Source organism: Pseudomonas sp. RIT357, assembly GCF_000632245.1.
In the GTDB taxonomy this organism is placed as follows: Bacteria; Pseudomonadota; Gammaproteobacteria; order Pseudomonadales; family Pseudomonadaceae; genus Aquipseudomonas; species Aquipseudomonas sivasensis.
This window is the reverse complement of sequence record NZ_JFYX01000048.1, coordinates 57,010-281,229: the sequence shown is the minus strand read 5'-3', so window position 1 is coordinate 281,229 and position 224,220 is coordinate 57,010. Positions and strand designations below refer to the sequence as shown.

Sequence of the window (224,220 nt, the reverse complement as noted above, 5' to 3'; positions counted from 1 at the left end):
CGTACGGGACAACGCCTTGATGCTGGAGGTCATGGCGGGAGCGGATGGGCTCGACCCGCGACAAGCCGCGCCCCAGGTCGACGCTTACAGTGATTACCTGGAGCGCGGTGTAAGCGGGCTGAGGATCGGCGTCCTGCGCGAAGGTTTTGAACTGCCCAACCAGGATCCGCGTGTTGCCTCGTCTGTGCGCAATGCCATCGACGCATTTGCACGGATGGGGGCGCACGTCGAAGAGGCGTCAGTGCCTGAGCACAAGATTGCCGGTTCGCTGTGGCACCCCATCGGCTGTGAGGGCCTGATGATGCAGATGATGCACGGCAATGGGGCCGGCTTTAACTGGCAAGGGCTATATGACCTCGGGTTGCTGGACAAACAAGCCGGATGGCGCGATCAGGCGAATGACCTGTCCGCCTCTCTCAAGCTGTGCATGTTCGTCGGGCAATACGGTCTGGAGCGCTACAACGGTCGCTTCTACGCCAAGGCACAAAACCTCAGGCGCCTGGCACGCTCCGGGTATGACGCCGCATTGGCGCGCTATGACCTGCTGGTGATGCCCACCGTGCCGATCATTGCCCAACCCCACCCGGAGCCCGGTTGCTCGATCACCGAGTACGTGGCCCGAGCGCTGGAAATGATCGGCAATGCCTCCGCACAGGACATCACTGGCCATCCGGCCATGTCGATTCCCTGCGGCCTGGTAGACGGTTTACCTGTCGGGCTGATGCTAGTAGGCAAACACTATGCCGAAGGCACGATTTACCAGGCTGCAGCGGCTTTCGAGGCATCGGTTGACTGGAAAAACAGCTAGTAGCCGATGCGTCCCATGCAGCGCAAAAGAATAAGCCGCCGGGCGCTGCCTAGAAGCTCAACGATGAGGAACCAACTGATGACCACACCTGAAATAAAACCATCAACCCCGGGTGAGCGAGCACAGGCGTTACTGCAAGTGCTCAAACAAAAAGACCTGATCCCCGACGGTTACATCGAGCACATGACACAGCTCATGGCACACGAATGGAGCCCGCAGAACGGTGCTCGGGTAGTGGCCAAGGCATGGGTGGACCCACAGTTTCGCGAACTGCTGCTCAAGGACGGTACCGCTGCGTGCGCTCAATTTGGCTATACCGGCCCGCAGGGTGAATACATTGTTGCGCTGGAAGACACGCCCAGCGTGAAAAACGTGATTGTGTGCAGCCTGTGCTCCTGCACCAACTGGCCCGTCCTGGGCTTGCCGCCGGAGTGGTACAAGGGCTTCGAGTTCCGCGCCCGACTGGTTCGCGAAGGGCGCACCGTGCTGCGGGAGCTGGGCACGGAGCTGCCGGACGGGGTCTCCATCAAGGTGTGGGACACCAGCGCCGAAAGCCGCTATCTGGTGCTGCCTCTGCGGCCAAAGGGCAGCGAATCCATGGATGAAGAGGCGCTTCGAAAATTGATTACCAAGGATGTCCTTATTGGCGTGGCGCTACCGTACGTCGCGTAACCGGGGTGCTTTGTTTCTTTCAATTTTTATTCTCTATTCATTCTCTATTAAGAGGTATCCACGATGGATGGCTTTCACGATCTCGGCGGTTTCCAAGGCTTTGGCAAAGTCCCTCACACCATCAACAGTCTGAGCTACCAACCCGTGTTCAAGCAGGACTGGGAGCACCTGGCGTACAGCTTGATGTTTATCGGTGCCGATCACTTGAAGAAGTTCAGCGTGGACGAAGTGCGCCACGCCGTCGAGCGACTGGACGTGCGTCAGCATGTCGGCACCCAGTACTACGAACGCTATGTCATCGCCACCGCCACCCTGCTGGTCGAAACCGGCGTCATCACCCAGGCGGAGCTCGATCAGGCCCTGGGTTCTCACTTCAAGCTAGCGAATCCCGCGCATGCGCAGGGCCGCCCGGCGGTCACTGGCCGAACGCCTTTTGAAGTCGGCGACCGGGTAGTCGTGCGCAACGAGTATGTAGCCGGGCATACCCGCATGCCGGCCTATGTTCGCGGCAAGGAAGGTGTGGTCCTCCACCGAACTTCAGAAAAATGGCCTTTTCCGGACGCCATTGGTCATGGCGACTTGAACGCTGCGCATCAGCCAACCTACCACGTCGAGTTTCGCGTGAAAGACCTGTGGGGGGATGCGGCCGATGAAGGTTTTGTGGTGGTCGACCTGTTCGAAAGCTACTTGGACAAGGCCGCCAGCTCACATGCGGTGAACGTATGATTGACGGCGCCCAGGCGAGCCGACTGCCGGTGACCGTGCTTTCTGGTTTCCTCGGCGCCGGCAAAACCACCCTGCTCAATCATATCTTGCGCAATCGCGACGGCCTGAGAGTGGCAGTCATCGTCAATGATATGAGCGACGTCAACATTGATGCCGAAGAGGTGCAGCGCGACGTGGCGCTGCACCGTGGTCGAGATGAGTTGATCGAGATGAGCAATGGCTGTATCTGCTGCACGCTGCGCGCCGATTTGCTCGAACAGATCAGTGCCCTGGCACGCCAGCAACGTTTTGACTACCTGCTCATTGAGTCCACGGGAATCTCCGAGCCGTTGCCGGTTGCCGAGACGTTCGCATTTCTTGACGCAGAAGGCTTCAGCCTCAGCGAACTGGCGCGGCTCGATACCTTGGTGACGGTGGTCGATGGCAGTCGTTTTCAGACGTTGCTCGAATCGCCGGATATCGTGGCGCGCGACGACGCACAAGCGGACACACCCAAACGCCATCTGGCAGATCTGCTGATTGAGCAAGTGGAGTACGCCAACGTCATTCTCGTCAACAAACTGGACCTGATCGACGAGCCCGGTTATGAGGCCGTGCACGCGGTCCTCACCGGCCTTAACCCGACCGCGCGGGTCATGCCGATGACACACGGCAACGTTGAGCTATCAGGCATTCTCGGTACCCATCTGTTTGATTTACCCAGCCTGGCTGAATCACCTGGCTGGATGAAAAAAATGCAGGCCGACGACACACCTGCCTCCGAGTCGGACACCTATGGCGTGACGTCATGGGTGTACCGCGAGCGTGCCCCCTTTCACCCACAGCGATTACTCGATTTTCTGCAACGCCCCTGGCGCAACGGGCGGCTGTTGCGTAGCAAGGGTTACTTCTGGCTCGCCAGCCGGCACCTGGAAACCGGCCTGCTAGTGCACAGCGGCAGGCAGTTCCAGTGGGACTATGTCGGGCACTGGTGGAACTTCATCGAGCAGTCGCAATGGCCGCGGGATGAATATCGGTTGCGAAGCATCATGACCAAGTGGGACAGCATTGTCGGTGATTGCCGGCAGGAATTGGTCTTTATCGGCCAGGATCTGGATACCCACGTGTTACAGCGCGCCCTCGACGACTGCCTGCTGAGTGCCCAGGAAATAGCCGCCGGCCCATCAGCCTGGCAAACGCTGCCGGGAGCGAAAGTCTTTGACGCCCAGGCCTTATCGGCCCCGATGCAGTCCTTGCAGGCGGTTCCCATTTGACCGAGGTAGAGGTGCCCCATGCTCTTTTTCAGCCGAACCACACGCCGGGTATTGGCGCAGCTCGCCGACCGACTGGAGCAGCCTGATCAGGCGAGCACGCCATTGTCGTCGAACAACCGGTTGGTGCGCCGCATCCTGGCAAGCGTCGAGCGACTGCTGCAAGAGCGGCAAGCCGTTAAGGAGCAGGCCTGCGCACTGGCGTTTCGCGTCAGCCAACTGGAACAGCACCTGGCCTGCCGTGACACGCTGTTGCGGCAATGGGAGGCGCGCTGGGTACTGATCACACAGGGCGCAGATGAACTGTTCTGGGAACTGGAGCTGGATGGAACCGCTGCACCTGGGCCGGAATGTTCAATGATGTGGACGGGGCCAGCGTCGAACCAGGCCCAGGCTATGAATCAGCTCGGCGCGTGGAGTGAACAGTTGCACCCGGATGACCGGCAAGTGCATCTGGCAGCGCTCGCCAGGCACCTTGCTGATCGCAGCGGGCGGACGGCATTTGCGCTCCAGGTGCGGATGAAACCTGCACCCGGCGACGACTATCGCTGGTGCAGCATAAGCGGTGCCTCGCGTCGCGATGCGCAAGGCGCAGCGCTCTGCATCGCTGGGACCGTTCGTGACATTCATGACCAGTACCTGCACAACGAGGCGCTCGAACTGGCGGCCACACGTTTCGACATTTCCCGGGAAATGCTGCATGACGGGCTTTGGGATATCGAGGTGGTAGCAGGCGACCCAGCGAACCCGAAAAATACCATTTGGTGGTCTTCGCAAATGCGCCGACTGCTGGGGTGCAACACCGTTGAGGAGTTCCCCAACACCCTGGAAAGCTGGACCTCGCGCTTGCATCCCGACGATAGCGCGCGGGCCATCGGCGCATTCGTCGCCCATGTGGACGACCGCAGCGGCAAGACGCCGTTCGATGTGGATTATCGACTCAAACATAAAAACGGTACTTACCGCTGGTTTCGCGGTCGTGGGCAAACGCGCCGCGCGCAGGACGGCTCCCCGCAACGGGTGGTGGGTGCCATCACCGACATACATGCCCACCATGAAGAAAGCACGATGCGCGAGGCGCAAGCGCAACAACATCGGGTGATGCAGGAAACCCTCACCAAGCTGACGCAGATTGTTGCCACCATTCAGGGCATTGCCAGCCAGACCAACCTGCTGGCGTTGAATGCTGCCATTGAGGCGGCGCGAGCAGGCGAAGCCGGTCGCGGGTTTGCAGTGGTCGCCGATGAAGTGCGCAAGCTAGCCACGCGGACCAGCCAGGCGACCCAGCAAGCGGCAGAGATGATGGACAACTAGCAACATCCCTGCGCCTGCGCGGCTTGCGTGGGCGTAGGGCAAATTCCAACAATAATAATCAGGTACGTTATGCGCGATTACGACTCAGCAGTGTCAACCTTCGACTATCTACAACTGGCTGCTCAAGACTTGCACGGCGAACCGGGAGCCTTGAACGCCTGCATCGAGTGCTGCGACCGGCACGCTCATGGCAATGCCGTGGCGCTGTACTGCGAAACGCGGGATGGTCGCGCCACGCACTACACGTTCAGCGAACTGCAGGTGCACGCTGCGCGCTTTGCCAACTTTCTGCGAGCGCAAGGGGTACAACCGGGAGATCGTGTCGCCGGACTCATGCCACGCACGGTTGAACTGGTGATTACTATCCTCGGGACCTGGCGCATCGGTGCGGTCTACCAACCTCTCTTTACCGCATTCGGGCCCAAGGCGATCGAGCAGCGATTGGATTGCTCCGGGGCACGCTGGATCGTGACCGATGCCCACAATCGTCCCAAGCTGGATGACATTCCCGACTGCCCTCGCGTCATCGTGACAGACGGCACCCCACAGCACCCGAGCGATTACGGTTTCTGGGACGCCCTCGGTCGCCAACAGGCCGACTGCACGCCTGAGCTGCTGGACGCGAGTGCGCCTTTCCTGCTGATGTGTACCTCGGGCACTACAGGACCTGCCAAGCCGCTTGAGGTGCCTTTGAGCGCCATTCTGGCCTTCAAAAGTTATATGCGCGATTCAATCGACTTGCGCGAAGACGACCATTTCTGGAACCTCGCCGACCCCGGCTGGGCCTATGGCTTGTATTACGCAGTGACCGGGCCACTGGCGTGCGGCCGAGCCACGCTGTTCCATGACGGCCCTTTCACCGTGGAAAGCACCTGCCGGATTATCGCCAAGTATGCGATCAGCAACCTGGCCGGCTCGCCCACGGCCTATCGCCTGCTGATTGCTGCCGGGGCCGAGTTCGCCGACGCCGTGCGTGGCCAGTTGCGTATCGTCAGCAGCGCCGGGGAACCGCTCAACCCGCAAGTCATCCGTTGGTTCGCCGAACAGCTCGGGGTGGTCATTCACGACCATTACGGCCAAACCGAAATTGGCATGGTGCTGTGCAATCACCATGGGCTACGCCATCCGGTACGTGAGGGTTCTGCCGGTTATGCGGTGCCCGGGTACCGGATTGTCGTGCTGGATGATGCGCATCGGGAACTACCGACGGCTCAGCCGGGCGTACTGGCGGTGGATCGCGCGCGCTCGCCCCTGTGCTGGTTCAATGGCTACTTTCACATGCCCACCAAGGCGTTTGTCGACCGTTACTACTTGAGCGGCGATATCGTTGAGCTCAATGAGGACGGCAGTATCAGCTTTGTAGGCCGTAACGACGATGTGATCACCACGTCCGGCTACCGCGTGGGGCCTTTCGATGTCGAGAGCGCGCTGATCGAGCATCCGGCAGTCGTCGAAGCCGCGGTGATCGGCAAGCCCGACCCGCAACGCACCGAGCTGATCAAGGCGTTTGTGGTGCTGAACCGTCAGTACCTGCCCAGTGCCGAGTTGGCGGAAGCCCTGCGTCTGCATGTCAAACAGCGCTTGGCCGCGCATGCGTACCCACGGGAAATCGAGTTCGTCGAACAACTGCCCAAGACCCCGAGTGGCAAGTTGCAGCGGTTCATTCTGCGCAACCAGGAAATTGCCAAACAGCAGGCACTCGACACATGACTCACGGACGTATGGTTCCCACGCTGAGCCGCTCGGAGTTTCAGCGCAGAGCCCTGGAGCTGTTCAAGGAACGTAGTTTCAGCCAGGTCAGCATGCGGGAATTGGCGGCGCATGTTGGAATCAGCCCGGGAGCGATTTATCACCATGTAGAGAGCAAGGAAGCAATGTTGTTTGAATGGCTGACAGAGCTCTATCAGGCGCTGTTGTCGCACGTCGACCTGATCAAAACCCGAAGATTGACGCCCACGCAGCGCCTGACAAAACTGATCGAAGGCCATCTTAAATTGCATGAACAGATGACCGGGCACTTCAAGTTAGCGGTCATGGATGCCAATTGCCTGGGCGCTCCGATGCAGGCACGCGTTGAGCGATTGAGGCTAGCCTATGAGTCAGAAATCATGAAGTTGGTCGGCCAGTTGGGCCATCAACCCGGCGGCCCGTTGCGCGAGGGGGCGCTTACTGCGATTTTGCCCATGCTCAACAGCCTACCCATATGGCTGAGCCCGAAGGTTGATAACAGCCAGCGTCGGCTTATTACAAAGACCATCGCCGATGCGGTAATTCACGCAATAAACGCCCTACCTTGAGTGCCCCTGCCCTGCTCTGGATTTCAAACCTGATGCCCATCATGGCGTGGAAAGCCGCTTCTGCATCGGCGCATTGTCCCAACAGTTTCCACGACGACTCATGCTTTGGCGCATGCGGTAACGCCAAAGCCGTTGACGAAACTGGCGATTGCCCTATTGCGAGCCTTGATCCGAGTGCAATAACAATCCTTGAGGCCTGCCCCGCTGCTTGTAAGCTCGGCCGAGCACGATTCCTTAGCAGCGGCATCGAGGGTTCAGCAAGCGTCGATCAGTTGAGCTCAGGTCGCATGATTCTGGGGGAGGCTTCCGGCGATCGTCCGATAGAGTTTTCGGCTTTTGGCGTCGATCCCGAAAGACGCGGAGAAATCTTTCGAGAGCACTACGAGGTGATTTGCCGACCCCACAGCACAAGTTTTGAGCCCATCCACTGGAGCGCTGTTGAAATGCGCGGCGCAGACCTGATTCCTAAACCCACCACCTAACGCCTTCCAATGCTCGTGACCGGCGATAGTCGCCAGTCACTGGATTGGATCGCGCGCGCGAGCACCGGATGGGTCAATTACCCACGCATACCGAACATGCAGCGGCTGGTCGTGGAAGTTTGGCGGCTGGACGTCATGAAGCAATGTAGTTCCGTCTAGAGGCCCTTCACTCAGTCGCATTACACTGACCTCGATCAGAATCCGTTGAAGTGTAGTTCAGGACAACCGGCGTCGTCTGAATCTGAAAATTCGCTTTGGCGTTTGATTTTCATGCCTGGGACAAGACAGGATCGGGCGTCAGGGTCCGGCACGCGCGATGACTCAGGAAAGCTTCGAGGTCTGCAAAGGGCATCGGTTTGGCAAAGTAATACCCCTGAAAAATATCGCAGCGACTGCCTTTAAGGAAATCCACTTGAGACGTGGTTTCCACACCTTCGGCGACCACCGTCAGGCTAAGGTGATGGGCCATGGAAATAATGCCTTGGGTGATCGCCGCATCGTGACGATCGGTAGCAATTTCCTGGATGAACGAGCGGTCGATCTTGATCTTGTCGATCGGCAAACGCTTTAGGTAACTGAGGCTGGAAAAGCCAGTGCCGAAATCATCCAACGCAATGCGCACCCCCAACGCCTTGAGCCGATGCAACGTGTCGATCGCCTGTTCAACGTTATGCAGCAGAAGCGACTCGGTAATCTCCAGTTCCAACTGTCCGGTGCTGAGGCCGTATTTGCTCAGCACTGCCTGGATAGACTCGACGAACTGGCCACGCTGGAAATGCATCGGCGAAATATTCACAGCCATCGAAATGTCCTTTATGCCCTGCTCACCCAGCAGGCGTAATTGCGCGCAGGCCGTATCGAGCACCCAGAGGCTCAGCGGGATGATCTGCCCACTGTCCTCTGCCACCGGCACAAACACTGCAGGTGAAATAAATCCTTTTTCAGGGTGCTCCCAGCGCAGCAACGCTTCGATCCCGACCACCCGCCCAGTGCGCGCGTCTATCTGCGGTTGGTAATGAAGCTGGAATGACTGAGTTTCGATAGCCTTTTGCAGGTCATTGCGCAGGCTCGCGTGCTCGCAAACAAGCTGATTGAGGTCGCTGGTGTACCACTGAAAGTTATTGCGCCCTTGCTGCTTGGCTTTGTACATAGCCATGTCAGCTTGCTGGATCAGTTGCATCGGCTGCTCGATGTGACCATCGCTCAGGGTGATTCCGACACTTGCAGTCACATGCAGGTCAATACCCTGGATGCAGTAGGGTCTGGCAATGCCGGCCATCAGCCGCTCGGCCACCGGTACAACGTCCTCATCACGAAGCAGGTCGGGCAGCAGCACGATGAATTCGTCACCGCCCATACGCAAGATGGTGTCACCGGGACGAACTTGCTGGGTCATACGTTGCGCCACTTCGATCAGTACCTGATCGCCGAAGTAATGCCCGATCGAATCGTTGATGGATTTGAATCCATCCAGATCAATGCACATCACCGCCAGACAACGCTTATGCCGACGACTGATGTGGCAATCCAGAGCAAGCCGTTCTTCAAGCGAAACACGGTTAAGCAAACCGGTTAGCCGGTCATGGCTGGCATTGAAGCGCAATTGGCGCTCGAAATGTTTCTGTTCGCTGATATCTCGGGCAATGCCGAATACTCCGACGATCTCTCCGTTGACCATGATGGGCAGGTTGGAGATATCCATGGTCAACAGTCGCTCACTTTCGTCGCGAAGCTGTGCCTCGAAGCGCTGAGGCACTCCGGCACGGGCAGCGCAAAAATGCTGACTGACCCGTTGCAGATCCTCATCGAGCACCAGTTGGGAAAAATGATGGCCAATGAAATTGATTGCAGTGTGCGGTTTCAGCTTCAGGCCTGCAGGATTCACGCTCTGGATGTTGCCGGCCAGATCGAGGGCGAACACTGGGTTGGGGTTATAGGTGAACAATGAACGAAAATGTTGTTCGCTTTCCTCCAGTCGCCGTCCGTCACGCTCGTGGCGGATTGCAATGACTGCAAGTTGGGCGGCAAAGACCAATTGTTGAATCTGCGCCTCGTCCGGCGCATGGGTACGCTTTTGGTACAGGGCAAATGTACCCAACACGGTACCTTGATGGGAAAGCAAAGGGACTGACCAGCAGGAACGCAGGTTATGTCCCAGAGCCAGGCTGCGGAAGCGCTCCCAGTTCGGGTCATGGGCGATGTCTTCGGTGACCACAAGCTCGCGCCGAAACGCTGCGGTGCCGCATGTCCCTTCTTGTGGACCAATGGCCATACCATCAATCGCCTCGGTGTACTCGGCCGGTAGGCCGGGTGCCGCGCCGTTGAACAAGTGCTTACCCTCAGCATCCGTCAGCAGGATAGAGCAGAGGCTTTCGGGGGACTGTGTGTCGAGCATCTGGCAGATGGCACAGAGTACGTCGCCCAGATGCTGATCGGTCGCGATCATGCCAAGAATGTCACGTTGCGACTCGGGGAAGGTCTTGCAGTGAAAGCTCGGACGGATGTTCATGGTAATTCCTGAAGACTCTCGAGGTCGTCCGGTCTTCAGAGAGCCAGAAATAGTGGCGGCCGATCACTGTCCACTTGTGCGTCGGATATACACTCTATAGAGCGTAGCCAAGTTAAATAAAGACTCAGATCCAACATAAAAAACAGTATCAGATGGCCGCCATTTGGCTAACTTCGCTTTCTCGACTCGTAGCAATTTCAACCTCCTCCTATCCGGCATCGCGCTTGCCGTACGAACGGGTTTGTTTGTCTGATTTTCGAACTTGCGCGCTCGGCTTCAATGTCACCAATGACTATGCCGTCTGCAACGCCTGCAGCAGCTTGGCCAGTGACTCCGTCGGCACTTGCCCTTGCCGGGTGATGCAGTGAAATGATGCGCTATACCTTAACCGCTGCGGTGCAATTACACGCAGCATCCCACGCGCGACCCAGATATCGGCATAGTGGGTTGGCAGGAAGCCGATGCAGGTACCGGATGCAATCAGCGTGGCGATGGCTTCCATGGAAAAAGCGCTTACCGAGTTACCGAAACGCAATTTGTGTGGCCGGCGGCTTTCGAGCATATAGCCACGGTCGACGTAATCTGCAGCACCGATTTCCTCGTCCGTAAAGTGCTCGTCGGGACGCTCGAAGAAAGGGTGTCCGCGCCCGCAATACAGATTTTGTTCTTCCTCGAATAGCTCTTGGTAGTGCAGGCCCGAAAGCTGGTGGTTAAAACAACCAATCGCGAGGTGCAGACGTCCTTCGAGCACGGCTTGCTCAAGCTCGTCGGCGCGCATTACCTGCAGGTCGATGCGTGTACGAGGCGAGACTAGTCGAAAGGAAGCGAGGGCCCGCGGTAGCGGTGCCTGGTCGAGCGAAAGCAGGTTATCGACGCTGCCTATCTGCAAGAACTCTGGATACTTCTGGTTAAGCATGACTACCCGCTGATGAAAGCGGTCGATATCAGCATACAGCTCCTGCGCCGCAGCATAAGTTTGGGCGCCTTGCTCAGTAAGTTGAAAACCGCTCTTGCCGCGACGGCAGAGGGTGAAGCCAAGGCGAACTTCCAGATCTCGCACCAATGTGCTCAAGCGGGGCAGGCTGGTATTTAGGCGTACCTGCGCGGAGGTGAAGCCTCCAGCCTCGACGATAGTGCAAAAGATGCGCAGTTTGCGCAGATCCACGTCTGAGAAATTGGTAAGCATCAAGACCTCCGGTGCAGATTCACAAATGCCATAGGCACAGCCCTTATACCAGTAAATTTGCCTTGCGAATCAATGCGCCTGAACGGTACCGAAAGAGGCCGTGCTTTAGTTGCGATTTCAAGCAAGTCAGGTTCTGTACTGGAGGATTTACCGGCCATTTCTTTCTTTCGATACTCGCAGTGCTGCTGGGCAGAAGTCCTGCAGGAAGGGGAGCAACTGCGGCCCACGCGAGCACGACTTCCCCCAGAAGAAAAATAATGTTTACGGAGTGCGGTATGACAACTCAACGACGTAGAGGGTCGGGCAGACCCACCATTGAAACTCGCTCAATCGATTATGTGCCTAGTACAGAGCGACACGGTAAGGTCTGGCACCAAGGCCCGTTCTGGTTTACCGGAAACTTTGTGTTTCTCACCATGATGGTCGGTTTCGTTGGGCCGAGCATGGGGCTCAGCATTCTGTGGAGTGTACTGGCGGTTATCATAGGTGCTGGCTTCGGCACCGTGTTCATGGCCTTGCACGCCAACCAGGGCCCGAAGATGGGCATGCCGCAGATGATCCAGTCACGTGCGCAATTCGGCAGCCGTGGGGCCATTGTGCCGTTTGCGGCGACCATCTTTGTTTACATCGGTTTTATAGTGTTCGGCGTCATTTTGGTAACCCAAGCCATACAGTTGGTTCTACCGGGCTCTACGTGGTTTTGGTACCCCACGTTGATTACGATCAGCATTGTGATTGCAGTGGTGGGCTATGACCTATTGCACTTTGTGCAGCGTTGGCTCACATACCTGCTAATTGCGGTGTTTGGCATCGTGACATTGATGGCTGTTACTGCACTGCCAGCGGCGGCCCCAACACCGGTTGGTTCGGGCTGGAACACCACTGCGTTTCTAGTGCAGTTGTCACTCGCAGCGGGCTATAACATCAGCTACTCGGTTTATGTCTCAGATTATTCGCGCTACCTGCCCCAAGACTCGTCCAGCTCCAGGCTGATCTTCTGGACGTACCTGGGCGCGGCTGCTTCGGCGGCCTGGCTGATGTCTCTGGGGGCGGTGTTGTCCAGCTATATACCGGGCGCCGATGGCATCGTTTCGCTGGTGCAAACCGGCAATTATTTATTCCCTGGCTTTGGCATATTCGTCGCGCTGGTAGGCGCCGTCGCACAGTTGTCGGTCACCGGCATCAACTGCTATGGCGCCATGCTAACCGGCATCAGCGCAGTGGACGGTTTCCGACCAGTGCGCCCAGGTGTCCGCGTGAGAGTGATCGGCCTGAGCACAGTTGGCCTGTTGTCGCTGGTGATCGCGTTGACGTTACCGGATGCCTATATGGCCAGCTTCAACGGCTTTGTGCTGCTTATGCTGTACTTCTTGATCCCATGGACGGCGGTCAACCTTGTCGACTTTTATGCGATTCGCAAAGGTGAATACGCCATCGCCGAAATATTCAATCCGCACGGCGTATATGGCCGTTGGGCCTGGCGCGGCGTGCTTGCCTATCTGGTCGGGTTTGTCGCGATGGTGCCGTTCTTCTCTATCCCGTTTTTCGTTGGCCCGGTAGCTGAAGTAATGGGCGGTGCGGATATCGCATTCATCCCCGGCCTGCTGATTTCCGGTGGCCTGTATTTCGTGCTGACGCGCAACCTCGAACGTTCCTTGGAGATTGCCGCGCAACGCAAAAGTCAACTGGCGCTTGAAGGTATTGCCGGCTGAGCACTCACCGATAAACGACCAAAAGAAAAAGGTTTTTAAATGACCAGCAAACGCGAAAAAACAGTCGCCATTGTGCAAATGCCTGCGGCTCTCCTTGATCGAGCCGAGTCGATGCGTCGGGCAGCCGAACATATCAAAAAGGCAGCACTCCAGGAGGCTCAACTTGTGATATTTCCGGAAACCTGGCTGAGCTGCTACCCAGCATGGGTATTTGGAATGGCGGGCTGGGACGATGCGCAAGCAAAGTCCTGGTACGCCAAGCTACTAGCAGACAGCCCGGTCATTGGCCAGCCTGAAGACATGCACGATGACCTGGCGGAGCTTCGCGAGGCTGCGCGCGTTAACGCAGTCACCGTGGTTATGGGGATGAACGAGCGCTCCCGACACCATGGCGGCTCGCTGTACAACTCACTGGTCACTATTGGCCCCGATGGCGCCATTTTGAATGTGCACCGCAAACTGACGCCCACCCACACCGAACGGACGGTATGGGCCAATGGTGATGCCGCAGGGCTAAGGGTGGTCGACACCGTGGTTGGTCGCGTAGGCGGATTGGTGTGCTGGGAACACTGGCACCCGCTGGCGCGCCAGGCTCTGCATGCACAGGACGAACAGATTCATGTGGCGGCCTGGCCGGACATGCCGGAAATGCACCATGTCGCTGCCCGTTCCTACGCGTTCGAAGGGCGCTGCTTTGTGCTCTGCGCCGGCCAGTACCTGGCCGCTGGGGATGTGCCGGCCGAGTTGTTGGCGGCTTACCGGCGTGGGGTTGGCGGCAAGGCACTGGAGGAAGACGTACTGTTCAATGGCGGATCTGGTGTGATCGCCCCTGATGGTTCCTGGGTGACGGCACCGCTCTTCGGAGAGCCTGGAATTATACTGGCAACCATCGACCTAGCGCAGATCGATGCCCAGCACCATGACCTCGATGTGGCCGGGCATTACTTGCGTCCGGATGTTTTCGAGCTCTCGATTGATCGACGCGTACGCACCGGGTTAACGCTGCGCGACGCCTGAACTCTCGCCTCAACCATATGTTCCGGGCGGCCGTGCATAGGTCGACCCGGAATCAGTAAGGCTAATTGATGGTTCATGCGCTTCTGGCTACCGCTCTGTTATCCATCGCGCCGGGGGCGCTCTGCGGTTTCGCCGTTCTGGCTTCTGTCGACTACCCGGCCCAGCTTCGCGCCCTGGGCATGGCCAATCCGATACGCGTGCGGCAGGCGCATCTGGACTGAATCATCATGGGGACGGCGGTGGCGGTCACCGCGTTTTCCAATCCGCAGCTTCCCGACTGGGTCGCTGCACTGGTGATGTTCGGTGGAGTGGTAAATCCGCTGACGTTTGTGCCAATGGTGTTCTCCACCACCATGGAGACCACCAAGGCGTTTCAATGGGTGTCGTTTGTGTCGTTTGTTTCGCTGAGTTTGGGCCTGGACGCGCAACTTCACGACTTAGATTTGGCAGGCAACTATTCAAGACCTGACATCTTTGAACTTTCAATTGATCGGCGCGTGCGCACTGGTATCACCATTAGTGACAAGTAACGCTGTTGAGACTACGAAGGGACCAAAACTGCATGGACGCGTAATTTGCGGTCACGACGCTTTCAGCTTCCATGCATCTCGACTGGATTGCTGGCCTCTTGCTCTTTCACAGCGCTGGCGTCGATAACCCCGTTTACATTCGTGCCGATGCCAAGACAACTTCCTTCACCACATTTTTTGCAAAGGCTCGGATTGTGCGAAGAAATCTCGGACCCAACAGGCTTGTCGACGGAGGCCAGGGCTCATCTCGCAACGGGACAAACAGCAATATCCACCTGCCGCTTTTCACCAAAAAGGATACTTAAATGCCTATCTTCACGCACATCACCGTCGGCACCAATAATATGCAAAAAGCCCGCGATTTTTACGACTATGTATTGGGTGCGCTGGGACAAAAACGCATCATCGATTTAGAAGATGATGGCTCGGCCTGGGGGGAGAGCACCCCATCGTTCTACGTTCTGAAACCAGCCAACGGTGCTCCTGCAACCGTGGGTAACGGTGTCACTATTAGCTTCGCAGCACCCGACCGCGCAGCCATCGACTCCTTCCACGCCGCAGCGCTGGCCAGTGGGGGAACTGACGAAGGTACGCCGGGGCCACGAGACTGGGCACCCAACGCGTACGCTGCTTACGCGCGTGACCTCGACGGCAACAAGCTGGCTGCCTACTGTTTCACGCCAGCGTAGGGGTCAAGACACCTTGCTGACGAATAACTACGTTGAACCTGTGTCAGGATACCTCTGCCTTTTTCATCGCCGCCTCCCCTACCACCTCCCGAATCTTATCCATCAACGCCTGCGCCGCAGGCGATTGAAGCGCCCCCGCTCTGGAGATCAGGCCAATAGGTCGCGTGGTGCGGCTAAGGGAAAGCGGCAGTCGCACCAGCTCACCGCTGACCATTTCGTGTTCCAGTTGATGCGCCGAAACGGCAGCGAGCATGTCTGAGCGCAGCAACACACCGCGCAAAATCGCCAGGTCGCCCGTTTCAATCACTGGGCTGGGTGCGGCGATGCCGATGTGAGCAAAAAACGCGTCTAGCAGTTGCCGTGCCGGAGAGCCGGCGCGAGGCAAGATCCAGCGGGCGGCACTCAAGTCCTCATAAGCAGGCGTCCGCTCCAGCCAAGGGTGGTCGCGGCGTACCAGGATCACCATTTCCTCCCGCAGCAAGGCTTCGCTATGCAGATCGCTGGCGTAGGCCGACGGGCGCAGAGCGCCGAGTACAAAATCCACATCGCCAGCGCGCATTTCACTGGCTAGCAGGTCAAACGGGCTTTCGTTTGTGACGACTCGTACGTGGGGGTGTTCCAGGGTCAGGCGCACGATGGCTTCTGGCAGTATTCCCGTGCGCCCGAGCGGCAAGGCCCCTACGTGCACGGCACCTTGAAGAGAACCACTCAACGCAGCGATATCCGCATCGATGTGACGCAGTTCATTCAGTGCTCGCCGAACTCGCAGCAACATTGCAAGGCACGCGCGGGTCGGCAGCAAACCGTGAGGCGTGCGTTCAAACAAGCCAGCACCACTGCCCTGCTCCAGCACTTTGATGGCGGCACTGATCGCGGGCTGCGAAACGCCAAGCGCACTCGCCGTGGTTTGCATATGGTGGGTTTCACAGAGTTTCGCGAACATTTCCAGGCGGCGGGTCTGGAACAGGTAAAGCGGCTCGGCGGAGTGGCCCAATACCTGCCCCAGCAAAGACGGAACGGCCAGCAATTCCTCCAAGGCCCGGCGAGCCCGAGGAATGACACGGTCTCCGTAATCGGTCAGACGCATACCATTGACGGTGCGTTCGAACAGCAAGGCGCCGAGGCGCTTCTCCAGCGCCAGGATGGCGCGTGTCACGACAGGCTGTGCACGAAATAGCACGGCAGATGCCTTGGATACGCTGCCGTATTCGACAACGCGAAGGAACGCGCGAACCTGCATCAAATTGGGCAACTCAGGACTGTGCATGCCTACCTGCCGAGTTTTTGAGAAAGCGGGTGCACAGCATGCATAACTCATCCCGATAAGTAAAACGCATACCTATTGCCGCCGAACGCATTATTCAACCTCCCCCTCAAATGCGACTGTGGGTGCTATCAAACAGCCGCAAGAAGAGCACTTCGATGATCAATAAAACAAAAACTGCATTAGTCGTCAGCGCCCACTCTGCCGATTTCGTTTGGCGCGCAGGTGGCGCCATCGCTCTGCACGCCCAACAAGGTTATGCCGTACACATCGTGTGCTTGTCCTATGGCGAAAGAGGTGAGTCGGCCAAGCTCTGGCGCAAAGGCGAGATGTCTGAAGACAAGGTCAAAACCGCGCGTCGCAGCGAGGCTGAAGCCGCAGCGGAGATACTTGGCGCGAGCGTGGAATTCTTCGACATCGGCGACTACCCGATGCGCGCCGATAAAGAGACGCTGTTTCGTTTGGCCGATGTGTTTCGTCGCGTGCAACCGGAGTTCGTCCTCAGTCACTCGATCAAAGACCCCTACAACTACGATCACCCGCTGGCGATGAACCTGACGCAGGAAGCGCGCATCATCGCTCAGGCCGAAGGCTACAAGCCTGGCGAAAAAATTGTGGGGGCCCCACCCGTTTACAGCTTCGAACCCCACCAGCCGGAGCAATGCGAATGGCGCCCGGATGTGCTGTTGGACATCACCGAAGTCTGGGACAAGAAATACGCCGCCATCCAGTGCATGGCTGGTCAGGAACATCTCTGGGAGTACTACACCCGTGTCGCCCTGCAACGCGGTGTGCAGGCCAAACGCAACGTGGGTATCGCCTCTACCCGTAACATCGTTTACGCCGAGGGCTATCAAAGCATCTTCCCAAGGGTGACGGAGAACCTGGCATGAGCACACTGATCGGAAAAACTGGAGTTGTCGTGCGCAACATTCCCCGTGGCGATTCGGCGCTGATCGACGAACTGGATCGCTTTGGTGTTGCTACCGTGCATGAAGCCCAAGGACGTAAAGGTTTGTTGGAATCGGCCATTCGTCCCATCCAGCAGAACCAGAGCATCAGCGGAACGGCGGTGACCGTGTTGGTTGCGCCGGGTGACAACTGGATGTTTCACGTGGCGGTCGAACAATGCCAACCCGACGATATCCTAGTGGTCGCGACATCGTCTCCCTGCACCGATGGATACTTCGGCGACTTGCTCGCCACCTCGTTGATGGCCCGAGGGGTACGTGCCCTGATTATTGACGCCGGGGTGCGCGATACCCGAACGCTTCGGGAAATGGGCTTCAAGGTATGGTCGCGGGCTGTGCATGCCCAAGGCACGGTCAAGGAAACCCTGGGTTCGGTCAACGTGCCCATCATCTGCGCCGGCCAATTGGTCGAGCCCGGGGACGTCGTAGTGGCAGACGATGACGGCGTGGTCATTGTGCGCCGCGAAGAATTGCCCGACGTGTTTGAAACCAGCCGAAAACGCGCCCAAATCGAAGAGCAGAAACGCGTGCGCCTGGCGGCTGGCGAGTTGGGCCTGGATATTTACGCGATGCGTCAGAAGCTCATCGATCGGGGCCTGACTTATTACGACAGCCTCACTGACGTACAAGGATGACCTTCATGCGCCAGACCCGAATTCCATGCCTCATGATGCGTGGAGGCACCTCCAAGGGCGCTTACTTCCTGGCTGACGATCTACCGCCGGAAGGTAAGCTGCGTGATCAAGTATTGCTGTCCGTCATGGGCTCACCCGATGCACGCCAGATAGATGGCATCGGCGGCGCAAATTCGCTGACCAGCAAGGTCGCCATCATCCGCCGCTCGGATCGCCCGGATGCTGATGTCGATTATCTGTTTGCTCAGGTTTCAGTCGAACAGGCTCAAGTTGATTACGGTCAGAACTGCGGAAACATCCTTGCCGGCGTCGGCCCCTTTTCAATCGAGCGTGAGCTGATCAGCGCAGACGAGTTGTTGACGACCGTGCGGATTTTCATGGTGAACACCGGGCAGATCGCGGTGGCTAAAGTCCCCACTCCAGGCCGCATCGTCGAGTACGCAGGTGATACCCGCATCGACGGTGTTCCTGGCACCAGTGCTTCTCTGATTGTCGAGTTCGAAGACATTGCCGGCTCCAGTTGCGGAGCGCTCTTGCCTACCGGAAATGCCATTGACCGCTTCGATGGCATTGAAGTGACGTGTATCGACAATGGAATGCCTGTTGTGCTGATCAGGGCGACTGATGTGGGGTGCACGGGCGATGAAAACCCCGAGCAACTGGACGCCAACATGGCGCTCAAAGCGTTGCTGGAATCGATCCGGCTGCAGGCGGGCCCGTTGATGAATCTGGGAGATGTGCGCGAGCGCACAGTACCGAAAATGTCCCTGATAGCAGCCCCCCGCAACGGAGGCGCTATTGGCAGCCGTACCTTCATTCCTCACCGCTGTCACACATCAATAGGGGTGTTCGGCGCTGTCAGTGTCGCCTCTGCCTGCCTGATTCAAGGGACAGTCGCGAGCAGTTTGGCCCAAGTAGAAACAGGTGATCGAGTCCAATTGTCTGTCGAGCACCCGACCGGCGAGTTCACGGTGGAGCTGCGTATAATTGACGGTCAGTTAGCCGGTTGCGGGTTGGTGCGCACGGCACGGCTGTTGTTCGAAGGCAACGTGCTCATTCCTGGCGACGTCTGGCAAAAACCGGTGAAATCGTAATGACCACGACCGTATCTATGATCGGCTTCGGCGAAGCCGGTGCCATTCTGGGCGAGGATCTTGCAGCACAGGGCGTGAAGATCTACGCCTATGATCGACTCCTTGAAGACCCGGCCAAACGAGCCGCGCTGCATGAAAAAGCCCAGCGGTGTGGCGTTCAACTGTGCGAGGGTGCTGCTCAAGCGATAGCGCTTGGCGAGTGGATCATTTCAGCCGTCACAGCGGATAACGCACTCGAAGTCGCACTGAACGCGGCGCCACTGATGAAGCCCGGACAACTGTTTATCGACATCAACTCGGTGGCGCCCTCTACGAAGCGGGCAGCAGCCAAAGCGATGGAGCTGCATGGCGTCGATTACATTGATGCCGCAGTCATGGCGCCGGTACCGCCACAACGCTTGAAAACACCCATCCTGTTAGGCGGCCAACACGCCACCCTGGTCGCTGAACGATTAAGCGGGCTAGGCATGAACGTGCGGGTAGTGGCAGATGTGATTGGCGTAGCTTCAGCGATAAAGATGTGTCGAAGCATCATGATCAAAGGCCTGGAAGCGCTCACCACCGAATGCCTGAGTACCGCTCGCCAGTACCATGCCGAGGGTGAGGTGCTGGCGTCATTGCACCAGAGTTTTCCGCAGATGGGTTGGGACAGCGCCCTACCCCACTACTTGATCAGTCGCGTGGCCGAGCACGGTCGGCGTCGCGCAGAGGAAATGAAAGAGGTCGCAAAAACCGCTCGCGACGTCGACGTGGTTCCGAACATGAGCCAAGCCATCGTCAGCGCTCAGCTCGGGCTCGTCGATGCCATGCTTGATGCCGATATTGATTACTCACACCTTGAGCCATTCGACTGGATAAACCTGATCGACACGGTGTATGGCAGCCCAATCGCTCATGAAAGCACTGTCCGGGAAAAGCGGTAACATAGCTTTTTTCCCAGAGTCGCACTCATGGATCTAAAACAGCTCGAATGTTTCGTACGGGTGGCCGAGTTCGGCAGCTTCACCAAGGCCGCCGCCGTACTGAACATTTCTCAGTCGGTCGTTAGCCGTCAGGTCAGGCAGCTTGAAGTCGAGCTGCAGGAGCATCTGCTCTTGCGAAATGGTCGAGGCGTCTTACTGACCGCCTCCGGGCAACGCTTGTTCGATCACGGCAAAGGCATCTTGCGGCAGGTGCAGGTGGCGCGTGAAGACCTGCGCGAACAACGCGATACGTTGTCTGGCAAGGTCGTCGTCGGGCTTCCTCCCAGTATTTCCCGACGCCACACTGTGGCAGTGGTCTCTGCCTTCCGAGAGCGCTTTCCTGACTGCATATTGGGGATCAAAGAAGGCCTGACTCATTCGATGCGCGAGTGGCTGCTCCTGGGTCGCCTCGATTTCGCACTGCTCTTCAATCCTGGCCACAGTGCACAACTGCAGTATGAGCACATACACTCAGAACCATTGATGCTCATAGGTAGCCAGCACTCGAACCTCCCTTCCCAGGTAGCGATGAAAGACTTGGGCCAATACCCTTTAATCACTCCCAGCGAACCTCACTCCATACGCCGCCTCATCGAGAATGAAGCGTCGAGGCATGAGGTGCATCTGAACGTTTGCCTGGAGGTCGATAGCATCCCGTCGCTATTGGAATTGATCAATCTCAACATGGGCTACGGCGTACTGTTTCGCTCGGCCTTGGCCAACGGCGACGGAAAACTCGAAGGACTCAAAGCTGCACAGATCGTTGATCCATCAATCCAGACGCACTTATTTATCGCAACGTTTGAGCAGCGCCCGCTGTCTCGCCTGGCACAACAGACCATGTCATTGGTTCGTGAGATCTGCATAGACTGAATAGACGCATGCAAAATCCGCATAACTGCTAGAGCCTGTGTCTTGTTGTTGTAAGGCGTCGAGGCGGCCACCATCGGCTATCGCTTCCGCTAACGATAATAAAGGACACGAGATGAAAAGCTGCCTCGCCCCTGACGCCAACCCAACAAAACCAAAGCAGCCGCTTCCTGTCGGTGCGTGGGATGCGCACTGCCATGTATTCGGTCCTGCGGCTGATTTCCCTTATGCCGATGATCGTAGCTATACCCCACCAGACGCCCCATTTGAAACATTGCAGGCATTGCACAACCACTTGGGATTCAAGCGCGGTGTAATTGTCCAGGCCAGCTGTCACGGCAGTGACAATCGCGCAATGCTCGACGCTATTGCACGGAGTGAAGGACGGTATCGAGGCGTAGCAATCGTTGACGGCAGCGAAACCGATGAACAGCTTGCCGAGATGGACGCCGGCGGTGTTCGTGGCGTGCGGTTCAACTTCGTTGCACATCTGGGTGGCGCGCCAGACCTGGACGTCTTTGATAGCACTGTGGATCGCCTTGCGGATTTGGGGTGGCATGTCGTCCTGCACCTGGATGCACAAGACATCCTGACTTATGCCGAAAGATTGGCGCGGATACCCGTACCTTTCATCATCGACCACATGGGTCGCGTCAAAGCGCAGGATGGTATTGAGCAGCAGTCCTTCCTGGCATTGCAGCAACTGATGGAAAATCCGCTTGCGTGGGTCAAGGTATGTGGCGCAGAGCGTGTATCGGTCGGGCGGCGACCATTCGAAGATGCCGTTCCGTTCGCGCAGAAGCTGATTGAGCTAGCGCCGGAACGCGTCCTTTGGGGCACTGATTGGCCGCATCCAAACATCAGTAAAGACATGCCAAACGACGGCGGGTTGGTGGATCTGATGTTCAACTTCTGTACCGATCCTCTGCTGCGTCAAAAACTGCTGATCGATAACCCGATGAAGCTCTACGGCCGTTAAGTGCACCCAGCTTTGTTGCACCTCCAAAAATAAGACTTACAGTGAGTGAAAGCCATGAACCCCAGCCCTGCATCTGCTGAGGCAGAAGTAACCCTTCCCGCCAAGGTGAAAACCAAGCCGCCGTTCTATCGCGCGATGTACTTTCAAGTCCTGCTGGGTATTCTCGCGGGAGTCGCCGTCGGCCATTTCTGGCCAACCTTTGCGGCCGATCTCAAGCCGCTGGGCGATGCATTCATCAAGCTGATCAAGATGATCATCGGCCCTGTAGTTTTCTGCACAGTCGTCACCGGCATCGCCGGTATGCGCGACCTGAAAAAGGTCGGTCGGGTCGGCGGGAAAGCACTGCTCTACTTCGAAGTCATTTCGACGGTATCGCTGCTGATAGGCCTTATCGGTGGGCACCTTTTCAATCCAGGGGCAGGCTTCAATGTCGATGTGAATACCCTGGACGCGTCGGCAGTCACCGGGTTCGCCGAGAAAGCTCAGCACATGCACATGGTCGAATTTCTGATGGGGATCATTCCCTCGACGTTTGTGCAGGCCTTTGCCGAAGGTAACGTGCTTTGCATATTGCTGGTCTCCGTGCTCTTCGGGTGCGCGCTGTCAGCCATGGGCGAGAAAGGCAAACCGGTCTACGACATGATCGAAGGGCTGTCCGGCGTGTTCTTTCGCATTGTTCACGTCATCGCCAAGCTTTCCGCCATCGGCGCGTTCGGCGCCATCGCTTTCACCGTCGGTACTTACGGTGTCAGTGCGCTCCTGCCGCTGATGAAACTGGTCGGCAGCTTTTATATCCTGTGTGCATTGTTTGTCATCGTGGTGTTGGGTGGCGTGGCGAAAGTTTGCGGGTTCAGCATCCTGCGCTTTATCGCTTACATCAAAGAGGAGTTGCTGGTCGTGCTTGGCACCAGTTCATCGGAAGTGGTGCTGCCGCAGATCATGGAAAAGATGGAGCGACTCGGGTGCTCTAAGCCCGTCGTCGGGCTGGTCATTCCCACCGGCTACTCCTTCAACCTCGACGGTACCAACATCTATTTGACGATGTCGGTGCTCTTCATCGCTCAAGCGCTGAACATCGACCTGTCACTTTCTCAACAACTGACGTTAGTCATCGTGGCCATGCTCACTTCCAAGGGTGCCAGCGGTGTGTCAGGCGCCGCCTTTGTCATGCTGACCAGCACCTTGATGGTGGTGCCGCTTGTACCGGTGGCAGGCATGGTGTTGATTCTGGGTATCCACCGCTTCATGGGCACCGGACTCGCCATGACTAACCTGGTGGGAAACGGTGTCGCCGCGCTGGTTGTCTCAGCGTGGGAAAAAGAACTGGATCGCGACAAGCTCGCCCAGGAACTTGGCACCAAGCCGTAAACCTTCTGCTCTATCGATCACACCATTTCTAAACAGTCACTGTTCGGTCCAGCACCGAGCAGCGACTCCCTGCGTCAGGAAAATAATAAAAATGAACCGCGCCTTATATGTTGCTTTGCTCACACCTGCACTTATCTCCATCGACACCTCAATGGCCGATGATTTTATCGCGGACAGCAAGATTCGCCTGGAAGCACGAAACTTCTACTACAACGGGGATTTTCGTCAGGGAACGGGCGTATCCAAAAGAGAAGAATGGGCCCAAGGTTTTTTGCTCAACTATGAGTCGGGATACACACCGGGAATCATCGGCTTTGGCGCCGACGCACTGGTGTTTGCAGGTTACAAACTGGATTCGAGCCCAGACCGTTCCGGTAGCGGCCTGCTCCCCAAACGAGCTTCCGGTGAGGCCGTTGATGAATACTCAAAAGCAGGCTATGGCGTCAAACTCAAAGTATCTCAAACATCACTGCGCTACGGCATGTCATTGCCAAAGGTTCCAGTGCTTCAGTACAACAACAGCCGGCTGCTTCCTCAGACGTTCCAGGGCTGGCAGATCAACTCTACCGACGTAGATCGCCTGACCCTGAACCTGGCGCAATTCGATAAGACAATCACACCCGACTCTACCGACCTTCAGGACATAACCCTCGCAGTGAAAGATGGTCGCTATCGTGCAACCGGTATCGGCGACAACTATCGATATGGCGGCGGGACCTACAAGCTGACGCCAGAACTGAGTGCAACGTACTTTTATGGCGAACTTGATGACGTTTACCGTCAGCAGTTCGCTGGATTGATACACAACACGCGCCTCGGCAAAGGCATGTTGACCACTGACCTGCGTGCCTTCTCAAGTCGTGATGTTGGCGCAGCCAAAGCGGGAGAGGTTGATAACCGCGCATATGCTGCCGCGCTCGGCTACGCCTTAGACAATGGGCATAGCGTCATGGCGTCCTACCAAGTCATGGGCGGTGCTACGGGCTTTCCTTACATCAATAACCCCTACCTGCCCAACTACGTTCAATACCACGACTTCGGAAGCGCAGGCGAACGTAGCTGGCAGCTGCGCTATGGCTACGACTTCGCAGCCATGGGTATCCCAGGGTTGAGCTTTTTCACGGCCTATATCCGGGGAGACGGCCTGAAGACGGTCGGTGCCGAGAAAGAGTGGGAACGTGATGTGGACGTAAACTACGCCTTCCAGGGATCGTTAAAGGGGTTCTCTGTGCGATTACGGAATGCAACCTATCGAAGTGACGCTGCCAGAGATATTGACGAGACACGCTTGATCGCAAGCTACTTGTTCACATCCTTTTAAACTTGGATCGAGTATCGATGTAAAGAAGTCAGTTCGAACGGGTCAAGTGATCTTGTAAGCCGGCTAAGGTTTCACGCCGCAAGCTTTTCCCTGACGTCGGGTGACCGAGAGTCGTTGAAGCTTTGAGGCCTGGCGATTTGTAGCGCGATACGCAGCGCCACACATCCGCTCGGGCCTCATGCTCCGATCTGTAGCCAGTTTGGGGACCCACTCTGAATTCAAACGACCAAAGTAGTGCCTCATCGGAGCGTTGCACCCAACACTCCCCTTTATCGCTCATGCTCTGCCTGAGCCGATCTTGCCCAAGGTACGACGCACACAGACTTCGAAGCGCTGTGATGCTTGAACGCCAAAAACTCTGTCCCGCTGAACTTACCTGTGAGCGATTAGGCAATTGCATTCTTGGTTAAGACGGTCGGTTCGGGTATCCCCATGAACCTTCTGACTCTCTCAGCAGAGTCCGCTTCTCGAATCTCTTGGGGAGAAGCATCAAGCTGGATTTTTCCATTTTCCATGAAAATGACTCGGTGAGAAATTGACATCGCGAACTCCATTTCGTGGGTGACGATCAGCAATGTCATGCCGTCATCAGCCAATCCCTTGATCACCTCCAGCACTTCTCCAACCAGCTCTGGATCCAGTGCTGAAGTGGGCTCATCGAACAGCATGATGTCTGGCGACATCGCCAGCGCACGTGCAATTGCCACTCGTTGCTGCTGACCTCCTGAAAGCTGATGCGGGTACTTGTGGGCATGCTCAAGCAGTCCAATGCGATCAAGGAGGGAATAGGCGTTAAGCTGACATTCATTCTTCGAGCCGCCGTGATGCAACGGTGCGAGCGTTACGTTATCGACCAGCGTTCGATGGGGGAACAAGTTGAAGCTTTGGAAAACCATTCCTATGTGTTTTACGCGTCGCCGAAAGGCACGCAGGTTACCGCCATCCAGTGTGTCCTTTTCGATGAAGTCGGCGCCAAAGAGCTTGATGCTTCCCTTATCAATTTTTTCCAGCCCGTTAATGGTTCTGATAAGAGAGGTTTTGCCTGAACCAGATGGGCCAATGATGGAAAGAACCTCGCCCTTTCTGATCGACAAGTCGATTCCTTTCAGAACCTCATGACTCCCATAGCTCTTATGCAAATCCTGAAGATGCAGCACTGTATCGCCCTCGTATGAACGGCGCAGGCTTTCCTGTTTAAAGTTCTCCGTGGATTTTCTTAAAGCGTTGGCCTGTTCACTACCCAGGGTATGCGGCTTACGCAGGCTAAGATCCAGTGAGCGCTCGAAACGCTCAAGCATGTATCCGAACACCGTAACGATTAACACGTAATACACCGCAACAGCTGCCAACGTCTCCATCACCAAAAAATTCTGGGAGTACAAGCGCTGACCGACCGTGAGAATCTCTGTGAGGGAGATGACGGATGCCAGCGATGTCAGTTTTACGATGGTGACGTATTCGTTGATCATCGTCGGCAGCGATATACGAATGGCCTGAGGGATGACAATAAGCCATTGCGCGCCGACCGTACCGATGGCCAGCGCCTTTCCGGCCTCCTTTTGCCCCTTGGCAACAGAAATCAGTCCCCCTCGATGAATCTCAGCCATGTACGCCGCTTCGGTGATCACAAGGGCAATGAGGCCCGAATAAAACGGATTCGAAAGCAGTCCACCGGAAGAAGGAATCAGTTGCGGTAGGTTGTAGGTAAAAACGATCAAGACCAACAGGGGAACGCTGCGGAAAAACCATATGTACACCGAAGCTGAGCCGCGAAGTAATGGGGAACTCGACATTTTGGCCAATGCCAGAAGAAACCCCAGAAGACCGCCCAGCAGCCATGCCGCAGTACTGAGCTTGATGACCTGAAGACAGGCTACCCAAAACGAATCCACCGCGAAGAGGGAGACGAAGTAACTCCAATCAAATGACATAGTTGCCCCTTGATAACGCCACCGCTATAAACAGCGGTGGGCTATGCTTGTTATTCTGAGATGGGTTCAAGGCTGTACTTTTTGAGGATGATCTCGTATTCGCCGCTTGCTCTGCTTAGCGACAATGCTTTCATCAGAGCTGTGTGCGTGGCGCTGTTGCCTTTCTTGACGAAGATCCCCAGAGTTTCAGGGTAAATGAGTTCTTTAGAGCTGATGACTACTCGACCTTTGGTTCGCTCGGAAATGATGTGAGCCGCACCTGCGATCTCTACTTGAGCCTGCACGTTGCCGGAAAGCAACGCTTGGGTCGCCTCTGGCGCAGATGGATACTCGCTCACCATCACTGCGGCTTTATTATTGGGTATGCAGTATGCCTCAGACAGTTTTTGCAGCTTCGGAAGCCACGAGTTCCCTTGCTCCAATCCAATTTTTTTGCCACATAGATCTTCCGGAGATTGAGGCTGAAATACGCTGTCCCGTGCCACTAAAATGGCTGATCCTGTTTTGGCGTAGGGAATGACCAGCGCCTGGGTCTGACGCTCGGCTGTGATGTACATACCTGAGATAATCGCGTCGTATTTTCCCGCGTTGAGTCCGTTGATCAGGCTCAGAAACTTTGTGTCGATGAACTCCACTTTCCTGTCCAAAGACTTTCCTATCGAAGCGGCAAGCTCAGGGTCCGCCCCCACAATATTGTTCTCGGCGTCGTAGTATTCAAACGGTGGGTAGGTGATCTCCATGCCAAACTTCAAAGGAGATTTTTCTTCAGCGTGGACTAGCGGCACTCCAAATCCAATGACTGCAACTAAAGAAAAGCTTTTCACGAGGGCGTGCTTGTTCATGGCGTTTCCATTATTGAGAGGGCAGGAACGAAAAGGGCTCTTATATTTTTCTTGTTATGCGCAATAACGGATATAGCAGAAGCCTATTTTTAAACCTATCACTACGCAATCAACGACAGTAGTAATCTTTTTGAGAGGAAATTATGTGCAACCCACCCTGCCAGGCCAGTTCCACGATCCCGTGATCATAATCGCCTGCAAACGTATCATAAGTTTTTTTACACATATGCGGATCCGGAGTAACAATATTTTTATTCATACTGCGGATTTGCACATGTATCTGGCAGGCGCGCTCTAACATATAAATACTGTGAAAAGCTTCGCCAATAGTCCGCCCGCCGACGATGATTCCGTGATTTCGCAAGAGCATGGCGTTGGAATCACCAAGGCTATTAATCATATTTTGCTGTTCCAATTTGGTATCTATGAAAGAGCCGTAGGTGTGGTATTTGAGTTGCTCGTAAAACTTCATTGCATGCTGAGACAATGGCGGCAACCCTTCTTCAAGTGCCGAAACTGTAATTCCTGCCGCAGTGTGGGTATGTATTACGCAGGCCATATCGGGCCGGGCATTATGAATCGAAGAGTGGATCAAGGCACCTGCGATGTTCATCGCTTCGGACGTACCATTGGTACCAACACACAGTCCATCGAATCCAACTTTCACAAGATCACTCGCCTGCATCTTTTCAAACGGCACACCGTAGCGATTGATGAGAAAGACTCCCGGTTCTCCAGGAATGCATGCCGAGGCATGGGAGTCGACGAGGTCTGTCATGCGGTAGTAGGCCAGTAGACGGAAAAGAGCCGCAAGGTCACAACGAGTTGACCACTCCTGCGCGCTGATACCTTCGAGTGTGTTCATTTATTGGGCGCTCTCACAGTGTTGTTATTGGCTGACACCATATGAAATTAACTTTTCAGTGCCTATTCGCATTTTGTTATATTGGGTATTGGGCAAACCAATACGAGTACTATTTCATGGGTTTCCGACCGACCACCGCGATAAATTCCGGCGAATTGCGTTCTGTGAGCGAACGAATGGACTGGAATCTGCTGAAAACATTTTGTGTCGTGGCGATCGAGAAAAGCATAAGCAAGGGAGCAGCACGGCTAAATTTGTCTCAGCCCGCCGTGAGTCAGGCGATCAAACGCCTGGAGGAACAGCTTGGAGCTACGTTGATCGAGAGGGATAGTCACAGATTTGAAATTACCGAAGTAGGAATTTCGCTTTTAAAGATCGCTCTAGCGGCCAGAAAAAATATTCAGGAAGTTGATGCAGTCCTGAATGAAAAACGAGGCAACATTAAAGGCGCCATACGCATACTCACGGTCAGCGGTGTAAATTCCCCACTGTACGACAAAGTTTTACGAGAAATGCATTCGGACTTTCCAGAGGTCACATTCAACATTGAAGTTGCAACCACTCAGGAAATAATCAGCGCAATACAACGCAACGTAGTTCCGTTTGGCATTGGAATCAGTCAGCCCGGGGAGGTTGACATAAAACAATCCATACTTACCCGCGAGGAGACATTTTTCTACTGCAGTAACTATCACCCACTTTTCAACGAAGAGTCGGTGACACTTGATCAAATCAAAGCCACAAAACTGGTCAGTTTTTCAGGGGAGTCCTTGGGAGGCACCCTATCTAAGTTGTCTGAGCACTATGGCAGTCATTATATACACCAGCAGATATCTGCCTCATCAGCGAATACGGCAGAGATGTTGCGGCTTGTACTGGCGGGGATAGGGATAGGTTCTCTCCCCGAGCACCTAGGTAGGGAGTATGAGGAGCGAGGGCTTCTGCGAAAGCTCCTACCAGAAACGAGCGTTTGTGAGGTCTTGATTGTAATGATGTGGAGCCCCCATCAAGTACACACTGAAGCCGAGGCTATTTTTCTCGACAGAATGCGGGCTGCATTAAACTTGGAGTGATATCGGCAATATCAGAAATAAGCCATGGATCATCAAGCTTTGCATATTGGCTCAACTTGCATAAGCCGCAGAAGTCGACGACGCTAAAGTAGTCGCAGCCGTGTTTTCATTAAGGGCGGCGCCTCAAAGCTACCTCCTGCTTCGCTTTACGTCTCCAAACCGCCATCAGTAACCCATCAATGACCAAATCGCTGGTCATCTGCGACGTCATTGACCAGCCAACGACTTAACGAGAAAACAGATCCAGCACCACAGCCAAATATAGGCAGCGCTCATACGTGCGAATGCAGGTGATGTCCGGCGATCCGGACAGTCTCCAGGCTCCCTCAGGCACGCTGTTCATCTGATCATTTCCGTCTTGGCCTGCCGTTCAATACTCAATGATATCCATGGCGGCAGTTTCCCCGCGATGCACCTGCGGCGCTGCCAAACACAAGGTATTGCGCCCCAGGCCCTTGGCTTCATACAGAGCGGCATCTGCCCGCGCAAGCAGGCTGGCCGTGGTGTCATCCGGGTTTGGCACCACGCAGCAGACTCCGATACTGATGCGCGCCGAGATGGCTGCCTCGCCAAACCGAGCCGGTGAACCAGCGACCGATGCGCGCAATTCGTCCAGAACCTTCACCGCGTCTTCGGGGCTGGTGCGGGGAAGTAACACCAGGAATTCCTCACCCCCATAGCGACCAATACTGTCGGACTCACGAATTCGCTGGGTGAGATGATTGACGCAATGGCAAATCACCTCATCGCCCGCCAGGTGTCCATACACATCATTGATCTGCTTGAAATGGTCGATGTCGACCATCGCCACGGCCAGGTAGGCAGCGTCTCGGCGCGCGCGCTCCAACTCTTTGGAAAACTGTTCCAGCACGGCTCTGCGATTGAGAATACCGGTCAGCACGTCCCGTAACGCCAGGCGCTGGAATAACGACTCGCTGCGTTCTTTGGCCAGCAGCACCAGTCCGAGGGAGATCATCATCGCGGTGAACGTGCCGATACTGACGGAGATGGTTTGCTTGAGGTTGCTGACGTCATAGCGCATCTCGGCGGCTCCCCCGCCGATGATGGCGACCACCCGCATGCCAAGGCCGATCAGGCTGATACTTGATCCGATGATCAACAGCATGCGCGCACGCCCCTGAGCGGGTATGTAGCGGCGCGTCCAATAGATGATCAAGGCGCATTGCACCATCAACACCAGCGTGGCGGCGAGCATGCGCGGTTCCAAGGTGTCGATCAGGCTTGCCATCAAGGCAAGCATCAAGGCAGCAGGCGCAAATATCCGCCACCAGGAGACGCGCAACTCAACGATCCGAAAGATGCTGGCCCCATAAAAAGCCAGCGCCACCGCCAGCAATGTGTTGGCAGCCCCATAGGTCAACCACAACGGGGCGTGGCCGAACAAGGTGTATCCAATGTACGCCAGGGCATGTGCCGCCAAACCAAAGCCAATGGTCAGCAAGCCGTCGCGCTGGTTGAACTGGCCGACCAATATCAGACAAAACGCCATGATCGTCGCCACTAAGGCGACGCAGGCAAAAAGCGTGGGGGTATGGGCAATCATGACGTCTCACCAGGCGCTGTCAGGAGCAGCTCTGGTGCAGTTTAGTTGAGTAGGCTGTCAGTTTGTCGGCCATCTGCAGCCTTGTCTTCGCGCCTGTCAGGGCAGCGCTCAGATACTCAAGAGCTCGGCTACGGGCAGTCGATTGGTAGTCTTCATTTCTCGCAGGGACAGGTTCGAGCGAATACTCGAAACGCCAGGAAGCTTCCTGAGTACTTTTTCGACAAAGCGGCTGTAGCTGTCCAAGTCCCGTGCAACCACCTCAAGTAGAAAGTCCGCCTCGCCTGTTGTGTTATGGCAACTCAAAACCTGAGGTGCCGCCTGAATAATCTTTTCAAACGTTGCCGTGGCTTCTTCGCTGTGATCGGTGCAAGAGATCTGGACAAACGCCTTCAGGCCCAGCCCTAGTTTCTTTCGATTGAGAATGGCTTGGTATCCCTCGATAACCCCGCACTCTTCAAGCCGGCGTTGCTTGCGCCAGCAGGACGCTTCGCTGAGGGACAGCTGTTCAGCCAGCTTGACGTTCGACAGCTTGCCGTCGCGCTGCAAACGTTCCGATATTGCAATGTCCGCCTTATCAAGCTGCTCAAGCATGAAATAACTCCTCAAATTAAGACTTAAAAATGAAGGTTAATTTCAATTTCCGGGTGACGTCAATTGCAACTTGAAGGGTAATTTCAAGGGGTTCATCCATAATGGAAATGCCTGGTTCGTGACACTTCAACGTCACATCGCCCATCCAAACATAGGTCATTTGAATGAAAGCAGTCGTCTACGAAGCCTTTTCCAAGCCGCCGCGCCTGATGAACGTGGCAGACCCGTCCCCGGAACGTCATGGTGTGGTTATCCAGGTGCTTGGCACAGGGGTATGTCGCAGCGACTGGCATGGTTGGAAAGGTCATGACCCCGACATTGAGCTGCCCCATGTACCGGGTCATGAGCTGGCGGGCATCGTGGCCGAGGTGGGCAACGACGTCACGCAATGGAAGGTCGGCGACCGTGTGACCGTGCCGTTCGTGGGCGGATGTGGTGCCTGCGCCGAGTGCAATAGCGGCAATCAGCAGGTATGCCACACGCAGTTCCAGCCAGGCTTTACTCATTGGGGTTCTTTTGCCGAATACGTCGGTATCCATCAGGCCGATCTGAACCTGGTCGCGTTGCCTGAGAGCATGGATTTCGCTACCGCTGCAAGTCTGGGTTGTCGATTCGCCACCTCGTTCCGCGCAGTCGTTGACCAAGGAAAAGTCAGTGCCGGTCAATGGGTCGCGGTTCACGGTTGCGGAGGCGTAGGCCTGTCTGCCGTGATGATCGCGCAAGCCATTGGCGCGAACGTGATCGCCATCGATATTTCCCAGGACAAACTCGACCTGGCACGCGCGCTCGGCGCTGTCGCCACGATCAATGCCCAGTGCGTGGCGGACGTCGCCGAAGCCGTGCTGGAAATTACTCAGGGCGGTGCCCACGTATCGCTGGACGCATTGGGCCACCCAACCACCTGCTTCAACTCCATCAACAACCTGCGCCGTCGCGGCAAGCACGTTCAGGTGGGGCTGATGCTCGCTGATCACGCCACGCCGGCAATCCCCATGAGCAAGGTCATCGCCCACGAACTTGAGATCTACGGGAGCCACGGCATGCAAGCGCACCGCTATGACGCCATGATCGAGATGATCACCTCCGGCAAGCTGGCGCCTGAAAAGCTCGTGGGCAAGACCATCAGCCTGGAGCAGTCGATCGACGCATTGATCCATATGGACCGGTTTGAGACGGCGGGCGTCACCGTCATCACCGAGTTTTAATGCATGGCGCCACGTTGAGCCGCGCTGAATTCACTAAAAATCCAGCGTTCACATGGGTGATCGCGCCCGCTGAAAACACGCGGACACCCTCCCCCTTACTGACTCAGCGATAGACCGGAAAACGACGGCACAGCGCGACCACGTGTTCGCGCACATGCTGCCCGACCTTGTCGCTGTCGCCGTTTTCCAGTGCGTCCAGCACGTCGCACAACCAGCCAGCCACTTGCTTGCAAGTCTCCACGTCAAACCCGCGGGTGGTCACCGCCGGGGTGCCGATGCGAAGGCCGGAGGTCACAAACGGTGAGCGCGGGTCATTGGGCACCGAGTTTTTGTTGGTGGTGATGTAGGCACGGCTCAGCGCCGCGTCGGCGTCCTTGCCGGTGTAGGGTTTGTCGGACAGGTCGATCAGCATCATGTGGTTGTCGGTGCCGCCCGACACGATTTTGTACCCGCGCTGTTGCAACACTCCGGCCATGGCCCTGGCGTTGATTACCACGCGGGTCTGGTAGACGCTGAACTCCGGCGTAAGCGCCTCCTTGAATGCCACGGCCTTGGCCGCGATCTGGTGCATCAGCGGGCCGCCCTGCACGCCGGGAAACACCGCGGAGTCGAGCTTTTTGTAGAAAGCTTCATCCTGACCTTTGGACAAAATCAAACCGCCCCGAGGCCCGCGCAGGGTTTTGTGCGTGGTGCTGGTGACCACATGCGCATGGGGAAGTGGGTCCGGGTATTCGCCCGCAGCGACCAGCCCGGCGACATGGGCCATATCGACCCAGAAAATCGCCCCGACCTTGTCGGCAATGCTGCGCATGCGTGCCCAGTCCTTGTAGCGCGAATACGCGGAAAAACCACCGATCAACATTTTGGGGCGCGCTTGCAGCGCGATTCGCTCCATCTCGTCATAGTCGAGAAAGCCGGTTTCCGGGTTCAGTCCGTAAGGCACGATGGTGTAGTGACGCCCCGAGAAGTTGGCGGGGTTGCCGTGGGTCAAATGACCGCCCTGGGCCAGGTTCATGCCCATCACCGTATCGCCGGGGTTGATCAGTGCGAGGAAGACCGCCGCGTTGGCCTGGGCGCCCGCATGGGGTTGCACGTTGGCGTAGTCGCAGTTGAACAGCGCCTTGACCCGCTTGATGGCCAGCCGCTCGGCGACGTCGACGTACTCGCAGCCGCTGTAATAGCGCTTGCCGGGGTAGCCTTCGGCGTACTTGTTGGTGAGCACCGAGCTCTGGGTTTTCATCACCAGCGGGCTGGCATAGTTTTCCGAGGCTATCAGCTCGATATGGTCTTCCTGACGATGTGCTTCGTTCTGAATGGATTCATACAGCTCAGGGTCGAAAGCGTTCAGGGTCAGCGTCGAGTCGTACATGTGCAAAGTGTCCTTGGTCAAGAATTCAAACGGTCGGTGACAGCAGGCGCGTGGTGCGCACGGCGATGTCTTCGATCTGTGCGTCATTGCAGGTCAGCGGCGGCATCAGGCGCACGGTGGTGCCCCGTCTGACGGTGATCAGCAGACGTTGTCGCAACCGTTTCGGCCTGTGGGGCCACCGTCTTTTCACAGCGCGGCAACTGCCCATTGAGCACGACGTAGGCTGCCAGGCCGATGACCAGGCCCCAGAACGCGCCGCCGATGCCCAGCACGGTGATATTGGCCGCGCAGGCCAGAAAGGTGATCAGCGACGCTTCCCGGGATTTCACGTCCGCCATGGCATTGGCCAGGCTCGCGCCGAGTGTGCCCAACAGCGCCAGCCCGGCCAGGGTGGTGATGAAGGTCGCCGGGAAGGCCATGAACACCGCGGCCAGGGTCACGCCGAAGATCCCCACCAGGATGTAGAAGATGCCCGCGGCCACGCCTGCGACCCAGCGCTTGGACGGGTCTTCGGAGGCTTCCTTGCCCGTGCAGATGGCGGCCGTGATGGCGGCGATGTTGAAGGCATGGGAACCGAACGGCGCCATCAGCAGAGAACCTAGCCCGGTCACGCTGAGGATAGGGTTGGCACTGGTGTTGAAGCCGTCACTGCGCAGCACCAGCATGCCCGGCATGTACTGCCCCGTGAGGGTGATCAGAAAAAGCGGCAGCGCGACGCTCAACAACGCATTGACCGAGAACTCGGGGCGTGTGAACACCGGAGTCGCGAACTCCAGCGCCAATCCCGTGAAGTTAACGCGCTCCTGCATCAGCAAAAAGCCAAGCCCCAGCACCAGAATGCCGACCACCGCGTAGCGCGCACTCAAGCGCTTGAACAGGATGTAGGCGCCGATCAACACGCCGACCAATAGCGGGTCGACGCTCATGCTGGCGAACGCACCGATACCGAACTGCAGCAGGATGCCGCCCAACAAGCCCGCTGCCACACCTGGCGGGATCAGCCGCACGGCTTTCTCAAAGTAACCGGACACGCCCAACAGCACGAACGCTGCCGCCGAAATCATGTAGGCGCCGATGGCCTCGGCGTAGGGCGTGGTCCCCAGGGCGACGATCAAAAACGCCGCCGCAGGCGTCGACCAGGCGGTGATGATCGGCTCGCGGCTCACCCAACTGAGAAACAGCCCGGTCACCCCTACCCCGATCGACACAGACCAAACCCACGACGCCGTCAACTCAGGGCTGAGCCCGGCAACCTTGGCGGCCTGAAACACCAGGATGAACGTGCCGCCGTAATTGACGATCACTGAAATCAACCCGGCAACCACCGGGTGCAGCAGGTCCCGCAGATGCACGGACGAGAGGGATTGAGTAGATGACATAGGTTTTGGCTCCTTGCTGGACGATGTATCCATCCGGTCGCTGTTAAGCGGTCATTTATAGCGATTGAATGGCAGGTTTAACCCCTACGCCTTAGCGCAACCGACCAGACCACTTGGCGTGCTCGGTCAAGCATGCTCTCGCGCAAACGCGCTCATGAACCCCCATAACGCCTCGAACGCCGGCACTGAAACGGCGTTGAAACCGTGGGATGGCGAGGGCCAGAGTCTACGGATAAACTGGCCTGCCCCTACCTGCCATTTCATGGAAAGAGAGCAGACCACATGGCAAAGACCTTCGAGCTTGAAACCCTGAAGATGCGCCTCAACGACGCCGAGTTTCAGCTGCTGGATCTGCACCAGCGGATCCAACGTGCATTACGTGCGCTGATCCTCGACGGCGCCCTCGGCCCCGGCTTGAAACTGCCCGCCACGCGGGTGCTGTCCAAGTCATTGGGGTGCGCCCGCGACACCGTTGAGAACGCCTATGTGCAGCTGCATCGGGACGGGTTTATCGTGCGCCGCGAAGGCGCCGGCAGTTACGTCTGCGACACGGTGGGCGTCGAATTGCGCGGTGCCGGCCGCCGACGCCTCAAGGCTCAGGAAACCAGGAGCAGCGTCGCCGCACCGGGCGCCGAACTCAGCCAGCGCGGGCGGATGATCTTCGACACCGGCGGCGTGCGCGATCAGCAAGTCATCAAGGCATTCGCCACCGGCCTGCCGGAAACCCGCAGCTTCCCGACGGATGTGTGGGAGCGTTTGCAGCGCCAGGTCATGAAGGACTATCGCGCCAGCGTGCTGCTGCATGGCGACCCACAAGGCGCCGAGCCCCTGCGCAAAGCGATTGCCACCTACCTGAACCTCGAACGCGGCGCCAAATGCTCACCCGACCAGGTGCTGGTGTTGAGCAGCACACGTCAGGCGTTGTACCTGTGCGCGCAATTGCTGGTGGACGCTGGCAAGCCGATCCTGCTGGAAAACCCCGGCTATTACGGCGCCCGCAAGGCTTTCCAAATTGCCGAAACCAAGGTGATGCCCATTGATGTCGATGAACACGGCATCCGCACCGACCTGCTTTATGCCGACCGCAGCGGCGCCAACTGTGTGTATGTCACGCCCTCTCACCAGTACCCCACCGGCGCGACCTTGCCCCTGGAGCGGCGACTTGAGTTGATCAATTGGGCGGCGCAAAAAGGCAAGTGGATCATCGAGGATGACTACGACAGCGAGTTCCATTACGACGGGCAACCCACGGCCTGCGTGCAGGGCCTGGACAAGTATCAGCGCACGCTCTACATCGGCACCTTCAGCAAGACCCTCTACCCCGGCCTGCGCATGGGGTACATGGTGCTGCCCTCTGAGCTGGTGAAGCCCTTTGCCTATGCCCGCAGCATGATGGACGGCCACACACCGCAAACACTGCAACTGACCCTGGCGCGTTTTATGGAAGACGGTCATTACAACGCCCATGTGCGGGCCATGCGCAAGCTGTATGCCGGACGCCGCTCGATCATGCACGACGCGATCGGCAAGTACCTGAGCAAAGTGGTCACCGCCGAATTGCCGCCGGGCGGGTTGCAGATCCCCTGCCTGCTGAAAGCCGGATGGTCCGAGGAGAAAACCATCCGCCAGGCGGCTACTGCCGGCGTGCAACTGTCCGGCCTCAGCGGCTTGTACGCGGGCGAACCGAAGCAACAAGGCTGGCTGCTGGGCTACTCCTCCCTGACCGCGCATGAAATAGAAGCCGCCATGTTGCGCCTGGCCAGCGCCCTGAAAATCTAATGGCCCAGCGCACAGTTCAGCGGCAGTTGCCGGGCTTGTGCGGCCACCCGCGCGCGCCGGGGCAAGCGCCTGGGGTGATCAGGCGTGGACGCTCCTGTCGGGCGATCTGCTCGACCAGATCCAGGTCGACCCTGTGCGTCACCGGATGCACGCCATAGTTCAGGGCTTGGACAAGTTGAACACAGCGCCATGGGACAAATGCCCACCTGACTTGAGGTCCAGGCCCAGGATCTTGTCCCCCGGTTCCAGCAAAAACAAAACCAGCATATCCCCCGCCAACCATTAAAAAAAGCAGCCCTTTGGCACCGATAACATCGTTTCTCGGGGGCACCGCTTATCCCTATATTGATCCGCACTATCTGTGTGAACGACTCAACGTTCACCCCTCAGTGCGAGTAGTCTCAATGAACAAAAAACCTGACAGCGCAGGGCTTGATAATGCGGGCGCCGGGACACGGGCGGTCTGGGGTGGAGAGCAAGTCAGGCATCCCTATAACGCCACGCAGGCGCCTATTGTGCTCAGTGCGGCGTATGGTTACGACGATATCGACGTCTGGTACGACGTCGCCATGGGTATAGCCCCGGGCTTTATCTATAGCCGCATGAGCAACCCGACGGTCGAGACCCTCGAAGCCAAGATTGGTGAGTTGGAGAAAGCCGAATCCGCAGTCGCATTCAGCAGTGGCATGGCGGCTATCAGCAGTGTGCTTTATACCTTCCTGGCCCAGGGTGACCGCGTGGTGTCGACCAAGGACAGTTACGGCGGCACCAACAAGATTTTCGAGGAGTTCCTGCCGCGCACGGGGGTGGAGGTGACCTTGTGCGAGACGTTCGATCACGAGGCGATCGAACGGGAAATCGCCAGGGGCTGTCAGGTGGTGTACCTGGAAACGCCGACCAATCCGACCCTGAAGATCCTTGATATCCAACGCCTGGTTGCGGCGGCCAAACGCGTGGGCGCGCTAGTGGTAGCCGACAACACGTTTGCCACACCACTCAATCAGAACCCCTTGGCCCTGGGGGTCGATGTGGTCATTCACAGCGCGACCAAATTCCTCAGTGGTCATGGTGACGTATTGGGCGGCCTGGTCTGCGGCAGTGAAGCCCTGATGGCCAAGGTTCGGCATTACCGTGAAATCAACGGTGCCACCCTTGATCCACTCTCGGCTTACATGATCATTCGCGGCATGAAAACCCTGGTGCTGCGCATGCGTCAGCAGCAACACAGCGCCCGTGCCCTGGCAGAATTTCTCTGCACAGAGCCGCTGGTGGCTTCGGTCAATTATCCCGGCCTGGCCGACCACCCGAACCACGCGGTGGCGTGTGCGCAGATGGGCGGTTTTGGCGCCATTGTCAGCTTCGTACTTGTTGGCGGCATGGACTCGGTCAAGCTGCTGCTGCCACGCCTGCGATTTGCCCACTGTGCGGGCAATCTCGGTGCGGTGGAAACCATTTACGGCCCTGCGCGCACTACCAGTCATGTGGAAAACACGCTGGAGGAGCGCCAGGCGCTGGGCATTTCGGAAGGATTAGTGCGGGTTTCGGTGGGTATCGAAGACACCGACGATCTGCTCGACGATTTAAAGCAGGCGTTCGCATTTGTCAGGGGTTTGCGCGATGACAAAAGTCAGCAGCCCGCCTTCAGCGAGGGCGTGAACTGACCTTTCAAACCTCACGACAGGGCCGTCTGTGAGGCGTTTCATGAAGAGGAATAATAATAAAACTGTGTGGCGACGCTTCTATCTGCCCTCACTACTTTCATGAGAACAACCATGTCCATAACAGAAGAAAAAACCAACACGCGTGCCGGCTTCAAACAGGAAATGCAGACGCGCCACATTGTCATGCTGGCCTTGGGTGGCGTGATTGGCACCGGACTCTTTCTAACCTCCGGCTATACCGTTAACCAGGCAGGCCCGCTGGGTGCGGTGATCGCCTACATCATCGGCGCACTCATGGTGTACATGGTGATGATGTGCCTCGGCGAACTGGCAGTGCAGATGCCGGAAACCGGCTCGTTCAGCACGTACGCGACCCGTTTTCTCGGCCCAGGCACCGGCTACACCGTGGCCTGGCTGTATTGGCTGACGTGGACGGTGGCCATTGGTTCGGAGTTCACCGCCGCCGGCATCCTGATGACGCGCTGGTTTCCTGACACGCCCGTGTGGATCTGGAGTGCATTGTTTGCCGGGGCGGTATTTTTTACCAACGTGGTCTCGGTCCGTTTGTTCGCCGAGACTGAGTTCTGGCTGTCCCTGATCAAGGTGGTGACGGTCGTGGTGTTCCTGATCATCGGCGGCGGCGCCATTCTCGGCCTGCTCAATATCGATCAGGCCCACAGTATCGGCCTCGGTAACTTCACACGCGAAGGCTTGTTCCCCACCGGTTTCATGTCGATTGCCATGACCTTGCTGGCGGTGTCGTTCGCGTTTTCAGGCACCGAACTGATCGGTATCGCCGCCGGTGAAACCAAGGACCCGCAACGCAATGTGCCACGGGCTATCCGCACCACCGTGCTGCGCCTGGCTATCTTTTTCGTCGGGACCATTTTCGTGCTGGCGACGTTGCTGCCGCGTGAGCAGGCCGGTCTGGTCGAAAGCCCCTTCGTCACCGTGTTCACCTACATTGGTATCCCCTACTCCGCCGACATCATGAACTTCGTGATCATCACCGCGCTGTTGTCGGCGGCCAACTCCGGGCTGTACGCCGCCTCACGGATGCTCTGGACCCTGAGCGACCAAGGGCACCTGCCCAAGCAGTTCTCCCACTTGACCCGCATGGGCACCCCATTGAACGCCATCGTACTGAGCATGGTCGGTGGCGGCGCATCCCTGCTCAGCAGCGTGTTTGCCGCCGACACGGTGTACCTGGCGCTGGTGTCGATTTCCGGGTTGGCGGTGGTGGTGGTGTGGATGAGTATCGCCGCGAGTCAAATTGCATTCCGCCGTCAGTTCGTGGCCAATGGCGGCGACGTGCGCGACCTCAAATTCAGGGTCCGGGGTTACCCGTGGGTGCCTTTGGGCGCACTGGTGTGCTGCAGCCTTGCTTGTGTGGGGATCGCGTTCGACCCGGAACAGCGCGTCGCGTTGTACTTCGGTTTGCCCTTCATCGCCTGGTGCTACTTCGTGTATTACATTACCCGTAACAGCCGCGAACGACGCTTGTCGCTCGCCACCACGGTTCAGCCGTCCCCCTAGACGGTGTGGGCAAGCGTGCTGAGTACCGCGTCAATAAGGTCCAGACCATGAAGCAAAAGCCGCTCCCTCCGTTGAACTGGCTGCGCGCGTTCGAGGTGTCCGCCCGGAGCCTGAACTTTACTCACGCCGCCGACGAACTGTGCCTGACCCAGGGCGCGGTCAGCCAGCAGATCCGCCAACTGGAAAGTCATCTGGGCGTGGCGCTGTTCAAGCGCCTGCCTCGGGGACTGGGGCTGACCGAAGAAGGCCAGGCCTATCTGCCGGTGGTGCAGGATGCGATTACACGGCTGGCGGTGGGCACCAACGAGATTTTTGGCCAGCACAAACGGCGGCCGATCAAGGTGCGTGGCAGCCTGGCGTTTTTCGTCCACTGGCTGGCACCCAAGCTGGTGGACTTTCGTCAGGCTCACCCCCACGTCGATATCCGCTACATCAGCAATATCTGGATCAAGGAACTGGATGGCGAAGACGATATGGAAATTCGCTGGGGGCATGGTCAATGGCCTGGCCTCGTGTCCCAGCGGCTGACCTGGGACACCTTGTTCCCGGTCTGCTCACCCGCCCTGATGGCGCGATCACCGCTGACGGTGGCGAGCGACGTTGCGCGGCATACGTTGTTGCATGTGCTGGGTTACGAAGAGGGTTGGGGATACTGGCTGAAGATGGTCGGCGCGGACGACGTCGATTCGTCCCGTGGCATGCAGTTCGACACATTGATCTCGACGTTGCGCATGGCCGAACTTGGGCAAGGGATTGCGCTGGCACGCTCCTCAATGGTTGACGAGATGCTCCAGGACGGGCGTTTGATCGAGCCCTTCGACCAGCGCATCGAAGCCAGCGAGTCGTTCTACCTGGTACGCGGCTCCGGGGCAGACCAGCACCCCGACGCCATGATGTTTTCTACCTGGCTGGTCGAGCAGGCCCATCGCTACAAATAAATGGCCGGAGCCAAACCATGCACTACATAAGCACTCGAAGTTCGACCGTGCAGGCCGACTTTGAAAAGGTCGTGTTGTCCGGCCTGGCCGACGACGGCGGACTGTTCGTACCCACCGACCTGCCGCTGTTCGAGCCCCAGGATATCGCCAACTGGTCAACCTTGCCCTACGACGAACTGGCGTATCGGATCATACGTCCGTTTGTTGGCGGGACCATCCCCGAAGCGGACCTCAAGCGCCTGCTCAAAGAAGCCAGCAGTCAGTTCAAGCACCGTGCGGTGGCGCCGCTGCATCAGGTCGATCGCAACGAATGGGTGCTTGAGCTGTTCCACGGTCCGACCCGCTCCTCGAAGGATTTCGCCGCGCAGTTGCAGGCGCAACTGGTGCAGTACTTTCTGCATAAGCACCCGCGACGCGCAGTGGTGCTCGGCGCCACCAACGGAGACACCGGACTCGCGGCGATCGAGGCGTTCAAACACAGTCACGACACCCACGTGGTGCTGCTATACCCGGAGTCCGCGGTCGCGCAGCATCAACTACACGAGTTGCAGGGGGTTGCGCATCCCAATGTGCATACGTTCGCAGTCGCCGGTAGCTTTGACGACTGCCAGCAGCTCGCGAACCGCTTGTTCAGGCATTGGCCCAACCCGCGCCATGAGGCGATCAGCTTCAATTCCAGCAACTGGGTCAACGTGCTGGCGCAGCTCGTGTTTTATTTCTACGCCGTGCTGCAATTGGGCGCAGGTCAACGATCTGTCGGCTTCAGCGTGCCGGCGGCGAGTTTCGCCGAAGTCTACGCAGGCTACATCGCGCAAAAAATGGGCCTGCCGATTACCCAAATCATCGTCGCGACCAACAAAAATGACGCCCTGCATCAGTTGTTCCTCAAGAACCATTACAGCCGCCAGCGCGCTGACAAGACCCTGTCACCGGCCATGGACTTGTCGATTTTCTCCAACCTCGAACGTTTTCTCTGGGAGTTGTATGGACACGACGCTGCGGCAGTCAGTGCGCTGATGGCCGAATTCGAAGCCAGCGGCGAGATGACCATCGCCAACGACTGCTGGTTGCAGGCCCGGATGATCATCGACTCCTATGCGGTCAGCGATGAAGAAACCCTGGCCGAAATCGCCTCGCTCTACCGTGACACGGGCTACCTGATTGACCCTCACACGGCCACCGGAGTACTGGCCGCAAGGCTTTATCGGCGCAGCCTGGTCGCGCCAATGGTCACCCTCGGGGAAACTTCACCGGCCAAATCCGCTGCGCTGCTCAACGCACTGGGCATCAATGTGCCGGGGCAACACGGCCAAGCGACAGCGCACTTACACGCGCAGCGTTACCGGATAACGCCCGACGACGCCGGCCTCCTTTATCAACTGCTCGATACGCTGTGAACGACGGGAGACAGGGGGCCACATGAAGCGCATTCTGGATCCGCTCGATGAGCGCATCATCGCCGAGTTGCGGCTCAATGCCCGGGCCGCCCACGCTGAGCTGGCGGCCAAGGTCAACCTGTCCCGCAACGCCGTGCGCCAACGGATCGAACGGCTGGAGCGTGACGGTGCAATTCTGGGCTATACGGTACTGACCGGCGACGGGCGCCAAGCCTCATCCCAGATCAACGCAGTGATTTTCGTCTATCGCTATGACCGCATGCGCGGCGAGGATGTCTTGCAAGCCCTGCGGGCAATTCCTGAAGTGATCCAGTGCGACGTCATGAGCGGCGAATTCGACCTGATGCTGCGCGTCGGCGCATCAAGCCCGCAGCGGGTGCATCAGGTCTGGACTCAAATCTCGGCCCTGGCGGGGGTTGAAAATACCGTGACGTCATTCGTTCTATCGTCCGTTGTCTAAACCGGTTTCGCGGTAAAAAAAAGCCAACGATCGTTGGCTTTTTTTGTTCCCCACGCAGCACCTACCCCTTGGTCAAAACGCCCATGAAATAGAGCAAATTGGCATATTTCACTGCCATGGTCGCGCCCCTAATCTTATGCCAGACCACTCATCACACAGATCAAGGGCATAAAAAAATGACTGAATATAAAATTGCGCTGGTGGGCTTCGGTGGCGTCAACCGAGCGTTGGCCCAGTTGATTGCCGAACGCAACGAAGACTGGAAAAACGCACTGGGTTTTACCCTGAAAATCGTCGGTGTCACCGACCTCTTCCTCGGCTCACTGATCAACCGTCAAGGGCTGGATGCCGCCTCACTGGCCGCGCTGCCGGTGTCCAAGGGCGCCCTGGCAAACCTACCGGGGGGCGACGCGGTCGCGCGCACTGAAGCCGTGATCAAAGACTCCGGCGCAGACATCATTGCCGAAGCGACCTTCACCAACCCGGTGGACGGCGAACCTGCGACCACGTTCTGTCGCTGGGCCCTGGAAAACGGCCAGCACGTGGTGACCACCAACAAAGGACCGATTGCCCTGCACGGCGCGGCGTTGAAGGCCCTGGCTCAGCGCAACCACGTGGCGTTTGAATACGAAGGCTCGGTGATGAGTGGCACGCCTGTGATCCGCCTGGCCAGGCAATTGCTGGCCGGCAGCAGCATCAACAGCTTCGAAGGCATTCTCAACGGCACCTCCAATTTCGTCCTGACCCGCATGGGAAATGGCCTGGGCTTTACCGAAGCCGTCGAGCAGGCGCAGGCCCTGGGGTACGCCGAAGCCGACCCGACTGCGGATGTCGAAGGCCATGATGTACGTCTCAAGGTGGTGATCCTGGCCAACGAGCTGCTGGATGCATCACTCACCGTCAGCGATGTGCGCTGCAACGGTATCAGCGCCCTCACCCTTGAGGACATCGATCAGGCCCGCCAGAACAATGCACGCTGGAAACTCATTGGCGCCGCCACACGGCATGCCGATGGCTCGGTCAGTGCCAGCGTCGAACCGCGCCTGTTGGGCAACGATCATCCGCTCTCCAGCATCGGCGGCGCCACGAATGCAGTGTCGTTCAGCAGCGACCTGATTGGCACGGTGACGGTTTCGGGACCGGGCGCCGGTCGTACAGAAACAGCCTTTGCGCTGCTGTCGGACATCATCAGCCTTCATCAATCCGCTGCACAGGGTCGGGAGTAAGCCATGAACGTATCGAATTTGGCCCGTACGGTTGGGACAGCACAAATACAGGTGTTCAATCCCTTTGACGGTGCGCTTGTCGGCACCGTAGCCGACGTGTGTGCGTCCCAGGTTCCGCACTTGCTGGAACAGGGTCGCCAGGGCGTTCGGGCCAGTGCGGGCTTGCCGCGTTATCGCAGGGCACAGATTCTCGAACAGACGGCCTTGAACATCGAACGCGATGCATCGGCATTTGCCCGACTGATCGTCGACGAAGCCGGCAAGACCCTCAAGCAGGCGCAAAAAGAGGTCAAGCGCTGCGTCAACACCCTCAAGCTGTCGGCCGAAGAAGCCCGGCGCAATGCCGGCGAGGTGATCCCTTTTGATGCCTATGAAGGTTCAGAGTCTCGCCAGGGTTGGTTCTCCCGCGAGCCCCTTGGCTTGATCGTCGCCATCACGCCATACAACGATCCCTTGAACCTGGTGGCGCACAAGCTCGGCCCAGCCATCGCCGGCGGCAACGCGGTGATTCTCAAACCGTCGCAATTGGCGCCGTTGTCAGCCATGAAACTGGTGGCGTACCTGATTGACGCTGGCTTGCCCGAATCGGTGGTCACGGTTGCCACCGGTGGTGCCGAACTGGGCAAAGCCCTGGTCGCGGCCCGTGACGTACGCATGATTTCCTTCACCGGAGGCTTTGTCACCGGTGAGCAGATCTCCCGCACCGCAGGCTTGAAGAAACTGGCAATGGACTTGGGCGGCAATGCGCCCGTAATCGTCATGGACGACTGCGACCTTGAGGCCGCAGTGGCGTGTTGCGTGTCCGGCGCCTTCTGGGCGGCAGGACAAAATTGCATCGGCACTCAGCGACTGCTGGTTCATGGGTCCGTTTATGCCGCGTTCCGCGAACGTTTTGTCAGCCAGGCCCAGGCCCTGTTGGTCGGCGACCCGTTGCTTGCCAGCACCGATATCGGCCCGATGATTACCCGGCAAGCGGCGCAGAATGCCGAGCGCGTGGTAGCCGACGCGTTGGCCCAAGGCGCAACCTTGCTGTGCGGGCACACACGAAAGGATTCGTGTTACGCCGCCACCGTATTGGAAAACGTCGATCACGCCAGCGCACTCTGGCGCAACGAAGTCTTTGCGCCCGTGGTGGTATTGCAACGGGTTGAGTCCTTCGATGAGGCCATCGCGCTGGCCAACGAGCCTGACTACAGCCTGCACGCCGGTATCTTTACGAGCGACCTGGCGACGGCCTTGAGCGCTGCCCGCAGGATTGAGGCGGGAGGTGTGATGATCAACGACTCGTCCGACTATCGCTTTGATGCAATGCCCTTTGGCGGTTCCAAATACGGCAGCCTCGGCCGTGAGGGCGTGCGTTTCGCCTACGAGGAGATGACCCAACCCAAGGTGGTGTGCCTGAATATCCGGGCTTGATCGATCCAAGGTAGTCAGCAGTGGGAGCGGCTGCCTCCCATTGCCAACCGTCCCAGGCACTCACCGCTGACAGGCATTGATCGGCGGCACTCGCCGACGCCAGGGTTGCGCACGCTCCAACTGCGCAGCAAGGGCGAACAGCGTACTTTCCTCGCCAAAACGGCCCGCGAAGTGGGCGCCCATCGGCAGGCCGGCGGCGCTCCAGTACAGCGGCACCGACATCGCCGGTTGCCCGCTGGCGTTGAACAACGCGGTAAACGGTGAGTAGCTGTGAAACTGCTCAATCAGTTCATCCAGGCTCAAGCGGTCGTCCTGCACATCCAGCTCGCCAATCGGTGCCGGCTCACGGGCCAGGGTCGGCGTGAGGATCAGGTCGTATTCCTGCATGAACATCGCCAACTGCCGGCCCAAGCCATGAATCCACTCCACCGCGCCCGCGTAATGGGCCCCGCTGACATCGCCCTTGCTGCGCAAAATGATCCGGGTGCGCGCCTCAAGCTCATCGGGCTGCACCGCAAAGCCGCGCATCTGTCCCAGCACGTCGAGATAGTGACGGGTACTGGCGCCAATGATGGTGAAGACCTGATCGAGAAATTCCGGCAGTGACACCGGCAACTTCACCGGCTCAACCCGATGGCCCAGGGATTGGCACAATCTGGCGGCCTCCTGCACCGATGCCAGCGCTTCGCTGGACGTCGGCCAAGGCCCGAGTTGCTCCACCAGTGCGATGCGCAGCGGCCTTGGGTCGCGCTGTAACGCCGAAACATAGGGCTGCACCTGCACCGGTGCGGCATAGGGTGCGCCGAGGTCGATCCCGGCCGTTGCATCCAACAAGGCGGCGCTGTCACGTACCGACAAGGTGATCCCATGGGGCGTGCCCATGCCGGCCCAGCCTTCGCCGACCATCGGCCCTGATGGCAACAACCCGCGACTGGGCTTGAGGCCAAACACCCCGCAGCAGGACGCCGGCACGCGCAAGGAGCCGCCGCCGTCGTTGCCATGGGCAAACGGGACGACACGCGCCGCCACCAAGGCGGCCGCGCCACCGCTGGAGCCGCCCGCACTGTGCCCGGTGTTCCAGGGGTTGCGTGTGGCGCCAAAGCGCGTGGACTCGGTGGAGTACGACGTGCCGAATTCGGGCGAGGTACTGGTGCCGGCAATCACGCAACCGGCACGGCGCAAACGGGTCACCAGTTCGGCTTCAAAATCTGCGCGAAACCCTCCCAGTGCCTGGGAACCGTTGGTCATCGCCGCGCCGTTGACCGGCGAAAACAAGTCTTTGATCAAAGTCGGTACGCCCGCGAATACGCCGTGGCCGGGCTGCACGGTGCGTGCAGCTTCACGGGCCGACGTGTACAGCCGTTCGGCCACGGCATTGAGCTGCGGCTCGACCCACTCAATCCGGTCAATCACCGCTTCAAGCAACTCGCCGGGGTGCACTTCGCCACGGCGGACCCACTCGGCCAGGCCGGTGGCATCCTCGCTGTCCAACAAATTCTGGATGTTCATGTTTATCTCCTTTTAGTTACGAATGACTTGACCGGAAGGCACCCGGAGCCCCTTTACGTCGGGCGTGCAGGCCTGCCAGCGCCCAGATCGCCGCCGAGGCAAAGCTGGCCAGCGCCAGCCACTGGATGGAGGTGCGCAGGTCACCGGCGTAGACACTGAGCAGCGCCACCACCAGCGGGCTGACAAATTGGCCGAAATACAGGCAAGCCGTGAACCCGCCCAGGCCGCGCCCGCGCGTCCGGGCACTCAGGGCATTCATCACCGGCGCCATCACGTTGGGCACCAGCAGCCCGGCGCCCAGGCCGTGAATCAGCACCGCCACCAGCACCGCGATGTAGCTTTGCCCGCGCATCAGCAGCCACAGCCCCAACCCCAGCAGAGCCAGCAACAGCGCGTTGCAACCGACGATACCGAAGCGTCGACGCAGCAATGGCCAGGCCAGCGAACCGCCCAGGGTCGCGAGCAAACCCAGGCCCGCCGACAGCCCGATCAGCGTGCTAGAGGTCACTCCCAGGCCGACCAGCAGAATCGGGGCCTGGATCGGCACGATAAAACTCAGGACCATCCCGCTGAGAATCAGCAGATAACCCAGTACCAACGGCACCACGGCGACCCTGCCCGGCTCGGGTTCGTCGAGGGACTGCGGGCGGCTAGCCGGTTCCCACAGCACCTTCATCATCAGCGGCACCAACAGCAATGGCAGCAGGTACAGCAGGAACGGCAGGCGCCAGGAATGCTCGCCCAGCGCGCCGCCCACCACAAAGAACAGCGAGCCCACCAGGCCGATGGTTACTACCTGCCGATTGATGTAGCGCAGCCGTTCCTCACCGTGCCAATAGTCGGCAATCAAGGTGGCGCAACAGGTCATCACGGCGGCTTCGGCGCAGCCGAACAACAGGCGCACGCCCACGATGGCCTGCAAGTTATCCAGCAGTGCCGGCAAGGCGCCGAGCACGGCGTATAACAAGGTCGCGATGACCAGCAACGCCTTGCGCCCGACCCGGTCGGCCAACCAGCCGGCCAACGGCGCGCACAGTGCAATCGCCAGCGCCGGCCCGGTGACCGCCAAGGGCACCAGCAAGTCGGCGCGCGGCTCCAGCGGACCAAACGTGGCGCCAAGCTTGGGCAGGATCGGCGCAACCATGACCGCGCCCATGATCGTCAGGCTGCTGCCGAGCATCAGCACCAACCCTTCACGACGACCGCTGGCTTGCCGGGGTGGTGCGTATTCAGAACGTGATGGATTCATGACCAGCCCCTTAAAAGCTTTGAGAAATACGCAGCGCCACGGTGTAACCCTCGGCACGGTTGCGCGCGTCGGTTTCCTTGTAGGCATGCAGCCAGACCGGTGGCAGGCCCGGCTTGAAGTAACTCACCGCCGGCCCCACTGCCAGCACCCGCGCTCGGTTGCCAGTCTGCAACCCTGGCGCATCGTCATCGCTGAACTGGCGGTAGTAATAACCACCCAGGCCCAACGTCCACGGGCCGATGTGCTGGCCCACGGCAAACTCGTGGCGGTACTCGACACCGTTTTTGTAATCGGTTGCGGGGTTGCGGGTGTTGACGTCGACTTCAAAGCTTGAGGAAACCTCGAAGCCACTGTCGGTGAGGTAGGTGGCGTTGACGATCGGCGAGAACGTCCAGTGATTGAGACCGGGGGAAACCAGACGGTTCTTGTCGTAGTCACCGGTAGGCGCCTGGATCTGCAATTGGGTGTTAATGAACAGATTCGGCGATGGGTTCCATTGCAGGATCACCGGCAGGAATTGCACATCGGCCAGTCGAAACGGATCAGCCTCCAGGCTCAGCGGCCCAATGGGGGTCGGCACCTTGACGGAAGCGTCCATCTTGAAAAACGGCACCACCACGCCAAACCCATAGTGGGCGCCGAGTACAGTGTGATCAGTCATGCGCATATAGGCGACGCCAATCGACAAGACGTCCAACGAGAAGTGGTTGTCGATCGAACGGCCGTTGCGGTCCTTCTGCACATTGGCCGAGTAGAACGCCGTACGCAGCCCGATGGTGCCGAACGGCGTGGCCGGTGGCATCATCCCCGCGCCGAAGTCATACACGCCGACCGCCGTGGTCGGCGCGCCGTTCTCGGTTGCCTGGACGCCGGCGCAGCAACCGAGCAGCCCCAGGGTGAACAACGTCTTGCGTGCAGCGCTTGCGTTATTGTTATTGCTCATCGAATGCCCCTCCCAGCAAGTGGTGTGGGTCATCCTAGGCAGCAGCGCCGTGGGCGGGTTATCCGTTTTCAGCAGAGTTGCGTACGGCGCAGGGTCTGTGAAGGGGTTTCACCAAACAGGGTGCGATAGTCGCCGGAGAAGCGGCTCAAATGCCAGAACCCCCAGCGTGCCGCGACGTCCTGTACGTTCAGGGATTGGGTGCTCATTCGCAGTTCACGACGCACTGCATTGAGGCGCAACGCACGCAAATACGCCACCGGATTGATCCCCAGGGTTTCCTGGAAACAATATTGGAGTTTGCGCCGGCTGGCGCCGATGTGGTTACACAGGTCGAGGATCGACAACGGCTCGTCGAGGTGACTCAGCGCGTATTCCCGTGCGCGGTCGACCATCCTTTTGCGCGCGGTAGGGTTGAGCGGTGGCGCGTGATCCGGCGCAATCAGCTCCAGCACGTGCAGCATCACCGAATCCCGCAGGCCACGGCGGATCGAATCGTGGCCAAGCAACGCATCCCGCGCTTGCTCGTAGCCGGACAGTGCCTCGAACAGCGCCGCGAGTTCAGCCTGCACAGACGAGTCACCCAAGCGGTAACACTTGGGAAGATCGGTAATTCGAAAGTGGCTGCCCTGACGCTCCAGCACATGCTCAAGGACGTACTCGTCAATGGCCACACTGAGCAAATCCAGGTGTTGGGGAGTGTGCAACTCAGGAAGATGCTCACCGTGGGCGACCAACAGGCTTGGCTCATGGATCGGATGCCCCGAGCAATACACCGGGCCATCGGCACTCAAGGGGATGCTGAAGGTGATCGCGCCTTTCCACGCCATGCCACTTTTGATCATGGCCTGATTAGAGCGGTCGCGGGCCAATTGCATCCAGTCCGACCGGAACGCCACCAACTCTCCTTCAAAGGCCCCCGCAGACACTTGATCGTAGCGAACCTGCCAGCCGTGCATATTGCGAGCGTGCTCGTCGATATCGCGGGTCAGAAAACGTTGGAGCGCTGGCGCCCCTCGGGCAACCACCGCGGCCTCAGGTATCAGCACATTATTGTTGTTCATTGACCCAACCTTTTTCAGTTGCAAGGCTTACCGGTCAGGTACAAGGCAAGTTCCATTCCGAACTCAGGTGATGCGGCACATTTGTGCCGAAAACGGATAGCAATCGGTGCTGCGCGGGGCGAACACATTCACTTATTAACTAAATTTAACCCATCAAGGCTTTATGTTTTTCAGCTCGTTGAGCAAACCCAGCAGTTGCTCCATTTTTTCAGCGCCAAACTGTTCCTCGATTTTCTGGTAGTTGCTTTCCATGCCCTCACTCATAGAGACGAAGCACTGCTGGCCGCGTTCGGTGAGGGCGACGAACACGCGACGCTGATCCTGGCTGGACTTCTGCCGACGCACCAGGCCGTCACGCTCCAGGCGACTCAGCACGCCAGTCATGCTCGGTTTGAGAATGCATGCCTGCTGGGCGAGTTGATGGCTTTCAAGTTCCCCCTGCTGGCGCAGTATGCGAATGACGCGCCACTGTTGTTCAGTCAGTTCGTGCTGGTTCAGGGCGGGTCGGAAAAAAGCCATTGCGGCTTCACGGGCTTGCAGCAAGGTCAGGGTCAGCGAAGGTCGGGGGTTGGCCATATCGGCACCACTTGAGGGGGCGAGTCGGCAGCTTAGTGTCGCCGGCCTGTCCGTGCAAGCCGCGCGCAAGCCTGTGAAAAGTGCAATCGGTTCCGTGTAAAAGCCATTCTGTCGCACCGCTGCGCTGGTCATGCTGATCCGTACAAGATCAACAAGATCAAGGCGCAGTTCCCCATGCCTGTCTCAACGCAGCCCCAATTGTCGCTGGCGGTACTCCCCCGGAGTGAGCTGTGCGTAGCGCTGGAAAAACCGACTGAAGTAGGCCGGGTCCTTGAAGCCGAGCTGGTAGCAGATCTCGTTGGCGGAGCTGCCCGTGAACATCAGCAGCCGCTTGGCCTCCTGCATCAGCCGCTCCAGGATCAGGCGCTTGGACGGCAGGTCGGCGATGCGCCGGCACACATCGTTGAGTCGCGCCTCGGTCACCCCGATGCCTTGCGCATACCGGGACAAGGGCCAGTGTTGCTGGTAGTGCGCTTCGATCAGCTCGTTGAAACGGTGGAAAATCCTCAAGTCTTCGTGCCGCGCAGGCGTGGCTTTCAGCGAGTGGGAGCACAGCCGCAGCAGGCTGATCATGATCAAGCGCGTCAGGCTGTCCAGGGCCGCACTGTGCCCTGGGCGCTGGGCCTCGACCTCTGCACTGAGTTCCTCGAACAGAAAATCCAATCGACGGACCTCACTCGCGTCATGCAGGCCCAACTGCGCCAGCGCCACGCACGCGGCCGGGAGTTGCGCGCCCGCCGGCGCCAGGCTGGGATCAGCATCGATCAGTTGCCAGACCAGTTGCTGGCGCACCGTCAACACATGCCCGTCACTGTCGGCCTCGGTCACAAAGGAGTGCGGCACCGTGGGCGGCGTGAGAAAGAACATCGGCCCCGACTCGACGTATTGCTGGTCGTCCAGATACACCCGCACCGTACCGCTTTTCACGTAGTGAACCTGGAAGAACCGGTCGTGCCGGTGGATCGGCATATTGCGCCCGAAGAAACCCGCAAGGTTGGCCAGCCGGTCGTAGTGGACCTGCGCGTCGCTGTAGCGCTGGTCGTACACCTGGCCAATGTTGATGTTGGGAATGGGTTGTCGGTCGGTCATCGCACGCTACTCATTTTTATTCTGATTGCCGGGGTGCTGCCACGCTCATCCTGCACCGATTTGGGCAGCGCAACCACCGCGAGGACAGTGTGCCACGCTTGACGATAGTTAACATCTTAATTATAACTGTTAACACATTAACAATATTCAGAGCCTCCCCATGGCTCTGCCAGGAGAAAGCATGAGCCATGCCTTGCATGACGTCGCGACCGGCACTCTTTTTGGTGTGGCGCTCAACTACCAAGGGCTGCTGAAACAACGCCTCGCCGAATTCGAACAGCCGCCATATCAGAAGCCGCCGGTCAAACCGGTGCTGTTTATCAAGACGCCCAATACGCGCAATCAGCACGGTGCAGCGGTGGTGCATCCAGGCCAGGGCGAGCGCCTGCAACCCGGCCCCGCCCTGGGCGTGGTGATGGGCAAGAGCGCCAGCCGCGTCAGCCAGGGCGACGCGCTCGATTACGTTGCCGGATTCACCGTCATCAATGAATTCAGCCTGCCGGAAGACAGCTACTACCGCCCCGCCGTCAAAGCCAAATGCCGGGATGGCTTCTGTTCCGTCGGGCCCGAATTGATCCCTGCCGCCCAAGTCACTGACCCGCACAGCCTGGCGATCACGCTGTACGTCAACGGCGAGATTCGCCAGCAAAACACCACGGCTAACTTCGTGCGCAACATTCCTTTGCTCATCGCCGAAATCAGCGAGTTCATGACCCTGCACGCTGGCGATGTGTTGATCACTGGCACTCCGGAAGGTCGCGTGGATGTGCTGCCGGGTGACACCGTCGAAGTCGAAATCAGCGGTTTGGGCCGCCTCGTCAACCACGTCGTGGCCGAGTAACAGGAGCTTCCATGAAACACGCCCGTATCCAGTTTGAAGGCGAAGTGCACCTCGCCCATGTCGAAGACCACAACGCCGTGCGCCTGGCCGATGGCCGCCTGCTGGCCGAACATCAAGTGCAATGGCTGCCACCGGCCACAGGCAGCATGTTTGCCCTGGGCCTGAACTATGCCGATCACGCCGCCGAGATGGCGTTCACGCCGCCGACCGAGCCGCTGGCCTTCATTAAGTCTCCAGGCACTTACACCGGTCACAACCAAGTGACATGGCGCCCGGACAACGTCGCCTACATGCACTACGAGTGCGAGCTGGTGGCCGTCATTGGCAAGCCCGCGCGCAACGTCAAGCGCGAAGACGCCCTGGACTACGTGGCGGGCTACACGGTGTGCAACGACTACGCGATTCGCGACTACCTGGAAAACTACTACCGCCCCAACCTTCGGGTGAAAAACCGCGACGCCACCACGCCTGTCGGCCCGTGGATCGTCGATGTGGCCGATGTGCCGGACCCGAGCAACCTGACCCTGCGCACGTGGATCAACGGTGAACTGCGCCAGGAAGGCAGTACCAGAGACATGATTTTCGACATCCCCTACCTGATCGAATACCTGTCCAGCTTCATGACCTTGCAGCCCGGCGACATGATCGCCACCGGCACGCCGGAAGGCCTGGCCGACGTGGTGCCCGGTGATGAAGTGATCGTGGAAGTCGAAGGCGTCGGCCGCCTGGTCAATCGAATTGTCAGCGAAGCGGCGTTCTTCAACGCCCGTAAAGAGGCTTGAGCAGCATGATCAAACATTGGATCAACGGCCGTGAGGTCGAAAGTAAAGACGTGTTCGTCAACTACAACCCAGCCACCGGTGAAGCCATCGGCGAAGTCGCCAGCGGCGGTGCCGAGGAAGTCGCGCAAGCTGTGGCCGCCGCCAAGGAAGCCTTTCCCAAATGGGCTGGCACACCGGCCAAAGAGCGTGCGCGCTTGATGCGCAAGCTGGGCGAACTGATCGAACAGAACGTGCCGCACCTGGCCGAACTGGAAACCCTCGACACCGGCCTGCCGATTCACCAGACCAAAAACGTGCTGATCCCCCGCGCCTCGCACAACTTTGATTTCTTCGCCGAAGTCTGCACACGCATGGACGGGCACAGCTACCCGGTCGATGACCAGATGCTCAATTACACCCTGTACCAGCCAGTGGGTGTATGCGCGCTGGTCTCGCCGTGGAACGTGCCGTTCATGACGGCTACCTGGAAGACCGCGCCGTGCCTGGCGCTGGGTAATACTGCCGTGCTGAAAATGTCTGAATTGTCGCCATTGACCGCTAACGAACTGGGGCGCCTGGCCGTCGAAGCCGGCATCCCCAACGGCGTCTTGAACGTGATCCAAGGCTATGGCGCAACGGCGGGTGATGCGTTGGTGCGTCACCCGGACGTGCGCGCGATTTCCTTCACCGGCGGCACCGCCACCGGCAAGAAAATCATGCAGACCGCCGGCCTGAAAAAGTACTCCATGGAACTGGGCGGCAAGTCGCCGGTGCTGATCTTTGAAGATGCCGACCTGGAACGCGCCCTCGATGCCGCCCTGTTCACGATCTTCTCCCTCAATGGCGAGCGCTGCACCGCCGGCAGCCGCATCTTTATCCAGGAAAGCGTCTATCCGCAGTTCGTCGCCGAGTTTGCTGCGCGCGCCAAACGCTTGATCGTCGGCGACCCGCAAGACCCGAAAACCCAGGTCGGCTCGATGATCACCCAGGCCCACTACGACAAGGTCACCGGCTACATCAAGATCGGCCTCGAAGAAGGCGCCACCCTCCTCGCCGGCGGCCTCGAACGTCCGGCCAACTTGCCGGCGCACTTGAGCAAAGGCCAGTTCATCCAACCGACGGTGTTCGCTGACGTGAACAACAACATGCGTATTGCCCAGGAAGAAATCTTCGGCCCGGTGGTGTGCCTCATTCCCTTCAAGGACGAAGCCGAAGCCCTCAAACTGGCCAACGAAACCGACTATGGCCTGGCGTCGTACATCTGGACCCAGGACATCGGCAAGGCGCATCGTCTGGCCTATGGCATCGAAGCCGGGATGGTGTTCATCAACAGCCAGAACGTGCGCGACCTGCGTCAGCCGTTCGGCGGCGTGAAAGGCTCCGGCACCGGCCGTGAAGGCGGCCAGTACAGCTTCGAAGTGTTCGCCGAGATCAAGAATGTGTGCATCTCGATGGGCAGCCATCACATTCCACGCTGGGGCGTTTGAGTCACATCAGCCCCCTAAGACAACAACAATAATTTCAGGAGAATCATCATGGGCGAAGTCGTCCTGGCGGCGAAAATCTGCCACGTTCCCTCGATGTATTTATCGGAGCTGCCCGGCAAGCACCATGGCTGCCGTGAAGCAGCGATTGCCGGTCACAAAGAGATCGGCCGCCGCGCCCGCGAACTGGGCGCCGATACCGCCGTAGTGTTTGACGTGCACTGGCTGGTCAACAGCGCCTATCACGTCAACAGCGGTGAGCACTTCAAGGGCACCTACACCAGTAACGAGCTGCCGCACTTCATCAAGAACATGGACTACGAATACCCAGGCTGCCCGGAACTTGGCGAGTTGATCGCCGCCGAGGCCAATGCGGCCGACGTGCGTACCCTGGCCCACAACATCCCCAGCCTGGAGCTGGAATACGGCACCCTGGTACCGATGCGCTACATGCACATGGGCGTACCGGACGCGCAGAAATTCAATGTGGTATCGATTGCCGCCTGGTGTGCCTGGCATCGCCTGCAAGACAGCTTCACGTTCGGCGCCGCCGTGCGCCGGGCCATCGAGAAGAGCGACCGCAAAGTCGTGGTGCTGGCTTCCGGCTCACTGTCGCACCGGTTCTCCGACGACCGTAATGCCGAAGCCAATATCCATAACTGGACGCGCGAGTTCGACAAACAGGTCGACCTGCATGTGGTGGAGCTCTGGCGCCAAGGCCGCTGGAAAGAGTTCTGCGCGATGCTTCCGGACTACGCCGAACACTGCTTCGGCGAAGGCAAGATGCACGACACCGCGATGCTTCTCGGGTTACTCGGCGGGCCGGATTACGACAAGCCTGCCGAAATCATCACCGCCCCGTTCGGCAGCTCCGGCACCGGGCAGATCAACGCCATTTTCCCCGTTTGACCGTATGGCCGCACGGTGTCCCCGCGCGGTCTGAAGGAGCCGTCCATGCCCCACTTCATCGCTGAATACACCGACAACATCGAGCAGCAGGCGGATTTGCCTGCCCTGTTTGAAAAAGTCCATGCCACCCTGGGCGACAGCGGTGTGTTCCCGCTGGGCGGCATCCGCAGCAGAGGCGTGCGCCTGGATACCTGGCGCATGGCCGACGGCAAGCACGACTACGCCTTCGTGCACATGACGCTCAAGGTCGGCCATGGCCGCGACCTGGCGACCCGTCAGCAAGTCGTCGAACACCTCTTTGAGGTGATCACCGCGCACTTTGCCGAGCTTCAGGCCCAACGCCTGCTGGCCCTGTCGTTTGAAATGATCGAGCTGCACGAGCAGCTCAACTTCAAGCAGAACAACGTGCACGCCTTCCTCAAGGCCCAGCTGGGCTAGCACGCCCTGCCCGTTCACTCCATCGGCCTTCTCAGACAAAAAGTATAAAACCATGAGCATAGCCAATCTCGCCGACAGCCTCGGCAGCGTCGCCCGCGACCGCACCCACAGCACCATCACCTGGCGGCTGATGCCGCTGTTGTTGATCTGCTACCTCTTTGCCCACCTCGACCGCATCAACATCGGCTTCGCCAAGATGCAGATGAGCGCCGACCTGAATTTCAGCGACACGGTCTACGGCTTCGGCGCCGGTCTGTTCTTTGTCGCTTACGCGCTGTTCGGCGTACCGAGCAACATGGCCCTGGACCGTGTGGGTCCCAGGCGCTGGATCGCCACGTTGATGGTGGTGTGGGGCGCGCTGTCGACCTGCATGTTCATGGTCGACAGCGCCACGGGCTTCTATGTGCTGCGCTTTTTGCTCGGAGTGGCCGAGGCGGGTTTCTTCCCAGGCATCCTGGTCTTCCTCAACCGTTGGTACCCGGCTGGTCGGCGTGCGCAAGTCACCGCCTTGTTTGCGATTGCGGTGCCCATGGCCGGGGTGATTGGAGGGCCACTGTCGGGCGGCATTCTTGAGCACTTCCATGACCTGGGCAGCCTGCGCGGCTGGCAGTGGATGTTTGTCATCGAGGGCGCGCCGGTCATCCTGCTCGGGCTGGTGGTGCTCAAGTGCCTGCCGGACAGTTTCGAGACCGTTACCTGGCTGACGCCCGCGCAGAAGCAACAACTGCGCGAACAACTGACGAAGGAAGAACAGCGCAAATCGATCACCTCGTTCTCCGCGATTCTGCGTAACCCGCAAGTCTGGCTGTTGGTGGCGGTGTATTTCGCGGTGATGCTGGCGGTCAACACCCTGGCGTTCTGGATGCCAACACTGATCCACGGCGCCGGGGTCGGCAGCGACGGCAAGGTCGGACTACTCAGTGCAGTGCCGTATCTGGCGGGTTGCTTTTTCATGATCGGCTGCGGGCGTTCGTCGGATCGCCAGCGTGAACGCCGCTGGCACCTGTGCGTGCCGTTGCTGATGGCGGCCGCCGGTATTGCCATCGCCGGGCTCGCTCCGGCCAACCCGACCCTGGTGCTGAGCGGCCTGATCCTCGCCGGCATGGGCGCCAGCGCGGCATTGCCGATGTTCTGGCAGTTACCTCCGGCGTTTCTCTCCAACACCACTCAGGCCGCCGGCATCGCCTTGATCAGTTCCTTCGGCAGCATCGCGTCTTTCTTTGCGCCCTATCTGATTGGCTGGATGCGCGACACCACCCACAGCGCCAGCCTGGCCCTTTACGCCCTGGCGCTGCTTATTGCACTCGGTGGCCTGCTGGTGCTGCGCACACAGGCCGCCATCGTCAACCCTCACTGAGAGACCTTTGTCATGCTTGATCAACAGCTCATCCAGCAAGCCGCCGCCCGTCTTGACCAGGCCGAAAGGTCACGGGAACAGGTGCGCCAGTTTTCCCTGGAGCACCCGACGATCACGATCGAAGACGCCTACGCCATCCAGCGCGCCTGGGTCGCCCAAAAGATCAAGGACGGGCGCAAGCTGGTCGGCCACAAGATCGGCCTGACCTCCCGCGCCATGCAAGTGTCGTCCAACATCACCGAGCCGGATTACGGCGCGCTGCTCGATGACATGTTCTTCGATGAAGGCACCGACATCCCCTTCGAGCGCTTTATCGTGCCGAGGGTCGAGGTGGAGTTGGCGTTCATCCTGGGCAAACCGCTTAAAGGCCCGAATGTGACGGTGTTCGATGTGCTGGACGCCACCGAGTGGGTGATCCCGGCGCTGGAGATCATCGATGCGCGTATCCAACAGGTCGACCCGCACACCAACGCCACCCGCAAGGTGTTTGACACCATCTCCGACAATGCCGCCAACGCGGGCGTGGTCATGGGCGGACGCGCCGTGCGCCCCACTGAAATCGACCTGCGCAAAGTGCCGGCAGTGCTCTACCGCAATGGTGTGATCGAAGAATCCGGCGTATCGGCCGCCGTGCTCAATCACCCGGCCAAGGGCGTGGCCTGGCTCGCCAATAAACTCGCCGCGTATGACGTGACCCTGCAACCTGGGCAAATCATCCTCGGCGGTTCCTTCACCCGGCCGGTGGCGGCCAACCCTGGCGATACCTTTCATGTCGACTACGACATGCTTGGCTCGATTGCCTGCCGCTTCGTTTAACAGGAGATCGCTCGATGGACATGCCTATCAACACCTTCAAGCAACGCCTGCACAGCGGTGAGGCCCAGATCGGCCTGTGGTTGGGTTTATCCGATGCCTATTGCGCAGAACTGGCCGCCAACGCCGGGTTTGACTGGCTGCTGATCGACGGCGAACACGCGCCCAACGACCTGCGCGGCATGCTCGGCCAGCTCCAGGCCGTGGCGCCCTACCCCAGCCACCCGGTGATCCGCCCGGTCATCGGTGACACCGCGCTGATCAAACAAGTGCTCGATATCGGCGTACAAACCTTGCTGGTGCCCATGGTGGAAAGCGCAGCGCAGGCACGGGAACTGGTCAAGGCGATCCACTACCCGCCCAACGGCGTGCGCGGCGTCGGCAGCGCTCTGGCACGGGCATCGCGCTGGAACAGCATCCCCGATTACCTCGACAAAGCCGACGAGCAGATGTGCTTGCTGGTGCAGATCGAAAGCCGTGAAGGCCTGGACAACCTGGATGCGATTGCGGCGGTAGAGGGCGTGGATGGTGTGTTTATCGGCCCGGCGGACCTGAGCGCCTCGATGGGTTTTCGCGGCAACCCCGGCCATCCTGACGTGCAGGCGGCGATTGAACACGCCATCGCCCGTATCCGCAGCGCCGGCAAGGCCGCCGGCATCCTCAGCGCCGACCAGACTTTGGCGCGGCGTTACATCGAACTGGGCGCGGCGTTCGTCGCAGTGGGCGTCGACACCACCGTGCTGATGCGCGGATTGCAAAGCCTCGCGGCGGCCTTCAAAGATGCACCGGCGCCCACAAGCACTGCCGGTGCTATCTACTGACGCTGCGGTATTCGCGTTTGCTTTGGCTACGCCGTCAAACACGCTGGCCGAACACAGGCTTGAATCCGTGGGCAACCCGGCAGGACGCCGGGTTAGCCCTATCAACGCTTGAGCGTCTTCAGCTCATTGAGCAACGCCAGCAACGTCTGCAACTTCTCCTCACCAAAGCCCGCCTGCAAGCGCTGATAATTCGCCTCCATGCACTGACTCATCGAGGCAAAACACGCCTGACCTTTGTCGGCCAACCGCACCAGCACACGCCGCTGGTCCTGCTGCGCCTTGCGCCGTTCAACCATGCCAGCGGCCTCCATACGAACCAGCACACCGGTCATGCTCGGTTTGAGGATGCACGCAAGCTCCGCCAGACGATTAATCTCCAGCTCATCGTGCTGGCTCAGGATGCGAATGACCCGCCATTGCTGCTCGGTCAAACCGTGTTGGTTAAGCGAAGGACGAAAAAACCCCATGGCGGCTTCACGCGCTTGGAGCAAAGTAAGGGTCAGGGATTGGCGCGGTTTGGGCATGGGTGCAGGCGTCGCAATTAGTTAACAGATTAACAACATTCTAGCACCCGCGACTGATCACCGTGTGCCGCTTTACCGCCTGGCCGGCTCCAGGGTGGACAGTGGCAGCCAGGGTCAAGACCGACGGCACACAGAATCAAGACACCTACCGCTCGGAAGGCAGTTAATAGACCCCAACAGGCACAGAGCATCTTGTCGGCTCTGCAGTGAGTTCCCCTTCACTTTTCCAGGCTGCGCCATGATCAATATCGAAACGCCGACCTACTACTCGGCAACCAAAAAATACAACCTCAGTTTCCCAACCCTCGAACAGGACGTGGAAGCGGATGTGGTAGTGATTGGCGGCGGTTTCTCCGGCATCAACACCGCGCTGGAACTCGCTGAAAAAGGCATCACCAACATTGTGGTGCTCGAAGCGCGCTACCTGGGCTTTGGTGGCACGGGTCGCAACGGCGGGCAGATCATGGCGGGGATCGGCCATGACTTGGAGAAGATCAAGCAACAAGTCGGCGACGAAGGCCTGCGCCAGATTTTTGAAATCAGCGAGCTGGGCGCCGGGATCATCAAGGACCGCATCGCCAAATACTCGATTGACGCCGACTTCTGCCACGGCTACGGCTACATGGGCTTCAACGCCCGCCAGGAAAAAACCCTGCGCGCCTGGGAGAAAGACTTCAAGTCGATCAATACCAAAGACGAAATCCGCTTTATGGCAGGGTCCGAGGTCAAGCAGATCATCGGTTCCGACGCCTATACCAGCGCGCTGCTGCACATGGGCGGCGGCCACGTGCACTCGCTCAATCTGCTGCTGGGCGAAGCCAAGGCACTGGCCGGCCATGGCGTGCGCATCTTTGAGCACAGCCCGGCCCTGGACGTCAGTCATGGCGAGCGCATCACGGTGCGCACCGGCCGCGGCTCGGTCAAGGCGTCCAAGTTGCTGTGGGCCTGCGACAGTTTCCTCAACAAGCTGGAACCGGAACTGCACAAGACGACCGTTAACACCTACGCCTTTCAGTTGATGACCGAACCGTTGTCGGACGAGATGATCCATCGCATCAGCCCGATACGCGGCGCCTACAGCGATATTCGGCCGGTGATCGACTACTACCGCGTCACCAATGAAAACCGCCTGCTGTTCGGTGCCGCCACGCCGTTTGTCGAGCACATCCCGCTGGACCTCAAAGCCTGGAACCGCAACCTGATGCTGAAGATTTTCCCGTACCTCAAGGACGTGAAGATCGACCTGGCGTGGGGCGGGCCGATGGCGACCGGGGCCAACCTGTTTCCGCAGATCGGCACCCTCAGTGGTCGCCCCAACGCCTTCTATGTGCAGGGTTACGCCGGCTTTGGCGTCACGCCCAGCCACATCATCTGCAAGGTCCTGGCCGAAGGCATGAGCGAGGGTTCATCGCGCTATGACCTGATCAGCTCGGTCAAGCATGCGCAGATCCTGGGCAAGGACCATATCCGCCCACTGCTGCTGACCGCCGGTAAAAGCCTTCATCAACTGTCGGGTTACTTCAACGGTCGCCGTTGATGCCCACCGTTTCATTCTCAGGAGAACTGCCATGCCCGTTACGACGCTCAAGAAAGACATCCAATTATCGGACCTCGATGCCTGGGGCACCGTCGCCGACCTTGGTTCCGAGATCCTCGAAGGTGAAGTCAACGCCTTCGGCAAAATGACCTTTGGCGCACCGACCGACCCGGTCAGCAGTGCCTATTTCGGCACCACCCAAGGCAAGTTCCGCATGGTCTATCCGTTCGCCGAACAGGCCACCGTGGTCACCGGCGAAGTGGTATTGACCGATGAAAGCACCGGCCAGAGCAGCCGTTACAAAGCCGGCGACAGCTGGTTCGTGACCAAGGGCACGCCGGTGCTGTGGGAGATTGTGAGCGAGAGCTTTGTGAAGCACTATTTCGCGGTTGTTTGATGGCTCTGCCTGCCGGCTTCGGTCGGCAGCATTTTCTCCGGCGCAGGTGACCGACCATGCACGCCATCCCCGCTCAGGAAGTCGCCGGCCATTGCCTGCAGGCTTTCACCCAGCTCGTCCCCGCCAGCCAGGCCGCGTTTTATTGTGTCGATCGCCAACTCCAAGCCCGCGATTTCCAACTGCAAGGCATGAGTGGCGAGATGCACCGCGACTACCTGGACAACTACCGGCAATTCGACCCGTTGCAGCCGCGCAATTGCCTGTCCACCGGGCTGGCCGTGGTGCCGCTGGGTTTGGCCATGGCCCGCCAACCCCAGCGTGACAGCCGCCGCTATCGCGACTTCCTGCAGCGCTACGGTGTAATCGATGTGGTGGAGATCGTTGCCCATCGCGCCGACCAACCCCAGGCGGCCATCTCGTTACTGCGCACTGCCGAACAAGGCGCCTTCACCCCCGACCAATTGGCGCAGCTCACTGCCTTGCAGGCCCTGCTGCAAATGGCAGTGGCCAATATGCAGCCCTGTGAGGATGCATTCGCCGCCTTCACGCCCAAGGAGCGCCAGATCGCGTGGTTATTGCGTCAAGGCGCGAGCAACAAGCAACTGGCCCTGGAACTGGACGTGGGCCTGCCCACCATCAAGACCCACCTGATCCACCTGTTCCGCAAGGCGGGCGTGAGCAGCCGCACCGAACTGGTGGCGGCGCTGTTTCTGTAGCGGGCTCAACCCTTCGGTTGATAGGCGCGCGCCCTGCTCCACCTCATGCTCCGGGTTGTCCATTCAACCCACCGGAGCCATGCAATGACCACCCCATCCGACTGGATCACCGTAGGCGCCCTCGCCGACGGTTTCGCCCCCGCAGCGTTCATCCTGCCCAACCTCGCCGACCTCAACGGCAAAACCTTCACCCTGCACTTTGCCAACGGCTGGCAGATCGAGCATCGCTTTGAAGCCGACGCGCTGCACTGGCACGCCGCCGACGGCCACTCCAGCGGTTCGGCCGCGTACCGTGCTACATCGGTGCGACCGGGGCTGTACCTGGTCGATTTCATCAAACACGAAGCCAGCCAGGCGTGGTCGATCAGCCTGGTGCTGGACACCGCCACCTCGTCGTTCACCGCCGTGATCGGCCGCATGCCGCGCCGCGAGCACACCGAAGAAGGCCTCTACAGCCGCGCCCTGGCCGGCAAAGCGTTGACCTCGGTTGAGGTGGATTTCCTCCACGGCAGCCTGGACCAACCCTGGCAACCCGGCCATTGCCCCCACGCGCCGACCCAGGAGCTGACCGGCTTGCGCAACCTGTACCGCTACAGCCCGAGCGAAGTCTACGAGCACATCTACCTGAACGATCAGTTCTACGCCTGGCAATGCATCAAGGGCGTGGAGCAAGGCCTGTGCGATACCGACCGCTGCCACTACTACAAGATCGCCGACCAGTTGTACCTGTTTGTCTGGCGCGAAAAGATCATCCCGACCTTGGGCCTGGTATTGATCGACCTGCAACAGCACCGAAGCGACGGCAAGATCTTCGGCTATGCCGACGCGTCCTTTGCTGAGCTGTCGAACTTTCCGGTCAGTTCCTACTGCCAGGTACTCAACCGCACGGAGTATCCCGATGCCTGATCCACGCACCGTCGTCATCACGGGCGCCGGCACCGGCATCGGCGCTGCCTGCGCCAGGCTGTACGCCGCCGAAGGGGCCAATCTGGTCCTGATCGGCCGGCGTCGTGAGCCGTTGGAGCAGGTAGCGGCCCAAACCGGTGGCCTGATCCTGGTCGGCGATGCGGCCTGCCCGGACACCTGGGAAGGCTTTATCGCGCAGATTCGCGCGCGCCATGGCCGCCTTGATGTATTGCTGGCGTGTGCCGGTGGGCATGGCGTGGGCAGTGCCAGCCAAACCAGCCCGGCCAGTTGGGAAGCCGCGTTGCGCAGTAACCTGGACAGCGCGTTTTACAGCGCCCGGGCTTGCCTGCCGCTGCTGATCGAAAGCGCCGGCAATATCGTGCTGCTCGGCTCCATCGCCTCCCTGGCCGCCGGGCCTGAAGTCTGCGGCTACACCACCGCCAAGCATGCGCTGCTCGGGCTTAACCGCTCGCTGGCACGGGACTATGGGCCGCGTGGGGTACGGGTAAACGCGGTGTGCCCCGGCTGGGTTACCACGCCGATGGCCGATCAGGAAATGCAGCCGTTGATGGAGGCTTACGGCGACACGTTGCAGCAAGCCTATGTCCGCGTATGCGCCGACGTACCGTTGCGCCGCCCCGCCAGCGCCGACGAAATCGCCAAGGTGTGCCGCTTCCTCGCCAGCCCTGACGCCTCAATCATCACCGGCGCAAGCGTGGTCGCCGACGGCGGTTCGAGCATCGTGGATGTGCCGACGCTGGCCTATGCCCATATGGAGAACGCCCATGCCTGAAGATTTAAATTTCAGCGGCAAAACCGTGCTGGTCACCGGCGGCGCCCAAGGCATCGGCCAGGCCATTGTCGAGGCGTTTGCCTGGCGCGGCGCGCGCGTGATGATCGCCGACCTGCGCCTGGCGCAAGCCCAAGCGCTGGCCGAAGCGCTGCGCGTGCGAGGCTGTCAGGTCGAAGCCATGGAACTTGATCTGGCTGACGCCGCCGCCGTGTTCGACGGTATCAAGGCCATAGACCTGGACTGGGGCCGCCTGGATGTCCTGGTGCACAACGCCGGCTATTTCCCGCTGACACCCTTCGCGCAGATCACCCCCGCCGTCCTGGAACGCACCCTGGCGGTCAACCTCTGCGCATTGTTCTGGCTGACCCAGGCCGCCTTGCCCATGTTTCAGCGCCAGGGCGGTGGCTGTGTGTTGGTCACGTCATCGGTCACCGGGCCACGGGTTGCCTATCCGGGCCTCAGTCACTACGCGGCGTCCAAAGCCGGGGTCAACGGTTTTATCCGCAACACAGCGCTGGAGTTGGCCTGCGACGGAGTGCGGGTCAATGGCGTCGAGCCAGGGATGATCGCCACGCCGGCCATGGGCAATCTGGGCGACGAACAAGTCAACGCAGACATCGCCAGCCGCGTTCCTCTGGGTCGACTCGGCGCCCCGGAAGATATTGCCGCAGCCATGTTGTTTCTGGCGTCTGACCTGGCCGCCTACATCACTGGCCAAACCCTCGTGGTGGATGGCGGATCGACGTTACCTGAGGTGAAATAACCTCTGTGTCTCTGTAAACCGAATCAACTGCGGGAGGGGCTTACCCCCTCCCACAGGTTGATCTAGCGCTCGGCCCTTTCGAGCATCGACAGTGAGTCACCGAACACCCGCGACAACGCCGCTAGGCGTTTGACGTACCCCTGAGCCGTCGAATAAATCAACTCCACATGCAAGCTGTCGACAATCCCCAGATAGGCATCACAAAACACCTCAAGCGCCTCGGGCTCTACCCGGCTGTATCGCCTCCGCGCTGCATGCTGAAAACCCTCGCGTATGCAGGCCAGATACCCCTCGAATCCCGCCGTGATCACGCTGCGAATCCGCGCCGGCGGAAAGTACGCCGTACGCAACAGAAAGCGCAGATGCGCAGAGCCTTCATAGCGGCCGATCAAGCGCTCAAGGTGCAAATAACCCGGCATCCCCGTGTACCCGGCCTCGTCCTGAAAGCACCCAGCGATAGAGTGGTGTTCATGGTCCAGGGCAATCTGGAAGACCGTCTGAAACAGCGCATCCTTGCTCACAAAGTGCGCATACAACGACGCCTTGCGCATACCCGCCCCCACCGCGATATCGTTCAGCGACGAGGCGTCATACCCATGATCGGCAAAGTGTTCGACCGCCACCGCACAAATGTTACTGGCCGACAGACTGAGCGCTTTCATTGATCGATGGACAACCTACGCCGCACCGACCGCTTGCTGCAGATGGGTCGAACGAAAGTCCTTGGGCGACAGCTCGAATTGCTTCTTGAACGAGCGACTAAAGTGAGCCGAATCGGTGAACCCCCACTTATAGGCAATCGAGGTGATCGACTCACTCTTGAGGAACGGGTTGGTCAGGTCATCCGCGCTACGCTTTAGCCGCGCCCGCTGGATGTAGCGGCAGACGCTGTCGTCCTGTTCTTCAAACAGGCGGTACAAGTGTCGCACCGAGATGTTCAGCCGATTGGCCAGGCCCACGGGGCTCAGGCCCGGCTGGGTCAGGGACTCATCAATAACTTTCTGCACATAGCTGCGCAGGTTGCTGCCGTGCAACGAGGCGGTGCTGTCACCTTGGGTGTCATGCGCGTCAAACGCCGAGCCCAGCAAGGAGACAAAGGCCGCCTGCAGTGCCTGCGCCTCTTCCTCTGAATCCTGGCCGTCCAGCCCTTCCCTGCACAGTTGGTCCATCAACACATGGAGCATCCGCCCACAGGCTTTACTCGACGAGATCTTGCCGAAGGTTTTCGAGGCGTTGCCCAGCTGTTTGCACACTGCGTTGCGCGAAAGAGACAGGGATGCATGTTCAATCAGGCCGAAGGGGCTGATTTCGATTGAACCGGTGGAATCCATCAGCAGCATGTCACCGGGGGCCAACTGGATGACCTCGTCGTTCTGGGTGATCTGGCAATAGCCGCTGCGCTGGCTGACGAGGAAGCAATGCTGGTCAATGTCGTGATCGGCGTTGGGCCGTGGGCGCTTGATCAGGCCGGCATTGGTCCGCAGGGAGGCCAGTGAGAGGCAGCCACGGGAGAGCGTGGAGACTTCACCGATGAACAGCGAACGGTTGAAGGCCAGTTCAGTGTCGAAATGGCCACAGGCCGCTCGCAAATCCTGAGTCCAGGTGTCCAATCCAGTGTGCGCAGATTGATAGGTGCTCATGGCAACTCCACAGTGGCTTCTTGTTTTTGTTGGCCAATAGTTAACATGTTATCTATATAGGCGCAACAAGTACGTAGTGCTGACTGTGGAAGCAGTAATGATGCCAAGTCGCCAAAAATCAGAGCGCGCCCAGCACCCGGTGTAACCCCGCCAGAACATCGAACAAAGCCCCTCGTTGCGCGCCGCTCAAGGCGATGTAGCGACGAAACGCTGGCATGCGGTTGACCACTTCGCTGCCGCCCATATGTTCAAGCCGAACGTGCCACTGCTGGCCGTCCAGTGCGATGCACAGGCGCTTGAAGTCGAGCGCCATCAACGCTTGATGCAGGGCTTGATCCTGCGTCAACGCAGCCTCAAGCCTGGACAGCAAGCTCGGCGTACCAGCGCGTTGCCGACATGCCAGCCCGGTGCGCCGAATCGACCCGCGGTGGTGCAGCTCGAAGCGTGCATTGCCCTGCTCTGAGGCGGGCACGTTGACCATGAATTCGGTCATGACCAAGTGCATCAGCAACTGCGATTCGGTGCGCTCGCCAACCGCCACCTGCACGTCGCTATCGCCCAAACCGAACACTGCGCTTGTCGGCCCCGTCGAGGTAAAACTCGCCAGGCCAAGGTTGCGTCGCAGGTACTCAAGCGTGACGCCGGGACGATAACCGGCCGGGGCCCGTTTGGCACTGAACAGCTCAGACAGCTTTTGCAACATGCTCGATATACCCAGGGTGAGGGTTGCCAGGCTCATGGGAAAACTCCTTGGCCAGCACGTCTTCTACCGACGCTGGCTTGAATGGATTGACCTTCTGCACCACCAGTGTCCAGAACAGCGCATAGCTCGCGGTGATCCCAAGCATCACGCCAAACGGCACATAAATGTCGGCGGGGTTCATGCCCGGTGGGGTGATGAACCACATGCCCAGCAAGATGCCGACGCTGGACAGGATCTGCGGCAACGGGAAAAACGGCGAGCGATAGGCCCGTGGCAGATCAGGGCGACGAATCCGCAGGATCACCACCGACAGCGTCACCAGCAGGTAGGAGAAACTCCACGCACACACCGCCGCCAGCACCAGGTGCATGATGTTATCGGTGTTGCCACCCAGCCACAGGGCATACAGGCACGGGATCAGCATCGCCACGAGGATGCACAGCAGTGGCGTCTTGAAGCGCGGGTGCAAGTAGGTGAACACCTTGGGCAACGCACCGTCCACCGCCATGCCATAGAGAATCCGCGGTACACCGGCCATCAACGTGTTGATGGTGGCGGCGCCCGCGAACAGAAAACCGATCCCCAGCCACAGCGGGCCTACCTGGCCCATGACCTGCTCGGCAAACTTGGGAATCGCCATCGGCGTGTCGAGCAGGTGCACGCCCGACGCGGTGTCCAGCAGCACGTTTTCGACCTGGCGCTTCATCGCCGCGCCATAGATAAACATGCAGGTTGCCACGCTCAGCAATCCAAGAATCATCGCCTTGGGCATGACCTTGGCCGAGTTGCGAAGGTCCGGGGCCAACGGTGTAACGAACTCGCAACCGACGAACATGAACATGGCCATGCCCACCAGCGACAGAATGGTGATCAGGTCGGTACCCACCAGCGACACACCAAACCACCCCTCCAACTGCACCGCCGGTGCGGCGATCAGGCCCATCACGCCAAACACCATCAGCGTGGTCCACATGCCGAAGGTCAGGATGATCTCGGCCCGGCCAAAAGCACTGACGCCGAAAGCATTGAGAATGCCGAACACCACCACGAACCCGACCCCCAGCAACCAGGAGCCGCCGGCCGACTCCGCCAGGGTATTGAGGTGCTCGAAGTTCACCAGGGCCATGACCCCGGACAGAATGGTCTCGGCCGTGCCCGCGAACACGTGCACGATCAGGTACGCCGACAAAGTGCCGGTGATCGCGAAGAATCGACCCATGCCGCAATTGATGTAGTCGTAGACCGAACCGGTGGTCGGCAGGATCGAAGCCGCCTCGGCAAAGGTAGTCGCCTGGGCCAGCATCATCACCACTGCGATCAGCATGGCCACCGCAAAGGCGCTGCCGCCGATCCCGAAACCCATGGTCGCGGTAAGAATCACCGGGCTGGCCATGATCAGGCCAATGGTGCTGGCCAGCGCGGTTGGAAAGCCGACGCTGCCTCGTTTCAAATGCTGCGTGAGCCGGTCATTGATCGACATGGTGCGGATCCTCGAAAGCGGATTTCTTAGTGGATGCATCGAGCCCTACAGGGAGCCGGCGATAACGCCCTCCCCAACCAGTCCCTGATCAAAACGGCATCGAGCGAAATCACTGTGCGCCCATGACCTATCGAGCGTCTTGCCCATGTCTGCCGTCACTTTTGTTGCTGCCTGCCACGGGCAAAGTAAACAGATAACTCAAATTGATCAGGTGTAACACCCATAAAATGTGGGAGAGGGCTTGCCCCCGATAGCGGTGGATCAGCCATCACATCAGTGACTGACACACTGCCATCGGGGGCAAGCCCCCTCCCACATTTGACCGACTGCGTCTGCCCGCTCGGTGAACGGCTCACCACCTATAGCGCCAGCCCTGCAACATTTCAGATCGGCTTACACTCACACGCCCATCAGCATTGGCTGATCAACTGCTTAAGCACGGCCTTGAACGTTTCGACCTGAGCTTGGCTGAACTCGGCAAACACCTTTTCCTGCTGCTCCCGTGCAATCGCCCACAGATCTTCGGTTTGCTCGACACCGGCAGCGGTCAGATGCACGCCCTGCTCATCATCATCCACCAACCCCTTGCGCTTGAGGTTGGCCACCGCGTCGTCGATCTCCCGCACCGGCATCGCGACTTCCCGCAGCAGGTCGCCGGGGCTCAGGCGGGCGTCGTTCTCCAGCACCATCAACATCCTCGCCTCGTTGGTGCGCAGGCCGGTGGACAGCTGTCGGGGTTGGTAGCTGGATTGGTAGGCGCGCACCGCCTGGGTCATCAAGTAGTAGAGGTTGTGGCGCAGGCGCCCCTGGAAATGGCTGCTCGGCGGCTGGCTTTCGTCACGCTTGGTCATGCGGGTATGGGGCAAGACCATGGAATAGGCACCCTGATGGTAGAGCAGCGGCGCACGGCCAAAATCGTCGAAGGCCACCACCTTGCCGATCATGATCCAGTGATCGCCGCCGTCCACTTGTTGGTAGTTCTCGCAGTGAAAGCGCGCCGCACAATCGGCAAATACTGGCGCGCCACCCTCTCCCGGTTCGTATTCGATCTCAGCGAAGCGATCGTCCTTGGGCCGCGCAAAATTGTTCGACAGGTCGATCTGGTCCGCCGCCAGCACGTTGACGGCGAAATGGCTGGCCTGCTCGAACACCTCATGGCTGTTGGAGCGTTTGTCGATGCTCCACAGCACCAGCGGTGGGTCAAGGGACACCGAATTAAAGCTGTTGGCGGTAACGCCCACCTTGCGCCCGGAGGCGTCAGCGGCGGTGACCACGGTGACGCCCGTGGCGAAGTTGCCCAGGGCGCGGCGAAAGGCCCGTGGATCGAAGGTCGATTCAGACATGCAAGACTCCCGGACTGCGTCATGCGCAGCCCCTATTGTTGTTTTCAAAAGCGGGTTCAGATCATGCTCGGATCGGGCTCCAGGCCCATCAGCTCACGCCCGAGGATCTGTGCACAGACGTCGTAGTCGGTGTAGGCATGGGCGCCGGTCATGTGCGAATCGCGGAACAGGCGCTGCATCTCGTTATGTTCAAACCAGGCATTGCCGCCAGCGGCTTCGAACAGGCGGTCCACCGCCTGGATGCACATCTTGGTGGCGTAGGCTTGGTTGGTGCGCCAGAACGCCAGGGTTTCGCGGCTTGGGTAGCGTTGCTGCTCACTGTGCTCGGCGTGTTCGGCCCAGGTCTTTTCCAGGAACGCTCGCGCGGCACCCACCTGGTGCGTCGACTCGGCCAGCCGCATCAGCGCCGGGGTGGCGGCACCGACTGCGGCACCGGTGTAGGCGCGCACTCGCGTCTTGGTCTTTTCGCGGAACACTTCCAGCATCCGCTCGGCGACGCCCAGGCTCACGGTGGAAAAACCGCTGGCGAAATAGGGTCGATACGGCGAGTAGAACACCTTGCTGTCGGGGTACAAGCCGAAGCCTGCGGACTTGCCTTCCATCATGTCCTTGGCCTTCTGGATGCGGTGCTCCGGCACCCTGGCCTTGTCGATGATCAAGGTCTTGGTGCCGCTGCCTTTCATGCCCGCCGCAAACCAGTCATCGCGGATCTGATAGTCACTGCGCGGCAGCACCGCAAAGCAGTAATCCTGAGTGCCCTCGGCATTGGGCCGACGGAATCCGACAATCGCCCATTCGGCGTGATCGCAGCCGCTGCTCCAACCCATCTCACCGCTGAACAGCACGCCACCCTCAACCTCTTCGGTGCGACCGAACGGCGCGATACTGCTGCTGGCCGTGGCATTCGGGTCCAAACCCCAGACTTCCTGCTGCAATTGGGCAGAAAACAGTGCCAGTTGATGGCTGTGCGTACACAGCAGGCTCATGGCCCAGGCCGTGCTGGCGCAGGCTCCGGCGAGCAACGCGATGCAGTCGGCAAACTGTGGCAGCGACAACTCCATGCCACCGAACGCCTTGGGCTGGAACGCACGGTGCAGGCCGATGCCTTTGAGCAGCGCAATATTCTCGGCGGGCACCTTGCGATCCTGCTCGGCCTGAAAGGCATTGGCGGCAATGGTCGGCAAGACGGACTTGAGGTCTTCGAGGAGCGGGTTTGGCTTTTTCATGGATGGCCCTGCTTATTATTGGGTGTCCGGGCAACCCCAAAAAGCGAGGCGTGGCGCCGGATGCAGGGCCAGTATGGAGCGCAGTTTGCCGGCCGAACATGCACCTTCCAGAGTCAAGATTGTACTTTTCAAAGGCTCAGGCTGATCCGTCGCGCACAGGCGTTGGCAGCCACAGACATGCCACTCGGCAGCCAGAGTCAAGCCCGTTCCGGCCACTGCAATTAACCTCGGGCTTTTCAATGTCTGCCACCAGGAAAAACCCATGAGCGATATTCCACTGCTGCCCCAGGTTGAAGCCTTCCTCCGTCGAAACCATACGTTGTTCATCGATGGTGGCTACGTCGAGAGCCATTCGAGCCAGCGGTTGGAGGTGATCAACCCGGCGACCGGCCAGGTCATCGCCGATGTCGCCGACGCCGACCAGGCCGACATCGACGCAGCCGTGGCGTCGGCGAGCAGAGGCTTCAAGCAGTGGTCGCAGGTCGCACCGGCGGTGCGCGGCAATGTACTGCTCAAGCTGGCCGACCTGCTGGAGCAACACCGCGAAGAACTGGCACAGATCGAAACCTGCCAGTCGGGCAAGATCATCCAGATTTCCCGTGCTTTCGAAGTCGACCAGGCCGCGCATTTCCTGCGTTACTACGCCGGCTGGGCTACCAAGATCAGCGGCCAGACCATCACCCCGTCGCTGCCCTCCTTCGCCGGCGAGCGCTACACAGCGTTCACCCTGCGCGAACCGGTCGGGGTGGTGGTCGGCATCGTGCCGTGGAATTTCTCGACCATGATCGCCATCTGGAAACTCGCCTCGGCGCTGGTGACCGGTTGCAGCATCATCATCAAGCCCAGCGAGTTCACGCCGCTGACCATCCTGCGCATCGCCGAGCTGGCGATTGACGCCGGCCTTCCCGCCGGTGCGCTGAACGTATTGACCGGCGGCGGCAGCGTAGGCAAAGGCCTGATCGAACACCCCGGTACCGACAAGGTGTCGTTCACCGGCTCCGTGCCGACCGGGATTGCGGTGGGCCAGAGTGCCATGGGCGCCGGACTGACCCGGGCCACCCTTGAGCTGGGCGGGAAAAACTCGGCCGGGTTCCTGCGCGATGTGGACCTGGACAAGGCCGTCAACGGCATCATCGAAGCGGGCTTTTTGCACTCCGGGCAAATCTGCGCCGCCGCCGAACGCTTCTTTGTGCACCGTTCGCAGATCGAAGCAGTCATGGGCAAACTGGCCCAGCGCCTGAGCGCGCTGAACATCGGCTCGCCCCTGGATGAGCGCACCGAATTCGGCCCGGTCACCAACCGCCAGCACCAACTCAAACTCGGCGAGTTCTTCGCCAAAGCCCGCGCCGAAAACAACAGCATCATTCACGGTGGCAACTTGATCGACCGTCCTGGCTGTTACGTCGAACCGACGATCATCCTCGCCAACAACGTCAACGACACCCTGCTCAACGAAGAGACCTTCGGCCCCATTGCCACGTTCTTGCCGTACGACAGCGAAGAAGAACTGCTGGCCTTGATGAACAACACGCCCTACGGCTTGAGCGCCAGCCTCTGGACCAACGACTTGGGCAAGGCCCTGCGCATGGTGCCCGCCATCGAGGCCGGCACGGTGTGGGTGAACATGCACACGATGCTCGACCCGGCGGTGCCGTTTGGCGGCAACAAATCCTCAGGTGTGGGTCGTGAGTTTGGCGGCGCCTTTATCGAGGATTACACCGAGCTGAAGTCAGTGATGATTCGTTACTGAAAACTCTTTATTGGATCCACTGGAGCATATCGACCGATAATCGCCCAACAAAATATCAATACAAGATTGACTCTCCATCCTACGGCCCATTTAATGGATCCATTAAATAAAAATAATCCGTTGCCTGGAGAGTCATCATGTACCCCAAGAACACGTGGTATGTCGCCTGCACCCCCGATGAAATCGCGCACAAGCCCCTGGGTCGTCAGATCTGCGGCGAAAAAATGGTGTTTTATCGTGGCCAGGAAGGCGCCGTGGTGGCGGTCGAGGACTTCTGCCCCCATCGCGGTGCGCCGCTGTCGCTGGGTTATGTCGAGAACGGCAACCTGGTCTGCGGCTACCACGGCCTTGTCATGGGCGGCGACGGCAAGACCGTGGAAATGCCCGGTCAGCGGGTACGCGGCTTTCCGTGCAACAAAACCTTTGCCGCGGTTGAACGCTACGGCTTCATTTGGGTGTGGCCCGGCGATCAGGCCCAGGCCGACCCGGCGCTGATCCACCACTTGGAATGGGCCGTGAGTGACCAATGGGCCTATGGCGGCGGGCTGTTTGACATCCAGTGCGACTACCGCCTGATGATCGACAACCTGATGGACCTGACCCACGAAACCTACGTGCACGCCTCCAGCATCGGCCAGAAGGAAATCGACGAAGCGCCGCCCGTGACCACGGTGGACGGCGATGAGGTCGTCACTGCCCGGCACATGGAAAACATCATGGCCCCGCCGTTCTGGCGCATGGCCTTGCGTGGCAACAACCTGGCCGATGACGTGCCGGTAGACCGCTGGCAGATCTGCCGCTTCACCCCGCCCAGCCATGTGCTGATCGAGGTCGGCGTGGCCCACGCCGGCAAGGGTGGCTATAACGCCGCCCCCGAGCATAAGGCTGCGAGCATTGTGGTCGACTTCATCACCCCGCAAACCGAGACCTCGATCTGGTACTTCTGGGGCATGGCGCGCAACTTCAACCCCCACGATGAGGCACTGACCGCAAGCATTCGCGAGGGCCAGGGCAAGATTTTCAGCGAAGACCTGGAAATGCTCGAACGCCAGCAACAGAACCTGCTGGCCCATCCGCAGCGCAACCTGCTCAAGTTGAATATCGACGCGGGTGGCGTGCAGTCACGCAAGATCCTGGAGCGACTGATTGCCAAGGAACGCGCCCTCGAACCGCAACTGATCGCCACCACCACCGCCTGAACAGCACGACAACTTTGCGAGGACTGAACATGATCGATGTGGTGGTGGTATCCCGTAACAATGAAGCCCAGGACATTTGCAGCTATGAACTGGCCAGTGTCGATGGCCAGCCGCTGCCGGCCTTCAGTGCCGGCGCGCATATTGACGTGCACCTGCCCGACGGGGTGATCCGGCAATATTCCCTGTGCAATCACCCCGAAGAACGTCATCGCTACCTGATCGGCGTGCTCAAGGACCCGACCTCCCGGGGTGGCTCGCGCAGCTTGCACGAGCAGGTTCACGAGGGCGCACACCTGACCATCAGCGAACCCCGCAACCTATTTCCCTTGGTCCACGATGCGCGTCGCAGCCTGCTGTTTGCCGGTGGCATCGGCATCACTCCGATCCTGTGCATGGCCGAACGCCTGGCCCATGCGGGGGCCGACTTCGAACTGCATTACTGCGCCCGCGCCAGCGAGCGTGCGGCGTTTGTGCAGCGACTCAAGGCGTCGCCGTTTGCAGAGCGAGTGTTCCTGCATTTCGATGAGCAGCCGCACACGGCCTTGAATGCTGCCGAGGTGCTGGCGGCGCCCGCCGACGACGTACACCTGTATGTCTGCGGCCCTGGCGGGTTCATGCAGCATGTACTCGACAGCGCACGCGCACAGGGCTGGCAGGAAGACTGCCTGCACCGCGAATACTTTAGTGCGGCACCGGTGGACAGCAGCCTCGACGGCGGCTTTTCGGTGAAGCTCGGCAGCAGCGGCCAGGTCTTCGAAATTCCCGCCGACAAGACCGTGGTCCAGGTCCTGGAAAGCCACGGTATCGAGATTGCGGTGTCCTGCGAACAGGGGATTTGCGGCACCTGCCTGACCCGCGTACTGGAAGGCATACCGGAGCACCGCGATCTGTTTCTCACCGAGCAGGAGCAGGCGCTGAATGATCAGTTCACGCCCTGCTGTTCGCGGGCGAAAACGCCCTTGCTGGTACTCGATATCTAACCGGGTTACGACGCGGGCAGGATCACCTTCATGCGCGCGTCGGCGGTGGCTGAACTGAAAATCTCGGCATAGCGCAGGGTCGCGTTGGCATGCTCGCGCATGATGGCTTCGGCCCGTGCGCCCTGGCGATTGACCAGGGCGTCGAAGACCGAGTGATGCTGCATATGGGCATAGTTGAAGCGTCGGTACTCGCGGGCCATGTCCTCGCGATCCACCGCCAGCGCGGTCACCGAGGCGAACGGCAAGTGATCATTGCGCGCAAGCGCGTCGGCGATCGCCGGGTTGTGGCTGCCTTCGACGATGACCTGGTGAAAGCGCATGTTCAGGTCGTGATAGACCTCAAGGTCATCCTCGGTCACGTAGCCCTTTTCGAACAGTTGATCGCCTTCCACCAGGCAGCGCTCCAGCGCCGCACGTGCCGCATCGGATAAACCCAGCTCGGCGGTCTGGCGCGCTGCCAGGCCCTCAAGCACGCCGCGCACTTCAACCGCGCCGGCAATGTCGCTGGGGCTGACCGAACGCACCTGATAGCCGCGCCCGCCAAACGGCACCAGCAGTCCTTCTTGTTCGAGGGTACGAAAGGCCATGCGCACGGGCATGCGCGACACGCCGAACAACTGCGCCGTGGGAATTTCCATCAGCCGCTCGCCCGCCGCCAACTCCCCGCTGGCAATCATCTTGCGCAGTGCAACCAGCACCAATTGACCGGGCTTACTCATCCAGGCAACTTCCAGAAAACGTGGGTCGCCATAGTACCGCAAGCCTTTGCCGCCGTCAGACGAATGCCAGTGCCGCCCGCGCCCCGTCAATCGCGCCCAAGTGCTGGGCCAGCCTTGATGGCAGGTAATCAAAAAAGAACCCGGCGCTTTGCAGCTTGGCGGCGCGCAACGGATCCCCTTCGGGCAATGCCCTGGACACCCGTGCCGCCCGCGCCCAGGCAAAGGCCAGCAGCGCAACGCCACACAGCTGGAGGAAATCCGGCGCAGCGCGATACGGGTATTCGCTGTCTTCCAGGGAGCGTTCGCGGATGGCACTCACCACCGTGTCCAAGGCGTCGCACAGACTGCCAAGTGCCAGGGAGAAGGCCGCGCATTCGACGAACTCGCTGCCCTGCCCGGCCTCTGCACGCAACTCGCCCAGCAGCAGGCCGAACACCCGACCGTCATCCCCAAGCACCTTGCGCAGCAACAGGTCATTGGCCTGGATCTCATTGCTGCCCTCGTAGATCATCGCGATGCGACTGTCGCGCAGGGTTTGCTCGATGGCGAACTCGGCGACGTAACCGTAACCGCCGAAGACCTGCAAGGCATTGCTGGCCTGGCGGAAGCCCTGTTCAGTGAAAAACGCCTTGATGATAGGGGTCAGCAACGGCGCCAATGGGTCGTCCCGATCCAGCAGGTGCGCCGCCCAGTAACCGATAGCGCGCATGCCCTCGCTGGTGGTGCGCAGCTCCAGCAATACACGCCGCATGGCCGGGTGATAGCAGATCGGATCGGCCGCCTGGGCCGCCACTTCTTCAGGCCTGATCGGTGCGCGCATCTGCACACGGTCGGCGGCGTATTGGCGGGCGTTCTGCCACGCCGCCTCGGCATGCCCCAGGCCTTGCAGGCCCACGTGCAGGCGCGCCGAATTCATCATCACAAACATCGCCGCCAGGCCGCGATTGGCCTCGCCGATCAGCCAGCCCTGGGCAGCTTCGAACGTCAGCGAACAGGTGGCGCTGCCCTTGATGCCCATCTTGTGCTCAAGGCCGTCACAGCGCACGCCATTGACGTGGCCATCGTCCAATCGCTTGGGCACCAGAAACAGGGAAATACCGCGACTGCCGGGCGGCGCATCGGGCAGGCGCGCCAGCACCAGGTGCAGGATGTTGGCCGTGAGGTCGTGCTCGCCACCGGAGATAAACAGCTTGCTGCCGCTCAGGCGATAACTGCCATCCGCCTGGGGTTCGGCGCGACAGCGCAGCAAGCCGACGTCGCTGCCGGCCTGGGGCTCGGTCAGGCACATGGTGGGCAAGGCCTGGCCGCTGACGATTTCAGGCAAGTAGCGCGCCTGCAACCACTGCTCGGCGTGGGTCTTGAGGCACAGGTAAGCGCCGTGGGCGATGCCGGTGTACATGGCCCAGGCGTGGTTGCTGGCGTAGAGCATTTCTTGCAACGCCGCGTCGAGCAATTGCGGCAAGCCCTGCCCGCCCACTGCCTCGGCGCACGCCAGCCCTGGCCAGCCACCGTCCACATAGGCCTGGTAAGCCTCGACAAAACCATCCGGGGTGCTGACCTGCCCCGCCTGCCAACGGCAGCCCTGACGATCACCTTGACTGTTCAGCGGCGCCAGCACGCCCTGACTGAAGCGTGCAGCCTCCTCCAGCACCTGCATCGCCAGGGACAGGTCCAAGGCCTGCCATGCAGAGGGCGCCTGCAGCCAATGCTCCAGGACAAATTGCATATCGCGCAGGGGCGCCTCATAGCTCCACATCGGGACACCTCATCATCGAATAAAACGTGTGTGTTCAAGCGCGCCAGTCAGGGTTCTCGATCAGCAGCGCCATGCCCTGCCCGCCGCCCACGCACGCAGCGGCAATGCCGTAGCGCAGGTTGTGCTGACGCAGTTGCCGGGCCAGGCTCATGACCAGGCGCAGACCGCTGGCAGCCAAAGGATGCCCCAGCGCAAGGGAGCCGCCCTGGACGTTGAGCCGAGTGCTGTCCAGCTCCAGCTCCTGGGCCACAGCGAGTACCTGGGCCGACTGCGCTTCGTTGATCTCGAAACGGCCGATATCGCTCAGGTTCAACCCGCTGCGGTGCAGCAACAGACGAATCGCTGGTGCCGGGCCGATGCCCATGAATTCGGGGGCCACGCCGACCACCGCGCTGGCCACCAACCGGGCCAGGGCCGGGTGCGTGCAGTCTGAGGCGCGTCCCACCAACGCGGCCGCCGCACCATCGACCACCGCACAACTATTGCCGGCGGTCTGCACCCCATCCGCATGCACGGCGCGCAAACGCGCGAGTGCCTCAAGGTCAGTGGGCCGTGGGTGACTGTCCTCGGTCACCGCAGCGGCGCGACGTGCCAGGGTGAGGCGTCGGGGTTGATAACCGTCAAGTTCGAACACCTGGTTATCGACGCTGACGATCTCTTGCGCCCAGGCCCCCTCACGCTGCGCCTGCAACGCACGCTGATGACTGTCACAGGCATACCGGTCCACCGCCTCGCGGCTCAGGCCATAACGGCGCGCCAGGTTATCGGCGGTGGCGATCATGTCCAGGCCGGGAGCCGGGTCGTACAGTGCCTCCCACAGAAAATCCTTGAATTGCACCTCGCCTCCCAGGCGAAACCCGCCCCGGTGGGTGTAAGCAGCAATCGGATTGCGCGACATGGATTCAGCCGCCACGCACAGGGCCAGTTGCACCTCGTCGCGCAGTTGTTCAGCGGCCTGGCGCAACAGCTCGAAACCGGTGGCGCAGATGCGCTGCACCCCCAGCGCCGGGACCGATTGCGCCACACCGCTGTACAACCCGATATGCCGTGGCAGCAAGTAGGCATCGAAGCTGGCCTGGGCCATGGAACCCGCCAACACGCTGTCCACCGCCTGCGGATCGATATCTGCCCGGGCCAGCACTTCACGGCCGACCTTGATCCCCAGGTCGATGGGCGAGACCTGGGACAGCGCACCACCGAGGTCGACCCACGGCGTGCGCACCGCCTCGAAAATCGCCGCGTCGGCAAACGCCGAATACTGCCCTGCGCCGCTCAAGGCTTGGGCCCGGCGCGCAGGATGGTGGGGTCTTCACCGCGATACAACGCCTCGACCTTGGCCGCGCGCCACTGCAGTACCGCCCGCTGGTTGATCGAACCTTTATCGGTGATTTCCCCACGGTCGATGGACGCGGGTTCGTCGAGCACGGCAATCCATTCCAGGCGACTGGCATTACCGGTGGCGTCGCGATTAAGGCGTTGCAACCAATCGCCGAACCATTGGCGCACCGGCTCGCTGGCCAATACCTGGGCGTCGCTGGCGTCGGCGCCCAAACCCGCCAAACGGCGGCATTCGTAGGCTCTGGGGAACACCAGCGCCCCCAGGCATTCGCGGTCCGGCGCGGCAATGACCAGGTCTTGCACGTAGGGCGAGCCTTCCAGTACCGCGCGATTGCGCAACGGGCCAACGCTGACAAACACCCCGGAAGACAGCTTGAAGTCTTCGGCAATGCGCCCATCGAACATCAGCCCCAATTGCGGCTGGTGGGGATCGGCGAGTTTGATCGCGTCTCCGGAACAGTAGAAACCCTGGTCATCGAACACCTCGGCGGTTTGCTCGGGCGCGCGCCAGTAACCCGGCATGATGTGCGGCCCGCGAAAGCGCCCTTCGAACTTGCCGTCCACCGGCACCAGTCGCACTTCGCATCCCGGCGCGGGCAAGCCGATATAACCGGCCATGGACAACGGCCCAGTGGTGAACGTGCAGGACGGCGCGGCTTCGGTCATGCCCAGCCCGGCCATCATGCGGATGCGCTCACCGCAGTGCAGCTCGGCCACTCGGTCGAGGCGATCCCAGATGCTCTGTGACAGGCCCGCAGCGGCAAAGAAGAACAGTGTCATCCGCGCAAAAAAGCGCTCGCGCAACTCGGCATCCTGCTCCAGGGCGCTGACCAGCTCTTCCCAGCCTTTGGGAACGGTCAGGTAGGCCGTTGGCGAAATTTCCTTGAGGTTGCGCAGGGTCTCGGCAAAGCCCTGAACCGTGGGTTTGCCGTCGTCGAGGTAAAAAGTGCCGCCGTTATAGAGCACGATGCCGACGTTGTGGCTGCCGCCAAAGGTGTGATTCCAAGGTAGCCAGTCCACCAGCACCGGCGGTTCCTCGCCGAACACCGGAAAGGTCTGCAACAGCATTTGCTGGTTGGCGCAGAGCATGCGTTGAGTGGTGATCACCGCCTTGGGCAGTTTGGTCGAGCCCGAGGTGAAGAGGAACTTGGCAATGCTGTCCGGGCCGGTGGCGTCAAACGCCGCTTCAGCCTCGGCGCCACTCGGCGTTTGAAGCAGGCTGTCGAAGCTCACCCGAGTGCGCCCAGGCACTTCACCGCGCACACTGATCAACGGCGTTTCGGCGGGCAACACCGCCTCGATTGCGCGCTGGTAGGCGGCCGCATCGCTGACGAACACCAGCCCCGGTTGCAGCAGGCCACACACATGCCGCAGCTTGGCGAAATCCTGGGACAGCAGCGAATACGCGGGCGATACCGGGCAATACGGAATACCCGCGTACATGGCGCCCAGCGCCACCTGCAAATGCTCGATATCGTTGCCCGACAACAATGCCAGCGGCTTGTCCGCCGACAGTCCGTAACTCAACAGGCCTTGGGCAATAGAGCGCACGCTGTCGAGCATCTCCCTGTAGCTCACGCGGCGCCAGTCACCACCGCCCTGGCGTGCGGCGATAAACGTCTGCTCGGGGCGCACCCGGGCCCAATGCACAAGGCGATCGAGCAAGCGCGCAGGCAACTCGGCCAACGGCTCCAGGGAACGCATATGCAGCACGCCCTGCTCTTCGGTGACCTGCACCGGTGCGTGGCCGATGGACACTTCGCGGTATCGCGACGCGGACTGGGGTTGCGGTCTGAATTCGGAACTCACAAGGACGTCCTCCATCAAGGCGAATCAACGCCGCCTTGTTATTGTTATGTCGCAGCGCCTGCTCAGATCGGGTAGTGCCGTGGCCCGTTCTGCAAGGTCACCCAGCGCAGTTGCGTGAAGTGTTCAATGGAGGCCTTGCCGCCAAAACTGCCGTAGCCGCTGGACTTGACCCCACCGAAGGGCATCTGCGCCTCGTCGTGTACGGTCGGGCCGTTGATATGGCAAATGCCCGATTCGACCCGCTGTGCCAGGGCCAGGGCACGGCCGGTGTCACGGCTGAAAATCGCCGCCGACAGGCCGAACTCCGAATCGTTGGCCAGGCGCAGCAAGGCTTCGTCGCCGTCACCACGCAACAGCACCGCCACCGGACCGAAGGACTCTTCGCGGTACAAACGCATGTCTTCTGTAACGCCATCGATCAGCGTCGGTTGCAGGATGCTGCCGTCCAGTTGCCCTCCGGCCACCAGCCGCGCGCCTTTGCCCAGCGCATCGTCGATCAGGGCCTTAATGCGCGTACCGGCGCTGGCGTCCACCAGGGAACCCAGTACCGAGTCCGCCGCCGTGGGATCTCCGGCGCGCAGGGTCGCGACCTTGGCCGCCAGCTTGGCGACAAAGGCATCGGCGACCTTGGCGTCGACAATCAGGCGCTCGGTGGACATGCAGATCTGCCCTTGGTTGAAGTAGGCGCCAAAGGCTGCTGCCGATACGGCGGCGTCCAGGTCGGCGTCGTCCAGCACCAGCAACGGCGCCTTGCCGCCCAGTTCCAGCAAGGCCGGCTTGAGGTGACGGGCGGAGAGTTCACCGACGATCCGCCCGACATGGGTTGAGCCGGTGAAGTTGACCCGACGCACCGCCGGGTTGGCGATCAGCCGTTCGACAATTGCCGCCGCATCCGCCGGGGCGTTGCTGATGACGTTGACCACGCCATCGCCCAGGCCGGCGTCCTGCAACACCTGGCCAATCAGGCGGTGCACTGCCGGGCTCAGTTCCGAGGCTTTGAGCACCACGGTATTGCCGCAGGCGAGCGGCATGGCAATGGCGCGGGTAGCGAGGATCACCGGAGCATTCCACGGCGCGATGCCCAGCACCACGCCGCAGGGCTGACGCAGGGCCATGGCGAAGCTGCCAGGCACATCGGAAGGGATCACGTCGCCGGTGATCTGGGTAGTCATCGAAGCCGCTTCGCGCAGGATATTGGCCGCAAGGCGCACGTTAAAGCCATACCAGTTGGCCATGGCGCCGGTCTCGCCGGCGGCCGCGATAAATTCGTCGCTGCGCGCCTGCAACTGCTCGGCAGCCTTGAGCAGCCGGGTACGGCGTTCGTTGGGCGCCAGCGCCGCCCACGCGGGGAACGCAGTTTGGGCAGCGGCCACGGCGGCGTCAGCATCTTCCAGAGTGGCAGCGGCGACCCGCGAGACCACTTCACCGGTCACCGGGTTGCGACGCTCAAAGGTTCGACCGTCGCGTGCGGGGCACGACTGGCCGCCGATCAACAGGGGCACGTCCAGCATGGTGATTCCTCTTTATTGTCTTTATCGGGAATACGTTCAAGCAGGGTAAAACGGTGCGGCCCGCAGGCCGCATCCTTCAGCGCTTATACGCCTGCAGACCAGGCTTGATGCTCTTGTCGTCGAGGAATTGCTTCATGCCCTGCTCGCGACCGCCTTCGGTGTCGAGCAGGCGCGATTGGTCGAGTTTGGCGTAAAGGTAATCCTCGTTCTGCTCCCACGTCAGCTCGCGGCAACGCTTGAAGCCATGCTTGGCGGCACGCAGCACCACCGGGTTTTTCTCCAGCAGGTTGCGCGCCAGGTCAATGGTGACTTCACGCAGTTGCGCCAGCGGCACGCTTTCGTTAACCAGGCCCATTTCAGCGGCTTTCTGCCCGCCGAAGGTCTTGCCGGTCATGATGTAGTACAGCGATTGGCGATGGCCCACGGTGTCGGCCATGGCCTTGCTGACCAGGTTTCCAGGCGGGATGCCCCAGTTGATTTCCGAGAGGCCGAAGGTGGCTTCGTCGGCGCAGATCGCCAAGTCGCACGCTACCAGAGGGCTGAAGCCGCCGCCGAAGCACCAGCCGTTGACCATGGCGATGGTCGGCTTGGCGTACATGCGCAGCAGTTTCCATTGCCATTGGGAGGCTTCGCGGCGGATTTTTTCCTGGAGGATTTCCGGGCCGGCATCCACTTCGCGGAAGTATTCCTTGAGGTCCATGCCGGCGGTCCAGGCCTCACCGGCTCCGGTCAGCACCAGCACACCGGCGGCGGGATCCTGTTCCAGGGTTTCCAGCACGTCGATCATTTCCCGGTTCAGGGTCGGGCTCATGGCGTTGCGCTTTTCGGGGCGATTGAGAATGACCCACGCGATGCCTTCCTCAATCTCAACCTTGACGGTGGTCCAGCGGCCTTCGTAATTGCTCATGGCGGTGTGCTCTTGTTCTGGGTTTGAAGATGATTCGAAATTAAACCGCAAATATAGTTATGTCAATTAACTATTAACCTGAGTAACCAATATTTAACGACTGTGAAAAACCGTCGTAGCCACAGCGCGCCAACCCCGGCAAACTAGATAGCCTTGTTAACCGCTACCTTCTGAGGATTGCACTGCTAATGGCCAAGCCTTCCAACATCGCCACCAGCCAGGCCCTGCCCGACCATGACGAGGTACAGCCGCCGCTGGATTCAGCCCTGGACGATCTGATCGGTTATGCCATGCGCCGCGCCCAGCTCAAGCTGTTCCAGAACCTGATCGGCCGACTGTCCGACCACGACCTGCGCCCCGCACAGTTCTCGGCCCTGGCGATCATCGAGCAAAACCCCGGCCTGATGCAGGCCGACCTCGCCCGCGCCCTGGCCATCGAACCGCCCCAGGTCGTGCCGTTGCTGAACAAGCTGGAAAGCCGCGCCCTCGCCGTACGCGTGCGCTGCAAACCCGACAAGCGCTCTTATGGGATTTTCCTGAGCAAACCGGGCGAAATCCTGCTCAAGTCCCTCAAGGACATTGCCGCGCAGAGCGACCTGGACGCCACCGCAGCCCTGGACGTCGAGGAACGTGCAGAGCTGCTGCGTTTGCTCAAGAAGGTGTATCAGGACTGATCCCGCGATCTACCACAGCGCCACGGTGTAGAGCACCAGGAAGCGGGTCTGGTTTTCATCGCGAAAGGCCGCGCCGCCTGGGAAGTCGTTGCGGTAGATCGACTTGCGTGCCATCAGCCCGACGTTTTTCAGCGGGCCGCTTTGGATCACGTAACCCAACTCCATCTGGAACTCACGTTCCTTGCGGTCCTCGGCATTGAACGCCGCCAACTCGATGTTATCGCCGCGCACATAACGCAGCCGGCCCTTCAGGCCCGGCATGCCGGATGCGGCAAAGTCATAGTCGTAAATGGCCTGCCAGGTGCGCTCTTTGGCGTTGAGAAAATCCGAACTCATGGTCAGTTCGCTCATGCCCATCAGCTCCGTGCCGGAGATATAGGGCGTGGCAGTGTCGCCGCTGGAATGCATGTAACCCAGGCTGACGCGGTGCCCACCCAAGCGGTAGGCAAACAGCGCCGAGAGGTTACGGTTATCCACGTCCCCAGCCTTGGCACTGCCGTCCTCGCGGCTGAAGAAACTGCGCAGGTCGCTGGTGAATACCCCATCGCCCACCGGCAGGTTGTGCAGCAACGCCAGGGTGTCCTGCTGGTAAAGGTCCGCCACTTGGGAGTGATAGACGCGCAGGCTGAGGTCTTTATTGACCTGGTAATCCCCGCCGACGTACGCCAGGTGTGAGGTGGTCGCCGTCGCATTGAACCGCCGGTTGGGCGATGCGATGGTCATAGCCTGGTAGTCAGTGGAATCACGCTTGTTGATACGGTCGATATAGCCCGTGTTCAGGGTCAGCCCGTCGATGTCCTTGGAGCTCAAGGTGGTGCCCCGAAAGGTCTGGGGCAGCAGGCGGGACGGGCTGGCGAAGGCGAATGGCAGGAAGATTGACACGTCACCGGCCTTCACCGTGGTTTGTGCAAACCGCAATTTGGCGGTGGGCGCCAGGCGTGAGTATTCATCGGCGGCACGCTTGTCGCTGGCCGACACCGGCAATAGCTCGGTGCCGCTGCGGTCCGGCGACGAGTCGAGTTTGATCCCCATCAGCCCACGCACATCCAGGCCAAAGCCTACGACGCCAGGGGTGTACCCAGACTCCAGGTTGAGCATGAACGCCTGGGCCCATTCTCGCGCGGCGGTCTTGGCGCCGTCGTCCTTGTAGTCACGGTCCAGGTAGTAATTGCGCAGCGTCAGGGTGCCGTGGCTGTCGTCGATGAACCCCGCCGCCCACAGCGGAGTGTGCAGGATGCTGAACATCAGCAGTGCACTGATCAGGCGTGGAGTGCTGTTCGACACACAGCAGGCCGCCGCGACGGCGTCCGTGGGGAGTTTTGGCATGTTCGATGTCCATTTTTTGTTGTTGTTTTTGGGGGTGGCACAGGCGTGGCCCAGTGGGCTTCGCGGACAGAGAATGGAAACAGCTGGAGCCCTTCGTCAACCGCCACTGACCGATAATCGAACATTAATAAACCTATCTATTTTCATATTTTCGACTGACGTTAATCTCAAACACCTGCGTTAGACGGCTTGCGTCATGATTTTAGACTGGGGTCCGGCACCCTTCTTTTTATAGTTATATTTGTTATCTTAATTTCCAGCAGCCGGTCAGGCTCGCCACCACAACAAAAACAACAACGAGGTTTGCCCATGAACAGTTCATCGCGTCGTTCGACGCTGACGATCGCTTTGTGTTTTATCGTTGCGCTGATCGAGGGTTTCGATCTACAGGCGGCCGGCACCACCGCTGCCGGGCTGCGCAACAGTTTTGCCCTTGACCCGAAAATGCTCGGCTGGGTATTCAGCGTCGGGATCATCGGCCTGCTGCCGGGAGCGTTTTTTGGCGGATGGATCGCCGACCGTATCGGCCGCAAGAAAATCCTGGTGATCGCAGTGCTGCTGTTTGGGCTGTTCTCCTTGAGCACGGCATTTGTGCAGAGCTATTCAAGCCTGTTGCTGGTGCGTTTTCTCACCGGCCTGGGCCTGGGCGCCGCGTTGCCCAACCTGATTGCGCTGTGTGCCGAAGCGGTGAGCGAGCGCAATCGCGGCACCGCCATCAGTGTCATGTACTGCGGTGTACCGCTGGGGGGTGCATTGGCCGCCGTGGTGGCGATGTTTTCCAGTGAACACTGGCAGACCACCTTTATCATCGGCGGCCTGGCGCCGCTGCTGGCCGTGCCATTGATGATCCTGCTGCTGCCCGAATCCAACGTCTTTCGCCAGCAGGTCGACCACACGCCAGGCGCCCGCCCATCCACGGGCCAGGCGCTGTTCGGCGAGGGTCGCGCCCGCACCACCCTGGCGCTGTGGCTCAGTTACTTCTTCACCCTGACCGTGATGTACATGTTGCTTAACTGGCTGCCTTCATTGTTGCTGGAACAAGGTTTCAGCAAACCCCAGGCGGGCATGGTGCAGATGCTCTTCAATATCGGCGGCGCCCTCGGTTCACTGCTCGGTGGCGTGCTGCTGGACCGTTGCAACGCGCTCAAAGTGGTGCTGTTTGTGTACGCCGGGTTGCTGGCGGCGCTGGCCGGTGTCGGCCTGTCGGTGGGCATCGTGCCCATGGCCGTCGCGGGTTTCGCTGCCGGGTTGTTCGTGATGGCTGCGCAATTGGTGCTGTATGCCAGCGCCCCGCCCTCCTACCCCACGGCAGTGCGCGCCACCGGCGTGGGTGCGGCCGTGGCCATCGGCCGTCTGGGCTCGGTGGCCGGGCCACTGGCGGCCGGGCAACTCCTTGCGGCAGGCGCCGGTACCGCCGGCGTGCTGCTGGCTACCTCCCCCGGCGTGGTGATCGCCGCACTGACCATCATCAGCGTGATGGTGCGTGCGGCGCCACTGAACCTGCCCGGCACCTCCACGTCTAGAACTGGTGCAGCCAGTTAAGCACCAGCTTATTGCCCTGGGTGCGGTTCTGCGCCTCCTGCTCAAAGTACGCGTTCACCGACAGGACATTCTCCTTGTTGAACGCGTACACCAGGCCCGGGCCAATGGCCCAGACCTTTTCCCGCCGACCACTCACCGCATGCCCCTCTACCTCGGTGTCGGTGATCTGCTTCAACCAATAGCCATTCAAGCCCACGCTCAACTGCTGGTCGATTGCGTATTGCAACGTCAGGTTGGCATGCAACGCCTGCCCCGCCTGGGTGTCGGAGACATCGCCAAAACTGGCCGATGGTTGGTCATTCTTGCCATTCCACAGGTACATGAAGCGCCCGCTCGCCGACCACTTCGGGTTGAACCAGTAGGTCGCCGCGTAATACGGGTTGAATGACCAGAAGTTGCTGCCAGGGTTGATCGAGCGCTTGCGATCGTAGGCACCTACCGGGATCGCCACATCGACTTCGACCCGCTGGGTCAACAGCGGGCTGCCATCGGCGCGGTTCAGGGTCGGCAGTTGCAGGAAGGGGCCGACGACCACGTCGCCAAAGCCTGCCCGCGAACTCAGTGCCGCGTTATTCAAACCATCGTCCACATCCACATGGGCCAGGGACGTGTTGATCACGGTGAATCCGGGCATCGCACCATTGGCCAGGGGTTGGCCGACGTAGATGATCTGCGTGGTCGGCGCCACCACTTCCACGTCCTGCTTGGGCAGCGCCAGCTTGTTGCCGTTGGCGTCATTGAAGCGGCTGGCGCGCGAGTACGTCAGGTATTCCTCCAGGTACCAACCGGGTCCGGCAGGCGCTGGCGAGCCATCGTAGAAACTGGTGCTGCCCAGGTTGAGTCCGGGCAGGTCGTAAGCGTGTGCAGTCGATGACAGTGCGACAAATGTTGAGGCCGCAACGGTCCGCAAGATTGGCTTGAGCATCTTGTATGTCCTGTATTTTTGTTGTTGTTCAAGACCCCCGGCGCGGTGGATCCGCCCCGGGGTTTAACGCGGCTGCAGCGCCTACACGTAGGTGGCCGCCAACCCGCCGTCCACCGGCAGATTGACCCCATTGATCCATCGCGCAGCGTCCGAACAGAGGAAGGCGATCACCGACGCCACCTCATCGGCCAGGGCGGGACGCGTCATGCGCTGGCTATCCTGGGCCACCCGCTCCGGGCCGAGCATGCTGACGAAATCCCCCAGAATCGGGGTGAACACCGGCCCCGGCGCGACGCAGTTGATGCGTACCGAATGATCGCGAAACCATCCTTGGGATTGCTGCAGGCTCCAGACGATCAGCGCCTCTTTGAAATACTGATAACAGGTGCCCTGCTCCACCGGATTGGCGGCCAGCCACTGCTGCCCGGCCCTGAAACTTTCGGTCGCCGCCAGCGCCTTGTGCAGCGCCAACCGCTGCGGCCACTGCGCACCGAGTACCGAAGCGACATTGACGATGCTGCCGCCCGCCGGCATGCGCGGCAGCAGCGCTTGAGTCAGATGGCGCAGGCCCAGGTAATTGACCTCGGCCACCGTTTGCATCGGCGCCGTACCGGGCACGCCGGCAATGTTGCACAGGGCATCGACCTGCTGCGGCAGGCGCGCCACCAGCGCATCGATGCTGGTGGGATCGCTCAAGTCGGCATGGAAAAAGCCATCAAGCGTCAATTGCGGTTCATGGCGATCGACGCCGATCACCCTGGCGCCCTGGAAGCGCGCCAATCGCGCGACTTCCGCACCAATGCCCGACGCCACGCCGGTCACGATCAAGGTTTTGCGGTACAGGTTCATGGTCAAGCCCTCTTATTGTTGTATAGGCATGCGCGAGCCGGGGCTCAGAAGGGATAGGTCGGCGGCGTGTTTTTTACGGTGACCCATTGCCACTGGGTGTACTCGTCCCAGTCGGCCGGCCCACCCACACTGCCGCCATTGCCCGAGGCGCCGCGTCCGCCGAAGGGGTTGATGCATTCGTCCGCCACGGTCTGGTCGTTGATGTGCAGCAGGCCGCAATCAAGTCGTTCGCCAATGGCCATGGCGCGCCCCACCGAGGGTGAAATGATCGCCGCCGAAAGCCCGTACTCGGTGCGGTTGGCCAATTCGATGGCCTCCTCGTCCGTGGCAAAACTGACCACCGTGGCCACAGGGCCGAACACTTCGTCCTCAAAGGCGCGCATGCCCGGACGTACGCCACTGAGCACGGTGGGCTGGTAGAACAACCGGTCGTATTCGCCGCCCGCTTCCAACCGCGCGCCGGCTTGCAGGCTGTCGCTGACTATCTCGTGCACGCGCTGCAATTGGCGTTGATTGATCAATGGGCCGAGCGCGGCCTCACCCCGGGCGGCGTTGCCCACGGTGAGCGCCCGGGCCTTTTCCACCAACTTGCGCGTCAGGCTGGCGGCGATGGATTCATGGACCAGAATCAACCCGGTCGCCATACAGATTTGCCCTTGATGCAGCCAGGCGCCCCAGGCGGCATTGCTTGCGGCCAGGTCGAGGTTGGCGTCTTCGAGAATAATCAACGGGTTCTTGCCGCCCAGTTCCAGCGCGACTTTTTTCAGGTGCCGACCGGCCACCTCGGCGACTTTGCGCCCCGCTGCCGTGGAGCCCGTAAACGCGATCATCCGCACATTGGGGTCGCGGCACAGCGCCTCACCGGCCGCTGCGTCGCCGGGCAACACGTGCAGCAGGCCCTTGGGCAAGCCTGCTTCTTCGAAGAGTCGGGCAATGAGAAAACCACCGCTGACCGGCGTCTGCGGGTCAGGCTTGAGCACCACCGCATTGCCCGCCGCCAATGCCGGCGCCACCGAGCGCAGTGACAGTATCAGCGGGAAATTGAACGGTGAAATTACCCCAACCACGCCATGGGGCTGGCGCCGAGCATAGGACAATCGCCCCGCCGCACTGGGCAGCACCACTCCGTGGGGTTGAGACAACAAGCCCGCCGCCTGATGCAGCAGCACAATCGCCTCGCGCACTTCGTGTTCGCCCTTGAACAACGCGCCCCCGGTTTCCCGCGCGAGGTAAAGCGCCAGTTCGGCGAAAGACTGCTCGGCGACGTCGGCCGCCTTGCGAAACACCTCGGCGCGCTCCCGTGGACCGAGTGCGGCCCACGCCGTTTGGGCCAGGGCCGCGCTGCGACTGGCCAGGGCGACATCGGCCGGGCTGGCCATGGCGCAGCGCAGCAGCGGCTCGCCGGTGGCGGGTTCGATCACGGGGCTCACGGATCCCGAAGCGGGTATCCAATCGCCGTTAAACAGGCATTCGGACTCAAGGGCCCGCTGTAACAGGTGGGTGGTTTCAGACACTGACATGGCAACTCCCGGTTCTTGTAATTGTCATCGCCTGCACAAGTGCAAACGCCGCATTTGGCCTTGAGCAAAGGCTGTGCCGCTTGCACGTGCTGACGCAGACATAAACCGCCGAGGGCTCTGGAACGGGGCCTGACACGTGCCGCCCGTTTACCACTCGCCCATCGGCCGCAAAAACCAGGGGCCTGGCACTTGTTCAATTGATAAGGTTATGTTTAGTAACTATCTGAGCAGTTACTCATATCGTTCATTCGCTTTGCAGGGGCATAACAATGACTAACCCCCACAGCGCGCCAGCCACTGCGCCCTACCATCCGCGCGGCGACAGTCGCCACCTCAGTGACAGCAGCTCGCCGACGCCTGCGGAACTGACCGACTGCCTGTTTTTCTCTCCCGAAGACGGGCGGATCTGGCTCAACGACCAACGCATGCTGCTGCTGCACAGTTCCTCGTTCGGCGCCCTGCGCAGGGAAGTCATCGAGCGTCTGGGGCTGGAGCAGGCGCGCGGTCTGTTCACCCGTACCGGCTATGCCTCCGGAGCGCGGGATGCCCGGCTGATCCGCGAGCGCTGGCCAAACGCTGATGCCGCTGCGGTGTTTCGTGCCGGGACGCACCTGCACACCCTGGAAGGCATGACCAAGGTCGAGCCGCTGCATTTCAAGTTCGACGCCGACTCGGGCTTTTATGAAGGCGAGTTTCTCTGGCACCACTCCTGCGAGGCCGATGAGCATGTGGGCGCCTACGGCATCGGCCAGGACCCTGTGTGCTGGACGGAGACCGGCTACGCCATCGGTTTTGTCAGTGGCCTGTTCGGGCAACTGGTGATCTTTCGCGAAGTAGAGTGCCGAGGCATGGGCCACAGCAGTTGCCGGGTGATCGGCAAGACCGCTGAACAATGGGGTGATGTTGAGCAGGACTTGCGCTACCTGAACGTGTCCTCGACCGTCACCCACACCGCCGACGCCTGTGCGCGCCACAGCCCGGTAGACCGCCTTGCCAGCACCAGCGCGCCCCGACCTTTGGTGGGCGCCAGTGCCGCGTTCAATGCAGCAATGCAGGCCCTGCAACGCGTCGCGCAGACGCCCGCCACCGTGCTGATCAGCGGGGAGTCCGGCGTGGGCAAGGAAATGTTTGCGCGCCAGTTACATCAACTCAGCCGTCGCCACGACAGCCCGTTTGTGGCGCTCAATTGCGCGGCGATCCCGGACAACCTGATCGAGGCTGAACTCTTCGGGGTTGAACGCGGCGCGTACACCGGCGCCACCCACTCACGGCCCGGGCGTTTTGAACGGGCCCAGGGCGGCACGTTGTTTCTGGATGAAATCACCAGCCTCAGCCTGGCCGGGCAAAGCAAACTGCTGCGGGCATTGCAGGAGCGCGAGATCGAACGCGTCGGAGGCATACGCGGCATCACGGTGGATGTGCGGGTAGTGGCCGCCACCAATATCGATCTGCGCAAAGCGGTGGCTGACGGCACCTTTCGCGAAGACCTGTTCTACCGGCTGAATGTCTACCCCATCGCCCTGCCGCCGTTGCGTGAACGCCGCGATGATATCCCGCTGTTGATCAACGCGTTCCTCACCCGCTTCTGCCAGGAGTACGCCCGTACACCCGTGGGCCTGACCATGCGCGCCCTTAAAGTCCTGCTGCGCTACGACTTCGCAGGGAACGTGCGCGAACTGCAAAACCTGATCGAACGCGGCCTGATCGCCAGCGACGAAGGCCAGGCCATCGATTTGGTGCACCTGTTTCGCAACGAGCCACTGCCGGCGGATCCGTACGGCCTGGACGACCATGGCAGCCTGTCAAACACCGCACCTTTGCAGCGACCAGCACTGCTGGACACCCTTGGGCAGTTGGACCAGGGGTTTTCCATCGAGGGCCTTGAATCACGCCTGATCACCGAAGCGCTGCAACAGAACGCCGGCAACCTCGCCGCCGCCGCCAGACTCGTGGGGCTTAGCCGTGCTCAGTTTGCCTATCGGTTGAAGAAGCACCAGCGGCAACAGCCTTGAAGGGATTGCCTGAAAATGAGTGCTTTAAATGTTTTATCCGATTAAGTATTTTGCACGGGTACCGAGCCCCCTTTGAATCGTGACCAGGAGCACCCGTGACCGGACTGCGTGAACGTCAGAAAGCCGAACGCCGACAAGCCATCAGCAAGGCGGCCATCGAACTGTTTGAGCGCCAGGGTTTCCAGAACACCACCATCGAACAGATCGCCAGCCAGGCTGGCGTATCGGCGCCCACGGTGTTCAAGTATTTCGGCAACAAACAGGAAATCATTCTGGAAATCCTGCACCACGCCGATCAACGCGCGATCACCGACACTCGCCGCCTGATCCAGGAAATCGAAGATCCGGTTGACGCGCTGTGCCACCTCGAACGGCTGCTGACCGGCTACGCCCTGGAAGTCATGCACCCCAGCCTGTGGCGTGAATTGCTGCCACTGATCCTGTTCGGCGGCACCAACGAACTCCCCGCCGGCTATCGCGCGATGAACGACGCACTCAGGGCTGAGATCAGCCAACTGCTGCGCGAACTGCAACTGGCCGGCAAGCTACGCCCGCAACTGGACGTGGAAATGGCTGCGTTTTTACTGAACGATTATTCACACCTGCAACTGTTCAGACTGGTGAATCAGGAACACCCGGATATAGAAGCGCACTCCACGCAGGTCAGGCGTATTACGGAGCTGGTGTTTTATGGCATGCAGGCCTGACTGAGGGGTTGCCCCCATGAGCATGGTTATCTGCACGATTCTGACAGGCTGACGCCTCACTCTGTGGTGAGCGGGCTTGTCCCGCGCTGGGGTGCGCGACGGCCTTAGAGCCGGCCGGATTTTTGTCTCGTGTCCTCTGGTAACCGTGTGGGAGGGGGCTTGCTCCCGATGGCGGTGGTTCATTTACAGCTCTGTTGGCTGACACACCGCCATCGGGAGCAAGCCCCCTCCCACAGTTTGATCTCCATAGATCAGACAGATAGGTCTCAGTCTGCTTTTGCTCTGTTTTTGCCCTGCTTTTGCCCTGCTTTTGCCCTGCTTTTGCCCTGCTTTTGCTCTGCTTTTGCCCTGCTTTTGATCCGGCCCTTACATCCTCTTCGCTGACGAAGTCAGCGGTCTTTTGATCTGCGCTTTTGATCTTGATCTTGGGCGCCCCATCAAACACGCTGGCCGAACGCAGGCTTGAATCCGTGGGTAACCCGGCAGGACGCCGGGTTAGCCGCGCTGGGCCATGGATGGCCCATCGCGGCGGCCCACGGATTCAAGCCGGAGTGAGGGCACACCGAGCCTAGGCGAGGTGCCGAGTGTTGGGGCGAAGCGTTTTTGGTTACTTTTTGCGCTCTTCAAAAAGTGACCCGCTGTAAGAGCGGAACCCATAGCCGCCGTTACCCCAATAACGGATATGTACACCGACAAACCGCCATCGCACTCGAACTCGGTACCCCGGACAGAACCCGCACATCACTGGACCAAGCGCCCTCAGTAAAACCGATAACACCGAACCACCACCTGATCAGCACTGGGGTAATGCACCAACCCAATAAAACTCGCACGCCCAAGCCAATCCAACCGCCCCTTCGGCACCTGAAACACCGGCGTGCAGGTACACCGATACTCCGTCTCGGGAATCGGCCACTGCCCCTCACGCTCCAACTGACGCCCATACTCCGTCATGTTCAGAACCCCCCGATTACGCAGATTAATCAGCTCTCCCTGATCAGTCCTGAGGCTATAGCGAGCGTCCAGTTGACCCAGCCCATCCGGGCGCAGAACAAACAAATCCTCGCCGCCCGCCAGCACCTGACCGCGAATACCTACCCCCTCGAAATCCCCCCCCACAATCGGGTAGTTGCAGCGCAAACCGTCAACACTGTCGCCCAGCATCACCCCACGCCCTATGGCCACGCGCAACGTCAGCACGCGCTGCAAATTAGGCGCAACGTCCATCAAGTCCAAATGCTCACTCATGGCACAACTCCAAACCCGGCGCGCATGCACCGGGTCGCAGGGGATCAGCGGTTGGTCTTGATGTTGGTCCAGGTGCGCGTACGGATTCGCTCGATCGCAGGCGGAATCGGCTCCAGGGCAAACAACGTCTTACGCACTTGCTCCGGCACATACATGTTGGGGTTGTCGCGGATATTGGCGTCTACCAGTGCAGTGGCGTCCTTGTTCGGGTTGGGGTAGCCGATCTTGTTGCTGATGCGGGCAATCACTTCCGGACGCAGGATGTAATTGATGAACGCATGGGCCTCGGCCACGTCGGGGGCATTGGCCGGGATCATCATCACGTCCGACCACATCGGCGCGCCTTCCTTGGGCAAGGCCATCTCGACCTTGACGCCCTTGCCGGCGGCATCCGCCAATTGCTTGGCCAGCGCGACGCCACCGGACCAGCCCACGCCGACGCAGATATCACCGTTGGCCAGGTCCATGCCGTAGCGCGATGAGTTGAAATAGGTGATGTAGGGACGGATTTTCATCATCGCCGCCTGGGCCTGCGCATAGTCCTCGCGCTTCTGGCTGTTGGGGTCCAGGCCCTTGTAGTGCAAGGCGATGGGCACGATTTCGTTGCCTGCGTCGAGGAAACCCACGCCGCAACTGGCGAGTTTGGCGAGGTTTTCTTCCTTGAAGATGATGTCCCAGGTGTCAATCTTTACGTCGGGCCCCAGGGCCTTGCGCACCTTGTCGACGTTGTAGCCGATCAGCGTGGTGCCCCACAGGTAAGGTGCGGCGTAGCGATTGCCAGTGTCACCCACCGCTTCCAGGGACTGCATGAATTGCGGGTCCAGGTGCTCCCAGTTCGGCAACTGCTTGCGGTCCAGGGGCTGGACGGCACCGGCGGTGATCAGGTGCCCCAGGTTGGCAGTGCCGGGGAAGACCACGTCGTACCCGGAGTTGCCCGTCAGCAGCTTGGACTCCATGGTTTCAGCGCTGTCGAACACGTCATAAATCGGGCGAATACCGGTTTCTTCCTGGAAGCTCTTGAGCACTTCCGGCGGCAGGTATTCGATCCAGTTGTAGATCCGTACGGTTCGTTCTTCCGCCAGGCAAAAGCTACTGATCAGAAGGGAGGCGACAGTGCCCAGCAAGGTGTGACGCAAAAACCTGTTCATGATTAAACACTCCAGCGCGGCCACGATGGCTCGCGGCACTTAGTAGCGATAGGTGAAATACAATTCCAGCGCGCTGAACCTCTGGTCATCGCCAAAGACTTGCTTGGCAGCGGCCAGTGGCTTGACCCAGTTGTAGGACAGCGATGTATAGAACGACGGCGTGGGCGTCCAGTCGAGGAAAACCACGCTCTCATCGGCAAAACGCCGGTCACTGACCGCCGCGCCCATGTAGTTCTTCTCGTCCAGCCAGAACTGATAGTGAATCGTGCCGAGGGTCACGGTGTCGCTGAGGTGGGTCTTGAGCGAGAACTGCTGGACCTTTTCGTTGCTGTTGAACAGCAGGTAGTTACCGACCACGTCGCCGATAAGCCACGTGCTCCAGTCGACAAAGCCTTTGCTCAGCGGGTCCCAGGCTTTCTGGCGGTTGTCGGTGAGGTTGTCGTCACCGGAAAAACTCGCGTAGCGGTAGCCGATGATCGGTGTCAGCGGCAGCGTGCTGAAGGCATAGTCGGCCTGGCCATACCAAGCGTTGGCATCGTAGTCGGCACCCTCGCCGCTGCCGCGCTCAATGGCGTATTCGGCGTTCAGCGTCAGTGCCTGCACACCGGGCACCTTGGCGTTGAGCGCCCTGATGTTGTAGACCTGCATCCCGTCACGAAGACGCGGGAATGTGCTGCCTCTGGGCCCCAGGGCATGGACCTTCATGGCCATCGCCCCCAGGGTCACCTGGTCATCGACGTTGTAATCGAGGTTGACGCCAGTCATGCGGAAGTCGCCCAAATCGTCATCGGTGCGCAAGGTGAATGCCTGGGATTTGAGTGCGCCATGGTTCCAGGCCAGGACCGCCGAATCCTTGAATGCGGTTCGAGGGCCCAGCCAGTAGGCGGCGTCTTTGTACTGGTCGAGGTTGCCGTCCATGACGATGAACCCGGTGCCGATCATGTAGTTCTGGCGGCCTGCGGTGAAGGTCCACTCGCCGGCCCGAAAACCAGCGTAGAGCTCTTCAAACGCGGCTTTACCGTCGGAGCTGCGGGTGAAGCCGCCCGCATCGCCATCGCCGAACGTGCTGGCAGCCACCAAGGAGCCGCCCGCCAGCAGGCTGAAATCGGGCTGCAGCGCGTAGTCGAGTTTGACGCCGGGCTTGATGTAGAGCTCTTGCCAGTTGATGTTCGCGCCGCCGTTTTTACCGCTGCGTGCATCAACCTGGCCACTGCCAAAGTTAACGCCACGGGTAAACAGCGTCCCACCACCCGCCGTGAAGTTGACTTCGCCCTTGAGATTGCCGTCCTCAAAGGTGTAGCCCGCCAACGCGACGTGGGTGGTCAGGGGTAAGCCGACCGCTAAGAGCGCTCGTGAGAAACGCTTGGTGAAAACCATAAGAAGCTCCTGTGGAATTATTGTTGTTACAGGGCAGTCAATGGCGACGCAGCGCGCCGCCAACACCTGGCCGGGGCCAGGTGAATAGAACGCAAGACTCTTATTGTTGGGCGTGTGTCAGGGATTCAGGTGGGCCGCAATGGCACGCAGCATCCGCACGCTGTCGGCATCGAACGGACCGACCGCTTCCGTCAGGGACGATTGCTTGACGATCACCACGCCGGACGGCTTGTCGATGAACAGGTACTGGCCGTGAATTCCGCCGGCCATCAGTGCCTGGCTGTGATCGTTGAACACGTACCACTGGCTGCGATAGGACGCACCCGGCGTCCAGCTGGAAAACTCGTCATTTTGCGCGTAGATCGCCGGATCGGAACCGGCGGCGATCCGGGCGACGGTCGCAGGGGACAGCAGTTCAAGCCCTTCGTGGCGTCCATTGTTGGCCAGCAGCCGACCGAAACGCGCCATGTCCCTCAAGGTGGCGCTGAAGCCTGCGCCCGCCACATTGCGTCCCCAGGCGTCGGCCATGAAGTAGCCGTCACGGTCGCAACCCAGGCGCTCCCAGATCGTCTCCAGCATCTGACTGCAAGCCTTGCCCGACGCACGTTCCATAACCCATGCCAAGGCTTCGGTGGTCGCAGTCACATAATGGAAAAATCCGCCATGGCTGCCGCGTTTCTTGAGAGATGGCAAGTACTGGTACAGGGATGCGAATTGCGCGTAAGCCGCCGGAGCCGGTTGAAAGCCGCAGGCATAACCGTACTGCGAACTCTCTGAGTTGGGATCGTCGTAGACCTCGCTGTAGTCGATGCCCACCGCCATGTCGAACAACTGACGCACCGTGGCATCGCCAAACGCACTGCCGGCCAGCTCGGGGACGTAATACGCAGCGAGCAACTCAGGTCTGAGCACGCCCTCGGTGACCAGTTGCTCACCCAACGTCCCAATCAACGACTTGGTCACCGAGAACATGATGTGTCGATCACCGGCGCGCTGTCCGTTGAAGTAACGCTCGAACAACACCGTATCGCCCTGCATCACCAGGAACCCGTCGGTCTGGCTGGCCACAAGGTGATCGATAACGCTGATGCTCAGCCCGCATTCGCTGTTGAAATACAGCGAATCCAAGGCTGTCGGGGCAACCTTGAGCGGGCTGGCAGGTGCTGCGCCCGCCTGCACGTCGATGGTGGGACGCAGTCGTGCGAGATTGCGAAACCCCCATTGACTGAAGGGCGAACGCATCCAGTTGTCCCACGTAACGCGGCGTGCGGGCTCTGACGGGAAGCCCTGCATGAGTAAAGGTGCGAGGCGAGGCTTGGACAACGCCTCGTCAGTCTGGACATACAGGCTGGCCAATGACGGCGTGATTTTCTGACCCATGGTGTAACCCTGGAAATGACTCTGCATGCGAGCAGATGCGAAGCAATAATTAACCGGCAAATATTATTTAGTCAATAAAAGATTTAACCGATCAAAAGCTTTTCCAGGCCAGGGGCCGCCGATCACCTTGCCGTCAGTAGAAGTACGCCACGCGAAACTGCAGCGAATTATCGATCTTCACGCCCTCGCGCACCGAGGTGTCATGCATGAGCTGCCCCATCACCTGCACTTGCTTGCCCAGCATCGCGGCGACAGTGAAACCGAGCGTGCCGTTACTGCGGCTGGTGGCGAGGGTTTCATGGTCAAGCGTCTGGCGCGCGCCCCAGTTATGTCGATACGAAATCGCGGCGTAAGTGTCCGGGGTGAAGTTGTAGCGTAAATGGTTGTGCAACTGGAATAGCGGCGCTTTTTCGGCGTCGGTGGCGCGCTGCTTGTCGTAGAACTCCGTTTCGGCGATCACGTCCCAGGTGATTTTATCGGTGAGTCCCTTGATGTAGCCGACTTGAAAGTCCAAGGCCCAGCGGTTATCGCTCAACGCAAACCCCTGGTTTTTATCGCTGCCGGTGGGTGCCGTGACGAACACCGACCAGCCCAGGTGTTCATTTCTGGCAAGGTCTGCGATGGTCCATACCGTTCCACCGAAGGTGATATCCCCCAGCCCAGAGTTTTTGCTGTCGGTGGCGCCGATCTTCTGATAACCGAAGGGGATCACAATCTGTGGATCCCAGGTCAAGCCTGTGTTGAAGAACTCGGTGAAGTGGATCAATCGCAACACGCCGACAGTCAGGTCGAGGTCGAGGTTGTCGGCGACTTTCTTGCCGCCGGAATACACCTTGTCCCCTCGCGGATTCTGCTGGTACAGCACCACCACATCGGTGCCTTGGGGCAGCGCGGTGTAGTCGCCGGGGTCGGGTTTGACATCGGCCTGGGCCAAGGGCGCCAGACTGGCAAACAATGCGCTGAACGTCAGAGTGCTAAGTGTTTTCATGGCGGGTCCCGTTATTTTTATTGGAGGCAGAGCTTCGCCATGACGACTCCGTGGGGAGTCGCCAGGCTTAGGTGAAACGGATTGGAATCAGTGCGCGGTGGTGTGTCCGCCAGCCTTGAGATCGGCTTGCAGATCCTGGGTCCGCTTGACGAGGTATTGACGGATCAATTCCATGTCTTCGCGCTGAAGAATGTCGGAAAAATTCGGCATCCCTCCATTGATCAGCGCCCCGCTGAGAAAGGCGGGAAACGCCGCGTGCTTGTTGTCATCCAGGTAACGCAGGTCTGGCACCACACCGCCGCTGATAGCATTGAGGCCATGGCAACCGGCACACAATCCATTGAACAGACCGCGCGCCTGGGTCAGTTGCTCGGGGGTTGCAGTGAGTGCCTGATGGGTCGTCGGCATGACGGGTGCAGCTTTCGGCGCAGGCAACTCCCCGTGCGCACCCAGCTTGAAGGCGATCACCCGCGACTCTGCTCGCACCTTGCCTTTGTTGGTCAATGGGCCGGTCAGCAAAGGAATGATGCCGCCCCACCCCACAGAGAACGCCACATATTGCTCGCCATTGACGGTGTAGGTGACGGGCCCGGCCATTACTCCTGAATTGGCTCGATGCTCCCATAGCGGCTTGCCGGTGTCGGCGCGGTAGGCGACGACGCGCCCATCGGCGGTGCCCTGGAACACCAGGTTACCCGCCGTGGCCAACGTGCCGCCGTTGCCGGCGCTGATGTACGGTTGCTTCCAGGCGGCTTTCTGTTTTACCGGGTCCCAGGCGATCAGTTCGCCGCTCCAGGCGTCGCGGATTTTATTCAGGATTTTCGGGGCCTCAGGCAGGTCCGGCACATCCAGGCCGAAGTTCACCACGGACTTGTTCGATAAGAACATCGGCGCCTTGGCCGCTTTCAGTTCGGCCAGGGTGTATTGGGCCGGGATGTAGACGTAACCGGTCTTGGGGCTGAACGACATCGGGTGCCAGTTGTGCCCGCCGAGGAAACTCGGCTGCACCACTTTCGGCTCCTTGGAATAGTCGGCCGCGCCGGTGAGGATCGGACGCCCGGTTTTCAGGTCGATACCGCTGGCCCAGTTGACCGGGACGAAATTCTTCGCCGAGAGCAATTGCCCGTTGGTGCGATCGAGGACATAGAAAAACCCGTTCTTCGGCGCCTGCATGATCACTTTGCGCAGGCTGCCGTCGATCTTGATATCGGCCAGGATCATGTGTTGGGTCGCCGTGAAGTCCCACTGGTCCTGCGGCGTGATCTGGTAGTGCCACACGTATTCGCCGGTGTCTGGGCGCAGTGCCAGAATCGACGACACGTACAGGTTGTCACCTTTGCCATTGGTGCGGAACTGGTAGTTCCAGGGTGAGCCATTGCCGGTGCCCACATAGAGAAGATCAAGCTGCGGATCGTAGGCCATGGAGTCCCAGACCGTGCCGCCACCGCCCCACTTCACCCAGCCGTCGCCATCCCAGGTTTTCATGGCCTTGGCCATGGCGGGGTTTTCCGCTGGCAGCTTGGGGTCACCCGGCACCGTATAAAAGCGCCATACCTGTTTACCGGTGTCGGCATCGTAGGCCGTAACGTAACCGCGCACGCCGAACTCGGCGCCGCCATTGCCGATCAGCACCTTGCCCTTGACGATGCGGGGCGCGCCGGTAATCGAATAGCTTTTTGTGCGATCGATAATGGTATCGACGCTCCACACCGGCTGACCATTAGCCGCATCCAGGGCGATCAAGCGTCCATCGAAACTGCCCACATAGACTTTGCCCTGCCACACCGCAACGCCCCGGTTGACCGGCCCACAACACCCCTGGCTAAGGTTTTCGGCGGGCACTTTCGGGTCGTATTTCCACAGCAACTCACCGGTGGCGGCATTGATGGCATACACGATGCTGAAGGCGCCGGTGGTGTACATCACACCATCGACCACCAGCGGCGTGGCCTCGGTGCCGCTGTCGATATCCAGCTTGGTCGTCCACGCCAAGCCCAGCTGTGCGACGTTGCCGGCATTGACGCTGTCCAGTGGGCTGTAACGCTGCTCGTCATAGGTGCGGCCGTGGCTCATCCAATTGCCGGGCTCCTGGTCGGCCGCGATGATTCGCTGGCCATCGACCTGCGCCGGGCCCGCCCACACAACAGAGCAGAACGTAGCCATCAGTAAGGGAATGCCTGGCAACAGGCTGCGTAATCTCATTATTATTTTTCTCCAGCGATAAGCGGCTCGGTATCACCCCCAGCCCAGGCAAGCTTATTAGAGGACTTGGCGCGCTGCGCGACTTGACTGACGCTGCCAAAGCGCTTGGCATTCTCTGCCAGGCGCGCACTTACGTAGCGTGCTGGCGAAAATCCCGAGGGGCGTGCTGAAAATGACGCTTGAACGCGCGGCTGAAATGCGCGGCGTCGACAAAACCCCATTTAAAGGCGATCTGAGTGATGGATTCATGGCGCAGATCCTGGCAGCGCAGATCCTGGGCCACCCGCTCCAGGCGGCGCTGCTGAATGTAGCGAGAGATGCTTTCGTGGCGCTGCTCGAACAACCGATAGAGCTGGCGGACAGAGACGTTCAACTGCCGCGCCAGATAGTCAGGGCCCAATTCAGCGTCTTGCAGGGAAGACTCAACCAGGCGGGTGGCCAAGCCGTACAGATCATCATGACCCACGCAGGCAAAGGCGGGCTGCCCGTCGGTGCGTTCATCCAGGCCAGCGACAGCCAACCGGATTAATGCATGTTCCAGCGCGGGCCCATCGCTCCTGCCGCCGGAGTCACGGCTCAACGCAACGTCACCCAACGAACGCACCAGAGCGCGAATCATGTGAGTGGCGACACTGTTGCGCGCGAGCTTGCCAAACAGCGGTTGCGGGCCAAGCTGATGGCTGACTTCCTGGCGTGACAGGTGAATCGAGATATTCTGCACCAGCCCTCGCGGCTCTATGTCGAAGGCCTGGGCCGAGTCCACCAGGGCGATGTCTTCAGGCCCTAATTCAATCACCTGATTTTGCCCGCGGATGCGCTGGTGGCCGCTGCTCTGAAGAATGAGAAAACAGTGACGATCGTCATCGCCGTCACCCGAGGTGCGATGGCGACTGATCAATCCTGCATTGGTGCGGATATGGGCCAACTCCAGGCCGCACACATCCTGAGCGTGGACGCTGCCGATAAACAGTGTGTGCTGTTCGGACAGGGCTGTGCTGAAATTACCGCACACCGTACGCAAGTCGCGGTTCCAGTTGGCGAACGCCTCACGAGTGCTCAACAAGGCAGGCATATCCTCGCTCCCACAGGTTATTTATAGTTATACCGTTAACATATTATCTATTTTTTCCGGGTGCAAGCGGGCTGGGCTTGATGTGGGTGAGCAACCGGCCGCTCCAAGACCGACGCGCTATTGCTTTTGACCTCAAATCACCCGTCACACACACTGCCCGGGTACTAAAATCAAGGCTCAAACAGGAGTGGTGGTTATGCGCAATTTTTCAATTCAACGCCTCGACCATGTGGTTCTGCGGGTGCAGGACATCGAGCGCAGCCTGGCTTTCTATACCTCGGTGCTGGGATGTGAGGTCAAAAAGCGCCGGGAAGACCTGGGCCTGATTCACCTGAGCGCTGGGGCATCCATGATCGACTTGGTGGACGTGAATGGCTCCATCGGACGCCAAGGCGGGAAGCCGGCGGGCAAGCAAGGGCACAACGTCGATCACGTTTGCCTGCGGGTCGAGCCGTTCGATGAGCAGGCCATTCTCGGCCACTTGGCTGACGCGGGAATATCCGCTGAAAAAGCCGAGATGCGCTATGGCGCAGAGGGCACAGGCTGGTCGCTCTATTTCAATGACCCGGACGGTAATCAAATCGAGTTGAAGGGCCCGGCTGTGCAGCCTTGATGCAGGCTCGGCCCCGCCGCCCCCGTGACACAACATCATAAAAATAGATGATCTTAAAAAACCACATAATGACAATATCTAATAATTAGCTTATTCCAAAAAAGACTTTCCCTCGGGTTTTTTATAGGAATATCTTCACTTCACAGACCGACCCCATACCTGGCGGAGGACGTACCCCCGACCACCAGGAGCCTGCTATCAGGCTAAATGGACCGATCTCGACATGCCAGACCTCACCTCCCCGCTGCCCCTCAAGAACTTTCACCTGTCACTGCTGACCAGCTCCCTGCTGCTCGCCACTGCGCCCTCCTTCGCCGAAGCCGCGACGGAAGACGCCCAACTCGGCACCGTCACCGTGATCTCCACCGGCCTGCGTGGCCAGGAGCGCACCGTGGCCGACAGCCCGGCGCCGATCGATGTGATCAACAGCGAGCAACTGCTCAAGACCGGTCGCGCCGAATTGTCCGAAGCGATTGCCAAATTGCTGCCGTCGTTCAACTTCGGCACCAATATCGCCGGCTACAACTCGGTGACTCGCCCACTGAGTAACCGCAGCCTCGGCCCGGCCTACACGCTGGTGCTGGTCAACGGCAAACGTCGCCACAACGGCGCCACCGGTCAGCGCGGGTCCATCGACAACAGCGGCGCGAATGCGGTGGATATCGACCTGATCCCGGTCAGCTCGGTGGACCATATTGAAGTGCTCAAAGACAGCGCTGCCGCCCAGTACGGTTCCGATGCGGTGGCCGGGGTGATCAACATCATCCTCAAGACCGGCAACAGCGGCGGGCACCTGGAAACCAGTTACGGCCAGTTATTCTCCGGCCAGGGCGAAACCATCAAGGTGGCCGGCGACCAGGGTTTCAAGCTGGGCGACGGCGGCTTTTTCCACCTCTCCGCCGATGCACGCAAACGCGGCGAAGCCTCCTGGAACGACAAGGCCGACGGCAGCGTGAGGGCCTTCAACGATCCGGCCAAGGAAGCCGCCTGGGACCGTGTGGCAATCAAGAATGGCGACCCGGACCTCAAGGCCTTCAACCTCGCCTACAACGCCGAACTGCCCCTTGAAGACCTGACCCTCTACTCGTTCTCCACCTACGGCGAGCGTGATGCCGAGGCGGCCAACTACTTCCGCCTGCCCACCGGCCGCGCCGCCGTGCCCGAGGTGTTCCCGGACGGTTACTACCCCTTGAACAACATCAAGGACCGCGACTACCAGCTACTGTTCGGCGGCAAGGGCCAAGCGGCCGAGTGGAACTGGGACCTGAGCACCACCTACGGGCGCAACAATGTCCACCACTCCAGCGACCTCAACATCAACCCGTCCCTGGGCACCGCCTCACCGACCAAATTCGACAACCTGGCCACCTTCCGCTTTGAGCAGTGGGTCAATAACCTGGACTTCACTCGCCGCTACGACAGTTTGTTTAATCTGACTTCGCCGGTGCAGGTGTCGGCCGGTCTGGAACATCGCTGGGAACACTTCAGCACGTTCGCCGGCGACCCCGAGGCCTATATCACCGGGACCTACCCGGCGGCATCGGGCGCTCAGGCGGCGGTGACGATTCGCCCGGAAGATGAAGTCAGCCTGATCCGCAACAACTACGCCGGCTACCTGGATTTAGGCTTTGACCTGACCGAGCGCTGGTTTCTCGACGTCGCCGGGCGTGTCGAACATTACGACGACGACTCAGGCAACACCTTCGGCCTGAAAGTGAACTCGCGCTACGAACTCACCGACAGCGTGGCCGTACGCGGCACCGTCGGCACCGGTTTCCGTGCGCCTTCCCTGACCCAGATCGGCTACACCGTGGCCGACAACCGAGTCGCCGTAGACGTGAACGGCAACGTGGTGCCTGCCGTCACCCGCCTGACCCCGTCGGGCAGCAACCTGGCCAAAGCATTGGGTGGCGATGACCTCAAGCCGGAGAAGTCACGCAACCTCGGGCTGGGCTTGACCTGGCAACCGGCACCGCGCACCAGCATAACCGCTGACGCGTACCTGATCGACATCGACGACCGTATCGCCTTGACCAGCAACATCTACGACCAAGGCAATGGCGTGATCAACGGCATCCTCACCGCCCAAGGCGTGCCATCCGGCACTTGGGTCAACTACTACACCAACGCTTTCGATACCCGCACCCGTGGCCTGGACGTGGTCGCCGACCACACCACGCCGCTGGATGCCTGGGGTGATGTGCGCTGGAGCCTGGGTTTCAACTGGAACAAAACCACTATCGAAGGCAACCGCGATACCCCGAGTGCGCTGGCCAACTCCGGCGTCACCCTGGTAGGCCGCGACCGCGAAGGCGACCTGACCGAAGCATCGCCCAACACCAAATGGATCCTGGGCGCCAACTGGAAGGTCGAGGACCTGGCAGTGAACCTGCAAACCAGCCGCTACGGCGCGGTCAAGACCTTGGCGGTCAACCCCACGGGCGACCGCAGCTTCGGCGCCAAATGGATCACCGACCTCGACGTCAGCTACACCTTCGTCGACCAGATCACCGTGAGCATCGGCGGCACCAACATCTTCGACGTGCGCCCAGACCGGCACGCCGTCTACAGCAACCTGGGCCTGGCGCCCTACGGCAACCCGCCGTTCTACCCCGGCGGCGGCTACTGGTACACCAAGCTGGCCTACGACTTCTAAGCCAATCGCCATACGAGGGCATCCCATTGAACACCTCCAACTTGATGAGCCGTCTATTGGCCCCGTGCGCCCTGGCGCTTAGCCTGGCCGCCTGCTCGCCTTCGGGCAGTGACGCCCAGGCCGGCAAGACCCTGAACATCGCCTTTTTTGGCGACAACACCACCCTGGTCAGCGTCGACCCGTTCCAGGTCTATTGGCTGGAACACCGCGTGCTGCTGCGCAATGTCGCGGAGTCCCTTACCGACCAAGACCCGGAGACCGGCAAGATCATTCCCTGGCTGGCCAAAAGCTGGGAAGTCAGTGACGACGCGCTCACCTATACCTTCCACTTGCGCGACAACGTCACCTTCAGCAACGGCGAGCGCTTCAATGCGGTGGCGGTCAAAACCGCCTTCGACAGCAACAAGGCGTTAGCCACCGAGTTGCCGGCCACCTTTGGCGCCACCTACCTGGCGGGGTTCGACCACGCCGAAGTGGTGGATGACCTGACCGTAAAACTGGTACTGGCCAAGCCCAACGCCGGCTTCCTGCAAGCCACGTCCACCACCAATCTGTCGATCCTCGCGCCGGCCTCTTACACACTCAGCGCCAAAGAGCGCTCGTTGGGCAAGATCATCGGCACCGGGCCGTTCGTGCTGGCCAGCTACACCCCGGAAGTCGGCGCGCACCTGACCAAGCGCAAGGGTTACGCCTGGGCTTCGGCGAATATGAAGAACCAGGGCGAAGCGCACCTGGATGCGGTGGACATCAGCTACATCCCCGAGGAAAGCGTGCGCAACGGCCTGTTCCTGCAAGGCAAGGCCGACATCCTGTGGCCGCGCAACCCGTTCTCCGAGGTGGACCTGAAGCTGTTCCAGTCCAAGGGCGCCACCATCCAGAGCCGTTCGCTGCCGGGGCCGGCCCTGAACCTGTATCCCAACACCCGTGATGGGCGTGCACTGAGCGACAAGCAAGTTCGCCTGGCCCTGCAAAAGGCCATCGACCGCAAGAGCTACGCCAGCACCGTCTACAACGCCGAATTTCCGGTGGTGGACGGCATCTACGACGTCACTACGCCTTATTTCAAGAGCCAGGGTGCCAAGTTGGCCTACGACCCGGCAGGCGCGGGGCAGCTGCTGGACCAGGCCGGCTGGGCCAAGGGCGCGGACGGCTACCGCCAGAAAAACGGCAAGCGCCTGAGCCTGAGCTACAACATCACCCCATCCGAAACCGCCGGTGACGTGCTGCTCCAGGACCAACTGCGCAAGGTCGGTATCGAGGTCAAACTCAACGTGGTCACCCGTGCCGAATGGGTCGCCAACAACTCGGCCGGCAACTATGACCTGACCAGCACCTACATGACCCGCGCCGACCCGATCATCCTGCAAACCATCCTCGACCCACGCACCGCCAACAGCTCGACCCTGGCCACCAACCTCTACGAACCGGCGGTGCTGAACGCTGCCAAAGGCCTGTTCGATGCAGGCATCACCGCCACCCAAAGCCAACAACGCGCAGCGGCCTACGGCAACCTGCAAGACCTGCTGGTGGATGAAGGCTCGGCGTTCCCGGTGTATGAGCGCGTGTGGCAGGCCGCAACGTCGGCCAAGGTGAAAAACTTCCGCTGGACCGCCGAAGGTTTTGCACTGCTGGGTGATATCGAGGTCGCCGCGCCATGAGTCGTTACCTGATTGGCCGGGTCGGCCAGGCGCTGCTGGTGCTTTGGGGGGCCTACAGCATCACCTACTTCATCCTCTATCTGCTGCCCGGCGACACCTTGTCGATCATGCTCAGTGCGTCCGGCATGGAAGCCGACGCGCTGTCGGTGGAAGACCTGGCCAAGGCGCGGGCCTATTACGGATTGGATAAAGGTCTGTTTGAGCAATACATCGACCTGCTGCTGGGCGCGCTGCGCGGTGACTTTGGGCAGTCATTGTCACTCAACCGCCCGGTGGCCGAGTTGCTCGCCGAGCGCCTGCCACAGACGCTGTCCCTGGCGGGGCTGGCGATTGTGCTGTCGCTGCTCGGCGGCATTGGCTTGGCGTACCTCACCGCGTATATCCGTTGGCAACCCCTGAAAAAAGCACTGGCGCGCCTGCCGTCCCTGGGCTTCTCGGTGCCGGTGTTCTGGATGGGTTTGTTGCTGATCCAGGTGTTTGCGTTTGGCCTGGGTTGGTTTCCCGCGACCGGCACCCGAGGCTTCGAAAGCTTGGTGTTACCGGCGATCACCCTGGCGATCCCAAGTGCAGCGGTGTACGCCCAAGTGCTGCAACGCAGCTTCCAGGGCGTGTGGAAAGAGGCCTATATCGTCACCGCCTACGCCAAGGGCCTGAGCCGGGGCCAGGTGCAGGCACGCCATGGGTTCAGGAATGCCGCGCTGCCCATCCTCACCCTGATCGGCCTACAGGTGGGCAATACCGTGTCCGGCGCGGTGCTGGTGGAAACCATCTTCGCCCGTTCCGGCATCGGCCGCCTGGCCCAGGAAGCCGTACTGCGCCAGGACATTCCGGTGGTGTTGGCCATCGTTGCAGTGTCGGCGGCAGCCTTCGTCCTCGTGAACCTGCTGGTGGACTTGCTGTACCCCTGGCTCGACCCGCGCATTTCCCACACGCCAAAGGTGTCCTAGACCATGACGACGCTCACCCAGAAACGCGTGCGCAGCGAAACCCTCTGGCACCGCCGCAGCCACTTGCAACGCGCCACGTCCACCCTGCTGCCCTTGCTGCGCCGGCCGGGGTTCAGCCTGGCCGTGGCAGTGGTGGTGTTTTCGCTGGTCGCCGCCCTGGCGCCGCACCTGCTGAGCAGCTTCGACCCCTACGCCACCGCGCCGCTCGCCAAACTCACGGCGCCCAACTTGACCCATTGGTTCGGCACCGATGAACTGGGCCGTGACCTGTTTACCCGCGTGGTCTACGGCGCGCGCCTGTCGGTGCTGGCGGCCTCGCTGGCGGTGGGGATCGCGCTGGTAGGCGGACTCGGGCTGGGCATTTTGTCCGGGTTTGCCGGTGGCCGTATCGATGCGGTGATCATGCGCGTGGTCGATGTACTGCTGGCTCTGCCTGGACTGCTGCTGGCCCTGGCGATCGTCACGGCCATCGGTTTCGGCACCGTACCGGTGGCCATCGCGGTGGGCATCGGCATTATTCCGGGCTTTGCCCGTACCACCCGCGCCGAAGTACTGCGGGTGAAAACCCTGCCCTATGTCGAAGCCGCACGGCTGGGCGGTGCCAGTTGGGGCCGCACGTTGTTGCGGCACATTCTGCCCAACGCCTGGGGCCCGGTAGCGGTACTGGCAACGTTGGACTTCGGCGCAGCCATCCTCGCCACCGCAGGCTTGAGTTTTCTCGGTTTCGGCGCCGCACCACCGGCGGCGGAATGGGGCACCTTGATCGCCAACGGCCGGCACTTTCTGATCACCGCACCTTGGGTGTCGTTGCTGCCCGGCCTGTTCCTGGTGGCCGTGGTGTTCAGCCTCAACCATATCGCCCGCACCTTCGAGGAGATCCAGCGATGAGCCCGTTTTTGGTCGATGTACGCCAACTCAGTGTCGATTACCGCTCCAGCGGCCAGGTCAATCCAGCGGTGCGTTCGCTGTCGTTTTCCCTCGCCCAAGGCGAAACCGTGGCGATTGTCGGCGAGTCCGGCTCGGGCAAATCCACCCTGGCCAACGCCATCCTTGGCCTGCTGCCAGACAACGCGCAAATCAGCGCCGGTCAACTGTGGGTGGATGGCAATAACTTGACCCACGCCAGCGAACGCCAGAAACGCAACCTGCGCGGCCGCACCATTGGCCTGGTGCCCCAGGACCCGATGGTCAGCCTCAACCCTACCCTGCGCATCGGCCAACAGATCGCCGAGGCGTTGATCCTGGCCAAGGGCAAGCGCTACCCCGGCGTCGATGCGGATATTGTCGAGTTGCTGCAACAGGTGGGGATCGACAAACCGGTGCTGCGCGCCCGCCAATATCCCCATGAACTCTCCGGCGGCATGCGCCAGCGCGTGCTGATCGCCATCGCCCTGGCCGGTAATCCGCGCCTGATCATTGCCGACGAACCCACCAGCGCGCTCGACGTCACCGTGCAGCGCAAGATCCTCGATCACCTGCAACGGCTGGTCAGGGAGCGCGGCATTTCGCTGTTGATCATCACCCATGACCTCGGCGTGGCCACCGACCGCGCCGACCGCATTCTGGTGATGCAGCACGGCGAGGTGGTCGAACAAGGCCCGCCCCAGCAGATCCTTTCCCGCCCCAGCCACGACTACACCCGCGCACTGATTGCCGCCGCGCCTGCCTTCGCCAAGCGCCGCGATCCGTTGATCAATCTCGATCTGGGGCGCCAGCCGATCCTCAGCCTGCACAACGTCGGCAAGACGTTTGCACTACCCAAGGTCAAGGGCGAAGCCTCGACCTTCATGGCCCTGGAAGGTCTTAACCTTGAGGTGTACCCCGGCCAGACCCTGGCCATCGTCGGCGAGTCCGGTTCGGGCAAGAGCACCGCGCTGCGCATCGCCCTCGGCCTGGAGAAGCCGAGCCAGGGCCGGGTCTGGTTTGAACAACAGGACGTTACAGACCTCAGCTGGCGCGACTTCCGCCCGTTGCGCCAACGCCTGCAACTGGTGCAGCAGAATCCCTTCGCTGCGCTGGACCCACGCTTCACCGTGTTCGACAGCATCGTGGAGCCGCTGGTGTCGTTTGGCTTGCTCAAGGGTGCCGCCCTGGAACAGGCGGCGCGGGAGCTGATCAGCCGCGTGCACCTGCCGGTGAGCTTTCTGGACCGTCTGCCCCGTGAACTGTCCGGCGGCCAGTGCCAACGCGTCGCCATCGCCCGCGCCCTGGCGTTGAAACCCGACCTGCTGTTGCTGGATGAACCGGTCAGCGCCCTGGACGTGTCGGTGCAGGCACGCATTCTTGACTTGCTGCAAGAGCTGCAACGGGAGATGGGCATTGCGTATGTGCTGGTGTCCCACGACTTGTCAGTGGTGGCCAACTTCGCCCATGAGGTGCTGGTGCTGCGCAATGGTCGCGTGGTTGAACAAGGCTCGGTGGCGCAAATCTTCAACCAGCCGGCCACCGAGTACACCCGCGAACTGATTGCGGCCATCCCTGGCCGGCAAGTCGCGGCAAGCGCCGCCTGAGGTTTACTGCGCCGAGCAATCACGCGCCACGATGCCCTTTTCCTGGGCATACGCGGCGGACTTGGCTTCGATCAACGGACGCAAAGTGGCGCGGTCGGCTTGCAGCCAGTCCGTTACCAGCACCCACTTTTGCCCATCCCATTGCTGCACGCGGGCCGAACCGCCGCCTTCGTGGTCGGCGCAGGACAATGTCAACGGCGCCAACAGCCCTTCGAAGCCCATGGCCTTGAGGCGTGCCGCATCGATATTCAGGTGCTCGAACGCCCAGCGGGTTTCCTCACCGTTCAGTGCGCGGTTGCCGAATTTTGCCTGACCGGTGCGCAGCGCTTCGACAGCAATCGCGGCGTTGATCAGGCCGATGTTGTAGTAGACCTTGCCGAAGTAGCTGGTGTCCTTGAGGTTGCTCTTGCCGGGATCGAGGATGAACTGCTTGAGCTTTTTATGGATCTCGAAACCGTCGCCACCGGGGAACGGCGCCAGCGCCTGGTAGCCTTTGGCGGCGGTGCCGGCGGGAATCACGTCGGCTTCAGAGCCTGCCCATACGTCACCGATCAGACGGTCCACGGGAACGCCAAAACGCACGGCGGTCTTGATCGCCACCGGTGTCGAAACGCCCCAGGTGCGCAGGAATACCCAGTCCGGGTTGATCTGGCGCACTTGCCGCCATTGAGTGGACTGCTCGTTACCCGGGTCTGCCACGGGAATCTGGATGTTCTCGAAACCGTACTTTTGCGCCAGCAACTGCATGGCCGCCTGGGTTTCGCGACCGTAGGCAGAGTCGTGATAGACAGTGACGATCTTCTTGCCCTTGAGCTTGTCCAGCCCACCTTCGCGCTGGGCAATGTAATTGATGCCCACCGAGGCCTGGCCGTAGTAGTTGAGCAACAACGGAAACGCGTAAGGGAACACGCGGCCATCGGTGGATTCGGTACGCCCGCCGGCGCCATCGATCAAGGGGATGTGATCGACGGCAGCACGGTCCATCAGCGCATAGGAGGCCGGGGTGCTGTGGGTAAAGAAGAACCCGGTGGGCGCACCGTCCAGGCCGCCTTTGTAGCGTTCGTAGCATTCGATGATGCGGTCGGTCTTCCACTCGGTCTCGCATTCCTGCCAGACCAGCTTCACGCCGTTCACCCCGCCTTCGACTTCGTTGATATAGCGAAAGTAATCAATTTCCCCGGCCCACCACGGAATACCGCTGGAGGCATAGGCGCCAACTCGGTAGGTGGCCAGCGGGATGAACTGTTGATCGTTGGCGGCCTGGGCGATGGTCGACAATGGCCCGCCCAAGGCGCCGAGTGCCAGCAGGCTGGCGATGACTGTGCGTTGCAAGACGTTGTGCATGGGTGTGGTTTCTTATGAAAGGTGAGGTTTCCCCTCCCGTTGTCGGGTCAGCGCCAATGGGTCACAACACAATTCATGCCAAGCGCATAAGCCTTCTTATTCAAGGGGTTGCGCTGTACCGGTCACCCCGCACGGCTCGGATAATCGAACACTTTATTGAACCGCTGTTGCGCCACCAACACCGCGTTCGGTCGCCAGGCCTGCGGCAAAATAGCGCGTTTTACTTCATGCCTGAACTGCGGCTAAATACGCGCCCCTTTGCGTCGATGGCTTTATGGCTATGTTCAAACGCATCAGCCCCTGGATCGCCTGCCTGGCCCTGTTGCTCAACATGCTGGCCATGCCGTTGAGCCGCGCCCTGCAAACGCCGGACATCGGCCTGATGCTGTGGGGTGGATTCTGCTCAGGCGGCGCCTCCCAAGCCCTGCCACCAGGCTTTGACAAGCTGATCGAGCCGCTCAAATCCGCGCCTTCGGCTGCCGCCATGAAGCATGGCGACTGCTGCTGCGGGCATGCCGGCCTGGCCGCGCTGCCGTCCAACTATTACCGGCATTGGCTGCCGCGCTATGCGCCGGATGTCGCCCTCGCTGATCCGCTGTTACCCACGTTGCATCCCAGGGTTCGCTGGCCGAGCCTGAGCCCTCGCGCCTCCCCTGTCGCCTGACTGCCCCGAAACCCTGTGTTTTCTGCCGTCCGTTGAGGGTGGCTGAACGTCCTTGAAGTCTTTTGGTCATCAGGAAGCGTGCTCATGCCTGCTCCATTTACTCTGTCCCGCGCACAGCGTATCGCTGTGCCCTCCTCACTCTGGCCGCTGCTCTCAGTGTTTGCACTCACGCCACTGGCCCATGCAACCGAAAGTTCGGCCCTCACCCTTGGCACCGTCAGCGTCCAAGGCAGCACCAACGCCAGCGGCCCGCTGAACACCGCCAGCGTGCTCAGTTCGGTCGACATCCTCGGTGCCGACATCCTGGAGAAAATGCCGGTCAACTACAGCTGGGAGCTGTTCAGCCGTGCGCCAGGGGTCATGCTCACCGAATTCAACCAAGGCACCACCTCCGGCAAGATCTCCTTTCGCGGTTTCAACGGCGAAGGTGAAGTGAACGCGGTGAAGCTGCTGATCGATGGGATCCCCAGCAACAGCAACGACGGCAACATGCCGTTCATGGACATGATTTTCCCCATGGAGCTGGACAGTATCGAAGTCGTACGTGGTACCAGCGACGCGCGCTACGGCCTCAACAACATTGCCGGCAACGTCAACATGCTGACCCGCACAGGAGGCGACTACACCAAGGCGCGAATCCGCTACGGCAGCTACAACACCCGCGAGACGCAACTCGCCAAAGGCATCGAAGGCAGCAACTGGACCCAGAATTATTTCTTCGCCTACCAGAAAGCCGATGGCTACCGGGATCATGCCCAGGCGGATAAATTCTCGATGTCCGGCAAATGGTTCTACACCCCGGACGACAGCAGCTACCGTGTCGGCCTGATCGCTCGCCATTACGAAACCGAGGCGCAAGAGCCGGGTTATTTGAGTGAAGACGACGCCCGCCACCACCCCACCATGACCAACCGCTACAACGCCACCGACAAAGGCACGCGGCGGATGAACCAACTCAGTGTGCACGTCGATACCGAACTGGCCGAAACATTGGCCTGGGCGGCAAAAACCTACCTCAATACCTTCGACGACCGACGCTGGACGCAATACTGGCGCACCAGCTCCCAGCAGGAGCGCGACGCCTACGAAACCCAGTACGGCGCCCTCACCTCCCTGACCTGGCGGCCCGAGGTAAGCTGGCTCTACGCCTTCGCCCTGGAAGGCGGCGCGGACGTCCAGCAGCAACAGAACACCAGTGAACGCTACCGGACCCAGAACCGCACACGCCTGGCGCAAACCCGCGACCAGCAGTTCGACTTTGATACCTACGGGGCTTACATCCAGGCTGAGATCAAACCGTTTGAATCGCTGAAAATCATCCCGGCCTACCGCGTCGATAAAATCCACGGCGACTTCACCAACCAAATGACCGGCATGGATTACGCCATCAACGACTATGGGCTGATCAAACAACCCAAGCTCAGCGTGGTGTACTCGCCGTGGGACGTGGCCAGCGTGTACGCCAACTGGGGCCGTACCTTCCAGGTCGGCACCGGCGCCGCTGCCTACAAGATACCGCCACGGGATACGGACCTCGCGCCGTCGATCAACGAAGGCTGGGAAACCGGTATCAAGTTCACCCCCGCCGACTGGATCGACGGCCGCGTCGCCTATTGGCAGCAGGAAGCCAGCGGCGAAGTCAGCCGCCGGCTCAATGACCCGAGTGGCGAATCGGATAACGTCGGCGAAACCCGCCGCTGGGGTTACGACGCGCAGTTGAACCTGCACCCGAACGACCGCACCGACATCTGGATGGCCTACGCCTGGCAGTACTCGAAAATCCTCCAGCCCAGCGCCACCCTGCCCAACAGCAAAGGCCAGGAAATCGACCACATCCCCCATCACCTCTACAACGCAGGCATAAACTACAAAGCCACCCCCGCGCTGCAACTGACCGCGTGGATGAACGGCCAGACCCACTATTACCTGGAGCGCGAAAACACCAAGGGGACTTACGGCGGTTACGTGTTGATGAACCTGGGTGCGACGTACCAAGTGACTGAATCCGTCAGTGTCGACCTGCAACTGAAAAACCTCACCAACCGCTACTACGAATACGTCTGGTACGACCCGGACGGCGCGAAGGCGTCACTGCACTCACCCGGCGACGGGCGTGCGCTCTATACCGGCGTCACCTTGGACTTCTGAAAGACAACCCCTTGTTATCAAACATAAAATAAGTCACTGATTTTAAAGGGTTAACCATTTTCCTAAACGGGCCTGTTTTTGTGATGAGCGTGGCCTCTCACATTTGGATAGGGAGAGGTCGTCAAATGCCCGTGGGTTCCGGGTCCGTCACAGGAGCACTCTCCCAGCCACCACAAAAAAATGCCTACCCCCGCCAAGGGATAGGCATTTTTCCTCCCGCAGTTACTGCTTAGCGTGCTTGACCTGCGCCTCAGGCATCGCCGAAGAGTGGTGATTAAGAATTTTCCACTGGCCCCCCACCTGCTCATAAACGAAGGTGTAGCGCGCCTGCACATGGCTGACCTGCCCCTTCGCGTCGGTCAGGGTGAAGGTGTAGACCCCGCTGTCCATGGCTACGTTAGTGCCCAGTTGGCGGATTTCACGGTAGTTGATCTGGCCTACCGGCTTGAGTGCCAGGAAGTGATCGAAGTAGTCCTTGATCTGATCCGGCGTAGTGCGCACTTGGTTGGACACGGTGGGCTGCAGCACCGCGCCCGGCGCATACAGGTCGACCACCGAGGTGACGTTGCCGGTCTGCAAAGCGCTGTTCCAACGGTCAAACAAACCGGCAATCTCCCGGTCCTTCACATTGGCCGGCGCCTGGGCCACCTCACGGTAGACATACGGCGACGTTTCGGCGGCCTGAACAAACGGAACGCTCAAGGCAAACATCAGGGCGATTGCTGCGGGCTTGAATTGCATTGGGATACTCCAGTGGTGTTCGTTGAGCCCACTTTGCCAAGCCGACCGTGGCGCGCCATCGGCCAACCGGAGTCATTTACCTATGCCATTTGGCAGATAGCGCCCAAGGTGTTTAACCATGTTTAATAGAAGCCCCGCACGCCCGCAGCACTGGAGCATCACCCATGCATAACCCGCCCCATGACCCCGGCAGCGCCTTGGCCATGCGCGCGCATTTCCGGCAATCGGAAAGCCGCACGGCGCGGCTGCGGCTGTTAGTGGATACCGGGCAGGAGCTGAGCCAACTGGCCCCCGACGCCATGCGCGAACGCGTACTCGCGCGGGCTTGCGCGTTTCTTGCGATGGACCATGGCCTGCTGCAGGAATGGGCCGCCGACGGAGCTGTTCGCACCACGGCGAGCCATGGCAGCCCGGCACGCCTGACCAGCCTGGCCGCCCTCGCTGACCGCGATCTGCGCGCACCTCGCTGGAAGGAGCAGCCTCACAGCGTGCTGCAAGTGCCGTTGCGTGGCAGTGACGGCAAAGCGTTTGGCCTGCTGGTGTTGGGCAATAGTGTCAGCCTGCGGGCACCGGAGCACGAAGACAGCGAATCCCTGCAACTGCTCGCCACCCTGCTGGCCACTCACCTGGAAAACGATCGCCTGCTGACCACCCTCAAAACCCGCGACAAGACGCTGTCCGACCTGGTCAACCGGCTGTTTCGCGCCCAGGAAGACGAACGCAAGCGCGTGGCCTACGACCTGCACGACGGCCTGGCACAGACCCTCGCGGGTTTGCACCAACGGCTGCAAGGGTTTGCCGGCCGCTGCCCCGTACTGCCGGACGCACTCGCCGCCGACTTGCAGGCGATTCTCACCCTGGCCCAGCACTCCGTCGGTGAAGGCCGTCAACTCATCGCAGGTCTGCGCCCCACCGTGCTGGATGATTTCGGCCTGTTCAAAGCCCTCGACAAAGAAGCCGACCGCCTGCGCGACGCTGGCATCAACGTGGTGTGGCTCGCCCACTGTGAAACGCGATTGCCCAGCCAGGTGGAAATCGCCCTGTTCCGGATCGGCCAGGAAGCCATCAACAATATCCTCAAGCATGCGCATGCCAGCCGGGTGACCCTGACCCTGGCCTTGCACGACGGCCAGGCTTCCCTGCGCATGGACGACAACGGCAAAGGCTTCACTTCGGCCCCCTCACGCGATGACGCCCAGCATCTTGGCCTCGCGACCATGCAGGAGCGTGCCAGCCTGCTGGGCGGCAGCTTCACCTGCGTCAGCGCAGTCGACTGCGGTACCCAACTGCACGCCCGCGTGCCAGCCCACTTGCCTGGAATTCCTCAATGACCGACGTCCTGCGTCTCGTGCTGGCAGACGACCATGAAGTCACGCGCACCGGTTTCGTCTCTCTGCTGGCCGGCCTTGCGCAGTTCGAGGTGGTCGGTCAAGCCAGCGATGGCCTGCAAGCAGTGGAGCTGTGTGAGCAACTGCTGCCGGATATCGTCATCCTCGACATCCGCATGCCTGGGCTCAACGGCTTGGGCGCCGCTCGGTTGCTGCAAGAGCGCCTGCCGGCGGTGAAAGTGGTGATGTTCACCATGGACGACAGCCCCGAATACCTGGAAGCGGCGATGAATGCCGGTGCGGTCGGCTACTTGCTCAAGGACGCCAGCCGTGCCGAGGTGATCCAGGCCCTGCAAAAAGTCGGGGCCGGCGGCGAAGCGCTCAACACAGCAGTCAGCACGCGGCTATTGCGCCGCATGACCGAACGCCAGGCCAGCGGCGCGGCCCCCACCGAAAACCTCACCCCGCGCGAGCGCCAGGTCCTTGGCCTGGTGGCCAACGGCATGAGCAACCGCGCCATCGGCGAGCAGCTCGGGATCACCACTGGCACCGCCAAGGCCCATGTGGAACGCGTGATCGGCAAGCTTGGCGCAGCCGATCGCACCCAAGCCGCCGTACGCGGCATCGCCTTGGGCCTGGTGACGTCACCATGAAGCGGCGTTGGGCCGACCTGCCACTGCGGGGCAAGGCGCTGGTGGTGATCTCGCTGCCGCTGGTGGTGCTGTTGCTGTCGCTCGTGCTGATCTACACCACCGAACGCCAGACCGCCCGCGCCGAAGAGGACGTGCGCCGGGTGCTGCGCGTGCAAGGCGATATCCAGGCCGTGCACACCCTGCTCGCAGAGGCCGCTGCCAGTGTGCGCGGCTACCTGCTCACTCGCCGCGAAGACTTCCTGCCCAGCTACCTCAACGCCAGGCCGCAGATCGAGTCCGCCCTACGCCGGCTTGACCACAACGTGCGTGATCAACGGGTACGCGAGCAACTCAGCGCCATCAAGCCGCTGATCGATGGCAAGGTCGACGGGCTGGAAGAGATGCTCAAGGACCGCGACGCCACGCCGCAATCGATCAGTGCCATCCTGATCAGCAACAAACACATCCTCGATGCGTTGCGCCAACACATCAGCACCATGCTCACCCTTGAGGCGTCGTTGCTGGCCGAGCGCAGCGCGGCGGCGGCCGAAACCCGTCAGCGTTTGTTGCTGTCCACTTGGCTGGCAGCGATCTGCGGCTTGTTTGGCGCCATTGTCGCCGTGCTGTTCCTGTCCAAAGGCATTGTGGCGCGGGTCCAGAATGTGCAGCGCAACGCCCAGCGCCTGGCCCTCGGTTCGCCGCTGCTGCCGCAACCGCCGGAGCACGATGAAATCGGCCAATTGGGCACCAGCCTCGTAGAAGCAGGGTTGCTGCTGGCCGAGCGCGAGCGCGCATTGCGTGACAACGAAGAACGCTTGCGGCTGATCATCGATGGGGTCAAGGACTACGGGATCTTCGCCCTCGACACCGCGGGCTATGTCACCAGTTGGAACAACGGCGCCGAGCGGATCAAGGGCTACACCGAACAGGAAATCATCGGCCAGCATTTCTCGGTGTTCTACTTGCCCGAGGAATGCCCTCAGCACCCGGACATGGCGCTGCGCGAAGCCACCCGCAACGGCGATTACACCGAAGAAGGCTGGCGTTGCCGCCAGGACGGCACGCGGTTCTGGGCCAGCGTGGTGATCACCGCGCAGTACGACGGCACTGGCGCCTTGCGCGGTTTTTCGAAGATCACCCGCGACATCACCGACCGCCGCGCGGCCGAAATCGCTCTGCGCAAGGCCCGTGAGGAAGCCGAACGTGCCAGCCGTGCCAAAAGCGAGTTTCTGTCGCGCATGAGCCACGAACTGCGCACCCCGCTCAACTCGATCCTGGGCTTTGCACAACTGCTGGACATGGACGCGCCCAAGGCGCAAAAGGCCGACGTCGGACATATCCTGCGGGCCGGCCAGCACTTGCTGACACTGATCAACGAAGTGCTGGACATCGCCAAGATCGAGGCGGGAAGCCTGGCGTTGAATATCGCGCCGATCCCTTTGGCGGAGGCGTTGCAAGAGGCGCTGTCGCTGGTGTCGCCGATGGCCGCCGAGGCGGGCATTCGGTTACAGCCATTGCCCGCCTTGGCGGCGGATGTGGGCATCGTGGCCGACCGACAACGCCTGACCCAGGTGCTGCTGAACCTGCTGTCCAATGCGATCAAATACAACCAGCGCGATGGCGACGTCAGCATCGAAGTCAGCGTTGATGGGCCGCGTATCGCCGTGTCGGTGTGTGATTCCGGCAACGGCATCGCGGCGGATCACCTGGGGCAACTGTTCAAACCGTTCGAACGCCTGGGCGCCGACCCCAATGTGGAAGGCAGCGGCCTGGGCCTGGCCCTGAGTAAAAGCCTGCTGGAAAACATGGACGGCCACCTCAATGTGCAAAGCCAAGCCGGCATTGGCTCACGCTTCACGCTGGAGCTACCGTTCGCGCGCGTGGCGGCATTCCAGCGCAGTACCACGCCCGTCATCGACACCCAGTTGCCGCGCCCAGTCCCCGCCGCCTGCACGTTCCTGGGCAAGGTTTTATGCATCGAAGACAATCTCTCCAGCCTGGCGCTGATCGAAACCCTGCTGCAACGCCGACCGGGGATAAAACTGCTGTCCAGCATGCAAGGCCAACTGGGCCTGGACCTGGCCGCGCAGCACGCGCCACAGTTGATTCTGCTGGATGTCTGCCTGCCGGACCTCGACGGATTGAAGGTGCTGCAACGCTTGCGCCAGTCACCGATCACCCGTGACACACCGGTACTGATGATCACCGCCGACGCCAGCGACCTTACCCGCCAGGCTCTGCAAGACGCCGGCGCAACCGCCGTGTTGAATAAACCGATCAACGTGCCCGCGTTTCTCGCCCACCTCGACCAGTCTTTCCCGGAGCCCGCGTGAACCTCGACCTGCGCATTCTAATCATCGACGACCAACGCCCGAACCTCGATCTGGTGGAGCAACTGCTGGCGCGCGAAGGGCTCACCAACGTGCTGAGCAGCACCCAGCCGCTGCGCACCCTGGAGCTGTTCAACAGTTTCGAACCGGACTTGGTGATTCTTGACCTGCACATGCCGGAATTCGACGGCTTTGCGGTGCTGGAACAACTCAACCGGCGTATCCCCCAGGGCGAATATCTGCCGATCCTGGTACTCACCGCCGACGCGACCCGCGACACCCGCCTGCGCGCCCTGGCCCTGGGCGCCCGGGACTTCATCAGCAAACCCCTGGACGCGCTGGAAACCATGCTGCGGGTGTGGAACCTGCTGGAAACCCGGGTGCTCTACAAGACCTTGCGCACCCTGGTACCCGCGCAGCGCATCGAGTTGTTGCAACGGCGTGAATCAACGGGCAATCTGCCCGCCGCCGGGGAGGACCCGGCTTAACTTCCCGTCGGTTCATGCACCTCAAGGACGATCCGCACATGGCGGCTTCAAACAAATGGCTGATGTCGTCAGTCGCGTATTACCTGGATTTCTTCACCGTCCCTCTGTTTATCGGCCTGGCGCTCTGCCTGGCGCCACTTGATCCGCTGCAACTGCTCGCGGGCTTCATGGCCTGGACGCTGGTGGAGTATTCGGCACACCGCTTTCTGTTCCACTCGCTGTATCGCCACGAGCACTGGACCCACCATGTGGATGTGCTGGCCTATATCGGTGTGTCGAGCTGGAAAACCAGCTCCACCTTTGCGGCATTGCTGCTATTGGCCTGGTACGCCGGTTTGACCTCGGCGTTTGTCGGCGCGGTGACGGGCTACTTCTATTACATCTCGGTGCACTACGTGATGCACCGCCCGGCGCATTGGGCCTATCGATTTATTCCGGGGCTGGTGGCCAATCACGACCTGCATCACCGCAAAGGCATCGAGAAGAACTTCGGCGTGTCTTCACCGCTGTGGGACCATGTGTTTCGCACCTATATCCGCGCAGAGCGTGCCTGAAGCGCCTCTGAGCGATTGTTTTTATTACGAATAAATCTAGCGTCCCGTACAACGGCATTTCCAACCTTATCTACGCTCAAGCCCGTGCCAGGAGGCGCATTGAAGAGTCCATGACGGACCCACTGTCTCCTGGCGTCTGATGCCTAGGAGATACCGATGAGAATGGAAACCCATCGCCCCCGGCCCGGGTTCGGCTGTGCGCTGTTTGGCGCGTTGCTGAGCCCCCTGGTCGTCGCGGCCCCCACGTTGTCTACGCAAATACCCTTCGATGTCACGGCGACCCCGCCCTTCTCTCTCGACAGCCTGCAAGCCAACTTCGATGAAATGTCGTGGCAGACGTTCATTGCGCTGAACTGGCCGGTCCTGGCCGATGGCAAGCCCAATACCGGCGTGCAGATCGGCCAGCAGGACGCGGCCACGGTGTGGGAAAGCTACAAGGAGAGCTACCAAATCTTCCTGCCCCAAGGGCAGAAACCAGCGGCCTGGCAGGCGCCGGCCAGTGTACCGGCGGCCTGTGAGGGCAAGGGGTCGGGGCGCTTGTTGCAGCAAATGGGCAAGGTCCCGGATGTGCTGGACGAGTTTATTCAGCCGTTTCAAAGCGGCCCGTTGGTGGACCAGAGCGGCGTGTACACGCGCAATGAAATCGTGGTTAACCAATCGATGTTCGACGGCATCGTCAACAATGGCCTGTACAGCATCCAGGGTCAGCAGGCATTTTTTGCCGCCAGTGCGACCAATGCGGTGGCATTCAGTTGCGGCAACCCGGCCACCAGTGACGTGGGTTCGTTGATGGTCAAGGCCTCGTGGAAGGTGCTGGACGGCAACGACAACCCCAGCAGTTTCCACACCGTCGATGCCCTGGTGTATACGCCAGGCAACAGCGACCCGAGCAAAGGGCCGGTGGTGGCCGAGTCCTGCGTTGCCGAGCCGGTGGGGCTGGTGGGGCTGCATATCGTGCATAAGACCACCAGTGCGCCGCAGTGGGTGTGGTCGACCTTCGAGCACGTTGACAATGTCCCGGAAAAAACCACGCCGCCTGCCGAGCGCAAAGGCCCGTACCTGTTCTACAACGCCAGCAGCCATGCCGAGGTCAACCAACCGCCGCCACGGCCCTGGAACCCGGCGGTAAAGGCCACGCCTTCGCAGATCGTGCGCGAGATCCCTTTGACCGATGAAACCAAGGCGCTCAACAGCACTTACCAGAACCTGCTGCGTACGGTTAACCCCAACAGCGTCTGGGCCAATTACCAGTTGATCAGCACCCAGTGGCCTACCCTCAGCGGCCAGCCACCGTGCCAGATCTCGGCCACCAAACCGTTGGGCAATCCAGCGCCTTCGTTCCTCGCCAATGCAACGCTGGAGACCTATATCCAGGGCACGGTGCCCCAGGCGTCCTCCAGTTGTATCGCCTGTCACGGCAATGCCGCCACCCACGTGACGCAATCACCGCGCACCAGTTTCGCCGACTTCACTTACCTGCTCGAACGCGCTCAATCCACCGGTGTGACAAGGAGTCAGCCATGAGTACCGACTTGGACAATTTTACCGGCCTGAGCGTGGTGCTCACCGGCATCAATCAGGAACTGCTGGCGCCGTCGGTAGACCCCATCGGCCTGCCCACCCTGTTTCTGAATTTCGTTGGCCCTCGCGTGGGCCAGGACGTGCTCAGCGCCCTGCTCGCCCAATACGCCGCGCTGGCGAGCGAGCAGCAGACGCCGCAGCAAATCGGCAACGCAATCCTGATGCAGAACGGCCAACCCGCCGCCACGCAAACCGCCCAAGCGGCGCGCGCGATCATGAAACTGTGGATGCTCGGCGTGTGGTATCAGCCGTACACCCAAGGCGCGTTCCCGGTGAACGAGCAAACCGTGGTCAGTGCCGAGGCCTACACCCAGAGCTGGGCGTGGAACATCGCCCAGGCCCATCCGATGGGCTACAGCGAGTTCTTCTTCGGTTACTGGAACAGCCCACCACCGAGCCTGGAAGACTTCACCGGGGTTACCGCCAGCCCACAGCCTGGAGCATCGTCATGAGTACCGAACAAGCAGACGTAGTGATCGTCGGTGCTGGCCTGGCGGGCAGCATCATTGCCTATCAATTGGGCCTGGCGGGGGTGAAGGTGCTGGTGCTGGAGTCCGGCCCGGAAGTCCCGGCCAACCGAAACCAGTACCTGGAGCGTTTCTACACCGCCACGCTGAAGACCCCCGAGTCCCCCTATCCGCCGGTGAGCACCCTCAGTCCGACGCGCAACCCGGCCGAACAGAACGCACCGCGCGCGACCATCGCTGACCTGCTCGATGACAACTGGAAAAATCCCGAGGTCAGTTACCTGGTGCAAAAAGGCCCGTTGCCGTTCACCAGCACCTATGAGCGCGTCGGCGGCGGCACTACCTGGCATTGGGTCGCCACGTGCCTGCGCATGCTGCCGAATGATTTTAAGATGAAGACGCTGTACGGCGTGGGCGTGGACTGGCCGATCAGCTACAACGACCTGCAAAGCGCTTATTGCCGCGCCGAAGCAGAAATAGGCGTGGCGGCCAACGTCGCCGACCAGGCCTACCTGGGCATCACGTTCCCGACCAACTATGAATACCCGATGACCAGCATTCCGCTGTCGTTGGTGGATGGCAGCTTCGTCAGCGCGGTGCAGGGCCAATCGTTCCAAGGACTGCCGCTGGTGGTGAGCCCCACCCCAGCCGGGCGCAACTCGCAGCCGTATGCCGGGCGACGGGTGTGCGCAGGCAATACCAACTGCACGCCGATCTGCCCGATCCAGGCCAAGTACGACGCCACGGTGACCCTGAACAATGCGCTCAACACCGGCAATGTGCGGGTGCTGTACAAGACCGTGGCGAGCAAGGTCACGGTGGCAGCGGACAAGACTGTCAGCGGCATTGAGTTCATTCAGTATCAGTTGGGCGATGGGCCGGCCACCGGCACTGGCGTCGCGATCGGGCAGCGCTATGTGATCGCCGCCCATGCCATCGAAACGCCAAAACTGCTGCTCAACTCCACCAGCAGCGCCTGGCCCAAGGGCGTGGCCAACAGCAGTGGCCAGGTCGGTCGTAGCCTGGCGGACCACCCGATCTACCTGGCGTGGGGCTTGATGCCCGAAGGCAAGACGGTGTTCCCGTACCGTGGCCCGGTATCCACCGCCGGTATCGAAAGCCTGCGCGACGGCGCCTTTCGCAGCCAGCGCGCGGCCTGGCGGATCGAGATAGGCAACGAGGGTTTCAACTGGCCGATCGGCGACCCGTACACCACCGTGGCCGACCTGATCGATGGCACCAACGTCAGCCGCACCAACCCACTGCCAAAGTCCACGGACGCGTCCCAGGTGCTGTTCGGCACGGCACTGGTGCAACAGCTGAACAACCTGCTCACCCGGCAGTTTCGGGTGGGGTTTCTGGTGGAACAAGTCGAGGACGATCCGAACAAGGCCAACTGCTACATCGTGCCGTCCAGTCAGTACAAAGACCGTCTGGGCATCCCGCGACCGGAAATCCATTACAACCTGTCGGACTACACCAAGGAAGGCTTCAAACAGGCGCGGATTCTTGCCAGCCACGTCATCACTGAGCTGCTGGGCGCCACCGAACTGACCACCAATATCAAGCCCGGTTTGTTTGAATACCAGGGCGAGTCGTACTCCTTCCAGGGCGCCGGGCACTTGATGGGCACCTACCGCATGGGCGCCGACCCGGCCACCTCGGTGGTCGACAAATACCAGCGCAGTTGGGACCACAACAACCTGTTCCTGGTGGGCGACGGCGTATTCCCCACCACCGGCACCTCCAACCCGAGCCTGACCATTGCCGCGCTGTCGATTCAGGCCGGCGACACCCTGTGCAACGACCTCAAAGCCGTCACCGTGCAGGTGCAAGCCAACCAGCCATGGCAAGGCACTGGCGTGCAGATCAGCGGCCCAAGCCCGCGTGTGGTGCGGTATGTCAGCGGCCATTGGCTGGCCAGCCCGGTCGGCGGCATGGTTGATGGCAATGGCAGTCCGGGGTTGATCGCCAAAGCGGGCTACACCCTGCCGGGCGCAAATGAAGGCGCGCTGGTTGGGCGTGTGGGCAGCAGCGGGACACCGTTTCTGGTGGGGGATCTGGCCGAGATTCCGCCGGGGCAGACGGGGGAATTGCAGCTGTGTATCAACGATGATCTGGAGGGGCGCTATGGCATTGGTTTGGGGGATAACCAGGGAGCGCTGACGGTGCAGATCGGGTTCGGTACAGCGTAGGGCCCACGGCCAAACACCGTCCGGTCGTTTTGACTGGACGGTTTCACCCGTCCATACGCCCACCTCAATGCAATGCCTGACACCCCAACCGCCACACCCTCTCAGTGCTTGTTGCGAACCACGCAACAGTCCTTTGTCATCACGCCCATTGATAGCACCCTAACGAAACCCCCATCCTAGAGGGCTAATCTCGCGCTTATATCATTCGCAATGATAGTTACCTTTGCTTCATTCGATTCGTGACATACCACCCCGCCGCGCATGATCCGCCCATCTCAAATACATTGGCGGATGCACCTCATGGAACAGTCACTCAAACATTTGCGCTTCCCCCTGGCGATTTTGGCCGTGGTGGTGATGAGCGCGTGCGGCAAGACCCCGGAACAAGCGGCCGCCATGCCAGCCGCCAAAGTCAGTGTGGCCAAGGTGCTGGAACAACCGGTGAACGAGTGGGATGAATTCACCGGCCGTTTGGAAGCACCGGAAACTGTGCAGATCCGTCCACGGGTTTCTGGCCAGATTGACCAAGTCGCTTTCACCGAAGGCGCTTTGGTCAAGAAAGGCGACCTGCTGTTCCAGATCGACCCGCGTCCGTTCCAGGCTGAAGTGCGCCGCCTTGAAGCCCAGTTGCAACAGACCCGCGCCGCCGCCACTCGCAGTGACAACGAAGCCCAACGCGGCGAGCGCCTGCGCCAGAGCAATGCGATCTCCGCCGAACTGGCCGACTCGCGCACCACCGCCGCCCAGGAAGCCCGCGCCGCCGTCGCCGGGATCCAGGCGCAGTTGGACCTGGCCAAGCTGAACCTGAGCTTTACCCGCGTAACCTCGCCAATCAGCGGCCGCGTCAGCCGTGCCGACATCACCGCCGGCAACTTGGTGACCGCTGACGTCACCGCGCTGACCAGCGTGGTTTCCACCGACAAGGTCTACGCCTACTTCGACGCCGATGAGCGCGTTTACCTCAAGTACACCGAGCTGGCTCGCCAAGGCCGCCGTGGCGCTACCACCCCGGTTTACCTGGGCCTGTCGAATGAAACCGGCAACCCGCACCTGGGCCAGATGAACTTCGTCGACAACCAGGTCAACCCGGCCACCGGCACCATTCGTGGTCGCGCCGTGTTTGACAACAGCAAGGGCGAATACACCCCTGGCCTGTACGCACGCCTGAAGCTGGTGGGCAGCGGCACCTACTCCGCCGTGCTGATCAACGATGAAGCCGTGGGCACCGATCTGGGCAAGAAATTCGTACTGGTGATGGACGGCGACAAACCGGCTTATCGCGCCGTGGAGCTGGGGCCGAAGATCGAAGGTTTGCGCATCGTACGCAGCGGCCTGAACAAGGACGACACCATCATCGTCAAGGGCCTGCAGCGTGCACGCCCCGGCTCGCCGGTCGCCCCGGAAACCATTCCGATGGCCAGCAAAGAAACCCTCGCCGCCTTGGCCCAACAACGACAAGCGCTTGAAGCCAGCAACCTGGAACAAGTGGCGCCGGATAAAGCCGCGCCCAAACTTGCCAGCGTCGCGACTCCACGCGGTTAAGGGATACGACTCAAGATGAATTTTTCCAAGTTCTTCATTTCGCGGCCGATCTTCGCAGCGGTGCTGTCGCTGCTGATTCTGATCGCCGGCGCGATTTCGCTGTTCCAACTGCCGATCAGCGAATACCCGGAAGTGGTGCCGCCGACCGTGGTGGTGCGCGCCAACTTCCCCGGCGCCAACCCCAAGGTCATCGGCGAAACCGTGGCCGCGCCGCTGGAGCAGGCCATCACCGGCGTCGAGAACATGCTGTACATGTCCTCGCAATCGACTGCTGACGGCAAGCTGACCCTGACCATCACCTTCGCCCTGGGCACCGACCTGGACAACGCGCAGGTGCAGGTACAAAACCGCGTGACGCGGACTCAGCCAAAACTGCCTGAGGAAGTGACGCGCATCGGTATCACCGTGGACAAGGCCTCCCCCGACCTGACCATGGTGGTGCACATCACCTCGCCGGATCAGCGCTACAACATGCTCTACCTGTCCAACTACGCGATCCTGAATATCAAGGATGAGCTCGCGCGGCTCGGCGGCGTGGGCGATGTGCAGTTGTTCGGCATGGGCGACTACTCGTTGCGTGTATGGCTGGACCCGAACAAGACCGCCTCGCGCAACCTGACCGCCACCGATGTGGTGACGGCGATTCGCGAGCAGAACCGCCAAGTCGCCGCCGGTGCCTTGGGCGCGCAGCCTTCACCTAACGACACCAGCTTCCAGCTGTCGGTCAACACCCAGGGGCGCCTGGTCACCGAAGAAGAGTTCGAGAACATCGTGATTCGCGCTGGCGATAACGGTGAAATCACGCGCCTTAAGGACATTGCACGGGTCGAGCTGGGCTCCAGCCAATATGCCCTGCGCTCGTTGATCGATAATCAGCCAGCGGTGGCGATCCCAATCTTCCAGCGTCCTGGCTCTAACGCCATCGACATCTCCAACGATGTACGCGCCAAGATGGCGGAGCTGAAAAAAAGCTTCCCCGAAGGCATGGACTACCGCATCGCCTATGACCCGACGGTGTTCGTGCGCGGCTCCATCGAGGCGGTGGTTCACACGCTGTTCGAAGCACTGATCCTGGTCGTGCTGGTGGTGATCCTGTTCCTGCAGACCTGGCGCGCCTCGATCATTCCGTTGGTGGCGGTGCCGGTCTCGCTGATCGGTACGTTTGCGGTGATGCACCTGTTTGGGTTCTCGCTTAACGCACTGTCGTTGTTCGGATTGGTGTTGGCGATTGGTATCGTGGTGGACGACGCCATCGTGGTGGTGGAAAACGTCGAACGTAATATCGAGTTGGGGCTTGAGCCCTTCCCCGCCACTGAAAAAGCCATGAGCGAAGTGACCGGTCCGATCATCGCGACGGCGTTGGTGCTGTGCGCGGTATTCGTGCCAGCAGCCTTTATCAGCGGCTTGACCGGGCAGTTCTACAAGCAGTTCGCGTTGACCATTGCGATCTCCACAGTGATCTCCGCGTTCAACTCGCTGACCCTGTCCCCTGCACTGGCAGCGGTGTTGCTCAAGGGCCACAACGCGCCGAAAGATGGCTTCTCCAGGTTCCTCGACAAGCTGTTGGGTGGCTGGTTGTTCCGTCCATTCAACCGCTTCTTCGAAAAAGCCAGCCACGGCTATGTCGGCACCGTTCGCCGGGTGATTCGCGGCAGCGGCATCGCACTGTTCCTGTACGCAGGCCTGATGGTCCTGACCTGGCTGGGCTTTGCCCACACACCGACCGGTTTCGTACCGGCCCAGGACAAGCAATACCTGGTGGCTTTCGCCCAACTGCCCGACGCCGCCAGCCTGGACCGCACTGAAAACGTGATCAAGCGTATGTCTGACATCGCCTTGAAACAGCCCGGCGTGGAAAGCGCTATCGCCTTCCCGGGCCTGTCGATCAACGGGTTCACCAACAGCCCGAACAGCGGCATCGTGTTCGTGACCTTGAAGCCATTCGATGAGCGCAAAGACCCGAGCATGTCCGCCGGTGCGATTGCCGGCGCGTTGAACGGCAAGTACAGCGACATCCAGGAAGCCTACATGGCGATCTTCCCGCCACCACCGGTACAGGGCCTCGGCACTATCGGCGGGTTCCGTCTGCAGATCGAAGACCGTGGCAACCTGGGCTATGACGAACTGTACAAAGAAGTGCAGAACGTCATCACCAAGAGCCATGGCGTGCCGGAACTGTTCGGCCTGTTCACCAGCTACACGGTCAACGTGCCCCAGGTCGATGCCGCCATCGACCGCGAAAAGGCCAAGACCCACGGCGTGGCGATCAGCGACATCTTCGACACCCTGCAGATCTACTTGGGCTCGTTGTATGCCAACGACTTCAACCGCTTCGGCCGTACCTATCAGGTCAACGTGCAGGCGGAGCAGCAGTTCCGCAATGATTCGGACCAGATTGGCCAACTGAAAGTGCGTAACAACAAGGGCGAGATGATCCCGCTGGCAACCTTCATCAAGGTCAGCGACACCTCAGGCCCGGACCGCGTGATGCACTACAACGGCTTTATCACCGCTGAAATCAACGGCAACGCCGCTCCGGGCTACAGCTCCGGCCAGGCAGAAGCGGCGATTGAAAAACTGTTGAAGGATGAACTGCCCAACGGCATGACCTATGAGTGGACTGACCTGACTTATCAGCAAATCCTCTCGGGCAACACCGCGCTGTTCGTGTTCCCGCTCTGCGTACTGCTGGCGTTCCTGGTACTGGCTGCTCAATACGAGAGCTGGAGCCTGCCACTGGCGGTGATCCTGATCGTACCGATGACGCTGCTGTCGGCCATTACCGGGGTGATCATCTCGGGTGGCGACAACAACATCTTCACTCAGATTGGCTTGATTGTACTTGTGGGCCTGGCGTGTAAGAACGCGATTCTGATCGTCGAGTTCGCCAAGGACAAACAAGCCGAGGGCCTCGACCCGCTGGCCGCGGTGCTGGAAGCCTGCCGCCTGCGTCTGCGGCCGATTCTGATGACCTCGTTCGCCTTCATCATGGGTGTGGTGCCACTGGTGTTGTCCAGCGGTGCCGGTGCCGAGATGCGTCATGCCATGGGCGTGGCGGTGTTCTCCGGGATGATCGGTGTGACCTTCTTCGGTCTGTTGCTGACGCCAGTGTTCTACGTACTGATCCGTCGTTATGTGGAGCGCAGCGAAGCGCGCAAAGCGGCCAAGGCCTTGAAGCTGGAGACACAGCAATGAGTGTGAAAGTATTCCTGCCGAGCTTGCTGGTACTGGCGCTGAGCGCCTGTGCCGTGGGCCCGGACTACAAGACCCAGACCCCGGAGGCGGCGAACATCACCGCCGCCGCGGACGCCAAGCAGTATGACCACGCCAAGTTCGAAGGCATCTGGTGGCAGCAGTTCGAAGACCCGACGCTTAACCAGTTGGTGACTCAATCGCTGCAAGGTAACCGCGATTTGCGCGTAGCGTTTGCCCGCCTGCGCGCTGCTCGTGCAATCCGCGATGACGCCAGCAATGATGCCATGCCGACGATTACCAGCCGCGTCAGCAGCGACCAGGGCAAGGGCCAGATCCCGGGCCAGACCACCCGCCGGGTCAAGACCGAGCGTTACGACCTGGGCCTGGACATGGCCTGGGAACTGGACCTGTTCGGCCGCATCCAGCGCAACCTGGAAGCCACCGACGCCGACCAGCAGGCCGCCGAAGCCGATCTATACCAGTTGCAAGTCACCCTGATTGCCGAACTGGTGGACGCCTACGGTCAACTGCGCGGCGCACAACTGCGTGAAAAGATCGCCCTGGACAATCTGAAGAACCAGCAGGACTCGCGCACCATCACCGTCAGCCTGCGCGACGCCGGTGTGGGTGACCAACTCGACGTGGAACGCGCCGACGCACGCCTCGCCGCCGTTGAAGCCAGCGTGCCGCAACTGCAAGCCGAACAAGTGCGCGAACGTAACCGCATCGCCACCCTCCTCGGCCAGCGTCCGGACAAGTTGAGCGTGGACCTGGGCCCGAAAGACCTGCCGGCGATTGCCAAAGCGTTGCCGATCGGTGATCCAGGCCAACTGCTGCAACGTCGCCCGGACATTCTCAGCGCCGAACGCAAACTGGCCGCCGCCACCGCACGTATCGGCGTGGCCAAGGCCGACCTGTTCCCACAGGTCAGCCTCAGCGGCTTCCTCGGCTTTACCGCCGGGCGCGGTTCACAGATCGGTTCGTCCGCCGCGAATGCCTGGGCCCTCGGCCCGAGCATCACCTGGGCCGCGTTCGACCTGGGCAGCGTGCGCGCCCGTTTGCGTGGCGCAGACGCCGAAGCCGATGGCGCCCTGGCGACCTATGAGCAGCAAGTGTTGCTGGCACTGGAAGAATCCGAAAACGCCTTCAGTGACTACAGCAAGCGTCAGCAACGCCTGATCTCACTGATCCGTCAAAGCGAATCCAGCCGCGCCGCCGCCGACCTCGCCGCCATCCGCTACCGCGAAGGCACCGTGGACTTCCTCGTCCTCCTCGACGCCCAACGCGAACGCCTCGCCGCGGAAGACTCCCAGGCCCAGGCCGAAGTGGACCTGTATCGCGGGATCGTGGCGATCTACAAGGCACTCGGAGGTGGATGGAAGCCAGATACCGTTGTAGCAACGGCGAAGTGATGTAAAGAGCTCCTTTGGTTGGTCGCATCCAACCAATTTTTAGCCCCGTGGCCTGTTTGGTCATGGGGCTTTTTTTTGGTCGGATACTTTTCAGGCGTGTGCATTGGGACGTGCCCCCCACACTCCCCAGTGATATCGGTCAGAACATTCTCCATTCACATCGCAAACTAACATTGGCCGATTCATGGTCGACAAGGAATGGAATGCTTAATACAAACAGGAGATTGATATGGGCATGCTCGTTACGAATGCCGCAACCACGCTATCGAAGCAGACAGATGCTCGCGTAATCAGAAATCCGACGATGGTGACAAATGCGTTCACTGTGAATGAAGAGGCCAAGGCGGCGGAGACATTAAAACTCAAAAACGCCGAGAAAACGGCTGACCTGAAGGCATTCCTGAAAAACTATGACATGACATCGATCAGCACCCAGGAGCTGAAAATCGTTGGTAGGAAACTCTATGAGAGCGATCTGATAGATGGAAATACATTTAGTATGTTCATTTCCGGCGATGGCGCATTCGATGAAAATGGGCACCAGACAAAACAGGACGTTAAGTTCAATGCTATAGCGCTATTCAATGAGAAACATGAAGATCAACTGGCATATTTCAGTACCGACCGCTACTCGAAACCCGAAGATGTCACCTATATTCTTGGCGGAATGAAAAGTGCAAATCAAGTGATCAATGCCCTGGCCTATTTTGTAAACTCTGAAAATAACAACCTGTCGGTAGATGAGCGTGCCTGAGCCACGGCTCGTAGAATTGCAGTGCAATCAATCGCGCATGAATTATCAATCCAAGTAAGTCGGGCACTTCCTAAAAGTTCGAAGGATCATGCTGTCAGACGCAAACGCAAGACACAGCCAGTTATTTCTTAGTCCCTTGCGCCCCGAACTTAAACGCGAGTGACTTCATTCAAAATCAAACTCCGATAATGCCCAGGATTGGACCCCGCCCACTTCCGAAACGCCTTATAAAACGAGCTCGTGTCCGCAAACCCCAACCGCGCGGCAATCTCGGCGAAGCTGATCTGCGGTTCCGCCAGCCACACTATCGCCAGTTCTTTGCGCACGCTGTCCTTGAGGCCTTGGTAGGTTTGCCCTTCTTCCGCCAGACGGCGGCGCAGGGTTGAGGCGGAGATGCATAAGGTGGCCGCAAGGCCGTCGGTTTCCGGCCAGGTGTCGGGGGGCATTTGGCGCAGGTCGTGTTTGATCCGTGTGGCGAGGCTGTCGGGGTCGCGGTATTTGACCAGGATGTTGGCCGGCGCGTGGGCGAGGAAGCGCTTGAGTTCTTCAGGGCTGCGCTTGATGGGCAAGTCGAGGCAGTCGGCGGAAAAGATCATACGGGTGCGCGGTCGGTCGAAGCGCAGGTTGTCGGAAAACATCACTTGGTAGTCGTCGTAAAAGTCTGGCTGTGGGCAGCGCAACTCAATAGCCAGGATGGGAATGCGCCGTCCCGCCAGCCAGCAGGCGACGCCGTGCACGATCATCCAATAGGTGAAATAGGTGAACGCGCGCTGCGGCTTAGGCTCGGGCTCGTGCAGGACAATCTCTGCCAGGCTCTGTTGGCGCACCAACTGGGCGGGCATGCGTTCCAGCATCAGCGAGAGGAACCCCAAACCGGTTTCCAGGCTGGTAGCAAGCGTTGGTTGCGCCACGCAGGCATGGCACAAAAACGCCAGGCTGCCGGACTTGAGCTTGCGCGGGTCCATGCCGAAGAATTCATCGTCCATGCGCCGTGCCAGCAAACGCCACAGCCGCGCATAAGCGGTAGCCGAAATGCGCGCGGTCGGCAGTTCGAGCAACCCAGGGTCAATCCCGACTTTGCGCAAGACTTCAATCGTGGCCGCACCGGTTGCACAGCTCTGCAACAAGGCCTCGCGCACGAGGTGGATGGAGATGGTGTCTTTTTCCAACATTGGCGCCGCCGTGCCCTGTGTGGCGTGAAGTGCGGCCATCTTAGGCAGTCGCGCGGCAAAAGAGTAGGCACCGAGGTATTGGTCTCGGGTATTCTGCGCCGGGATTTTTACCGACAGGGAGTGGAATCGATGAGTTGCTGGGAAGTACTTGGGCTGCCGTCCGACGCCGATGCTCGCAGTATCAAGCGCCAATACGCGGTGTTGCTCAAACAGCATCGCCCGGATGAAGACCCTGTCGGCTTCCAGCGCCTGCGCGAGGCCTATGAGCACGCGCTGCAATGGAGCCGTTATGAAGCGCCCGTCGAAGTGCCGCAAGCGCTCCCGGTCGACACAGTGCAGCCCGCTACGACCGAGCCCGACACGCGCTTGGACCAGGCGCAAGCCTTAGTGGACGACGCCACACCGGCCAATCTTGCGCGTCTCTATGAGCAAGCCCAGCACATTGGATGCGCCGAGGCTTTTGAGGCCCTGCTGCTGCAACGCTGCCTGAATGGCACGGAACCCGCGATTGCGGCCTGGGCCGTCACTCATCTGCACTGGCTCACGCCCTGGCAACGGGAAACACCCGTGCGACTGCCCGACTATCGTCTGGCTGCCTTGTTGGAGCAGATGTTTACCGACGTCGAGCACACGCTCACCGAATTACTCAATCAACAACAGGTCGAGGCCTTCACGGCGGCCTTGATCGAGTTGCATAACACCGAATGGCTCAAGCCCCTGGCGCGCCATGCGCGGCTCAATGACGTACTCGCGCGCACGCTGCTGGCCAGCACCTTCTGGTCCGAGCCGCTGTTCGAAACCCTGTGCACCGAGCAGGCCTGGTCCGATCAGTACCTGGAAAACCACTGCCCCGAGCCTGAGTGGTCGGCGTTAAAGGAACGCAATGTACTGGAGCGTTTCAGTGCACAGGTCTACCACCAGGCCAGCCTGGACAGCCGTGACCCCAAGGCGCGCGCGGCCAGGTTGCTGTTCGGCGACATGACGCTGGAACAACGCCAACGCTTTGCCCGACGCTTCGGCGAATCCGACTGGAACGCCTGCCGCACCCTCAGCGAAACCCTGCTCAACCAGTACCCGGCCCTGTGCGCACACATGCCCGGTGAGGATCCCTACTTCTGGCGCGACTGGGAACGCATCAGCCGCCCCTGGCCGATGTTTGTGGCGTTGCTGGGCATGGCCGTCGGCTGGGCGATCCACGACCAGCAAATGACCGACCACACCCTGATGGAATCCCTCGGCATGGCCCCTACCTGGGCCTTCCTGATCGCCATACCGGCCCTGCTCATCCTCGCGATCTGGCGTCCGGCCACCGACGGTTTTGGTGAAATCGATGAGCGGCTTGCCGTGCACCTGTCGCCCTGGCTGAGCTTTCGCCGGCCGCCACCGTTGGTGATCCGCGAGATTCTGCCGTGCTGGGTGCTTGGCCTGTTGATCTGGATGATCCTCGGCAACTACGCGTTGGCGGGCTATGTGTTGACGTTGCAGGGCCTGGGCCTGGCGCAGCGCGTGCTTGGTCGGCCGGGATTACGTGCAGCACTGACGTGGCGCTGGCCGGCGCGACCGTCGACGCGTCAATGGGCCATCGGCCTGGGCCTCGGCGCCCTGCTGCTGAGCGCCGCGCAGATGTACGAAAACAATCAACGTATCCACCGTGATGAGGGTTTGCAGCCGTTCTTGATGAGCCGTTGCAGCGGACTCAAAGCTGGCGCGCCGGGGTGTACACCATGAACCGCATCACCTTTGCTGCCCTCTGCACCTTCGTGCCCCTGGCGCTGAGCACCGTGGGCCTGCTGACGAATACCGATATGCTCGCCCCGCTGAAAACCTGGGCCAACCGCCCGGCAGCGCTTGAGCACCAGCAAGCCCAGGCGCTGCGTCCGGTGATCGACTGCCTCAACCGAGTCGACAGCAATTGGCGAGTGGCGTACTTCAACTACCGCAGCCGCAGCCCCCGCGCCAACGACCCGAATCTGGCGTTCATCGAGCGTTTCCCCGAGCTGTATCAGCGCACACAAGGCCCGCAATTGAGCCTGCTGGACTACGACGCCAAACGCCCGGACCTGTGCCTGCTGACGTCCTCGCAAAGAAGCGCACTGCAAAAATACTTGCCGCAGATCGCCGCGCTTCGCAACGACTATATGGACCACCTGCTGCAGGTCTATTCATCGGTGAAAGCGTTCGACTTCTACCCCAGCGCAACCGTCCCTGGCCTCACCCCTGCGCAGCGGGCGATCAGCGATGCGCAGTTCTTCCCTGTGGCGGAAAAATTCCTCACGGTCTCATCCGAACTGCGCGCCGCCGTGGACGTAGCCGACCGCCGGATACGCCTGCAACAACTGCAGCACTTGCAGGTACGTGACGAACACCAGATGGCGCTTATCGCCGGCCTGATCCTGCAGACCCGCGACACGATGCACAGCCTTGACCCACGATCCCCCAAGCAATTGGCGGACGCATTGAGCGACATACAGCAGACCTGGGATTACGCCCAGCGGTACCTGCGCCCCAACCTACCGACCTCCGAAGCCAAGGCCCAACAGTTGTGGCAGCGGATTAAACAACCCGGTTACGACTACCTTGGCGCGCTCCAAGCACTTGCCCAGCATTCCAGCGAAACCCCCGACCCAGACCGGCTAAACGCTGATTACTTTGAAACACAACGGCGCTTTGACTTGCTGGTGGACGCCTATAACCAGGCCGTCGGACAGGACTACTGAGCGGCCTTCTCTTGGTCGTTCAGCCACTGTTCAGCAAACGTCAATATTTCCTGTTTAGCAATGAGTATCATTATGTTACAACTTAGGCTCCTATCTAGTTACGCTCTGGTGCCGAATGCTTGTCCCCTTTCTCATCATGCTGCGCGAAGGCATTGAAGCAGCATTGATCGTTGGCATCATCGCCAGTTACCTGCAACAGACTGGCCGCGGCCAATGGATGCCGGCGGTGTGGATCGGGGTGTTCCTCGCCGCCGCGTTGGCTTTGTTGGTGGGCGGTGGCCTGGAGCTGGTCAGCGCCGAATTCCCGCAAAAACAACAGGAACTGTTCGAAGGCATCGTCGGCTTGGTCGCCGTGGGTATTCTCAGCTCCATGGTGTTCTGGATGCGCAAGGTCGCGCGCTCCATCAAACATTCCCTGCATGCCTCCCTTGATCAGGCTCTGACCGGTTCCAAACACCAGGTCACGGCCCTGATCCTCATGGTGTTCTTCGCCGTGGCCCGGGAAGGCCTGGAAACCGTGTTTTTCCTGCTGGCGGTGTTCCAGCAAAGCGAGGGCCCGGGCGCGCCGATTGGCGCCTTGCTCGGCCTGGTCCTGGCGATCATCGTGGGTTTCCTGATCTACACCGGCAGCATGCGCCTCAACCTCGGCGCGTTTTTCCGCTGGACCGGCCTGTTCATCCTGGTGGTCGCCGCCGGCATTCTGGCCAATTCGGTGCAGGCCCTGCACGAAGCAGGCGTGTGGAACCACCTGCAAACGGTGCTGTTCGACTTCAGCGCCGCATTGCCGATGGACAGCCCTCTGGGTTCGGTGCTCGCCGGCATGTTCGGCTACCAGGAAGCGCCGACCGTCAGCACCCTGGGTGCCTACCTGATCTACCTGGTGGTCGCGCTGGTGATGTTCTTCCTGCCTGCCGCACCGGCCAAACCCGCCAACATGCCCTCTTCCGTTTCCAGCCAGTAAGGACCGTCTCTTGTCCAACCCAACGCCTCAACCCGCCTCGCCACCCCGCGCCCTGCGCTGGGCGGTGGCCGGCTCGGTGGTCGTGATGATCGCCGCCGGTGGCCTGTTCTATTACGCATCGCAATTGGCCGCCGCCAAGCGCCAGACCAACAGCAATGAGATCGCTGTAACGATTCATGGCCACGCCTGCGAGCCCAATGCGTTGACGGTTCCGGCCGGGCGCGCGAGCTTTCGTATCATCAACCGCTCCGACCGCGCGGTGGAATGGGAAATCCTCGACGGCGTCCTGGTGGTCGAAGAGCGGGAAAACATTGCCCCCGGTCTGAGCCAGGTGATCAACGCCAACCTGCTGCCGGGCGACTATGCGATCACCTGCGGCCTGTTGAGCAATCCCCGTGGCACCCTGCATGTGACGCCAACGGCAGCCTCCGATGCCCAGGCCAAGGCCAAGCCGTCGATGGTGGCGTTTATCGGCCCGCTGTCGGAATTCCGCGTGTACTTGAGCGGCCAGGGTAGCGCGCTGGTCAAGGCTGCGACCGCCTTGCAACAAGCAATCGACGCCGGTGACCTGGCGCAGGCCCAGGCCCTGTATGCGCCGGCCCGTGAGGCTTACCAACGACTGGCGCCGGCGTCCCAGCGCCTGGCAGAGCTGGACAACGCGATCAACGCCCGCGCCGATTACTTCGAGAAACGCGAACAGGACCCGGCCTTCAGCGGCTTCCATCGCCTCGAATACAGCCTGTTCCAGCAACGCAGCCTCGACGGCCTGGCCCCGGTGGCGCAGCGCTTGGTGACCGATGTCACCACGCTTAAGCAGCAACTGCTGGCTCAATCGCTGCCACCGGAGCGACTGGTGAGTATCGTGGTGCGCAACCTCAACAGTCTGGCCGATGTGCGCGCCATCAGCGGTGAGGAAGAGCGCTACAGCCACCTAGACCTGAACGGTTTCGCCGCCAATCTGCAAGTGGCGCACAAAGTGGTCGAGTTGATGCGTCCACTGTTGACCAAGTCCGCTGCCGACCTGTTGCCCGACATCGACAACGCCCTCGCCGCGTTCGATGCCGAGCTCGCGGGGTTCAAGGTCAATGACAGTTACAGCACGTACGACAGCGTGACCGCCGATCAGCGCAAGCAGATCGCCGACAAGGCCAAGGCTCTGGCCGATGCACTCGATGGAATCGACCCCGCCCTTGGCCTTTCCGGCCTGCAGTGAAGACGACCGAATTTTATGAGTGACTCAGAACAGTTTTCAGCCCAACGTCGCCGTGTCCTCTTGGGCATGGCCGCCACCGGCGCGGCCATAGCCGGCAGCACCCTGACCTGCCCGGCCATGGCGGCCGCCGCCGAGCAAGTCACTACCGCACCGCGCAGTGACAAGACCCAGGACCACCACGATTTTTTCGGCAAGCACCAAAGCGGTATCGTCACCCCGCGCCCGGCCTGCGGCATGCTGGTGGCGTTCGACGTATTGGCCAGCGACCGTGAAGACCTGGAGCGCCTGTTCCGCACCTTGAACGAACGCATCAGCTTTCTGATGACCGGCGGCACCGTGCCCCAGGTCGACCCGAAGCTGCCGCCCACCGATTCCGGGATCCTTGGCCCGGTGGTCACACCGGACAACCTGACCATCACCGTGTCTGTCGGCGAATCGCTGTTTGATGAACGCTTCGGCCTGGACGCCGCCAAACCGAAGCGTCTGAGCCGCATGGTCGGTTTTCCCAACGATGCGCTGGAGCCGGCGCAGTGCCATGGCGACCTGAGCCTGCAATTCAGCTCTAACACACCGGACACCAATATCCACGCCCTGCGCGACATCGTGAAGAACCTGCCCGACCTGTTGCTGGTGCGCTGGAAACAAGAAGGCAGCGTGCCGCCACAGGCGCCGGCCAAACCCGGCGAGCCGGCGCAGAGCGCGCGTAACTTCCTGGGTTTCCGTGATGGTTCGGCCAACCCGAATTCCAACGACAACAAGGCGATGGACCAGATTGTGTGGGTCCAACCCGGCAGCGACGAACCGGCCTGGGCCGCCAATGGCAGTTACCAGGCGGTGCGCATCATCCGCAACTTCGTCGAGCGCTGGGACCGCACGCCCCTGCAGGAGCAAGAAAGCATCATTGGCCGCGTCAAGACCACCGGTGCGCCCATGGATGGCCAGAAAGAATCCCAGGTGCCCGACTACAGCAAGGACCCGGAAGGCAAGCTGACCAAGCTCGATGCCCATATCCGCCTGGCCAACCCGCGTACCCCGCAGACGCAGGCCAACCTGATCCTGCGTCGACCGTTCAACTACTCCAACGGCGTCAATAAAAACGGTCAGCTGGACATGGGGCTGTTGTTCATCTGCTACCAGGCTGACCTGGAGAAAGGCTTTATCAGCGTGCAGACCCGACTCAACGGCGAGCCCCTGGAGGAATACCTCAAGCCCGTCGGCGGCGGGTATTTCTTCACCTTGCCGGGAGTCACCGGGCCCAAGGATTTCATCGGTCGCACGCTGCTTGCCGCCACGCACCCTCAAACCACTGCCAACACCTGAAACCAACCCCCACAGCGGAAACCGCCCTATGAAGAAGTCGACCCTCGCGTTGTCGTTGTTAGTGACCCTCTCACCCCTGGCCGCCTTCGCCGCCACCACGGCGCCGCTGGATCTGGTAGGGCCGGTGTCGGACTACAAGATCTACGTCACCGAAGAAATCGGTGAATTGGTCACCCAAACCAAAGCGTTTACCGACGCCATCAACCAGGGCGACCTGGCTACCGCCAAGAAGCTCTACGCGCCGACCCGCGTGCATTATGAGTCCATCGAGCCGATCGCCGAGCTGTTCAGCGATCTGGATGCGTCCATCGACTCCCGTGTCGACGACCACGAAAAAGGCGTGACTGCCGAAGACTTCACCGGCTTCCACCGCATCGAATACGCGCTGTTCTCGCAGAACTCAACCAAGGGCCTGGAAACGTTGACGGCCAAGCTCAACACCGACGTCAACGACCTCAAGACCCGGGTCGACGGCCTGACCTTCCCGCCGGAAAAAGTCGTGGGCGGCGCCGCAGCCCTTCTGGAAGAGGTCGCCGCAACCAAGATCTCCGGCGAAGAGGACCGCTACAGCCACACCGACCTGTATGACTTCCAGGGCAACATCGACGGTGCGAAGAAAATCGTCGACCTGTTCCGTGGCCAGATCGACAAACAGGACAAGGCCTTCCTGGCCAAGGTCGACAAGAACTTCGCCACCGTGGACAAGGTTCTGGCCAAGTACAAGACCAAGGACGGCGGTTTCGAGACCTACGATAAGGTCAAGGACAACGACCGCAAGGCGTTGGTAGGCCCGGTGAACACGCTGGCTGAAGACCTGTCGACGCTACGCGGCAAGCTGGGCTTGAACTGATCAAGACCTGACGCCATGTCCCGCGCTCCGGCGCGGGGCATCACCGGCTCGGCGCTGCTCGCCTGGCCCCCCGCAACCATCATGTACGTACGCAATTTTTCTTCAGCCGTGAGCAGATGCGGCGCAGTCTTGCCCCATTTCGTCGCTCCCCCCGCCAGCAGCACCGGCAGTTTTACCAGGCCCTTCGTCGCGGCATGGATCATCTGCGGATAACCATCCAGCGGGTTTAACGCGGCATTGGCAAACAGGCCGGAGTGTTTGATGAAGTCAAACGCGCGCTCGCTGAAACTGGCCGCGACTTTAGCCGTATTCGCCGTAGCGGCCGCGGGTCTGAACCGCGTGGCAAGTCGCTGCACCGGGTTGGGCAGCAAGGCCTTGGCCGAACGCAGCAGGCCACTCGCCTGACCGCCGGCGCCGATGGCCACGCCGATCATATCCACGGTCAAATTGCCCAGGCCCTGGGCGATATCGCCACGCTTGAACGCCTGGTACGCACCGAGGAATGGCACAAACCCCAATAGAAACTCGTGCTCGCGGGCCCGGGCTTCCCGGCGTTTTTCAAGTGGTAACGGATCACGCGCGCGCTGCAAGAGAGCCTCGGCGGGCTCGTAGAAATTGTCCTGAGCGATTCTGCCGGCAATGGCCGCGATCTTGCGCGAGCCATAAGTGTTGGGCACGAAGCTTTGCAGCGTGTGGTTGGCAGGCAACTCGCCTGGCGCAATCGCTCCCCCCAGCGGTTCAACGATAACCGACGACGCCATCGCCTCCGGCCGTGGCGCAGAGCCGGTCGTGTAGGCAGCAAGATCGAAGGGCATCTGTGTGCCACGGACTATCGGCACATACACCGAACCATGGGGCGCGCTGATGCGCTGCTTGCGAATCACGCCGTGTAGCTCGATGGCGTCGGGCAGGTCTGTACGCTTGATCAGCTCGCCGCTGGCGAAGACCTCGTAATAGGCCACCGTCTGGTCATGCTCCACACGCATCAGGGTTGCGTGGCGACCGCGCTGCGCATCTTTGCGGGCCTGGGTCTCCTCGACCTGAACGACGCCAGTTTCGCCACGCAGGGTGAACAATTCGACCTTGCCCAGCTCGATCAACGTGCGCTCGGCAAGGGGTAACTGGGCAAACATCAACTTGAGCTTCGTGGCATAGGCGCCCTGGAGCTGTTTGAGGTGACGGTTGACGGTGCTTTTGAGTAACGGTTCAAGCTCGGGCAGATGACGAACGCGTCGATCCAGTAACTCCAGGGCGCCCTCCGCCACCTGCGGCGCGCGGTCTGGCTGATAGGGCGTTTGCGCGGACGTCGGCGGTGCTAGCAAATGCTTGCTGAGCACCCACTTTCCCGGTGTGAGGTCGCCGGTCATGTAGGTTTCCAACAGCGAACGGCTGCGCGGTTCGGTGACCGGTGCGTTGCGGCGATCTTTGCCGTTAGCCAGTTCCAGGCTCATGCGCTCAAGCTCAGACGCCGTGCTGTCGGGGAATACTCGCAGCAACTCCCGGATGGCCAGCGCCTTGCGCGTCGGCAGTTCCACGCTGGCGCTGGCGAAGGCCTCGGCCGTCTCTTCTTGCTGCTTGAACAGTGCCCGCGACGCCTCCTGAAGGTCATGTTGCGAATACTCGCCGTCACTGCGCAACCTGACGGCGCCGTTCAACACGCCCCAGTCGGCGAGGATTTTCAGCGCATTGAGTTGCATCAATTCTGCTTGCGCCTCACTGGTGGGCACCAGGGTCGTCAGTGCACGGACCTGGTGTTCACTCATCATCCGTGACGTGCCCGGCGCAGCATGATCGGCCAGCGTGCAGCCCAGGCGTAGCTCCATCCAGGCCAGAGTGCCGATACGCAACGTGTCCGGCACTTCCTTGACCAGCATTTCCGGCGCCGCTTGCGCCAGGTATACCGGGGTGACCAGCGCCGCCAGGTCGGGCGTCAGCTTTTTATGTTGCTGCAGGTGCTGCTCGATATCGCGCCGCACCTCGCTCAACGAACGGCCCATATTCGCCGGTTGATAGATCGAATAACCACCGATGTGGCCAGGTTTGACGTCGTCCAGGTTGATCCGCGCGACTTTAGTCAGTGTGGCCTTATCAGCCTCGCTCAACGTGTCGGGGGAATATGGCCCGGTGTAGTCACCCACTGCGGGCGCCGGCGGCAGCGACAGCCGTAACCAGCGGATGACATTGCGTGTCTCGGCCACGGTGCGTGGCGACCCCAGCCCCTTCAATTCGAGGAGCTGGCGTGCGTCAACCCGTGGCGTCGAGTACACGGCATTCCCCAGTGGTTCGGTCAGTGGGATCAACGCCGCAAGCTCATCACGCAACGTGTCTACGTCGTTGACGTAATGGGTCAGATTCACCCAGCCCCCCACCGGGCTCAAGCGTTCAAGGCGGCCTTCAGATACTCGAAAGGGCTTACCGTCCCAATCGAACCGCTCGCGCTGCAGCAGGGCGAGCATTTGCGGGCGAGACACAAATGCCTGCAAACGCTCCATCGCCGCTTGGCTGCGCGCGAGCAGTGGCGATGTGTGGGGAACGTCCCAGGCCTCGGCGGACCAGTCGGTGCGTGCGCCGTCCGGCAGGTCTTCAAGCCCGGCTTCAAGGCGCTCGGCCAGCGCGTCCCGTTCCACCAGTTCAGGACTCAGGCGCGGCGCCTGGGCAAGGTTGGCGACGTTTGCCGGGGCGGCCCATAGGCGCGGCTGCTGGACCGTGGGCTTGGCACTGTCTTCGCCGACTACGGGAGCCTGCACAGCATATGGAGGGGGCGAGCCGGTGCTCGACAGTGGCGTCAACATATTCAATCCTCTCTGCGCTAGGCCGTGGAATACGGCTTCGTCTGGAGAGGCAATCTAAGGAAAGCTCAAACGCGCTGAATGTAAGCCGAGTCTTGCCGCCTTACGCGTTGCGTTGCGGCGGATTACAGGATCCGGTAAAGCAGTCGCTCGATCCGCACGCGGCTCACCCGACGCAGAAACTTGCCGACCGCCGGGGGGTAATCCACCAGTGTCTGCAACTGCGCGTACCCGTCGATGCGGGTGGTGTGCTGGAAAATCTGCTCAAGCTCGGTCCGCCGTGGTTCCAACCATTGCCCCTGGGGATCGTCGATCAACAAGGCGTTTTCCAAGTCGAGACGGAACGCCCGAGGGTTTAGGTTGTTGCCAGTGAGCAAGGTGTAACGCTGGTCGATCCACATGCCTTTGAGGTGGTAGGTGTTGTCGCCATCGCGCCATAGGTGCAGGTTCAATTGGCCGCTGTCGATCATCGGCTGGTGGCGCTTGGCAAAGCGACGCAGGCTGATTTCGTACAGGTATGGCAGTGCCGCGATGACCTTGAAAGGCTCGCTGGGTGGGATGTAGAAGTCGTTGGCGGTCTTGTCACCGACGATGATGTCGATCTTCACGCCACGCGCCAGGGCACGGTTGATCTCGCGCGTGACCGCCAATGGCAGGTTGAAGTACGGCGTGCAAATGGTCAGTTGCTGCTGGGCGCTGGCGATCAACTCCAGGATCACCCGGCTCAGCGGGTTGTTCTTGCCGACGCCGAGCAACGGGCTGACTGACAGGTGGCCATTGGGCAACTGCCCGGCCGTGGTGTCGTAGGTCGCGTGCTTGAGGCGGCTGCGCAGGTCGCCGATGTCGTTGCGCAGGCTGCGGGTGGTGGGCGGGTTGGGCAGGTCGAGGCGGTGCACCGCTTTGGACGCTACCAGGCCGTGTTCCACCAAGTGCTGCATCGAATCGGCCAGGGGCTTGCTGTGGATCAGGTGATAACGGTCAAACCGGTATTTGTCGAACTTGTGCAGGTACACATTGTTCAGGCTGGCGCCGCTGTACAGCACGCTGTCATCGATCACAAAGCCCTTGAGGTGCAACACGCCAAACAGCTCGCGGGTTTGTACCGGAACGCCGTACACCGGCACTTCGCTGGCATGGCTCTGTGTCATGGCCTGGTACCAGGCGCTGTTGCCGGGCTGTTTGCCCGCACCAATCAACCCGCGTTGGGCGCGCAACCAGTCGACCACCACCACGATGTCCAGCTCCGGCCGTGCAGCCTTGGCGGCGTGCAAGGCGTCGTAGATCTCCTGCCCTGCCTCGTCTTGCTGCAAGTACAGCGCCACGATGTAGATACGCCGGGTGGCCTGGGAGATTTTTTCCAGCAGGCAGCGGCGGTACGCATCCGCACCGGACAGCACATCGAGCGCGTCGGGAGTGAGGGGGAAACCACGCAGTTTGGGCAACAGGGAGCGTTTGAAGAACGACGGCATAGGGCTCGCAATGGGTCGAATCCGAAGAGGCCCCGAGCTTACACCATGGGGTTGCTCAGGTCTCGTTGCCTCGTAGGAAAAAGCCCATTGACCATGAAGAACGATCGTTCTACTGTGTACGACATGAACGACATTACTGGCAATGAAACCCGCGACATTATCCTCGACGTCACCGAGAAGTTGATCTATCGCCACGGCATCGCCGCCACCGGCATGGACTTTCTGGTGAGAACAGCTGGCGTCTCGCGCAAGAGTATTTACCGCTACTTCGCCAATAAAGACGAGTTGGTGATCGCGGCCCTGCAACGCCGCGATGAACGCTGGATGCACTGGCTGCGTGGCGAAGTGGAACGCGTCGACGGCAGCGGCGAACGCCTGCTCGCGCTGTTTGACGCGCTCAGGACGTGGTTCGGCTCGGCGGATTTTCGCGGCTGTGCCTTCATCAACACCAGCGGTGAAACCGGCGATCCGCACAGCCCGGTGCGCCTGCTGGCCAAAGCGCATAAACAGAAACTGTTCGAGTACGCACTTGAACTGTGCCAAGCCCATGGCACCTGCGACCCCGAACGGCAGGCAGCACACCTGCTGATCCTGATCGATGGCGCCATTACGGTTGCCCTGGTCATGGGCGATACAACCGCTGCTGATAACGCGCAATGCATGGCGCGAACGTTATTAGGGCTTTGAATGCACTGGCCGAGCCACTTTGTCTAAACAGGAGCGTTGAAATGTCATCCACCCCAGAAACACGCCCGCCGCTGCCGCCATTCACCCGCGAATCAGCGATTGAAAAAGTCCGCCTGGCCGAAGACGGTTGGAACTCCCGCGACCCACAACGTGTGTCCCTGGCTTACACCCTGGACACCCAGTGGCGTAACCGCGCTGAATTCGTCCATGGCCGCGAAGAAGCCAAAGGCTTTCTCACGCGCAAATGGGCCAAGGAGCTGGATTATCGGCTGATCAAGGAATTGTGGGCCTTCACCGACAACCGCATTGCCGTGCGGTATGCCTATGAATGGCATGACGACTCCGGCAACTGGTTCCGCTCTTACGGCAATGAGAATTGGGAGTTCGACGAAAACGGCCTGATGGCCAACCGTTTTGCCTGTATCAACGATAGGCCGATCATAGAAAGCGAGCGGTTGTTCCATTGGCCGCTGGGCCGACGCCCGGATGAGCATCCGGGGTTGTCCGATCTCGGCCTGTAAAACCTGGTGCGGTTCAAATGTGAGAGGGGGCAAGCCCCCTCCCTACGCTGAGTGCCTCAGTCCTGATTAAGGCCGACCCGATACAACGCACCATCATCCTCATCCGTCAGCACATACAAAAAGCCATCCGGGCCCTGCCGCACATCGCGAATACGCGCCTTCAAACCTCCCAGCAAACGCTCCTCGTGGATGACCTTGTCGCCCTCGAACTGCAACCGAATCAGCTCCTGGCTGGCCAGCGCGCCGATGAACACGTTGTGCTGCCACGCCTTGAATCGGTCACTGTCGTAGAACGCCATGCCGCTGATGCCCGGTGACTTTTCCCATACATGATGGGGCGCCACGGTGCCTTCCGCCGTCTTGCCTTTGGCCTCCGGAATCGGCGTCAGGGAGTAGTTGATGCCGTGCGTCGCCAGGGGCCAGCCATAGTTTTTGCCACGTTCGACGATGTTGATCTCGTCACCACCACGGGGGCCGTGCTCGTTTTCCCAGATCGTGCCGCTCCAGGGGTTCAGTGCCAGTCCCTGTGGGTTGCGTTGGCCGTAGGACCAGATTTCGGGGCGTACGCCCGGCTGACCAACAAAGGGGTTGTCATCCGGCACGCGGCCGTCGGGGTAGATCCGTACGACCTTGCCTTGCAGCTTGTCCAGGTCCTGGGCAGTGGGTCGGTCGTTGTTTTCGCCCAGGGTCACGAACAGGTACCCATCCTGGTCGAAGGCCAGGCGCGAGCCAAAGTGATTGCCGGTGGAGAGCTTCGGCTCCTGGCGCAGGATGACTTTGAAATCGATCAGGCCGCTGAGGTCCGCCGCCAAACGTCCACGTCCCACCACAGTGCCGGCCGTGCCGCCTTTGCCGCCGCCTTCGGCGTATGACAAATAGACCGTGCGGTCCTCTTTGAAATCGGGCGACAGCACCACATCGAGTAAACCGCCCTGCCCCTTGGCCCACACCTCAGGCACGCCGCTCAGCGGAGCCGAGAGCTTGCCATCCGGGCTGACAACGCGCAGGTGGCCAGGGCGTTCGGTAACCAGGAAACCTTGCTGGTCCGGCAGAAACGCCACGGCCCATGGGTGGTCCAGGCCTTTGACGATCGAGGTGACAGTGAGGCTGCCTTGTTCACTGGGGAACTGCTGCGAATCGGCGGCGTAGACCGTCGTCAGGGTCGTCGCGCACATAACGGCTAACAGGGTTTTGCGTATAAACATAAGACGAGTCCTTACCGGCGATTGCCGTTGGCATCAAACGTGGGGGCTTTAGTGTCGGTGGCCGGGCGGCTGGGCGCGGCCTCACGCTGGGGGTAACGGTTGCCGATGCCGCCGTTTTCCAGGGTCGGCGGGCGCGTGGCCGGCACGGTCTGGATACCGCGAATCGCCGGCGCATTGGGCTGCGTGCCCTGCATGCTATTGGGGTTGGCCCGGTGAATGGGGCCATTGTTGGTGTTGTTGCCGCCAGGCAGGTTCTGCGCTTGAGCGGTGGCTGCAAGTGCCAGGCTCAGCGCCAGCACTGCAAGATGACGCACGCGGGTGATCATGACAAAGCCTCTCTGGGACGAGGAGTACCTGCTTTCGATACCACGCTACGCCTGGGGTTCGGCTTTGGTAACTAAATACTTCCTCATCAGGTGTAACACGATCTGTCCGCGCATCCATCCAGGGAAACTTTTTCAACCGCACGCGAGTCACCCGAACACAGTCTCTTCTCAAGGAATCGCACTTATGCCACGGGCCATCTGGAAAGGCGCCATCAGCTTCGGTTTGGTTCATATCCCTGTATCGCTGGTCTCCGCCACGTCAGCACAGGGCGTGGATTTCGACTGGTTGGACAAGCGCAGCATGGACCCGGTGGGCTACAAGCGCATCAACAAAACCACCGGCAAGGAAGTGACCAAGGAGCACATCGTCAAAGGCGTAGCGTTTGAGAAGGGACGTTATGTGGTGCTCAGCGAAGAGGAGATTCGCTCGGCCCACCCCAAGTCCACTCAGACCATCGAAATCATCGCCTTTGTCGCCAGCGACCAGATCCCCTTGCAGAACATCGACACGCCCTACTTCCTGGCGCCGGACAAACGCGGCGGCAAGGTCTACGCGCTGCTGCGGGAAACCCTCAAGAAAACCCGCAAGGTCGCCCTGGCCAATGTGGTGCTGCACACCAAGCAGCACCTGGCGGCATTGATGCCCCTGGAGTCCGCACTGGTGCTGGTGATGCTGCGCTGGCCCGCCGAGGTGCGCAGCCTGGATGAATTGGAACTGGGCAGCGACGTAACCAAACCCTCCCTGGCCAAAGGTGAACTGGACATGGCCAAGCGCTTGGTGGAGGACATGAGCGCCGACTGGCAACCGGATGCCTACCGCGACAGCTTTCAGGAAAAAATCATGGCGCTGGTGGCGAAGAAGGCCAAGGCCGGCAAGATTGAAGATGTGGAATCCAAGGAAGGCAGCGAAGAGCGCAAGTCGGCCGATGTGCTCGACCTGACCGAACTGCTCAAGCGCAGCCTGGCGGGTAAGCCTGCGGCGAAAAAAACCGCCAAGAAAAAGGCCTCTTGAACCTGGCATTACAGGGAGAACGCCATGGCAAAGCCGCTGAGTGAATACAATCGCAAGCGCGATTTCGAGATCACCGCAGAACCTTCCGGCAAGGCGACCACGGGCAAACGAAAGACGTCGGCACTGTCGTTCGTGATCCAGAAGCACGACGCACGCAACCTGCACTATGACTTTCGCCTGGAACTCGATGGCGTGCTCAAAAGCTGGGCCGTGCCCAAGGGCCCAAGCCTCGACCCCAGCCAGAAGCGCTTGGCGGTTCACGTGGAAGACCACCCGCTGGGCTACGGCAGTTTCGAAGGCAGCATCCCGGCCGGTCAATACGGCGCCGGTGATGTGATTGTCTGGGACCGTGGGGTCTGGCAACCCCATGATGACCCACACAAGGCTTACGCTGCCGGCAAACTCAAATTCACGCTGGTAGGTGAAAAACTCTCGGGCGATTGGGCGCTGGTGCGCACTCGCTTGAAAGGCAGCGGTGACAAGGAACAGTGGCTGCTGATCAAAGAGCAAGACCCACAGGCGCGCCCTGCCGCCGACTACGACATCGTGCAGGCTGAGCCTAAAAGCGTGCTCAGTGATGCCTCCATCGCCCCCACCAAGACCCAGCCGAAAGCCAAGAAAGCAGCCGCTGCACTGCCCGAGCAATTCACACCGCAACTGGCAACCCTGGTAGACCGCGCGCCCGACGGGGACTGGCAGTATGAAATCAAGTTTGATGGCTACCGCATGCTGGCGCGGATTCGCGAGGGCGAAGTCCGCCTGTTTACCCGTAACGGCCATGACTGGACCGAGCGCCTGCCGCGGCAGGTCAAGGCCCTGCACGCCCTCAAACTCAAGGACAGTTGGCTGGATGGCGAAGTGGTCAGCCTCAACCCTGAAGGTTTACCGGACTTCCAGGCCCTGCAAAATGCCTTTGACAGCGGCCGTAGCCTGGACCTCGTCTACTACCTGTTCGATGCGCCGTTTCTGGATGGCGCAGATCAGCGCCAGGCCCCCGTAGAGGATCGCCGGGCCATGCTCAAGGCCGCGCTGTCCGGAAGCAAAAGTAAGTTACTGCGGTTTTCTGAAGCCTTCACCGCCCATCATGAAGACATTTTACAGAGCGCCTGCAACCTGGCCCTGGAAGGCGTGATCGGCAAACGCATGGGCAGCCCCTACACGTCCGCTCGCAGTACTGACTGGATCAAGCTCAAATGCCGTTTGCGCCAGGAGTTTGTGATTGTCGGACATACCCGTCCCCAGGGTTCGCGCAGCGGTTTTGGCGCATTGCTGCTGGCGGTGAATGACGACAGCGGGTTGAGGTACGCCGGTCGCGTCGGCACCGGTTTTGATCAAGCGTCGTTGGAGGCTATCTACACGCAGCTCAAAGCGCGGGCGCGCAAAACCTCGCCTTTGCACAACCCCCTGACCAGTGCCCAGGCGCGAGGCGTGCAGTGGGTGGAGCCGACGCTGGTGGGCGAAGTACAGTTTGCCCAGTGGACCCGTGACGGTTTGGTGCGCCACGCCACTTTTATGGGCCTGCGCAGCGATAAACCGGCCGCGCAGATCGTGCACGAACAGCCGCAGGTGGCTGAATCCATGAAAGCCCCGCAAGCCAAGACCCTGTTGAAGATCACCCACCCTGAGCGAGTGATCGATCCACTAAGCGGCACGCAAAAGCAGCAATTGGCGCAGTTCTACGAAAGTATCAGCGAATGGGTCCTGCCCTTCCTGCGCCATCGGCCGGTGTCCTTGCTCAGGGCTCCGGAAGGCATCGAGGGCGAGCAGTTCTTCCAGAAGCACTCGGAACGCCTGACGATTCCCCATATCAAGCAACTGGACGCCGCGCTGGACCCAGGCCACGCGCGGCTGATGGAGATCGACAGCGTCCAGGCACTTGTCGGCGCTGTGCAAATGGGCACCGTCGAATTTCATACCTGGGGCGCCACCTCAGACAAGATCGAAACCCCTGACCTGTTTGTGCTCGACCTCGACCCGGATCCCGCGTTGCCCTGGAAAAGCATGCTGGAAGCGGCACAACTCACCTTGTCGGTACTGGACGAACTGGGCCTCGCTGCGTTCGTCAAAACCAGCGGCGGCAAAGGCCTGCACTTGGTAGTGCCGCTGGCACGACGGGACGGTTGGGAGCCGGTAAAAGCCTTCGCCAAAGCCATTGCCCAGTTTATGACCGCGCAACTGCCGGAACGCTTTACCGCCACCTCCGGGCCGAAAAACCGTGTGGGCAAGATCTTTATCGATTACCTGCGCAATGCACGGGGCGCGAGCAGCGTGGCCGCCTACTCGGTACGGGCTCGGCCAGGGCTGCCGGTGTCGGTGCCGGTCAGTCGTAAGGAATTGCAGGGGTTGCGTGGCGCGCAGCAGTGGACGGTGGCCAATCTGCACCAACGCTTACAGGGACTGAAGGAGGATCCGTGGGAGGGTTATGCCCATCGGCAGAAGATCAGCAAGAAAATGTGGGACAAACTGGGCGCCCAGCCACCGCAGTGAGGACGCCCTGGCCGAGCGTTATATGAGCACGAAGATCAGCGCCAAGGCCGCAAAAATCGCCCATTTTTCCAGGTAGTAACGGGTGCGGTTGCGTTTCTTCAGCTCTTTGCCGCGCAGGCGGATCTTGTACAGCCGCGTAAACGCGCGGTTCAGTCCGCCGGTCTTGTCGCCAGCGTCGTTGGGCGAACCCGCCGCCGCCATCACTGTGCGGCTGAACCAGCGATTGAACGCCGCAGCCCAGCGGTATTTCATCGGTCGCTCGACATCGCAAAACAGGATGATGCGGTTCTGCTGCGTGGTGTTTTCGGCGTAGTGAATATAGGTCTCGTCGAACATCACCGGTTCACCGTCACGCCAGTAGTAGCTCTCACCGTCCACATTGATGTAGCAGCCAGGATCATTCGGGGTATCCAGGCCCAAGTGATAACGGTAAGAGCCGGCGTAGGGATCGCGATGCCGTACCAGTTTGGAACCCGGCGGCAGCTCGGCGAACATCGCGGCCTTGATCGAGCCGATGCTCTGCACCAGCTCGGTGGTGCGCGGGCAGAGCTTCATTGCGGAAGGATGGCTGTCGCCGTACCACTTGAGGTAGAAACGCTTCCAGCCCGACTTGAAAAACGAGTTGAAGCCCACGTCGTTGTACTGGTCGGAGCGCTTGATCGCCCCTGCCCTCATGAGGTTCTGGCCTTCCTGGCGAATCTCTTCCCAATGTTCCTGCAACGGGCTTAGGTCAGGGAAGTCGCTGGGCGAGAGAAACGGTCGACCGGGGAGTTTGGAGAACAGGTATAGAAAACAGTTGATGGGTGCCAGGAAGGTTGAATGGTCACTGAGCTGGCGACCCAGTTTGTGTCGCACCCGGCCACGCAGGTGTACATACGCAATGGAGGCGACATAGAGAACAACAATGATGAGCTTCAAGGGATTTCGTCACACGTCAGTAGAGAACAGGCTGCTCCTGCGTGCCCACGACGGCCGAGGATGAATAGCAGCACCTGAAATCACAATTCACAGACAGGCAACATGAGCGGCTTGATGACAAGCGGTTACATGGCCATTGGCAGTTATTTAGCCATATTCTGTAACGAAAAGTTAACTAAGAATTGTGAAAAGCTGTCTACTTAGGCAGGGTTCGCACCTGCACAACTACAAGGAATGGTTATGTCGCCCACTTTAGACCCGGATCATCAGGCCCTTCAGGGCGCCTGGGAGCAAACGTCACTTGAGGACAACGGTGTCCTGAACCCGGTAGACGCTCACACTGCGCCCGGTGCCATCACCACCATTTCAGGCGACCGCTTCGAAGTGAAAACCGTGCAAGGCGACCTGTTGCTGGCCGGCCGATTCTCCCTGGACAGCAGCACTACGCCAAAAAGCATTACGTGGGTCGATTCCATGGGCGATGACGCCGGCAAGCCGTTGCCTGCCAGCTACCGCCTTGATGGCGACGAATTTGTATTTATCGCGGCCGATGAAGGGATGCCCAGGCCCACCGTCTTCAGCACCGGCCCCGGTCAGACCATGCGCAGCTTCGTGCGGCGCGCTTGATCAATACGCCGTCCGAACCTGCGTCATGCTTTTCACACAGCCTTCACTTTCGGCGCGATAGGGTAAAGCCTACCTACTCCAGTGAATCCCTTGGCCCGCCTCTTTAAGCGGGCTTTTTTTTGCGTGGACAAACCGTATCAGGCAGGCCTTTTAGTGGCGGTCAAGGTAAAGCACAGCGGCAATTGCGCCGCTTGGTGCTCGTATTGATCGTAGAGTTCTTCACGATTGGAATGCGCGTATTCCTGCAAGTGACTGATCTGCAGGTCTGCGCAAATCGCGGCGCTCACCACATCGCCCAACGTGTGCACGTACCAATAGGAAGTCGGTCCGACTACCTCACCCTGACCTTCATAGACAATCGACTCCTGCAGCACAAAGGGTTCACGCTGAAAGTACGAGCTGGCAGGTAGCAGCGGGTTCTGCGCCCTGGGGTCGAACACTTCCAGGAACGGATGGGTTTCGTACATCACCAGCGAACCGCCGGGCTTCAGCGTGCTGGCGACATGGCGCATGAACAACGCCACATCCGGCATCCAGCCGAGCACGCCGATGGTGACCAGGGCGATATCAAAGCGCTCGTGTAACCGCTGCGGCAACTGGTGGATATCGCTTTCGATAAATTCAGGAGCATGAGGCGACACATCGGCAAGCTCACGCGCTTGCCGGAGAAACGCGGCGGACTGGTCCACCCCCACCACCGAGCGTGCGCCGAGGGCGAACAGCGACAGGCTTTCTCGACCGTTGTTGCAGCCCAGTTGCACCACGTCCTTGCCGGCGACACCCAGGTCCTGCAGAACCCCTGTAATGGTTGGGTCCAGGCAGGAAAAATCGGCGTTACCAACACCGGTCAGCAATGCGCTCCAGGTGTCGGTGGTTTTATGCAGGCCGGCAGATTGGTCCCAGGCGTCCTTGTTGCTGGCAATTGCCTGTTGAGCTGAGGGCATGTCCATTGCGTCTCCAGATAAGTCTTACGGCGGGGCACCGAAGATAAGCCACATGCCGGCGTATTGAAACTCCAGGCAACTGCGGAAACTTAACGCTCACCGCGCAGGTCATTAACGCAATGAGTGTTCAGCCGTTGAACGCCCCCTCTGCGAAGCCGTCATCGTGGCCAATCACTCCGACCTGCGAAATGCCTTGTCACTGGACAGTCTGAACTTCTTTCTGGCGGATGTGCGCGACGGCCTCGGCCCGTACCTGGCCATCTACCTGCTGGCCGTGCACAAGTGGGACCCGGCCAGCATCGGCGTGGTCATGACCCTGGCGGGCATCGCCGCGCTGCTCACCCAGGGCCCGGCGGGCGCACTGATCGACCGCACGCGCAGCAAACGCGCCGTGGTTGCGCTTGCCGCCATCCTGGTGACCGCCAGCTGCCTGGTGCTGCCCTTCGTCAGCTCCTTCAGCCTGGTGGCGTTGACCCAAGCTGCCAGCGCCGTCGCCGCGTCCGTGTTCGCCCCGGCGATTTCCGCTATTTCCCGGGGGATCCCCGGCCCGCGGGCATTTACCCGCCGCACCGGGCGCAATGAAACCTTCAATCACGCCGGCAACGCCGTGGCCGCGCTGCTCGCCGGTGGATTGGCCTACCTGTTCGGACCGGTGGTGGTGTTCTACCTGATGGCGTTTATGGCGGTGGCCAGTGTGGTCGCGGTCAGTTGCGTGTCAGCCAAGGCCATCGACCATGAAGTGGCCCGCGGCTTCGACCCTGCCCACGCCACCGATCATGAACAACCGTCGGGCCTGAAGGTATTACTGGCCAACCGTCCGCTGCTGCTGTTTGCCATTTGCTGCGCCTTGTTCCACTTGGCCAATGCCGCCATGCTGCCGTTGGTCAGCCAGAAGCTGTCCCAGATCAACCTGCAGATGGCCACCCCGCTGACCTCGGCCTGTATCGTCGCCGCGCAATTGGTGATGGTACCGATGGCCTGGCTGGTAGGGGTCAAGGCTGACGTGTGGGGACGCAAGCCGCTGCTGATATTCGGTTTCATGATTCTGCCGCTGCGTGGCGTGCTCTACACCGTGTCCAGCGATCCCTATTGGCTGGTGGCAGTGCAAATGCTCGACGGCATCGGTGCAGGGATCTTCGGCGCGCTGTTCCCGGTGATCGTCAAAGACCTGACCCAGGGTACCGGGCGTTTCAATGTCAGCCTGGGTGCGCTGTCCACCGTGTTTGGCTTGGGCGCGGCACTGAGCAACAGCCTGGCGGGGTTCGTGGTGCAACAGGCGGGCTATAACGCGGCCTTCTTAACCCTGGCGGGCGTGGCGGGCGCTGCGTTGGTGCTGTTGTGGGTGGCGATGCCGGAGACGTTGGAGAAACCGCTCTATGCGCCCCATGTGCCTGCAGCATGATAGAAGCGACACAGAAAACCCGGCACATGGCCGGGTTCCTTTCTCTACACATACTCAGTTGTCGGGATGTTCGCTGGCGACCGAATCGGCAGCATCGACATCGGACATGTCCTCTTCTAGAGGTGCATCATCGTCCGGCGGCAGAGGGATATTGTCCTCATCATTTCTCGGGGCGTGGCCTGTCTCGTTGTCTGTGCCACGTGTTACGGCCTGCTGTGAAAGATTGCCGGGGGCGTTCTCATTGATGTCCATGCTGGCTCTCCGTTCTTACGCTCGGGATATCCGCGCTTAACGATGTGAGGCGGCAGATCCTGGCAAGTGCCAAGCATTAGACGAATGGCGAAAAAATACAGGCATCGTGTGCGGACATTTTAGCTACCAACTGCGTACGCACTGATTACCGATAGCCGTCCGGACTCGTCTTCCTCAGGTTTTCACAAATATCACGCAGGACATCCGCAAGTGGAGGCTGGAGCAGAAAGGACTTCATTTCCGAGACTGCCGCTTTGTATGAAGGATCAGCGTTGACCCTCCGGAACTCGGACTTTCTCTCTTCGCTGAAGGTGGGATCACTGACCAGTCCTTCTAGGGTCAAGCCACGCTCGGGATTTCGCTCGTCGCATATCTCAAGTGCAGCGATGAAGCTGACGGCGACCTTTTCTTCGCGTATCGGGTGAGTTGCTGTAGCTGCCTCGACTGCAGTGGCAGCGGATAGAAGCCCCCACAACGCTGCGCTTTTTCCTGAGAACACTTATTTACTCCTGATTTGGGCAACTGAAACTGCCTCTCACTTATGGACCGTATGAGTCGTTCATTTGTCCAGATTCAGTAGTTCGTGCATCCGCTCGCCAATTATTCCTCGCAGCCAGGCAGCATGAAACTCCATCTCTTCCAGGGAAGTACCCTCAGCAAATTGGTATTCGAACACCTTGTCCTTCGCCCCCCGATACACAACGCTGAAATGACCATCGCGGTCATACGAAGCGACTACGTAGGGGCAGATGTAAATAATGTCGCTAAACAGCACGCGCACTTGGGTGGGTTTACGTGCGCGACGGATGACAGTGAGGGTAAGCAGTTGCTGGTTTTCGTCGAACGTAAAGGCCTGCACCCTAGGCTCAGAGAAAATCCACGCGAAGACCAATCCCATAACCACGACAGAGCCGAGCAGGAACAGGATGAGCGACGACGTTGTAAAACTCGACTCATCGCTGGACGGCACATCCTGCATCGCACCGAGCCCGATAACGAGCAAGATCGCCAGCCCGAAGGCAGGCAATAACATAATCACTGCAGCGCAAAAGCCCAAAATGGCCGAACCCGTGCTGCCAGTGATCGGTAAGTCCGGACCACCCTGCCAAATAGATGGGTGGGCGGCGGGATTTTCATTGCGTGGTGCGGCGGGTGGTGCGGCGAAGTGGTGAGGTGGACTTGGACGATTCATTAGGCAGGCTCAAGGGTGCTGTATAGACGGTACCACTACTGCCACTTCTCTAACCCGCAGAGCGTATTGATTCAACGGGTATGAAGGCAGGGCTACAGAAGCTGCTTCATGAACTCCTGAGTCGGAACATCAAGCCCCATGCTCTCACCGAACACCACCTTAATCCCATCATTGGCAATTAGCAGCATCTCGCAGTGCATACCAATGGCAGTCGTCAAATGGTTGAAATTACGCAGTTGTTCCACATACTTGTCTTTATAGGATTGCAGCCGATGAGAGGCCAGGTCTCTGAGACTCGGGTCAGTTTCTTGAGCTAAAGCGCCCTCTTCTGCTAACAGGCGTCGCTTAGTCAACCCCACTTGTAAGTTGGACATCCGAAAGCGCGTGTATGTGCGTATGACGCTTATGGCGCGAGATGTGAACTCGATTGCCGCGTCTTTTTTCGTCTCAGCACCCGACCAATCGGCAGATTGCATCTCCAGCAAATCCGCTGTTAGCACCTTCTCGGCATCTTCACCGCGCGCCAAGAAGCTAGACAGGTCTAATGCCGGCTCAGCGTCAAAAGCAAGTAGGTGCGAGGCGACTAATGATGACGCTTTAGCCACATTGTCACGGCCCTGATATGCGCTCCATCCAGAACCGGCTATTCCACATCCAAAAACAATCAGCAAAAACGCGACGGTAATTTTTCTCATGGATCCCTCCAAATCATCCAGAGAGGCTATCACGGCGAGTTTCAAAAGCGGAATTGAGCCAATGGGCATCATGACAATGACTAGAGCGCGGGGCTTCTTGAGCGCGCGCAGTAAAGCCTAGGGCGCTCAGAACATCTTTCCTGTAATGCGTTGCTGGTGGAGGCCAGGTCCAGCACACTAAGTCCGCGCTTTTCACTTGAAGGAGTAGGTTCAAATGACAGCTCTACCAGGCTCGATCCCGCTTGTTATCCTGGACGTTCAAGATGCGATTGATAGACCAAACTGGGATGAAAAAAGTAATCCTGAATACTTGGCAGTGATCCAGCGCCTTCTAGGCCACTGGCGATCAAACGGCTGGCCAGTTATTCATGTGAAGCACGATGAGCGCACTCCTACATCCAGCTATTTCGTCGACGGCCCGTGGAATGGCATCAAGAAAGAGGTCGCACCGATACAGGGAGAAGCCGTCATCATCAAACAGGAAAACTGCGCCTTTATTGGCACCGAATTGGATGCCACTCTCACACAGATGGAAGTAAAACGGTTGGTGCTGACGGGCGTTGTTATTCACAACAGCATGGACGCCACCGTCCGTGCGGGGAAAGCGCTCGGATACAGCATCATCTTACCGTCAGATGCAACGACCGCCGTGCCCGTTGTTGGGGCGAATGGAAAGTCTTGGGACGCGACAACCGTTCATGAACTGACCCTGGCAATACTCAATGATGAATACGCCGACGTAATGTCATCGGACGAAGTGATCGCACAATTCACGCTATGAACTATGAAGGTACCCAGTGCCGCAGAAGCATTTGACACGCATCAATCGCCAGCTATTTCGACAGGCGTAAGCATGTCCTTTGGGTACCGAAAATACCTAGCGCATATCGCAATTGGAGTGACCTTTATCTTTTCCCCACGCTGCTCCAAGCCAAACACCGGAGCAGACGATCATTCCAGCGTCTGCCAAATGTCCGTTCACCGTGCTCGCCCCCCACAAACGAAGCCTTTGCAAAGCTGCCAGCGGGCACCGTCGATACTCTGGTCAAGCCTGAGCACAAAGCCGACCTAACTAAAATTCTGACCTACAGCGGCGCCTGTCAGTTCGGCATGATCGTCCAAAGGTCACCGGCCTGTTGAGGCACCCTGTAGCGTCAGGCACACTTGCGCGGACTCATCGCCCAAAAAGGAATTTACGATGCCGTTTTCACCGGAGGAAAGAGCCGCTTTGCTCGCGCTCAAAGGCGTAGGACCAACCGTCATTACTCGGCTTGAGCAAATGGGTATCGAATCGCTCGCCGAACTCCGCAAATCAAATGTTAGTGACATCCTGGCTCAAGCATCCGCGGCATTAGGCTCGACTTGCTGGAAGAATAGCCCTCAAGCCAGAGCGGCCATCACCGCTGCAGTGGAGCTTGCGAAGCGCTCTACAGAGCAAATCCCGGCCCGGTAGGCACGTTCGATTGACTCCCAGTCGGGTTGCTTTTGGTCATGGAGAATCCCCTACTATCTGATGGGTCTGTGCATGGGCATGGAGCAAGCGTTGGGGCAGACCGGAAGCCTTTGCAGCGTCCACAGCATCGGCAATTGCCTTGTCGAGCAGGCGCAGCAGACAGTCCATGCGCTCGTCTACACGGGGCATGATTGAACAAAATGTCTTCTTAGCCAAAAACGAAAAAGCCCAGCAGTCGCGCTGGGCTCAGATATGAAAACTCAGTAAAAAATATGAGCCGTGCTACTTAATCCTTGCAACGCGTTTGCGGCGACTCCGTACCTGCGAGCCTTTTTGGCAATGCAAACGGCAGGTTAGGGATAGAGGTAAGCTCGACTAAGCCAAACATGCACATAAGCACCGCATTCCCATCCGCGTTTGGTGCGCTGCTGAGTCCAACCAAGGCCTCATAGTCTTTCCCGGGCTCTAGAGTGAATACTTTCGCCTGGCCTGGGCAAACAGCGTAAGTGCTGCCGTAGCTGCCGGCGGACGCACCCAATGTTGCGATCTGAAAGGGTGCATCCGTTTTAACGCGGTACTCAGCCACAATCTCGGTGTATAGGCCTTCGGCCATCCGAACAGATCCGATGTACTGCTGAAGCTTGGGTGAAACCCTTCCCGGCATTCCAAGACTGGCGGGCTTAAGTGGGTACTGGGGGTAGTTAATGCTCGGCTGCCCTTCCTCTGAGAAGCGGCCAGCTTCAGCCATTTTGTGGCGAGTATCCGGGGCGCAGCTGCCCGTCACACTATCGCCAAACACATTAGAATTGGTGATCACACGAACGCGAGCCGTATTGTCGGCCTGAGGTGGATCGACATAGGGAACAGAGGGGAACCCCCCACAACCAGCAAGGGCGATAGACGAAGAAAACAGGAGCAACCAGGTATTACGCATGTACTACATCCTTGAACTTACCTAAGCGCCATCGTGTGCGAATCAGACTAAAAACTCTAGACATTAATCCTCAGTAAAAACCTGACAACGCGCTTTATATTTCCTTGCTTGCCCGGTTTGTCCCGCCTCTTGGGCATCTAAAGTATCTGCGCTGCGACGGCAATAACAGTTTGCGTTTTTGAATCAGCTCAGGCATCACTCCCTGCTCAGAGCGGAAGATGTGGCGGGGTCGAAAAAGAAAGGACCTTAGTGACGGCTAAAGCCTCAAAAGTCTGCATGAAATTGATAGACCGAACGATCGGAAGGCTAACTAGTCCAACGCTTACCGGATCAGATAACGCAGCGTCCGCAGTTCGGCCATCACCCTATCTCTCGGTATCACCACCCGACAGACCTCTCTGAATTCCAGTTTCCAGGATTGACCCTTTTGGGTACGGCTTCGGCCAAGAGGCTCTAATGGAAAATTTAATACCCTATAAAATTCATTATCTACACGATGGGAAGCCGGAGCACTTCTATACGAATGCAACGGCGTTCAGCGAAAGCGATGCGATTCGCATGGCCACAAGACACGCTGGTGAGGGCCCTGAATATTGGATACCGATAGGTCTGTCTCGGGACTCAATATTAAAAATTGCCGACAAGCTGGGTATTACGAAGGTCCGTTGGAATAAAGCCGGGTAAAACCACGGGCGCCGCCGCAGTTCTAACTCGCAAAGTTCGCGAATAAAAAACCCGGCGCGGTGGCCGGGCTTAGTTGGATGATCTCCAGCGCAAGCTCGGCTGTTGAATAAGCCCGAACCGCCCTTGGATGAGATTGAAAAAGAGACGAAGACGGCCCACGTCTGTCGCGAGGTCGCCTGGGGGGAAGTGGTGGAGCGCACTAAAACGGGTGCAGACCGCTTGGTTTTGTGGAATGCCCCTGCCATGCCCCCCCCTTAAAATCGTCGGTGAATACGCAGAGCGTCAGAAAAAGGGAAAGCCACAGGGCCTTGAGACGCCTTTTATTTTCCTGCCGTCATGGACTCCAGAGCCCCCTAACTCGAACGTTACCTGCAAAGGCATTAATAGGGGCCCGGCGCCGAAAGTTCTTAATACCCGTCGTCCTCTGCCATACAACTGTCGTCACACATATGCGACAATGCGCGCCAAATTCCAACACACATCCCCATTTTTTTGCTCAGCGACCGGGTTTCGCGCCTTGATGTCGCTGTTGATGCATGCCTGACGGCGCCTGCTGCCATGCTCGCAACCCATTGATAGGTAAAGTAATTGATCTCCACAGCTAACATCACCATGCGGTATGAAACGCATGCTGATGATTACTGCTGATCAGTGTTTACTGGGCCAAGTCGTCCTGAGTAATCAACGATAAAGCACCGAAATGCACCCGTTGGTCCCAAGATTGGTCCCAGCGGGCAAATTTCAGCCCATGCCGAAACTGCATAACCCTTCCCCGGCGGCCTGCCGACTGAACACAAACCACCAAATAGCCCCACTACTCCTGAGACATCTCACATCGCAGCATTCGGTCAAAAGCGGACCTTCGCGATGACTTCTCCAATCCTGAAACCCACGAAAGTCAGTTGCTGACCACAGGTATTGCCTCAATCAGTTGGATCGCCCTACGGCCGTTGAGCTAGTACTGATGCGCAGTGCCTCACGGCGGGAGCTTACCAACAACCACCTACTGCAAGAGCCTCCTAGGCGGATAGCCAGCGTCCACTTCTCTTCTTGTCGGCTGACCAGCGTACCGCGCCGCCCTACACCACGGCGCGCAGCACTTCTTCGTGAATTCCGTTGTGCATGATTAACCGTGCCTCCTGACTCGGTCGGTAAAGTCGCTCACCTGCGCGGGCGTCAGGCAATTCAACTTACCGAAGGTCACTAGATGCTGGATCATCGCTTCTTGACTGCCGGGTTCCTGGGCAACCATGCGCCGGCAGGTCTTGTCCAAGATTAACCGCGCCATCTGCGGGTTCTCAATCATAGATGCGTCGAAGGCCAGCGCGATGGCGGTGGCCAACTCGCCCAGGTCCGGGTCTTTCCGTTGCAACGCCCTTAGCGCATTCATCTGCCGGGCGGTAATGGGTAGCGACACGTCTCTCGTCCTTAGCGGTCATGCTCAGCTATGATCAGCAATAATGGTAGACCAGACTCCCGGGGTGTGGTTTCCGCCAATCGCAAAAAAGCCCGCCGGAGCGGGCCTTGTTTTGGTGGGCCATTGATCATAAGCGGCGTTATGTCGACATATGCAATACCTAAATTTTTACTCGCTCAAAATTTCACATAGGCGCTTCTCAAGCGCCCCTCTGAACAAGATTCGTAGATTGTCTGCATCAATATTGGAAATAGTCTCTTCTAGTCGAAGCTTAAAAATCAGGTCATGCGTGCGAATTTCACGCCTCCGTGCTTCAAGTGAGGTGGGTGCGTGCGCAATCCCGGCGAGTAAATGAACCGACGCACTCATTGCGCAATGAAGATCGTTTCTAGCGCCAGACATAACTTCCTACCCAAGCTCTCAAACGGTTGAAGGCGGGCTAAAGAATTTGCCCCATCCCCTAGAGAGTCATGGGTATAACGGTAGGTTCATAAATAAAACAATCGGGCTCTAGATCGCGATCCTAAAACCGCACAAAAATGTGGCGCAAGTCGCATAGTGGTCACATGGGACATTTTTTGGACGCCAAAAACCACAAACCCCGACTTCTCTAGAAAAATCATGGTTTGCGTTTTCAGAATGGGGGGGTGAAGGAGAGATTCGAACCTGCAATAACTCAATCAGCTAAACAATTCACGCGGTGTCCGCGCAATGACTGCTTCCGACTCCAAGCGGACACTCCACTGATGCCAGGCAGGTAGTGCGAGATGTGCGGCGTCGAGCCGACTAGCGAATGTTTTAGGCCAGAAGCGCGGTTAGGCCTCAGCTTTAATCAGCACGCCACTCTTAACCCGAGCGTCCAGCATCGCGGAAAATCCCTCAAAATCGTGCGCGGACTCCGGGGCAACGTACATCAAGTTGCCAAAGTGATCGGCGTAGTCGTGAAGGTAAAGGCCACGGCTCCCGTAATAGTGCTGTGCGATCGCATTCCCATCGTCGTTTAAGTCGTCCTCAGTAAATTTGCCATCGCAATACCTGAATAGAAATTCGGTGGCAGAAAGTTCGCCACTGATCACGCGGGCGACGGCTTCAGGCTCTTCCTCGACATGAAGGTCGCCAGCCCAGCCTCTAACAAAACACCATCTCATGAAAAGCGCTATGTGTGTGCCGCCATGCTCTTGTGGTTGGCCTGCTGGAAAGTCTCCGCCATGGTGCCAGCTTGCATCATCGTACTTCATGGGCGTCCTTGAGATGTTTTGCGTTGAAAAGGGGCTTGATTTATCACGTTCTCGCAGGGATCGGGTAGGTCTGTTTTCACTTTCATCAAGCAGGAAAACACAGAACTGTCGTTGCCCTACCTGGCCATAGACAACATCATTCGCCATTACTGCCTGATGACTGCGAATGTCCACTTTTGACCGACCTCTGCCGAATGCGAGGGGCTGCAATAGGTCGATAGCTGCCGGTGGCGACTGGCAGTCATCGGCCAATAGCTGTCTGTCGGGACCGGCTGAAATCGACCCTTAGAGGCTTTTGATGAATTCTGTCGTCCAAAAACGGACACCAAGAATGTCTACGAAAACCAGGGTGATTCAAATTGCTTTGAGCGGCTGAGAGCTACTCGGAACCTAAGAGCTTTCTAACCTCGGCGATGATCAAATCGATATCGAATGGCTTTGCCAATACTGCATCAAACAGATCCGATCTCTGCATACCGATGTGTGCCTGAGCACCGCTCATCAAGATGATAGGCAAGTCGTTAGCGGAAGGAAGTGCTCGCACAGCTGTAGCGAACTCAAGGCCGTCCATGACTGGCATCATGAAATCTGTAATGATCAATGCAGGCCGTTCTCTTTCGAGCACGTCCAGCCCTTTTCGGCCGTTGCTGGCGGTTACCACCATAAACCCCTCATCCTCCAGCGCGAAACTGAGAATGTCAGCGATCAAATACTCGTCGTCGACGACCAGGATGGTGGTCATTTCAGTTCAACCCACGCAAAAGCTTAAGAAATCGAACCTGGAGGTGTCTCAGTGGGGACTGACGGTTCATGTCTTGAAGCCTTTGTCAGGAAAACATCTTTATCATGGATGACTACCTCAAAGCGCGAGGGGTCATAAGAGCTGTCTCGTACTTTAAGAATGGAAAGCGTCCTGCTTAGTTCAGAGTGATTCTCAGAGAAACGCATAAGCATCAGGTTGTCGACGATACTGGACAGGTCAGAGTTTGGCGCGCTTACCTCGGAGCCAAATAGATCGCGCATCTCCCAGGATGCAAACACGGTTACGCCCCTCGATCGCAGCTCATTCATGAGCGCACTGAAGAAGTCAGTAATTCGTGCCGGATTTGTGGAGACTCGCGTCATACCGCTAAGGCTATCTATGAACAGGCGCTTGATACTCTTTTCTTCAACGATACTCAGCAGTCGTGCGCCCAGCCCATCCAGCAGGCCTTCAGTGGTGGGCTGCCAGGCAATGCTCAAGGCGCCGCTGTCCTCCATACCCTTGATATCGATACCCAGTGATTGGCCTTTGAGTCGCAACCGTTGTGGGCTTTCGTAAAAGCCAAAATGCAGCCCTGGAGCATCGACGGTCGACTCTGCAAGGAACTTGAGACCCAAAGTCGTTTTACCAATGCCGGAGGGGCCCATGACCAGAGACACACTGGAACTGTAAAGGCCTCCACCCAATATGCCGTCCAGCGAACCAATGCCACTAGGAATACGCGTCATGTCTGCACTGTCAGGAGCGGACGGGTGGCTGTAAAGACTTTCGAGTCGAGGGTAAACCACCAATCCTTCGTCGGTAATCTCACACTCATGAAGGCCTGTCATTGCTCCACTGCCGCGAGTTTTACGCAGTTGAATACGACGTACCGAGCGAGTGCCAAATAGCTCTTCGCCCATTTCAATTACGCCATCAACCATGGTGTGCTCAGGGCTGCCGTCGTCGAGACGGGAGCTGGTGAGAAATAGCACAGTGCAACCCGCGAAAGCAGCGTGCCCTTGCAACTCAGAAATGAATTTCTTGGTGTCGATGTGCGAGTCGGCTTTTGAGCGAGCATTGAGCAGGCCATCTACCACCATCACTGTGGCTTTTTGGCGACTTATCTCGCGCCGAAGCAGTTTCACAACCTCGTCCAGTCCTTCGTTTTCTAGGGTGTCAAACGCGCTGACAAACTGAATTTCGGCGCCCACTTTGGAAGAGTCGAAAAAGCTCAGAGTAGAAAGAAACTGAAAAAGACGGTCGTGTGACTCGGCCAGCAGTGTGGCGACCAGAACCCGGCCTCCATTATTCGCATGATGGAAGCCAAGTTGATTGGCTAGGATCGTTTTGCCAGACCCTGGCCGCCCTTGGATTATGTATGAAGCGCCCTTGACCAGCCCTCCCTTGAGCAGAGCGTCTAGCCCTTCGATTCCACTTTGGAGGCGTTTTAGCTTTTCCACGATGCGACCCTGATCTGAAAAACAGGCTGTTTAAGCCGAGTGAGGCGGAATGCTAACGCCATTTTCGCTCTGGGGCCATTCTCGCCTAAAGCATGGCGGTCTAAGAAAGTGACATGCCCAATTTTTGCCGCCTTTTCCTCGGACTTCGTTACTCTAAAGTCAAGGCGGAATCAACGTTGCTAGCCAGATGCCCCTCTAATCTTGCAGTAATTCAACTGCAGTAACCAACCCCGAGCGCTTGCATTCAAAATGCAGGGGGGAACCTGAATTGCCCAGGATTTTTTAAATAGTGTGCGACCGGTTCTGGCCGAGAGCGAACAATCATAACTTTGGAGCTGGTTACTAAACACCTGCTGCTACGCTGTTGACTCCATAAGAGGAACGCCGATGCCAAACTCAGATCTACTCCCCTCCCTGCTCTCGAAGCTATACGAAAACCAATTAGCCCTTGAAGCCTCCATCATGGAGCTATCGAACTGGATTGAGCAGCGTGGCTCCGCCGAGGTCGCAGAAAATATCCGGGGAGCGCTGCACACCATCGACGACAACGAAGAGTTCATCAAATTGACGCTCGCAGTTCTCATGGCACCGGAGTAATCGCTACTTGCAGGCCACTGACCAGAGCTGGTCCAGCTTGGTGGTGTAGCTCTGGCTCATCATCTCGCGCCGCATGCCCCAATCGGGGTTCGTAGGCACGCTGGCCGACCTTAGCGTTCCCCTTCCCCACCTGTCATTGATCTGGTCCAGTACGGTCATCACTCTGGTCGCCTCGGTCGGCTGAGACACCGCGAATAGATCATCCGTGTATTCACCTGGCTGGCACAGGTTGAGCAACATCACCTCGGCCTTGCTGTAATTGAAGCCTGGACGGTAGATATGGTCGAGCGCATCAACCGCAGCCTTGGTGAGTAATCGCACATCGTCGGTTGGATACGGCATGTCCACCACAACCCCGTTCGCGTACTTCGCCTCGTCCGGATTGAACATGCCGGTGCGGATGCAGACCCGGACTTTCTTGCAGAGCGAGTTCTGTGTCCGGAGCTTTTCCGAGGCTCGCATCATGTAGGTGGCCACCGCCTCCTTGATCGGCGCAAGCTCGGTAAGGCGCCTTCCAAACATGCGGCTGCAGCAAATTTCCTGCTTGGGTGGGTCGGGCTCATCCAATTCGAGGCAAGAGGTGCCTGCCAGTTCCCGCGCGGTCTTCTCGATCACGACGCTGAATTTCTTGCGGAGCGTCCAGGGGTCGGACCTGGCCAAGTCCATCGCGGACTTGATGCCTAGAGCGTCCAGATGGAGCTTCATTTTTCGGCCAACACCCCAGACCTCGGCTACATCGGTATTGCGCAGCACCCAGTCCCGCTTAATCGGATCGGTAATGTTCACCACACCGCCCGTCTGCGCTTGTAGCCGCTTGGCGGTGTGGTTTGCAAGCTTTGCGAGCGTCTTGGTGTTCGCGATTCCCACGCCGACGGGGATACCGGTGCACCGCAGCACCTGGGCGCGGATCTGCCGGCCGAGAGCGTCGAGCCCGCCAATTCCGGTGAGGTCGGCGAATGCTTCGTCGATGCTGTAGATCTCGACGGCGGGCACCATCGATTCAATAAGCGTCATCACGCGCTCGCTCATGTCGCCGTAGAGCGCATAGTTCGAGGAAAACGGGATGATTCCGTGTTGCTTGAGCTTGTGCTTGATCTGGAAATACGGCTCGCCCATCTTGATAAAGGGCTTGGCGTCGTAGCTTCGAGCAATAACGCAGCCGTCGTTGTTGCTCAGCACTACAATCGGCGTTTTGGCGAGATCTGGACGGAACACACGCTCGCAACTGGCATAGAAACTGTTGCAGTCGATCAGGGCGAAGACTGGGGAGTTAGACATGGCTGCGGACTGTGCTCGTGATCACACCCCAGATCGATAGCTCGTCGCCTTCCAGTACATAGCGCGCCGGGTACTTCGGGTTTTCGGACAGTAAGATCACTTCCTTTCCGCGCTTGCAGAGGCGCTTGCACATGGGGTCGTTGTTTAGGAGCGCCACTACTATGTGGCCGTGCGCAGGCTCAATTGAGCGATCCACCACCGCCAGATCACCCTCGAATATCCCAGCGCCCTGCATGCTTTCACCTGTGATCATCACCAGGTAAACATGGGGCGCCCTGATGTTAAGCACTTCATCCAGAGAAATATGCTGCTCAATGTGATCGGCCGCAGGCGATGGAAAACCAGCCGGTACATGAAACGAGCAAAGAGGCAGTTTTGCGCCTCCTTCAGCTATTGGACCCAGGATGTTGAAGCTCATGGCGGTGCCTTATGCAGATACTGTACGAATATACAGTTAACTTTGTAAGCGGCTTGCGGTCAATTTCTCTATGGGGGATTTCGACAGGCGGAGGCGTATCTATGTGCGGTCGATTCGTGCAGTACGAGGGAATGGCGATCTACATGGAGGAATTGAGCCCTCAGATCGAATTGTTCAGTGGCTACGATGCACAGCCGATCAATCGGTTTAACGTGGCTCCCACGACGCGCGTGCAGCTGCTGCACAGCAAAGAGGATGGGTTGCACATTGACGCTGTGCAATGGGGGTGGGCGCCGTTCTGGGCGAAAGGAAAGCGCCCTGATCCGATAAATGCTCGGCTCGAAACCGTGACCACTGGCAAGTTCTTCAAACAGCTTTGGCCAACTGGCCGCGCGATTGTACCCAGCGAAGGCTGGTATGAATGGGTTAAAGACCCGGACGACCCGAGAAAGAAACAGCCCTACTTCATCCGACTGAAAAGCAGAAAGCCGATGTTCTTTGGAGCCTTGGCTCAAGTAAACCCAGGTCTTGAACCGCATGAGGGCGACGGCTTCGTCATCATCACTGCTGCCAGTGACCAAGGCATGGTGGACATACATGACCGTCGGCCACTGGTACTTGCCCCGAAACACGCCAATGAATGGCTTGATCCAGATCTTTCACCGGCACGCGCAGAGGAAATCGCGAAAGAGCTGTGTCAGCCGACCGAAGAGTTTGAGTGGTTTCAGGTTGGGAGGGCTGTTGGCAATGTCAGGAACCAGGGATCGGAGCTTATCGAGCCGTATCCATCAACTGAAAAACCACATGACGAACACAACGGCTGAGACCCAGCCGAGAGTGAGCAGGAATGAAATGCCTGCAAGCCGCTTATCCATTGTTCCCTGCCCATATCCAATGATATCGGAGTGTTCTGCTGTGCGCTGTGCCTGTAATCGCTGGCACATAGCATGGCACGTCCCGGACGTCGCGCTACCAAAACGGGCCAAATTCAGCAGACAGACTGCATACGCATTTACTTAGCGCGCAATTATTTAGCGCCTCTATCATTCCAATGCATTCTTTTGCGTTCCTCGTTTCAGCCTTAAGCCTGCAAGCTGTAAATGGAATTCACTGTGCCGCATGAAAAGGCTGCCTTTGTTCGTGATCAGCAAAATGACGTGGAAATGCCACGCCACCAAATCCGGCCTTCGGAGGCCTATATGAAATTGAGATCCTTAAGTATCGCGCGAAGAGCCTTCGTCTGTTTTGGCCTAATCACATTCCTGCTAATCAGCTTGGCAGGCTTCTCTTATCTTCAAATTGATCGGCTGCGTGCTACAGAGCAGAACATTGAGCAAAACTCCCTCCCAAGTATCCAAGTCATTGACGACATCCAGATCGCCCTCCTTCACGCCCGCCTTGAAAGTATCCGCATGCTCTCAAGTACCACGAGAGATGTGCACGATTTCTCACTGTCAAAGGTCGAAGAATCTATGCAGACACTTCAGGTAAAAACTGATTTTTATCGTGCACATTTAATGTCTGGTGAGCAGGACGAAATCCAGTTCGCGAAGGCTAACCAGGCTATGCATGCGTACATCGAAGGTCTCAAAAAAGTAATCGCTTTAGATTCATCCGATCATGATCAGGCTGTCATTTTTGCCAACACAGAGCAGGCAAATAGAGCCAACACCTATCAAGAGCAGCTGACGCTTCTGCGAGACCAAAATACACGCCAAGCCGAGGTATCTGGGGTCGACGCGACCGACGTATATAACCATAGCGTCAAAGTTTTGATAGCGGTGCTAATCGTGGCATTTATCTTAACTATAGCGCTGGCGATTTTGTTCACTAACAGCATCACTATTCCAATCAGCTCATCACTAAAATTGGCGGAGAATATCGCTGCTGGCGACCTTACTCATGATCTTGAAGTAACAGGTTCAGATGAAGCTTCGCGCTTGATGCATGCATTGAATCTGATGCAGAAAAATTTGCGACACACAATTCTAGAAATCTCGGGAGCTTCATCCCAACTGAGCACTGCTGCCGTCGAAATGACGTCGATCACTGAAAGCGCTGATCGCACACTTCAGCAGCAGAACAGTGAGATAGAGCAAGCTGCTACCGCAGTAACTGAAATGAGTGCGGCGGTTGAAGAGGTTGCAAGAAACGCCAACTCCACGTCTGAAGCAGCGATGCAGTCGAGCATGGCTGCAGATCTCGGCAATCAAAAAGTCACTGAAACTTTGACGGCGATGCGTGGCTTGACGGGTTTGGTTGAAGTGTCATCAGATCAGGTGAGAGAACTTGCAGGCCAAGCGCAAGACATTAGCAAAGTTCTGAGTGTGATTAGGGCGATTGCTGAGCAAACCAACTTGCTAGCTTTGAACGCCGCAATTGAAGCGGCTCGTGCAGGAGAACAGGGTCGCGGTTTCGCCGTAGTCGCAGATGAAGTTCGAGCGCTGGCGCACCGAACGCAAACATCGACGCAAGAAATTGAACAGATGATATCCACGATTCAAGCAGGCTCATCTGCCGCGGTCGAATCAATGAAAAAAAGCACATCCGAGGTTTATAGCACGCGAGACACTGCGGAACAGGCGGGCCAGTCGCTGCGTCAAATCATTGATTCCGTGCTCGAAATTAACGATAGGAATATCCAGATTGCAACCGCTTCTGAGGAACAGGCTCACGTGGCGCGGGATGTCGATCGCAGCCTGATAAGCATCCGCGACCTTGCAGTGCAGAGCAGTGAAGGCACTCGGCAAACGCTTACAGCCAGCAACGAACTTTCTCGTCTGGCCGTCAACCTAAACGATTTAGTTCTTCGATTCAGAACATAGGAAATGGGTCAGCCAACTCTAGCTTTGTTGCCCAATCTCTCATAAGCCAATACGGCACGCCCAGCTAAACACAGCATAGGTGGAATATGGTTAGCCCTGAAATCACCTTGCACTCTATGCTCAGTTTAGATGAACGATCAGCTTTGGCTGAAATTGAGGCGATCTCCAGCATTTTAAAACTCGTAACACGTCTTACGGGAATGCGATTTGCTGGGGTCGCGAAGTTCACCGAAACAGACTGGGTGGTCTGCTCAGCTCACGACCCGTTGCATATGGGGATAGAGGCAGGTGACACGCTAGAGCTGGAAATCACGCTCTGCAGCGAGCTCAGGAGAAACCCTAAGGCACTATTTATTCCTAAAATCAGCGAAGACGGTAGATACTCCAGTCGTGCAGTGGTTAAACGGTATGCGATAGAAACTTATGCTGGTGTTCCTATCTTCCTTCCCGATGGTAGGTTATATGGTGCTCTATGCGCCCTAGATTCGCGTTCGATACTATTTGAAGACCCGGAGCTGGAAGAAACTTTAGCTTTATTTGCAACTTTGATAGGGTGCGTTTTTTTCACTAACCCGCTGCTGAATGAGTCCGAATAACACGGCTTATCTCATGCGAACTATTCAATTTCAATGAGATTGGTTTATAGCTCGGACGTAATCTTGGCATGCTCGTAATGCTATCAACCCATTATCACCTTCATCGGTTATGGCGATAATTCTTTGAGCATGCGCTGGGTCAAGTTGGGCTCGACGGGTTGCATGAACCACGCTGAAGGCGCCGGGGGCGGAAGGCACGTCGCAGCCACTGGCTGGATCCTCGAGGAGGACTGACAGCCGGACATCAGCAGTGGCAAGGCGATCGCGCATGCGAGCCTGATCACGTTGGGCATCGGATAATTCCTTTATGTGTTTTTGGTCCTGCGCGGCCAGTTGCCGCTCAGTGGCCAGGCGTTTGTCCTGCTGGGTTCTGGCCTGGGCGGCCGCGGCATTGCTCATCGCCGCCAGGTCATCCTTATGCAAGCCGGCCTGCTCGGCGAGTTTCTTGCCCATTCGCCAGTCCTGCACCTGCCAGGCGCCTCCCGCGCCAATCCCGATCAGCAGTAGGCAAGAAAAGAGGATAAGTGCGACCTTGTAGGGCTTTACCAATTCGCCCATGACTCCTCCCAATTCGGAAGATCGACCGTTTGCTCAGCCAGAACATGCGTGCAGTCATCCAGGTACTGGATTCGACCATCGGTTACGAAGGAGTGGCAGACCACATCCTTTCCATGCATCCCATAGCGCGATAGAACAGAGGGCGTGAAAGTTGGCGCCTCGGCGTTACCGTTGTAGCCCCAACGAGGGCCAGCGCCAGAGCCAACATTCAGGCTATGCGGAAGATCGCAACCGTTGCAGAAGAACCAGAGCGAGCCGTCGGCCGCTTGGCCAAGGACGCGGGAGATCGTTTTTATTTCGCTCACGCCAACACCTCCATCGCCTTGTCGTAAAGCGCCTGGCGCTCGGCCTGCCCGTTGAGCCCGCCATTGATGCGCCGGGTGACCTTCGCGAAGTCCTTCTGGTCCGCCAGGGTGTTAAGCCCGCGTGTCGACCAGAACCAGGCCGCCGACATCGCGGCGTGCTGCGGCAACTCCAGAAGTTCGGGCTTATTGATCAGGTCCAGGCCCAATGCTTCACCGCATGCGGAATAGTTGGCGCGGCCGGTGATTTGGATCAGCCCGCGGCCACGGTACTTGGAGCCGTCACCCTTCACTGTGTTGCCCAGATCGGCGCGGCCCTCATATCCGGCCTGCTGTGCAGTCGGCCCCCAGATCTCGCGCAACCAGCGAAACTGGCCCGACTCATGTCCTATCTGCGCTATGAAGGCAGCAGCCCGCAGCGAGCCGACAATGGCATAACGGTTCATGGCCGCGTTCAGGGCAGGAACAAAAACGCCGGCTTGACGGCCGGCGTTTGGGAGTATCTGCAGCAACTGCTGCTCAGTGATCGGCATGCTTTTCTCCAGGCAATAAAAAACCCGCTCAAGGCGGGCGGGGTGTTGCGCCATCACTCAGTTGAGCGGAGCGGGTGCAAGACGTGAGATCGTCGCCCGTGCAGCGGTGCGCACCGTGGCAATTTCGCTAGGAATGGGCGTGCCATCCTCAAGCAGCGCAAAGGCGTGCCAGTTGGTTTCGCGCAGGTAAGCACGCGCCTGCTCAAGATCCAATTGGTCCGCAACGTCCTGAGCTGTTTTCACCGGCTCAAGCTTGGATAGATCCACCATCTTCAGGCACCTCCAATAATGCGCTCGGTTCGACAGCCCCAAGGGCCGCAGGTGGCGCGGTATCGGGAAAATTTACTGGGCCGCTGCGCGCGTCCAAGATTATTGGTTCCGCCGGGTTTCGGAACTCTTCAGGACTTTCCCAGGTAACAGGGAGACGGAGAGTGAAGTGCAGTGTCTTGCCTATACGCTCCACGTAATCCGACTCGACAAAAAACTTATTGCCGACGGCGCTGCCTGGCAGGCGGTAACCACTTGGAATGCCGGAGAGGTCGATAGCCTCGCCATTGATAGTGATAACGTCGCCCTGCACGCTGGCCTCCAGCGTATCGTCCATGAGTGCTGCCCAAAGTCTGATCTTCATTTCCAAGTACCCCGCACCGATACGTTTATTTCAAATGCCTGGGCGGTTGCACCGTTCCTGACCGCGTACAGTATTGAACTAGTCGACGCTGCCCGCTGGAAAACTACGCCATACGAGTCACCCGTAGATTGGGCGTTACAGGTCAGTCCCGGCATCATGTTTGCGGTGTTGAGAAACGTGACAGGCAAGGTCAGAGTTTGGTATCCAAAACTGTTGGCTGCCTGACTTGCTAAGGCCACCTTTCCGGTTACACACATCGTGCCGTTAGCAAACTTTTCAACACGGAAGCCGCTAACCACCGCGCTGGAGATGACTCCACCCGCATCTGACTGCGGGTCATTGGTCATATTGAAGCCAGTAACGTAAGGAACCCATCCGTTCCAGTCAGCCGCAGCAGCAGTAGGATTAGCTACTTTGGCACTCCGTTGCCAAAGAGCATTACCGTAAATTGGACGAACTTCCTGGTATGGGTAGAGACCTCTCCCCTTAACGGAAATCAAGTGCGCGGGGACAATTGGGGCATTCGTCGGGGCAGTGCCGGAACCGTAGAAGTATTCACCTGGCTGGGTGAGAGTGTTGTAATCCTGCCCCGGCGTGATTGGTAGAGCATCCCCAAGACCCAGCCACCCAGGAATCAGTAGCCGTCCTGCAGTGCGGTCTGTAAGTGAGGTTGCGGGAACCAGGGCCAATTCTGCCTGCATACCTGCGATATCGCTCCGGGCAAGAAGTGCGCGGGCTTTGTTTGTGATTACTGCAAGGGATAGAGCCCCCGCCCCAGTAAAGTACGGGAGGCGATCAGCGGCACCAACAAGGCTCGACAAGGCAGTAAGGTTGTTGTTCTTGTCCTGCTTAGTTTCAGGAATTGTTGCAATAACTTTTGTTGCTGCGCGTAACTGATCTGCGGAATCTTTGTTGTAGCCCTGCACGGGCATCACGGCATAGATACCGCTACCGAGGGAGGGCCCCAGATAATTGGTGGCGATAGATAGCGCCGTATCGCTTGCGATGTTATTGATCTCATACCACGCACCATCTGGCCCACGGAATCCATCGCCTACACGAGCATTGGCGATAAAGGCCGTACCCGTACCGATAACAGCGGTCGAGCCATTCGTGACGGCAACAGTGCCAGCCCTATACCAACCCATAATTTTCTCCAGGCAATAAAAAACCGCACATGGCGGCTATAGAGTTCTACTAATTATTCCAGGAGCTAAGAAATTGGCTTAGCGAAAACAACAGGAATATAAAGTGATGTTGTCAAGTCAACTCCCACAGATTGAATTACAAGTCTGTCGTTCTGGTAATCCCAAACAGCATACATATTGCCTTGCCGGGAAGTGCCGCCAGCAATATCCATTGCAATATTATTGAGTAGCATATAATCCCCGGAAGCTAGACTCGATGCGGCAGTCCAGCTCAGGCGAGAAGTCCCTTGCCCAGTGGAGGATGAGCCGAGATAGGTCCATCCGGTTATCGTTCTCGTAAACTGTGCGCAGGGAGTACCGCTATCAAATAGAAGATTTGCTGACCCATCCCAAATTCGGAATCCAAACTTTGCAGCTGGTTCTGACTTAAAGGCAGCGGCAAACCAATTTCCAGAAGTCCCCTGACCCACAATCCCCGAAAAAGAAAATCCCGTCCAAGCTCCAGCCGATCCCTGCACTACACAAAAACATAGAGTTACCGATAGGTTCGGTCTGACAAAAACTAAGGGAGGCTCACTTGTTGTAATTGGTTTAGAGAATGGTACGTAGACGCCAGATCCGTTACCGCTCCACGCCCCCTTCTCCAGAACAACAAGCCTCGCAAACTCAGAATCAAGGGTAACGACGTCGCTGTTGTTTGTGAACGTTACACCAAACGTCATTAGCGATACCTCATAACCAAAAGCCGTTGAGGAGAAAGCCCAAGAGGACCGTTCGATCTTGCTGGATTGCCGAAGTAGATGACCACTCCGTCCACCCCAACGACTGGGGTGTATTGAATCGCGTAGTAGCTCTGTCCGGACGTGTCGTAAGCAGCGACCGGAACGCAGACAGCGGAGTGTGTGGCCGGGTTTACACCCGGAATAGATATGTAGCGAGTTCTCCCTGGCGCAGGAACGCCCACCTGCACAATTTCCGAGTAAATAATCCGGACAGTAAATGAGTTTTCATCCAGTTCAAGGAGGCCGGTCGGCCCCCAGACTCTTGCCCCGTAGTTCATGCGGAAAGGTCTCCCCACTGGTAGCGCTTGATACCGTTCTCGTCGAAAACCTTACCGCCCGTGCTATTGATTACTTGCCGAGCTTGGCCACCGAAAGAGCTGTTGATTTCAAAGGTCCCGTCGAAGAACAGTTTCCAGCCGGAAACGCCCGCAACATAGTTGTTGGACGCGATGTAGTTGCCGATTTTGGCGTTGGTGATCGTGCCGTCCTGGATGAAAGCCGAGTTAATGAACACCTGCCCGCCTTGCACCGCAAACGGAACCGAGATCGCGCCGCCGGCGATTGTGTTCACGATGGCGAACCGGTCCGCGCTCACCAGGAACTGGCTTTGCAACTGACCATCTACGTTCTCGATACCAAACCCAACGCCGGCGGCGACGTACTGCCCGTTTGCATTCAGTTGCATCTTCACCGACCACATGGTGGAGAGCTTGCCGTCGGTGTCGACCTGAGCCTGGCTTACTGTCTGGATGTCCGCGGAGTTGTCATCAATCTTCACGCCGATCTGTTGGATGGCCTGCGCCGTAGCCTCGCGATCCGTGACCACGACTTTTTCCAGATCGGTCACAGTGCCAGCGACGTCGCCCACCGACGCGGTGAGTTCGGCCTGACGCTGCACCACGGCTTCGTTCTGCGAGGCGCGAGTCTTAACCTCCTCCTGGAAGCTGGCCGTAGCGTTGTAGCCCTGGAGCGCGTCGATCTGGTCGCCCTCCCCGTTATCGTCCCGGAAAGACGCCTGCAATGCCTGAAGGCTCGACGCTGAAGCCGTCACGACGCCGTCCAGCTTGGTGATATCGGTGGTGTTGGTGGAGACCTGCTGTGCCAGGCCGTTCGCCGTCTCCACAGACTGGCCAACATCCAGCCAGTAGGTAGCATCCGGTGGCGGCTTGTTGGTCGGCACAGCCTGAGCGGCTTGGTAGATCCGCCCCCCTACCACCACCATCTGGCCTTTGAGGTAGGTGACGTCCTTGTTGTAACCCTTCAACCCACCCAAAGCGCTGATCTGATCTTGGAGCCCAGGGATCTTGTCGATCTGGTCGATGATGTCCTGGCCAAGCTCAGTGTGCCCAATCTGCCCTGCGATCAACTCCAGCACCGGCGCAGCATCCGAACTGGCCTGCCCCATCACACCATTGCCCACCGGGTAGAACGGGCCCACGTTGCCGGTGCGGTCGACCAGGCGCGCCCAGAAGAACAGGGTTGCTCCAGCCAACAACGACTGCATGCGATAGTCGGCCTGCGGATGCGCCAGGTCTGTCAGCTTTGTGGCGGCCGCCAGATCATTTGCAGGTCCATACCAAAACTCGGTTCGCTGGGTATCCTCCGCACCAGGTGGAAAGCCCACTTTCAGCCCAATGCCGAATAATTCGCTGGTGGTGCGCAGGAACGCAACCGCCGGCGGCAGGCCGACCTTGCCCTCCAAGTTGGTCAGGTTTGAGCTCTTCCAGATCGAAGATATCTCGAAAGCACCTACCGACCGAGCCCGGGCCAGGTAGGCGCCCGAGTAAATGCCAGTGACATCCACACTTGTCGCGCCAGTGCGCTGCAGCTTGATCCAGTTGCCGCTGTCCTTACGCCACTCCACGTCATACGCGACCGCACCGTTCACAGCGGGCCACGAGATGTTCATGGTGCTGATCGCCAGGCCCTGATCCACAGAGTAGTTCGACGTGATGTCGACGATCGCCGGCGCCGGAACAACGGTGATCGGCACAACGCTGATTGGGCGCTCTTCCAGTCGAGCGCCGGTGTCGATGTGATCGAACTTGCTCGGGTCGTACTGGACGGCCGAAATTTCGAAAACACCTGGCTCCGGGCGCGCCACGCTCACCACCCGATAAAGCGGTATGGCCAGGTCGTCAGCATCGAGCGCCCACACCAGTTCGCGCTCTGGCGTAACGGAGTAAGCCACCGTGACGGTGACCTGTCGGCCGCTGACCAGTTGCACGGTGCGGCCCTCGCACTTGCCGTCGGGCAGGTTGAGGATCAGCCGATCGCCGGGCTTGGCCTGGGTGTCGCGATCCAGGGTGATGACCTTGCCGTTCACCGCCGAGATGCGCCCACCGACCGGCCGACCAGCAAGTAATTCGTCAGCGATCGGGATCACGTAGCCAGGTAGAGGAATACGCCCGTCGAGCCCAACCTTGAAGGTAACTGCCCGGTCCTTGGAGTTGGTAAGCAGCGCCCACTTGCCGCGGCGCTGCGCCTCGGATTCACGGGTGCAGCCAATCGCGCTGATCTCAAGCGGGTTATCACCATAGCGCCGCTGCAGCTTCTGGTCGGTCACGGCCGTGACGTCGGTGTCGTAGTTGTTCGCCGGATTGTCGTAGCTGATCAGCGCCCGGGTGTAGCGGGTGCGCTCCGACGCGCTCGAGTAGGTGAACTTGCCATCGATTACATTCGCCCGGGTGTAGGCGAAGTCGAAGTCGGTGGCACGCGGCATATCCGACAGTGTGAACACCTGACCTTGGGCCCAGTAAGTCATGCCTCGGTATATTGCGGAGATGTCGCGCAGAAGCGACCAGGCGTCAGCTTTGCTCTGCAGGTTCAAGTTGCAGAGGAAGCGTGGCTCCATGCCACCTTTGCCGTCCGGCACCAGTTGGTCGCAATACTGCGAGATGCGGTACAGCTCCCACTTGTCCACCATCCACGGCTTAATGCGACGGCCCAGGCCGAAACGGTCGTTCGTGGTGATGCCGTAAGTGTGCCAAACAGGGTTGTCGGTCCAGGCCTCTTTGAACGTACCGTCCCAGACGCCCGTATAGGTGCGCGACGTGGTGTCGTAGTTGCTCGGTACCTGCCATTTCCGGCCATCACATTCGATCGTCACTGCGGGGATGCTGCGGAACTGCTCAGCAGAAAACTCGATGTAAAGCAGCGCGGTGTTCGGGTATCGAATCTTCGCGTCGATCACCTCGGTGAATCCGGCAATCTGCATGGTGTCCGAGATTTTGTTGTTGTTCTGGTTGGCCGTCAGTCGAGTGATACGCAGCAGCCACCCGGTTGTCGCGCGCGGCAGATTGATGCGGCGGGTCCGCTCGTACAGGCTGGTGGTCTTGCCGGACACGGCCTCGTTCAAAACCTCCTGATACGTGCCCCCATCCGTTGCCAGCTCGACCTTATACCCGATCGTGTAACCGTTGATGTTGCTGCCGGAGTCGACCGACTGGAGCGCAGGCCAAGCAAAGCGCACACGGACAGCCGAGAGCTGGGTATTGGTGATCGCTCGAACCCACGGCGTGCCGCTGCGCAGCTCGGTGCTGATGGTTGTTTCGTTCTCGACCGATGGGATGCCCTGAATATAGGACTGGTCCACAGCCCCGCTGCGCCACTCCCATTTCACGTTCGGGAAGTTCATGCTCCCCTGAGGGTCTTGCAGCGGCGTATTGTCGAGAAAGATGTCCTTGGCGGTAGGAGCACCATCAAACTCGCCCTCACCCACAGCAATAAGCATTTTCGCAATGGCGACGGAGCGCAGGCTGTCTGGTGCCTCGGTTGGGGTTTTAGGCTTCTCGGAACCGCCCTTGGCGCCATAAACATCGATCTTGCGTGCTGCGCCCATGCTTTTCTCCAGGCATAAAAAAACCGCCTCTTGGGCGGCTTCAGTTTTTCGGCTGTTGGCTACATCTGGTCTTCGGCGTAAATGGCGGCACTGATGATTGCACCACCCCATCGCCGGCGGCCGGCACACAGCGAGACAGGATTGCCGGAGGCCGTGGTGTTCTTGGCGCTGCCAAAGGCATAGCCGGGAGTGTTCTCAGGCGCGGCGCTGGTCTTCAGTCCGCCGGCTTGGGGGCTGAGCATCTGGATAACACCGCCTGCGACGAGGCCGATGCCTGCCGGCGCCAGATACGGCGCGGTGACCGGGAATACGTACGAAATAGCGAGCAGGACTACACCAACAATCGTCTGGAGAATCCCCGCTCGTTTGCTACCAGTAATCACTGGGGCAATGCGGATGTCTCCTTCTCCGCCAAAAGAGAGCTCACCCTCTCCAATATTCTTTTTCCCCCTGAATACCGCGAACTCTATCCCTCGGGACTTGGCATTTGACAAGAAGCGCTCGAAGCCAGGAACTTGCACGCAAAGAGCCTTGATTGCCTCTGCTGTGGTTCTCACAGACAGCCTGAAGGATCGGCCGAACTGGCGTAACTGACCGAAAAGAAGAATGGTAGTGAGTGGTTGGTATTCGATTGCGAGCGCTGCCATGGTTTTCTCCGGGCAATAAAAAACCGCCCGGAGGCGGCTCGATGCGGTTGTTCGTTAAAGACAGTCGCGAACTGCCTGTTCAATGGCTGATCGGCCGTAACCAGGCGCCCAGGACAACCGTTGATAAAGTGCAACGTTACTGCCTTTCGGTGACCGATTCACCTCAAGAAGTTCCTCAGCCGTCGAGTCGGTCGCGACGATGAGCCTGTAACCACTTGCCGTTTCAGTCATCGTGGCGCCCGAGCGAGCATCCTGCCATTTTGGCATGACGCAAAGTGCGTATTGCTTCGGCTCCTTACTCGAAGACGCGCTGATGGTAGCCTTTCCCGATTTCAGGTCGCCAGGTGTGGTACCCCCCGCCAGCACCACCACCGCTACCGCCGCTATCAAAATCCGCATGTCGTTCCCTCTTTGGTTTGGCGGGACTGTAGCACTGAGGGAGCCAAATGCAAAAAAGCCCAACTAGCGCAAGAACAGCATCAGATTAGGATTGAACCGCTGTTTCGGATCTCGATATGCGCTTTAGATCTTTTATAAGTCTAGCGCTGTTAGCTATATGTAGCCTCGCCTCAGAAACCCGAAAATCTTCCGCAATATCATAATCAGCCATTGCTCTTATTCTCTTCTGTTTCCGCAAAGATCTAGCGATCGAAGCCAGTCCCTTAGTTCCACTTTCAAAGCGATAAATTAAGCGCTCGTGAGTTGCCATGCTCGTACCTGGTGGGCATTGGCTCAAGCTAAGAGCATCAGCAGCAACTAGGGCCTCGTAAAACAAAGCGTAGTAACTTCGCCCAACCGATGTTCTAGCCATACACTCAGTAATGGGATCAAGATCAATCAAATTCAGCGCGAGGGCCATCAAATCATCACTACATACTGACATTATATGGCCTCCCAAATGGTTTGGCGCTGTCATCGGTATGCGGCATCACCCCTATCGAAAGGATTCTATCTGCCTGCGCATCAAACGATAGTGACAATGCTTCATCAATCGCCGCGTCGATTTCAACTAGAGTTTCAATACTAGCACGCACAACAAATCTGTAGAGTATGCCCTCGCCTCGCAATGCAAACATGTCGTACGCAATATTGGGATGACCAGAAAGCCTTTTTACTACTGCTGTTGCCAAGCTAAGCCGATCAAAAATGTCCTCATCAGATACGCCTGAGTCGTCCATAATATCTGCCGCCTCAAATGCTCGGCACATAAAACCCTCCGGCGTCTTTCCTGCCAATACATAGAGATCTTTGGCTCTTTTATATAGGCCTAGATGCGCTGATGAATCAGCCACAACGACCACATCATCAGCACTCAACTTATCGATGATGACGCTGAGGTTTTCTGATCTAGCCATCTCCAGCTCTCCACATATTGCCATTGCATGGGCTGCCGCTAAATGCTTTGCAAATGACGGCAACCCGGCAGCTTCCGCCTCAGAAAAAAAACCAATCGAAGCATTAGGCTTCATTAGGTATGCGTGAAGATATGCCTGCTCATGAAGCAGCAACGCACGCTTTTTATCGCCGTAGGAAAGAGAGCTGAGAACCGAGTCGATCTTGTTGATTAATCGACGTACCGAGAATTCATCTACGACATGAGTTCCAGCTAATGAGTGCCACAGAACCATGCGTTCAGAAGAAATTTCATTAACTGCCAGCCTTGGCTTGCCTTGCATTTTACATTCCGTGATCGATAGCTGGGTGGTCTAGGATAGTTCCAGAGTAAGGCCTGGTCGATACTGGTCAAACGTACAACCTGACACAGAGCTTTCTTCGCCCATCAAGCTGCTTCTCTAAGCCTGAGGATCAGGCGAGTTCTGTCATGCCATGGGCCGCCGTACACGATGATCTCGGAAGGTCTCCCGTACAGGTGGTGCAGCAGGAACGGACCAGGGCCGAAAACATCTGAATCCTCACCAGGCAGCGACGAATCAGTGCCAAGGTAAATACCAGCGTGGTTCGGGTGAGCTGTTCGGCCAACCTGCATGACGATCATATCGCCGCGCCGTGGTCGGTCGACGCGTACAAACCCAGCCGCCTCGTAGTGTTGCTCGTACAGGCTCGCGTTCTCCGCACTCTCCCACCAGCCATCAGTGCGCTGGAAGGCTTCGAACTCAATCCCCCATTCGCGCTGGTACCAGTCAGCGCAGACCTGCCAACAGTCCCAGGCGCCGTGCACGAACGGGCGATTGAGCAGCGGCGTGCTACCGGTCGGTGTGATCTTGCGCAAGTCTCCCTCTGGCCACGACAGAATGTGCCAAGGCAAAGCCGTGGCCTCGCACATGGCCAGGTCGTGCGGTGACGGCCTGCTGGTTGCGTCCGGGTGTGAATGAACGATGCCGATCACCTCGCCCAGGTCTTCCGCCGCAGCGTAGTCCTCAGGATCAAGTCGAAACTCTTCGTTCGGCTCCGTGGCGATGTTCCGGCAAGGGAAGTACTTCTGCGCCCGCCCGATAGCCAGCAAAAGCCCGCAGCACTCTTTCGGATATTGGGCCGCCGCATGAGCCTGGATGGCGGCAATGATGTGCTTGCGCATGGTCAACTCCGGGCGATCAGGGACACGGCGGGGAATCCACCAAAGGAAAGTTCGTTGTTCTCGCCGAAGCGCAGCTTGCAGGATGAAAGGCAGCCCTTGCACTGGTCCTTGGCAGGGTCGTCAGTGGAGTTGTCCTCGTCATCGAACATGGCCGCGCCGGTATAGCCGCAGTCCGGCCCCCGGTAACCGTTGGTCATGGCCCAGTGGCAGAAGGTGGTCATCTGCCGGCCGGGCAAACCGTGGTTGTCGATCTCACCCGGGGAAGACAGCTCCCAGACCACCGCCTCGCCGTCTTCGCTGGTTTTCTGGTCGATGTACCAGATCTCCAGCGCTTCCTGGGTCGGGTCAGCAGTTGGGTTGCCGTCAGGATAGTTCGCCGCGTCCAGGTACTGCGCCAGCGTCTCACGGACCGTCAGCTTGAACTTCAGCATGTCCTCGAAGGCCAGGCACAATGCCGTGACCCGCCCGTTGACGTTGCCGGCAGCGAACGTGGGCCGAGAGGCAGTGCCGTCGCTGCTCGAAGAAATGCCTTCAATCTGAACAGGCCAGGCCGCGTACTCCTGGCCCTGCCAGATAATCGACTTGGCGGGCAGATCCTCTTCAGAGCCTTCGTAGGCAAGCAATTCCTCTGGCGTGTGCGGGATAGCGTGACCGTGGAAGCGCAGGTAATCGGCGCCGTATTCGGTACCGTCAATTTCGAACAGGCGAATCTCGCCGCCGGGCTCCAGTTTCTGGATGTCCGTGATCAGTGCCATGGGCTGTTATCTCAAGGGTGAAAGGTTTGCTGGAAGGTCGCGGTGATGGCGTAGACCTGGCCGCCACGGTGCACAGGTTTGTAGCCGTTGCATTTGTAGAGGCCAAGCTCACCTAGGGGCGGCTCCCACAGGAAGACCTTCGCCCCTTTGTGCCGGTCGAGAAACGCCATGATGTCCTTGATGCGCCCCTTCAAACCGGTGAAGGTCACCGGCCAGGACTGCGACCGGTTGTTGAGGCCATCCTCGACCGACTGCTCGTAGCCATCGCCAAACTGCTTGGAGCGAACGCGGTGGGCTATATCACCCTCCGCGCCCTTCTCCGTCGCCCAGGTGAATCGTTCGATAGCCATCAGCGCCCCTTAATTGCTTTGTTGATGACGCCACCCTGGCCCATGTCTTTGTTGCGCATCTGCTGGTATTTCTGCTCAACGAACGCGGCCAGCTCCTTGCCGAACAGGTCATAGCCGGGAGCATCAGCCGAGGACGAGGCGTTACCCTCGCCATCGATGTGCACCTCGACATTGATCTGTGTACCTCCCGTAGCGCCCCCGCCCATGGCCATAACGCCAAGCTTTCCGCTGGATGTTCGGGTGAGAGGCATGATCGCCTCTGGTCCGGCCTCGCCTGCTATCCCCATGTCACCGTTCGCCATGCCAAACGAGGTTGGTTTACTCACGATGGAATTCGTGAACGCGCCGCCGTCGGCGAACATCTGCACACCGCCCGACCATGCGCCGCCCAAAGCCTGGGGAAAGTAAGTGCTGGAGTAGCCAGCCGAGGACGCGCCGAGGTTCGACGATGTAGCGCCAGCGGAACCGGCAGCCATGCCATTACCGCCGCCAGCAGCGCTACCACCGAAGTAGCTTGCCGCTGCGCCAACCAAGCTGCCAAGCAAGGCCGAACTCGCCTGACGGGTCGCGATACGCGCCATATCCGCCAAAATCGACTTGGTGAAGTCCGCAAAGGAAAGCTTCCCAGTCATGGCGAAGTTGACGATCGAGTCCTCCATGGAGCTGAAGGCGTTGCCGAATAGGCTTTTGGTCTGGCCAGCGATGTTCTGCGCCGAGTCCAGGTAGTTGTCCCATGCCGCAGTCGCCCCCTTCGTCCAATCGCCCTGCGCATTCTCCACATCCGCATAGTTCTGCCGGATCTGGTCCGTCGCGGCATTATTCGCATCTGCGAGCGCCTGCGACTTCCGCTTAAACTCCTCCTCCGACATGTTGCGCGACGGATCGGACTTCTGGTTGGCAAGCTCCAGCGACTGCTGAGCAAAACGGTCCTGCTGGCTATTCAGCTCGCCGCTGAGCGCGTTCTGTCGATCGCCCTGCCCTACGCCGAGCACTGCGCGCTGGCCTGCGAGTTCCAAGGCTCTCTGTTGCTGACCCAGCGCATGCACGTACGTACTGATCGCCCGCTCTTGCTTTGCCAGGCGCCCGGTCTCATTGGTTGCGAGCACTTCAAGCTGGCTGTCAGCGTCCTTCTGCGCCTTGACCATGCCTGCGCGCGCGTCGGCGATCTTCTGGTCCAGCTGGGTGCTTTGCGCAGCCGACGTGGACTTCTTGCTCTTGGCCGCTTCCAGTGCGGCAATCTCAGCCTCGTATGCTGCCGTGGTTTGGTCGAGCTGATTGCCGATCAGAGCCTGGCGCCGCAGCAGATAGTCTTCCTCAGACAGCAGGCCGGCCTTTTGAGCCGCCTCCAGCTCCTTCTGGTAGTTCTTATAGGTGTCGGTGATCGCCGCCAGGTCGTTTTTGGCGTTGTTGAAGCTGGTCAGGTCGACCTGCGTGCCGGCAGCTTTGGGATCCTTAAACTTGGCGTTGATGTTGGAGATGTTTTTATCGACAACGTCCTGCTGGAGACGGGGATCATTTGGCGCAACCTTGCGGATATCCGCGAGTTGCTGCTTGTAGTCCTCAATCTCCTTTGTCCGCTTTTGCTCATTAGTCAACGACGACTTGGTCAGCGCATCAACCTTCGTCATTGCCGTGACTGCAGCCCCCTGGGCCTTGGCCTGCTCGCCCTCCCACTTGGCAATGTCCGCCTGAGCTGCCTTTTCGTCCTCCAGCATGTTCAGGCGGTTTTGCCTAAACTCAATCAACGCATCCTTGGACTTTTGGCTTTGAAACAGGCCATCCATGCCTTGAGCTTCAGCCAGTCCAGCACGAGCATTCTCGATGTCTGAGTTGATGTCTCGGCGGCCGGCGTTTTTCAGACCGTCCGCCGCCTGTGCGACAGCGTTGTATGCCTTCTCCCAGAAGCTCAGGTTCTCCAAAATCTTCGGCGTGCGCTCGTTGATCGCGTCGGCGTAGGACTCGGTGGCCAGCTTCACGGCGCCCGCGTGATCACCCTGCTCTTCCAGCGCGGCAATCTGCGAGTAAACCGAAGCGGTGAGGTAGTGGTACTGCTCGTTCAGTGCTGCTGAGGCCTTCACAGGGTCATCAGCCAGCTTCACGAACTCGGCCACCGTATCGCTGACCGCCTTGCCCGTGGTTTCCTGCATCGACACTGCGGCCTGAGTGATACCTGTGAAGCTCTCGCTGGCGATCTTGCCGTTGTCCGCCAGCATCGCCAAGACCGCCGCTGCCTGTCCTGTAGTGCCCACGGTTGCGCTGACCTGCCGCGCCATGTCGCCCAGTTGCCCGGCGCTGACACCGGCGTAGTTACCGGTGAGGATCAGTGACTTGTTGTAGCTGTCCTGTTCTTCGCTGCCTTTGTAGTACGCGTATGCAAGACCGCCAACAGCAGCCGTTGCCAGCGCCAGCGGCCCTAAAATCGCGAGCAGCCCAGCAGCGCCCGCCCCAGCACCAGCGCCCAGCTGAGCCACGGCACGCACGCCGCTACCCCAGTCACCCGACGACAACGCATTACCGAGCTGAACAACGTTTTCCTGGGCCTGACGTGTGCCGAGACGCAGTTTGTCGAATCCTGTGGTGGTCTTTTCGAGCTTGGCGTAATCCTTGTCGATTTTACCCAGGGCGCTGTTGTACTGGTCCTGGCTGATTCGCCCGGCATCCAGGTGCTTGCCAAGTTGCTCGACCTGGGTGTCCAGCTTGGCCAGTGCAGCCCGAGCCGGGTCAATGGCACCCAGCAGGCTGTTCAGGGCCTTCTGTTCGTCTAGGGCGGACTTGGCCAGGGCAATCTGCTGCTTGTCCAACTGAGCAGAGATCTTCGCCGCCTCCGCCTCGCCATAGGCGCCGGTCTTGGTCAGCTTGGCGAGAGCATCACGCTGCTTTGCCAGGTCCTGGGTGGTTTTGGCACTGGCGGAAAGCGATTTCTCCAGCGCCTGCATTTCGTTCATCAGCGAAACAGCGGACTGCTCGGCCCGGCCGCCGGCCTTCGCCATTTCGTCCAGGCTCGTCTTAGCCTGGATTGCATCGGCCGAGTCGATTTTGACGCCGAGCTCTGCAATATTCATCGACTCACCTTGAATAAGTGCCCGTGGTTACGGGCTGTTTTCCCTTTCCTCCGCCATGACGCGCAGGGCTTCGCCTTCCAGCACCTGAAGGTCAGGGAAGATTTCAGCGAGTTTCTTTTTCTTGATGCCGAGGAACCCTGCTACATCGCGGATGCAGCTGTAGTCGAGACCGATCGCGCCGCCGGCGCCTGCTCGCCACTGGGTGGACATGCGGTTGAAAAGAAGGAACGCCGGCCAGTTGCATGGCCAGACCTCCACTTCTTCAACCAGGTCGCCAGGGGCAAGGCCGAACATGCCGATAATCGTGTCGGGCACGCTCGGCGAGTACATAGCGCGGGCGGCGTCAGTCAGTTTCCCAGGCGGGCCTGGCTATACGCGCCTTCGTAGGCCTTAACGACCGCCTCGGCGGCACCCTGGCAGGACTTCACGAATGCGACGATGTTGTCGTCGCTGTATTCGTCATCGAAGCCCCAGCCGACTACCAGGTCTTTGATCTGCTGGGTTTGCTGCTCGGTGTCCACGGCAACCACTTCCGACCAAGAAGGCTTGTCGCCCAGCGCGGCCCGCGCCCTGTTCCGCGCCTCGTTCCATTCATCGAACAGAGCGGCAAGCTCGGTGCGATCCCGGTACTTGAAAGTGAACTCGACCTTCTCGGGTTCGCTGCCGACGATCGGGATCAGCACGGGCGCATTGAACGTAGCCTTTTGCGCAATACGGATCTTAGCCATGGGTTACAACGCCGCAGTCAGGTAGCGGATCGGCTCGGCCTGCAACGCCAGGCTGACGATACGGGTCAGCAGGTTGTTGCGGGATACCGCTGGCTGCTTGGAGAACGACGTGTAGGTGCCGTACAGCAGGGTGTCGTTACCGGGCAGGTTCAGCCGCGCTGCTTCGATCTGCTTGCCGGCGTCTGCCTTCAGCAGCACCCCGTTGAACGCCTGGGCGGGGTCATCGGCGATGGTGAGCACCATACTTGCCGCTGATTTGTCGGTGGGGATCTGCTTGCCCTGGTCATCCTCGAGGAACACCACATCCAGGTAGTTCTGTTCGCCGCCGGAGAAGGCCACGTCGGAGATTTGCGGGATCTGCACCCAGGTCAGCACCTTGCGCATCGTGCCCGCGCCGCCAGCGACCGGATAGACCTGCGTGTCGGTAGTGTCGATGCCTTCCAGGGTAATCGCCGTTGCCGTGGCTGCCTTCACGCGCACCACTTTGCTATCCAGCTTGCTCCAGCCGGAAGTGAGCAGAACGATATCGCCGGCAGCGATGGTGCCACCTACAACGGTGGCAACGGCCTCGGCAGCGTTGCTAATGGCAGTGAATGCCAGTGCGGTCGCGTAGGTTGCGGCGTGCTGGAAGGTGCCGCCGTTGGGGAGTTTGTAGCCCATGGAGTATTTCCTCTTTGCAGATGTGAAAAAACCCGCTCAATGGCGGGTCTCTGGGTTTGCCCAATGGGCGGGATCAGTTGGTGTCGGCCCGGTACAAGAACGAGATCGGGACGGTGTAAGTGGAATCGCCCGCGATGCCAGGGCCCGGGTCAACTGGCGACATTGTCACCACGGTAACCGCGCCCTTCGTGTCCCGCGCGTAAAGAGGGAACAGGTCGGTCAGTTCTGCTGCGATTGGATTCGTCTTGGCCTTGCCGGTGCCGGCCGGCGTGATAATGCTCACCTGGAACACTCCGGTGAACAGCAGGTGATCGCCCCCGAGCGTGTTGCTAGCAGTGTCGCCCGGGATCGTGAAAACCCGCAGATACGTCTCGCCCGCCGCCGGCGTGTAGGCCGTGTTCTCGAAGACGAGCTTCAGCTTCTCCGACCTGACAGCGTTCCAGGCGATGAGCTTTGCCTCGTAGATCGAGGCGATGATTGCGTGACTCATACCTGGTTGTTCCTGATGGCCTCCAGCACGATCTGCTGAAAGCGAGCCACGGTTACCCGGACCATGCCGCCGGGCGCCTGGGTCGAATGGCCGAACTCCAGCGGGATGGCATAACCGAGACTGTTGGTGATGTAGCAGGTGTCACCTGCTTTGAATTCGATTGCGCCGGCAGTGATACGCGCCGTTGACTTGCTGCCCGTAGGGTCGACCTCTTCGGTCGTGGCGTTGTTCGGGGTGCCGATGCTGAACATCCAGTTACCGCGAAACCTGCCGCCCACGTAGCCTTCCGGGGCTACGATGTCCATGCCGTCGTGTACCTTGCGCCCAGGCCTTAGCCTACCCGCCTTCGTGAGGTTGGCCGGATCACTACGCAGCGCGCTGTTGTGGTCGTCGACGGCCTTGTTGTACTGGGTCGCCACAGTGTTCTGCGCCCAGATCTCCGGGTTACCCACGGGAGACATGCGGATCAGGCTGTTACCGATCTTGATGATGATCTCGCGCAGGCTTGCGTCGAGTGCTTCGGTAGCCTGGGCGGCAAACGCAGCGAGGCTTAGGGCGAAACTGCCGGACTGGCCTGCGCCTTTACTTGCCATGTCACTTCCTCAACTGAGCGGTCCAGGTGGCATCTGCCGGGTCGGCGGACACATTCATAACCCGGAGGCCGTTGATAATGTCGCCAATGGCCGGCGCTGCCGGTACCGCCGTTGGCACGCCGCCATCTGACACGAATAGCTCGTTTTGGAGAACCAGCAGCTTCTTGTCGGTCGTCTGGATCAGAGAGCCGTCGATCTCCTTGGACAGGTAGCTACCCAGGACGCCGCGGCCCATGTAGGTAACAGTGGTCTCGGGCGTTTCGCCGCCCAGGTCAGGGTCATACTCGCCCACAACCTTGCGCACGCCCGTCACCGGTTTGACTGCATCGGCCAAGCTATCGGGGTCGTCGAATGCTTCGGCCAGATCGGCCTGGATATCTTCCCGCATCCCCATGATCAGATCCTTTTCAGCATAATCACGCCGGAGCGCTTGATCCAAGGCTCCAGCAGCGCCAGGGCGAAGTTCACGCCAGCCGACTGATCGGTTGAGCCCGCCACATAGGTTTTGCTCACCGATGTGCCGGACTGAGCCGAGACCGTCTTGCTCTGCACTTCCTTCTGCGTTGCTGTGTAAAGCTTGCCCGCCGCAGCTTCTTTGGCGACCTGGGCGCCGGCTGTTTTGATCTCGGCCGGTACCGGATCGGGAGCAGCCCGCTTAATCTTGGCCGTGAGCCAGGCGTTGGCCATGGCCACAGCAAGGACCGGATCACCGGTGCCAGCCCAGTCAGGACCGAGTTTGGCGTCAACGTCGGCAACGGTGATGAAGTCGGTCATGGTTTACCCCGCAGCAGCTGCGTCTTCGAGTGTTTTCACGCGCGTAGACACGGCCTGGAAAGCTGCCTGCACGTTCGCTGCCGCCGCCAGCCCTGACGCAGCATTGGCTGTGATCGCATGATTGTGGTTCCCTGCGGCCGCCGTATCGGCGGTTGCGCCCAAAGCAAGCAGCGCCGGCTTGCCTTTGATATCACCCCAATTCACTGCAGCGCCCGGTAGGGGCGGCTTTGGGTTGGTTGGCGCCTCGCTCAGAACCTCAACACCGGCAGCCTCGTACGCCTCGACAATGGATGGGGCATTGCCATCAATGAAGACGCCGAAAGCACCTGCAACTACCCCATAAAACTCGCTCAGTTTTCGATAAGCGATACCCTCGATTTTCTCGATCGTATCGCTATCGGAGTACACAATATAAGACATGAGATTCTCCATGCAGAGGGATGACTAAACATCCCTCGCTCACCATGATTAGCCGCTGATTACAGCTGCGAACGGAACCTGTTTGCGGCTGAAGACACGCTGCCAGTTCGCAGCAGCGGCGTATTGGGCGGCGGTCGGGCTGAGGTTCTGAGCCTCGGAACCCTTCCAACTGAAGCCCGCGGGCTGGAGGATGTAGGTCTTCCGCTCCCACAGCACTTCGGCACCGCCGCCGTTACCGCCGCCGGGCTTACGCTCCAGTTCTACCGGAACCTTCGGCGTGCCTTCGCCGTAACCGAACGCGCCCTGACCGAAGAACACGGACAGGTACTTACCCGCGCCATACACCAGGGCATCGTCCATGAACACTGGCTTACCGAGGTAGGTAGCCAGGATGATCTTGCCCTCGGAGTCACGCAGGTACTCAATGAGGTCCTGCTTGACCATCTGGTTCATGACGACCGAATGCACACCGATTGCGCCGAACTGGTCTGCAGCATCGCCGGCGGTGAACGCGGCATCCTGGAAGGCGTTCGCACTGATGGTCGCGCCCGCGTCGACGACCATATCACCGCCGTTGTTTGCGATGTTCGAGGCAATGATGCCTCGAGCCGCGCCCAGGGTGTAACGCTGCCACTGTCGGGTCCAGTAGGTGCCGAAGCGGTTACGAATCTGCTGCTGAGGCTCGGTGTTTGCCAGCTCAGCAGTCAGATCGGTTACGCCGTAGCCTTTGTTGAGGTACAGAACGCGGGCACGCATGCTGTCCTGGGTGACCTTGCCGACTTCGCCCTGGTCGTTCGGGTCGTCGTTGCTGATGTTCGGCGCCTCATCGGCATTGAGATCCTGCCAGTAGCTGATCTCGGCGGTGCCCTGGCTGCCGGAGGCGATCGCGTCTAGCACAGGGGAGCGAGTCACAATGCCCGACTCGTATACAGCAGTCTTTTCCGGGCTGTTAACCGGCGCCAGGGAGGCGTAGTAGTCGCTGACGAAGATGTCAGTCAGTTGGGTAGTTGCCATGGATTAGGTTCCTTTGGTGGCCTGGATTTTCTTGAAGAGATCAGGGTTGTCACGGGCGATCGCAGCGCGCTCGGTTTCCGTGTACTCACCCCACTTTTTCGTGGCCTTGCCACCGTTGTCGCCAGTCTGCCCGGCACCCTGAGCCCTTGGCCACAGGTGTGTTGCTGTTTCACGAAGGGATTCCGCCCATTCGAGCGGCGACAGCGGGGTTTTCCCGTCCTTCCCGTAAACGACCTCGCCGTCACGATCGGTGGCGATTGCCTCACCGTCTTCACTGAGTTTGAAAGTGCCTCGGGCACGCAGGATGATGTCCTCCGCAGCCTCAGGGAGCGCGCCAGCCTTGATCGCGGCAGCGCGGATGGAATCGGCCAGCACCTTGTCGCTGTACTTGGCTGCGAATTGCTCAGCCTTGTCGGCACGGGCCTTTTCGACTGCCAGCTTGGTGTCGTAGTCGGTGCGCAGGCGCTCTGTACGGCGAGTGATGACCTCGTCCAGCTTGCCCTCGGCAATCAGCTTGGTCTCTTCATCCTGGCCAACCTTGGTCAGTAGTCCTTTCACGGCGGCGATGTCCAGGCCGTCAAACTGGGACTTGAAGCCGTCCAGCTCGGTTTTGGTGGTCCGGAGCGAGCCAAGCAGCTCGGTATTTTTGTTCTTGAGGCCCAGGGTAGCAGCCTCGACAGCTGCAGCAATGGCGGTCTGAACTGCCGGGTCTTCAAGATCAATCTGGTTTTCGTCTGCCACTTGGTGCACCCCTTGGGTTTGGTCGGCCCGCTTTGCAGGCATAAAAAAACCCCGGCATGGCCGAGGTTTGGAATTTGCATCGATAAAGTCAATGCGGGCTTAGAAGATTAATATCATGCCTGTTGGCTGCATCCTGTAGCCAGGCAATGAACTTGGCATCCACGGGCATAACGTACACATCCATCGATGTGATTACTTCGATCGTCAATTCATTTAGGGTGAAGGGCTGCAACCAATTTACGATCGTTACTAATTGTTTGGCCTGATCTGACCGCCAACTGGCATGTATTTCCTCCCTAAAGCCCAAACGAACGGGAAATATAATTTGATCTCCCGAAGAATCGTTAAGGACGGGGCTGATGGCGTTTTTGGTCGAACGACCAATAAGCACGGTCTTTACTGTTACCGGGTAATGTCCGAGAGAAACGATGTGCAGATGCGCAAACATGCCGCCCACCCTTACATCAATCTTCAGATTTTCCTTCTCTCTTTCCGCTTGAATTCTCTCGCCGCGGTTAGCCATCCATAGGCTAGCAAGAACGGCTAGCAGAGCTCCCACCCCAGAGACCCAGCTTCCAGCGGTATTCCAATCCCAAACGTAGGAAACAGTCGACGTAGAGTTAAGATTGATGCCTGCGGTAAGTCCAAGCATCCCGCAAATGAGGCACATTAGCGCCGCGATCAGCACTGCCATCCAATTCATTAACTAGCTCCCTAAATAGCAGGAGCTTATAGCAGCCAGCACGCTACCGGCCAATCGCTTCGCACTCTACTCAACGACAGTCAACCCACGCATGACTAGGTAATCGGCGAACTGTGTCCTGCTCGGCGCGTATGGCGGCGGCCGCATGCGAAAGCCTGGCGTATCGCGATTGAGCCGTGTGCGCCGGCCATTGGGCTCAGTGCAATGCGTTGGCTCCTCGATCTGGAAGCCCTGTTCGACAGCATATATCTCGACCGCCAGCCGTACCTGGCCCCATTCCAGCTCAAAGGGCACGAATGTCTCGGAAAGCGTTTGGTATTCGATCTTGCATTCACGCCGGGGCCAGGCCATTGCCTGCTCAGGCCTGGCCTTGCGGCCCTTCCACTGGCGATTGTTGATGTCGGCCGCAGCGCGCAGCAGCAGTTCGACCTGGTCAGCCTCAGCTTCAGGTATCCGGAACCCGTAGTAGTCGCGGTAGAAGGTCAGCTTCTCCAGCGGCACGAAGCTATTCGCGTCTGGCCTGCCCTTCCCGTCCTCAACGATGATCTGCATGTGCTGTCTCAACCTGGTTGAGCGCCGAGTGTAACGCCTGCTCGGATGAACATGTCAGGTTCGGCCTCCTTCAGCTGCGCCAGGGTCAGCGGTTTGAACGACTTGTCGAGCTGTAGCTTGGCGAACTTCTCCGGCGTCAGCCCGCCATCGCGGAACAACTTGCCCCGGACCGGACCAAGGGCATGATCCTGAAAACTCGCCGGCTGCGTTGCCAGCCACTCGTAATAATTCAGGCCTGCGTCGACCTGGGCCCCACCGTTATCGCCCACCGAGGCGCGTGTGGCGTCCTTAGCGAACATCTCCGAAAGCCTGGTGGTCGGCACCGTGGTTGACCGGCAGTTGATGTGCGCCGGTGGCAGCGGACCTTTGCCCAGGTCGAAACGCATCCCATCCAGGCCCTTGCATTGCTGCGAGGTCTTGCGATCGAGCGTCGACACCCAGCGATAGCCCAGCACCACGTCACTGTTGGCCTTCAGCGTCTCCATCCGCGCCGTCGTGGCCACATGCTGAATTGCCGTCTGCACCACGGCCGCAGCGTTGCGGTTGCTCACCGCCAAGACGCCATCCGTGAAGTTCTGTGCAGCGGTGCCGCGAATCGCCTGGATGATCTGTGCATTGGTCTGGCCTTGGCCAAAGCCGAGCCGGATAGTGTTCGTGACGCGCATCGTCTCGGTCCGCGTCCAGCCGCTGACAAAGCTCTTCAGCAGCTTCCCGCCGTCGATGCCCTTGACCTGAAGCGGATAGGAGAACACCGCCGCGCGGATCACCGTATTGGTTGGCACCACCGCGTCGATGGAAAGCGCATTGCTCAGGCTTTTTGCCTCAAAGGTCGATTCATAGAGCGCGATATCGACGAGATCTGCCTGCACCAGGTCGCCGTAGGCCTTGTAGATCTGCAGCAGCTTCCCATCTACCCTGGCCAGGAACTGCTCAAGCCGGTCCCGGCTATAGGTGGTCAGCTCCTTGCGAGTCAAGTGCTCCCGCACCAGAGCGTCTATCTGGCGCAGGTACTTCTCGAACTTCTTGACCTCGCCAGCTTTAAGCCGCTCCAGCATTACCGAGTGCCGAGTCGTCTGCTCCAGCAGTTGGCTGTCCGCCTGCGCCAGGTTTGTCGATGGCATCGTCTTTGTCCAAGTTGATGCCGGCCGACTCGCGTTCGTCGCTGATCAGGTCGGCCTCTTCGTCATAGGGGCGCTCCGGCAACTTGCCGGTGGTGAGGTACTGCCAGTAGGTGTCGGCGCTGATCGTGCCAGCCATCACACCCTTGAGCAGTTCGGCGAGTACCTGGGCATCGACCACAGGGGTCACGAACTCAGGGTTCACTTTGAACTTAACCTGCTTCGGTTCGTAGCCCTTCCACTCGGCCGCGTACCGCAAGCCCTGCTCCACCGCCTCGGCCACAGTGATGACGATGCTGTGCAGCGTGGCGTGCTGATCGTTCTGACGTGTTTTACGCGCCTCGCCCGACTCGATGCCGCCCACGTCCATAACCTTGGCGCCAGCCTCAAGCGCGGCGTTCTTCTGGTCGTCCATGGCCTTGCGTACGGCTTCGATCCCGGCGCCCTGGAACTCCAGATAGCCGCATGATCCAGAAGGTCCAAGATCCCACGCAGCAGATGGCCCGGTGACGCTCAGCTCTACTGCCTCATCCAGCCCAGAAACCCACGGCTGCGGGTGACTGGTCTGATGCAGTGACGTGAAGTAATCAGCGCTCAACTGGTATGACTTCAACGCGGCCCGAGCCATGGTCAGCAGCGGCACCTCGTCCACTTCCGGTGAGTTGTCGGTCGAGCCGCAGTAGATCACCGGCAGGTAGGGCAAGCCTTTGACCAGGCGATTGTCGGTGCCGGTGGTGCCCAGCGGTCTTTCGTCCTCGACCAGATCCCCGCCCTCGTTGCGCACCGCTGTGTAGCAGATATCGCCCTCCATGAAGAACTCACGGAACACCGTGTCGCAGTCATGGCTGTATCGATCGCCACCCTTCTTGCGGAACTCACGGAATACCGAAAGGATCAGGTCCTGCCGGCCGCCTTGATGAGCAGTATCCCAGTTGATCGCGTTGCGCGTCGCGTAGGTCGAGAAATAAGGTTCGCCGCTATCGTCGATGTTCACCACCAGCGGCACCCGGCCGTGGGAGATAGCCTGACGCACCATACGGAAGAACAACTGCTTCAGGCCGAAGCCGTCCGCCGTGGCGTTGTCCTCCAACCCCTTCAGGCCGGCGGGTAATTCGATCTCCGGGATTAGTCGGGAGACCAGGCCCATCATCGACCTCAGCGAATCCCGCACCCAGTGCTCGTACTGGGCCCGATCGGTGTAGTTCTGGTACAGATACTTGTTACCGGCGGCGTCGATCTTCTCGGCCTCAACCATACCGCTCGGCTTGGGCAGGTTGCGCTCGTTGCGCTTTACGGCGCATTCACCCTCGAGTGCGTCGTCCATCATCTCCCACTCGGCGATGTGCGCGTCGTAGTCGGGGTTTGTCGATTGCACTGGCATCAGGCCAAGCCTCCAATTCGGCGTGTTCCGCCTGTGCGTTTGCGTCGGCCCATCGAGACGGCGAAGTACCGGAAGGCATCCGCGCCGTGCGATGACCAATCGTGAAGTGGTTTGTCTTTCCAGCAGCCCCGCTTGTCGTCCCACTCCTTTCGGTAGTTCTCCAGGCAGGAAATGCCCAGTTCGCACTTGGACTCATCGAAGGCACAGGCCGGAAGGATCTCCCGAACCTGCTCAATGCCTTCGTCGATGCCGAGCTTTGGAACAACGCTGAACTTGAGGCTGTATTTTTGCCCGTCAATCTCGTAGCCCTCGCGAGCCAGTTCGCGGCGAGTCTTGCCGTCGCTGCCGAATTCGCGGTTATCAATGTCGTGCGGGCCCCAGTGATCGCCATACGTGTATTTGCGATCTTTGAGCACCTTCATGTAGTGCCGAAGGCCTTCACCGCTGTTCTCGTAGAAGTCGATGACGTGATATTCCTCGCCGACAATCCGGACAAACCAGATGGCCGTGGAGTCGCCGACGCCGATATCCCATATCGTGTGAACTGGAAGGTGGCTGTTGTCGGGTAGCGCGGCAATGCGTTGAGCGGCGTAAAGCTTGGTGAACTGCTTGGCGTAATAAGCGCCCTCGATCGACTGCTGGAAGGCTTCCGCCGGTAATGACGGGTACTCCCGTTTCATGTCGTCGCCGAGCGTCTTCTCCTTGGCCGCATACCAGGCGCGCTGGCCGTCGTTGGTGATGATCCCGTGCTTGGCGTGCAGTTCGTTGAAGTAGTCGGTCAGGCGCTGGGGCAGTACCACCTCGGTCGAATCAAGGCTGTAGGCCTTGTTGTTCCACCAACTGAAGAAAAAGAACTTCCAGTCGAGCAGCCCCAGTGGCACACCAACCAGTTGCTGGCGTTCTGCTGACTGACTGTAATCAAAGAAATACCCGGCCCGGCCTTCTGCCGTCGACTCGATGGTGACGAAACACTCAGCAGCGACAGCCTCGAAAGCACCGGTGACGATCTCCCGCGCCTTGTGCGGGAACTTGGCGCAGATCTTCCCGAACTCGGATACGTGCAGGTAGCGCAGCGTGCCACCACGGAACGAGGTGGAGACGTAAAGCGAGCCGCCCTTGCTGAACACCAGCTCACCGGCGGCGTCATTCCTCGCCGGGTTGGCAGCGCGCAGCTCCTTCGGCAAGTTGTCGTAGGCGTACTTGACCTTTTCACGAAACAGTCGCTTCGCGTCGTTCAGTGTGTGAGCGATCAAGGCGCACTTGGCAGCCTCGAACAACGCTGCATCCAACTGGACGATGCACACCAGCGTCGTAAAGCCCAACTGGCGAGCTTTCAGGATGATGTTCCGGGTATGCATCCCCTGGAAGTAATCGATCTGCTCCTGCGTCATGCGGAAGCGAACCTTCTTACCCTGCTTGTCGGTGATGAAGTAGAGATTATTCAGTCGCCAGAATCGATCCCGAAGCAGCTTCATGTGCTCGGGTTTCATATCAGGCGTCCTGTGATAATTCGTCCATCATCTTCGAGATCTCGTCGGCGTCGTCCGTCTTTTCCTTCTCGTCCAGGCTGAATGCCTGACGCTCCAGAACTTGCAGGTTCTTCATTGCAGAGGAAAGCTGAAACAAGGTTTTGGAATTGCTGGGTAGCGCGACAGCAGCGAGCATCGAGGCCCGGCGCATGCCGTTATTGTCCTCGTCAGTTTCGTCGATGATCGCCTCTTCGATCTCTTCGCGGCGCTGGATGGTGTTGAGCAGGTCATCCATCAGCAGGTTCGCAAGGTTCGTCGCCTTCCGAATGTCTCGGCGATGGCTGCGAACCACCCGGGCCCCTTCTTCTGCGGCCTCTTCGATGATCTCGGCGTCAAGTTCGCAGTTCGCGCCTTGGTCGTTGCGAACCTCTCCGCGAACCAGCTTGCTGCGAACCTCTTTGCGCACCTGGTCGGATAGGTCTCTCGCCCATCCTTGAACCTTGGCTTTCTTCCGGATTGCAGTGTCGCTCACGCCTTGGCGCTCAGCGATCGTCCTGATGGAAAGCGAACCAGCCCGGTAGGCGCGTTCGATTGCCTCCCAGTCGGGCTGCTTGATTGTCATGGAGAATCCTTAGTCTTGGCTGTCCAGCAGCACATCAATCAGCTTCTGCTCACCCAGGCGCATGGCACCCAGGCACTGCAGGTCGTCGCACTTGGGGCCGAGACCGAGCACGGTCACCTCTCCCTTCGCGCCGATCAGCGTCAAGGCGCCGACCGTGCATTCGGGATGCGTGCCGGCATCGAGGTCATCGGCGATCTTGCGCAGGGTTTTAGCGGCGTCTCGCCAGCCCTCCCGCTTGAACTCCAGTACCTTGACGGTCATTCGGTCACCATTTGGTGTGTCTGTGCATGGGCGTGCCCGTGAAGCAGGCTGACGACCAGGCCCTGAGGCAAACCGGCAGCCTTGGCAGCATCCACAGCATCGGCAATAGCCTTGTCGAGAGCGCCGACCGCAGCGTTGATGTCCGGGCTCATTGGTAGCACGTGTCGCAGCCGGCTGACGTTGCTCATTTGCTAAACCTCGCGCCACGATTTGGCGCATTCGAAAACGTGTCGCGGATTAATCGACCTTGCGACCTGGCAGCTTGAAGTCAGTCACGCGGTCAGCAATTGACCGGATCTTCTCCACACCCAGGAAGCCTACCCATCCACCTGCGAAGGTGGCCATGCTTTGGGGCAGGCCGAAGAAGTCCAGGCCGCTGATGATGGTCAAGGTGAGGCCGCCACAAATAGCGCCCTCCACCAGCATCTGGCGTCGTGTACCACCACCGTAGGTGATACGCAGGACAGCCATGGCGCAGGACAGCGCAGCCGCATAGAGGATTGGCGAATGCTGGCTCAACCACGCAAGCGCAATCGCCCATGTGTCTGGTTTGTCTGGCATGTTGGACATCTCGGTTCCTCCCCGTCAGGGAGTTGTGAATATGACAGGCCATGACCTGCAGATTTGAATCAGCCCCAGCAGCACTCCCAGCTCGGAACAATGGGTGTGGTGGAGCCGAAAACGAAAAGGCCTCGATCAATGTCGAGGCCCTAAATGTGTACTGGCTTCAATACCGCCCGCTAAAACCTTTAGGTTCGCTATAACGAGGCCACAGCTATTGAGTAATAGAGAAGAATTCCTAGATAATCACGCGTAATGAAAGGCATGAAGCCATTCGCGAGGAGGGTTATCTGGAATGTACAATGTAATCTGCTACTTCGGTACTGACGGTCGCGGCGACCAATTAAAACTCGTTTTACGAGAAGACTTTAAGTTTGAAGATTTACCCGAGGAAACCCAAGCTGCTCATCAAAGCTTTAAGCCGCAGACTGTGGACCTAGATGAAGTGGAGCCACACTGGTTTAATGGTGAAGTCTTACTGCAGCTAAAAACTGTTGGCTGGTATAGTTTGACCACCTTTAACGTAGTTGAAGTCACAGCCGTAGCAGACTAATAAAAAACCCGGCTCGATGGCCGGGTTTTTTGGATAAGTGAGTAAGTTGCCAAAGGCAAAACCCTAACGATGGCAAAATCATGCTCTCAGCCGTGCAGGAAGTCAATTGTCATCGTCAAAGAATTTCTTGGTTTGGGATGAACACCTTGAAAGCTGCTCTTCAATTTGAGGCATACCCCACTGGATACGCTCAGACCTAAGCTTGTATTTATTCCTAAGCTCTCGAGAGATCAGCAGGGCTTCGTAGCCGAAGTAGCCAACAAGATTTGCATCTGCCGCAAGCGCATCCTCAAGATCTAGATACTCTTTCCATCTGGCCCTAATACCATCATCACCCAATCTCACATCGTTCTCTAACCACGCAATTCGGCATGCTAGACCACGATCAATTTTAGATAGGGCCTCAGAAGCAATTTTCAGTTCGGGTTTCGCACACCCAATTTTGCCCTCCTCCTTGTCACCTCGTACGCTAGCCCAAAGATCTTGAAATTCCCAATAATTGTTTGCGCATTGAACCGCAAGAGCATCCAGCTTTGAAATAAGGTGAATTGCGTCAATTTCTGCTTCTAGCCGACGTTGTTGAGCTCTTTGCCTACCCTCCTTGAACCATGAAGCTCCAAAATTAACGACCCCTGCTAAAACGCCGCTTCCGGCCGCAATCTTTATGATGTCCCACGTCTCCAACCCATCCATAGATCGTTATGCCGCCTCTTTCATTTGATAAATGACCGCCGCTACCGGGCTTAGCGCCATTCTATCAAGATCCGCACAACACTCGAAAACTCGTTCAATGTACGGCTCCCAATCCCGGGCCCAGGCACATGACTCTAAACGCACCTCGTAAACCCTCCACATCCACGACCTGAACTTCTCTGCATTGGCCAGCGAATCTTCGTTGGACGACTGACCGCCCTGGTGCATGTGCTGATACCGGCGCATCACCCCCTTCACGACGAACTCCAGCTTCTCGCGCTTGGCTGCCGTCATGCGTGGCGACTTGCCGACCACCATCAGGAAAACGACCTCTTCCGCGGCCTCGCGGATGTCGTCACTCTGCTCAGCGGCGTACATAAAGTCGCCGAACACCCGGATCTGCGGGTGCAGCCTGGCAATGGCCGACTGGATGTGCCCAGCTAGCGCGCCGTGCACCGCGTGGTTCGCCGTTGGCCCGCGCTCGGTGTTCTGCACCACCACACCGAGCTGAACGACGTCAGAGGCCTGGCCCGGGGCCGGATTGTATTTGCAGTCATGCCACGCCTGGCGCGCTGAGTTGATCTTCATGCTGCCTCCCCCTTTTTCAGCTCTCTGGTCAGTGCCCGGTACTTAGCCTTGATGACCTTGATCTCTTCCACGGTGTACTTGCAGGCAGGGTGAAGACCCTCCAGCCATGCCACCTTCTCGGCGCCGATGCGCAACACCAGGCGTATGCGGTACTCCACGGCATTGCCGGACAGATTGCGGTTGCACTTCACACACTGGCGATGGATGTTCAGTGGCTCGAAGCGCAGCTCTGGGCAGGCACCCACGGATCGGTAATGCCCAGCGTCCCATCGGCTGCCAGTCATGAGGTCGTTGTCGTTGGGCGTCGAGTCGCAGCTGATGCATGGCAGGTGCGCGTCACGCAGGCGCACGTATTCGTTGACCGCCGCCTGGGCTTCGCGCAGGTGATCCGCCCTGTTCTTCAGCTTCTCCTTGCGGACCTTGATGTCCTTGCGCCCGATCTCAGCCAGCGCCTTGCGGGCCTTAGGCTCATGCCTGGGAGCGTCGATCATTGCGCAGGCCGGACTGCACACCGCCTGACCCATCCGCGAAGGGACGAATGAGGCCCTGCACGTAGCAACGCGGCATTTCTTCGGCTTGGCCGGCTTCCGTTCGATGGTCATTGGTACACGCTCCCAGCCTGGCCTGGCTCATTGCTGTCCGTGCATGCCAGATCATGGTCGCTTGCCTTGGGGCAGCGTTTGCAGCCACACACAGGGCACAGAATCATTCTGGTGGATGAGAGCGGCAACCACATGGAGCCGACCTGCTGGCCCAGCTTGTGCTCAGCAATACACCGATGGCATTCGCATTGTTGATGGCTCATCAGTAGCGCCCTCCCCAATTGTCCTTTTGTGTCCAGCGCACCTGGTGCTCGGCGCCGAAAGCGTGCACCCACTCGATCAACTCACCGCACTGCTTTACGGTGAGCTTGCTGGTGCGCTCGTAGATGACGTCGAAGCCGTTGCCGTCTACCGCCGGGATCATCTGCGGCTGGTCTCCCGTCTCGCGCAGCCACGCGGCTGTCAGCAGGCGCTTCCAAATCAGGACATCCCACTTCTTCCCGGCGTGCTCGACCTGGGCGGCGATATCGGCCAGCGCCGCGTGCAGGGCCTTGTTCTGCTCCCCACTGCGGTCCACTTCGGTGATGGCCAGCTTCTTAGGTTTTGCGAGATCCAGGCCGGCGATGTATCCCATGGCCTTGTTGCGATCTGATTCGTTGCGGATCTGAAGGCTGGTCATGAATTCACCTTAAGGCCCGGGGCTTCGATGGCTTCTGCACAATCCTTGACCACATAGAAGGCCTCTCCATGGTCGGCGTACTTGAGGTGGTCAGGCAGCTCAATAACCAGCGCCTCGCGGGAGGCCTGCCAGGAAACCCAAGCCATATTCACCATGCTGTATCGGTATTGGTCAGGATCTTCTGGATATCGCTCCAGAGGACGCGTGGTGTCGGAGTTGATGAACCGGGCAAGAGCCCACGCCTCAAACTCGTAACGCATCTTGTCGTCGCTCATCAGAAACCCTCCTTGCCGCGCAGGGATTCCCACTCAAACGGGATCACGATCACACCGCCCTCCCGCAAGCGATCAATGCAGCGTTCGCCAATGGCCGCCGGCAGCGACTGCCCATCCAGGTTGGAAATGATCACCGTCGGGCGCTGCTCTTCGTACCGGCCGTTGATGATCGCGAATAGTGTGGTCAGCTCGAAGTCGCTGGGCTTCTCCTTGCTGACGCCGATCTCGTCCAGGATGAGCAGCGAGGGGCTGATCAGGCTGGCCAGGATCTGGCTTTCGCTCTGGTCACTGGAATGGTCGTAGGTCGCGCGGATGGCCTGCAGCACGGCGCCGATGGTGCGGTACACCGCCGTTGCGCTGGACTTGGCCATGATCTCGTTGGCGATCGCCACGGACAGGTGCGTCTTGCCGGTGCCGGGCTTGCCCAGCAGCAACAGGCAGCGGCCCGTCTCGGCGATCTGCGCGAACTCAGCGGCATACCGGCGGCAGGTGTTCAGCGCCTTTCGTTGCTCCGTGGTGGTGGCAACGTATCCATCCAGCGTCTTGCTGGCGAAACGCTTGGGGATCAGTGCGGCGCCGAGCTTGCGCTCCATGGACATGCGCAGCTCCATCGCCTTGTTGGCCAGCTCAGCAGCGTCGGCCTTCTCGCGAATGATCCGGCCGCACTCAGGGCAACCGCTTTTCAGCTCCTTGCCCAACACCGGGAAAACCTTTTGGTCGTAATCGCCGTGGGTTTCGCAGTGGGCAGGCTGGGTGCGAGCGCCCGCTGGCAGCTCCGGCGTCGGTTGGATTTGCTCAGATCGCATAGGAGCCGTCCTCACGCTGAATCAGACCGTTGGTGTAGTTGCGATCGGCGAAACCGGTGTGGCGAGACTGGGGGGCCGGGGCCGGTGCAGATTCCGCCAGGCGCTTGATCACCCAGGACGCCTTGAAACCTTGCCAGCCAGAATTCAACGCTTCGGTGATTGCGTCTTCGGCGGTGATCCCGGCCTCGGCGCACTTGGCAAGTTCGGTGTTCACGGTTGACCAGACGGTGGCGGTCACGGCGGCGCGCTTGGCCTTGCGCTGGGTCAGCCAGTCAGCCAGCAGTTGCTCAGGGACGTTGTACGGGTTGTCGGCCAGCAGCTGGGGCATGCCGAACGGAGCCTTGCGATCAGGCTTCGCCGGTTCGGATTTTGGTTGGGGCGGATTAATCTCTTTCGAAGAAAGAGTTAATAGGGGTTCTTTCTTTGTATAAAGAAGGGAGTCGTCGGTTTTGGTCTGTTTCGCGGTTGAGCCGATTCGGACCACTTGAGCCGAATCAGACGATATGGTCTGTTTCGGCTCTACTACGAAGATCCACTCTTTAGGGTCGCAAACACCAATGTCACCGCGCGCACCACCCTCTCGGTACAGCACGCGACGGCGCAGCAGGCCGGAAATAGCCTTCGACACCGTGTCAGGGTGGATGTGGGTGGCTTTCGCGATATCGACCGCCGGGATGCGATGGGCGCCCGTGCTGAAGTTCAAGGTTGCCTTTGCCACGTACAGAACGATCTTCATTTCGCGCGCCGACAAATCGATGGCCATCAAGCCATCCATCATCTGGTTGTCCATTCGGGTGAACCCCCGAGGGTTGTGTATCGGAACAATGTTTGGCATGATTTATCTCGCTTACCGCTGTAGAAGAAGCCACCCTCGTCCGGTGGCTTTTTTGTGTCTGAAATTCAGGCTGCCTTCACGGACTGCTTGAACACTTCCAGGCTGACGATCACTTCCTCGGCCTCCTTGAGCAGTTCATATTTCTCGCGAGTGCAAACGCGGCCATCGGCCTGAGCATCGAAGGCAAGGCGCGTAACGTCAGCCAGGTCTGCATGCAGGCGCAGCAGCGCGGTGTTAAGGTTGATGCCTTCGGGCTTTTCCTTTGGCACCAGGTCGAAACCGAAAGCCTCAGCCCACGCCTTCAGTGGCCGGAAGTCCTGGGTGAACTTCATAATTCGGTGCAGCTCCTGGACGTTCAGCTTGTGGCTGTCATAGTCAGGGTTCGCTTTTTGAGAAAGCAGCGTCTTCGAAGAGAAGCTAGCGCCATCCGCAATCCTCCCCGCCCCGTGTTCGTCCACGACGTCATAGATCGCCTTCATCAATTCCTGCATGTAACACCTCGAAATTCTTTACGTGGCGCCCTGCAAGTGCAGAGGCGATCATTTGCTCAATGGAACGGCGGACAGGGATGTCAGGCGGCGGACTGGGATGAAACGCCCGCAGGCGGAAATGCCTCATCAAGAACGCACTTGGCACCCAAGGCGTTCAATGCAGACACGATCAGTCGTGCCTCGCTGAGCCCGGGACAGCGAAGGCCGGATTCGTAATTAGCGAGGCGTGATTGATTCCACCCAAGCGACCGACGAAGGGCAGCCTGGGTAATCCCAGCTTTCTCTCGAATGTTTCGGACGTGGTTCATGGAAATCGCTCCTATAGCTCTTGGACCAAGGATAAACACGCATCGTGTTAATGGCAAACACAATAAGTGAAAGCCGGGTATTTCAATACGTGATTGAATCCCGCGCATGACCGAATTAGCTGAACGCATCAAGCGCGCACGTAAAAATGCTGGAAAATCACAGGCTCAACTGGCCGAGGCTTGCGGCTGGTCGCAATCCCGAGTGGGTAACTACGAGGCTGGGACGCGAGAGCCGTCTTTTGCAGATATAGAACTGATGGCCAAGGCGCTACGCGTCGATAAGTCCGAACTTCTGCTAGACACGCGGACTGAGTCGCCAGGCGCACCTGACCAGGTAGCCGATCAGGCTGCTCGTCCGTCCACTGCTGAAATCGTTAATCTGATGCTGGCAAAGCACGGCAAGAATCTTACTGATGACGCGCGCAGAATGATCGCGGACGCCGTCAACGAGACCGCGCGGGAGCTGGGGTCGAGCAACGTAATCACAGTCGACTTCTCTCGTCCCGGCCAGGTCGGCGATGAGGTGTGGATTGCGCACTACGACGTGCGGGCGGCGATGGGTGGCGGGCAGATCCCGCATGAATACCCGGAAATGCTCCAGGACATCAGAGTCAGCCCCAAGCATCTGCGCGACCTGGGCGTTACGTTCAAAGAGCACTTCCACCTCAAGATGATCACCGGTTGGGGTCAATCGATGGCGCCGACGATCAAAGACCGCGACCCCCTCCTAGTGGACATCACAATCCGGGAGTTCACCGGCGACGGCATCTACCTCTTCTCGCACGACGACATGCTTTACGTGAAGCGCCTGCAGAAGAAAGGCAAGGACCGCTTCAAGATGATCTCGGACAACAAGCACCACGATCCAGAAGACATCCGCGTGGACGACACCCACATCCTGGCCCGGGTGCTTTATGTATGGAACGGACAACCGGTGTGACGCCATGGCCCTCACTAAACCTAATCAACAATTGCGCCGCGACCTCAAGGCGATAGCCTCAAACCTCGAGCAGTCCTGTGTCGACATGGGAAAGCTTGCGGAAAAGCTCAGCGATGCCGACGCCATAGCCCTAATGGGGTTGGTGGGCACGCTATATGAGGAAGCGGACAGGCTGGTGGGCTATGCGGATGAGGTGAAGGCCGGCCTGATAAGCCGGGCTTCGAGCCAGACCAAATGACTGCATGGCGAAAGCAAAGCTTCTGGAGCAAGTATTGGGTATGGGCTTGGTTGGCGTTCATCATGGTGCTTCCTTTCATTTCCGACGCGGGTCCTAGTTGTTGGGGCTCATCAGGTCGCAAGCGAGTCTTCAGCCCCGGCTTCATTTTGCTCTGCGCCTTTGTGGCTGTGTTTGAGCTGTTAGCGCTGAACCACTTCTATGGGAAGCACGGGTAAATGGCAGATCTGATGGAAAAGCTCGACGGCCCCAGGACAGCCCAGCAGGAACTGTTCTACGACCTTGAAGATGCGACGGCGGTTATCGCCTGGTCGGTGGCAGAGCTAACCAATATCGCGGGACTCGCCAAATCGTCAGATGAAGCCATCGCCTTGATGAAGATGGGCGCGCTGCTCGCCGCCCAGCAGGAAAAGCTCAGCGGGTATGCGCATGAAGTGAAGGCGGGGGAGATTGTACGGGGGGAAGGCTTAGTAGGCTCGTCGTTTTACGTCTAGGAGTTTTATCGCGAGCTAGCAGCTGTTTTTACTGTGTATGCGCAAGTCAAATACCCAGTACCATTTTTTATCAACCCTTTTTAACGAGGGGTCTAGATTGGTTAGGAGTTCTTATGGACGATGACGAAAGAAAAATAGAGGAGATTTCTCCTGAGCTAACTGAGTTCCTGAGCGAGCCAATGACCCGGTTTGAAGTGATCAGCCTGCTACAACCACTGAGATCCGCTCTTTTATCGACATTTCACGGCTCGATGACAGCATTAGGTTTAATCGCGCTGCACGCCACTGACGAAGAAATAAAAGAAAAAGCGAAAAAAACCTTTAAGGAACTGGATGATGTATTCGAGGAAATCGACACATTTGATAATCGCCTTGGGAAGCTGCTGAAGGGAGACCCTAACTGGCCTCATGAAAACGGGGATACTGTCAATGAGTGACAAAGTAAGCTACCTTAAGGATGAGTATAAGCAACAGGCAGCCGAGCTCCACATCGCTGAAGACTCACCCAAAAAAGGTGGTGGCGGAGGGTCGGAGCCACCCGAAGGGAGTAAAATGGAAGCTCGCATAGCAGAAATTGAAAAATCTCTTCCCGAAATCAAAGAGAAATTAAATCTGATTTTGGTCAAGGTCGAGTCAATTGATAAGCACGTGGCAACCAAGGCGGATCTTGCGAATACAGAGCTGAGTATTCTCAAGTGGTGTGTTGCAACGGCAATAGCTATTACCGGTTTGGCTTGCGCCATCACATTCGGCCTAACCAAACTATTCGGCGCAACGTAAAAAGTGCACGAACACATACAAAGCCCGGCCCAGCGCCGGGCTTCTTGTTTCTGCCAGTCCACACTCGAGCTCCTCTGTTCGTCCCGATTTCAAGAACCCGTTTAAGCCCGCCCTCCGCAGTCGAATCCATCACGGCATATCTTGTTACAAGCATTCGCCCGCAGGCACCGCTCGTAGAGAACTACAAACCGTTACTCCAGTCTTAATTCTAGGCGTGCTTTAAACCGTGAGCGCCTGCTGACAACCCATAGAGGTTCACAAAATGAAAATCACACTACCCGCGCTATTTTTGGGTGCCCTCATTTCGCAAGGAGCACTAGCTGCAGGAGATGGAACAGCCGCTCTTGGAGGCGGCGTTGGTGGTGCACTTGGCAATATCGTAGGTCAGCAACTAGGCGGCTCAACGGGTGCGGCGGTAGGTGCAGGCGTAGGTGGTGCTGCAGGCAGTGCTGTCGGTGCTCAGAGAGGCAACAGAGCGGAAGCTGCATTAGGCGGCGGTATCGGCTCAGCTGGCGGCTCACTCATCGGTAACCGCCTCGGCGGCACAACTGGTTCGACTATCGGTGCAGGTCTCGGCGGCGCGGCGGGTGGCGCGCTAGGAAACAACCTGGCGGATGATGAGAGCGGTCATCGATCGGATGGTAAGAAGCACAGAGGCAACAACAAACATAAACACAAGAACAAGCATCGTTAGTCCCTGACGCTCCTACATCGAAGCCCGGCCAAGCGCCGGGCTTCTTGTATCTGGTGACCCCTACTCTGCTATGGTGGCGCCCTCTGATCGCAACGGAAGCTTCGAAGAATGGACTCATGGAAGACGCTGGCGATCGCCGTATTGGCATCGGTCAGCACTCAGGCCGTATCAGGTGACGACGTCAACCCTATCGCTGCCGCGATATTTATCACAATCTCCTCGCCAACCATTTTAATTGGATTAACCACATCTCTCACGACCGATCCGCCAAAAATCTTCAAGTCAGCCAAGACCGACGCTTTGGTATTCATCGGTTCGGACGGAGAGATTCGCAGTGCTGAGTTTGAGCAGGCGTCCAGGTACTATCGTTCGGCCTACAAATCACCTCATATGCCTGACATGCAACTGGCGCAGGCTATAGCGACCTCGTTCTGATGTCGACCTAGAGCTACCCGCAGTGCCGGCCCCCTAGTCTCCGCGCAGCAACCCGATCTGGTGGTGTGGCGCCCTACTCTGAATGCAATGGAAGCACCAAAAATGTACTCATGGAAGCTTGTAGCTGCAGCCCTCGTCGTATCGATCAGCGCTCATGCCTCTGAGGGGTCCGATGACTCCTATAACAACTCGATGCTATCAGTGCTAATGGCTCCAACCTACACCGTTGCGGGAACCACCGGGCTTACTATGCTTGCATCGAATAACTTCAAGCCTGCTAAAGCTGACGCGCTCGCATTCATTGGGTCGGAAGGTCAGATTCGCGGAGCCCAATTTGAACAGGCAGTTCGCTTTTATCGCACGACATACCTGCCGCCTCTAATGACCGATCGGCAGTTGGCACAGGCAATCGCCACTTCGTACTGAGCACGAGCATTCACGAACTTTTCACACTAGGGCGCCTATGGTTATCCCAGCTCCTAGTGAAACCCTTTAAGCCCGCTACCCCCCATCGCGGGCTTTTCTTTGCCTGCGATTTGGAGGGCCGAAACTCGCCCTCCCCAACTTACCCAACGACGGCTATACACGCCCACCGTCAAAATGACACGATAACGCCTCGCCTTCGTAAGTAGGAATATAGGATGTTCAGTCACGTAACGGTTGGGACAAACGATCTTGATAAGGCCTCTACCTTCTATGACGCGGTGCTGATCCCCCTGGGGCTCTGTCGTAGGCCTGTAACACCTGATGGCGGGCCACCTTCGGCATGCTGGATTAAGCCAAATAGCGTCCTCCCTCGCTTTTATGTGTACAGCCCTTATGACCGCAATGAAGCCGGAACAGGGAATGGCAGCATGGTGGCTTTCACCGCACCATCTCCAAATGCGGTGGACAGCGCCTATGCAGCTGGGCTTCTTGCGTGCGGATCTGATGAAGGTGAACCTGGCCAACGTCCCCACTATGGTGACGGTTACTACGGTGCGTACCTACGTGATCCAGATGGCAACAAGGTACATATCGCTCATCGTGGTGATTTGGACTTGGCGGGGTAGCCGCCGCTCACCGTATTCGCTTAAAGCCCGCCCACCGCGGGCTTTTCTTGTCAGTCAGAAAGGCGCCGCCTCTTCTTCTGGCTCAAACTCGACCTCCCCCCTTCCCGCCTTCTCATCCTCCTGCGGCTCCCACCTCACCGTCACGCTGCCGTCGTCATTGAGCGTCAACTCAAGCTCGTCGGTTTCGGCGATCACACCCAGCACCTCTTCCCACTCCCGATCTCCATCCGTGTCCAGGCGATGAATCGTCACCCAGCGCTGCGCCTGCGCCACGGGGTGGTTAATCATCGATGAGACGCGTAGCGCCAGCCGCTCCATGCCGCTTATTTCTTGCCGTGCTGCCGGTACCGCCTGCTTCTTTGCCATGAAATTCCCTCCCGGTAATTACTGTATGTACGTACAGTACAGACAGAATCATATCCCACGCTTCCCGAAAACGTAACCGAGAACTGCCGTGTTAATTCGCAAAACAAATCACATTTCGTGTTGACTGGATAAACACGATGCGTGACAGTTCACCCATCGCAGTGACACACAGCCACTGCGAGGCACTCAACAGACCCGCCGCTCTTTAACAACTCAGGCTCCTCGCCATCGACTACCCCAGGAATGCCCTGGTAAGTGCGAGCAACAAATAGTCGATGCCACGCCAGCTCTGGAACTGGCCGTACTCACCAGATGTGATTACGCGAAACCACGCAAGCCAGCCAGGAAGAACACCGGACACGAAATGTGTGACCTGGCAAAGAGAGGACTCAGGCGCCGTGCGTGGTGGAGAACGGGATTTTTCACTGATGCACCCAGCTGCAGTTCGGTCGGGTGCATTGGGAAAACAACCGGAGGAAGTGAGATGGCCTACTACAAGACGAGCGATGCCGGTGTTCTGGCGGCTTGGAAGGCGTACAGAGAAAGCGCGGATCGCTTGCAGGTGCTGGGCGAAGAGTTTGCCAAGCGCTTTGTAGGCGCCACTGCGCTGTTCCAGACCAGCATGCACAGCGGTCGTAACTTCTACGGCCTGAAGTTCAGCCCAGCAATGCCGCAGCCGCTTTGGACAAAGCCAGACCCAAAGGCTGATAGCTCGCAGTTCCCTCGGTCAAGTCTGCCGCCGGGCACCAAGGGTGAAGAGCGCAAAGCGTTGAAGCTTGAACTGGAAAAGCTTCAAGAGGAATTCAAGGCGCACAAGCCAAAGGATAAAGCTGACCTGCAGCCGTTTCTGGATGCTATGGGGCTTGGCGGCGGCGCACTGTTCTTCTCCAGCTACAAGCACGTTGTCACACCTGACTGCATCTACGTCAGCACGTCAGCCAAGCCGAATGGTGTGATGACCGAAATCCTCGGCAGCGAGTTCGAAGCCGCTGAAGCCGCGAATAACTGAACAACCAGCGCCATGACAGCCGGGAAAGACCGGCCCCCTTCCCCACCTCTATTACGTCAGCACTCCTCCCCCGCGCCCATCGGCAACCAGCGGGAGGCATGAGTGTTGACGAATACAGGTGAACAACCCGCCACCTTGGAGGTGACCATGCACCAAAGCATCCAATCACGCCGCGACATTGTCGATGGCTTGCGCAAACGCTCCCGTACCGCCACTGCCAACTTCTACCGGCTGATTGGGCGGCCGGAGCCCGTGGTCCACTTCAGGATGACGGTGAAGCCGGCGGGACGTGACTTCTTCCATGTGGTTGATACCCGGACCGACAAAGTCATGGGGTTCCGTCGCGATCACAACGATGCCTGCGCCCTGGCCCGCCGCCTTGAAGGGAGTGAATCATGATCGACTTTCTCGACACACCAGAGGGGCCTGACTGGCTCCACGATGCGATCAACTCGCTAATCTGCGGCGACAACGTCACGGCGCCTCGGGCGCATGGCAAGTTAGTCGCTCTGGTCACTCCGCAGTCGTTGTGGGAGGCGCTAGCCGAACACCTCGGCGCGCAAGAACATATTGCGCCTCTGCTCACCGACAATCGTGAATACCCTATCGAGCGAATGATCTGCACGATCATCGCCGACGGCCGCCGAGTACACGGGGCGGCCCATGATCTCGCCTGCGAGGCGCTGGGCCTGCCAAAAGGCAAGTACAGCCCTACCGCCCTCCACGATGTTGCCGAAGCGCTGATCAGGCCGCACGCCAACGAATACGGCCGGGCCCGCGCAGAAGAGATGGCGGCGGATCGCGCCGCCGACCTAGCTGAGCAGCGCAAGGCTGACGCAGCGTGACACCAGGTCAGCGCACTCGCTGATCGAATAACTCAATAACCAACACCTTCAATCGCTGCGAACATCGCGGCAAGGATTCCCCATGTCCGCAGTAATGAAGCAGGACGACAACACGCCTGCGATGTCGGAGGCCGCGCTCGTTGAAGTGCTGAGCAGCAGCCTCTACCCCGGCGCCGAAAAGAACTCAGTCGTGATGGTGTTGGCTTACTGCCAGGCCGCGCACTTGGACCCAATGTTGAAGCCGGTACACATCGTTCCTATCTGGAACTCGAAGATGAAAAAGATGCAGGACACAGTGATGCCTGGCATCGGCCTGTACCGCATCCAGGCGGCGCGCACCGGCCAGTACGCCGGAATCAGCGAACCAGAATATGGCCCCCCAGTGACTGCGAAGTTGAGCGGTGTAGAAGTCACGTATCCCGAATGGTGCCGCGTGACGGTCAAGCGGCAGATGAGCAACGGCCTGGTGGCCGAATACACAGCCAACGAGCGCTGGATCGAAAACTACGCAACAGCCAGCAAGGATACTGCGGCGCCCAATGCCATGTGGAAGCGTCGAGCATTTGCCCAGCTCGCAAAGTGCGCCGAAGCACAGGCCCTACGCAAAGCCTTCCCCGAAGTCGGGTCGGCGCCAACGGCCGACGAGATGGAAGGCAAGGCATTCGAAGAGCCGGCGCGCGATGTCAGCCCTCGGCAGCACGCCCATCCTGAGCCAGAAGCGCTACCCGCCTACTCCGACGACCTGCTGACAGAGAACATCGAGAAGTGGCAACCGCTGATCGACTCAAACCGCACCAGCCCCGAACACCTCATCGCGACCATCAGCAGCAAGTACACGCTGAGCCCGGCGCAGATTGAAAAAATCACCAACCTCAAAGCCCTCGATGGAGACGCAGCATGAAAATTCACAACGTAGCTCAAGGCTCCGCCGAGTGGCTTGCCCTCCGCGCCCAGTACCGCACCGCCTCCGAAGCCCCAGCGATGATGGGCGCCTCGAAGTACCAAACCCGCACCGACCTGCTTGCTGCCAAAAAGACCGGCATCACACCGGACGTCACACCCTCTCAGCAATTCATCTTCGATAAAGGCCACGCAACCGAAGCCAGCGCTCGCCCGCTGGCCGAAGCACTGATCGGCGAAGAGCTGTATCCGATCGTTGGCACCAAGGGCAACCTGCTAGCGTCCATGGACGGCGCCACGATGCTCGGTGAGACCCTGTTTGAGCACAAGCTGTGGAATGAGTCGGTCGTGGCTCAGGTAAAGGCCGGCGACCTGGCACCACACTACTACTGGCAGCTTGAGCAGCAACTGCTGGTGAGCGGCGCTGAGCGGGTCATCTTTGTTTGCTCGGACGGCACGCCGGAGAACTTCGTACACATGGAATACCGGCCGGTCGCCGGTCGCGCCGCCCAGTTGATCGAGGGTTGGAAACAGTTCGAAGCTGACCTGGCCAACTTCGAGATGGCCGACGCGCCTTCAATCGTAGTCGGCAAGGCGCCTGATGAGCTGCCAGCCCTGCGCATCGAGCTGACCGGCATGGTCACCGCCAGCAACCTGAAGGTGTTCGAAGACTCGGCGCTGGCTGTCATCGACTCGGTGAAAACCACACTCTCTACGGACCAGGACTTCGCCGACGCCAAGAAGGCGGTCAAGTGGTGTAGTGATGTCGAGGAGGCTGTCGCTGTCGCTAAGAAGCAGGCCCTGTCGCAGACTCAGAGCATCGACGAGCTGTTTTCGTCGCTGGATCGTATCGGTGCGCATGCTCGCGAGACCCGCCTGAAAGTCGACAAGCTGGTGAAGGCTCAAGAGTTGCTGGTGAAGACCACTATTAAGCAAAAGGCCGAGCTGGCACTTATAGAACACATCGCCGGGATCAACAGGGCCTTGGGCCAGGTGGCGCTGCCTAATGTGCAGGTCGACTTCGCCGGCGCCATGAAGAACAAGCGCACCATCGCCAGCCTTCAGGACGCTGTTGATACCGAGCTGGCCCGGGCGAAGATCGACGCAAGTCAGGCGGCGGATAGCATTCGCTTGAACCTGACCAGTCTGGCGGAGCTCGCTGTTGATCACTCCTTCCTGTTTAGCGATGTGCAGCAGTTGGTAACCAAAGCCAACGATGACCTGGTGACGCTGATCAAATTCCGAATCTCCGAACACCAGAAGGCGGAGCAACAAAAGGCCGACGCGAAGCGTATCGCCGAAGAGCAAGAAGCCCAGCGCCTGGCAGCTATCAAGCCAGAGCCAGTCGTGGATAAGGTGGCAACACCGGAGCCTGTCCGCGCCACACCGGTCCAGACTTCAGCACCCGTGACCCAGGCCGCAAAGCCAGTAACTACTCAAGCGGTCGAGCAGGTAGCGCTTCAGGCCAACGTGACGGACTTCGAGGCACTGGTGAAGGCCGTAGCAAATGGTCAGGCGCCGATCACGCTACTTTTGGTCAACTGGGAGGCTCTCGACGCAATGGTGGCGGCGCAGGGTTCAACCTTCAGCATGGCCGGGGTGACACTCGGCAAGGCGGCAGCATGATTAGCAACCACCTCAGCATGATCGAGGAACTGCGCCCTGCCTCGGATGAACTGGCGGCCCAGGTCGCCAAGTTTGTAGCCGCGGGCGGCGAAATCGAAGTGGCCGAGCCTCCCCCGCCACCGACGCCCGTCGTATATGTACCCGCGGAGCCGCCCGCGACAAAGCCGTTTGTTCGGCGGAAGGCTGGAGCAGATGCCTTACCCCTCGACAAGGACGACATCCGTACCAAGGCCCGCCTGAAGCTGGTAGAGCAGATACGCCAGCTAGGTATCACGCAGACCCAGACCGAAGTCGCCGCAGCCTTGGGCGTTAGTCGGCGGCTGATCTACAACCACGCCGCGCGGTACGACATCACGTTCAAGGCACCAACCCGCGGCGGTGCTCGAAACCTGGTGCACAACGCGGTTGATAAGGAGCGGGATGCGAAGTTCGCCGAGCGGATAAGGGCATTCATGGAGCTGGGCATCAGCCGGCGCCAGTGCTGCGGGAGGCTGGCAATCGGCAGTAAGGCCTTCGAACGCATCATCGCCACCCACGGTATCGACTACCCCAAAGCGCGCCAGGGCGGAACTTCATGCGCCGCATAGCCCGCATCCAGCAACGCAAACGTCAAACCTGGCCCGCACTGCCGGCCAGCGGAATAGAAGAGGTAGGCCATGGCCAAGGACAACGCGCAGATCCAGCGGGAAAAGCGCGCGAAAGAGAAAGCGCTGCTCGACAGGATCGGTGCCGAGAAGAGAACGCTGATAGTCTCGAAAGCGCTCGATGATGCACTTCAGGTGCTGGGCGAGCGACACGAATTTGAAGAGTGGCAGGAAACGCTATCGACGTTCCTGATCAACCTGGCGGCAGCGCCTGCCGCAGAATCTTCGCGCTTCGCCTCCATGTCGCGACCTGTTTTTGAAGTAACCGAAAAGCAGTCGCGACAGCTAGTGCAGTTTGCAAAGACCGGGAACGAAGCATGACCGATTTCACTTCCCCGCTTGCAAGCGGCGAAGCAACTCGAGCCCGTCATCGCCCGTTTTCAATTGCCAAGGCTCCACGATCAAGACAGTTTCGATGCCACCAGGAAGGCATTTGCAAAGATTAATGCAGAACTTATGAGTAGCTTTGAGCAGGCTCATAATATCGCCGTCTTTGATTGTGTGTGATACGGAAGACGCCCCAAACACAGTAGCTAAATCATTGTGCGCGATTAACTTGTTTCTATATGCCTTTATATTTAGGGCCTGATAACGACCCTTGAGCTCATCGAATTCAGAAAGCAAAGCCTCGTTGGCATATGTGCGGTACTTGTGTTCTAAAAAATCGAGAGACAAGTTCTCATTAGATCCAAGAGATTTCGAATCGAAAACCGCAGAAACTCGCGTCAATATACTAATGAACATGGATTTCTGGATAATGTTAAATACCGGAGTAATATTTCTATTCAAAATCTCCGTCGAAGCCGACAAGCAGTAAAGCTGCTCGTATAGCTGAACCTCCCTCCTGATGTCAGAGATGTATGAGTTGTAACGCGATAGTTGGGCTAGCGCTATTTTTAGATCAAACATTTCCATCTCCGATTACGGCTCCATGCCGGTCACCCGTAATACCCCAACCCAAACCAAATTGCCACCACCGGTCAACGAGGGCATCAATCGCATCGAAAGGATGTGATTTCTTTGGGCTACCCATATATCTTAAAATCAGCCAAAACTTTAGGCAGCGGAGATTTTTCCCAATACCAAGTGCAAAGGTTTTGAAAAAATATCTCGCGCAAATACTTCTACACCGTCAGCAGCGTGATGCCCTGCCATTAAAGACTCAAAATCACAAACGTCTCTCGCCAAGAGCCCAGTTGAGAACACAATAAAACTTATAAAAATGTCACCGCGACCAAAATTAAAAAGGCATTTAGCACTTACTACCACTTCACCGACACAGTTTGCTGGAGCAAAAACTCCGTCTACAACTGTCATTAGGCTGTTATCAGCGACAGTTATTTCGGAGGATCCTCTCCCGCCCGCACTTAGTTGGAATTCAGCAAGATGCGTGAGCAGGGCAAAACATAGAACAACTGCATTTTCATTCGCTCGTAACAGCGGTTCAGAGAAGGGAATTGCGTTTGATGACAAAACGCGCACGAGCTGATTTATAAGCTCCGCTGGGGAGAACGCCTCACCAATCACAAGGCGGCTCAACAAAAAAGATAAAATCTCAATCTCACGTTCATTTATAGCCCGATCTTTTGCAACACTGTAAACCTTAGGCACCACATCAACAAAGCCATCATTTAATATTTTTTGAATTGAGCTCCTTGAAACCCCCACCCCTCGCTTCAATTCTGCTTCACTAAACGACGCCAACTTATACTTCAATAACTTCAGCACATAGCATGGAAACGGCCTATCGAAATATAATTGTTTTTCTGCGGTAAATTCGTTTAAAAACTTAATTGCCAGGTAAATTGCATCAATTGAATCATTGATAATTCCTTTATCCCTTGCATTATTGTGCGCTACAAAATCTGCAGCCTCCCGGAACACCTCATTGCCTCTTGAATAAGCCCGCATTCGCATAAAGAGTGACTCAACTTCAAGCTCGTCAAAAGCCCCACTTTGAATTCGATCGACCGCTTTTTTTGCTTTTATTCTTTCCGCGCCTTTCATGCATCACCTTTTTTCGCCGCCCGTTTGAAAAACAAATACCCCATATCAACGAGTCACGCCAGCCAGCCTCTATAGCGCCAGTGGCTCCGAATACTCGCGGATCTCCTTTCGATAAGTCGCCAGATCAATTAACTGCCGCAAGCAAATGACGATCTCCAGTTTCTGCCTATCGTCTGGAAGACCAATCCACTTGAGCATCATTAGAGCGTCTTCCTCGATTGCTGCGAGTGCATCGATATCGCTTTGCAGTCTCATATAGGCCTCCTGCCTGGATGAGTTACTCAAATACCAATACTCCTAAAGTCAACATCACGCCAGCCGGCGAGGATCCCATATGCCCGATATCACCTATGGCTCTGCGTGGAGCCGCATTGAAGCCGCGACGCGCGGCCTAGTACCCTCTGGAAACGCGCTTGACCTGGTTCGCCGAGATTGAGCCATCATCTCGCTATTGCTTCATACCCCAGGGCAGGCGAGCATTCACCATCTGATGAATGCTGCTGCCCACAAGGAAGTTTCTTTGAAAATCCCCGCGGTCAAGAAAGAAAAGCTGGACCAAGCTCTAAAACAATTTGATGAAAAATTTCGCCACGCCCCCGAGTGGAAAGGCTGGACTGAAAACCAAGCGCATCGCTACGCAATCAGCGCGAACAGCACTTTATACCCTGCAAAAAAAATAGTTTCTTTGGCCACTGAAACCCCGGTAGGACTTTTCTCAGGTGGTCAGCCTACAAACGGATATTTGAAACGGCACGGGTTCACAATCGTTGAGCTGCAACGGTCAACTGATCCAGAAATAAGCTTTGTGGTGGGTCAGGTTTATGACCGGCAAACTGAGATTCACGATTTGTTCGGGGGCAGTCGCCAGAGTGGAATTGCCCCCTCAGCGCAGGCCGCAGCGGTATTCATTTTCACCGGCGACTCAGGTGGTCAGTACGGATACACCGATTCTCATAGCGAGGAGCAGGTTTTCAGCTACACAGGTGAAGGCCAGCTCGGTGATATGACCCTGACTAAAGGTAACCTGGCAATTCTCGAGCATTCGAAGCAGGGAAAAGCGCTGCATGTTTTCGAGATACTCGGCAAAAGTTTAGGCCAGAAGTACCTCGGCGAATACACGTGTGCGAGCCATGAATGGCGCCGCGGGCCTGACAAGCGCGGCAACGACAGGGCAATAGTTGTATTCAACCTCGTTCCAGAAGGGCTCGAATTAGCCTCCCACAATGACTCAGAAGAAAACGAAACCCTCGATCCAACTCTTTCACTTGTCGAAGCGAGAAGGCGTGCGTTAGCCGCGGCCGAAGTCGGATCCGCTGGAGAGAACGGATCAGCACGCAGAACAGTGTATCGCCGCAGCAGAACTATCTCCGAATACGTTTTGAGAAGGGCAGCCGGTATTTGCGAGAGCTGTGAGAGGCCGGCCCCCTTCATGAAGACAAACGGGTCGCCATATCTAGAGCCGCATCACGTCAATCGATTATCAGATGGCGGTCTAGATCATCCTCGTTACATAGGCGCTATCTGTCCGACCTGTCACCGCGAAATACACCATGGATTGCACGGCAGGGTAAAAAACGAAGAGTTAAAAGCGTACGTCGCGAGTATCGAGCCGAAGTCTTAAGGGATTCAAAATCAGCAGGACTGCAACAGCCTGCCGCCGATGGCCTCGCTGGCCAGGGCAAACGATCCATGGCGGACGGAACAACTCCAAGCGCGCGCGGCTTGATGATCAGCTTGAACCAGGCGGAATGCCGTCCTTGTTGAAGTCCTTCAAGCGTTCGCGCTCTTCCTCGGTAGAGTGCGCCGGGGTTTCTTGCTCGGGTTCTTTCTTTTTTTCTTCAGTCATTGCCATGTCCTCTGGGTGGTAGCTGTTTCGGCATCTGGAGGAATCAGCAGTTCAAATCAATCAACTCCACCGTTTGGGCATGGCCCGGCAAGGACTCCCCATGCCTACAGAAAACAAACTAGCTGATCCTTTCGGACCGCACGGCCGTACCTTTCACATTCACCTGAGCGTGCGCGGGGCAATTCGCGACTTCAGCAAGCGCCAGCTCAAAGGTATGTTCCGTGTGGATGGTCGTGATTGCACCGCCGACGAGGCGAAGGATCATTTCCTCGAAGCGCTAGCCCTCGGCAAGGAAGTACTGCCGTTCGGGCCGCCGTGTGAAGGCTTTGACTTCGCTGGCAAGGGCTGTCCCGGACACGACAACCCGCCGCAGGTTATGAATGCCCATGATCAGGTAACGAGGAAGGTTGTATGAGCGACTGGGCGAGGATGTGATCAGTGAACCAAGGCGTTGAGTTACTAGCCCAGAGGAAGGGAGTTGTTTAACTCGCAGCTAACTACTTCGGCCCACTGAATCACTGCCCACAGCTTGAAGGGCGCGCTCCAATGACTTGATAGAGCGCCAGCCGGCAATGCACCTCAACAACAAATATCTGAAATGCGTGCGCGACAGGTTATTTCTAGCACAACTCTCGATCTCGTCCAGGATCGATTTCAAATAAACCCCTTCCCCTTCAAAGTCAGCCGCTATAGCGGCAAGGATGAAGTCATGCCTGAAGAAAAAGTTGTGATGTACGAATCGCCGGAAGCCGCCAGCATTCAAACAGTGACCGGATGGGTAGGCGCCGACGGTCGCTTCTGGGGAAACGACGAGCATATGGCTCGTTGGTGCGGCTCCACTCATCGCCGCTGTGAGAAGAACCCAGATCACCCTATTTACGCAGTGCGCAGTTGGTGCGAGCAATGCCACCAAGAAAGCCGCCAAGCGAAGTTCGCGGCAATGCCGTTGAAGGAATGGGCAGGCGAGCCGCTGGTTATCTTCGATGGCGACCAGTACTTCTTCGATGAAGACAGTCTGCGCGACTACCTGATCGAAAGCGACATCGACCTGGCTGACCTGCAGCTCTGCATCTGCGAACCGAACATGCCACGAGAGATAGATCCTTCGGACGTATTTAGCGACGACCTACCGGAGGACGGCGAGATCCGCGACGAACAGTTGTTCGCTGCATTCGAGTTGCTGAACGAGATGATCCGCCAGTCGGAGCCACTTTCGTGGACTGGGGGCAAGTTCGCCGCATCTCTGCCGCAATCGCTCCTTGATGAAGTCGCGACTGCACGGGTGACGCCATGATCGCCACCCTCTGGTTCGCCTACGTCTTCATCTACAAGGGGCCGAGGCCATGAGTGAATACCAACTCTATCTCGGCGACTGCCTGGAGGTCATGAAGCAACTGCCAGACGCCAGCGTCGACATGGTGCTGGCCGATCTGCCCTACGGTTCAACGCAGTGCGCCTGGGACACCATCATCCCGCTCGAGCCGCTCTGGCGGGAGTACTTGCGGGTTGCCAGGCCGGAAGCCGCAATTGTGTTATGCGCGGCCCAGCCGTTTGCTTCGATGCTGGTGGCGAGCAACCCGAAGCTGTACCGGTACGAGTGGATCTGGGAGAAAGGCAACGCCACGGGCTTCCTTAACTCCAAGAAGCAACCGCTGCGGGCACATGAAAGCGCCCAAGTCTTCTACCGTAAACAGCCGGTGTACAACCCGCAGATGTCCACCGGACACGAACGCAAGACAGCGAAGCGCAAGACGGTGAACTCTGAGTGCTACGGCAAGGCCTTGGCCCTCACTGAATACGACTCGACGGAGCGGTTCCCGCGTTCGGTGCAGTTCTTCTCCAGCGACAAGCAGACCGGCAGCTTTCATCCGACGCAAAAGCCCGTGGCTTGGATGTCGTTCCTGATCAGCACCTATACCAAGCCCGGCCAGGTGGTCCTAGACAACAGCATGGGCAGCGGCACCACCGGTGTCGCTTGCATGCAGACGGGCCGGCAGTTCATCGGCATCGAGCGTGATCTCGACGAAGACGGCAATCGCCTCGGCTACTTCGATATCGCCCATCAACGAATCACCGACGCAATTACCAAGCGCGACGCACCGGTAACGCAAATCGATCTATTCGCCACAGCCTAACCCCCCCCCCTACATGCCTGCCGGTGAGCGGCGGGTGAGGTATTCGTATGCCTGCAAACTGTGAATACAGCATGGAAAAAAGTGATGCCTCGAACCTGGCGGGCATGGCTCAACTGAATCTGGAAGGTCGGCGCTCTGCGCTGGAGGTTTACCTGAAGATCCATGGCCAGCTCCGTTTGGTTGAGTTCACGGCGCAGCTGATCGGCATGGCCAATTCGGTCGCGGAGAACTGCGCGGAGATGAGCGACCAGGTGCTGATCGAGGAATGCGGCGTCCACCCCGACAAGTTCACCAGCGTGAACCTTCCAACACTCATCGGCGCATGCCAGGGCGTGATGATCGCCAGCAAGTTCGACCCGGCCGGTGCCTGTCACGGGTGCGCATATCGCTTGGGGTCGATTGCCAATCAGTCGCCCATCACCACTTGCGATGTGGAGTTCATGGCTCACCACCGAAAAGGGTTCATGTGTCATGTCCACCTGGGTGCAGAAGGCGAGCCCACAAAAGTGTGCGTCGGACACGCGAAAGCAGCAAAACCCTAACCCACCTTCTGCCGCCCAGCGCGGCGCGGAGCATCCAATGTCAGCAGCGGAACAACTCAACGATGGGATCACGGGCGACAAGGTGCCCGAGGTGCAGATGGCCGAGCTCCTCGGTACCACCCTCGCCGCCCTGCGCTCAAAGCGCGCCCGCAACCAAATCCCCCTCGGCGTCTGGAACAAGCAAGGCAGCCGCGTCATGTACAGCATCAGGAGATACTACGAATGGCTCGAAAGCCAATGGGTTTGCCCGCAGGAATGGACCTCCACCACGGATCGATCCGCATCCGCTTTATGTGGAACGGCAGCCGGCGCAGTGAAACGCTCCCCTATCCCCCGACACAGAAAGGAATCAAGTCTGCCTCACAGGTTGTTGATCAAGTAAAAGGACTGATTAAGCTGGGGCTGCTCGACGACGATAAGTACGCCGAGCTTTTCCCCAGTTCCAGCAACGTCGCTGGGGGGAAGATCAACTTCGGCGAGTATGCCCAGCTCTGGCTAGACAGTCGTGAGGTGGTCGGTGGAACGAAGGCGAACTACAAGGGTGCACTGAACCGGTACTGGATGCCCGGCCTGGCCCTGGTGCGAATCGACCTGATCACCACTACGCTGCTCCGCCGGGTAATGGCAGCCAGTGAGTGGAAGTCCCCCGGGGTAAAGCGCAATGCGATCTCAAAGCTGTCGACTATCCTGAACTCGGCAATGTCCGAAGAGCTTATCCCGAAGAACCCCGCGGCGATCCTGGAGTTACCCAAGCGCAGCAAGAAGGAAATTGACCCGTTCACTTTGGAAGAGGCAAACCTGATCATCGCCAAGATGTACGACCACGACCACTGGCCAAGCACGATTTATGCGGCATTTTTTGAGTTTGTGTTTTTTACAGGAATGCGCCTTTCCGAGGCCCTGGCAATGCGCTGGGATGCGGTAGACGAAGAGAAAAGGACGGCCCACGTCTGTCGTGGGATAGCCCTGGGGGAAGTGGTAGAGCGCACAAAAACGGGTGGAGACCGCTTTGTTTTGCTGAATGAACGCGCCATGCATGCGCTGAAATTCGCGAGGGAATACGCAGAGCGTCGGAAAAAAGGTAAAGGGAAGGTGCTGGAAACGCCTTTCATTTTCCCGCCGTCAAAGAACTCGGAGTACGTGAAACAGACATCTGACCTGCACAAGCAGTGGATTCCGACCCTGAAGGCTCTGAATATCCGTCGTCGGCCGCCATACAACTGTCGTCACACCTATGCGACAATATGCATTATGTCTGGCATGAACCCCGCCTTCATCTCCCAGCAGCTCGGCCATAGTGTGCAGATGCTGCTCTCGACTTATGCGCGTTGGATCAACTCAAGCTCGGACTGGAGCGAAATGCAAAAGCTCCAGATTGGTCCCAAATTGGTCCCAGTTCAAATAAGCGCACCCTAAGCTATTGATAGGTAAAGTAATTGATCTCCACAGCTAACATCACCATGCAGTTCGGCGCCAAGCCGCTCTTTGAGAACGTCTCGGTCAAGTTCGGCGCCGGCAACCGGTATGGTTTGATCGGTGCCAACGGTTGCGGCAAGTCGACCTTCATGAAAATCCTCGGCGGCGACCTCGATCCGTCGGGCGGCCAGGTCATGCTGGAGCCTAACGTTCGCCTGGGTAAATTGCGCCAGGACCAGTTCGCCTACGAAGAATTCACCGTGCTCGACACCGTGATCATGGGCCACGAGGAGCTGTGGAAGGTCAAGGCCGAGCGCGACCGTATCTACTCGCTGCCGGAAATGAGCGAAGACGACGGCATGGCCGTGGCCGAGCTGGAAACCGAGTTCGCCGAGATGGACGGCTACACCGCCGAATCCCGTGCCGGCGAGCTGCTGCTGGGCCTGGGCATTCCTCTGGAACAACACTTCGGCCCGATGAGCGAAGTGTCCCCTGGCTGGAAACTGCGTGTATTGCTGGCCCAGGCGCTGTTCTCCGATCCTGAAGTGCTGTTGCTCGACGAACCGACCAACCACTTGGACATCAACACCATCCGCTGGCTGGAAAACATCCTGACCCAGCGTAACAGCCTGATGATCATCATCTCTCACGACCGTCACTTCCTGAACAGCGTGTGCACCCACATGGCTGACCTGGACTACGGCGAGTTGCGCCTGTTCCCGGGCAACTACGACGAGTACATGACCGTGGCGACCCAGTCCCGCGAGCAGCTGCTGTCGGACAACGCCAAGAAGAAGGCGCAGATCTCTGAGCTGCAATCCTTCGTCAGCCGCTTCTCGGCCAACGCCTCCAAAGCCAAGCAAGCGACTTCCCGCGCCAAGGCGATCGACAAGATCCAACTCGCTGAGGTCAAGCCTTCGAGCCGGGTGAGCCCGTTCATCCGTTTCGATCAGAACAAGAAACTTCACCGCCAGGCTGTAATGGTCGAAAAAATGGCCAAGGGTTTCGACGGCAAGCCGCTGTTCAAGGATTTCAGCTTCCAGGTTGAAGCGGGAGAGCGTGTTGCGATCATCGGTCCGAACGGTATCGGCAAGACCACCCTGCTGCGCACCCTGGTCAACGAGTTGACCCCGGACGCAGGCTCCATCAAGTGGACCGACGCTGCGGAATTGGGTTACTACGCCCAGGATCACGCTCACGACTTCGAAGACGACGTGACGCTGTTCGACTGGATGGGTCAGTGGACTCAGGGCGAGCAGATGATTCGCGGCACTTTGGGCCGCATGCTGTTCTCCAACGACGAGATCCTCAAGTCGGTCAAGGTAATCTCCGGTGGTGAGCAAGGTCGCATGCTGTTCGGCAAGTTGATCCTGCAAAAGCCGAACGTGCTGATCATGGACGAACCGACCAACCACTTGGACATGGAATCCATCGAAGCGCTGAACCTGGCGCTGGAAAACTACCCGGGCACGCTGATCTTCGTCAGCCACGACCGTGAGTTCGTATCGTCCCTGGCCACCCGCATCATCGAGTTGAGCGCTGACGGCGTGATCGACTTCAGCGGTACTTATGACGACTACCTGCGTAGCCAAGGCGTCGTGTTCTAAATAACGCCCGCTGCACCCAAGAGCCCCGTCCACTGTGACGGGGCTTTTTGCATGTTGTGGCAAGCGGGCCTGTTCGTCAGACCAAGTAGTTAGGCTGCTTCCTTTTACCCCGGGCCCTTGCCATGATGCCCTCACCGCCCGCCCGCGAACGAGTGCCCATGTCTACCGCCACCCCCTCCTCCCTGTCGGTCACCCTGCAGATCGTCTCGATCGTCTTCTATACCTTCATTGCCTTCATCTGCATCGGCCTGCCGATTGCGGTAATCCCAGGCTACGTGCACGAACAATTGGGGTTCAGCGCGGTGGTGGCCGGGATCACTATCGGTTCGCAGTACCTGGCGACCCTGCTCAGCCGCCCCATGGCCGGGCGGATGTCGGACAATGTCGGGACCAAACGCGCGATTGTGCTGGGGCTGGCGGGTATTCTCGTGAGCGGTGTGCTGACGTTCTTCGCGACGTTGCTGGAAAGTACGCCCAACGTAAGCCTGGGCATTCTGATCGTCGCCCGGCTGCTGCTGGGCGTGGCCCAAGGTCTGATCGGCGTGGGCACTATCAGTTGGTGCATGGGCCAGGTCGGCGCCGAGCATACGGCGCGGTCGATTTCCTGGAACGGCATTGCGTCCTACGGTGCCATCGCCATCGGTGCGCCGCTGGGGGTGGTGATGGTGGCCGAGTATGGCTACAACAGCCTGGGGATCGCCCTGACCGTACTCGCAGCGCTGGGCCTGATGCTGATCCGCAACAAACCGTCGGTGCCGGTGGTGCGCGGCGAGCGC

At 59.1% G+C, this 224,220-nt stretch carries 224 protein-coding genes and 7 pseudogenes (2 of these 231 cut by a window edge); 119 read left to right on the top strand and 112 right to left on the bottom strand.

The features are described 5' to 3' along the window. The 8 genes and pseudogenes from BW43_RS01420 to BW43_RS01450 all read left to right on the top strand — a co-directional run. Nucleotides 1–808: the 3' portion of an amidase gene (locus BW43_RS01420; protein WP_032891455.1), read on the top strand. The gene continues 707 nt to the left of window position 1, outside the view; 808 of the gene's 1,515 nt are visible here — the last part of the coding sequence; its start codon lies beyond the left edge, outside the window; the stop codon is at nt 806–808. Nucleotides 809–886: 78 nt separating this feature from the next. Further along, nucleotides 887–1,480 carry a nitrile hydratase subunit alpha gene (gene nthA / locus BW43_RS01425; protein WP_032891454.1) on the top strand — a complete coding sequence of 198 codons (594 nt, stop codon included), beginning with the start codon at nt 887–889 and terminating at the stop codon, nt 1,478–1,480. Nucleotides 1,481–1,543: 63 nt separating this feature from the next. Beyond that, nucleotides 1,544–2,206, top strand: a complete 663-nt coding sequence (gene nthB, locus BW43_RS01430) for a nitrile hydratase subunit beta (RefSeq protein ID WP_032891452.1) — start codon at nt 1,544–1,546, stop codon at nt 2,204–2,206. Further along, nucleotides 2,203–3,459 carry a GTP-binding protein gene (locus tag BW43_RS01435; RefSeq protein ID WP_032891450.1) on the top strand — a complete coding sequence of 419 codons (1,257 nt, stop codon included), beginning with the start codon at nt 2,203–2,205 and terminating at the stop codon, nt 3,457–3,459. Before nthB ends, BW43_RS01435 begins: the two co-directional genes overlap by 4 nt. A gap of 18 nt (nt 3,460–3,477) precedes the next feature. Then, nucleotides 3,478–4,476: pseudogene (locus BW43_RS29465) on the top strand (PAS domain-containing protein); the annotation flags it as partial. Next, nucleotides 4,477–4,761: pseudogene (locus BW43_RS29705) on the top strand (methyl-accepting chemotaxis protein); the annotation flags it as partial. A gap of 78 nt (nt 4,762–4,839) precedes the next feature. Continuing rightward, entirely contained in the window at nt 4,840–6,480 is a 1,641-nt protein-coding gene (locus tag BW43_RS01445; RefSeq protein WP_032891447.1) for an AMP-binding protein, read from the top strand. A gap of 11 nt (nt 6,481–6,491) precedes the next feature. After that, nucleotides 6,492–7,067: a TetR/AcrR family transcriptional regulator gene (locus tag BW43_RS01450; protein WP_032891523.1), complete on the top strand. Its 576-nt coding sequence runs from the start codon at nt 6,492–6,494 to the stop codon at nt 7,065–7,067. A gap of 57 nt (nt 7,068–7,124) precedes the next feature. On the opposite strand, the pseudogene BW43_RS28660 reads toward BW43_RS01450, so the two are convergent. Continuing rightward, nucleotides 7,125–7,292 (bottom strand): annotated as a pseudogene (locus BW43_RS28660) (DDE-type integrase/transposase/recombinase); the annotation flags it as partial. Between the two features lie 23 nt (nt 7,293–7,315). Here BW43_RS28660 and BW43_RS28655 point away from each other — a divergent pair. After that, nucleotides 7,316–7,705, top strand: a pseudogene (locus tag BW43_RS28655) (LLM class flavin-dependent oxidoreductase); the annotation flags it as partial. Between the two features lie 112 nt (nt 7,706–7,817). On the opposite strand, the gene BW43_RS01455 reads toward BW43_RS28655, so the two are convergent. Continuing rightward, entirely contained in the window at nt 7,818–10,058 is a 2,241-nt protein-coding gene (locus BW43_RS01455; RefSeq protein ID WP_032891445.1) for a bifunctional diguanylate cyclase/phosphodiesterase, read from the bottom strand. A 292-nt stretch (nt 10,059–10,350) separates the two neighbouring features. Continuing rightward, nucleotides 10,351–11,244, bottom strand: a complete 894-nt coding sequence (locus BW43_RS01460; protein ID WP_032891444.1) for a LysR family transcriptional regulator — start codon at nt 11,242–11,244, stop codon at nt 10,351–10,353. A gap of 275 nt (nt 11,245–11,519) precedes the next feature. On the opposite strand from BW43_RS01460, the gene BW43_RS01465 reads away from it, so the two are divergent. From BW43_RS01465 to BW43_RS01475, 5 genes are all read left to right on the top strand, one after another. Further along, entirely contained in the window at nt 11,520–12,956 is a 1,437-nt protein-coding gene (locus BW43_RS01465) for a cytosine permease (RefSeq protein WP_032891442.1), read from the top strand. 39 nt (nt 12,957–12,995) lie between these two features. Next, nucleotides 12,996–13,973: a carbon-nitrogen hydrolase family protein gene (locus tag BW43_RS01470; protein ID WP_032891439.1), complete on the top strand. Its 978-nt coding sequence runs from the start codon at nt 12,996–12,998 to the stop codon at nt 13,971–13,973. Nucleotides 13,974–14,041: 68 nt separating this feature from the next. After that, nucleotides 14,042–14,194, top strand: coding sequence for a hypothetical protein (locus BW43_RS29095; RefSeq protein ID WP_177326467.1), 153 nt, complete (start codon nt 14,042–14,044; stop codon nt 14,192–14,194). Nucleotides 14,195–14,200: 6 nt separating this feature from the next. Further along, nucleotides 14,201–14,503: a hypothetical protein gene (locus tag BW43_RS29410; RefSeq protein WP_256227044.1), complete on the top strand. Its 303-nt coding sequence runs from the start codon at nt 14,201–14,203 to the stop codon at nt 14,501–14,503. 305 nt (nt 14,504–14,808) lie between these two features. After that, on the top strand, nt 14,809–15,192 hold the full coding sequence (locus tag BW43_RS01475) for a VOC family protein (RefSeq protein WP_032891434.1): 384 nt from the start codon (nt 14,809–14,811) through the stop codon (nt 15,190–15,192). Nucleotides 15,193–15,235: 43 nt separating this feature from the next. Here BW43_RS01475 and BW43_RS01480 read toward each other — a convergent pair whose 3' ends face one another. Then, nucleotides 15,236–16,459 carry a LysR family transcriptional regulator gene (locus tag BW43_RS01480; protein WP_032891432.1) on the bottom strand — a complete coding sequence of 408 codons (1,224 nt, stop codon included), beginning with the start codon at nt 16,457–16,459 and terminating at the stop codon, nt 15,236–15,238. A gap of 155 nt (nt 16,460–16,614) precedes the next feature. Between BW43_RS01480 and galB the strand changes: the two genes are divergently transcribed. From galB to BW43_RS01520, 8 genes are all read left to right on the top strand, one after another. Beyond that, nucleotides 16,615–17,349, top strand: coding sequence for a 4-oxalmesaconate hydratase (gene galB / locus BW43_RS01485; RefSeq protein WP_032891429.1), 735 nt, complete (start codon nt 16,615–16,617; stop codon nt 17,347–17,349). Then, a complete protein-coding gene (locus tag BW43_RS01490) occupies nt 17,346–18,062 on the top strand; it encodes a 4-carboxy-4-hydroxy-2-oxoadipate aldolase/oxaloacetate decarboxylase (RefSeq protein ID WP_032891427.1) in 717 nt (238 codons plus the stop codon). Before galB ends, BW43_RS01490 begins: the two co-directional genes overlap by 4 nt. Before the next feature lie 5 nt (nt 18,063–18,067). Then, a complete protein-coding gene (locus tag BW43_RS01495) occupies nt 18,068–19,156 on the top strand; it encodes a 4-oxalomesaconate tautomerase (protein WP_032891425.1) in 1,089 nt (362 codons plus the stop codon). Next, nucleotides 19,156–20,079, top strand: a complete 924-nt coding sequence (locus BW43_RS01500; protein WP_032891423.1) for an NAD(P)-dependent oxidoreductase — start codon at nt 19,156–19,158, stop codon at nt 20,077–20,079. The genes BW43_RS01495 and BW43_RS01500 overlap by 1 nt, the downstream gene beginning before the upstream one ends. A 27-nt stretch (nt 20,080–20,106) precedes the next feature. Beyond that, nucleotides 20,107–20,991 carry a LysR family transcriptional regulator gene (locus BW43_RS01505; protein WP_032891421.1) on the top strand — a complete coding sequence of 295 codons (885 nt, stop codon included), beginning with the start codon at nt 20,107–20,109 and terminating at the stop codon, nt 20,989–20,991. Between the two features lie 112 nt (nt 20,992–21,103). Further along, entirely contained in the window at nt 21,104–21,967 is an 864-nt protein-coding gene (locus tag BW43_RS01510) for an amidohydrolase (protein ID WP_032891419.1), read from the top strand. Nucleotides 21,968–22,021: 54 nt separating this feature from the next. Further along, nucleotides 22,022–23,335, top strand: coding sequence for a dicarboxylate/amino acid:cation symporter (locus BW43_RS01515; RefSeq protein ID WP_050442880.1), 1,314 nt, complete (start codon nt 22,022–22,024; stop codon nt 23,333–23,335). 91 nt (nt 23,336–23,426) lie between these two features. Then, entirely contained in the window at nt 23,427–24,656 is a 1,230-nt protein-coding gene (locus BW43_RS01520) for an OprD family porin (protein WP_032891418.1), read from the top strand. Between the two features lie 386 nt (nt 24,657–25,042). Here the strand turns inward: BW43_RS01520 and BW43_RS01525 are convergent, their stop codons facing one another. From BW43_RS01525 to BW43_RS01535, 3 genes are all read right to left on the bottom strand, one after another. Beyond that, nucleotides 25,043–26,587, bottom strand: coding sequence for an amino acid ABC transporter permease/ATP-binding protein (locus tag BW43_RS01525; RefSeq protein WP_032891416.1), 1,545 nt, complete (start codon nt 26,585–26,587; stop codon nt 25,043–25,045). A gap of 50 nt (nt 26,588–26,637) precedes the next feature. Continuing rightward, nucleotides 26,638–27,429 carry an ABC transporter substrate-binding protein gene (locus BW43_RS01530; RefSeq protein WP_032891415.1) on the bottom strand — a complete coding sequence of 264 codons (792 nt, stop codon included), beginning with the start codon at nt 27,427–27,429 and terminating at the stop codon, nt 26,638–26,640. A 109-nt stretch (nt 27,430–27,538) separates the two neighbouring features. Next, nucleotides 27,539–28,294 carry a class II aldolase/adducin family protein gene (locus tag BW43_RS01535; protein WP_032891414.1) on the bottom strand — a complete coding sequence of 252 codons (756 nt, stop codon included), beginning with the start codon at nt 28,292–28,294 and terminating at the stop codon, nt 27,539–27,541. Nucleotides 28,295–28,470: 176 nt separating this feature from the next. On the opposite strand from BW43_RS01535, the gene BW43_RS01540 reads away from it, so the two are divergent. After that, a complete protein-coding gene (locus tag BW43_RS01540; protein WP_032891518.1) occupies nt 28,471–29,367 on the top strand; it encodes a LysR family transcriptional regulator in 897 nt (298 codons plus the stop codon). A gap of 130 nt (nt 29,368–29,497) precedes the next feature. Here BW43_RS01540 and BW43_RS29150 read toward each other — a convergent pair. The 3 genes and pseudogenes from BW43_RS29150 to BW43_RS01550 all read right to left on the bottom strand — a co-directional run. After that, nucleotides 29,498–29,665: pseudogene (locus tag BW43_RS29150) on the bottom strand (DDE-type integrase/transposase/recombinase); the annotation flags it as partial. A gap of 72 nt (nt 29,666–29,737) precedes the next feature. Beyond that, nucleotides 29,738–30,931: a GGDEF domain-containing protein gene (locus BW43_RS01545; RefSeq protein WP_050442879.1), complete on the bottom strand. Its 1,194-nt coding sequence runs from the start codon at nt 30,929–30,931 to the stop codon at nt 29,738–29,740. Between the two features lie 108 nt (nt 30,932–31,039). Continuing rightward, nucleotides 31,040–31,522 carry an Lrp/AsnC family transcriptional regulator gene (locus tag BW43_RS01550; protein ID WP_032891412.1) on the bottom strand — a complete coding sequence of 161 codons (483 nt, stop codon included), beginning with the start codon at nt 31,520–31,522 and terminating at the stop codon, nt 31,040–31,042. Between the two features lie 164 nt (nt 31,523–31,686). Here BW43_RS01550 and BW43_RS01555 point away from each other — a divergent pair, with 164 nt between their 5' ends. Further along, entirely contained in the window at nt 31,687–32,727 is a 1,041-nt protein-coding gene (locus tag BW43_RS01555; RefSeq protein ID WP_032891411.1) for a zinc-dependent alcohol dehydrogenase family protein, read from the top strand. 103 nt (nt 32,728–32,830) lie between these two features. Here the strand turns inward: BW43_RS01555 and glyA are convergent, their stop codons facing one another. Further along, nucleotides 32,831–34,096 (bottom strand): serine hydroxymethyltransferase, encoded by a 1,266-nt coding sequence (gene glyA, locus BW43_RS01560; RefSeq protein ID WP_032891410.1) that lies wholly within the window; start codon nt 34,094–34,096, stop codon nt 32,831–32,833. A gap of 83 nt (nt 34,097–34,179) precedes the next feature. After that, nucleotides 34,180–35,475 (bottom strand): benzoate/H(+) symporter BenE family transporter, encoded by a 1,296-nt coding sequence (locus BW43_RS01565; protein ID WP_081797904.1) that lies wholly within the window; start codon nt 35,473–35,475, stop codon nt 34,180–34,182. A gap of 282 nt (nt 35,476–35,757) precedes the next feature. Between BW43_RS01565 and BW43_RS01570 the strand changes: the two genes are divergently transcribed. After that, nucleotides 35,758–37,254 (top strand): PLP-dependent aminotransferase family protein, encoded by a 1,497-nt coding sequence (locus BW43_RS01570; protein WP_032891409.1) that lies wholly within the window; start codon nt 35,758–35,760, stop codon nt 37,252–37,254. Nucleotides 37,255–37,270: 16 nt separating this feature from the next. On the opposite strand, the gene BW43_RS29405 is transcribed toward BW43_RS01570, so the two are convergent. After that, nucleotides 37,271–37,396 (bottom strand): hypothetical protein, encoded by a 126-nt coding sequence (locus tag BW43_RS29405; RefSeq protein ID WP_256227043.1) that lies wholly within the window; start codon nt 37,394–37,396, stop codon nt 37,271–37,273. Between the two features lie 17 nt (nt 37,397–37,413). Then, nucleotides 37,414–37,521, bottom strand: a complete 108-nt coding sequence (locus BW43_RS29400; RefSeq protein WP_256227042.1) for a hypothetical protein — start codon at nt 37,519–37,521, stop codon at nt 37,414–37,416. Between the two features lie 137 nt (nt 37,522–37,658). Here BW43_RS29400 and BW43_RS01575 point away from each other — a divergent pair, with 137 nt between their 5' ends. From BW43_RS01575 to BW43_RS01605, 7 genes are all read left to right on the top strand, one after another. Next, the gene (locus tag BW43_RS01575; protein WP_032891408.1) at nt 37,659–38,915 is read left to right on the top strand and encodes a cystathionine gamma-synthase family protein; all 1,257 of its coding nucleotides are present in this window, start codon (nt 37,659–37,661) and stop codon (nt 38,913–38,915) included. Nucleotides 38,916–39,026: 111 nt separating this feature from the next. Next, nucleotides 39,027–40,451 carry an amino acid permease gene (locus BW43_RS01580; protein WP_032891407.1) on the top strand — a complete coding sequence of 475 codons (1,425 nt, stop codon included), beginning with the start codon at nt 39,027–39,029 and terminating at the stop codon, nt 40,449–40,451. A 47-nt stretch (nt 40,452–40,498) separates the two neighbouring features. Continuing rightward, nucleotides 40,499–41,389: a LysR substrate-binding domain-containing protein gene (locus tag BW43_RS01585; RefSeq protein ID WP_032891405.1), complete on the top strand. Its 891-nt coding sequence runs from the start codon at nt 40,499–40,501 to the stop codon at nt 41,387–41,389. Between the two features lie 17 nt (nt 41,390–41,406). Further along, entirely contained in the window at nt 41,407–42,786 is a 1,380-nt protein-coding gene (gene thrC / locus BW43_RS01590; RefSeq protein ID WP_032891404.1) for a threonine synthase, read from the top strand. A gap of 22 nt (nt 42,787–42,808) precedes the next feature. Further along, nucleotides 42,809–43,246, top strand: coding sequence for an Lrp/AsnC family transcriptional regulator (locus BW43_RS01595; RefSeq protein ID WP_032891403.1), 438 nt, complete (start codon nt 42,809–42,811; stop codon nt 43,244–43,246). 176 nt (nt 43,247–43,422) lie between these two features. After that, nucleotides 43,423–44,472, top strand: a complete 1,050-nt coding sequence (locus BW43_RS01600) for a homoserine dehydrogenase (protein WP_032891402.1) — start codon at nt 43,423–43,425, stop codon at nt 44,470–44,472. 3 nt (nt 44,473–44,475) lie between these two features. Beyond that, entirely contained in the window at nt 44,476–45,888 is a 1,413-nt protein-coding gene (locus BW43_RS01605) for an aldehyde dehydrogenase family protein (RefSeq protein ID WP_032891401.1), read from the top strand. 60 nt (nt 45,889–45,948) lie between these two features. Here BW43_RS01605 and BW43_RS01610 read toward each other — a convergent pair whose 3' ends face one another. The 6 genes from BW43_RS01610 to hpaA form a co-directional block, all read right to left on the bottom strand. After that, nucleotides 45,949–47,397, bottom strand: a complete 1,449-nt coding sequence (locus BW43_RS01610) for an amidase (RefSeq protein ID WP_032891400.1) — start codon at nt 47,395–47,397, stop codon at nt 45,949–45,951. Nucleotides 47,398–47,413: 16 nt separating this feature from the next. Then, on the bottom strand, nt 47,414–48,646 hold the full coding sequence (locus tag BW43_RS01615) for an MFS transporter (RefSeq protein ID WP_032891398.1): 1,233 nt from the start codon (nt 48,644–48,646) through the stop codon (nt 47,414–47,416). A 10-nt stretch (nt 48,647–48,656) separates the two neighbouring features. Continuing rightward, nucleotides 48,657–49,589 carry a transporter gene (locus tag BW43_RS01620; RefSeq protein WP_032891396.1) on the bottom strand — a complete coding sequence of 311 codons (933 nt, stop codon included), beginning with the start codon at nt 49,587–49,589 and terminating at the stop codon, nt 48,657–48,659. Nucleotides 49,590–49,657: 68 nt separating this feature from the next. Continuing rightward, the gene (locus BW43_RS01625) at nt 49,658–50,650 is read right to left on the bottom strand and encodes a helix-turn-helix domain-containing protein (RefSeq protein ID WP_032891395.1); all 993 of its coding nucleotides are present in this window, start codon (nt 50,648–50,650) and stop codon (nt 49,658–49,660) included. 153 nt (nt 50,651–50,803) lie between these two features. Then, nucleotides 50,804–51,226, bottom strand: a complete 423-nt coding sequence (gene hpaR, locus BW43_RS0127850) for a homoprotocatechuate degradation operon regulator HpaR (protein WP_032891392.1) — start codon at nt 51,224–51,226, stop codon at nt 50,804–50,806. 183 nt (nt 51,227–51,409) lie between these two features. After that, entirely contained in the window at nt 51,410–52,315 is a 906-nt protein-coding gene (hpaA, locus tag BW43_RS01630; protein WP_032891391.1) for a 4-hydroxyphenylacetate catabolism regulatory protein HpaA, read from the bottom strand. A 181-nt stretch (nt 52,316–52,496) separates the two neighbouring features. On the opposite strand from hpaA, the gene BW43_RS01635 reads away from it, so the two are divergent. The 8 genes from BW43_RS01635 to hpaI are packed head-to-tail and all read left to right on the top strand — an operon-like array spanning nt 52,497 to nt 59,739. Further along, nucleotides 52,497–53,156, top strand: coding sequence for a fumarylacetoacetate hydrolase family protein (locus BW43_RS01635; protein WP_032891390.1), 660 nt, complete (start codon nt 52,497–52,499; stop codon nt 53,154–53,156). Between the two features lie 11 nt (nt 53,157–53,167). After that, complete coding sequence (locus tag BW43_RS01640) at nt 53,168–53,938, top strand: fumarylacetoacetate hydrolase family protein (RefSeq protein WP_032891389.1); 771 nt, start codon at nt 53,168–53,170, stop codon at nt 53,936–53,938. A gap of 5 nt (nt 53,939–53,943) precedes the next feature. After that, the gene (hpaE, locus tag BW43_RS01645) at nt 53,944–55,404 is read left to right on the top strand and encodes a 5-carboxymethyl-2-hydroxymuconate semialdehyde dehydrogenase (RefSeq protein WP_032891388.1); all 1,461 of its coding nucleotides are present in this window, start codon (nt 53,944–53,946) and stop codon (nt 55,402–55,404) included. A gap of 48 nt (nt 55,405–55,452) precedes the next feature. Then, nucleotides 55,453–56,310 (top strand): 3,4-dihydroxyphenylacetate 2,3-dioxygenase, encoded by an 858-nt coding sequence (gene hpaD / locus BW43_RS01650; protein ID WP_032891387.1) that lies wholly within the window; start codon nt 55,453–55,455, stop codon nt 56,308–56,310. A 45-nt stretch (nt 56,311–56,355) separates the two neighbouring features. Continuing rightward, nucleotides 56,356–56,748: a 5-carboxymethyl-2-hydroxymuconate Delta-isomerase gene (locus BW43_RS01655; protein WP_032891386.1), complete on the top strand. Its 393-nt coding sequence runs from the start codon at nt 56,356–56,358 to the stop codon at nt 56,746–56,748. A 52-nt stretch (nt 56,749–56,800) separates the two neighbouring features. Then, on the top strand, nt 56,801–58,105 hold the full coding sequence (locus tag BW43_RS01660) for an MFS transporter (protein WP_032891385.1): 1,305 nt from the start codon (nt 56,801–56,803) through the stop codon (nt 58,103–58,105). Between the two features lie 12 nt (nt 58,106–58,117). Next, nucleotides 58,118–58,921: a 2-oxo-hept-4-ene-1,7-dioate hydratase gene (hpaH, locus tag BW43_RS01665; protein ID WP_032891384.1), complete on the top strand. Its 804-nt coding sequence runs from the start codon at nt 58,118–58,120 to the stop codon at nt 58,919–58,921. Between the two features lie 14 nt (nt 58,922–58,935). Then, entirely contained in the window at nt 58,936–59,739 is an 804-nt protein-coding gene (hpaI, locus tag BW43_RS01670) for a 4-hydroxy-2-oxoheptanedioate aldolase (RefSeq protein WP_032891383.1), read from the top strand. Nucleotides 59,740–59,840: 101 nt separating this feature from the next. On the opposite strand, the gene hpaR (BW43_RS01675) is transcribed toward hpaI, so the two are convergent. Beyond that, nucleotides 59,841–60,263, bottom strand: a complete 423-nt coding sequence (gene hpaR / locus BW43_RS01675; protein ID WP_032891381.1) for a homoprotocatechuate degradation operon regulator HpaR — start codon at nt 60,261–60,263, stop codon at nt 59,841–59,843. 238 nt (nt 60,264–60,501) lie between these two features. Here hpaR (BW43_RS01675) and BW43_RS01680 point away from each other — a divergent pair, with 238 nt between their 5' ends. The 6 genes from BW43_RS01680 to BW43_RS01705 all read left to right on the top strand — a co-directional run bounded on the left by BW43_RS01680 (nt 60,502) and on the right by BW43_RS01705 (nt 65,375). Next, on the top strand, nt 60,502–61,800 hold the full coding sequence (locus BW43_RS01680; protein WP_032891380.1) for an FAD-binding oxidoreductase: 1,299 nt from the start codon (nt 60,502–60,504) through the stop codon (nt 61,798–61,800). Nucleotides 61,801–61,831: 31 nt separating this feature from the next. Beyond that, complete coding sequence (locus BW43_RS01685) at nt 61,832–62,197, top strand: cupin domain-containing protein (protein WP_032891378.1); 366 nt, start codon at nt 61,832–61,834, stop codon at nt 62,195–62,197. A gap of 56 nt (nt 62,198–62,253) precedes the next feature. Then, nucleotides 62,254–62,913 carry a LuxR C-terminal-related transcriptional regulator gene (locus BW43_RS01690; RefSeq protein ID WP_032891377.1) on the top strand — a complete coding sequence of 220 codons (660 nt, stop codon included), beginning with the start codon at nt 62,254–62,256 and terminating at the stop codon, nt 62,911–62,913. An 84-nt stretch (nt 62,914–62,997) separates the two neighbouring features. Next, a complete protein-coding gene (locus tag BW43_RS01695) occupies nt 62,998–63,819 on the top strand; it encodes a molybdenum cofactor biosynthesis F family protein (protein ID WP_032891374.1) in 822 nt (273 codons plus the stop codon). Then, complete coding sequence (locus tag BW43_RS01700) at nt 63,812–64,612, top strand: SDR family NAD(P)-dependent oxidoreductase (protein WP_032891372.1); 801 nt, start codon at nt 63,812–63,814, stop codon at nt 64,610–64,612. Before BW43_RS01695 ends, BW43_RS01700 begins: the two co-directional genes overlap by 8 nt. Continuing rightward, on the top strand, nt 64,605–65,375 hold the full coding sequence (locus tag BW43_RS01705) for an SDR family oxidoreductase (RefSeq protein WP_032891370.1): 771 nt from the start codon (nt 64,605–64,607) through the stop codon (nt 65,373–65,375). Before BW43_RS01700 ends, BW43_RS01705 begins: the two co-directional genes overlap by 8 nt. Before the next feature lie 62 nt (nt 65,376–65,437). On the opposite strand, the gene BW43_RS01710 is transcribed toward BW43_RS01705, so the two are convergent. From BW43_RS01710 to BW43_RS01735, 6 genes are all read right to left on the bottom strand, one after another. Beyond that, a complete protein-coding gene (locus BW43_RS01710; protein WP_032891369.1) occupies nt 65,438–66,037 on the bottom strand; it encodes a TetR/AcrR family transcriptional regulator in 600 nt (199 codons plus the stop codon). 15 nt (nt 66,038–66,052) lie between these two features. Beyond that, a complete protein-coding gene (gene feaR / locus BW43_RS01715) occupies nt 66,053–67,015 on the bottom strand; it encodes a transcriptional regulator FeaR (RefSeq protein ID WP_032891368.1) in 963 nt (320 codons plus the stop codon). Nucleotides 67,016–67,133: 118 nt separating this feature from the next. Then, entirely contained in the window at nt 67,134–67,718 is a 585-nt protein-coding gene (locus BW43_RS01720; protein ID WP_032891510.1) for a DUF3156 family protein, read from the bottom strand. Further along, the gene (locus BW43_RS01725) at nt 67,699–69,198 is read right to left on the bottom strand and encodes an APC family permease (RefSeq protein ID WP_032891367.1); all 1,500 of its coding nucleotides are present in this window, start codon (nt 69,196–69,198) and stop codon (nt 67,699–67,701) included. Before BW43_RS01725 ends, BW43_RS01720 begins: the two co-directional genes overlap by 20 nt. Before the next feature lie 410 nt (nt 69,199–69,608). After that, complete coding sequence (locus tag BW43_RS01730) at nt 69,609–70,541, bottom strand: p-hydroxyphenylacetate 3-hydroxylase reductase component (protein WP_032891366.1); 933 nt, start codon at nt 70,539–70,541, stop codon at nt 69,609–69,611. Nucleotides 70,542–70,597: 56 nt separating this feature from the next. Then, nucleotides 70,598–71,767, bottom strand: coding sequence for a p-hydroxyphenylacetate 3-hydroxylase oxygenase component (locus tag BW43_RS01735; RefSeq protein WP_032891364.1), 1,170 nt, complete (start codon nt 71,765–71,767; stop codon nt 70,598–70,600). Nucleotides 71,768–72,029: 262 nt separating this feature from the next. Between BW43_RS01735 and BW43_RS01740 the strand changes: the two genes are divergently transcribed. The 3 genes from BW43_RS01740 to BW43_RS01750 all read left to right on the top strand — a co-directional run bounded on the left by BW43_RS01740 (nt 72,030) and on the right by BW43_RS01750 (nt 75,696). Beyond that, nucleotides 72,030–73,517, top strand: coding sequence for an aldehyde dehydrogenase family protein (locus BW43_RS01740; RefSeq protein ID WP_032891363.1), 1,488 nt, complete (start codon nt 72,030–72,032; stop codon nt 73,515–73,517). A 137-nt stretch (nt 73,518–73,654) separates the two neighbouring features. Further along, the gene (locus tag BW43_RS01745) at nt 73,655–74,716 is read left to right on the top strand and encodes an aromatic ring-hydroxylating dioxygenase subunit alpha (RefSeq protein WP_027603468.1); all 1,062 of its coding nucleotides are present in this window, start codon (nt 73,655–73,657) and stop codon (nt 74,714–74,716) included. Nucleotides 74,717–74,745: 29 nt separating this feature from the next. Beyond that, on the top strand, nt 74,746–75,696 hold the full coding sequence (locus tag BW43_RS01750) for a PDR/VanB family oxidoreductase (RefSeq protein WP_032891362.1): 951 nt from the start codon (nt 74,746–74,748) through the stop codon (nt 75,694–75,696). 5 nt (nt 75,697–75,701) lie between these two features. On the opposite strand, the gene BW43_RS01755 is transcribed toward BW43_RS01750, so the two are convergent. The 6 genes from BW43_RS01755 to BW43_RS01780 all read right to left on the bottom strand — a co-directional run bounded on the left by BW43_RS01755 (nt 75,702) and on the right by BW43_RS01780 (nt 83,736). After that, the gene (locus BW43_RS01755; protein ID WP_032891361.1) at nt 75,702–76,415 is read right to left on the bottom strand and encodes a GntR family transcriptional regulator; all 714 of its coding nucleotides are present in this window, start codon (nt 76,413–76,415) and stop codon (nt 75,702–75,704) included. 55 nt (nt 76,416–76,470) lie between these two features. Beyond that, nucleotides 76,471–78,171, bottom strand: a complete 1,701-nt coding sequence (locus BW43_RS01760) for an acyl-CoA dehydrogenase (RefSeq protein ID WP_032891360.1) — start codon at nt 78,169–78,171, stop codon at nt 76,471–76,473. A 34-nt stretch (nt 78,172–78,205) separates the two neighbouring features. Further along, nucleotides 78,206–79,447: a thiolase family protein gene (locus tag BW43_RS01765; RefSeq protein ID WP_032891359.1), complete on the bottom strand. Its 1,242-nt coding sequence runs from the start codon at nt 79,445–79,447 to the stop codon at nt 78,206–78,208. Further along, nucleotides 79,444–81,318, bottom strand: coding sequence for a feruloyl-CoA synthase (locus BW43_RS01770; RefSeq protein ID WP_032891358.1), 1,875 nt, complete (start codon nt 81,316–81,318; stop codon nt 79,444–79,446). The genes BW43_RS01765 and BW43_RS01770 overlap by 4 nt, the downstream gene beginning before the upstream one ends. 62 nt (nt 81,319–81,380) lie before the next feature. Then, nucleotides 81,381–82,829 carry an aldehyde dehydrogenase gene (locus BW43_RS01775; RefSeq protein ID WP_032891356.1) on the bottom strand — a complete coding sequence of 483 codons (1,449 nt, stop codon included), beginning with the start codon at nt 82,827–82,829 and terminating at the stop codon, nt 81,381–81,383. Between the two features lie 76 nt (nt 82,830–82,905). Further along, nucleotides 82,906–83,736 carry a p-hydroxycinnamoyl CoA hydratase/lyase gene (locus BW43_RS01780; RefSeq protein ID WP_032891354.1) on the bottom strand — a complete coding sequence of 277 codons (831 nt, stop codon included), beginning with the start codon at nt 83,734–83,736 and terminating at the stop codon, nt 82,906–82,908. A 188-nt stretch (nt 83,737–83,924) separates the two neighbouring features. Here BW43_RS01780 and BW43_RS01785 point away from each other — a divergent pair, with 188 nt between their 5' ends. Next, nucleotides 83,925–84,410, top strand: a complete 486-nt coding sequence (locus tag BW43_RS01785; protein ID WP_032891352.1) for a MarR family winged helix-turn-helix transcriptional regulator — start codon at nt 83,925–83,927, stop codon at nt 84,408–84,410. 9 nt (nt 84,411–84,419) lie between these two features. Here BW43_RS01785 and BW43_RS01790 read toward each other — a convergent pair whose 3' ends face one another. After that, nucleotides 84,420–85,736: an OprD family porin gene (locus BW43_RS01790; RefSeq protein ID WP_032891351.1), complete on the bottom strand. Its 1,317-nt coding sequence runs from the start codon at nt 85,734–85,736 to the stop codon at nt 84,420–84,422. A gap of 309 nt (nt 85,737–86,045) precedes the next feature. On the opposite strand from BW43_RS01790, the gene mhpT reads away from it, so the two are divergent. Further along, nucleotides 86,046–87,278, top strand: a complete 1,233-nt coding sequence (gene mhpT / locus BW43_RS01795) for a 3-(3-hydroxy-phenyl)propionate transporter MhpT (protein ID WP_032891349.1) — start codon at nt 86,046–86,048, stop codon at nt 87,276–87,278. On the opposite strand, the gene BW43_RS01800 is transcribed toward mhpT, so the two are convergent. The 3 genes from BW43_RS01800 to BW43_RS01810 form a co-directional block, all read right to left on the bottom strand. Beyond that, the gene (locus BW43_RS01800) at nt 87,256–88,203 is read right to left on the bottom strand and encodes a transporter (RefSeq protein ID WP_032891347.1); all 948 of its coding nucleotides are present in this window, start codon (nt 88,201–88,203) and stop codon (nt 87,256–87,258) included. The two genes, mhpT and BW43_RS01800, sit on opposite strands and share 23 nt — an antisense overlap. An 81-nt stretch (nt 88,204–88,284) precedes the next feature. Next, nucleotides 88,285–89,052 (bottom strand): coniferyl-alcohol dehydrogenase, encoded by a 768-nt coding sequence (locus tag BW43_RS01805; RefSeq protein WP_032891346.1) that lies wholly within the window; start codon nt 89,050–89,052, stop codon nt 88,285–88,287. A gap of 44 nt (nt 89,053–89,096) precedes the next feature. Next, nucleotides 89,097–90,572: a benzaldehyde dehydrogenase gene (locus tag BW43_RS01810; RefSeq protein ID WP_032891344.1), complete on the bottom strand. Its 1,476-nt coding sequence runs from the start codon at nt 90,570–90,572 to the stop codon at nt 89,097–89,099. Between the two features lie 269 nt (nt 90,573–90,841). Here BW43_RS01810 and BW43_RS01815 point away from each other — a divergent pair, with 269 nt between their 5' ends. Together BW43_RS01815 and BW43_RS01820 are read left to right on the top strand one after the other, a co-directional pair. Then, complete coding sequence (locus BW43_RS01815) at nt 90,842–92,584, top strand: sigma-54-dependent Fis family transcriptional regulator (protein ID WP_032891343.1); 1,743 nt, start codon at nt 90,842–90,844, stop codon at nt 92,582–92,584. A gap of 95 nt (nt 92,585–92,679) precedes the next feature. Beyond that, a complete protein-coding gene (locus BW43_RS01820; protein WP_032891341.1) occupies nt 92,680–93,291 on the top strand; it encodes a TetR/AcrR family transcriptional regulator in 612 nt (203 codons plus the stop codon). Nucleotides 93,292–94,050: 759 nt separating this feature from the next. On the opposite strand, the gene BW43_RS01825 is transcribed toward BW43_RS01820, so the two are convergent. The 7 genes from BW43_RS01825 to feaR (BW43_RS01855) all read right to left on the bottom strand — a co-directional run bounded on the left by BW43_RS01825 (nt 94,051) and on the right by feaR (BW43_RS01855) (nt 102,706). Beyond that, nucleotides 94,051–94,539: a DUF3237 domain-containing protein gene (locus BW43_RS01825; RefSeq protein ID WP_032891339.1), complete on the bottom strand. Its 489-nt coding sequence runs from the start codon at nt 94,537–94,539 to the stop codon at nt 94,051–94,053. A gap of 44 nt (nt 94,540–94,583) precedes the next feature. Further along, nucleotides 94,584–95,687, bottom strand: coding sequence for a polyamine ABC transporter substrate-binding protein (locus BW43_RS01830; protein ID WP_032891337.1), 1,104 nt, complete (start codon nt 95,685–95,687; stop codon nt 94,584–94,586). Between the two features lie 39 nt (nt 95,688–95,726). Continuing rightward, on the bottom strand, nt 95,727–97,064 hold the full coding sequence (locus BW43_RS01835) for a hypothetical protein (protein ID WP_032891335.1): 1,338 nt from the start codon (nt 97,062–97,064) through the stop codon (nt 95,727–95,729). Between the two features lie 117 nt (nt 97,065–97,181). Then, nucleotides 97,182–98,444 (bottom strand): serine hydrolase, encoded by a 1,263-nt coding sequence (locus BW43_RS01840; RefSeq protein WP_032891333.1) that lies wholly within the window; start codon nt 98,442–98,444, stop codon nt 97,182–97,184. Between the two features lie 133 nt (nt 98,445–98,577). Next, complete coding sequence (locus tag BW43_RS01845) at nt 98,578–99,432, bottom strand: transporter (protein WP_032891331.1); 855 nt, start codon at nt 99,430–99,432, stop codon at nt 98,578–98,580. Nucleotides 99,433–99,519: 87 nt separating this feature from the next. After that, nucleotides 99,520–101,634, bottom strand: a complete 2,115-nt coding sequence (locus BW43_RS01850) for a PQQ-dependent dehydrogenase, methanol/ethanol family (RefSeq protein WP_032891329.1) — start codon at nt 101,632–101,634, stop codon at nt 99,520–99,522. A 130-nt stretch (nt 101,635–101,764) separates the two neighbouring features. Next, nucleotides 101,765–102,706, bottom strand: coding sequence for a transcriptional regulator FeaR (gene feaR / locus BW43_RS01855; RefSeq protein ID WP_032891326.1), 942 nt, complete (start codon nt 102,704–102,706; stop codon nt 101,765–101,767). A gap of 196 nt (nt 102,707–102,902) precedes the next feature. Here feaR (BW43_RS01855) and BW43_RS01860 point away from each other — a divergent pair, with 196 nt between their 5' ends. From BW43_RS01860 to BW43_RS01885, 6 genes are all read left to right on the top strand, one after another. Next, nucleotides 102,903–103,319 carry a VOC family protein gene (locus tag BW43_RS01860; protein ID WP_032891323.1) on the top strand — a complete coding sequence of 139 codons (417 nt, stop codon included), beginning with the start codon at nt 102,903–102,905 and terminating at the stop codon, nt 103,317–103,319. A gap of 223 nt (nt 103,320–103,542) precedes the next feature. Beyond that, complete coding sequence (locus BW43_RS01865) at nt 103,543–105,975, top strand: TonB-dependent siderophore receptor (RefSeq protein WP_032891320.1); 2,433 nt, start codon at nt 103,543–103,545, stop codon at nt 105,973–105,975. A 44-nt stretch (nt 105,976–106,019) separates the two neighbouring features. Beyond that, complete coding sequence (locus BW43_RS01870) at nt 106,020–107,633, top strand: ABC transporter substrate-binding protein (protein WP_032891318.1); 1,614 nt, start codon at nt 106,020–106,022, stop codon at nt 107,631–107,633. Beyond that, nucleotides 107,630–108,580: an ABC transporter permease gene (locus BW43_RS01875; RefSeq protein ID WP_032891316.1), complete on the top strand. Its 951-nt coding sequence runs from the start codon at nt 107,630–107,632 to the stop codon at nt 108,578–108,580. The genes BW43_RS01870 and BW43_RS01875 overlap by 4 nt, the downstream gene beginning before the upstream one ends. A 3-nt stretch (nt 108,581–108,583) precedes the next feature. Continuing rightward, the gene (locus tag BW43_RS01880) at nt 108,584–109,468 is read left to right on the top strand and encodes an ABC transporter permease (RefSeq protein WP_032891314.1); all 885 of its coding nucleotides are present in this window, start codon (nt 108,584–108,586) and stop codon (nt 109,466–109,468) included. Next, a complete protein-coding gene (locus BW43_RS01885; RefSeq protein ID WP_032891312.1) occupies nt 109,465–111,090 on the top strand; it encodes an ABC transporter ATP-binding protein in 1,626 nt (541 codons plus the stop codon). Before BW43_RS01880 ends, BW43_RS01885 begins: the two co-directional genes overlap by 4 nt. A 3-nt stretch (nt 111,091–111,093) precedes the next feature. On the opposite strand, the gene BW43_RS01890 is transcribed toward BW43_RS01885, so the two are convergent. Further along, nucleotides 111,094–112,434, bottom strand: a complete 1,341-nt coding sequence (locus BW43_RS01890; protein ID WP_032891310.1) for an ABC transporter substrate-binding protein — start codon at nt 112,432–112,434, stop codon at nt 111,094–111,096. Nucleotides 112,435–112,708: 274 nt separating this feature from the next. Between BW43_RS01890 and BW43_RS01895 the strand changes: the two genes are divergently transcribed. Next, complete coding sequence (locus BW43_RS01895; RefSeq protein WP_032891307.1) at nt 112,709–113,098, top strand: DUF2946 family protein; 390 nt, start codon at nt 112,709–112,711, stop codon at nt 113,096–113,098. An 84-nt stretch (nt 113,099–113,182) separates the two neighbouring features. Continuing rightward, nucleotides 113,183–115,246: a TonB-dependent receptor gene (locus tag BW43_RS01900; RefSeq protein ID WP_155989991.1), complete on the top strand. Its 2,064-nt coding sequence runs from the start codon at nt 113,183–113,185 to the stop codon at nt 115,244–115,246. Nucleotides 115,247–115,468: 222 nt separating this feature from the next. On the opposite strand, the gene BW43_RS01905 is transcribed toward BW43_RS01900, so the two are convergent. Next, complete coding sequence (locus BW43_RS01905) at nt 115,469–115,987, bottom strand: SgcJ/EcaC family oxidoreductase (protein ID WP_032891306.1); 519 nt, start codon at nt 115,985–115,987, stop codon at nt 115,469–115,471. A 164-nt stretch (nt 115,988–116,151) separates the two neighbouring features. Here BW43_RS01905 and BW43_RS01910 point away from each other — a divergent pair, with 164 nt between their 5' ends. The 12 genes from BW43_RS01910 to BW43_RS01965 all read left to right on the top strand — a co-directional run bounded on the left by BW43_RS01910 (nt 116,152) and on the right by BW43_RS01965 (nt 132,465). Beyond that, nucleotides 116,152–117,318 carry a sensor histidine kinase gene (locus BW43_RS01910; protein WP_032891305.1) on the top strand — a complete coding sequence of 389 codons (1,167 nt, stop codon included), beginning with the start codon at nt 116,152–116,154 and terminating at the stop codon, nt 117,316–117,318. Then, nucleotides 117,315–117,968, top strand: coding sequence for a response regulator transcription factor (locus tag BW43_RS01915; protein ID WP_032891304.1), 654 nt, complete (start codon nt 117,315–117,317; stop codon nt 117,966–117,968). Before BW43_RS01910 ends, BW43_RS01915 begins: the two co-directional genes overlap by 4 nt. Continuing rightward, nucleotides 117,965–120,280, top strand: coding sequence for an ATP-binding protein (locus BW43_RS01920; protein WP_032891303.1), 2,316 nt, complete (start codon nt 117,965–117,967; stop codon nt 120,278–120,280). The genes BW43_RS01915 and BW43_RS01920 overlap by 4 nt, the downstream gene beginning before the upstream one ends. Next, the gene (locus BW43_RS01925) at nt 120,277–120,765 is read left to right on the top strand and encodes a response regulator (protein WP_032891302.1); all 489 of its coding nucleotides are present in this window, start codon (nt 120,277–120,279) and stop codon (nt 120,763–120,765) included. The genes BW43_RS01920 and BW43_RS01925 overlap by 4 nt, the downstream gene beginning before the upstream one ends. Nucleotides 120,766–120,803: 38 nt before the next feature. Next, nucleotides 120,804–121,319 (top strand): sterol desaturase family protein, encoded by a 516-nt coding sequence (locus tag BW43_RS01930; RefSeq protein WP_032891301.1) that lies wholly within the window; start codon nt 120,804–120,806, stop codon nt 121,317–121,319. 156 nt (nt 121,320–121,475) lie between these two features. Further along, the gene (locus BW43_RS01935) at nt 121,476–122,843 is read left to right on the top strand and encodes a hypothetical protein (RefSeq protein ID WP_032891300.1); all 1,368 of its coding nucleotides are present in this window, start codon (nt 121,476–121,478) and stop codon (nt 122,841–122,843) included. Beyond that, complete coding sequence (locus tag BW43_RS01940) at nt 122,840–123,352, top strand: sorbitol dehydrogenase (protein ID WP_032891299.1); 513 nt, start codon at nt 122,840–122,842, stop codon at nt 123,350–123,352. Before BW43_RS01935 ends, BW43_RS01940 begins: the two co-directional genes overlap by 4 nt. Beyond that, nucleotides 123,349–125,562, top strand: a complete 2,214-nt coding sequence (locus BW43_RS01945; RefSeq protein ID WP_032891298.1) for a GMC family oxidoreductase — start codon at nt 123,349–123,351, stop codon at nt 125,560–125,562. The genes BW43_RS01940 and BW43_RS01945 overlap by 4 nt, the downstream gene beginning before the upstream one ends. Nucleotides 125,563–125,862: 300 nt before the next feature. Next, nucleotides 125,863–127,104, top strand: coding sequence for a multidrug efflux RND transporter periplasmic adaptor subunit MexE (gene mexE / locus BW43_RS01950; protein ID WP_032891296.1), 1,242 nt, complete (start codon nt 125,863–125,865; stop codon nt 127,102–127,104). Nucleotides 127,105–127,119: 15 nt separating this feature from the next. Next, entirely contained in the window at nt 127,120–130,299 is a 3,180-nt protein-coding gene (locus BW43_RS01955) for an efflux RND transporter permease subunit (RefSeq protein WP_032891294.1), read from the top strand. Beyond that, nucleotides 130,296–131,711, top strand: a complete 1,416-nt coding sequence (locus BW43_RS01960; protein ID WP_032891293.1) for an efflux transporter outer membrane subunit — start codon at nt 130,296–130,298, stop codon at nt 131,709–131,711. The genes BW43_RS01955 and BW43_RS01960 overlap by 4 nt, the downstream gene beginning before the upstream one ends. A 229-nt stretch (nt 131,712–131,940) precedes the next feature. Further along, complete coding sequence (locus BW43_RS01965; RefSeq protein WP_032891291.1) at nt 131,941–132,465, top strand: hypothetical protein; 525 nt, start codon at nt 131,941–131,943, stop codon at nt 132,463–132,465. 149 nt (nt 132,466–132,614) lie between these two features. Here the strand turns inward: BW43_RS01965 and BW43_RS01970 are convergent, their stop codons facing one another. Then, entirely contained in the window at nt 132,615–133,637 is a 1,023-nt protein-coding gene (locus tag BW43_RS01970) for an AraC family transcriptional regulator (RefSeq protein WP_032891289.1), read from the bottom strand. 129 nt (nt 133,638–133,766) lie between these two features. Here BW43_RS01970 and BW43_RS01975 point away from each other — a divergent pair, with 129 nt between their 5' ends. The 6 genes from BW43_RS01975 to efeO (BW43_RS02000) all read left to right on the top strand — a co-directional run bounded on the left by BW43_RS01975 (nt 133,767) and on the right by efeO (BW43_RS02000) (nt 140,698). After that, nucleotides 133,767–135,365, top strand: a complete 1,599-nt coding sequence (locus BW43_RS01975) for a J domain-containing protein (protein ID WP_032891287.1) — start codon at nt 133,767–133,769, stop codon at nt 135,363–135,365. Then, nucleotides 135,362–136,354 (top strand): hypothetical protein, encoded by a 993-nt coding sequence (locus tag BW43_RS01980; protein ID WP_122763673.1) that lies wholly within the window; start codon nt 135,362–135,364, stop codon nt 136,352–136,354. Before BW43_RS01975 ends, BW43_RS01980 begins: the two co-directional genes overlap by 4 nt. A 115-nt stretch (nt 136,355–136,469) precedes the next feature. Continuing rightward, entirely contained in the window at nt 136,470–137,315 is an 846-nt protein-coding gene (gene efeU / locus BW43_RS01985) for an iron uptake transporter permease EfeU (protein WP_032891284.1), read from the top strand. Nucleotides 137,316–137,325: 10 nt separating this feature from the next. Further along, on the top strand, nt 137,326–138,528 hold the full coding sequence (gene efeO / locus BW43_RS01990) for an iron uptake system protein EfeO (protein WP_032891283.1): 1,203 nt from the start codon (nt 137,326–137,328) through the stop codon (nt 138,526–138,528). 15 nt (nt 138,529–138,543) lie between these two features. Beyond that, nucleotides 138,544–139,848 (top strand): iron uptake transporter deferrochelatase/peroxidase subunit, encoded by a 1,305-nt coding sequence (gene efeB, locus BW43_RS01995; protein WP_032891281.1) that lies wholly within the window; start codon nt 138,544–138,546, stop codon nt 139,846–139,848. Nucleotides 139,849–139,876: 28 nt separating this feature from the next. Continuing rightward, complete coding sequence (gene efeO, locus BW43_RS02000) at nt 139,877–140,698, top strand: iron uptake system protein EfeO (RefSeq protein ID WP_032891279.1); 822 nt, start codon at nt 139,877–139,879, stop codon at nt 140,696–140,698. Here efeO (BW43_RS02000) and BW43_RS02005 read toward each other — a convergent pair. Further along, on the bottom strand, nt 140,596–143,490 hold the full coding sequence (locus BW43_RS02005; protein ID WP_032891277.1) for a hypothetical protein: 2,895 nt from the start codon (nt 143,488–143,490) through the stop codon (nt 140,596–140,598). The two genes, efeO (BW43_RS02000) and BW43_RS02005, sit on opposite strands and share 103 nt — an antisense overlap. Before the next feature lie 122 nt (nt 143,491–143,612). Continuing rightward, a complete protein-coding gene (gene pssA, locus BW43_RS02010) occupies nt 143,613–144,956 on the bottom strand; it encodes a CDP-diacylglycerol--serine O-phosphatidyltransferase (protein WP_032891275.1) in 1,344 nt (447 codons plus the stop codon). 123 nt (nt 144,957–145,079) lie between these two features. Between pssA and BW43_RS02015 the strand changes: the two genes are divergently transcribed. Next, nucleotides 145,080–145,643: a TetR/AcrR family transcriptional regulator gene (locus BW43_RS02015; RefSeq protein WP_032891507.1), complete on the top strand. Its 564-nt coding sequence runs from the start codon at nt 145,080–145,082 to the stop codon at nt 145,641–145,643. Between the two features lie 41 nt (nt 145,644–145,684). Next, the gene (locus BW43_RS02020) at nt 145,685–146,164 is read left to right on the top strand and encodes a nuclear transport factor 2 family protein (protein WP_032891273.1); all 480 of its coding nucleotides are present in this window, start codon (nt 145,685–145,687) and stop codon (nt 146,162–146,164) included. Between the two features lie 56 nt (nt 146,165–146,220). Here BW43_RS02020 and BW43_RS02025 read toward each other — a convergent pair whose 3' ends face one another. Both BW43_RS02025 and BW43_RS02030 read right to left on the bottom strand, forming a co-directional pair. Continuing rightward, complete coding sequence (locus BW43_RS02025) at nt 146,221–147,369, bottom strand: PQQ-dependent sugar dehydrogenase (RefSeq protein ID WP_032891272.1); 1,149 nt, start codon at nt 147,367–147,369, stop codon at nt 146,221–146,223. A gap of 11 nt (nt 147,370–147,380) precedes the next feature. After that, nucleotides 147,381–147,695 (bottom strand): hypothetical protein, encoded by a 315-nt coding sequence (locus tag BW43_RS02030; protein WP_032891269.1) that lies wholly within the window; start codon nt 147,693–147,695, stop codon nt 147,381–147,383. Nucleotides 147,696–147,879: 184 nt separating this feature from the next. Between BW43_RS02030 and BW43_RS02035 the strand changes: the two genes are divergently transcribed. Further along, a complete protein-coding gene (locus tag BW43_RS02035) occupies nt 147,880–148,707 on the top strand; it encodes a Ku protein (RefSeq protein ID WP_032891268.1) in 828 nt (275 codons plus the stop codon). A 24-nt stretch (nt 148,708–148,731) separates the two neighbouring features. Continuing rightward, complete coding sequence (gene ligD / locus BW43_RS02040) at nt 148,732–151,194, top strand: DNA ligase D (RefSeq protein ID WP_032891265.1); 2,463 nt, start codon at nt 148,732–148,734, stop codon at nt 151,192–151,194. An 18-nt stretch (nt 151,195–151,212) separates the two neighbouring features. On the opposite strand, the gene lpxO is transcribed toward ligD, so the two are convergent. Next, nucleotides 151,213–152,112 (bottom strand): lipid A hydroxylase LpxO, encoded by a 900-nt coding sequence (gene lpxO / locus BW43_RS02045; RefSeq protein WP_032891264.1) that lies wholly within the window; start codon nt 152,110–152,112, stop codon nt 151,213–151,215. 240 nt (nt 152,113–152,352) lie between these two features. On the opposite strand from lpxO, the gene BW43_RS02050 reads away from it, so the two are divergent. After that, nucleotides 152,353–152,739, top strand: coding sequence for a TIGR03067 domain-containing protein (locus tag BW43_RS02050; RefSeq protein WP_032891263.1), 387 nt, complete (start codon nt 152,353–152,355; stop codon nt 152,737–152,739). A gap of 137 nt (nt 152,740–152,876) precedes the next feature. Here the strand turns inward: BW43_RS02050 and BW43_RS02055 are convergent, their stop codons facing one another. Beyond that, nucleotides 152,877–153,689: a bifunctional 2-polyprenyl-6-hydroxyphenol methylase/3-demethylubiquinol 3-O-methyltransferase UbiG gene (locus BW43_RS02055; RefSeq protein ID WP_032891262.1), complete on the bottom strand. Its 813-nt coding sequence runs from the start codon at nt 153,687–153,689 to the stop codon at nt 152,877–152,879. Nucleotides 153,690–153,846: 157 nt separating this feature from the next. Here BW43_RS02055 and BW43_RS02060 point away from each other — a divergent pair, with 157 nt between their 5' ends. Next, nucleotides 153,847–155,085, top strand: a complete 1,239-nt coding sequence (locus BW43_RS02060; protein WP_032891261.1) for an MFS transporter — start codon at nt 153,847–153,849, stop codon at nt 155,083–155,085. Between the two features lie 54 nt (nt 155,086–155,139). Here the strand turns inward: BW43_RS02060 and BW43_RS02065 are convergent, their stop codons facing one another. From BW43_RS02065 to BW43_RS02080, 4 genes are all read right to left on the bottom strand, one after another. Continuing rightward, complete coding sequence (locus BW43_RS02065) at nt 155,140–155,337, bottom strand: hypothetical protein (protein WP_032891260.1); 198 nt, start codon at nt 155,335–155,337, stop codon at nt 155,140–155,142. A 145-nt stretch (nt 155,338–155,482) separates the two neighbouring features. Continuing rightward, nucleotides 155,483–155,836, bottom strand: a complete 354-nt coding sequence (locus BW43_RS02070; protein ID WP_032891258.1) for a hypothetical protein — start codon at nt 155,834–155,836, stop codon at nt 155,483–155,485. 60 nt (nt 155,837–155,896) lie between these two features. Beyond that, nucleotides 155,897–156,529, bottom strand: coding sequence for a hypothetical protein (locus BW43_RS02075; protein ID WP_032891257.1), 633 nt, complete (start codon nt 156,527–156,529; stop codon nt 155,897–155,899). 92 nt (nt 156,530–156,621) lie between these two features. Further along, entirely contained in the window at nt 156,622–157,224 is a 603-nt protein-coding gene (locus tag BW43_RS02080; RefSeq protein ID WP_155989990.1) for a hypothetical protein, read from the bottom strand. A gap of 214 nt (nt 157,225–157,438) precedes the next feature. Between BW43_RS02080 and BW43_RS02085 the strand changes: the two genes are divergently transcribed. The 3 genes and pseudogenes from BW43_RS02085 (at nt 157,439) to BW43_RS29390 (ending at nt 158,677) form a co-directional block, all read left to right on the top strand. Beyond that, the gene (locus BW43_RS02085) at nt 157,439–158,005 is read left to right on the top strand and encodes an isochorismatase family protein (RefSeq protein ID WP_032891254.1); all 567 of its coding nucleotides are present in this window, start codon (nt 157,439–157,441) and stop codon (nt 158,003–158,005) included. A 181-nt stretch (nt 158,006–158,186) separates the two neighbouring features. Then, nucleotides 158,187–158,313, top strand: a pseudogene (locus BW43_RS29395) (fasciclin domain-containing protein); the annotation flags it as partial. A gap of 109 nt (nt 158,314–158,422) precedes the next feature. Continuing rightward, the gene (locus BW43_RS29390) at nt 158,423–158,677 is read left to right on the top strand and encodes a Pathogenicity locus (RefSeq protein WP_032891253.1); all 255 of its coding nucleotides are present in this window, start codon (nt 158,423–158,425) and stop codon (nt 158,675–158,677) included. Between the two features lie 36 nt (nt 158,678–158,713). On the opposite strand, the gene BW43_RS29085 is transcribed toward BW43_RS29390, so the two are convergent. Both BW43_RS29085 and BW43_RS02095 read right to left on the bottom strand, forming a co-directional pair. Next, nucleotides 158,714–158,866 (bottom strand): hypothetical protein, encoded by a 153-nt coding sequence (locus BW43_RS29085; protein ID WP_177326466.1) that lies wholly within the window; start codon nt 158,864–158,866, stop codon nt 158,714–158,716. A 97-nt stretch (nt 158,867–158,963) separates the two neighbouring features. Next, nucleotides 158,964–159,611, bottom strand: a complete 648-nt coding sequence (locus tag BW43_RS02095) for a hypothetical protein (protein WP_032891252.1) — start codon at nt 159,609–159,611, stop codon at nt 158,964–158,966. A 456-nt stretch (nt 159,612–160,067) separates the two neighbouring features. On the opposite strand from BW43_RS02095, the gene BW43_RS29700 reads away from it, so the two are divergent. Beyond that, complete coding sequence (locus BW43_RS29700) at nt 160,068–160,295, top strand: DUF6555 family protein (protein ID WP_032891251.1); 228 nt, start codon at nt 160,068–160,070, stop codon at nt 160,293–160,295. 1,126 nt (nt 160,296–161,421) lie between these two features. On the opposite strand, the gene BW43_RS02105 is transcribed toward BW43_RS29700, so the two are convergent. The 4 genes from BW43_RS02105 to BW43_RS02120 form a co-directional block, all read right to left on the bottom strand. Further along, nucleotides 161,422–161,712 carry a hypothetical protein gene (locus tag BW43_RS02105; protein ID WP_032891250.1) on the bottom strand — a complete coding sequence of 97 codons (291 nt, stop codon included), beginning with the start codon at nt 161,710–161,712 and terminating at the stop codon, nt 161,422–161,424. 815 nt (nt 161,713–162,527) lie between these two features. Beyond that, entirely contained in the window at nt 162,528–162,950 is a 423-nt protein-coding gene (locus BW43_RS02110) for a hypothetical protein (RefSeq protein ID WP_032891249.1), read from the bottom strand. A 379-nt stretch (nt 162,951–163,329) separates the two neighbouring features. Continuing rightward, the gene (locus BW43_RS02115) at nt 163,330–163,692 is read right to left on the bottom strand and encodes a response regulator (RefSeq protein WP_032891247.1); all 363 of its coding nucleotides are present in this window, start codon (nt 163,690–163,692) and stop codon (nt 163,330–163,332) included. A gap of 23 nt (nt 163,693–163,715) precedes the next feature. Continuing rightward, on the bottom strand, nt 163,716–165,158 hold the full coding sequence (locus tag BW43_RS02120) for an ATPase domain-containing protein (RefSeq protein ID WP_163033261.1): 1,443 nt from the start codon (nt 165,156–165,158) through the stop codon (nt 163,716–163,718). A gap of 384 nt (nt 165,159–165,542) precedes the next feature. Here BW43_RS02120 and BW43_RS02125 point away from each other — a divergent pair, with 384 nt between their 5' ends. Next, entirely contained in the window at nt 165,543–165,752 is a 210-nt protein-coding gene (locus BW43_RS02125; protein WP_032891243.1) for a hypothetical protein, read from the top strand. A 3-nt stretch (nt 165,753–165,755) separates the two neighbouring features. Here BW43_RS02125 and umuC read toward each other — a convergent pair whose 3' ends face one another. Together umuC and BW43_RS02135 are read right to left on the bottom strand one after the other, a co-directional pair. Then, on the bottom strand, nt 165,756–167,030 hold the full coding sequence (gene umuC / locus BW43_RS02130; protein WP_032891242.1) for a translesion error-prone DNA polymerase V subunit UmuC: 1,275 nt from the start codon (nt 167,028–167,030) through the stop codon (nt 165,756–165,758). Then, nucleotides 167,023–167,448 carry a LexA family transcriptional regulator gene (locus BW43_RS02135; RefSeq protein ID WP_032891241.1) on the bottom strand — a complete coding sequence of 142 codons (426 nt, stop codon included), beginning with the start codon at nt 167,446–167,448 and terminating at the stop codon, nt 167,023–167,025. Before BW43_RS02135 ends, umuC begins: the two co-directional genes overlap by 8 nt. A 101-nt stretch (nt 167,449–167,549) precedes the next feature. On the opposite strand from BW43_RS02135, the gene BW43_RS02140 reads away from it, so the two are divergent. From BW43_RS02140 to BW43_RS02150, 3 genes are all read left to right on the top strand, one after another. Then, nucleotides 167,550–168,272, top strand: a complete 723-nt coding sequence (locus tag BW43_RS02140) for an SOS response-associated peptidase family protein (RefSeq protein WP_032891240.1) — start codon at nt 167,550–167,552, stop codon at nt 168,270–168,272. 375 nt (nt 168,273–168,647) lie between these two features. Further along, nucleotides 168,648–170,273, top strand: a complete 1,626-nt coding sequence (locus tag BW43_RS02145; protein WP_032891506.1) for a methyl-accepting chemotaxis protein — start codon at nt 168,648–168,650, stop codon at nt 170,271–170,273. Nucleotides 170,274–170,359: 86 nt separating this feature from the next. Next, nucleotides 170,360–170,869 carry a GAF domain-containing protein gene (locus BW43_RS02150; RefSeq protein WP_032891239.1) on the top strand — a complete coding sequence of 170 codons (510 nt, stop codon included), beginning with the start codon at nt 170,360–170,362 and terminating at the stop codon, nt 170,867–170,869. 30 nt (nt 170,870–170,899) lie between these two features. Here the strand turns inward: BW43_RS02150 and BW43_RS02155 are convergent, their stop codons facing one another. From BW43_RS02155 to BW43_RS02300, 34 genes are all read right to left on the bottom strand, one after another. Then, nucleotides 170,900–171,427: a lysis system i-spanin subunit Rz gene (locus BW43_RS02155; RefSeq protein WP_032891238.1), complete on the bottom strand. Its 528-nt coding sequence runs from the start codon at nt 171,425–171,427 to the stop codon at nt 170,900–170,902. Beyond that, complete coding sequence (locus BW43_RS0127845; protein WP_050442878.1) at nt 171,412–171,732, bottom strand: DUF6527 family protein; 321 nt, start codon at nt 171,730–171,732, stop codon at nt 171,412–171,414. Before BW43_RS0127845 ends, BW43_RS02155 begins: the two co-directional genes overlap by 16 nt. Then, complete coding sequence (locus tag BW43_RS02160) at nt 171,729–172,262, bottom strand: glycoside hydrolase family 19 protein (RefSeq protein ID WP_032891236.1); 534 nt, start codon at nt 172,260–172,262, stop codon at nt 171,729–171,731. Before BW43_RS02160 ends, BW43_RS0127845 begins: the two co-directional genes overlap by 4 nt. Before the next feature lie 57 nt (nt 172,263–172,319). Beyond that, nucleotides 172,320–172,532 (bottom strand): hypothetical protein, encoded by a 213-nt coding sequence (locus tag BW43_RS02165; RefSeq protein WP_032891235.1) that lies wholly within the window; start codon nt 172,530–172,532, stop codon nt 172,320–172,322. Next, nucleotides 172,510–172,893, bottom strand: coding sequence for a hypothetical protein (locus BW43_RS02170; RefSeq protein ID WP_032891233.1), 384 nt, complete (start codon nt 172,891–172,893; stop codon nt 172,510–172,512). The genes BW43_RS02165 and BW43_RS02170 overlap by 23 nt, the downstream gene beginning before the upstream one ends. Further along, nucleotides 172,890–174,041: a hypothetical protein gene (locus BW43_RS29080; protein ID WP_032891231.1), complete on the bottom strand. Its 1,152-nt coding sequence runs from the start codon at nt 174,039–174,041 to the stop codon at nt 172,890–172,892. The genes BW43_RS02170 and BW43_RS29080 overlap by 4 nt, the downstream gene beginning before the upstream one ends. A gap of 65 nt (nt 174,042–174,106) precedes the next feature. Continuing rightward, nucleotides 174,107–174,763, bottom strand: coding sequence for a hypothetical protein (locus tag BW43_RS28620; protein ID WP_081797900.1), 657 nt, complete (start codon nt 174,761–174,763; stop codon nt 174,107–174,109). A gap of 334 nt (nt 174,764–175,097) precedes the next feature. Continuing rightward, entirely contained in the window at nt 175,098–178,664 is a 3,567-nt protein-coding gene (locus BW43_RS02180) for a phage tail protein (protein WP_032891230.1), read from the bottom strand. Between the two features lie 59 nt (nt 178,665–178,723). Then, nucleotides 178,724–179,311 (bottom strand): tail assembly protein, encoded by a 588-nt coding sequence (locus tag BW43_RS02185; protein WP_032891229.1) that lies wholly within the window; start codon nt 179,309–179,311, stop codon nt 178,724–178,726. 54 nt (nt 179,312–179,365) lie between these two features. Continuing rightward, on the bottom strand, nt 179,366–179,710 hold the full coding sequence (locus BW43_RS0127840; RefSeq protein ID WP_032891228.1) for a hypothetical protein: 345 nt from the start codon (nt 179,708–179,710) through the stop codon (nt 179,366–179,368). A gap of 470 nt (nt 179,711–180,180) precedes the next feature. After that, nucleotides 180,181–180,987, bottom strand: coding sequence for a hypothetical protein (locus BW43_RS02190; protein ID WP_032891227.1), 807 nt, complete (start codon nt 180,985–180,987; stop codon nt 180,181–180,183). A 104-nt stretch (nt 180,988–181,091) separates the two neighbouring features. Next, on the bottom strand, nt 181,092–181,847 hold the full coding sequence (locus tag BW43_RS02195) for a C40 family peptidase (RefSeq protein WP_032891225.1): 756 nt from the start codon (nt 181,845–181,847) through the stop codon (nt 181,092–181,094). A 2-nt stretch (nt 181,848–181,849) separates the two neighbouring features. Continuing rightward, nucleotides 181,850–182,602 (bottom strand): phage minor tail protein L, encoded by a 753-nt coding sequence (locus BW43_RS02200; protein WP_032891224.1) that lies wholly within the window; start codon nt 182,600–182,602, stop codon nt 181,850–181,852. Between the two features lie 11 nt (nt 182,603–182,613). Beyond that, entirely contained in the window at nt 182,614–182,952 is a 339-nt protein-coding gene (locus BW43_RS02205) for a phage tail protein (protein ID WP_032891223.1), read from the bottom strand. Then, nucleotides 182,952–186,014 carry a phage tail tape measure protein gene (locus BW43_RS02210; RefSeq protein ID WP_032891222.1) on the bottom strand — a complete coding sequence of 1,021 codons (3,063 nt, stop codon included), beginning with the start codon at nt 186,012–186,014 and terminating at the stop codon, nt 182,952–182,954. The genes BW43_RS02205 and BW43_RS02210 overlap by 1 nt, the downstream gene beginning before the upstream one ends. A gap of 27 nt (nt 186,015–186,041) precedes the next feature. Then, entirely contained in the window at nt 186,042–186,344 is a 303-nt protein-coding gene (locus BW43_RS02215) for a DUF1799 domain-containing protein (RefSeq protein ID WP_032891221.1), read from the bottom strand. Between the two features lie 17 nt (nt 186,345–186,361). After that, nucleotides 186,362–186,742, bottom strand: coding sequence for a phage tail assembly chaperone (locus BW43_RS02220; protein WP_032891220.1), 381 nt, complete (start codon nt 186,740–186,742; stop codon nt 186,362–186,364). Between the two features lie 3 nt (nt 186,743–186,745). Then, nucleotides 186,746–187,402 (bottom strand): phage tail protein, encoded by a 657-nt coding sequence (locus BW43_RS02225; RefSeq protein ID WP_032891219.1) that lies wholly within the window; start codon nt 187,400–187,402, stop codon nt 186,746–186,748. A 73-nt stretch (nt 187,403–187,475) separates the two neighbouring features. Beyond that, nucleotides 187,476–187,892 (bottom strand): phage tail terminator-like protein, encoded by a 417-nt coding sequence (locus BW43_RS02230; protein ID WP_032891218.1) that lies wholly within the window; start codon nt 187,890–187,892, stop codon nt 187,476–187,478. Next, nucleotides 187,889–188,485, bottom strand: a complete 597-nt coding sequence (locus tag BW43_RS02235; RefSeq protein WP_032891217.1) for a hypothetical protein — start codon at nt 188,483–188,485, stop codon at nt 187,889–187,891. Before BW43_RS02235 ends, BW43_RS02230 begins: the two co-directional genes overlap by 4 nt. Before the next feature lies 1 nt (nt 188,486). Next, nucleotides 188,487–188,879, bottom strand: a complete 393-nt coding sequence (locus BW43_RS02240; protein ID WP_032891215.1) for a hypothetical protein — start codon at nt 188,877–188,879, stop codon at nt 188,487–188,489. A gap of 2 nt (nt 188,880–188,881) precedes the next feature. Then, entirely contained in the window at nt 188,882–189,259 is a 378-nt protein-coding gene (locus BW43_RS02245) for a hypothetical protein (RefSeq protein ID WP_032891213.1), read from the bottom strand. A 3-nt stretch (nt 189,260–189,262) separates the two neighbouring features. Further along, nucleotides 189,263–189,679: a hypothetical protein gene (locus BW43_RS02250; protein WP_032891212.1), complete on the bottom strand. Its 417-nt coding sequence runs from the start codon at nt 189,677–189,679 to the stop codon at nt 189,263–189,265. A 48-nt stretch (nt 189,680–189,727) separates the two neighbouring features. Then, nucleotides 189,728–190,693 (bottom strand): major capsid protein, encoded by a 966-nt coding sequence (locus tag BW43_RS02255; protein WP_032891209.1) that lies wholly within the window; start codon nt 190,691–190,693, stop codon nt 189,728–189,730. 3 nt (nt 190,694–190,696) lie between these two features. After that, nucleotides 190,697–191,434, bottom strand: a complete 738-nt coding sequence (locus tag BW43_RS02260) for a hypothetical protein (protein ID WP_032891504.1) — start codon at nt 191,432–191,434, stop codon at nt 190,697–190,699. An 88-nt stretch (nt 191,435–191,522) separates the two neighbouring features. Then, a complete protein-coding gene (locus tag BW43_RS28000) occupies nt 191,523–192,137 on the bottom strand; it encodes a hypothetical protein (protein WP_050442877.1) in 615 nt (204 codons plus the stop codon). A gap of 66 nt (nt 192,138–192,203) precedes the next feature. Further along, complete coding sequence (locus tag BW43_RS02265; RefSeq protein WP_032891208.1) at nt 192,204–192,689, bottom strand: DnaT-like ssDNA-binding protein; 486 nt, start codon at nt 192,687–192,689, stop codon at nt 192,204–192,206. An 8-nt stretch (nt 192,690–192,697) separates the two neighbouring features. Continuing rightward, nucleotides 192,698–193,810, bottom strand: a complete 1,113-nt coding sequence (locus BW43_RS02270; RefSeq protein ID WP_032891206.1) for a minor capsid protein — start codon at nt 193,808–193,810, stop codon at nt 192,698–192,700. Beyond that, complete coding sequence (locus BW43_RS02275) at nt 193,728–195,188, bottom strand: DUF4055 domain-containing protein (protein ID WP_032891204.1); 1,461 nt, start codon at nt 195,186–195,188, stop codon at nt 193,728–193,730. The genes BW43_RS02270 and BW43_RS02275 overlap by 83 nt, the downstream gene beginning before the upstream one ends. Further along, nucleotides 195,188–196,678 (bottom strand): terminase, encoded by a 1,491-nt coding sequence (locus tag BW43_RS02280; protein ID WP_032891203.1) that lies wholly within the window; start codon nt 196,676–196,678, stop codon nt 195,188–195,190. Before BW43_RS02280 ends, BW43_RS02275 begins: the two co-directional genes overlap by 1 nt. A gap of 1 nt (nt 196,679) precedes the next feature. Further along, nucleotides 196,680–197,279: a hypothetical protein gene (locus tag BW43_RS02285; protein WP_032891201.1), complete on the bottom strand. Its 600-nt coding sequence runs from the start codon at nt 197,277–197,279 to the stop codon at nt 196,680–196,682. 9 nt (nt 197,280–197,288) lie between these two features. Then, complete coding sequence (locus tag BW43_RS02290) at nt 197,289–197,540, bottom strand: hypothetical protein (RefSeq protein ID WP_032891199.1); 252 nt, start codon at nt 197,538–197,540, stop codon at nt 197,289–197,291. Further along, nucleotides 197,537–197,728 (bottom strand): hypothetical protein, encoded by a 192-nt coding sequence (locus tag BW43_RS02295; RefSeq protein WP_032891197.1) that lies wholly within the window; start codon nt 197,726–197,728, stop codon nt 197,537–197,539. Before BW43_RS02295 ends, BW43_RS02290 begins: the two co-directional genes overlap by 4 nt. Before the next feature lie 49 nt (nt 197,729–197,777). Continuing rightward, on the bottom strand, nt 197,778–198,110 hold the full coding sequence (locus BW43_RS02300) for a phage holin, lambda family (RefSeq protein ID WP_032891196.1): 333 nt from the start codon (nt 198,108–198,110) through the stop codon (nt 197,778–197,780). A gap of 286 nt (nt 198,111–198,396) precedes the next feature. Between BW43_RS02300 and BW43_RS02305 the strand changes: the two genes are divergently transcribed. Next, complete coding sequence (locus BW43_RS02305) at nt 198,397–198,654, top strand: hypothetical protein (protein WP_032891194.1); 258 nt, start codon at nt 198,397–198,399, stop codon at nt 198,652–198,654. Between the two features lie 102 nt (nt 198,655–198,756). Here BW43_RS02305 and BW43_RS02310 read toward each other — a convergent pair whose 3' ends face one another. The 9 genes from BW43_RS02310 to BW43_RS28605 form a co-directional block, all read right to left on the bottom strand. Then, nucleotides 198,757–199,347: a hypothetical protein gene (locus BW43_RS02310; protein ID WP_032891192.1), complete on the bottom strand. Its 591-nt coding sequence runs from the start codon at nt 199,345–199,347 to the stop codon at nt 198,757–198,759. A gap of 6 nt (nt 199,348–199,353) precedes the next feature. Then, nucleotides 199,354–199,935 carry a hypothetical protein gene (locus tag BW43_RS02315; RefSeq protein ID WP_032891191.1) on the bottom strand — a complete coding sequence of 194 codons (582 nt, stop codon included), beginning with the start codon at nt 199,933–199,935 and terminating at the stop codon, nt 199,354–199,356. Further along, nucleotides 199,932–200,537: a recombination protein NinG gene (locus BW43_RS02320; protein ID WP_032891189.1), complete on the bottom strand. Its 606-nt coding sequence runs from the start codon at nt 200,535–200,537 to the stop codon at nt 199,932–199,934. Before BW43_RS02320 ends, BW43_RS02315 begins: the two co-directional genes overlap by 4 nt. A gap of 202 nt (nt 200,538–200,739) precedes the next feature. Further along, nucleotides 200,740–201,156: a recombination protein NinB gene (locus BW43_RS02325; protein WP_032891187.1), complete on the bottom strand. Its 417-nt coding sequence runs from the start codon at nt 201,154–201,156 to the stop codon at nt 200,740–200,742. Then, nucleotides 201,153–201,431 carry a hypothetical protein gene (locus BW43_RS02330; protein WP_032891185.1) on the bottom strand — a complete coding sequence of 93 codons (279 nt, stop codon included), beginning with the start codon at nt 201,429–201,431 and terminating at the stop codon, nt 201,153–201,155. Before BW43_RS02330 ends, BW43_RS02325 begins: the two co-directional genes overlap by 4 nt. After that, nucleotides 201,431–202,237, bottom strand: a complete 807-nt coding sequence (locus tag BW43_RS02335; protein WP_032891183.1) for an ATP-binding protein — start codon at nt 202,235–202,237, stop codon at nt 201,431–201,433. The genes BW43_RS02330 and BW43_RS02335 overlap by 1 nt, the downstream gene beginning before the upstream one ends. Beyond that, nucleotides 202,227–203,072: a replication protein gene (locus BW43_RS02340; RefSeq protein ID WP_081797894.1), complete on the bottom strand. Its 846-nt coding sequence runs from the start codon at nt 203,070–203,072 to the stop codon at nt 202,227–202,229. Before BW43_RS02340 ends, BW43_RS02335 begins: the two co-directional genes overlap by 11 nt. A 65-nt stretch (nt 203,073–203,137) precedes the next feature. Further along, on the bottom strand, nt 203,138–203,563 hold the full coding sequence (locus tag BW43_RS02345; protein ID WP_032891179.1) for a phage regulatory CII family protein: 426 nt from the start codon (nt 203,561–203,563) through the stop codon (nt 203,138–203,140). An 80-nt stretch (nt 203,564–203,643) separates the two neighbouring features. Beyond that, nucleotides 203,644–203,871 (bottom strand): helix-turn-helix transcriptional regulator, encoded by a 228-nt coding sequence (locus BW43_RS28605; RefSeq protein WP_074900406.1) that lies wholly within the window; start codon nt 203,869–203,871, stop codon nt 203,644–203,646. A 106-nt stretch (nt 203,872–203,977) separates the two neighbouring features. Between BW43_RS28605 and BW43_RS02350 the strand changes: the two genes are divergently transcribed. From BW43_RS02350 to BW43_RS28595, 10 genes are all read left to right on the top strand, one after another. Then, nucleotides 203,978–204,811, top strand: coding sequence for an XRE family transcriptional regulator (locus BW43_RS02350; RefSeq protein ID WP_032891177.1), 834 nt, complete (start codon nt 203,978–203,980; stop codon nt 204,809–204,811). Nucleotides 204,812–204,815: 4 nt separating this feature from the next. After that, nucleotides 204,816–205,049, top strand: coding sequence for a hypothetical protein (locus tag BW43_RS02355; protein ID WP_032891176.1), 234 nt, complete (start codon nt 204,816–204,818; stop codon nt 205,047–205,049). Further along, nucleotides 205,046–205,264, top strand: coding sequence for a hypothetical protein (locus BW43_RS29385; protein ID WP_032891174.1), 219 nt, complete (start codon nt 205,046–205,048; stop codon nt 205,262–205,264). Before BW43_RS02355 ends, BW43_RS29385 begins: the two co-directional genes overlap by 4 nt. Continuing rightward, complete coding sequence (locus BW43_RS02365; RefSeq protein WP_032891172.1) at nt 205,265–205,540, top strand: hypothetical protein; 276 nt, start codon at nt 205,265–205,267, stop codon at nt 205,538–205,540. Between the two features lie 113 nt (nt 205,541–205,653). Then, a complete protein-coding gene (locus BW43_RS02370) occupies nt 205,654–205,977 on the top strand; it encodes a hypothetical protein (protein WP_032891170.1) in 324 nt (107 codons plus the stop codon). Beyond that, a complete protein-coding gene (locus BW43_RS29380; protein WP_256227014.1) occupies nt 205,970–206,320 on the top strand; it encodes a hypothetical protein in 351 nt (116 codons plus the stop codon). Before BW43_RS02370 ends, BW43_RS29380 begins: the two co-directional genes overlap by 8 nt. A gap of 262 nt (nt 206,321–206,582) precedes the next feature. Beyond that, on the top strand, nt 206,583–207,014 hold the full coding sequence (locus tag BW43_RS28600; protein ID WP_081797892.1) for a hypothetical protein: 432 nt from the start codon (nt 206,583–206,585) through the stop codon (nt 207,012–207,014). A 108-nt stretch (nt 207,015–207,122) separates the two neighbouring features. Then, nucleotides 207,123–207,449 carry a DUF2388 domain-containing protein gene (locus BW43_RS02375; RefSeq protein WP_032891168.1) on the top strand — a complete coding sequence of 109 codons (327 nt, stop codon included), beginning with the start codon at nt 207,123–207,125 and terminating at the stop codon, nt 207,447–207,449. 87 nt (nt 207,450–207,536) lie between these two features. After that, complete coding sequence (locus BW43_RS0127825; RefSeq protein WP_371260760.1) at nt 207,537–207,875, top strand: DUF2388 domain-containing protein; 339 nt, start codon at nt 207,537–207,539, stop codon at nt 207,873–207,875. A gap of 215 nt (nt 207,876–208,090) precedes the next feature. Further along, nucleotides 208,091–208,501 carry a VOC family protein gene (locus BW43_RS28595; protein WP_081797890.1) on the top strand — a complete coding sequence of 137 codons (411 nt, stop codon included), beginning with the start codon at nt 208,091–208,093 and terminating at the stop codon, nt 208,499–208,501. Between the two features lie 54 nt (nt 208,502–208,555). Here the strand turns inward: BW43_RS28595 and BW43_RS02380 are convergent, their stop codons facing one another. Next, nucleotides 208,556–208,867, bottom strand: coding sequence for a DUF1654 domain-containing protein (locus BW43_RS02380; RefSeq protein ID WP_032891164.1), 312 nt, complete (start codon nt 208,865–208,867; stop codon nt 208,556–208,558). 484 nt (nt 208,868–209,351) lie between these two features. Here BW43_RS02380 and BW43_RS02385 point away from each other — a divergent pair, with 484 nt between their 5' ends. From BW43_RS02385 to BW43_RS02415, 7 genes are all read left to right on the top strand, one after another. Next, a complete protein-coding gene (locus tag BW43_RS02385) occupies nt 209,352–209,876 on the top strand; it encodes a hypothetical protein (protein ID WP_032891162.1) in 525 nt (174 codons plus the stop codon). Between the two features lie 102 nt (nt 209,877–209,978). Beyond that, entirely contained in the window at nt 209,979–210,275 is a 297-nt protein-coding gene (locus BW43_RS02390) for a hypothetical protein (RefSeq protein WP_155989989.1), read from the top strand. Further along, a complete protein-coding gene (locus tag BW43_RS02395; RefSeq protein WP_032891160.1) occupies nt 210,272–210,721 on the top strand; it encodes a hypothetical protein in 450 nt (149 codons plus the stop codon). The genes BW43_RS02390 and BW43_RS02395 overlap by 4 nt, the downstream gene beginning before the upstream one ends. Before the next feature lie 94 nt (nt 210,722–210,815). Further along, nucleotides 210,816–211,622 (top strand): phage recombination protein Bet, encoded by an 807-nt coding sequence (bet, locus tag BW43_RS02400; protein WP_032891499.1) that lies wholly within the window; start codon nt 210,816–210,818, stop codon nt 211,620–211,622. Then, the gene (locus BW43_RS02405; RefSeq protein ID WP_032891158.1) at nt 211,619–213,247 is read left to right on the top strand and encodes a YqaJ viral recombinase family protein; all 1,629 of its coding nucleotides are present in this window, start codon (nt 211,619–211,621) and stop codon (nt 213,245–213,247) included. The genes bet and BW43_RS02405 overlap by 4 nt, the downstream gene beginning before the upstream one ends. Beyond that, nucleotides 213,244–213,834: a hypothetical protein gene (locus BW43_RS02410; protein WP_032891157.1), complete on the top strand. Its 591-nt coding sequence runs from the start codon at nt 213,244–213,246 to the stop codon at nt 213,832–213,834. The genes BW43_RS02405 and BW43_RS02410 overlap by 4 nt, the downstream gene beginning before the upstream one ends. Nucleotides 213,835–213,903: 69 nt before the next feature. Beyond that, nucleotides 213,904–214,212: a hypothetical protein gene (locus BW43_RS02415; RefSeq protein ID WP_032891156.1), complete on the top strand. Its 309-nt coding sequence runs from the start codon at nt 213,904–213,906 to the stop codon at nt 214,210–214,212. Nucleotides 214,213–214,218: 6 nt separating this feature from the next. Here BW43_RS02415 and BW43_RS02420 read toward each other — a convergent pair whose 3' ends face one another. From BW43_RS02420 to BW43_RS02430, 3 genes are all read right to left on the bottom strand, one after another. Then, on the bottom strand, nt 214,219–214,800 hold the full coding sequence (locus BW43_RS02420) for a hypothetical protein (RefSeq protein WP_155989988.1): 582 nt from the start codon (nt 214,798–214,800) through the stop codon (nt 214,219–214,221). 147 nt (nt 214,801–214,947) lie between these two features. Beyond that, entirely contained in the window at nt 214,948–215,898 is a 951-nt protein-coding gene (locus tag BW43_RS02425; RefSeq protein WP_032891153.1) for a hypothetical protein, read from the bottom strand. A 69-nt stretch (nt 215,899–215,967) separates the two neighbouring features. Further along, nucleotides 215,968–216,153, bottom strand: a complete 186-nt coding sequence (locus BW43_RS02430) for a hypothetical protein (RefSeq protein ID WP_032891152.1) — start codon at nt 216,151–216,153, stop codon at nt 215,968–215,970. A 235-nt stretch (nt 216,154–216,388) separates the two neighbouring features. Here BW43_RS02430 and BW43_RS02435 point away from each other — a divergent pair, with 235 nt between their 5' ends. The 8 genes and pseudogenes from BW43_RS02435 to BW43_RS02470 form a co-directional block, all read left to right on the top strand. Next, nucleotides 216,389–217,519 carry an HNH endonuclease signature motif containing protein gene (locus tag BW43_RS02435; protein WP_256227010.1) on the top strand — a complete coding sequence of 377 codons (1,131 nt, stop codon included), beginning with the start codon at nt 216,389–216,391 and terminating at the stop codon, nt 217,517–217,519. Nucleotides 217,520–217,844: 325 nt separating this feature from the next. After that, nucleotides 217,845–218,159: a hypothetical protein gene (locus tag BW43_RS02440; protein ID WP_032891149.1), complete on the top strand. Its 315-nt coding sequence runs from the start codon at nt 217,845–217,847 to the stop codon at nt 218,157–218,159. Between the two features lie 294 nt (nt 218,160–218,453). After that, a complete protein-coding gene (locus BW43_RS02445; protein ID WP_032891148.1) occupies nt 218,454–219,038 on the top strand; it encodes a hypothetical protein in 585 nt (194 codons plus the stop codon). 49 nt (nt 219,039–219,087) lie between these two features. Further along, nucleotides 219,088–219,750 (top strand): annotated as a pseudogene (locus BW43_RS02450) (site-specific DNA-methyltransferase); the annotation flags it as partial. A 200-nt stretch (nt 219,751–219,950) separates the two neighbouring features. Next, nucleotides 219,951–220,421 carry a hypothetical protein gene (locus BW43_RS02455; protein WP_050442875.1) on the top strand — a complete coding sequence of 157 codons (471 nt, stop codon included), beginning with the start codon at nt 219,951–219,953 and terminating at the stop codon, nt 220,419–220,421. Between the two features lie 222 nt (nt 220,422–220,643). Further along, entirely contained in the window at nt 220,644–221,837 is a 1,194-nt protein-coding gene (locus BW43_RS02460; RefSeq protein WP_032891145.1) for a tyrosine-type recombinase/integrase, read from the top strand. Between the two features lie 20 nt (nt 221,838–221,857). Beyond that, nucleotides 221,858–223,444: an ABC-F family ATPase gene (locus tag BW43_RS02465; protein WP_081797888.1), complete on the top strand. Its 1,587-nt coding sequence runs from the start codon at nt 221,858–221,860 to the stop codon at nt 223,442–223,444. 158 nt (nt 223,445–223,602) lie between these two features. Further along, nucleotides 223,603–224,220, top strand: partial view of an MFS transporter gene (locus BW43_RS02470; protein WP_032891143.1) — the 5' portion only. Its footprint extends 558 nt past the window's final position; only the first 618 of its 1,176 coding nucleotides appear in the window; the start codon lies at nt 223,603–223,605; its stop codon lies off the right edge, out of view.

Excerpts from the sequence above, each read along its gene's own strand:
- nthA (WP_032891454.1), top strand. The coding sequence starts at position 887 with ATGACCACACCTGAAATAAAACCATCAACCCCGGGTGAGCGAGCACAG.
- nthB (WP_032891452.1), top strand. The coding sequence starts at position 1,544 with ATGGATGGCTTTCACGATCTCGGCGGTTTCCAAGGCTTTGGCAAAGTC.
- BW43_RS01435 (WP_032891450.1), top strand. The coding sequence starts at position 2,203 with ATGATTGACGGCGCCCAGGCGAGCCGACTGCCGGTGACCGTGCTTTCT.
- BW43_RS01445 (WP_032891447.1), top strand. The coding sequence starts at position 4,840 with ATGCGCGATTACGACTCAGCAGTGTCAACCTTCGACTATCTACAACTG.
- BW43_RS01450 (WP_032891523.1), top strand. The coding sequence starts at position 6,492 with ATGGTTCCCACGCTGAGCCGCTCGGAGTTTCAGCGCAGAGCCCTGGAG.
- BW43_RS01455 (WP_032891445.1), bottom strand. The coding sequence starts at position 10,058 with ATGAACATCCGTCCGAGCTTTCACTGCAAGACCTTCCCCGAGTCGCAA.
- BW43_RS01460 (WP_032891444.1), bottom strand. The coding sequence starts at position 11,244 with ATGCTTACCAATTTCTCAGACGTGGATCTGCGCAAACTGCGCATCTTT.
- BW43_RS01465 (WP_032891442.1), top strand. The coding sequence starts at position 11,520 with ATGACAACTCAACGACGTAGAGGGTCGGGCAGACCCACCATTGAAACT.
- BW43_RS01470 (WP_032891439.1), top strand. The coding sequence starts at position 12,996 with ATGACCAGCAAACGCGAAAAAACAGTCGCCATTGTGCAAATGCCTGCG.
- BW43_RS29095 (WP_177326467.1), top strand. The coding sequence starts at position 14,042 with ATGGTTCATGCGCTTCTGGCTACCGCTCTGTTATCCATCGCGCCGGGG.
- BW43_RS29410 (WP_256227044.1), top strand. The coding sequence starts at position 14,201 with ATGGGGACGGCGGTGGCGGTCACCGCGTTTTCCAATCCGCAGCTTCCC.
- BW43_RS01475 (WP_032891434.1), top strand. The coding sequence starts at position 14,809 with ATGCCTATCTTCACGCACATCACCGTCGGCACCAATAATATGCAAAAA.
- BW43_RS01480 (WP_032891432.1), bottom strand. The coding sequence starts at position 16,459 with ATGCACAGTCCTGAGTTGCCCAATTTGATGCAGGTTCGCGCGTTCCTT.
- galB (WP_032891429.1), top strand. The coding sequence starts at position 16,615 with ATGATCAATAAAACAAAAACTGCATTAGTCGTCAGCGCCCACTCTGCC.
- BW43_RS01490 (WP_032891427.1), top strand. The coding sequence starts at position 17,346 with ATGAGCACACTGATCGGAAAAACTGGAGTTGTCGTGCGCAACATTCCC.
- BW43_RS01495 (WP_032891425.1), top strand. The coding sequence starts at position 18,068 with ATGCGCCAGACCCGAATTCCATGCCTCATGATGCGTGGAGGCACCTCC.
- BW43_RS01500 (WP_032891423.1), top strand. The coding sequence starts at position 19,156 with ATGACCACGACCGTATCTATGATCGGCTTCGGCGAAGCCGGTGCCATT.
- BW43_RS01505 (WP_032891421.1), top strand. The coding sequence starts at position 20,107 with ATGGATCTAAAACAGCTCGAATGTTTCGTACGGGTGGCCGAGTTCGGC.
- BW43_RS01510 (WP_032891419.1), top strand. The coding sequence starts at position 21,104 with ATGAAAAGCTGCCTCGCCCCTGACGCCAACCCAACAAAACCAAAGCAG.
- BW43_RS01515 (WP_050442880.1), top strand. The coding sequence starts at position 22,022 with ATGAACCCCAGCCCTGCATCTGCTGAGGCAGAAGTAACCCTTCCCGCC.
- BW43_RS01520 (WP_032891418.1), top strand. The coding sequence starts at position 23,427 with ATGAACCGCGCCTTATATGTTGCTTTGCTCACACCTGCACTTATCTCC.
- BW43_RS01525 (WP_032891416.1), bottom strand. The coding sequence starts at position 26,587 with ATGTCATTTGATTGGAGTTACTTCGTCTCCCTCTTCGCGGTGGATTCG.
- BW43_RS01530 (WP_032891415.1), bottom strand. The coding sequence starts at position 27,429 with ATGAACAAGCACGCCCTCGTGAAAAGCTTTTCTTTAGTTGCAGTCATT.
- BW43_RS01535 (WP_032891414.1), bottom strand. The coding sequence starts at position 28,294 with ATGAACACACTCGAAGGTATCAGCGCGCAGGAGTGGTCAACTCGTTGT.
- BW43_RS01540 (WP_032891518.1), top strand. The coding sequence starts at position 28,471 with ATGGACTGGAATCTGCTGAAAACATTTTGTGTCGTGGCGATCGAGAAA.
- BW43_RS01545 (WP_050442879.1), bottom strand. The coding sequence starts at position 30,931 with ATGATTGCCCATACCCCCACGCTTTTTGCCTGCGTCGCCTTAGTGGCG.
- BW43_RS01550 (WP_032891412.1), bottom strand. The coding sequence starts at position 31,522 with ATGCTTGAGCAGCTTGATAAGGCGGACATTGCAATATCGGAACGTTTG.
- BW43_RS01555 (WP_032891411.1), top strand. The coding sequence starts at position 31,687 with ATGAAAGCAGTCGTCTACGAAGCCTTTTCCAAGCCGCCGCGCCTGATG.
- glyA (WP_032891410.1), bottom strand. The coding sequence starts at position 34,096 with ATGTACGACTCGACGCTGACCCTGAACGCTTTCGACCCTGAGCTGTAT.
- BW43_RS01565 (WP_081797904.1), bottom strand. The coding sequence starts at position 35,475 with ATGTCATCTACTCAATCCCTCTCGTCCGTGCATCTGCGGGACCTGCTG.
- BW43_RS01570 (WP_032891409.1), top strand. The coding sequence starts at position 35,758 with ATGGCAAAGACCTTCGAGCTTGAAACCCTGAAGATGCGCCTCAACGAC.
- BW43_RS29400 (WP_256227042.1), bottom strand. The coding sequence starts at position 37,521 with ATGCTGGTTTTGTTTTTGCTGGAACCGGGGGACAAGATCCTGGGCCTG.
- BW43_RS01575 (WP_032891408.1), top strand. The coding sequence starts at position 37,659 with ATGAACAAAAAACCTGACAGCGCAGGGCTTGATAATGCGGGCGCCGGG.
- BW43_RS01580 (WP_032891407.1), top strand. The coding sequence starts at position 39,027 with ATGTCCATAACAGAAGAAAAAACCAACACGCGTGCCGGCTTCAAACAG.
- BW43_RS01585 (WP_032891405.1), top strand. The coding sequence starts at position 40,499 with ATGAAGCAAAAGCCGCTCCCTCCGTTGAACTGGCTGCGCGCGTTCGAG.
- thrC (WP_032891404.1), top strand. The coding sequence starts at position 41,407 with ATGCACTACATAAGCACTCGAAGTTCGACCGTGCAGGCCGACTTTGAA.
- BW43_RS01595 (WP_032891403.1), top strand. The coding sequence starts at position 42,809 with ATGAAGCGCATTCTGGATCCGCTCGATGAGCGCATCATCGCCGAGTTG.
- BW43_RS01600 (WP_032891402.1), top strand. The coding sequence starts at position 43,423 with ATGACTGAATATAAAATTGCGCTGGTGGGCTTCGGTGGCGTCAACCGA.
- BW43_RS01605 (WP_032891401.1), top strand. The coding sequence starts at position 44,476 with ATGAACGTATCGAATTTGGCCCGTACGGTTGGGACAGCACAAATACAG.
- BW43_RS01610 (WP_032891400.1), bottom strand. The coding sequence starts at position 47,397 with ATGAACATCCAGAATTTGTTGGACAGCGAGGATGCCACCGGCCTGGCC.
- BW43_RS01615 (WP_032891398.1), bottom strand. The coding sequence starts at position 48,646 with ATGAATCCATCACGTTCTGAATACGCACCACCCCGGCAAGCCAGCGGT.
- BW43_RS01620 (WP_032891396.1), bottom strand. The coding sequence starts at position 49,589 with ATGAGCAATAACAATAACGCAAGCGCTGCACGCAAGACGTTGTTCACC.
- BW43_RS01625 (WP_032891395.1), bottom strand. The coding sequence starts at position 50,650 with ATGAACAACAATAATGTGCTGATACCTGAGGCCGCGGTGGTTGCCCGA.
- hpaR (WP_032891392.1), bottom strand. The coding sequence starts at position 51,226 with ATGGCCAACCCCCGACCTTCGCTGACCCTGACCTTGCTGCAAGCCCGT.
- hpaA (WP_032891391.1), bottom strand. The coding sequence starts at position 52,315 with ATGACCGACCGACAACCCATTCCCAACATCAACATTGGCCAGGTGTAC.
- BW43_RS01635 (WP_032891390.1), top strand. The coding sequence starts at position 52,497 with ATGAGCCATGCCTTGCATGACGTCGCGACCGGCACTCTTTTTGGTGTG.
- BW43_RS01640 (WP_032891389.1), top strand. The coding sequence starts at position 53,168 with ATGAAACACGCCCGTATCCAGTTTGAAGGCGAAGTGCACCTCGCCCAT.
- hpaE (WP_032891388.1), top strand. The coding sequence starts at position 53,944 with ATGATCAAACATTGGATCAACGGCCGTGAGGTCGAAAGTAAAGACGTG.
- hpaD (WP_032891387.1), top strand. The coding sequence starts at position 55,453 with ATGGGCGAAGTCGTCCTGGCGGCGAAAATCTGCCACGTTCCCTCGATG.
- BW43_RS01655 (WP_032891386.1), top strand. The coding sequence starts at position 56,356 with ATGCCCCACTTCATCGCTGAATACACCGACAACATCGAGCAGCAGGCG.
- BW43_RS01660 (WP_032891385.1), top strand. The coding sequence starts at position 56,801 with ATGAGCATAGCCAATCTCGCCGACAGCCTCGGCAGCGTCGCCCGCGAC.
- hpaH (WP_032891384.1), top strand. The coding sequence starts at position 58,118 with ATGCTTGATCAACAGCTCATCCAGCAAGCCGCCGCCCGTCTTGACCAG.
- hpaI (WP_032891383.1), top strand. The coding sequence starts at position 58,936 with ATGGACATGCCTATCAACACCTTCAAGCAACGCCTGCACAGCGGTGAG.
- hpaR (WP_032891381.1), bottom strand. The coding sequence starts at position 60,263 with ATGCCCAAACCGCGCCAATCCCTGACCCTTACTTTGCTCCAAGCGCGT.
- BW43_RS01680 (WP_032891380.1), top strand. The coding sequence starts at position 60,502 with ATGATCAATATCGAAACGCCGACCTACTACTCGGCAACCAAAAAATAC.
- BW43_RS01685 (WP_032891378.1), top strand. The coding sequence starts at position 61,832 with ATGCCCGTTACGACGCTCAAGAAAGACATCCAATTATCGGACCTCGAT.
- BW43_RS01690 (WP_032891377.1), top strand. The coding sequence starts at position 62,254 with ATGCACGCCATCCCCGCTCAGGAAGTCGCCGGCCATTGCCTGCAGGCT.
- BW43_RS01695 (WP_032891374.1), top strand. The coding sequence starts at position 62,998 with ATGACCACCCCATCCGACTGGATCACCGTAGGCGCCCTCGCCGACGGT.
- BW43_RS01700 (WP_032891372.1), top strand. The coding sequence starts at position 63,812 with ATGCCTGATCCACGCACCGTCGTCATCACGGGCGCCGGCACCGGCATC.
- BW43_RS01705 (WP_032891370.1), top strand. The coding sequence starts at position 64,605 with ATGCCTGAAGATTTAAATTTCAGCGGCAAAACCGTGCTGGTCACCGGC.
- BW43_RS01710 (WP_032891369.1), bottom strand. The coding sequence starts at position 66,037 with ATGAAAGCGCTCAGTCTGTCGGCCAGTAACATTTGTGCGGTGGCGGTC.
- feaR (WP_032891368.1), bottom strand. The coding sequence starts at position 67,015 with ATGAGCACCTATCAATCTGCGCACACTGGATTGGACACCTGGACTCAG.
- BW43_RS01720 (WP_032891510.1), bottom strand. The coding sequence starts at position 67,718 with ATGTTGCAAAAGCTGTCTGAGCTGTTCAGTGCCAAACGGGCCCCGGCC.
- BW43_RS01725 (WP_032891367.1), bottom strand. The coding sequence starts at position 69,198 with ATGTCGATCAATGACCGGCTCACGCAGCATTTGAAACGAGGCAGCGTC.
- BW43_RS01730 (WP_032891366.1), bottom strand. The coding sequence starts at position 70,541 with ATGTCTGAATCGACCTTCGATCCACGGGCCTTTCGCCGCGCCCTGGGC.
- BW43_RS01735 (WP_032891364.1), bottom strand. The coding sequence starts at position 71,767 with ATGAAAAAGCCAAACCCGCTCCTCGAAGACCTCAAGTCCGTCTTGCCG.
- BW43_RS01740 (WP_032891363.1), top strand. The coding sequence starts at position 72,030 with ATGAGCGATATTCCACTGCTGCCCCAGGTTGAAGCCTTCCTCCGTCGA.
- BW43_RS01745 (WP_027603468.1), top strand. The coding sequence starts at position 73,655 with ATGTACCCCAAGAACACGTGGTATGTCGCCTGCACCCCCGATGAAATC.
- BW43_RS01750 (WP_032891362.1), top strand. The coding sequence starts at position 74,746 with ATGATCGATGTGGTGGTGGTATCCCGTAACAATGAAGCCCAGGACATT.
- BW43_RS01755 (WP_032891361.1), bottom strand. The coding sequence starts at position 76,415 with ATGAGTAAGCCCGGTCAATTGGTGCTGGTTGCACTGCGCAAGATGATT.
- BW43_RS01760 (WP_032891360.1), bottom strand. The coding sequence starts at position 78,171 with ATGTGGAGCTATGAGGCGCCCCTGCGCGATATGCAATTTGTCCTGGAG.
- BW43_RS01775 (WP_032891356.1), bottom strand. The coding sequence starts at position 82,829 with ATGCTGGACGTGCCCCTGTTGATCGGCGGCCAGTCGTGCCCCGCACGC.
- BW43_RS01780 (WP_032891354.1), bottom strand. The coding sequence starts at position 83,736 with ATGAGCAATTACGAAGGCCGCTGGACCACCGTCAAGGTTGAGATTGAG.
- BW43_RS01785 (WP_032891352.1), top strand. The coding sequence starts at position 83,925 with ATGGCCAAGCCTTCCAACATCGCCACCAGCCAGGCCCTGCCCGACCAT.
- BW43_RS01790 (WP_032891351.1), bottom strand. The coding sequence starts at position 85,736 with ATGCCAAAACTCCCCACGGACGCCGTCGCGGCGGCCTGCTGTGTGTCG.
- mhpT (WP_032891349.1), top strand. The coding sequence starts at position 86,046 with ATGAACAGTTCATCGCGTCGTTCGACGCTGACGATCGCTTTGTGTTTT.
- BW43_RS01800 (WP_032891347.1), bottom strand. The coding sequence starts at position 88,203 with ATGCTCAAGCCAATCTTGCGGACCGTTGCGGCCTCAACATTTGTCGCA.
- BW43_RS01805 (WP_032891346.1), bottom strand. The coding sequence starts at position 89,052 with ATGAACCTGTACCGCAAAACCTTGATCGTGACCGGCGTGGCGTCGGGC.
- BW43_RS01810 (WP_032891344.1), bottom strand. The coding sequence starts at position 90,572 with ATGTCAGTGTCTGAAACCACCCACCTGTTACAGCGGGCCCTTGAGTCC.
- BW43_RS01815 (WP_032891343.1), top strand. The coding sequence starts at position 90,842 with ATGACTAACCCCCACAGCGCGCCAGCCACTGCGCCCTACCATCCGCGC.
- BW43_RS01825 (WP_032891339.1), bottom strand. The coding sequence starts at position 94,539 with ATGAGTGAGCATTTGGACTTGATGGACGTTGCGCCTAATTTGCAGCGC.
- BW43_RS01830 (WP_032891337.1), bottom strand. The coding sequence starts at position 95,687 with ATGAACAGGTTTTTGCGTCACACCTTGCTGGGCACTGTCGCCTCCCTT.
- BW43_RS01835 (WP_032891335.1), bottom strand. The coding sequence starts at position 97,064 with ATGGTTTTCACCAAGCGTTTCTCACGAGCGCTCTTAGCGGTCGGCTTA.
- BW43_RS01840 (WP_032891333.1), bottom strand. The coding sequence starts at position 98,444 with ATGGGTCAGAAAATCACGCCGTCATTGGCCAGCCTGTATGTCCAGACT.
- BW43_RS01845 (WP_032891331.1), bottom strand. The coding sequence starts at position 99,432 with ATGAAAACACTTAGCACTCTGACGTTCAGCGCATTGTTTGCCAGTCTG.
- BW43_RS01850 (WP_032891329.1), bottom strand. The coding sequence starts at position 101,634 with ATGAGATTACGCAGCCTGTTGCCAGGCATTCCCTTACTGATGGCTACG.
- feaR (WP_032891326.1), bottom strand. The coding sequence starts at position 102,706 with ATGCCTGCCTTGTTGAGCACTCGTGAGGCGTTCGCCAACTGGAACCGC.
- BW43_RS01860 (WP_032891323.1), top strand. The coding sequence starts at position 102,903 with ATGCGCAATTTTTCAATTCAACGCCTCGACCATGTGGTTCTGCGGGTG.
- BW43_RS01865 (WP_032891320.1), top strand. The coding sequence starts at position 103,543 with ATGCCAGACCTCACCTCCCCGCTGCCCCTCAAGAACTTTCACCTGTCA.
- BW43_RS01870 (WP_032891318.1), top strand. The coding sequence starts at position 106,020 with ATGAGCCGTCTATTGGCCCCGTGCGCCCTGGCGCTTAGCCTGGCCGCC.
- BW43_RS01875 (WP_032891316.1), top strand. The coding sequence starts at position 107,630 with ATGAGTCGTTACCTGATTGGCCGGGTCGGCCAGGCGCTGCTGGTGCTT.
- BW43_RS01880 (WP_032891314.1), top strand. The coding sequence starts at position 108,584 with ATGACGACGCTCACCCAGAAACGCGTGCGCAGCGAAACCCTCTGGCAC.
- BW43_RS01885 (WP_032891312.1), top strand. The coding sequence starts at position 109,465 with ATGAGCCCGTTTTTGGTCGATGTACGCCAACTCAGTGTCGATTACCGC.
- BW43_RS01890 (WP_032891310.1), bottom strand. The coding sequence starts at position 112,434 with ATGCACAACGTCTTGCAACGCACAGTCATCGCCAGCCTGCTGGCACTC.
- BW43_RS01895 (WP_032891307.1), top strand. The coding sequence starts at position 112,709 with ATGGCTATGTTCAAACGCATCAGCCCCTGGATCGCCTGCCTGGCCCTG.
- BW43_RS01900 (WP_155989991.1), top strand. The coding sequence starts at position 113,183 with ATGCCTGCTCCATTTACTCTGTCCCGCGCACAGCGTATCGCTGTGCCC.
- BW43_RS01905 (WP_032891306.1), bottom strand. The coding sequence starts at position 115,987 with ATGCAATTCAAGCCCGCAGCAATCGCCCTGATGTTTGCCTTGAGCGTT.
- BW43_RS01910 (WP_032891305.1), top strand. The coding sequence starts at position 116,152 with ATGCATAACCCGCCCCATGACCCCGGCAGCGCCTTGGCCATGCGCGCG.
- BW43_RS01915 (WP_032891304.1), top strand. The coding sequence starts at position 117,315 with ATGACCGACGTCCTGCGTCTCGTGCTGGCAGACGACCATGAAGTCACG.
- BW43_RS01920 (WP_032891303.1), top strand. The coding sequence starts at position 117,965 with ATGAAGCGGCGTTGGGCCGACCTGCCACTGCGGGGCAAGGCGCTGGTG.
- BW43_RS01930 (WP_032891301.1), top strand. The coding sequence starts at position 120,804 with ATGGCGGCTTCAAACAAATGGCTGATGTCGTCAGTCGCGTATTACCTG.
- BW43_RS01935 (WP_032891300.1), top strand. The coding sequence starts at position 121,476 with ATGAGAATGGAAACCCATCGCCCCCGGCCCGGGTTCGGCTGTGCGCTG.
- BW43_RS01940 (WP_032891299.1), top strand. The coding sequence starts at position 122,840 with ATGAGTACCGACTTGGACAATTTTACCGGCCTGAGCGTGGTGCTCACC.
- BW43_RS01945 (WP_032891298.1), top strand. The coding sequence starts at position 123,349 with ATGAGTACCGAACAAGCAGACGTAGTGATCGTCGGTGCTGGCCTGGCG.
- mexE (WP_032891296.1), top strand. The coding sequence starts at position 125,863 with ATGGAACAGTCACTCAAACATTTGCGCTTCCCCCTGGCGATTTTGGCC.
- BW43_RS01955 (WP_032891294.1), top strand. The coding sequence starts at position 127,120 with ATGAATTTTTCCAAGTTCTTCATTTCGCGGCCGATCTTCGCAGCGGTG.
- BW43_RS01960 (WP_032891293.1), top strand. The coding sequence starts at position 130,296 with ATGAGTGTGAAAGTATTCCTGCCGAGCTTGCTGGTACTGGCGCTGAGC.
- BW43_RS01965 (WP_032891291.1), top strand. The coding sequence starts at position 131,941 with ATGGGCATGCTCGTTACGAATGCCGCAACCACGCTATCGAAGCAGACA.
- BW43_RS01970 (WP_032891289.1), bottom strand. The coding sequence starts at position 133,637 with ATGTTGGAAAAAGACACCATCTCCATCCACCTCGTGCGCGAGGCCTTG.
- BW43_RS01975 (WP_032891287.1), top strand. The coding sequence starts at position 133,767 with ATGAGTTGCTGGGAAGTACTTGGGCTGCCGTCCGACGCCGATGCTCGC.
- BW43_RS01980 (WP_122763673.1), top strand. The coding sequence starts at position 135,362 with ATGAACCGCATCACCTTTGCTGCCCTCTGCACCTTCGTGCCCCTGGCG.
- efeU (WP_032891284.1), top strand. The coding sequence starts at position 136,470 with ATGCTTGTCCCCTTTCTCATCATGCTGCGCGAAGGCATTGAAGCAGCA.
- efeB (WP_032891281.1), top strand. The coding sequence starts at position 138,544 with ATGAGTGACTCAGAACAGTTTTCAGCCCAACGTCGCCGTGTCCTCTTG.
- efeO (WP_032891279.1), top strand. The coding sequence starts at position 139,877 with ATGAAGAAGTCGACCCTCGCGTTGTCGTTGTTAGTGACCCTCTCACCC.
- BW43_RS02005 (WP_032891277.1), bottom strand. The coding sequence starts at position 143,490 with ATGTTGACGCCACTGTCGAGCACCGGCTCGCCCCCTCCATATGCTGTG.
- pssA (WP_032891275.1), bottom strand. The coding sequence starts at position 144,956 with ATGCCGTCGTTCTTCAAACGCTCCCTGTTGCCCAAACTGCGTGGTTTC.
- BW43_RS02015 (WP_032891507.1), top strand. The coding sequence starts at position 145,080 with ATGAACGACATTACTGGCAATGAAACCCGCGACATTATCCTCGACGTC.
- BW43_RS02020 (WP_032891273.1), top strand. The coding sequence starts at position 145,685 with ATGTCATCCACCCCAGAAACACGCCCGCCGCTGCCGCCATTCACCCGC.
- BW43_RS02025 (WP_032891272.1), bottom strand. The coding sequence starts at position 147,369 with ATGTTTATACGCAAAACCCTGTTAGCCGTTATGTGCGCGACGACCCTG.
- BW43_RS02030 (WP_032891269.1), bottom strand. The coding sequence starts at position 147,695 with ATGATCACCCGCGTGCGTCATCTTGCAGTGCTGGCGCTGAGCCTGGCA.
- BW43_RS02035 (WP_032891268.1), top strand. The coding sequence starts at position 147,880 with ATGCCACGGGCCATCTGGAAAGGCGCCATCAGCTTCGGTTTGGTTCAT.
- ligD (WP_032891265.1), top strand. The coding sequence starts at position 148,732 with ATGGCAAAGCCGCTGAGTGAATACAATCGCAAGCGCGATTTCGAGATC.
- BW43_RS02050 (WP_032891263.1), top strand. The coding sequence starts at position 152,353 with ATGTCGCCCACTTTAGACCCGGATCATCAGGCCCTTCAGGGCGCCTGG.
- BW43_RS02055 (WP_032891262.1), bottom strand. The coding sequence starts at position 153,689 with ATGGACATGCCCTCAGCTCAACAGGCAATTGCCAGCAACAAGGACGCC.
- BW43_RS02065 (WP_032891260.1), bottom strand. The coding sequence starts at position 155,337 with ATGGACATCAATGAGAACGCCCCCGGCAATCTTTCACAGCAGGCCGTA.
- BW43_RS02075 (WP_032891257.1), bottom strand. The coding sequence starts at position 156,529 with ATGAATCGTCCAAGTCCACCTCACCACTTCGCCGCACCACCCGCCGCA.
- BW43_RS02080 (WP_155989990.1), bottom strand. The coding sequence starts at position 157,224 with ATGAGAAAAATTACCGTCGCGTTTTTGCTGATTGTTTTTGGATGTGGA.
- BW43_RS02085 (WP_032891254.1), top strand. The coding sequence starts at position 157,439 with ATGACAGCTCTACCAGGCTCGATCCCGCTTGTTATCCTGGACGTTCAA.
- BW43_RS29390 (WP_032891253.1), top strand. The coding sequence starts at position 158,423 with ATGCCGTTTTCACCGGAGGAAAGAGCCGCTTTGCTCGCGCTCAAAGGC.
- BW43_RS29085 (WP_177326466.1), bottom strand. The coding sequence starts at position 158,866 with ATGCCCCGTGTAGACGAGCGCATGGACTGTCTGCTGCGCCTGCTCGAC.
- BW43_RS02095 (WP_032891252.1), bottom strand. The coding sequence starts at position 159,611 with ATGCGTAATACCTGGTTGCTCCTGTTTTCTTCGTCTATCGCCCTTGCT.
- BW43_RS29700 (WP_032891251.1), top strand. The coding sequence starts at position 160,068 with ATGGAAAATTTAATACCCTATAAAATTCATTATCTACACGATGGGAAG.
- BW43_RS02110 (WP_032891249.1), bottom strand. The coding sequence starts at position 162,950 with ATGAAGTACGATGATGCAAGCTGGCACCATGGCGGAGACTTTCCAGCA.
- BW43_RS02115 (WP_032891247.1), bottom strand. The coding sequence starts at position 163,692 with ATGACCACCATCCTGGTCGTCGACGACGAGTATTTGATCGCTGACATT.
- BW43_RS02125 (WP_032891243.1), top strand. The coding sequence starts at position 165,543 with ATGCCAAACTCAGATCTACTCCCCTCCCTGCTCTCGAAGCTATACGAA.
- umuC (WP_032891242.1), bottom strand. The coding sequence starts at position 167,030 with ATGTCTAACTCCCCAGTCTTCGCCCTGATCGACTGCAACAGTTTCTAT.
- BW43_RS02135 (WP_032891241.1), bottom strand. The coding sequence starts at position 167,448 with ATGAGCTTCAACATCCTGGGTCCAATAGCTGAAGGAGGCGCAAAACTG.
- BW43_RS02140 (WP_032891240.1), top strand. The coding sequence starts at position 167,550 with ATGTGCGGTCGATTCGTGCAGTACGAGGGAATGGCGATCTACATGGAG.
- BW43_RS02145 (WP_032891506.1), top strand. The coding sequence starts at position 168,648 with ATGAAATTGAGATCCTTAAGTATCGCGCGAAGAGCCTTCGTCTGTTTT.
- BW43_RS02150 (WP_032891239.1), top strand. The coding sequence starts at position 170,360 with ATGGTTAGCCCTGAAATCACCTTGCACTCTATGCTCAGTTTAGATGAA.
- BW43_RS02155 (WP_032891238.1), bottom strand. The coding sequence starts at position 171,427 with ATGGGCGAATTGGTAAAGCCCTACAAGGTCGCACTTATCCTCTTTTCT.
- BW43_RS02160 (WP_032891236.1), bottom strand. The coding sequence starts at position 172,262 with ATGCCGATCACTGAGCAGCAGTTGCTGCAGATACTCCCAAACGCCGGC.
- BW43_RS02165 (WP_032891235.1), bottom strand. The coding sequence starts at position 172,532 with ATGGTGGATCTATCCAAGCTTGAGCCGGTGAAAACAGCTCAGGACGTT.
- BW43_RS02170 (WP_032891233.1), bottom strand. The coding sequence starts at position 172,893 with ATGAAGATCAGACTTTGGGCAGCACTCATGGACGATACGCTGGAGGCC.
- BW43_RS29080 (WP_032891231.1), bottom strand. The coding sequence starts at position 174,041 with ATGGGTTGGTATAGGGCTGGCACTGTTGCCGTCACGAATGGCTCGACC.
- BW43_RS28620 (WP_081797900.1), bottom strand. The coding sequence starts at position 174,763 with ATGACGTTTGGTGTAACGTTCACAAACAACAGCGACGTCGTTACCCTT.
- BW43_RS02180 (WP_032891230.1), bottom strand. The coding sequence starts at position 178,664 with ATGGGCGCAGCACGCAAGATCGATGTTTATGGCGCCAAGGGCGGTTCC.
- BW43_RS02185 (WP_032891229.1), bottom strand. The coding sequence starts at position 179,311 with ATGGCAGCGCTCGCAATCGAATACCAACCACTCACTACCATTCTTCTT.
- BW43_RS0127840 (WP_032891228.1), bottom strand. The coding sequence starts at position 179,710 with ATGCGGATTTTGATAGCGGCGGTAGCGGTGGTGGTGCTGGCGGGGGGT.
- BW43_RS02190 (WP_032891227.1), bottom strand. The coding sequence starts at position 180,987 with ATGCAAGGCAAGCCAAGGCTGGCAGTTAATGAAATTTCTTCTGAACGC.
- BW43_RS02195 (WP_032891225.1), bottom strand. The coding sequence starts at position 181,847 with ATGCGCAAGCACATCATTGCCGCCATCCAGGCTCATGCGGCGGCCCAA.
- BW43_RS02200 (WP_032891224.1), bottom strand. The coding sequence starts at position 182,602 with ATGGCACTGATCACGGACATCCAGAAACTGGAGCCCGGCGGCGAGATT.
- BW43_RS02205 (WP_032891223.1), bottom strand. The coding sequence starts at position 182,952 with ATGGCTATCGAACGATTCACCTGGGCGACGGAGAAGGGCGCGGAGGGT.
- BW43_RS02210 (WP_032891222.1), bottom strand. The coding sequence starts at position 186,014 with ATGAATATTGCAGAGCTCGGCGTCAAAATCGACTCGGCCGATGCAATC.
- BW43_RS02215 (WP_032891221.1), bottom strand. The coding sequence starts at position 186,344 with ATGTACTCGCCGAGCGTGCCCGACACGATTATCGGCATGTTCGGCCTT.
- BW43_RS02220 (WP_032891220.1), bottom strand. The coding sequence starts at position 186,742 with ATGGCTAAGATCCGTATTGCGCAAAAGGCTACGTTCAATGCGCCCGTG.
- BW43_RS02225 (WP_032891219.1), bottom strand. The coding sequence starts at position 187,402 with ATGGGCTACAAACTCCCCAACGGCGGCACCTTCCAGCACGCCGCAACC.
- BW43_RS02230 (WP_032891218.1), bottom strand. The coding sequence starts at position 187,892 with ATGAGTCACGCAATCATCGCCTCGATCTACGAGGCAAAGCTCATCGCC.
- BW43_RS02235 (WP_032891217.1), bottom strand. The coding sequence starts at position 188,485 with ATGGCAAGTAAAGGCGCAGGCCAGTCCGGCAGTTTCGCCCTAAGCCTC.
- BW43_RS02240 (WP_032891215.1), bottom strand. The coding sequence starts at position 188,879 with ATGGGGATGCGGGAAGATATCCAGGCCGATCTGGCCGAAGCATTCGAC.
- BW43_RS02245 (WP_032891213.1), bottom strand. The coding sequence starts at position 189,259 with ATGACCGACTTCATCACCGTTGCCGACGTTGACGCCAAACTCGGTCCT.
- BW43_RS02250 (WP_032891212.1), bottom strand. The coding sequence starts at position 189,679 with ATGTCTTATATTGTGTACTCCGATAGCGATACGATCGAGAAAATCGAG.
- BW43_RS02255 (WP_032891209.1), bottom strand. The coding sequence starts at position 190,693 with ATGGCAACTACCCAACTGACTGACATCTTCGTCAGCGACTACTACGCC.
- BW43_RS28000 (WP_050442877.1), bottom strand. The coding sequence starts at position 192,137 with ATGAATTGGATGGCAGTGCTGATCGCGGCGCTAATGTGCCTCATTTGC.
- BW43_RS02265 (WP_032891208.1), bottom strand. The coding sequence starts at position 192,689 with ATGCAGATCATCGTTGAGGACGGGAAGGGCAGGCCAGACGCGAATAGC.
- BW43_RS02270 (WP_032891206.1), bottom strand. The coding sequence starts at position 193,810 with ATGCCATCGACAAACCTGGCGCAGGCGGACAGCCAACTGCTGGAGCAG.
- BW43_RS02275 (WP_032891204.1), bottom strand. The coding sequence starts at position 195,188 with ATGCCAGTGCAATCGACAAACCCCGACTACGACGCGCACATCGCCGAG.
- BW43_RS02280 (WP_032891203.1), bottom strand. The coding sequence starts at position 196,678 with ATGAAACCCGAGCACATGAAGCTGCTTCGGGATCGATTCTGGCGACTG.
- BW43_RS02285 (WP_032891201.1), bottom strand. The coding sequence starts at position 197,279 with ATGACAATCAAGCAGCCCGACTGGGAGGCAATCGAACGCGCCTACCGG.
- BW43_RS02290 (WP_032891199.1), bottom strand. The coding sequence starts at position 197,540 with ATGACCGTCAAGGTACTGGAGTTCAAGCGGGAGGGCTGGCGAGACGCC.
- BW43_RS02295 (WP_032891197.1), bottom strand. The coding sequence starts at position 197,728 with ATGAGCAACGTCAGCCGGCTGCGACACGTGCTACCAATGAGCCCGGAC.
- BW43_RS02300 (WP_032891196.1), bottom strand. The coding sequence starts at position 198,110 with ATGTCCAACATGCCAGACAAACCAGACACATGGGCGATTGCGCTTGCG.
- BW43_RS02305 (WP_032891194.1), top strand. The coding sequence starts at position 198,397 with ATGTACAATGTAATCTGCTACTTCGGTACTGACGGTCGCGGCGACCAA.
- BW43_RS02310 (WP_032891192.1), bottom strand. The coding sequence starts at position 199,347 with ATGGATGGGTTGGAGACGTGGGACATCATAAAGATTGCGGCCGGAAGC.
- BW43_RS02315 (WP_032891191.1), bottom strand. The coding sequence starts at position 199,935 with ATGAAGATCAACTCAGCGCGCCAGGCGTGGCATGACTGCAAATACAAT.
- BW43_RS02320 (WP_032891189.1), bottom strand. The coding sequence starts at position 200,537 with ATGACCATCGAACGGAAGCCGGCCAAGCCGAAGAAATGCCGCGTTGCT.
- BW43_RS02325 (WP_032891187.1), bottom strand. The coding sequence starts at position 201,156 with ATGACCAGCCTTCAGATCCGCAACGAATCAGATCGCAACAAGGCCATG.
- BW43_RS02330 (WP_032891185.1), bottom strand. The coding sequence starts at position 201,431 with ATGAGCGACGACAAGATGCGTTACGAGTTTGAGGCGTGGGCTCTTGCC.
- BW43_RS02335 (WP_032891183.1), bottom strand. The coding sequence starts at position 202,237 with ATGCGATCTGAGCAAATCCAACCGACGCCGGAGCTGCCAGCGGGCGCT.
- BW43_RS02340 (WP_081797894.1), bottom strand. The coding sequence starts at position 203,072 with ATGCCAAACATTGTTCCGATACACAACCCTCGGGGGTTCACCCGAATG.
- BW43_RS02345 (WP_032891179.1), bottom strand. The coding sequence starts at position 203,563 with ATGCAGGAATTGATGAAGGCGATCTATGACGTCGTGGACGAACACGGG.
- BW43_RS28605 (WP_074900406.1), bottom strand. The coding sequence starts at position 203,871 with ATGAACCACGTCCGAAACATTCGAGAGAAAGCTGGGATTACCCAGGCT.
- BW43_RS02350 (WP_032891177.1), top strand. The coding sequence starts at position 203,978 with ATGACCGAATTAGCTGAACGCATCAAGCGCGCACGTAAAAATGCTGGA.
- BW43_RS02355 (WP_032891176.1), top strand. The coding sequence starts at position 204,816 with ATGGCCCTCACTAAACCTAATCAACAATTGCGCCGCGACCTCAAGGCG.
- BW43_RS29385 (WP_032891174.1), top strand. The coding sequence starts at position 205,046 with ATGACTGCATGGCGAAAGCAAAGCTTCTGGAGCAAGTATTGGGTATGG.
- BW43_RS02365 (WP_032891172.1), top strand. The coding sequence starts at position 205,265 with ATGGCAGATCTGATGGAAAAGCTCGACGGCCCCAGGACAGCCCAGCAG.
- BW43_RS02370 (WP_032891170.1), top strand. The coding sequence starts at position 205,654 with ATGGACGATGACGAAAGAAAAATAGAGGAGATTTCTCCTGAGCTAACT.
- BW43_RS29380 (WP_256227014.1), top strand. The coding sequence starts at position 205,970 with ATGAGTGACAAAGTAAGCTACCTTAAGGATGAGTATAAGCAACAGGCA.
- BW43_RS28600 (WP_081797892.1), top strand. The coding sequence starts at position 206,583 with ATGAAAATCACACTACCCGCGCTATTTTTGGGTGCCCTCATTTCGCAA.
- BW43_RS02375 (WP_032891168.1), top strand. The coding sequence starts at position 207,123 with ATGGACTCATGGAAGACGCTGGCGATCGCCGTATTGGCATCGGTCAGC.
- BW43_RS0127825 (WP_371260760.1), top strand. The coding sequence starts at position 207,537 with ATGGAAGCACCAAAAATGTACTCATGGAAGCTTGTAGCTGCAGCCCTC.
- BW43_RS28595 (WP_081797890.1), top strand. The coding sequence starts at position 208,091 with ATGTTCAGTCACGTAACGGTTGGGACAAACGATCTTGATAAGGCCTCT.
- BW43_RS02380 (WP_032891164.1), bottom strand. The coding sequence starts at position 208,867 with ATGGCAAAGAAGCAGGCGGTACCGGCAGCACGGCAAGAAATAAGCGGC.
- BW43_RS02385 (WP_032891162.1), top strand. The coding sequence starts at position 209,352 with ATGGCCTACTACAAGACGAGCGATGCCGGTGTTCTGGCGGCTTGGAAG.
- BW43_RS02395 (WP_032891160.1), top strand. The coding sequence starts at position 210,272 with ATGATCGACTTTCTCGACACACCAGAGGGGCCTGACTGGCTCCACGAT.
- bet (WP_032891499.1), top strand. The coding sequence starts at position 210,816 with ATGAAGCAGGACGACAACACGCCTGCGATGTCGGAGGCCGCGCTCGTT.
- BW43_RS02405 (WP_032891158.1), top strand. The coding sequence starts at position 211,619 with ATGAAAATTCACAACGTAGCTCAAGGCTCCGCCGAGTGGCTTGCCCTC.
- BW43_RS02410 (WP_032891157.1), top strand. The coding sequence starts at position 213,244 with ATGATTAGCAACCACCTCAGCATGATCGAGGAACTGCGCCCTGCCTCG.
- BW43_RS02415 (WP_032891156.1), top strand. The coding sequence starts at position 213,904 with ATGGCCAAGGACAACGCGCAGATCCAGCGGGAAAAGCGCGCGAAAGAG.
- BW43_RS02420 (WP_155989988.1), bottom strand. The coding sequence starts at position 214,800 with ATGTTTGATCTAAAAATAGCGCTAGCCCAACTATCGCGTTACAACTCA.
- BW43_RS02425 (WP_032891153.1), bottom strand. The coding sequence starts at position 215,898 with ATGAAAGGCGCGGAAAGAATAAAAGCAAAAAAAGCGGTCGATCGAATT.
- BW43_RS02430 (WP_032891152.1), bottom strand. The coding sequence starts at position 216,153 with ATGAGACTGCAAAGCGATATCGATGCACTCGCAGCAATCGAGGAAGAC.
- BW43_RS02435 (WP_256227010.1), top strand. The coding sequence starts at position 216,389 with ATGAATGCTGCTGCCCACAAGGAAGTTTCTTTGAAAATCCCCGCGGTC.
- BW43_RS02440 (WP_032891149.1), top strand. The coding sequence starts at position 217,845 with ATGCCTACAGAAAACAAACTAGCTGATCCTTTCGGACCGCACGGCCGT.
- BW43_RS02445 (WP_032891148.1), top strand. The coding sequence starts at position 218,454 with ATGCCTGAAGAAAAAGTTGTGATGTACGAATCGCCGGAAGCCGCCAGC.
- BW43_RS02455 (WP_050442875.1), top strand. The coding sequence starts at position 219,951 with ATGGAAAAAAGTGATGCCTCGAACCTGGCGGGCATGGCTCAACTGAAT.
- BW43_RS02460 (WP_032891145.1), top strand. The coding sequence starts at position 220,644 with ATGGCTCGAAAGCCAATGGGTTTGCCCGCAGGAATGGACCTCCACCAC.